The sequence below is a fragment of the Massilia sp. P1_C10 genome (assembly GCF_056406475.1).
Genome location: NZ_JBFUAC010000007.1, coordinates 111,160 through 275,464 on the forward strand (window position 1 = coordinate 111,160; position 164,305 = coordinate 275,464).

Genomic DNA, 164,305 nt, shown 5'->3' on the forward strand with positions numbered 1-164,305 from the left:
TAACGCCACCGCGCGGTGAGGCGCCGTGAACGATAATGAATGAGAGTGAATTAAAGAGCGGTGCGGCGGCGAAATGGTTAGAATCGCGGCCTTGGTAGCCTTGACAATCAACCTCATCGAACTGCGCGGTAGCGCTATTTTAAATGAACCAGCCCGAAATCAACACGTCTGTTTTCAATCGGCTCCGGGTCGTCCTGGTCGAAACTAGCCGGGCAGGCAACATCGGCGCGGTCGCGCGCGCCATGAAAACCATGGGTTTTTCCGACCTGGTGCTGGTCAATCCGCGCTTTGCCGACGCGCTGGCCGACCCCGAGGCGATCGCGTTCGCCAGCGGCGCCCAGGACGTGCTGGAAGGCGCGCGCATCGTCGGCGACATCGGCGAAGCGCTCGACGGCTGCAATTTCGCCGCCGCGGTGTCGGCCCGGCTGCGCGAGTTTTCGCCGCCGGTGTGGACGCCGCGCGCGTTCGCCGGCCACGTGCACGCGCAGACCGAGCTGCGGCCGGCCGTCGTATTCGGCAACGAGCGCTTCGGCCTGCCGAACCAGATCGTCGAGCAGTGCAATGTGCTGATCAACATCCCGGCCAATCCCGATTACTCGTCGCTGAACCTGGCGCAGGCCGCGCAGGTGGTCGCGTACGAATGCCGCGTGGCGGCCGAGCCGGGGACGGCGGCGGCGGGGCCGATCGGCTTTCATGGCGACTCGGCCAGCCTGGCGCAGGTGGACGGCATGTACGCGCACCTGGAACAGGCGCTGGTGGCGATCGACTTCCTCGACGCCGACAATCCGAAGAAACTGATGCCGCGGCTGCGCAGGCTGTTTGCGCGGACCGGGCTCGAGACCGAGGAAGTAAACATCTTGCGCGGCATCGCGCGCCAGATCCTGAAGAGCGCTAAACAGTAGGGGTCAGGTCCGCTGGACCTGACCCCAAGCCCGGAGACCGCGATGGCAAGTACCAGCTTCCAACCGAGCGCGCGCCGACTGCTGCACGCGCTGCTGCTGGTCCAGCTGGCCGGCGCGATCATCATCGCCCTGATGGCGTGGCGCTGGTTCGGCGCTGCGCCCGCGATGGCGCTTGCCTGCGGCCTCGGCGCTGTCGCGCTGGTGCGCCTGCTGGTCTTCTCGAATAACTTCGTCCTCAGCGCGCGCCACGCCAGCGCCACGCCGCCCGAGTTCCGCCTCGGCCCGGCCGCCTGGCTGCGCCTGTTCGAGGAGGAGTTCGTCGCCAGCATGCTGCAGTCGTCCTGGTATATGCCGCGCGCTACGGCGCGCCAGGTGGCCTATCCGGATTCGCCGGCGCCGCCCGTGCTGCTGCTGCACGGCTACGGCTGCAACAGCGGCTACTGGACCCATCTGCTCCCGCTGCTCGACGCCGCCCGCATCAGCCACGCCACGCTCGACCTCGAACCGGTCACCGGCTCGATCGACGACTACGCGCCGCTGGTGCAGCGCGCCGTCGAGTCGTTGTGCGCCGCCGCCGGCGCCGACAAGGTGGCGATCGTCGCCCACAGCATGGGCGGGCTGGTCGCGCGCGCCTGGATGCGCGCCCACGGGACCGAGCGGGTATCACGCGTGATCACGCTCGGCACGCCGCACCACGGCACCTGCCTGGCCAGTTTCGGCGTCGGCCTGAACGCGGCCCAGATGCAGCGCAGCGCCGACTGCGGCCAGGAGAGCGCCTGGCTGCGCGCGCTGAACGCGTCCGAGTCTGCCGCCACGCGCGCGCTCATAACGTCGATCTACACCCATCACGACAACATCATCGCGCCGCAGACCTCCTGCATCCTCGAAGGCGCGCACAACATCGCCATCGGCGGCGTCGGCCACGTCGCGCTCGGCCGCAACCCGGGCGTGCTCGCGCGCGTGATGCGCGAGATCGCGTGATAAGCTGGCGCCTTGTTCCGCATACCGGGGAAAAGCGTGGCGCGCATCCTGATCATCGAAGACAACCCCACCAACATGGAGTTGATGTCCTACCTGCTGACCGCCTTCGGCCACACGCCGCTGATGGCCTTCGACGGCGAGAGCGGCGTGCGGATGGCGCGCGAGCAGCGCCCCGACCTGATCCTGTGCGACGTCTACCTGCCCAAGCTCGATGGCTACGGCGTCGTGGCCGCGCTCAAGGGCGATCCGGCGCTGCGCGCGATACCGGTGCTGGCGTCGACCGCGCTGGCGATGGTGGGCGACCGCGAGCGGCTGATGGAGGCCGGCTTCGACGGCTACCTGGCCAAGCCGATCGAGCCGGAGCTGTTCGTCGACCAGCTGGCGCCGTTCCTTCCGCGCCCATAGAGGTGGTATGCTTGGGGCAGGAATAACCCACGCCGCCCGCCATGCTCCAGAAAGCTCCACGCAGAACCCGCGAACGCATCCTCGAATTGTCGCTGCGGCTGTTCAACGAGTTTGGCGAACCAAACATCACCACCACGGTCATCGCCGAAGAGATGAATATCTCGCCCGGCAACCTGTACTACCACTTCCGTAACAAGGACGACATCGTCAACTCGCTGTTCGCCCAGTTCGAGGAGGAGATCGGCCGCATCCTGACGGTGCCCGATCCGCGCAGCTCCAACATCGAGAACGTGTGGCGCTACCTGCACCTGATGTTCGAACTGATCTGGCGCTGGCGCTTCTTCTACCGCGACCTGAACGACCTGCTGTCGCGCAACCGCAAGCTCGAACTGCATTTCAAGCAGATCCTGGCGCACAAGATCAAAGTGGCGCGCGAGCTGTGCATGGACCTGCGCGCCGAGGGCAAGCTGGAAGCGTCCGACGCCCAGATCGACGCGACGGCGACCAACATGGTGGTGGTGGCGACCTACTGGCTGTCGTACGAATACGTGCGCAATCCGCGCAAGTACACCGAGCAGCAGGCCATGGCCGACGCGCTCGCGCGCGGCTGCTACCAGGTGCTGTCGATGCTGGCGCCTTACCTGCGCGGCGATACCCACGTCCTGTTCGAGAGCCTTTCGCAGGACTTCCTGAAAAACCTGAACTGACCGAGGAGACTCGCATGGCCTGGATCGACTTCCCGCATCACGAAGACGCGTATGTCCGCGACGCGGCCTGCCTGCGCAGGGACTGGGCGCGCCTGCACGCGGGCGACTGCGAACCGTTCCCGGTGCGCGAGGCGCTGGTCGAAGCCTGGATCGCCTACCATGCGGGCGACTTTCAGCGCGCGAAAAAGCTGGGACTGACGGTGGGCCTGGACGGCTACTCGGTCGCGCACAAGGCCAGCTGCACCTACGCCAGCTACCTCGAGACCAACGAAAAGCGCAAGTTCGACCTGTTCGAGGAAGTGGCCGAGCGCTGCGACCGCCAGCAGGCCGAGCAGCCCGACAATCCGGCCGCGTGGTACTGGCAGGCGCTGGCGCTGGGCCGCTATTCGCAGGGCATCTCGGTGGTCAAGGCGCTCACCCACGGCATCGCGCCGAAAGTGCGCGCCGGCTTCGAGCGCGCCATTGCGCTGGCGCCGGCGCATGCGGACGCCCACATCGGGCTGGGCGTGTTCCACGGCGAGATCATCGCCAACGTCGGCACCCTGATCGGCGGCCTGACCTACGGCGCGCGCAAGGAAGAATGCTACCGCGCCTTCCATGAGGCGCTGCGGCTCAATCCGGCCTCGCCCAACGCCCACATCGAATACGCCAACGCGCTGCTCAAGCTGGAAGGCAAGAAGAAGATGGAAGAGGCGGTGGCGCTGTACCGGCAGGCCGCGGCGCTGGTCCCGGCCGACGCCAAGGAGCGGCTCGAAGTCGAGCTGGCCAAAGAACAGTTAGAGGACGAATGAAATCGATTTGCGTGTATTGCGGCGCCTCGTTCGGCGCCAACCCGGTGTACGCCGACGCGGCGCGCGCGCTGGCGGCGGTGCTGGTCGAGCATAACATCGGCCTGGTCTACGGCGGCGGCAACGTCGGCCTGATGGGCGTGATCGCCGACGAAGTGCTGCGCCTGGGCGGCGAAGTCACCGGCGTGATCCCGCGCGCGCTGCTCGAACGCGAAGTGGGCCACCTGGGACTGACGCGCCAATTCGTCGTCAAGGACATGCACGAGCGCAAAGCCATGATGGCCGAACTGTCGGACGGCTTCATCGCCATGCCGGGCGGGATGGGCACGCTGGAAGAGCTGTTCGAGATGCTGACCTGGGCGCAGCTGGGCATCCACGCCAAGCCGGTGGGCGTGCTGAACGTGAACGGTTTCTACGACGGCCTGGCGGCCTTTGTCGCGCACCAGCGCGATGAAGGCTTCGTGCGCGCAGAACACGCCGGCCTGATGATGGTGGAAACTACGCCCGAAGCGATCGTGCGGCGGCTGTTTGAAGCGGCGCCGACCTAAGACATGGGGTCAGGTCCGGCGGACCTGACCCCGGTTTTGACGCGTGGCCTGAATCATGCGTTGATCCCGATCGGGATGACCTGGTTGCGTCCCGACGACTTGGCGATATACATCGCGCGGTCGGCGCGCGAAATGGTGTCGGCGAACGGCTCGCCGCCGCAACGCTCCACCAGTCCCGCCGAGAACGTAATGGTCAGTTCGCGATCCAGTTCGCTGATGCGCATCGCGCCCACCCGGGCGGACATTCGGTTCAGCACCAGGGTCGCCTCGCTCAATTCCGTATCCGGCAGCATCAGCAGGAATTCCTCGCCGCCCCAGCGCGCCAGCACATCGTCGGCGCGCAGCTCGTCGCGCACGGCGCCGGCAAAGGTGCGCAGGACCGCGTCGCCGCCGGCGTGACCGTAGCGGTCGTTGATGCTTTTGAAGAAATCGATGTCGATCAGGGCGATGCAGGCCGGCTTGCGGCCGGCCGGCTGGCGCCGTTCCTCGGCGCCCAGCACTTCGTTCATGTGGCGGCGGTTGGCCAGCGAGGTCAGTTCGTCGACCGTGGCCAGCGTGCGGATCGTGCTCACCGCGGTCAGCAGTTCTTCTTTCTGGCGCTTCAGTCGCGCGCGCAGCTTGGTCATCTCGCCGGTCAGCAGCGCCACCGCGATCATCGAGGTGGCGGCCAGCCCGAAGTGCACCGCCTCGACCTGCAGCGGGTACGCTGTCGGGTCGCCGGCCATCAGCAAGGTGATGGTGACGCCCAGCGCGCACACGGAGCAGGCGCACAGTGCCAGCGTTTCGCGCGGGCGCAGCGAGAAGGTGCAGAACACGATAATCACCGGCATCACGATCAGGGTCGCGCCGCGCAGCGGCCCGGTGAGCGTGTAGAGGCCGATGTTGCAGGCGATCGCAAGCACCGACTGCAGCACGGCCAGGTGGGCCGGCAGGATGCCCAGCCGCTTGCTGAAGCGGATCAGGCCGTAGAAGCCCAGCACGCTGCTCATGCCAAACCAGATCAGGCTCACCCCGACCTGGCGTTCGACGATGCCCTCGTCGATCAGCGCGATCATCAGGAACATGCACAGGACGTAGAACATCACGGTCGCGCCCCAGTAGCCGAGCAGGCGGCGCAGCTTGGGGTCTTCGCCGAGGAACAACCGTGCCAGTTTATGCCGCAGCGACATCGTGACACTCCTTTTGGTTAGTTGATGCAATGGATAAGGCCTGGGCGCGCAGCATGGCCGCGACCTGCTCGGGCGGAAGAGGGGGGCTGAACAGATAGCCCTGCATTTCGTCGCAGTCGTTCTCGCGCAAAAAGGCGCACTGCTGTTCGGTCTCGACGCCCTCGGCGATCACGCGCAGGTTCAGCTTGTGGCCCAGCGAGATGACCGCCATCGCAATGGCCTGGTCGTCGGTGTTGTCGGCCAGTTCGCGCACGAAGGACTTGTCGATCTTCAGGCTGCTGATCGGGAAGGACTTGAGCGCCGACAGGCTCGAATAGCCGGTGCCGAAGTCGTCGATCGACAGCGAGATGCCCATCGCTTTGAGCTGGCGCATCTTGTCGACCGATTGCGCCAGGTCGCGCATGATCAGGCTTTCCGTCACTTCCAGTTCGAGCGCCTCGGCCGGCAGCGCGCTGGCGGCCAGCGCGTGCGCGACCCGCTCGACCAGGCGCTTGTCCTCGAACTGGCGCGGCGACACGTTGACCGACATCGACACCGGCGCCAGGCCGGCCGCGCGCCAGGCCATGTTCTGGCGGCAGGCGGTGTGCAGCACCCAGTCGCCGATCGCGCCGATCAGGCCCGCTTCCTCGGCCAGGCAGATGAAGCGCAGCGGCGAGATCAGGCCGTGCTCGGGATGGTGCCAGCGGATCAGCGCCTCGACGCCGAAGATGCGGCCGGTGCGCAGGTCCACCTTCGGCTGGTACAGCAGGTGGAACTGCTGTTCGTCGAGCGCGTTGCGCAGGCCCTCGAGCAGCACCAGCTTTTCTTCGACGCTGGCGTTCATCTCGCGGGTGTAGAACTGGAAGGTGTTTTTGCCCATGTCCTTGGAGCGGTACATGGCCGCGTCGGCGTTCATCATCAGCGTGTTCGGATCGGCGCCGTCGCGCGGGTACATCACCACGCCCATGCTGCAGCTGACCTGCACCTCCTGGCCCTCGACCAGCACCGGCGCGCGCACCGCCTGGCGGATCTTTTCCAGCACCGGCGTCAGCGCCATCGCGTTGTCGGCCAGGTCGGACAGGATGATGACGAATTCGTCGCCGCCGAAGCGGCCCAGGGTGTCGTCGCGCCGCACGCAGCCCTGCATGCGCGCGCCGACCACTTTCAGCAGTTCGTCGCCGGCATTGTGGCCAAGGCCGTCGTTGACCAGCTTGAAGCCGTCCAGGTCGATGAAGGCGACCGCCACGCAGCGGCCGGTGCGCTGGGCGTGCAGGATGGCCTGGTCGAGCCGGTCGCGGATCAGGCTGCGGTTGGGCAGGCCGGTCAGCTCGTCGTGGTGCGCCATGTGGCGGATGCGTTCTTCGGCGCGCTTGCGCTCGGTGATGTCGCGCACGATCGCCACCACGCCGTCTTCCACCGCGACCACCTGGCGATGCATCCAGATGTCGCGCGTGCGCTCGGTGTTGCCGCGCCACTCGGCTTCGCGCATCCCGCCCAGCATCGCCACCTTGACCATGTCGTCGAAGATGCCGTTGGCGCGGTAGGCCGGCAGGATCGTCAGCAGCGTGGCGCCGATCAGCGCCTCGCGTTCCAGGCCGGTCAGCTGCACCGCGCGGCCGTTGGTCGCCTCGAAGCGGAAGTCGGTGATGGCGCCGTTCTCGTCGAACATGCTGCGCAGGACGAAGAAGGCGTCCAGGCTGGCTTCGGAAGCGGCGGCGAAGGTCTCCTGTGCGCGCCGGATTCCGCGCTGGGTGCGCGACAGCTGCCACGACCACAGGCAGACCAGCGTGACGATCAATACCAGCAGGGCGCTGGCGCCGCTGGCCGCCCACAGGTAGGTGCGGCGGTGCTTTTCGAAGCCGGCCATCTGCTCGCCGCGCTCCAGCGCGACCATCGCGCTGATCGGGAAGCCGTGCAGGCGGCGCACGCTGGTGTAGCGCACCACGCCGTCCCACGAATTGACGGTCGCTTCGGACGGACGCTCGACCGGCGCCAGTTTGGCCTGCTGGCCCCAGCTGACGTTGTCGCCGCTGCGCATCGCGCGGAACACGCCGTCGGCGCCGAACAGGCCGAGCGCGCCGCGCTCGCCCATGCGCGAACGCTCGTAGCCGCTGGTGAAGTAGCCCGGGTCGGCCTCGACGATGGCGACGCCGGCGAAGTTCCCCGCGGCGTCATTGATGCGCCGGGTGAAGTGCAGGTGCCACTCGGGATTGGCGGCGTCGCGCGTCATCTGGCTGACGAACGGGGTATCGGTGTCGGCGTGGCGGTGGAATTCGAAGTATGGTTCGCCGGCGACGCTGATATGGGCCGCGGGAGGATTGCTGGCGACGATGCGGCCGTCGCGGTCGGCGATGCTGACGACGAATACCAGGCCGGAAGGCAGCAGGCCTTTTTCCGAGAGGCTGGGCAGGGCGGCGGCGGGGCCTTTGAGCTGCACCGCGAATTTGAGCACCTTCAGGGTCTGGTCGATGCCGCCCAGGTTGCGCGCCAGCTGGGCCTCGTAAGTGTCGATCAGTTCATGCGCGGACTCGCGCGCCGCGAGGTCGGCCGCGGCGCGTTCGATGCGCACGAAGTGGCCGGCCAGGGTCCAGATCGCGAGCAGCAGCACCAGCGCGAACAAGGGCAGCGAGATGTGGGTTTCGAGGCCGCGCCGCAACCAGCGCCGCAGCATGCCGTCGCCGTCGCCGCGGATGCGGGACAGGGCGTGGGCGTGGGTGGCGTCGCGCGGCATGGGCGGGTCAGTGCAGTACCAGCACCGGCTTGACCGACGCGTCGAGCGCCGACTTGTCGATGTAACCGATTACGGCAGGGTTGTCGGCAACCAGCTTGCGCACGGCGGCGCTGTTGGGCGCCTCGCGCGGCGGCTGGCCGCGGCCGGTGAAGATCATCTTGGCCCAGTGGGCCTTCATCAGCGTCGGCGTCTTCGATGCCACCTTGGCATAGAACTCGTTGCGCTGCGGCGAGCCCAGGGCCTGGTCGAGCGCGAAGGCTTCGGCGCCGTCCGGGAAGCGTCCGACCTGGCCGAGGAAGATATCGGCCACCTGGTCGGCGCGCAGGGTCGCCACCGTGCTTTTGGCCGAGACGATCACCACCAGTTCGGACGCGCCGGCGCCGCTCGCGAGCAGGGACAGCACGAAGGCGGCGAGGAGTTGGCGCATGCTGGGTAATTGCATCGGCGCGGCCTTAGAACACGAAGTCGAGCACTGCGCTCGCGACGGTGACGCCGCGGCCGGAGACGAATCCCGGCTGCACATTGGTGAAGGTGCCGCGCGAACCGCCTTGCGGCGTGACGCGGTCGACCTGGACCTTGAGCGCGACGTCGGTCATGAAGTCCCAGCGCGTACCGGCGCTGATGGTGCGCTGGACCGGGATGGTGGTCATCAGCCATGACAGGTAGGCGTTCAGTCCCGCGCCCGCCGCGGCCTGCTGCGGCGTCATCCCTGCCAGGTTCATGCCCGCTTCGGTGGTCGAACTGTTCGAGCGCACGCGCGCATAGCCCACGTAGGGAGTGAAGTCGCCCAGGCGATATCCTGCGCTGGTGTAGACCCCAGTGGTGTCCCCGAGGAAGGAGCGGGTCTTCATGCGGCCCACTTCGGCCATCACGTACCAGTTGCCCGGATCATAGTTGATGCCGGCGCTGATCGCGTTGGCGCGCTTGTGGTCGACCGCGTACATTTCCGCCAGCACGGCGCCCTGGGGGCTGAACGCGCGCAGCTGGTCGAAGAACGGGCGCACGATATCGATCGTCAGGTCGGTGGTGAGCGCGCTCAGGCGGCCGGTGAAGGCGCCCACTTCGACCGTGTCCGAGAAACCGGCCAGCCGGCGCGCTTCGATGCGCGCACCTTCGGCCAGTTTCAGGTCGGTGCGGCCGAAGAAGACCTGGGTGGTGTTCTTCACGCTGCCGTGGTTGAAGCGGTAGCTGGCGTCGACGCCGTCGCTGTTGCTGAAGGGGATGGCGCCATACACTTCGACCGGCGTGCGCACCCACGGATAGGTGTAGCCGATCTTGCGGTAGTCGGCGGCCAGGAAAATCGGCAGCGCGATGCGGCCGGCGCGGATCGACAGGTCGGGCGTGGCCTGGTACTTGACGTTGGCCCATTCGACGGCGGGCCGGTAGGTGCTGTCGAGGCGCTGTTCGCTGATCACCTGCAGCACGGCCGACCACTGGGCGTTGGCCTTGACGCTGAGCTGGGCGCCGAGGCGGCTGTCGACGTTCGGGCTCCAGCGGCCGCTATGGCCGACCCCGTTGCCCTTCAGGATGGAGGCGTTGAAGTCCGCATCGGCGAAGTCAGTGTAGGCGACGCCGGCGCTGCCGAAGCCGCGCAGCGACCAGGACGGGCGGGTGACGCTGTCGTCGGCGTGGCCGATCGAAGCCCAGGCCAGGCCAATCAGCACAGCCGCGGCGCGCAATCGAGGCGCACGACAGCGCATTGTTCGGTGAAGCAAATGCATCTAGTACTTTCTGGTCGGGATCGGCGCGGGTGACACGCTGGTCCGGGCGCCTCGGCGCCGCCTTCGAATTCGGGAAATATTGTCGTTTTTGTATTGGCTGGATCGCAGCCTGGTGGACCAAAAAACAATTGCATCCAGTCATCAACTGTAACTGCGGGCGCAGAAAAAGTCGATAACTTTACGGCTGGAAATTGTTTTTCGTGCAGGGATGGTGCGAGGGTGCAACATATCCGGGAGGGCGTGAATCAGGCCCAGACGGGCGCCGGCAAAATCTCCAGCTGGGTCAGCACGAGGCGCAGGTCGAATTCGTACTGGTGATAGTTGGGCTCCATATAGCAGCACAACTTGTAGAACGCCTTGTCGTGTTGCTTTTCTTTTACGTGGGCCAGCTCGTGGACGGCGATCATGCGCAGCAATTCGAGCGGCACGTTCTTGAACACGGTGGCGATGCGGATCTCGTGCTTGGCCTTGAGCTTGCTGCCCTGGACGCGCGAGATGGCGGTGTGCAGGCCGAGCGCATGCTGGATCACCTGGATCTTGCTGTCGTAGGCCACCTTGTTGATGGGATCGGCGTTGCGCAGGAATTCGCTGCGCAGGTCCTGTACGTAGTCGAACAGCGCCTTGTCGGTGCGGATGGCGTGGGCCTGCGGGTAGCGCGAGCGCAAGACGTCGGCGAGCTTGTCCTGCTCGATCAGCTGAGCGACTTGGGCACGGGTCTGGTCGGAGTAGGCGCTGAGGTATTTCAGGGGCATCATAGGGGCGCGAATGTATCACAATTGTCGGCGCGATGTTGACCTTGGGGTCTGGTCCTGCGGAGCGACGGACGCCGAGTCCCCGTTGCTCCGCAGGACCAGACCCCGAAATGCAACGTCGCAGACCAGAAAATGGGGTCAGGTCCGCAGGACCAGACCCCGCCTGTGCGGCGGCCGCGGGCACAAAAAAACCGGGCGGGGACGCGATCGTCCGGCCCGGTTCAACACTAGAGATTGCCCGCAAATACGCGGAGATCGCGCCAGCCCCTTACTCCTCCTTGCCGCCCTGGCGGCTGCCTTTCGCCGCCGCCGCCGCTGCCGCCGCGGCGCGGTTGGCCGACTGCCGGCTCTCGCCACCCTTGCGGCCGATGTCGGCCATGTGCTCGCGGTCGCGGCTCACCGCCTCGCCGCCTTTTTGTCCCGCGCGCCGCGCTTCTTCCGAATCGAATTCGTGCGCCGTTCCCTTCTGGTGGGCGGCCTGGCCACCCTTGCTGGCGATCTCGCGCTGCTGGTTCTGGTCCATCGCGGCGAAGCCGCGCTTGGCAGGACCGCCGCCGCTCTTCTGGGCGTTGCCGCCCGCCGCGGCGCCCTTGCCGCCGCCGCTCTGTTTGCTTGTGGCCATGTCGATCTCCTCGTGTGCACTGCGTCTGAAAACCGGCCGCTCCTTCCGCGCCGGACCGGCGCATGGCTGCGCTCGTGAATTTAGAGGCAGCGCCCGCCCTTTAGTTCCGCCTAGTTCGGCGCGCGCGGCTGGCGCCGCATGCGCTCGTGCGGCTGCATCGCTTCCAGGGTGGTCGGCGGCGACGCCAGGTCGTCTTCCAGTTCCGCCTTGCGCGCCGCCAGCCGACGCCCCAGCGCGTCGAGCATCAGCCCGGCCTGGCGCGCCAGCTCGAACAGCTCGCTTTCTTCCTTGTCGATGTGGTGCAGCACTTCTTCGCCCAGCACCGTGACGGTGGCGTCGTAGTGGTCGTCGCCCGGGACCATGATGTCGAGCTGCCCGATCAGCTCGCGCGCGCCGGCATGCTCGATGTCGGCCTCGTCGAGCAGTTCTTCGTCGTCGGCGCCGGTGGCCGCGCGCAGCGCAGGGTAGAAGATTTCTTCCTCGAGCATGCTGTGCAGGGTCAGCGCGTGGCAGATGGCATCGACCAGTTTGCCCTTGCGCCGGTGCGCGATGCCGTTGCCCTTGAGCGCGTCGAACTCGCCGAACAGCGCCTTGATCTGGGCGTGGTCGCTCTGGAGCATTTCCAGCGCGTCCGTGACGGCGCCGTCAGGTGTTGCCGGGTTCATCGTGGGCTCCGTGATGTGCGCGTGTGTCAGTGCGGCTTGCCAGCGGGATTGCCTTCGCTGGCGGCGAGCGGAGAGGTGGCGGCGGCCGCGTGGCGCACCAGCTCGTCGGCGACGGCGCCGGCGCTGCGGCTCGCTTCGGGAAGCCGCGCTTCGGCCGCGTGGGTGAAGTCGGCCTGGGCGCCGGCCAGTACGCGCAGCAGGTGCTCCTGCCAGGAGCGGATGCGCTCGGTAGCCGGCTGCAGCTGTTTCATGGCCGTCTGGACAAACTGAACCGGGTCGGTGCACCCGAGCAGTTCGCGGCTGGCGTGAATCGATCCTTCCATCGTCTGGCGCGCCAGCTTCAGATTCATCTCGCTCAGCTGGCGCGCGGTGTCGAGCGCCTTCTGCGAAAATTCATTGGTGAAGTCGACCTGCGATTCGAGGTGCGAACGCAGGGCCGGATTGTCGTCTAAAGATTGCATGATTGCCTCGCCTAAACGTTATAAAGAGCGCGTCGTGACGACTGCGCTCTTTTAGAATAGACGTTATTTTTCGCGGCGAGTTCCAGCGATTCGCGGCGAAGATGGGAGAGGTCAACAGGAAAGGGGACTGTTCCGCAGGAACCAGTCCCCGAGACGTCATGCGTCGGCGACTTTCAGGACCAGCTTGCCGAAGTTCTTGCCTTCGAAGAGCATCAGCAGCGCGTCGGGGAAGTGCTCGAGCCCGTCGACCACGTCTTCGCGGCTCTTGAAGCTGCCTTCCTTCATCCACTTGGCCAGCGCGGCCACGCCTTCCGGATAGCGCGGCGCGTAATCGAACACGACCATGCCTTCCATCCGCGCCCGGTGCACCAGCAGCGACAGGTAGTTGGCCGGCCCCTTGACCGGCGTGGTGCTGTTGTACTGCGAGATGGCGCCGCAGATGACGATGCGCGCCTTCATGTTGATGCGCGATAGCACGGCGTCGAGGATCTCGCCGCCCACGTTGTCGAAGTAGACGTCGACGCCGTTCGGGCAGTGCTGCTTCAGGCCGGCGCGCACGTCGCCGCCCTTGTAGTCGATGCAGGCGTCGAAGCCCAGTTCGTTGACGACGAAGTCGCACTTGTCCTTGCCGCCGGCGATGCCGACCACGCGGCAGCCCAGGTGTTTGGCGACCTGGCCGACGGTCTGGCCGACCGCGCCGGCCGCGCCCGACACCACCACGGTCTCGCCGGCCTTCGGCTGGCCCACTTCGATCAGGCCGAAGTAGCCGGTCATGCCGGGCATGCCCAGCGTGTTGAGCCAGGTGGTCAGCGGCGCCATGCGCGGGTCGATCTTGAAGAAGTTGCCGTACTTGTCGTCGGCCGCGCCGACCCAGTAGGCCTGCACGCCGATGCCGCCCGAGACATAGTCGCCGATCGCGAACTTGGGCGACTTCGACGCCACCACGATGCCGACCCCGCCGGCGCGCATCACGTCGCCGATGCCGACCGGCTTGATATACGATTTGGCGTCGTTCATCCAGCCGCGCATGGCCGGGTCGAGCGACAGGTAAAGCGCCTTGACGACGATCTCGCCGTCGCCGATCTCGCGCACCGGCTCGCTGGTCTGCTGCCAGTCGGTCGGTTTCGGCAGGCCCACCGGACGCGCGGCGAGGCGGAATTGCTGGTTGAGCAGGGCGGTATCGGACATGGCGCTTCCTTATGAATGGGGTGGAGCGGACCACTATACCGTAAAATGCACGGTCGTACTATTTTGACCTTGCTCGGTATGGTCCAGCCCGTGAGACAATAGCGGACTCGCCCGAGATCGACCTTTTCCGCCCGCCGCCATGACGACGCCCGAATACATCCTGACCCTGTCCTGCCTCGACCAGCGCGGCATCGTGCATCGCGTGTCCGGGTTCCTGGCCGAGCACGGCTGCAACATCATCGATTCGGCGCAGTTTGGCGACGCCGAGTCGAAGCTGTTCTTCATGCGCGTGCACTTCGCGCTGGAAGACGCTGGCGTGGCCGACGGCGACCTGCGCGCCGATTTCGCCACGCTGGGCGCATCGATGGCGATGAACTGGCAGTTGCACGACGCGCACGCCAAGCCGCGCGTGATGCTGATGGTGTCGAAGATCGGCCACTGCCTGAACGACCTGCTGTTTCGCTACAAGAGCGGGCTGCTGCCGGTGGAGATCCCGGCGATCGTCTCGAACCACATGGACTTCTACCAGCTCGCGGCCAGCTACAACATCCCGTTCCACCACCTGCCGCTGGCGGCCGGCGCGGACGAAAAGGCCAAGCTGGCGCAGGAAGCCAAGGTGCTCGAACTGATGGACAACCACAAGATCGACCTGGTGGTGCTGGCGCGCTATATGCAGATCTTGTCGCCGGGGTTGTGCGAGGCGATGCGCGGGAAGGCGATCAACATCCACCACTCCTTCCTGCCAAGCTTCAAGGGCGCCAAGCCGTACGCGCAGGCGCATTTGCGCGGCGTGAAGCTGATCGGCGCCACCGCGCACTTCGTTACGGGCGACCTGGACGAAGGCCCGATCATCGAGCAGGACGTCGAGCGGGTCGACCATGCGATGGGCGCCGAGACGCTGTCGGCGATCGGGCGCGACGTCGAGTGCGTGGTGCTCGCGCGCGCGGTCAAATGGTTTGTGGAGCACCGCATTTTGCAAAACGGCGACAAGACTGTCGTCTTCAAATAACTCACTGTAAGAATTAATGGCACTCAAAGCGACAATCTACAAAGCAGAACTGCAGATCGCGGACATGGACCGCAACTACTATGGCCAGCATCTGCTGACCGTGGCGCGGCATCCGTCCGAGACCGACGAACGCGTGATGATCCGCATCCTGGCGTTCGCGATCCACGCCAGCGAGGCGCTGACCTTCACCAAGGGCCTGTTCGACACCGAGGAGCCGGACCTGTGGCAGAAGGACCTGACCGGCGCGATCGAGCTGTGGGTGGAGGTGGGGCAGCCGGACGAGAAGCGCCTGATGAAGGCCTGCGGCCGGTCCGAGCGCGTGGTCGTGTACAGCTACAGCGCGACCAGCCATATCTGGTACAAGCAGATCGCCAACAAGCTCGAACGCGCGAAGAACCTCGAAGTGATCAATATCCCGTCGGATGCCAGCGCGCAGCTGGAGAAGATGGTCAACCGGAACATGCAGTTGCAATGCACGATCCAGGACGGACAGATCTGGCTGACCGACAGCGTCGAAACGGTGCTGATCGAGCGCGAAACGTTCAAGCCGATTCGCTGATGGAGCTGAGCCCGCTTGTTGGGCCGCGGCCTGGGATATACTGACGCACCATGCAAACCAAATCAACAAGCTGGCGCTGGACTCTCTGGATCGCATGTTTCGCGATGCTGATGAATGCGCTCGCCCCGTCGATCTCGCACGCGATGGCGGCGAAACAGAGCGTGCCGGCGACCTGGGAAATCTGCACTGTCGATGGCGCCGCAACCACGCACGCGACGCACCAGGCCGACGCCATGGCCGATTGCGGCTACTGCCTCCCGCACGGCGGCAGCTTCGCGCTGATGCCGTCCCCGATCACCGGCCTTGGCCTGATCGGCGGGCACGCGCTGCGTCCCTTCCTGTTCTACCACGCGCCGCGCCCTTTGCTCGCGCTCACCGCGGCGCCGCCGCGAGGTCCTCCCACGGTTTCCTGATTCCGCTCGCCTTCCGGCGCCATCCAGTCAATAGGGAACCACCATGAACAAGCAAATACTCGCGCTGATCGCATCGATTGCGCTCGCCTCGTCCGCCTTCGCCCAGACCGCCGTCGTCCAGCCCTGGGCGCGCGCCACTGTGCCGCAGCAAACCTCCGGCGGCATCTATCTGCAACTGCGCTCGCCCGACGCCGCGCGCCTGGTCAAGGCGACGTCGCCGGCCGCCCGCTCGGTCGAAATCCATACCATGGAAATGAGCGGCCAGATGATGAAGATGCGCGAGGTCGACGGCGTCGACCTGCCGGCCGGCCAGCCGGTCGGCGGCTTCCACATCATGCTGATGGGTCTGAAGCAGCAGCTGAAGGAAGGCCAGAGCGTGCCGCTGACGCTGACCATCGAGCGCAAGGGCGGCAAGCGCGAAACCGTCGCCGTCGAGGCGCCGGTCAAGCCGATCGGATTCAAGCCATGAAAATCCTGACCCTGACGATCGCAGCGTTGCTGGCCGCCCCGGTGGCGCAAGCCCACATCACCATCGAACAAAGCTCGGCGCCCGTCGGCGCCCACCAAAAGCTCACCTTCCGCGTGGGCCACGGCTGCGACGGCAGCGCGACCAGCGGCATCACCGTAATCCTGCCGGAGGCGGTCGCCCATGCCAAGCCGATGCCCAAGGCCGGCTGGGCCATCACGATCGGCGAGCGCGACATCAGCTGGAAGGGCGGCCCGCTGCCCGATTCGCAGTACGACGAATTCGTCATGCAGGCGAAGCTTCCCGCCGCAGCCGGCAAGCAGGTGTTCAAGGTGGTCCAGCAGTGCGAGAAGGGGCGTGCCGAATGGTCGCCGGCCCTCGACGTGGTTCCGGCCGCAGTGCCGGCGCACTGAGGGGCGCAATGACAGCTGACCATTTCCGCCGCGGCCAGATTGCCGCGCTGGTGGCGCTCGCATGGCCGGCCGTCGCGCTGGCGAATCACGAGCCGAAAAAAATCGAGACCGTCGTCATCAGCGGCGGCCGCCCGACCACCTTGCCGATCCAGATCCCGACGACCATCGAGGGCATCACCGGCGCGCAGGTCGAGGACCGCATCAATGCCACCGACAGCGAAGACGCGCTGAAGTATTTCCCCAGCCTGAATGTGCGCAAGCGCTACATCGGCGACTACGACCACGCGGTGCTGGCCAGCCGCGCCTCGGGCACCGGCAACAGCGCGCGCTCGCTGGTGTACGCGGACGGCATCCAGCTGTCGAATTTGCTGGGCAACGGCGCCAACTTCACGCCGCGTTGGGGCATGGTGGCGCCCGAAGAAATCGAGCGCGTCGATGTGCTGTACGGGCCGTTCTCGGCGGCCTATCCGGGCGGCTCGGTTGGCGCCGTGGTCGATTTCCAGACCCGCATGCCGGACAAGCTGGAAGCGCACGTGAAGCTGTCGGCGTTCAGCCAGCGTTTCAAGCTGTATGCGACCGACGACCGGTACTCGGGCCGGCAGGGCAGCGCGTCGGTGGGCGACCGGCAGGGCGCGTGGTCGTGGTGGATCGATGCGTCGCGGCTCGACAACGCGGGGCAGCCGATCACGTTCGCCAACAAGCTGGTGTCGACGGGCGTGACGGGCAGCGCCGGCGTGCCAGTGACCGGCGCGATCGCGGGCCGCAATCCGGCCGACAAGGACTGGGTGATCATCGGTGCGGCAGGGCAGACCGACACGGTGCAGGACCACGCAAAGGTCAAGCTGGCGTATGACGTTTCGCCTGTGCTGCGCGCCAGTTACACGCTGGGGTGGTGGGGCAACGATGCGGTGCGCAATGCGCAGTCGTACTTGAATCAGACCGCGGCGGTCGTGAATATCGACGGGAAGCGTTACGACATCCGGGCGTCCGATTTGGCGCCGTCCACCGCGACGCTGTCGCATTTGATGCAGGGGTTCTCGCTCAAGCAGCACACGCGCGCGGGGTGGGATTGGGAGATCGCGGCCAGCAGGTATGACTATCGCGAGGACCTGGTGCGCACGCCGACCGTGCTGGCGGCAACGGGGCCGGGCACGATCACCGACCTGGCCGGCAGCGGCTGGACGACGCTGGCGCTGAAAGGTATCTGGCACCCGAACCCTGCGCACGTCGTCGAGGCGGGACTGCAGTCGGACGGCGCGCACTTGCGCACGCGCGTGTCGGCCAGCGCCGACTGGACTGGCGGGGCGCCGGCGTCCACGATCTCCAGGTTCAATGGCGACACGCGCCTGCAAAGCCTGTACGCGCAGGACACCTGGAGGTTCGCGCCGCGGTGGAAGGCGACATTGGGCGCGCGCGCCGAGCGATGGAATGCCTTCGGCGGCGAGCTGGCGAGCGCTGCGAGCACGGTGAAGTTCGGCGAGCGGCGCGAGACCAGCGTATCGCCCAAGGCGGCGCTGGCGTTCGGCGTGGCGCCGGAATGGACGATCAAGGCGTCGTTGGGCCGCGCAGTACGCAATCCGACTGCGTCCGAACTGTTCCAGGGTTCGATCGTCGACAATGCGCTGGTCAACAGCGATCCGCTGCTGCGCGCGGAGAAGTCGTGGACCGGCGAGTTCAGCGTCGAGCGGGTGCGCAACGACGGTGTGCTGCGGGCGACCTTGTTCGCCGAGCGCACGCGGGACGCGCTGTATTCGCAGCCGCTGACGGCCGCCGTCAACACGGTGCAGAACATCGGGCGGATTCGCACCAATGGGCTCGAACTGGCGTACCAGGCGGATGATGTGATGATGTCCGGCCTGACTGTGTCGAGCAGCGTGACCTACGCCGATTCAATCATCACCGAGAACCGCGCGCTGCAGGCCAGCGTGGGCAAGCGGCAGCCGCGGGTGCCGGCGTGGAGGGCAAATTTGCTGGCGACGTATCACACCGGCCGGCACTGGACCACCAGCTTCGGCGCGCGCTACAGCGGCAGGCAGTACAGCGCGCTCGATAACAGCGACGTTAATTCGGATACGTATATGGGAGTGTCGGAATACCTGGTGACTGACGTGCGTGTGCGGTATCGGGTGAATCGCAACTGGAGTGCTTCAGTTGGGATCGACAACCTGGGGAATGCGAAGTACTGGGCGTTTCATCCGTATCCGCAGCGGACCGTGCTGGCCGAACTGCGGTGGGATCTATAGCGGTAGCGACAATTTGAGATCACAAATTGTGATCTCAAAGCATCCCATTCAGCGGAAGCGAGCTGGAACATGGAATCGTCCGGGAAACGGTCCAAATTGCCCTTGACGGCTTGCACCAGGGCGCTCGTCGTTACGCCGTATACGAGTTCCCGCTGGAGCAGGCGGGTAGTGCCTTCGATGGATCCCACAGGGAACGGGGTCATCTATATGCGCAGCGGACCCTCATAACGGCGTTTCAGTGGGATTTGCAGATGTAGCGACAGGGGCCGGGACTAGTCGTCCCCGTCTCTCCGGCGGATCTGCCCCGAGAACCTTAGCGGGCGGCGCCGACGCGGTTGGCGCTGCCGGACCCCATCACCGATTTGCTCACGCGCGGGTCGCCGTAGTAGTTGACGTCGCCCGAGCCGACGATGTTGACGTCCAGCGTGTCGCGCACCGAGACGGTCGCATTGCCCGAACCGGCGATGTTGGCGCTCGCGCGCGCGGCTTTCAATTTACCCAGGTCGACGTCGCCCGAGCCTGCGATCGACAGCGACACTTTGTTTGCGTTGCCGCCGGCGATTTTCAGGTTACCGCTGCCGCCAAGGTCCACCGACAGCGCATCGCTTTCCACGCCTTTCAGGTGGATCTCGCCAGAGCCGCCCAGGTCGACGGAGACCTTCGCGCCGCGCAGCACGTCGCCGTCGATGGTGCCCGAGCCGCCCAGCGCGAGCCGGTCGACGGACTTGGCGTTGACCACGATTTTCAAACGGCGCGGCTGGATGCCGATGTTGCGCTTGGAAGTGCGGATTTCCAGGACGCCGTTTTCCACCACGGTCTCGATCAGCGGCATCAGGTTGTCGTCGGTTTCGATGGTGATGCCTTCGGTGCTGCCGATGCGCAGGTCGACGCTGCCCGGAAGGCCCATCGACACGCCGGTGAAGTGGCCGATGGCGCGCGATTCGGTCTTGATGTTGCCGCTGCCTTGGGTCATTCCGACGTTCCAGCCGGCGTAGGCGGCCGGCGCGGCGACGGCGAGGGCGGACAGGGCAAGCATCGTGGCGGCGAGGCGGCGGGTCAGGCGAGGGGCTGCGGTCATGGCGGTTCCTTTCAGGAGAGGTTCTAGTCTGACCATATAGTAGGAAAACCGCGCTCGGCGCGGCTGGCGTTTGCGACAGATTGCGCGCCGGGCCGGACAGAATGCAAATTTGCGCCCCCGAGGCGGTATCATGGCGGGCCCGGACAGGCGTCCGGCACGTCACATTATTGGAATCCCATGTTATTTATCACCATCAAACAGGGCAAGGAAAAGAGCCTGCTGGCCGGCGAACCCTGGATTTACGCGTCCGCGATCGAAAAAGTCGAGGGCAAGCCGAACGAGAAAATGAAGCCCGGCTCGACCGCCGTGGTGCAGTCGTCGTCGAAGAAGTTCCTCGCGCGCGCCGCCTACAACTCGAAGTCGCAGATCCGCGCGCGGGTCTGGACCTTCGACGAGGCGCAGCCGGTCGATCACGCGCTGATAAAGGGTCGCGTCCAGGCGGCGCTGGCCAAGAGCGCGCCGGCGGCCAAAAAAGCCAGGCCGGACCAGGTGGTCAGGCTGGTCAACGCCGAAGCCGATGGCTTGCCTGGCCTGCTGGTGGAATCCTTCGGCGGCCCGGACGGCTGGCTGATCTGCGAATTCCAGGCCGGCGGCGTCGATGCGTGGAAGGTGGCGATCGTGCAGGCGCTGATCGCCGGCACCGGCTGCAAGAATGTCTACGAGCGTTGCGACGAACTGGTGCGCAAGGGCGAGGGCCTGGCGCTGGTCGACGGCGCGCTCGCCGGCGAGGAGCCGCCCGACGACGTCACTGTCACCGAAGGCGGCGTGAAGTTTTCGCTGGACCTGAAAACCGGGCACCGCAACCGCTTGCGCTGATCAGAAGCTGCTCCCCATCATTGCGGCGATCTGACCCTGGCACGAATGCGACAGGCGCTCGGTTTCGTCGCGGCTGTCGAGCGCGTGCTGCTGCACTTCCACCGCCGCCAGTTCTTTCAGGATCAGGGGCCGCAGCCAACTCTCGATCTGCCCGTGCAGCACGTCGAGGCCGTGGTGCAGCGGGGCGTACAGCGGGCCGGCGTCGTAGCGCGTGAGCAGCTCCTGGCGCACGCGCTGTTCGATGCGCGGCAGGTTGTCGATATAGACTTTCACGTGCTGCATCTCGTGCTCGTAGACGGCGCGGTAGGAACACGACATCGGGTGAAATTCGCGCGCGACATACACATCGAGCGGATGGTAGCTCAGTTCGACGGTGATGCGCGGGGCGATGCACTCGCGCGCATTGTCGACATCGGTCAGCGCCGGGCCGTCCACGTCGATTTCCGCCCGCGTGCTGCTGGCCGTCATGCCCAGCACTGCCTCTCCGGTGGCCGCGTACGATCCCTTGGTGTTCAGCACCCGGCTCGAGACGGTGTTGTGCACCACGAAGTCGGGGGCGCGGGTGTGCACGGCAATGATGGGGCGCATTTCGCGTTCGCAGCGCTGGGTGAAGGTGTCGGCCGTCGCGGGCGCCGCGGCGGACGGGCGCGGGATCATCCAGAGGACGAGGGCGAGCAGCGCGGCGAACACCGCGATGCGGACAATGTGGGATTTTTTCACGGCGGCCTCCGACGAATTTACCGATGTGAATATCCTGCGCCCCGCGCGGCCGTTTGCCAAGCACTATTCGCATTCACAATTTATCTTTCGGTTATGCAATTTTTTGGGCCGGAGTGGTTTTATAATTGGCGCATTCGCAACCCTGTTCAGCCGAGAGCTTCCGATGGAAAACCACCAGTCCTCCCAGATTCGCACCCTGACGTATGTCGAAAATGAAGACCACCCGGTGTTCGGGACGCTGGTCGAGCAGATCCTGCACCTGCTGAACTCGCGGCTGATCTTCTCCGACATCATCATTCACCAGAACAGTCCGCTGATGTTGCGCCAACCGAAGGGCCTGGTGGCGGTGACCGACTCGCCGATCACGAAGGAGGAGCTGGAAGAATTCTTCGAAGTCATCGAGCCGAACTGGGCCGAGCGGATCGCCGACCGCGCCTTCGACCGCTCGATCGACCTGCACACCGCGCGCATCCGCGCCAACTGCTTCACCTTCCAGGGCAAGAAACGGCTCGGCTGCGTGATCCGGCGCTTCCCCAAGGAGCCGATCGCGCTGGCCGAGCTGGGCCTGCACCGCGACGAGCAGGAGTTCGCGCGCCTGACCAGCGGGCTGGTGCTGATCATCGGCGACACCTGCCAGGGCAAGTCGACCACGATCGCCTCGATGCTCGACGAGATCAACAAGCACCGCTCGGGCCACATCATCACCATCGAAGACCCGGTCGAGACCCTGATCCCGCAGCGCAAGTGCATCGTCACGCAGCGCGAAGTGGGGCTGGACGGCGACGTCGAGAGCTACTACCTGGGGGCACTCGACGCGCTGCGCGAGCGGCCGGACGTCATCGTGATCGGCGAGATTCGCGATGCGCAGACGGCGCAGGAAGCGCTGGCGCTGGCCGAATCGGGCCCGCTGGTGCTGGCGTCGCTGCACGCGCGCTCGACCGAGCTGGGGCTGCAGAAGATGCTGCGCCTGCTGGGCAATTCGGACGCGCAGGCGCAGGCACTGGCGCATGCCTTGCGCGGCGTGCTGTGCCAGGCGCTGCTGCCGTCGTCGGAGGGCAACCGCTATCACCTGGCGACCGAGTGCCTGACGCCGGGGCCGGCGATCACGCGCATGCTCGAGGCGGGCGACATTTCCGGCATCCGCGCCCACATGAACGGCGCGCGCGACCAGGGCTGCCACACGATGAATTCCTCGCTCGAGACGCTGCTGTCGGGGCACAAGATCAGCGTGGACGACGCCCGCGCCGCGACCACCGACCGCATCGGCTTCGCCGACATGGTGTGACCTCGTTCCCATCGGGGTCAGACGCGTCTTTTACATCGGGGTCAGACCCGTCTTTTATTCAGCGGCGGCCCGCGGCGACTGACGGCGCGCGCGGTTCCGTCCTGGAGCCATTCATCCTGAAACGAAGCAACCCCGTTTGTTGTTTTGGCTGGACCGGTTTTTTGCATTTTTAACGCGGGTCTGACCCCGCTGCTTTCTCCGACCGCATCGGCTTCGCTAACATGGTGTGACCTCGTTCCCATCGGGGGCAGACGCGTCTCTTACATCGGGGTCAGACCCGTCTTTTATTCGGCGGCGGCCCGCGGCGACTGACGGCGCGCGCGGTTCGGTCCTGGAGCCATTCACCCTGAAACGGAGCAACCCCGTTTGTTGTTTTGCCTGGACCGGGTTTTTGCATTTTTAAAGCGGGTCTGACCCCGCTGGTTCCGCTTGTTTCGACACCGCTGCTTTCGCTTTCACCGCCGTGCTTCAGTCCAGCGGCGTGCTGCGGTAGCGGTTCACTGCCGTCGCGCTGACCGGCGGCGCCCGATTGCCCCAGCTGGCGCGCAGGTAGGTCACCACCGCCGCCACTTCCTCATCGTCCATCGTGTGGCTGTACGGCGGCATCCCGTACGGCCGCGGATTGGCGGCCGTCCCCGGCGCGAAGCCGCCATTGAGCACGATGCGGATCGCGTTCGCCGCCGAGTCCATCGTCAGCGCGCGGTTGCCGGCCAGCGGCGGATACGCCGGCGGCAACCCTTTGCCGTCGGCGCCGTGGCAATCGACGCAGTGCGTCTCGTACAGCCGCTTCCCCTGCGCCACCACTTGGTCCACCTGCGGCCCTTTGATCTCGGCGCGCGCCTCCGCTTTGGTGGCCGGCAGCGACTTCAGGTACACCGCCATCGCCGTCACGTCCGGCTCGCTGACGTGCTGCAGGCTGCGCGCAACCACTTCGGCCATCGGCCCGAACACGGTGGCGCGCGGCGACACGCCGGTTTTCAGCAGCTGCACGATCTCGGGCACCTCCCAGGTCCCGAGGCCCGCTTCGGCGTCCGAGGTCAGCGAAGGCGCGTACCAGTTCACGCTCGGGATCAGCCCGCCGCCCAGGCCGCGCACACTGGCGCCCGCCGCATTGCGCGTCGCATGGCAGGCGCTGCAATGGCCCAGCCCGTCGACCAGGTAGGCGCCGCGGTTCCATTGCGCATCGTGGCCGGGCGCCGGGCGGAATACCTCCGGCTTGAAAAATGCCAGGCGCCAGGCCGCCACCGCGAGCTGGCTGTCGAACGGGAAGCGCAGCTGGTGCGGCGTGTTGGCCTGCCTGACCGCCGGCAGGCTGTGCAGGAAGGCGTACAGCGCGTCGGCGTCGGCGCGCGTGACCTTGGTGTAGTTCACGTAGGGGAACGCCGGGTACAGCAGGCGGCCGTCGCGCGCCTTGCCGTTGTGCAGGGCGCCCCAGAAATCGTCCGCGCTCCAGGCGCCGATGCCGGTGTCGCGGTCGGGCGTAATGTTGGGCACGAACAGCGCGCCGAACGGCGTCTGCATCGCGCGCCCGCCGGCGTAGGCGGCGCCGCCGCGCGCCGTGTGGCAGGCCATGCAGTCGCCGGCCCGGGCCAGGTAGGCGCCGCGCGCGATGTTGTCGGGCGTGGCGGCGAAGGCGGCCGGCGAGGCGGCAGGGATGAACTGCGCGCGCGGCCAGGCGTAGATTGCTGCGAGCAGGGCGAGCGCGGCCAGCACGGCCACCATGCATAAGATTTTCTTAATCATGGGGCGCTGCCGCAGGCGATGGGCAGCGGCCGCGTGACCGATGTCGCCGGCGCCGGGTCGGCCGGCAGCGGGCGCTGGCCGAGCCAGCTGGAGATCGCGGCGACATCCTCGACGCTGAGGCGCGCGGCGATCTCGGCCATGCAGTCCGGAGCCTCTGCGCGCCGGGCCTTGTTCTTCCAGGCGCCGAACTGGGCATTGACGTAGTCGCGCGGCAAGCCGGCCAGGCCGGGGATCGCCGGCGCCACGCCGGTCAGGCGCTCGCCGTGGCAGGCGATGCAGGCCGGCACCTTGATGGCCTGGTCGCCTTCGGTCACCAGCAAGCGGCCCCGTTCGAGTACGGCGGGCGCGGCCGTCGTCGGCTGGACCGGCTGCGGCTTCAGGTGCTGGGCCGAAAAGTAGCCGGCGATTTCCTGCAGATAGGCGTCGGGCATGTGATCGACCATGTAGGTCATCAGCGGATAGGTGCGCCGGCCTTCGCGGAAATTGACCAGCTGGTTGTACAGGTAGCCGGCCGGCTTGCCGGAGATGCGCGGGAAGAACGCGTCCTTGCCCTCGTTTTTCGCGTGGCAGGAAGTGCAGGCGATGACACGCTGCGCCATGGTGTCGGGCAGCACCGCGGGACGGTCGGCAGCCGGCGCGGGTAGGGCGAGGGCGCAAAGTGTTGCTAACGCGCACAGGCGCTGCGGGCGTGCTGACAAGGGCATCGGGAGTCGCTCAAAGATCGCGCGGCGCTGGGCGCGGAAGCGCTAGCATAGCGCATTTGGCAAGATTTTGGCGGACTCCCAAGGTTCAAAGCCGCTTATTCGGAAACGCGCTTTTGGGATAAGGTCAGGAAACATGCACTGGTGGCAGGAAGACCTGGGCATCCTCCTCGCGGCGGCGGCAACCGTCGCCGCGCACATCACGCACAAGCACTCCGAGCGGGCGCTGTACACGATCAGGCAGTGGTTCAACGTCTGAAATCGCCCCGCTGTCGGCCAGTACCATCTCCGCGCAGAGTAGCCCGGTCCTTCCTGGCTCCCTGCACAATCGCTCGCTCACGTCATGATTGTGTCACGCGGGATCGCATTTCCGCGTCGCGGAAAATCGATTTGACCTTGTCGATATCGAACGGCCCTTCGACCAGCGTTTCGTGGTCCCACTGGCTCCTGGCCACGGGCGGCGCGAAAAAATCGCCGCCGTAAATGTGGAGCGCGCACGTCATTTTGCCGATCGGATTGAGCACTGAGTGGATCACGTCGCGATCGAGCAAAGCGACCTCGCCGCGTCCCAGCGTTTTCGCCTGGACTGCTTCGATCCGCGCCGTCGTCCGGCGCCAGAAAATATTGTCTTCCCGCCCCGAATAGATGCCGATCACTGCAGACATCTGGTGGTTGTGCGGCATCAGGCACATGTATGGCGCCCACACGAAGTTGATGATGGTCAGCTCGGGCGACCTGTAAATCGGTGTGATGCCGGCATGTTCCGGCGTGCCGAACACGTCCATCACGGCGGCGCAGTCCGACACCGCCTCCGCCATCACTTCGCGCATCGCATCCTGGCCCTCGGTCGCGGCCTGGATGCAATTTTCGATGAAACGATCCTTCTCGAACATGACTTCCGCCCCTTGCGCGGATTCGCCGCGCGGACCTCGAACACACTCAGTCTAGGACAGGAAAGGCGGCGCAGCCAAGGAATGCCGATTGGCCTTGATAGATATATTGGCTGAATTCGAGCATTGCGCGACGCGCGGGAGGGAGGTGCGGCGGATGGCGCCGGCCAAAATGGGGTCAGGTTCGCGGGACCTGACCCCGAAGTCGCATACGCTCGAGGATTCGGACGTCCTGAACGCGACTAGAGCGCAGCCTGTTCCTCGCGCCAGCGGCGATACACCTTCAGCGCCACGTGCGCGTCGTCGGCCGCATACAGGATCTGCTTTTCCGACAGCCGCGGCAGCGCCCAGTTGGTGGTGGTGATCTTCTTCGACTTCTGCAGCGCGCGGCCGAAATAGCGCGCCACCGCGGTCTTCGCGCCCAGCGCATTGCGCTCGCCTTTTTTCTTCAGCGCGTTGGCCAGGTCGACCACGTTGGCCGTGTCGATGCCCAGCTTCACCTTGAGCCGCTTGACGTCGTCGGCCAGGCCGAAGCCCACCTTCAGGATCGTCGGCGACTCCAGCACCGCCTTCAGCACCTCCACCGCCGGCATCGCTCCGATCTGGAACAGGTAGGCGGTGTCGTCCGTGGCCAGCTGCACCAGGTGCGGGCCGGTCGACACTTCGCCCTTGAGAAAGGTGGGTTTCGATTCGGTGTCGAAGCCGACCACATCCATGCGCATCAGCGCGGCCAGCGCGTCGGCCGCGTCCTTGTCGGACTTGACCATGCGCACGTTTTCCAGCCGGATGCCGTCGTAAGGCGGCAACACCACTTCCTGGTCGATCTGCATCTGAACGGGCTTAGCCGTTACGGGAGAATTTGGAGGCCAGCAATTGCAGCTTTTCGGCGCGCAGGCGGTCCGCTTCCTCGGCTTGCGCCGCATCGCGCTCGGCCTTCTTGCGCTCGGCCTCTTTCTTGAAGCGCTGCTGCAAGGTTTCCTTGGCGTGCAGGCGGTGCGTCTCGGTCACTTCGGCGCCGGCGGTGCCGTCGAGGTCGTAACGGACGGTGGCCTTTTCCATCGCCCGCAGGTAGCGCAGCGATCCGGTGTGGATGCCGAGCGCCGCGCGCATGGTCTTGCGGTCCAGCTCGGGCATGCGCGCCAGCAGCTGCTTGTCGATGCCGATGGCCAGCGGCAGGCATTTGCCGAAGGCGGGGAACTGTTGCTGCAGTTGCTTGAGGAGGGTGCGCGCACTCATTGCGGCAGGCGCGACCGGTGCGGCGGCCGGGGTGTCGACGGTTTCTTCGACGACAGGGCTAGGTGTATTCATTGACTTCATAGTAAGAACTGGAACCGGAAGGATAGCATGGGACCTTTCCCCTGTGCTGCGGCAATTGGCCGACCTGTTGTTTTGATACGCCCGCCGCCGCGCCGTTGCCGCGCCGCGCGCGCCGCAGGGCGAAATCGTGTATGATCCGCCCCTTGCTCTGCGCACGGCTTGAGGCAGCGCAGACGCTCCGAAGAGCTTGGGGGAAAGGTTTGTTTCCGCACGGTATTCGATTACGTTATATCCGGTATAGGATATTTCAATTATCGTGCGGTGCAGCAATGCGGCATAATGGCACCTGTCTCCTCTACTTTCCTCGGAAATTAGATTCAAGCCCGGTTCCAGGATCGGGCTTTTTTTCTTTCTGCCATGCACAGCGCCATGTTGATTTCAGCACCCGAATCCGCCCTCGAACGCAACCTGCCGTGCTTGATATCAGGCAAATAGCCCCGAAATAGGGGCAATCCCCCGAACTTCCTTCCATCGGGCCCGCCGCTCCGGGCCACGGTGGATCTTTGACTTCGCTGGCATGCACCGGCCGCGACTGGAGAGTTTATATGACGAAAAGCACCGCCAAGACCCTGACCCTGACCGCCAAGAAGGCTGCGCCACGCAAGGCCGCGCCACTGGCCGTGCCCAAAACCGCGACTTCCTACTTCATCGAAGGGGAAGCCGCCGCCAAGGTCACGGTGGTCAAGACGCGTTCGCGCCTGGCGGTCGCCGCCGCGGCCAAGGCCGACGCCGAAGTCGCCCAGGTCGAAGCGGTCGAGGCGGTCGTGGCCGAAGCGCCGGCGACCACCGTCGTCAAGAAGCGCGTGTCGAAACTGGCCGCGCTGAAGCAGGCCGAAGCCGAAGCGGCCGACGCCGACGCGCCTGCCGCGCCGAAGGTCGCCAAGGTTCGCGTCCGCAAGACCGACGTCGAGCCGACCGTGATCATCACCGCCGGCCAGGCCGTCAGCCAGGTCACCGACGCCGCCACGCTGGCGCAGATCGACACCTCCGGCTACCTGCTGCCGTCGGTGAAGGTGCCAGGCCGCCGCGGCCGCAAGCCGAGCGAGTTCACGCCCGAGAACGACGAAGTCGCGGCGCTGAACGCGGTCGAGCGCGCCGAGCTGAAGGCAGTGTCGAAAGCGAAAGAGCGCAAGGCCAAGGGCGGCCTCGCCGGTGCGCTGGCAGCCGATCCGAAGGTGTCGGAAGCGGACATGGAGCGCCGCCGCAACCAGATCAAGAACCTGATCAACATGGGCAAGGACCGCGGCTACCTGACCCACGCCGAGATCAACGACCAGCTGCCCGAGAACATCATCGATCCGGAAGCGATCGAAGGCATCATCGCCACCTTCAACGACATGGGCATCGCGGTGTACGAGCGCGCCCCTGACGCCGATACGATGATCCTGAGCGACAACGTGCCGACCGCGACCAGCGACGACGAAGTCGAAGCCGCCGCCGCGACCGCGCTGTCGACGGTCGACTCCGATTTCGGCCGTACCACCGACCCGGTCCGCATGTACATGCGCGAGATGGGCGCCGTGGCGCTGCTGACCCGCGAAGGCGAGATCGAGATCGCCAAGCGCATCGAAGAAGGCCTGAAGGACATGGTCCAGGCCATTTCCGCCTGCCCGACCACGATCGCCGAGATCATCGCGCTGTCGCACAAGATCGAGCGCGACGAAATCAAGGTCGATGAAGTAGTCGACGGCTTCGTCGACCTGAACGAATCGAACGCCCCGGCCCCGGCCGCGCCGCACGTGCCGCACGACGAGGACGACGAAGAAGAAGATGTCGAGGAAGAAGACGGCGACGCCAATGGCGGCGCGGCCGGTTTCTCGGCCGAGCAGCTGACCCAGCTCAAGCGCGGCGCGCTCGACAAGTTCCTGATCATCGAAGCGCAGTTCGAAAAGATGGCGAAAGCCTTCGAAAAGGACGGCTACGGCTCGAAAAACTACGTCAAGGCGCAGGAAGTCATCTCCAACGAGCTGCTCGGCATCCGCTTCACCGCCAAGGTCGTCGAAAAGCTGTGCGACACATTGCGCGGCCAGATGGACGAAGTTCGCCACATCGAGAAGGCGGTTCTGGCCATTTGCGTGGATCGCTGCGGCATGCCGCGCGCACACTTCATCAAAGTGTTCCCGGGCAATGAGACGAACCTCGACTGGGTCGATGGGGAAGTCGGCGCGAACTATCCGTACAGCGCCGTGCTGGGCCGCAACGTGCCGGCCATCAAGCAGCACCAGGAACGCATGATTGCGCTGCAGGCCCGCGTGGCATTGCCGCTGGCCGACCTGCGCAAGATCAACAAGCAGATGGCGGCCGGCGAAAAGCGTGCGCGCCACGCCAAGCGCGAGATGACCGTGGCCAACCTGCGCCTGGTGATTTCGATCGCCAAGAAATACATCAACCGCGGCCTGCAGTTCCTCGACCTGATCCAGGAAGGCAACATCGGCCTGCTGAAGGCGGTGGACAAGTTCGAATACCGCCGCGGCTACAAGTTCTCGACCTACGCGACCTGGTGGATTCGCCAGGCGATCACGCGTTCGATCGCCGACATGGCGCGCACCATCCGCGTGCCGGTGCACATGATCGAGACCATCAACAAGATGAACCGCATCTCGCGCCAGATCATGCAGGAAACCGGCAGCGAGCCGGACCTGGCGACGCTGGCGCTGAAGATGGAAATGCCGGAAAACAAAGTCCGCGAAATCATGAAGATCGCCAAAGAGCCGATCTCGATGGAAACGCCGATGGGCGAGGACGGCGATTCGCAGCTGGGCGACTTCATCGAAGACAACGCCACGCTGGCGCCGCTGGACGCCGCGCTGCACGCCTCGATGCGCAACGTCATCAAGGAAGTGCTGGACTCGCTGACGCCGCGCGAAGCGAAAGTGCTGCGCATGCGTTACGGCGTCGAGATGTCGAACGACCACACGCTGGAAGAAGTGGGCAAGCAGTTCGACGTCACGCGCGAGCGGATTCGCCAGATCGAAGCGAAGGCAATGAGCAAGCTGCGCCAGCCGTCGCGTTCGGACAAGCTCAAGAGCTTCCTGCACAACGGCTAATTCCCGCGGCATGAGAGAAAACCGCGTCCTCCGCAAGGGGACGCGGTTTTTTGCTTTTGGGCTCAGGTCCGCGGGATCAGACCCCCAGTCGCTGCATCCAGCTTGACAGCCCGACGGTGCATGATTGACCATGTGTCAACATTGTCAAGGAGGGCGAATGAAAACGTATCACGGCGGTTGCCATTGCGGCGCGGTGCGCTTCGAGGCGGACATCGACCTCAGCCAGGGTACCATCCGCTGCAACTGCTCGATCTGCACCAAGTACCGGTTCTGGCCGGCGATTGTCCAACCGGCGTCGTTTCGCCTGCTCGCTGGCAACGACGAATTGACGCGCTATCAGTTCAATACCATGACCGACGAGCACCTGTTCTGCCGGCACTGCGGCGTCAATTCCTTCGGCACCGGAAAGTCACCGCGCTGGGGAGATTTTTACGCCGTGAATGTGAGCTGCCTCGACAACGCGTCGGCAGAAGAACTCGCGAATGCGCCGATCACTTACCTGGACGGACGCAACGACAACTGGCACTCGCCACCCGCGGAGTGGCGCCATTTGTGACCGCGCTTCGAAAAGCTTGACAGCTCGACGGCGACTGATTGACTATGTGTCAACCTTAACCAGGAGCCACGATGCCGATCCCCACCTTTGTCCGCCGCACCTTCCTTGCGTCGCTGTTCGCCTTCGCATTCACGCCCGCTTTCGGCGACAACCTCAAGCTCGACCGCATCAGCGTGGCGACTGAAGGCAAGGGCAGCGACGTCGTGCTGATCCACGGCTTGAATTCGTCGCCGCGCGTGTGGCGCGAACTGATCGCCGCGCAGCCGAACCACCGCTACCATCTGGTGCAGATGGCTGGATTTGCCGGCCGTCCCGCCGGCGCCAACGCCGACGGTTCCGTGGCTGCGCCAGTGGCTGAAGAGGTGGCCCGCTACATCGCCGCGAATGGACTCAATAAGCCGGTCGTCATTGGACACTCGATGGGCGGCACGGTCGGCCTGATGCTGGCCGCGCGCCATCCTGAATCACTGTCGAAGCTGATGGTGGTCGACATGGTGCCATTCATGGGTGCCTTGTTCGGCCCCCCCGGCACCACCGCGCAAAGCGTCAAGCCGATGGCCGACGGCTGGCTGGCGGCGTCGCGCGCGGCCGAACCGGCGGCACGCCGCGCGCGCGCCGAGGCGAGCCTGAACGGCATGATCGACACCGTCGCGATGCGCACCGGCGCGATGGACGACTCCCTCGCCAGCGACCCGGACGTGTCGGCGCGCGCGATGCACGAGCTGATCGTCACCGACCTGACGCCGGAGCTGGCGCGCATCACGGCGCCGACGACGGTGCTGTACGTGACGCCGAAAGCGCCAGGCCTGACCGACGAGAAGATCGACGGCCTGTACAAGATGGCCTACACGCCGCTGAAGGGCGCAAAGCTCAAACGGATACCGGCCAGCTCGCACTTCATCATGTGGGACCAGCCGGCCTTATTTCAGGCAGAAGTGAAGTCATTCCTTGGTGATTGAAGAAGATGGGGTCAGGTCCGTTGGCCCCCGGGGTTGACGGCGTCGCCGGCAAAACCACCAGATTAGTCATGCGAGCGAATCATCAAAGGCGGGGTCAGGTCCGACGGACCTGACCCCCGATGCTGCATGCGCCGGCAGCGGATTTTCCTTCACCCGCCGCTGCTTGGCCGCATACATCGCCGCGTCGGCGTAGTCGAGCAGCTGCAGCACGCTGTCGCCGTGATCCGGGTACATCGCCACGCCGATGCTCGGCGTGATGACGATCTCGCGCGCGCCGATGTCCACCGGCCGCCCGAAGGCCTGCAGGATCTTCTGCTTAACGTGTTCGGCGTCCTGCGGCGTCGCCACCGCTTCGAGCAGCACCACGAATTCGTCGCCGCCCAGCCGCGCCACCGTGTCCGCCTCGCGCACGCAGTGCTGCAGGCGCACCCCCACCTCCTCCAGCAACAGGTCGCCGGCCGAATGACCGAAGCGGTCGTTGACCCGCTTGAATTTGTCGAGGTCCAGGTACAGCAGCGCGAAGCCCTGCGCGCTGCGGCCGGCGCGCGCCAGCGCCGACTCGAGGCGGTCGTGAAACAGCTGGCGGTTCGGCAGCCCGGTCAGCGCATCGTGGCGCGCCATGTGCTCGAGCTGGAGCTGCATTTGCATCCGCTCGATCGCCGCATCCACCTGGGCGGTGACGAACAGCAGCAGCGCCTGGTCCTGCTCCGTGTAGGGCGCCGCTCCGGACACGCTGGCCACGGCGAGCGCGCCGATGGTGCCGCTGCGCGGCGCCAGCGGCGCGCCCAGCCAGAACGGCGCGGCCGCCGCGCCGGCGGCGCGCAGCGCTTCGGGCAGCACGTCGCGATTGTCCGGCGTCAGCAGGAGCGGCCGGCCGCTGCGCGCGACGTGCGCGCACAACGCCGCCGCCGCCGGCATGCCCTGATCGTCCGCGTGGTAGGCCAGCGTCACCTGGTCCTGCGCCGCGTCGTGCAGCGCGACCGTGAATCCCGGCGCCGGCAGCAGCTCCCGGACAATCTGGTGCACCAGCGCGAACAGCGCCGGCAGGCTGGCCACCGAGTTGGCCGCCTCGGAAATGGCGTATAGCGCCGCGCGCAGCCGCTCGGCGCGCTTGCGCTCGGTGATGTCGCGCGCCACCGCGATGCGCAGCTGGTCGGCTTCGGACCAGCGCGCCGTCCACATGATGTCGACGTAGTGGCCGTCCTTGTGCACGTAGCGGTTCTCGAACAGGTGATCGGCCGGCCCGGCGATGACGTCGTCGACCCGCGCCAGCGTGCGCGCGCGATCCTCCGGCGCGACCATGTCGATCATGGCCCTGCCGACCATCTCATGTGCCGGATAGCCGAAAATGCGTTCGCCCGCCGCGCTGACGAACACGAAGCGGCCGGCCGGATCGACCGCGCAGACGGCGTCGAGCAGCAGGTCCAGGACATTGCTGGAAAGTGTGAATTCTTTGGTTTCCATGTTGAAAAGAGTGTAGCCGATTTCGCATCGCGCGGCCGTCGTGCAGGTTCAAAATTGCGCGATTGGCAGGATGCAAACGCTGTCGTTTCGTCACCCAAAAAATGGAAGCGAGCCAATCGCCCGTAGGCGCGTTTCGTATTGTCGAGGTGATCAGTAAACGACTCCGCGGAGCAACAGTTGGTGTCGAAATCGGCGTCCAGGACGATTTTTCGTTGACGGCCATTCCGCTTCGTTGGAACATGCCGTGTGGCAATTTTCTTTGCCCCGTTCCCTCCCGCTATCTCTTCAGAAAGTCTCCCGTGGTTGTCCCATTCCTCCGCAATTCGTCGATCAAGAAAAAGCTCATGCTCAGCATGGCTGCTTGCCTGTTGCTGTTCCTTGCCATTTCCGCAACGCTCAGTATTACCCTGACCGGAAAGGGCCTGCGCACCCGCGTGGTCGAGCAGGAGCTGCCGGCCGTTGTCGGCGAGATCCGCAACGACATCCTGCGCCAGATCGCGCTGCCGACCGCGGCCTCGCTCGGCGTGGCCAACAACACCTTCCTGCAGGGCTGGGAAGCGGGCGGCCTCGATGAGGCGGGCGTGACCGCGTGGACCGCGTACGCGGAGAAGGTCAAGTCGGTCAACAAGGCCGCCACGGTGTTCTGGGCGTCCGAGTCCACAGGCAAGTTTTTCACCGAGAAGGGCTTCGACCGCACCCTGACCAGGACCGCGCCCGCCGACCAGTGGCTGCCGGCCTTCCTCGCCAGCGGCAAGGCCTACGAGCTGAACCTGCAGCGCGACGTCACCACCAAGGTCATGATGATGTTCATTAACGCCCGCGTCGACGCCGGCGCCGGCAAGCTCGGTGCGGCCGGCCTTGGGCTGTCCGTCGATGCCATGGCCAATTCGGTCAGCGCCTACAAGGTCGGCAAATCCGGGTTCGTCTACCTGGTGCGCGCCGACGGCGCCGTGCTGGTGCACCGCGACGCCGCGCTGGCCGACGGCAAGCACCTGATGAAGGACCTGCCGGGCATCGGCGAGGCGGTCAGCGCCAAGCTGCTGGGCGGCGCCCGGTTCGCCCACACCTCCTACCAGTCGCAGGGCGGCACGCAAATCGTCGCGTCGACGTTCGTGCCGGAGCTGAACCTGTATGTGGTGGCCGAAGTGCCGGAAGCCGAAGTGCTGGGCGACGTCGTGCGCTCGGCCTCGATCACCGCCCTGATCGCCGGCCTGGTCGGCGGCGGCGTGAGCCTGTTCGTGATCTTCCTGGTCAGCCGCGCCATCGCCGCACCGGTGGCGCGCGCCGCCACCATGCTGGGCGAAATCGCCGACGGCGAGGGCGACCTGACGCGCCGCATGCCGGTCGAGAGCCGCGACGAAGTCGGCGCGCTGGCCGATGCGTTCAACCGCTTCGTGTCGTCGCTGAACGGCACCATCAGCGATGTGCGCGGCAGCACCCAGACCATCGCGCTGGCTTCGCGTGAAATCGCCGAGGGCAATTTCGACCTGTCGAGCCGCACCGAAGCGCAGGCGTCGAGCCTGGAAGAGACGGCCGCCGCAATGGAAGAACTGACGTCGACCGTCAAGCAGAACGCCGAGAACGCGCGCCAGGCCAACCAGCTGGTGATGTCGGCCAGCGGCCATGCGGTCAAGGGCGGCGCGGTGGTCGGCGAAGTCGTCACCACGATGGGCTCGATCACCGACAGCTCGCGCAAGATCGCCGACATCATCGGCGTCATCGACGGCATCGCCTTCCAGACCAACATCCTCGCGCTGAACGCCGCGGTCGAAGCGGCGCGCGCCGGCGAGCAGGGCCGCGGCTTCGCGGTCGTCGCCACCGAAGTGCGCAACCTGGCTCAGCGCTCGGCCGGCGCCGCGAAAGAGATCAAGACGCTGATCGTCGATTCGGTCGAGAAGGTCGAAGCGGGCAGCCGCCTGGTCGACACGGCCGGCGCGACGATGACCGAGATCGTCAACTCGGTGCAGCGCGTGGCCGACCTGATGGGCGAGATCGCCGCGGCCAGCAACGAGCAGAGCCAGGGCATCGGCCAGGTCAACCAGTCGATCGCCGAGATGGACAACGCCACGCAGCAAAACGCCGCGCTGGTGGAAGAAGCGGCGGCGGCGGCATCGTCGCTGCAGGAGCAATCGGCGCGCCTGGCCGAAGTGGTCAGCGTGTTCAAGCTGGAAGAAACCGCCAAGGCGCCGGTAGCCGCCCGTGCGGCTGCGAGCGTGACGCCGATCGCCAAAGCGGCGGCAAAGCCGAAGGCGATCGCGGCGCCGCGCACGGCTGCCGCGAAGCTGGCGAAGGCCGAAGCCGACCAGTGGGAGGAGTTCTAATCGACTTCGGTTCCCGCCGCCGCCAAAACCGGGGTCAGGTCCGTCGGACCTGACCCCAGCCCTTGGTCGGCGGAACGTGAATCATCCAGCTTCGCCTCTGTACTGAATAAAAAAACCGCGGCCCAGGTTGGCCCGCGGTTTTTTTTGTCCCGACCCGTCTGGGACTGGGGGCGCGCTATCCGGTGTTGCGCAAGCCCGCCGCAACGCCGTTGATCGACAGGTGAATCCCGCGATGCACGCGGTTGTCGACATCGAGCGGTCCCGCCGCCAGCGCGCGGTGGCGCTGGATCAGCTCGACCTGCAGGTGGTTCAGCGGATCCAGATACGCAAACCGGTTCTGGATTGAACGCGCCAGCAGCGGGTTGCCCGCCAGCCGTTCATGCGCGCCGGTGATGGTCTCGAGGCAGCGCAGGCAGTTGCCATGTTCGGCGGCGATGCGCGTGAAGATGCGCTCGCGCAGTGCCGCGTCCGGCACCAGCTCGGCGTAACGCGACGCGATTGCCAGGTCGGTCTTGGCCAGCACCATGTCCATGTTCGACAGCAGCGTGGCGAAGAACGGCCACTCGCGGTACATCGCCTGCAGCGTGGCGACGCGTTCTTCCTGCGGCCCTTCGGCGATCCACTCGCCGATCGCCGACCCGAAGCCGTACCAGCCAGGCAGCAGCAGCCGGCACTGGCCCCACGAGAAGCCCCACGGAATTGCGCGCAGGTCTTCGATCCGGCGCGACGCCTTGCGCGAAGCCGGCCGCGAGCCGAGATTGAGTTCGGCGATTTCGGCGATCGGCGTCGCGGCGAAGAAGTAGTCGGTGAAGCCGGGCGTGTCGTACACCAGGTTGCGGTAGGCCTTGTAGGCGCGCCCGGACAGGTCGGCCATCACGGTTTCGAAGGTCGACAGGTCGCCGCTGCCGGCCGCCGGCATCAGGCTCGCTTCGAGCGTCGCCGCCACCAGCAGCTCCAGGTTGCGCCGCCCGATCTCGGCGTTCGAAAACTTCGACGCGATGATCTCGCCCTGTTCGGTCAGTCGGATCTGGCCGTTGACCGTGCCGCGCGGCTGCGCCAGGATCGCTTCGTAGCTTGGTCCGCCGCCGCGGCCGACCGTGCCGCCGCGGCCATGGAACAGGCGGATCCTGACCTTGGCGTCGGCGAACACCTTGACCAGGTCGATTTCGGCCTTGTACAGCTCCCAGTTGGACGTAAGGAAGCCGCCGTCCTTGTTCGAATCGGAGTAGCCGAGCATGACTTCCTGCAGCTGCCCCTGGCGCTCGATCAGCTGCTTCACCAGCGGCAGCGCCATCCACTCGCGCATGATGCCGGCCGCGCGCTGCAGGTCGGGAATCGTCTCGAACAGCGGAATGACCATCGCGTCGAGTTCCAGCGCGGACGGCCGCAGCAGCCCGGTTTCCTTCTGCAGCAGCAGCACTTCGAGCAGGTCGGAGACCGTCTCGGTGTGCGAGATGATGTAGTTGCGGATCGCGCGCACGCCGTAGCGCTGGCGGATGTCCTTCGCCGCGCGCAGAATCGCCAGCTCGGTGTTGGTCTCGTCGGAGTAGGGCGTGTACGGGGAGAACAGCAGGCGGGGTTGATTCAGTTCGGCCAGCAGCAATTCCACCTTCTTCTCTTCGCTGATCGAACCATATGATGGTTCGACTCCCGCGCGCTCGAAAAGTTCGGCCAGAACGCGCTCGTGAACGTCGGAAGTCTGACGCATGTCAAGCGAAGCGAGATGGAAGCCGAAGATCTCGGCGGCGCGCTGCAAATGCGCCAGCCGCGGGTGCGCCAGCGTGGCGCCGTGGTGGTGCTGCAGCGAGTCGGCGATGGTCTTCAGGTCGGCCGAGAATTCGGCGGCGTCGCGATAGGCGTCGGCGTGGCCGACTTCCTTGCGCAGGATGTTGTTGGCGCCCAGCGCGCGCGCGGTCGAAGCGAGCCGCGCGTAGATGCCGATCAGGGCGCGCCGGTACGGCTCGTCGCTGCGGTGCGGCGACTGGTCGGGCGAGCCGTCGGCCAGCGCCTGCAGCGCCGAATCGACGCTCACCATCAGGGTCGAAATCGACAGCTCGGCGCCCAGCGCGTGTACTTCGTCGAGGTAGAAGTCGAGGATCGTGGTGGCGTGCTTGACCAGCGCCTGCTGCATCGTCTCGGCGTTGACATTGGGGTTGCCGTCGCGGTCGCCGCCGATCCAGCTGCCCATCTGGACGTAGGAGGTGCCGGCCAGCGCGGCCGGCCTGGTGCCGAAGTGCGCGCCCAGTTCGTCCTCGATGTCGTCGTACAGCGCGGGCAGCTCGCGCAGGAAGGTGATGCGGTAGTAGGACAGGGCGTTGTCGATTTCGTCGGCCACCGTCAGTTTCGAGTAGCGCAGCATGCGGGTCTGCCACAGCGTGGCGATGCGCGACTGCAGCAGCGCCAGGTTGGCCTTCTGCTCCTTCGGCGTCAGCGGCATGTCGCGTTCGGCCAGCAGGCGCGCGATGTCGTGCTCGGCGTCGAGGATGGACTTGCGCTGCACTTCGGTTGGGTGCGCGGTCAGCACCGGCACGATCAGGGCGTCGCGGAAGAAACCCTGCACGGTGCCAGCCGCAACGCCTGCGGCCTTGAGCTTGTCGAGCGCGAAGCCGACGCTGCCTTGTTGCGGCCTGGAGCCGGCCAGCAGGTGGGCGCGGCGGCGGCGGATGTGATGCTGGTCCTCGGCGATGTTGGCCAGGTGCGAGAAGTAGGAGAACGCGCGCACCACCGAAATGGTCTGCTCGCGCGTCAGCTTCTTGAGCAGCGAGGTCAGTTCGACGCCCGCTTCGGCGTCGTCGGTGCGGCGAAAGCGCACCGCGGTCTGGCGGATCGTTTCGACCACGTCGAACACGGCTTCGCCTTCCTGGTCGCGCAGCACGTCGCCGAGCAGGCGGCCGAGCAGGCGGATGTCTTCCTTGAGAGGGGCGTCCTTGTCGGCGCCTTGCGGGGTATCTGTAGCAGCTGAATTGAGCATATCGACCATAAAAGTAAAAGTGAATGCAAAGGCTTATGGCCAGGTTCTGCGTAGGGGCGGCATGATAAAATTTGTGATCTTAACCATGGCCCGATTACTGGCATCGCCGGGGTGGGGCATACGACAGCGAAAGAATCCGTTTTGAACGCAACTGAATTGCAGCAGAAGCAGCAGCCGGCGACCCTGATCATCGCGTCGCGCGAGAGCCGGCTGGCCATGTGGCAGGCCGAGCACGTGCGCGCCCAATTGTCTTTATTATATCCGCAGTGCAGCATTCAGATTCTCGGCATGACGACGCGCGGCGACCAGATCCTCGACCGCACCCTGTCCAAGGTAGGCGGCAAGGGCTTGTTCGTCAAGGAACTGGAAGTGGCGATGGCCGAGGGCCGCGCCGACCTGGCGGTCCATTCGCTCAAGGACGTGCCGATGGACCTGCCCGCGGGCTTCGAGCTGGCCGCCGTGATGGAGCGCGAAGATCCGCGCGACGCCTTTGTCTCGAACGACTACGCCAGCCTGGATGAACTGCCGGCCGGCGCCGTGGTCGGCACCAGCAGCCTGCGGCGCCAGTCGCTGATCGCGGCGCGCTATCCTCACCTGGTCATCAAGCCCCTGCGCGGCAACCTCGACACCCGCCTGGGAAAGCTCGATCGCGGCGACTACGCGGCGATCATCCTGGCCGCCGCGGGCCTCAAGCGTCTCGGCCTGCCGGAGCGCATCCGCGCGCTGATGTCGGCCGAGCACAGCCTGCCGGCCGCCGGGCAGGGCGCGATGGCGATCGAGATCGTCTCCGGCCGCACCGACATCGACCTGCGCGCCGTGCTGGCGCCGTTGAACCACAGCGCCACCTCGCAGGCCGTGACGGCCGAACGCACCGTGTCGAAGGTGTTCGGCGGCAGCTGCCAGATTCCGCTGGCAGCCTTCGCCACCGTCGACGGCGGCCAGATGCGGCTGCGCGCGATGGTCGCCACGCCCGACGGCAAGCGCGTCGCCAGCGCCGAAGCGAGCGGCCCGGCCGATGCGCCCGAAGCGCTGGGCAAGCAAGTGTCGGAGCTGCTGCAGGCGCAGGACGCGCACGCGATCCTGGCCGAGTGCAAGGCGCAGGCGGACGCCGCCGATGCCTGATCCGGTGGTGATCACGCGCCCGCGCGCGCAGGGCGAGGAGCTGGCTGCCCGCGTCGCGGCGCTGGGCTTCGAGGCCGAGCTGCTGCCGCTGCTGGAGATCCATCCGCTGGCCGACCAGTCGGCGCTCAAGCGCGCGCTGGACGGCGTGGCCGATTACGCGATGGTGGCCTTCGTGTCGCCCAACGCGATCGACGCCGCGTTCGCGCACATCGCGCGCTGGCCGGACGGCGTGGCGCTGGCGGTGCTGGGCGAGACCAGCCGCGCGTGCCTGGCCAGCCACGGCGTCGACGACGCCAACGCCATCATCTACAGTCCCCAGGGCGCGGCGAGCGACTCCGAACACCTGCTGCGCGCGATCGACCCGGCCGCGCTGGCGGGCAGGAAGGTGCTGATCGTGCGCGGGGAGACCGGGCGCGAACTGATAGGCGAGGGCTTGCGCGCGGCCGGCGCCGAAGTCACGACGGTGGCGGCCTACCGGCGCCGCGTGCCGGACCTGACGCCGGAACTGGAAGCGACCTTGAACCGCCTGCTGGCGCGCCGCAACGACTGGATCATCACCAGTTCCGAGGCGCTGCGCGGGCTGCTGGCGCTGGTGGCGCAAATGGGCGGCGAGGCCGCTGTGGAAAAAATGCAACAACAGCAACTGATCGTGCCGCACGCCCGAATCGCTGAAACGGCGGCCTCGCTTGGCCTCACCCGAATCACCCTCGCGGGATCAGGCGACGCCGCCCTGCTTGCCGCGTTACAATCACGAGCATGAACGAATTGCCTACATTACCAGAACAAAATCCGGCCCCCGCTCCCGTGCCGGCGCCCGCCGCAAAGCCCGCGGAAGAGAGCTTCACCGAACTGCTTCAGCGTCCGCTGTCGAAAGTGGCGATCGTGTTGCTGCTGCTGATCGCCGCGCTGGCGTGGTCGACCCACACACGCTTCGGCCACCTGCGCCAGGAAATGGCGCGCAGCCTGCAGAAGGGCGAAGCGACCAATAACGAGACGATCGCGCTGGCGCGCCAGGTGTCGGAGCAGAACAAGGAACTGCAGTCCAAGGTCGCCGCGCTGGAAGGGCGCCAGAACGAGGCGCAGAGCCAGCAGGTGGCGCTCGAAGCGCTGTACCAGGACCTGTCGAAGAACCGCGACGAGTGGGCGCTGGCCGAAATCGAGCAGGTGCTGTCGACCGCCAGCCAGCAGCTGCAACTGGCCGGCAACGTGCAGGGCGCGCTGATCGCGCTGGCCAACGCCGACCGTTCGCTGTCGCGCAGCGACAAGCCGCAGTTCATCACCATCCGCCGCGCGATCGCCAAGGACACCGACAAGCTGAAGGCGCTGCCGGGAGTGGACGTGGCCGGCCTGGCCCTGCGCATCGATACCGTGATCGGCGAAATCGACACGCTGCCGATGCTCTCCGAATTCAAGACGCTGGCGCCGTCCGAACTGGCGCGCGCGTCGTCGGCCAAGGCAGGCAAGGCCGGCGCGCCGGCGCAGCCGCCCGCGTTCTCGTCGCGCCTGCAGCAGGCGTGGAGCGGCTGGACCAGCGAGATGTGGGGCGAGATGCGCCAGCTGCTGCGCATTCGCACCGTCGGCACGCCCGACGCGCTGATGCTGTCGCCGGAGCAGGCCTACTTCATGCGCGAGAACCTGAAGCTGCGCCTGCTGAACGCGCGCCTGGCCCTGCTGTCGCGCAATGAAGAAGCCTTCCGCAACGACCTGGTCACCGCGCAGGCCGCGCTGGCCAAGTATTTCGACACGCGCGCGCGCTCGACCCAGTCGGTGCAGGCGACGCTGCGCCAGGTACAGAGCAATAACCTGGTGATCGAGATGCCTACGCTGAACGACAGTCTCAACGCAGTGCGTACCTACAAAGCGAAGCCTTAAACCATGCGCCTTCTTCTCTGGTTAGTTGCGCTCATGGCGGTCGCGGTGGGCATCGCGGTCACGGCGCGTTTCAATCCCGGTAACGTCTCGCTGGCCTATGGCGCGAACGCGATCGACATGTCGCTCAATCTGTTCTTCGTGCTCGAGGTGCTGCTGTTCATGCTGGTGTATGCGCTGGTGCGCGCGTTCAACGCCACCACCAGCATGCCGGCGCGGGTGGCCGCCTACCGCGCGCGCAAGCGCGAACGGGACGGCAACAAGGGCCTGCGCGACGCGCTCAAGGCGCTGTTCGAAGGCCGCTTCGGCCATGCCGAGAAGGCCGCCGCGCGCGCCGCCGAACTGCCTGAAAACGCCGGCCTGGCCGCGCTGATCGGCGCCCGCGCGGCGCACCGCATGCGCGAGCCGGCGCGCCGCGACAACTGGCTGTCCACCACGGCGAACGATGCCAGCCTGAAGACGGCGCGCCTGATGACGGTGACCGAGCTGCTGGTCGACGACCACCAGCCGGAAGCGGCGCTCGAGGCGGTGGCCGAACTCAATGCCAGCGGCACGCGCCACATCCACGCGCTGCAGTGGTCGATGAAGGCGCACCAGCAGGCCAAGAACTGGCCCGAGGTGCTGCGCCTGGTGCGTTCGCTCGACAAGCACAAGGCGCTGCACCCGGCGCTGTCGGCGCGGCTGCGCGAGCTGGCCTACGACGCGCTGCTGTCGGATAACTCGCACGACGCCGAATCGATCCAGCGCGTGTGGGCGACGGTGCCGGCGGCCGACCGCATCAAGCCTTACATCGCCGCGCACGCGGCCACCGCGCTGAGCGCGCGCGGGCTGCACGACGAGGCGCGCGCCACGGTGGAGGAAGCGTTGCGCGCGGAGTGGGACGACCGCGTCGTGCGTGCCTACCGCGAAGCGGCGGCGCCGGCCGGCACACCGGCGCTGCTGGCGCAGATCGAAAACTGCGAGCAGTGGATCAAGCAGCGTCCGAACGACGCCGAACTGGCGCTGACCCTCGGCTCGCTGTGCCTGAAGCAGAAACTGTGGGGCAAGGCCCAGCGCTACCTGGAGCAGGCCCTGTCGGACGCGTCGGAGCCGCGCATGGTGCGCGAGTCGCACCTGAAGCTGGCGCAGATGCATGAAGCGCTGGGCCAGCACGACGAAGCGGCCGCCCATTTCCGCCAGTGCGCGCTCGCCAGCATCCTCTAGCCTGAGTGTGCGGCGCGCTCTGCTGCGCCGCACAAGTGGCCGCCATCTTCCGCTATAATCACGCATCAACACCAATCCGCAACGAGGAATCCCCATGAGTTTGAACAAAGTCTCCGCCGGCCGCGACGTGCCGAACGATTTCAACGTCATCATTGAAATCCCGATGAACGCCGATCCGATCAAGTACGAAGTGGACAAAGAGTCCGGCGCGATTTTCGTCGACCGTTTCATGGGCACCGCGATGCACTATCCGTGCAACTACGGCTACGTGCCGAACACGATCGCCGACGACGGCGACCCGTGCGACGTGCTGGTGATCACGCCGTTCCCGCTGATTCCTGGCGTGGTGGTGCGCTGCCGCGCGATCGGCGTGCTGAAGATGACCGACGAAGCCGGCGGCGACGCCAAGGTGCTGGCGGTCCCGGTCGACAAGATCCTGCCGATCTACAGCCACTGGCAGAAGCCGGAAGACATGCAGGACTTGCGGCTGCAGCAGATCCAGCACTTCTTCGAGCACTACAAGGACCTGGAGCCGGGCAAGTGGGTCAAGGTCGAAGGCTGGGGCGGTCCGGACGATGCGAAGGCCGAGATCGTGGCTGGCGTGGCGGCGTTCAACGCGCAGGCCAAGTAAAAAGTCGCGCACTTTTTGGGATGTCGTTCCCGCGAATGCAGGAACCCATGCTGAATAAGAGTAAGCCGTAACAAGGGGCCGGATGCCGACGCATCCGGCCCCTTTGTCGTTTACCAGCCGATGTCCTTCAGCAGCGAGAAAGTCAGGTCTGCCGGCGCCGTCACCGCGTGCGACAGGTCGCCGTTGATCGCCGGTTCCATCAGCTGGTTATGCCGCGCGTCTGTCGTAAAGTGCGACACCGTCGATCCGGGCGAGTACTCGGCCGGCGTGTACATCCGGATGCGGCTCGCACCATCGGCGCCGGCCAGTTGCGCCGGATTGACGCCCAGGCTGGCGACCACTCCCGACGTTGTGGGCGTCCTGCCCGCGAGCGCCGCCTTCAGCCTGACGCCCGACGCCTGCGACACGCGCACGGAGGGAATCAGGATACCGGGATCCGTGCCGCCCAGCCCCGACACCTCGGCCGGCTCATTGTCCGCCACGACCATGCCGATCGCCCCCGCAGCCTGCACGACCTTCGCCTTGTCGACGAATCCGCAGCTGCCGCGGTCGACCAGCGCGATGTTGCCGCGCACCGCCAGTTGATTGGCTTCGTTGAGCGGAGTGCACGCAAGGCCGGTCGCGGCTCCCTGGTCGACCACCGGCATCAGCTGCCCGACGACTGGCGTGCCTCCCAGCGGCGGCCCGAACGACGCGTCGCCGACCTGGTAGATACCGGCGGCTGGTCCGGCCGAGGCGCCGCTCACCATCAGCATCGATATCGCCGACAGCGTTGTCGGCACGGCTGCGGTGACGCCGGCGCCATTCCACGACAAGCCATTCCCGCTGACCGCGGACGCTGCACGCTCGGCGTTGTTCATCGCGGCCCAGGTCTTGTTGCTGCGGTTGTCGAGCAAATAGTGATCCCACACCGAGGGGAGGGCATGCATCGGCTCGCCCGTCTGGGCGTCGGTAAAGGTCTGAAAGCCCAGGCCGTGCCCCAGCTCGTGCAGCAGCACGGTGACCAGGTCGATCTGGCTGCCGGCCCTGGCGTCGAGGCCCAGGTAAAAGCCGGATCCCGGCATGCAGTCGGCGAACAGGCCGAGCCGCGAATTGAAGCGGGCAACGATGTGCGGCTCGGTGGGCGCGGACTGGTCGACGCCGGCCAGCTTCGAAGCCAGGGAAGCCGGATACCAGGTGCCGGGCCTGAGCGCGCCGGGGAAGTCCGAGTAGACGTCGTTGGCGCCGGCCGATCCGAGCACGGCGCTGTCTGCGGTGCACGACAGCGCTTCGAACGACGCCGCCACCCGGATCGCCACGCCGCTGGTCAGCGTCGCGCCCCAGATGTCGGCCGCGTGCTGGAACGCGATCAGGCGCTGCTGCCCGAGTGTCGTGCCGGCGTTGCCGCCGACCGGCGCCGCCGGTGTCGGATCGTTGAATCCTTCGCCGGCGGCATTCGTGTTGGTGATCGTGATGGTCGCCGCGGCCTGGGCGCCGGCGGCGAAGCCGCAAGCCAGCGCCAGGGCCAGTGCGATGCGCTTAGCGGTCGTCATGGCGATGCTCCTTGCTCGCGAGCGCGGCGTCGGCGGCGTCCGCGCCCTCTACGCACCGCATGCCGACCTTGCCGGAACCGTCGCGGGTGACGACCGCGTACACCATCGATTGCTCGCCCAGGTGCTTGTGCAGGGTGCCGTCCTTGCGGATCACAACGGGCGCTGGTTCGGGCTGGCGCATCATCAGCTTACGGCGTGATTCCTGCGCCCTAAGCACCTTCACTTCAGCCGGGGTGGCGTTGCGCAGTTTGCCGGTCTCGCGGTCGCGCGCAATCACCATTCCTTCCTGCGCGCTTGCGACGACACCTTCCGGGTTCTGCTGCGGTACGGGTTCCGCCGCGTGCGCGAGCGGCGCGGCGAGGGCGGCAAGCAGCGCGGCCGCCAGCGAAGTTTTCGACGTGTTCATGGCATGGTCTTTCGTTCGAGTTGGCGCGTGTCGGCGCTTTCTCGTTCCATCATATGGATCGAACGACAAGGAACATTGATATCGGTTTAATGAAATTCAGAGACTGATGAGTTCGGTCCGGGGGCTGTCCCGCGGACCTGTGCCTCTATAGCGGTTCCGCGACCGTGCCCGCGGGCGAATCGCGCACCGAGAATCCCGCTGCCTCGATAGACAAACGGTAGCCGTCCGCGTCTGCCCAACGTTTCTCCGTTCGCGCCTGCTCGCGCGCAAGGATCATGGTTTGCACCTGCTCGGGAACCGAGTGCAGCACCGGTGTCCAGTCATCCACACCGAGGCCGAGCGCCTGGTCGAGCCAGCTCACCGTCGCCCTTTGCACATCGCCGGGCAGCGCGGACTTCAATACCTCCCACATCAGCGCGAGGGCTTTGGCGGTGTTCAGATCCTGATTGAGCTGCGCCAGCATGGCCCGCTGGTATCCCGGATCGGGTTGCCCTCCATCGGGTAGCCGGTAATGCGCCTGGCGCAAGCGGCCAAGCGCGGTCTGCGCGGCGTCGAGCGCGTCCCATGAAAACGCGAGCGGCGAGCGATAGTGCGCGGACAGCACGAGATAGCGGTAGGCCATGGGATCGAAGCCCCGTTCCATCAGCGTCGCGAGCCGCAGGAAGCCGCCGTCGGATTTGGACATCTTGTCGCCGCCTTCCAGCTTCAGGAACGCCCCGTGCAGCCAGTAACGCGCCGGCGGATGGTCATGGCATGCCTCGTGCTGCGCGATCTCGTTGGAGTGATGAACCGGGATGTGGTCCTCGCCGCCGATGTGAATGTCGAACAGCGCGCCCAGGTAGCGGGTCGACATGGCGGAGCACTCGATATGCCAGCCCGGGAAGCCGCGACCCCACGGACTGTCCCATTCCATCTGGCGCTGCTCGGCGCCGCTGAATTTCCACAGCGCGAAGTCGGTGGGCGAGCGCTTGTCGCCGACGTCGACGCGATGCCCAGCCTGCTGGCCGGCGATGTTCAGCCGCGCCAGGTGGCCGTAGCGATCGAGACGCTGCGTGTCGAAGTAGATGCCGTCCGCGGTGCGATACGCAAACCCCTTGCGCTCGATTTCGGCGATGAACGCGATCTGCTCGGGAATGTGGTCGGTCGCCCGCGCCCAAATGCTCGGCGCCAGGATGTGCAGGTGCGCGAGATCCTGCTTGAAGGCCTTGGTATAGAACTCGGCGATCTCCCATGCAGACTGATTGGTGCGCCGGCTTCCCTTTTCCATCTTGTCCTCGCCGGTGTCGCCATCCGAGGTGAGGTGGCCGACGTCGGTGATGTTGATCACATGCGTGACGGCGTAGCCGTTCAACGCGAGAATGCGTCGCAAGGTGTCGCCGAACAGGTAGGTGCGCAGGTTGCCGATATGGGCGTAATCGTAGACCGTCGGTCCGCAGGCGTAGAGTCCCGCGCGGCCGGCTTCGAGCGGCTCGAAAGGACGCAGCCTTCGTTCGTAGGTATCGTAAAGCTTCAAATCCATGCGGGCTCCAAAAAGCAAAAAGGCCACAGGAGAAGATTCTCACTGTGGCCGATAGAAAACTGAGGATGTAGGGAGCGCGATCAGCAGGCTTCTATGGCCTGCTGCGACATGCTGAAAAGTGGAAGGGTGTCTTGTGCATTTTTTGATTGTAGCATGGCGGACTTCAGCCTAATACAGCGTATCGAGTTGTCGTGCCGGAGCAGCACGGTCATAGGTCTCGCGATCGATGTGCCCCTCGCTCAGGGCGGCCAGGATAGTGCCGGCTGATGGCACGGTGTCGGGGCGCTTGCCCGCAGGCGTCAAGTCCCACAACTTCGAACGCAGGATCGCACGGCCGCATTGGAAGAACACCGTGTCGACGGCGATGGAGATGACGCACTTCGGCTCGCGGCCATCGACAGCGAACCGCTTCAGCATTTCGGGCGCGATGACGATGCTTGCCTTGCCATTGACGCGCAGCGTTTCGCCGACGCCAGGAATCAGGAATAGCAATGCGACCCTCGGATCCGAAATAATGTTGTGGAGGCTGTCCGCACGGTTGTTGCCCCTGCGCTCAGGCAGCAGGAGTGTTCTTCCGTCTTCGACCACGACGAAACCCGGAAAGTCCCCGCGGGGAGAGGCATCGAGGCCATCGGGTCCGCTCGTGGCGAGAACAGCGAAGGGCGACGCTTCGATCATTGCGCGGTAGTGCGGGTGAATGAAGGACACCTGCTTCAAATAGGATGCCGGCGCCACCTGGTCGAACAACGCCGCAAGTTGCTCGACGCTCGTGACGCGATGATGTTCGGGATGCGAAGCCGCGGAGGCAGCAGGCAGCGATATCGGTTCCTTGTTCATCCCGGTCGATACGGGGCGTTCCAGCCTGTATTCGACCTGGGTTCCCTGAACGGATCCGCGCCGCCAGCCTTGCCGCGCGTAGAAGCGATCAGCCCTTGTGTCGGGCGACGTTTGAAGTGTGATGCATTGATGGCCTAGCCCAAACAGCCAGTCGACAGCCAGCTTGAGCAGGTGTGTGGCCAGTCCTTTTCCTTCATGGTCAGGGCTGACGAACAGTGCCCAGATCGATGCCTCATTTCGGTCCGCATAGCAGAATGCGGCGATCGTGCCTTCCACTTCCGCGACCCAGCCACGCCCGTCTTTCTCAAGAAAGTCCTCATACATCTGGACCGTGACGCGGCCTGGACTGGACAGGACGTTTTCTTTCACGGAGAGGCGAATCACCGACATCGCGGGGATGTCGGCGACAGAGGCGCGGCGGAAAGCGGTGTGTGGCTGGTCAAGCATTTTTATTTCAATCATCGGGACGAGGTGGTCACGATACCATGCGGCTGGAGCCGAAAAACGCGCACAAAGTCACTGCGGGGCAAATGTGAGGGGGGCACGCCCTTATTTGGCGTGAACGGTGCCGCGCAGCTTGCCGACGATCCCGGTGGGGAAGAAGTAGATCGAAAGGACGAACAGCACGCCCAGCCACAGCATCCAGCGGTCCGGATGCAGCGCCTGGGACAGGAACGGAATGCCTTCCAGCGCCGGCGCGCTGCTCGACATCAGCGTTTTCAAGTAGTTCTGCGCGATGATGAACAGGGCGGCGCCGATCACCGCGCCGTACATCGTGCCCATGCCGCCGATGACGACGATCAGCAGGATGTCGGTCATCACCTCGAAGCCGAGCATGGTCTTCGGCCCGACATAGCGCAGCCACAGCGCCATCAGCGCGCCTGCCAGCGCCGCCACCAGCGCTGCCAGGCAGTTGGCCCAGATCCGGTACACCACCGTGCGGTAGCCCAGCGCTTCGGCGCGGAATTCGTTTTCGCGGATCGCTTCGAGCACCCGCCCGAACGGCGAATTCACGAGCCGCAGCAGGAACAGGAACAGCAGCAGGCAGCCGAAGAACACGATGTAGTAAGTAATCAGCTTGCCGTCGATGGCGCGCCCGGCGATCTCGTTTTCGATCAGGCGGAAACCCGGCGACAGCAGCTCGGGGGCACTGAAGGTCCTGCCGTCCTCGCCGCCGGTGAAGTCGGACAGCTGCGACGCCAGCACCGCGAACGACGACGCCACCGCAAGCGTGATCATGGCGTAAAAGATGGCGCGCACGCGCAGCGCGAACAGGCCGACGATCAACGCAAGCACGATGGTGAGCGCCAGCGCGGCTATGAGGCCGACCAGCGCGCCGCTCCAGCCGCCGGCCTCGCTCGACAGCCCCAGGCCGACGCCGTACGCGCCGATCCCGAAGAACATCGTGTGCGCGAACGAGACGATGCCGGTGTACCCGATCAGCAGGTCGTACGAGGCCACCAGAACGATGTAGATGCAGATGGTGGCGGCGGTGTTGAGCGGCCGCGCGCCGGAAGTGAGGAAGGGCGCGAACGCCAGTCCGAGGAACACGGCGACCAGTGCCACGGCCAGCATGCGGCTGCGCGGCAGGTCGCCGGAAAAGAGTCGGTTGATCATTGCGAGTCCTAGCGCCGTGCGTTGGAAAACAGGCCGGCCGGCCGCCACAGCAGGATGGCGATCATCAGGCCGATGTTCGACACCAGCGCCACCTTCGGCGCCAGGAAGCCGGCGTAGTTGGCGACGAGCGCCATCAGCAGCGCGCCGATGAAGCAGCCGCCGACCGATCCGAGGCCGCCGATGATGATGACAATGAAGATCATCACCATCACTTCGCCGCCCATCGACGCGCTCAGCGTCTCCTTGTACAGGCCCCACATCACGCCGCCAAGGCCAGCCAGCGCGGAGCCGGCCGCGAACACGGCGACGAACAGGCGCCGCACGCGGTATCCCAGCGCTTCGACCATCTCGCGGTTTTCGACGCCGGCGCGGATCAGGAGGCCGATCCTGGTGCGGTTCAGCACCAGGAACATGGCGGCGAACACCACCAGGCCCACCACCACCGCGACCAGCCGGTATTTTTCGATCGCCGCGTCGCCCAGCACGATGGCCCCGCGCAGGCTGGTCGGCAGCGGCAGCGCGATATGGTCGGCGCCCCAGATCACGGTGATCAGCTGTTCGGCGACGATCATGCCGCCCATCGTGATCAGGATCTGCTTCAGGTGCTGGCCGTACACCGGCATGATGATGATGCGCTCGAAGGCCCAGCCGAGCAGCGCGGTGACGGCCATCGCGACCAGCATCGCCAGCCCCAGCACGCCGAGATTGAGCAGCAGCGAATCGGCTTCGAGCCAGCCGTGCATCGGCAGCAGCACCATCGTCGCCGAATATGCGCCGACGGCGACAAAGGCGCCATGGCCGAAATTAAGCACGTCCATCAGGCCGAACACGAGCGTCAGGCCGCTCGACATGATGAAGATCATCATGCCCATCGCGAGGCCGGCGACGGTCAGCGTGACCCAGGTCGGGAAGCTGCCGACCAGCGGCAGCATCGCCAGCATCAGCGCGGGCACCAGCAGCAGCGGCGCGATGTCGCGCCTGGCCGCAGGCAGCGAGGTGTCGGGCGCGGCGGGCAGGATCCCCTGCGGCAGGGTGGGAGGCAGAACGGAAGTCATGTCGCGGGTCCTATTGATGGGCGTCGAGCGAGAGCCCGAGCAGGCGCTGTTGCAGTTCGTCGTCCTCGACCAGGTCGCGCATGGCGCCGGTGTGCACGATGCGGCCGTCGTCCATCACCGACACGGTGTCGCCGAGCGATTTGACGAAGCTGAAATTCTGTTCGACCAGCAGGATGGTGGTGGTTTCCTTCAGTTCGCGGAAGGCGGCGATCAGGCTCTGGATGATGGCCGGCGCCAGGCCCTTGGTCGGCTCGTCCACCAGCAGCAGCTTGCGCGGCTCGACGATCGCGCGGGCAATCGCCACCATCTGCTTCTGGCCGCCGGACAGGTTGCCGGCCGGGTAGTGCCAGAATTTTTTCAGCGCCGGGAAGAAGCCGAAGATCCATTCGACGCGCGCGTCGTCGAGCGGCCCGCTGCGCGCCGCCAGCAGCAGGTTCTCGCGCACCGTCAGGTCGGAAAACACGGCCATCGACTCGGGCACGTAGGCGATGCCGGCCTGCGCGATGCCGGGGGTGGACAGTTTGCCGATCTCGCGGCCGTCGAATTGCACGCTGCCGGCGCTGGCCTGCCACAGACCCATGATGGTGCGCAGTGTGGTGGTCTTGCCGGCGCCGTTGCGGCCCAGCAGGACCGACAGGCCGCCGCGCGGCACCAGCAGGTCGACGCCCTGCAGGATGTGGTATTCGCCGATGTGGGTGTGGACGCCGGAGAGCGTCAGGATCGGATCCTTGTCATGCATGTTCGGGAGTTCCCAGATAAGCTTCCTGCACGATCTTCGAGGCCATCACTTCGGCCGGATTGCCGTCGGCGACCAGCGCGCCGTTGTGCAGCACGACGATGCGGTCGGCCAGCCGGCGCACCACGTCCATCTTGTGCTCGACCAGCAGGATGGTCTTGTTGCGTTCTTCCTTGACCTGGGCGATCAGGTCGAGCACCACCGGCACCTCGTCGACGCTCATGCCGGCGGTCGGCTCGTCGAACATCATCACGGCCGGCTCCAGTGCGAGCAGGATCGCCACTTCGAGCTTGCGCTTGTCGCCGTGCGACAGCGCGGCCACCCGCATGTCGCGCTTGCCGGCGAGGGCAACGCGTTCAAGGTAGTGGCCGGCGCGCCCGATCAGGTCCTTGTGGCCGGACCAGACCGAGAACATGTTCATGCCCACGCCGGCGCGGCTCTGCACCGCCAGCCGAACGTTCTCCATCACCGACAGGCTGGGGAACAGGTTGGTGAGCTGGAAAGCGCGGCCGATGCCGAGCCGGGTGCGATGCGCCGCGCCGTAGCGGGTCACGTCGGCGCCGCCGAATTGCACGCTGCCCGCGGTCGCCGCCAGCTGGCCCGACATCAGGTTGAAGTAGGTGGTCTTGCCGGCGCCGTTCGGGCCGACGATCACGGTCAGCGTGCCGGGATAGAAATCGGCCGTGACATGGTCGACCGCGACGTGCCCGCCGAAGCGGATCGTCAGGTCGCGGGTCGACAGCGATGGACTGCGTTCGCTCATGTCAGCGCTTGTTCCTGATCGGCAGGGGCATGGCGCTGGCCGGAATCTCGCGCACCAGTTCCAGCAGGTCCCACTCGCTCTTCTGGTCCTTCTTGATGCGGAAGTGGTACATCGGCTGCAGCGCCTGGTGGTCTTCCTTGCGGAAGGTCATCTTGCCCTTGGGCGTCTCGAAGTCCATGCCTTCCATCGCCGCGATCAGCTTTTCGGTATCGCCCGATCCGGCTTTGGTCAGCGCCGTCACAACCGCGCTGGCGGCGGCGAAACCGCCGGCGGTGAACATGTCGGGCGGCGCCCTGAAGCGCTTGGTGTGCTCCGCGACCAGCCAGTCGTTCATTTTGTTCTTCGGGAAGGCGTAGTAGTAATAGATGGTGCCCTCGGTGCCGGCGAAGTTTTTCCAGGTCTTCATCACCGGCAGGATGTTCCCGCCCGGCGCCAGCGTGATGCCGTAGCGCTCGGGCTTCATGTCGGCCAGCTTGTTCATCGGGCTGGGACCAGCCCAGACGATGGTCAGCACGCGCGGCTGCGGCTTGTCCTTGAGCGCGTCGAACAGGCGCTGCGCCGATGCGGTGAAGTCGGTGGCGGCCTGCGGCGCGTATTCCTCGTGCACGACCTTGGCTTTGCTCCTGGTCGCGACCAGCGCTTCCCTGGCCGCCTTGACGGCGTCGCGGCCGAACGCATAGTCCTGCGCCAGGAAGGCGTAGCTGCCGCTCGGCGCGATGCTGGCAGCGGCCATCGCATCCTGCATCGAGCTGCGGGCGCTACGGAAAACGTAGCGGTTCCACTTGTCGCCGGTGATCGCATCGGCCACCGCCGGCTCCACCACCAGCACCTTCTTGTATTCGGCCGCCACCGGCAGCATCGCGATGGCCGAGCCGGAGGAACTGGTGCCGACCGCGATGTCGACCTTGTCGTCGCCATAGGCCTCGGCCAGCAGGGTGCGGCCCATGTCAGGCTTGCTCTGGTCGTCCTTGACGATGACCTTGAGCTTGCGGCCGCCGATTTCCATCTTCCCGCCGGTGAGGTATTCGAGCCCCATCATGAAGCCGGTCTCGGTCTCCTTCGCATACGGCTCGAGCGCGCCGGTCTTGCCCGCGATGAGCGCAATCTTCAGGTCGGCGGCGGATGCGAGGGCCGGTGCGAAGGCGGCGGCGACCAGCAGGGGCAGCAGTTTTTTCATTCGTGTCTCCATCATAGTGTCAGGCCGCCCGTGACTTCGAGCGTGGCGCCGTTAATGTAACTCGCTTCGGACGATAGCAGGAACACCGCCGCGGCGGCGATCTCCCTCGGCTGTCCCATGCGTTTTTGCGGAATTTGCGCCACCATCTCGTTGACCACGCGGTGCGGCATCTTGGCCAGGATCGGCGTTTCGATGAAGCCGGGGCAGATCGCGTTGCTGCGCACGCCCTTGCGTCCCAGTTCGCGCGCCCAGGTGCGGCTCATGCCCAGCACGCCGGCCTTGGCGGCGGCGTAATTGGTCTGGCCGAAATTACCCGACAGGCCGACGATCGACGAGATGTTGACGATGGCGCCGGCGCTCGAGAGCAGGGCGTCGACGCTGGCGCGGGTGCAGTTGAACACGCCCTTGAGGTTGATGTCGATGACGCGGTCCCATTGGGCCTCGCTCATTTTGGTCAGCTGGGCGTCGGCCACCACGCCGGCGTTGTTCACCAGGCCGTCGATGCGGCCGAAGCGCGCCAGCGTGGCCTTGACCGCGTCGTGCACGGCGGCCAGGTCGGAAACGTCGACGATGAAGCCGGCCGCCTGCGCGCGCGGGGCGCGGTCGGCGATGCGCTCCAGGGCGCCGGCGATGGCGTCGGCCTGATAGTCCCAGACCGCGACGCTGGCGCCGTTTTCGGCGCAGCGTTCGGCGATCGCCAGGCCGATGCCTTGCGCGCCGCCGGTGACGATGACGACCTTGCCGGCCAGGTTCATCGAGGTGCCGTGGCCGTTCAATCGACGCTCCCGAGGAAGTCGCGCAGCGCCAGCTGGGCGGCCGGTTCCGTCATCATCGGCGCGTGGCCGACGTTGGGCACTTCGGCGTACAGCATGGCCGGCGCCGACGCGCGCATCAGCGCCACCTGCTCCGGCTCGACCAGGTCGGACAGCGCGCCGCGGATCAGCAGGGTGGGGCGGCGGCGCGCCAGACGGCGAAAAGCGAAGCGCGCCAGCAGCGAACTTGGCTTGACGGCGCCCTCGCGGATCGCGATGCCGATGTCCGGGTCGTAGCGCATGGCGAACTGTCCCGGCGCGGTCTCGCTGAAGGCGCGGCGCGCCCACTTGTACCAGTCGTCGGCGCTGTTGTCGGGGAAGGCCACTTCGTTGATGGCGCGGATTTGCGCGGCGGCGTCTTCCCAGGAGGCGATCGGCTCGACCTTGCCCGCATAGCCGGCGATCCGCTGCAGGCCGCGCGGCGACAGGGCCGGGCCGACATCGTTGAGGACGGCCGCGCCGATCAGGTGCAGGTGGCGCATCGCCAGGGTCATGGTGATCAGGCCGCCCATCGAGGTGCCGACGAAGACGGCGCGTTCGATGCCCAGGTCGTGCGCCAGCTTGACGATGTCGTCGGCGTAGACCATCAGGTTGTAGTGGCTTGGGTCGGGGTCGTGGTCGGACTCGCCGCGGCCGCGCACGTCGACGGCCAGCACGCGCCGGCCCTGGGCGGCGATCCATGGCGCCAGTTCGTCGAAGTCGGCCGAATTGCGGGTCAGGCCGTGGATGCAGATGACGGGCAGCCGCGCCGGGCCGCTGGCGGGCGCGTAGTCGCGCGCGAAAAGGCGCAGTCCATCGGTGCTCTTGAAGCTTGTCTCGGTGTGGTTGGCCACATGCGTCCCGTTTAAATGGGTTTCTCGTTAAATTGGAGTGTGCGCCAAATGGCCGCCATCCGAAAGACAAGGGCCGCCCAACGTTTGTGCATTTATGCACAGGCAGCGTGCGCCCGTGTGCTGCGGCGCAATGACGAAACACGCGTGTCAAAGCGACGAAGCGATTGCCTTAGTGCTGTGCACTGATGCACAATGAGCCGCATGAAAACCTTGCCCGAGTGGACAGACCTGCGGTATTTCCTCGAGCTGGCGCGCGCCGGCACCCTGTCCGGCGCCTCGCGCGGGCTGGAGGTCGAGCACACCACGGTGGCGCGCCGCATCGACCGGCTCGAAGTGCAGCTGGGGTCGACCTTGTTCGACCGTTCGCGCGAAGGCTACGAGCTGACCGAGATGGGACTGGCGCTGCTGCCGCACGCCGAAGTGATGGAGAGCGCGGCGCTGGCGGCGCAGGACCAGCTGTCCGGCAACCAGGTCGAGGTGCGCGGCGTGGTGCGGCTCGGCGTGCCCGAGGTGCTGGGCGTGCGCGTGATCACGCCGCTGCTGTCGCGCTTCCTGGCCGATCATCCCGACCTGTCGATCGACCTGCTGGTGCAGCCGCGCTTCGCCAACCTGGCCAACCGCGAGGCCGACCTGGGAGTGACGCTGGACGCGCCGAGCACGGGGCGCTACATGGTGACGCGGCTGGCGTCGTTCCGGCTGTATTTATATGGTTCGCCGGACTACCTGGCGCGCCATCCGCCGATCACGCGGCAGTCGGACCTGGCCGAGCACGACTTCGTCGATTACGTGCAGGACCGGCTGGCGAGCAACGAGCTCAATTTTCTCGACGCGCTGGGATTCACGCCGCGGCGGCGCCTGTGCTGCACCGGCATGATGGCGCAGGCCGAAGCGGCGGCCGCGGGGCTGGGGCTGATGATGGCGCCGCCGTACGTGATTCCGGACGATGGACGGCTGGTGCCGATCCTGCAGGACGAGGTGTTCGCCGAGCGCGCGTACTGGATGGTGGCGCCGGTCGACCTGTACCGGCTGCCGCGGGTGAGGGCGGTATGGAACCTGCTGCGCGAGTACGCCGATGCGCAGCCGGAGCTGTTCGTCCATGGCGGCGTGCAGCACGCCACAAAAACGCGGGTTCAGGTCCGTCGGACCTGACCCCAAAAGCCAAAGGGCGCCTCGCGGCGCACTTTTTTCATCCACAGTCCTGAATCAGAACTTGTAGCCCACGGTCAGGCGCACCGTGCGCGGATCGCCGTAGAACGTGGTCACCGTGTTGAAGAAGCCGGAGAAGTTGTAGCCCGCGACCTTGTAGCGCTTGTCCGTCAGGTTGCGGCCGTGCAGGCCGACCTGCAGCTTGCGGTCGCCGCTGGTCCAGACCACGCCCGCGTCGATCAGCGTGTAGCCATCCTGCGCCAGCATCAGGTTGCCGGGCACGGTCGCATCGAGTGCCGCCGTGGCGCCGGTGCGAACGAACTCGGTCTGGTACACCTTGCTCTTGTACGCAGCGCCGCCCATCAGCGACAGCGTGCCCGAATGGCCTATCACCGGCATCGCCAGGTCGTACGTTGCCGACAGGTTGGCCGCGTGCTTCGGCGTGTTCTGGAATTCGGCGTACGGCGCCACGTTGATCAGCGAAGTGCCGCTGGCGACCATCCACTCGTCGTACTTGGCGTTGGTGTAGCTGTACATGCCGCTGATATTGAGCGCGCTGGTCACGTGCGCCACCATTTCAAGCTCGATGCCCTTGATCTTGGCCTTGCCGGCGTTGGTCAGCGAGCCGGCGAAGCCGTTCACGTTGCCGGCCGCGTCGAAGGTCGGGATCGAACCCGGGATCTGCACATTCTTGTAATTGGTGTAGAACACGGCGGCGTTGGTCTGCAGGGTGCCGCCGTTCATGCTCGACTTGACGCCCAGCTCGAACGCAGTGACTTCCTCCGGATTGACGCCCTGGCGCTTGATCAGCGAGGCGGCGCTGTTCGGATTGCCGCCCAGGTCCATGCGCGGGTCGTACATGCCGCCCTTGAAGCCCTGCGACGCGGTGCCGTACAGGTTATGCTCCGGCGCCATCTTCCAGCCGAATCCGAGCTTCGGCGTGAATTTGGTGTCGGTGCGATGCAGCGCATCCGGTCCCAGGTCGGTGTTGGCGACGCCACCGACGGCAGCCGGGTTGCCCAGGGTCGGCGAACCGGTCAGGCCGAGGTAGGTCTTCTTGAAGATGGTCGCGCGGCGCTCGTCGTCGGTGTAGCGGCCGCCGACGTTGACGTTGAAGGTGTCGGACACGTTGTAGCTGACGTCGGCGAAAGCGGCCCAGGTCTTGGTGTCGATGTCGTCGCGGGTGTACAGCGACAGGCCGCCGGCCGCGTTGTACAGCACGTCGAATTCGTTGAAGGCGTTGGACTTCATCCAGAACACGCCGGCCACGCCCTGCACGCGGGCGCCGGTGTAGGTCAGCTGGAATTCCTGGCTGGTCTGGTTGTCGGCGTAGATTGTCGGCGCCTCGAACAGCGCGGTGTTGAGCGAGTCGAAGTCGATCGGCGCGTAGGATTTCGACTTGCGGTAAGCGGTGATCGATTTCACCGACATGGTCGGATTGAGCTGGTATTCGGCGGTCAGCGAGGTGCCCTGGTTGATCACCTGCTGCGCGTGGCCGTTCACGGCGTTCAGGTTGGCGCGCGTGTCGTAATCGCCGGCGAGCACCGGCAGGTTGGTCGGCGCCGGGCCCGGGGTCAGGCGGTAGCCTTGCTTCGGATGCGAATCGTCGACCGTGCGGTCGGTCGCAAGGCGCACGAACAGGTCGCTGCTCGGCGCGAACTCCACGCTCAGGCGGCCGGCCAGCATCTCCTTGTTGTAGTTGTCCTGGCCGGTGATGACGTTGTGGCCAAAGCCGTCGCGGTTGAAGGTGCCGATGGTGCCGCCGATGCGGATCATGTCGGAGATCGGGGTGCTGGCCTTGAGGACCAGGTCCTTCTCGCCGTAGTTGCCGATCGTCGCCTTGGCGCTGAAGGTGGTTTGCGGCGCCAGCTTGCGGGTGACGTACTTGATCGCGCCGCCGATGGTGTTGCGGCCGTACAGCGTGCCTTGCGGACCGCGCAGCACTTCGATGCGTTCGAGGTCGTAGATGTCGGTCAGCGCGCCTTGCGGGCGAACCAGGTAGATGTCGTCGAGGTAGATGCCGACGCCTTGCTCGTAGCCGGCGACCGGGTCCTGCTGGCCGACGCCGCGGATAAAGGCGGTGAGGGTGGTGTTGGTGCCGCGCGAGCTTTTCAGGGTGGTGCTCGGCGTGGCATCGGCGATCGCGGTGAGGTCGGGGATCGCCTGTTTTTCGAGCTGCGCGCCCGAGAAGGCGGTGACCGCGCCGGGCACGTCCTGGATCAGTTCCGTGCGGCGGCGCGCGGTGACCACCACTTTATCGAGTTCGCGGGTAGCGCTTTCTTCGGTCGTGACTTGCGCGTATGCCGTGGTCCATGACACGGCGGGAATCGCCATGATGGCTGCGACGGATCGGCGCAGCATTGTCCTCTGTTTGTTCGACATACGCATTACAGTCTCCTTGGGTTTATTTTTTTGTATGCGGGCTTATACGCATTGCAACGGAGTGTGCCGCGTTTCACGATCGAGTTAAAGACAGAGGCTTGCACGGCCTGTGTGCAAAATTGCACAGCAGGGCGCCGGCTATGGCAGCGGCGCAGAGGGCGTAGCCAAATTGCAACAGGTACGCCAAGTTAGCGTGGCGTCGTAGCAGCGAAGGCGGTTAGCGGAAGGGATTGCGGTCGTTCAGCTCGGAGATGTAGTCGTCGATGCCGCCGGCCTCGCGCTCGAGGAAGCGTTCGATGGCGTCGGCGAACGCGGGATGCGCCAGCCAGTGCGCCGACCAGGTCCGCGTCGGCAGGAAGCCGCGCGCCATCTTGTGCTCGCCCTGGGCGCCGCCTTCGAACGCACCGATCCCTTGCTCGATGCAGAACTCCAGCGGCTGGTAGTAGGCGGTCTCGAAGTGCAGGCAGGGGACGTATTCGAGTTCGCCCCAGTAGCGGCCGAACAGCGTGTCCTCGGAGTGGATCACCAGCGACGACGCGATCGGCTGGCCATCGCGCTCGGCGATCACCAGCAGGATATTCTGCGGCATGGTGCGGCCGATGCGCTGGAAGAAGTCCAGGTTCAGGTAGGGCGTCGAGTGGTGCGCCGCGTAGGTGTGCTTGTAGCAGCGGTTGAACAGGCGCCAGTCGGCATCGGTCGCGTCGGCCCCGCGCACCCGGCGCAGCGTGACGCCGGCCTCGCGCACCTTGCGCCGCTCGGCGCGGATGTTCTTGCGCTTCTTCTGTTCCAGCGTGGCGAGGAACTCGTCGAAGTCCTTGTAGCCGGCGTTCAGCCAGTGGAACTGCACGCCGCTGCGCAGCATGAAGCCGGCATCGGCCAGCATCCGCGCCTGGTCTTCGGGCGGATACAGGATGTGGGTCGAGGAGACCTCGGACGCCTTCCGGGTCGCCACCAGAACATCGACCAAGGCGCGGCGCGCGCGCGGGTCGGTCGCCATCAGGCGCGGGCCGGTCACCGGCGTGAAGGGAATCGCGGACAACAGCTTGGGGTAGTACTCGAGGCCATTGCGATGGTAGGCGTCGGCCCAGGCCCAGTCGAACACGTACTCGCCGTAGGAGTGCATCTTGACGTACAGCGGCATGGCCGCGGCCAGCACGTCGCCATCAAACAGGGTGATGAACTGCGGCTGCCAGCCGGAGTCCGCGCTGGCGCTGCCCGACTCGTGCAGCGCGTGCAGGAAGGCGTAGGACAGGAAGGGATTGCTGCGCTCCTGGGCCATGGCCAATCCGTCCCATGCGGCCTGGCCGATCTCGGACAGAGAAGAAACGATATGCGTGCGATAATTCATTGTCCAAATTCTCCGAAGATCTGCTGCCTCGCGAAGCATTTTACGCACAACGGCGCAATCGAACGATCACCGATGAAAAAGCTGTTCTCCAATCTGTACTCGCACGATTTCGCGCGCGTCGCCGTGGCAACGCCGCGCTGCCGCGTCGCCGACCCGGCCTTCAACGCCGCGCAGACGATCGCCATGGCGCGCGAGGCGCGGCAAACCGGCGCGGTGCTGGTCGCGTTCCCCGAGCTGGGACTGTCGGCCTACACCTGCGACGACCTGTTCCACCAGCGCGCGCTGCTCGACGCGTGCGAGGCGGCGCTGCAGGCGGTCGTGGACGAGTCGAAGCAGCTTGGCATCGTGATGATCGTCGGGATGCCGGTGCGGGTCGAGCACCTGCTGTTCAACTGCGCGGTGGTGGTGGCGGGCGGACGGATTCACGGCGTCGTGCCGAAGAGTTATCTGCCGAACTATGGCGAGTTCTACGAGGCGCGCCAGTTCAGCGCGGCCGATTGCGGCCTGGCCGATGAAGTGGCGCTGTGCGGCCAGCGCGCGCGCTTCGGCGCCTCGCTGCTGTTCGAGTTGGATGCGCTGCCGCTGTTCCGCTTTCATGTCGAGATCTGCGAGGACGTGTGGGTGCCGATTCCGCCGTCGTCGTTTGCCGCGCTGGCCGGCGCCACGGTGCTGGTCAACCTGTCGGCGTCGAACGCGCTGGTCGGCAAGGCCGGCTACCGGCACCAGCTGGTGGCGCAGCAGTCGGCGCGCTGCGTGTCGGCCTACTTGTATACTTCGGCGGGCGCGGGCGAGTCGACCACCGACATGGCGTGGGACGGCCAGGCGCTGATCTGCGAGAACGGCGAGCTGCTGGCGCAGTCGGAGCGCTTCCTCGACGACTCGCACCTGCTGACGGCGGACATCGACCTCGAGCGCCTGTCGCGCGAGCGCATGCGCCAGACCACATTCGGGCAGTCGGTGCGGCGCCACGCGGACGTGGTGTCAGAGTTCGAGGTGGTGAAGATCGAGCTGGCGGTGGCGATGGACCGTCCGCTGGCGCTGGAGCGCAAGCTCGAACGCTTTCCGTACGTGCCGTCGGATCCGGCGCGGCGCGACGAGCGCTGCACCGAGGTCTATAACATCCAGGTGCAGGCGCTGGTGCAGCGCCTTAGTTCGAGCGGCATGAAGAAGGTCGTCATCGGCGTGTCGGGCGGGCTCGATTCGACGCACGCGCTGCTGGTGTGCGCGCAGGCGATGGACCGCCTCAAGCTGCCGCGCACGAACATCCTTGCGTACACGATGCCGGGCTTTGCGACCAGCGAGCGGACCATCGCGCAGGCGCGCCAGCTGATGGAGGTGATCGGCTGCAGCGCGTCCGAGATCGACATCCGCCCGAGCTGCATCCAGATGCTGAACGATATCGGTCATCCGTATGCAGGCGGCGCCGAAGTCTACGACGTCACGTTCGAGAACGTGCAGGCGGGCGAGCGCACCAACCATCTGTTCCGGCTGGCGAACCTTCAGGGCGCGATCGTCATCGGCACGGGCGACCTGAGCGAGCTGGCGCTGGGCTGGTGCACTTACGGCGTGGGCGACCATATGTCGCACTACAACGTCAACGCCAGCGTGCCGAAGACGCTGATCTCGCACCTGGTGCGCTGGGTCGCGGAGACCGGCGTGGTGGGCGCGCGCGGATCGCGGGTGCTGGTCAACATCCTCGACACCGAGATCAGTCCCGAACTGGTGCCGGGCAAGGAGGGCGGGGAACCGGCGCAGAAGACGCAGGACGTGATCGGGCCGTACGAGCTGCAGGACTTTAATTTGTACTACACGCTGCGCTACGGCTTCACGCCGGCGAAGGTGGCGTTCCTGGCGCTGGCGGCATGGGGCGATCGCGAGCGAGGCGCCTGGCCGCATGGCGCGCACGTGCAGCGCAACCAGTACGCGCTGGCGGACATCAAGCGCAATCTGGGCATCTTCCTGTACCGGTTCTTCAAGACCAGCCAGTTCAAGCGCTCGTGCGTGCCGAATTCGCCGAAGGTGGGGACCGGCGGATCGTTGTCGCCGCGGGGCGACTGGCGGGCGCCGAGCGATGGCGAGGCGGTGGTGTGGATGGCCGGGCTCGACGCGATCCCCGATGGGTTAGAATGATCTTTTAGCAACCGGCCAACTGAGGAAGAGACATGAAACAGATTACCTGTGTGATCAAGCCATTCAAGCTGGACGAAGTGCGCGAGGCGCTGGCCGACGTCAACGTGACCGGCCTGACCGTGACGGAAGTGAAGGGCTTCGGGCGCCAGAAGGGCCACACCGAGCTGTATCGCGGCGCCGAGTACGTCGTCGATTTCCTGCCGAAGGTGAAGGTCGAAGTGGTGGTGGACGATGCAATGACGGACCAAGTGGTCGACGCGATCATAAAGGCTGCGCGCACCGGCAAGATCGGCGACGGCAAGATCTTCGTTCAGCATGTGGAGCAGGTGATTCGGATTCGCACCGGCGAGACGGGCGCGGAAGCGGTCTAAGGATTAAGGGCGCCGACCAAGGGCTGGGGTCAGGTCCGCCGGACCTGACCCCGGGTTTGTCGGCGCCGCGGAACGAAGTGTTGTCAGCGGCCCAGCCGCATATCGAATTTCCAGCTGAGCAGGCGCATCACGGTGATCACCGTTGCGCTCGACCACAGCGCGAAGTCGTGGGGCATCTCGAGACGGCGCATGATCAGGAACATCCAGCTGCCGAAGAAGGCGCAAATCGCATAGGGTTTGCCGTCCCGAAACACCATCGGCACCTCGTTGCAGACGATGTCGCGCAACACCCCGCCGAAAATCCCCGTAATCACGCCCATCATCGATGCGATGAACAGCGGCATTCCCGCGTCGATTGCGGAGGCCACGCCGGCAATCGAGAACAGGCCAAGGCCGATGGCGTCGGCGATGACGATCAGGCGCTCCGAGACCATCTGGCGCAGTGTGCGGATCAGCGGCGAGGCGATCAGGGCCAGCACGAAGATCAGGATCGCGTATTCCTGGTGGGTGACCCAGAACAGCGGGCGGCGGTCGAGCAGGATGTCGCGCAGGGTGCCGCCGCCGAATGCGGTGATGAAGGCGACGGTGAATACGCCGACCAGGTCCATGCGTTTGCGGCGGGCCTCGATGAAGCCGGAGAAGGCCCCGACCAGGATCGCCATGATTTCAATGAACTTAATAAGCGTCATGCGGTGCGTTGTGCTGAAGAGAATCTTGACAGCCTAACATGCCGCGGGGGAAACCGAAAACCGGGTGAAACCTCCGCGTGGACGAAGACGCAAAAGAAAATGCGCACCGAGATGCGGATCGAAGAGGGAAATTGCCGAACATCGCCAATTTTGCAAATAATATTTGCATTAATGTCAGCGCTACGGAATTTAAAGCGGGTCAGACCCCGGGGTTTTGCAAATAATATTTGCATTAATGGAATTTAACGGAATTTAAAGCGGGTCAGACCCTTGCTACTCGAGCAGCGCGGCTTTCAGGAGGACGATGAGGGCGCCATGGCCGCCGTCCTTTTTGCCGGCGACGCAGAACGCGACCACTTCGTCCTTTTCCATTTGCACCAGCCAGCTGTGCACCATCGAGCGCAGCACCGGCTCGCCGCCGGCCGACCCGTAGCCTTTGCCGTGGATGATGCGCACGCAGCGCACGCCGCGCCGCGCCGCGCGCCGCAGGAAGTCGCCAACCGCGTCACGCGCCGCATCGCGCGTCAGCCCGTGCAGATCGAGTTCGTCCTGCACCGGCCAGTGCCGCTTGCGCAGCTTGCGCACCACGTCCGGGCCTACGCCCGGCCGCGCGTAGGCGACGGTCGGATCTTCTTCCAGCATGCCGTCGACGTCGAACTGGTCCGACAGCGACTCGCGCAGCACCGCCGCATCGTCTTCCTGCGGCGTGCGCGGCTTCGACGGCGTCGCGCCACGCACGGGAATCGCGGCCATCGGCGCCACGTAGCGGTCCGACTCGGGGATTTTCTTGATGCCCTTGGTCGCGCCCTGGAACAGGTTGGCTTCTTCGCGCGCCTTCTGCTCGCGCTTCTCGCGCTCGGCCTTCTCGACCGCACGCGCTTGCTCCTGCTCCTTGAGCGTGTCGCGCAAGGATTTCAGGTCGGCGAAGTCTTTCAGGCCCATGGCGACGCTCAGTCTTCCAGCGATTCCAGGTAGCGCTGGGCGTCCAGCGCGGCCATGCAGCCCGTGCCGGCGCTGGTGATGGCCTGGCGGTAGATGTGGTCCTGCACGTCGCCAGCCGCAAATACGCCCGGGATGTTGGTGGCCGTCGCCATGCCTTCGAGGCCGGTCCTGGTCTTGATGTAGCCGTTGTGCATATCGAGCTGGCCTTCGAAGATGCTGGTGTTGGGCTTGTGGCCGATTGCCACGAACAGGCCGTGCACCGCCATTTTTGTGATCGCGCCGGTCTCGGTCGACTTGATGTTGATGCCGGTGACGCCGCTGTCGTCGCCCGTCACTTCATCGAGCGTGTGGTTGTACTTGATAACGATCTTGCCCTCGGCCGCTTTGGCGTTCAGGCGGTCGACCAGGATCGGCTCGGCGCGGAACTTGTTGCGGCGGTGGATGATGGTGACCTTGGTGGCGATGTTCGACAGGTACAGCGCTTCTTCGACCGCGGTATTGCCGCCGCCGACCACGGCCACTTCCTGGCCGCGGTAGAAGAAGCCGTCGCAGGTGGCGCAGGCCGACACGCCACGGCCCATGAAGGCCTGCTCGGACTCGAGGCCGAGGTACTGGGCCGAGGCGCCGGTCGAGATGATCAGCGAGTCGCAGGTGAATTCGTGGCTGTCGCCCAACAGGCGGATCGGCGTCTCGTTCAGGAAGGCGGTGTGGATGTGGTCGAAGATCACCTCGGTCTTGAAGCGCTCGGCATGCTGCAGCAGGCGCTGCATCAGGTCCGGTCCTTGCACGCCCATCGGGTCGCCCGGCCAGTTTTCGACGTCGGTGGTGGTCATCAGCTGGCCGCCTTGCTCGACGCCGGTCACCAGCATCGGGTTCAGGTTGGCGCGCGCGGCGTACACGGCGGCGCTGTAGCCTGCCGGCCCGGAGCCGAGAATCAGGACTTTGGCGTGTTTGGTAGTGGTCATGAGAGCTTCTTGTCGTGGGTAGGGAGGATAACTGGGGCCGGCGGCGGAAGAGTCAAGGCCGACAGGCAATTCCGCGATTATAGACGATGATGCGGGAGGGCATGAGGGAGGGAGACGAACCGGTTTTGTGCGGCGCCGACAAAACCGGCGTCAGGTCCGGTGGACCTGACCCCAGACCTTGGTCGACGCCGCTGGCCCCACAACCAGCATGAATGATCGGCCCGCCGAACAATATATGGCTTAGAATGGGCGCATCGCATTTCCGGCACGCAAAACTCAGTATCAAGTATGACAAAGACAAGCCAATCCACAAATTCCAGCTACACCCGCAAAGAGACCATCCGGCAGCCGCTGCCGAACCGTCTGGTGCGCCTGCTGTCCGAGGCGCGCTGGATCGCGCTGGCGGTGCTGTTCCTGTACTTCGTCATCATCCTGCTGACATATAACAAGGGCGATCCGGGCTGGTCGCACGACGTCGTCGTCGCCAAGGCGGCCAACCTGGGCGGCCGCGCCGGCGCCTGGCTGGCCGACCTGATGCTGTTCATCTTCGGCTTTTCCGCCTGGTGGTGGTGCGTCTGCTTCGCGCGCCTGCTGTGGAAGGACTACCGCAACCTGACCCAGAAGATCGAGGACAAGCAGGACGAACCCGAACACCAGCACGAGGCGCTGATCCGCTGGATCGGCTTCGTGCTGCTGTTCGCCGGCAGCGTCGGCCTCGAATACCTGCGCATGTACACGCTGCGCGCCCAGCTGCCGCGCGCGCCCGGCGGCGTCCTGGGCCAGCTGATCGGCCATTCGTCCAACGTCGCTTTCGGCTTCACCGGCGCGACGCTGCTGCTGCTGCTGCTGTTCGGCGTCGGCGTGAGCCTGTTCTTCCACATCTCCTGGCTGTCGGTCGCCGAGCGCATCGGCGCCGCGATCGAGGTGACGCTCGACTGGTTCCGCCTGCGCTACCAGGACCGCGAAGACCGCAAGCAGGGCGAGGTGGCCGCGGTCAAGCGCGACGAGGTGCTGGTGCAGGAGCGCGCCAGGCACGTCGAGAAGCACATCGACTCGCCGCCGGTGAAGATCGAGCCGCAGATCGCGCCGCAGATCGTCAAGTCAGAGCGCGTCGAAAAGGAAAAACAGGCGCCGCTGTTCCGCGACCTGCCGGGCGACTCGCCGCTGCCGCCGCTGTCGCTGCTGGACGAAGCGGCCGAATACCAGGAGACCGTGTCGGTCGAGACGCTGGAGTTCACCAGCCGCCTGATCGAGAAGAAGCTGTCGGACTTCGGCGTCGACGCCAAGGTGGTGGCTGCCTTCCCGGGACCTGTGGTCACGCGCTACGAGATCGAGCCGGCGACCGGCGTGAAGGGCAGCCAGATCGTCGGCCTGGCGCGCGACCTGGCGCGCTCGCTGTCGCTGACGTCGCTGCGGGTGGTCGAGACCATCCCGGGCAAGAACTACATGGCGCTGGAGCTGCCCAATTCGAAGCGCCAGATCGTGCGCCTGACCGAAATCGTCGGCTCGAAGCTGTACAACGACAGCGCCTCGAGCCTGACCATCGCGCTCGGCAAGGACATCGCCGGCAAGCCGGTGATCGCCGACCTGGCCAAGATGCCGCACCTGCTGGTGGCCGGCACCACCGGCTCGGGTAAATCGGTCGGCATCAACGCGACCATCCTGTCGCTGCTATACAAGAGCGACCCGGCCGACGTGCGCCTGATCCTGATCGACCCGAAGATGCTGGAGATGTCGGTGTACGAAGGCATCCCGCACCTGCTGGCGCCGGTGGTGACCGACATGCGCCAGGCCGGCCACGCGCTGAACTGGGCCGTCAACGAAATGGAGCGCCGCTACAAGCTGATGTCCAAGCTGGGCGTGCGTAACCTGGCCGGCTACAACACCAAGATCGCCGAGGCGGCCAAGCGCGAGGAGCACATCCCGAACCCGTTCTCGCTGACGCCCGATGCGCCCGAGCCGCTGGAGAAGCTGCCGACCATCGTGATCATCATCGACGAGCTGGCCGACCTGATGATGGTGGTCGGTAAAAAGGTCGAGGAGCTGATCGCGCGTATCGCCCAGAAGGCGCGCGCGGCCGGCCTGCACCTGATCCTGGCGACGCAGCGCCCGTCGGTGGACGTGATCACGGGCCTGATCAAGGCGAATATCCCGACCCGGATCGCGTTCCAGGTGTCGTCCAAGATCGACTCGCGCACGATTCTCGACCAGATGGGGGCGGAAGCGCTGCTCGGCATGGGCGACATGCTGTACATGCCGCCGGGGACCGGACTGCCGGTGCGGGTGCACGGCGCGTTCGTCTCGGACGAAGAAGTGCATCGAGTTGTAAAACATTTACAATCGCTCGGCGAACCGAATTACATTGAAGGCATTCTCGAAGGCGGCACGCTGGAGGGCGAGGGCGGGGCCGACGGCGCGCCGGCGGGCGAGGGCGGCGGCGAGGCCGATGCGCTGTACGACCAGGCGGTGCAGGTGGTGCTCAAGAACCGCCGCGCGTCGATCTCGCTGGTGCAGCGGCATCTGCGGATCGGCTACAACCGCGCCGCGCGCCTGCTCGAGCAAATGGAAAACAGCGGCGTGGTGTCGGCGATGCAGTCGAACGGCAACCGGGACATCCTGGTGCCTGCCGCCAGCGCCGAATGAACCACGGGGTCGGGTCCGCCGGACCTGACCCCGTCGTTGAAGGCGTCATCAACACTTTAAGGAACAAGATGTTCAACAAGAAAAATATCGTCCCGCTGCTGTTCGCAGCCGCCTGCGCCCTGAGCGGCGCGGCGCAGGCCAGCGCGCTGGAACAATTCAAGAGCTTCGTCGCCGGCACCAAGGCCGCGCGCGGCGAGTTCACCCAGCAGCAGATCAAGAAATCGGAAGCGGGCAAAGTGGCCCCGCCATCGACCGGCACCTTCCTGTTCGCCCGTCCGGGCAAGTTCATCTGGACGTACGTGAAGCCGTATGAGCAGCTGCTGCAAGCCGATGGCGAGTCGCTCTACATCTACGACAAGGACCTGAACCAGGTGACGGTCAAGAAGCTGGGTAGCGCGCTGGGCTCGTCGCCGGCCGCAATCCTGTTCGGCAGCAACGACCTGGAAAAGAATTTCACGCTGAGCGAAGCGGGCGCCCGCGGCGGACTCGAATGGCTCGACGCCAAGCCGAAGGCCAAGGACTCGACCTTCGAGCAGATCAGCATCGGTTTGCGCAACGGCACGCCGGAGGCGATGGAGCTGCACGACGCATTCGGACAGACCTCGGTGCTGACGTTCAAGAAGTTCGAAAAGAATCCGTCGCTGACGGCGACGACGTTCAAGTTTGTGATGCCGAAGGGCGCCGACGTCTTCAATTCCGACCATTAACGGTGACAGGAAGGGTCTGACCCCACGGGACTCTGCTTTGCCGACAGTGTTTCATCCTCAAACAGGACGTTATGCGCGCGAAAACCCTGCTTCTCAGTTTGAGCCTGTTGCCGATGGCGGGTGCCTTGCATGCCGCCGAAACCTATCTTGCCTCAGCGTCTGGTCCTCGCGATTGCCCTCCCCCGGTGCTGCCGATAGCCGCCATGCGCGAGGGGATGTCCGGCGACGTCACATTGCAATATCAGGATAACGCGCAGGGCCGCGTTACGGATATCCGCATCCTGAAGAGCAGCGGATTCAAGGAGCTCGACAAGGCCGCGATCATCGCGTTGTCGCGCTGCAAGCCGCCGGTCCTCGCGGCCGGCGCCGAGTTGCCGCCGCCGGGCACGACCGAATACAAGTTCGGGCGCCCAACGCGGGTGACCAGTTCGTCCAAACCGGTTCTGATTGCGGGCAGCTGCGCGCCCTCGGAGCGGTTCACAAGCTACATCGCCTCGACGTATGACCTGGCAACCGTATCCAGCGGCGCGTCGATTCGCTTCATGGTCAACGCGGCGGGAGCGCCATATGCTGCCGCTTCCTACGAGCACGACAAAGCATTGGCGGCGGACGCCATCGCTTATATCCAGACCTGCCGCTTCGAGCCGGCGAAGGTCAACGGCGCGGCAACCATCGGCAGCAGCGATGGGTTCATTCAGCTGAAGCAGGCGCCCTGAAGCGGCTTGGGGTCTGACCCCGCGAGACCATGAAAGCATACTCAGCATGGGTCCCAGCCTGCGCTGGGACGACGTGCGGGCGGCGGCATCCGGGAACCCATCCGCCCGTTTGCCGGTCTTACAATGAACGCCCGTGGCGGCAATCCGCTAAACTTGCGGCTATCGCACAACGGCTTCATATCATGCACCCAACACACCAGAGCGCCATCATCCATGGATGACCTGTTCAAGAACGAGCCCGCCGCGCCGTTGGCGGAAGCCCTGCGCCCGCGCACCATCGACGAAGTCATCGGCCAGAGCCACCTGCTGGGTCCCGGAAAGCCGCTGAACCTGGTGTTCAAGTCCGGCAAGCCGCACTCGATGATCCTGTGGGGCCCGCCCGGCGTCGGCAAGACCACTCTGGCGCGCCTGACCGCCCACGCCTTCGAGTGCGAATTCATCGCGCTGTCGGCCGTGCTGTCGGGCGTGAAGGACATCCGCGCCGCGATCGAGCAGGCCGAGCACCACCTGGCCGGCGGCAAGCACACCATCTTGTTCATCGACGAGATCCACCGCTTCAACAAGTCGCAGCAGGACGCCTTGCTGCCGTTCGTCGAATCGGGCCTGGTCACGCTAATCGGCGCCACCACCGAAAACCCTTCGTTCGAAGTCAACTCGGCGCTGCTGTCGCGCTCGCAGGTGTACGTGCTCAAGGCATTGTCCGACGCCGAACTGCTGCAGCTGCTCGCGCGCGCGCAGGAACGGGTGCTCAAGCACCTGAAGTTCGACGACGTCGCCATCGCCACGCTGATCGGGTATGCGGACGGCGACGCGCGCCGCTTCCTCAACCTGCTCGAGCAGACGAAGACCTCGGCCGAGACGTCGGGCCTGACCACGATCACCGGCGAATTCGTCGACAACGCGCTGACGCTGAACTCGCGCCGCTTCGACAAGGGCGGCGACAACTTCTACGACCAGATCTCGGCGCTGCACAAGTCGGTGCGCGGCTCGCATCCGGACGCCGCGCTGTACTGGCTGTGCCGCATGCTCGATGGCGGCGCCGATCCGCAGTACCTGCTGCGGCGGATCGTGCGGATGGCGTGGGAAGACATCGGCATCGCGGACCCGCGCGCGATCCAGCTGGCCAACGATGCTGCCGCGACCTACGAGCGGCTTGGTTCGCCCGAGGGCGAGCTGGCGCTGGGACAGTGCGTGATCTACCTGGCGATGGCGGCCAAGAGCAATGCCGGCTACAACGCGTACAACCGCGCGGTGGCCTTCGTCAAAAAGGATAAGTCGCGCGAAGTACCGGTGCACTTGCGGAATGCGCCGACCAAGCTGATGAAAGAGCTGGGTTACGGTCACGAGTACCGCTACGCGCACGACGAGCCGCACGCGTATGCGGCGGGAGAGTCGTATCTGCCGGAAGGAATGGCCGAGCCGGGCTGGTACGAGCCGGTGCCGCGCGGGATCGAAGCGAAGATCGCCGAGAAGCTGGCGTGGCTGCGCAGCCTGGATGACGACGCGCGCGGGTGATGGAAGATGGGGACAGGTCCGCGGGACCAGTCCCCGGTGCTGCCAGCGCCGCATGCTTATCCGGGGTCTGGTCCTGCGGACCTGACCCCATTTTTATCACTGCAGCTTGCAGTTCCTGAGCGCCGGGCCTGCAACCACGGGCTCCGTTGCGTAGGCTGCGTCAAAAAACACCCCGCCATCGCTTTCATTCCGCCTTTCCTGCGGCCTGTCCCGCGTTTTCGGCGCTTCATCGCAAGCCGGTGGAGAAGCCCGAGTTGAATCGCTAAAGTACCACCATACCAACTCGCTTCACCCACCTGGAGAACGTCATGAAAGTCCGTAAAAACCTCGAAGCCGTGTTCATCGCCGCAGCCGTCCTGGCAACCTTCGCTTCCTACGCCACCGCCAACAATTCGGTGGCCTACCACGCGGCGCCGACCGTCGCCGCGACTGCCGCCGTGCAGGCGCCGATGCAAGTGGTCGTGATCAAAGGCCAGCGCCTGACCGCCGCACAAAAGGCCGCGCTGATCTAAGCGGGCAGCGCTGGCGAGCGCGGCGCCGGGAGCTCCCCGCCGAAACTCGCAGGGGATAGCTGTCATCTTGGTACAATTGCGGTCTCCACTTACCGCCAACAATACCAATGATAGACATTCAACTTCTCCGCAAAGACATTGAAAATGTCGCCACCCGCCTGGCAAGCCGCAAGTTTGTGCTCGACGTGGCAGGATTCAACGCCCTCGAAGCCGAACGCAAGGCGATCCAGATGCGCACCGAAGAACTGCAAGGCAAGCGCAACTCGCTGTCGAAGCAGATCGGCATGCTCAAGGGCAAAGGCGAAGACACCACCGCGGTAATGGCCGAAGTGGCCGGCCTGGGCGACGAGCTCAAGGCCAACGAAACATCGCTCACCGACGTGCAGGCCAAGCTGGCCGCGTTCATGGAATCGGTGCCGAACCTGCCGCACGCCTCGGTGCCGGCCGGCGTCGATGAAAGCGGCAACGTCGAAGTGCGCAAGGTCGGTACGCCGCCCGCATTCGATTTCGAAGTGAAGGACCACGTCGACGTCGGCGCCGCGCTCGGCCTCGATTTCGAAGTCGCCACCAAGCTGACCGGTTCGCGCTTCTCCGTGATGAAGGGCGGCATCGCCCGCCTGCACCGCGCGCTGGCGCAGTACATGCTCAACACCCACACCGGCGAGCACGGTTACACCGAATGCTACACGCCATACATGGTCAACGCCGATTCGATGCGCGGCACCGGCCAGCTACCGAAATTCGAAGCCGACCTGTTCTCGGTGAAGAAGGGCGGCGCGGAAGACGAGGGCGAGACCTTCTACCTGATCCCGACGTCGGAAGTGACGCTGACGAACATCGTGCGCGATGAAATCGTCGCCGCGGACGACCTGCCGATCAAGATGACCGCGCACACGCCGTGCTTCCGTTCCGAGGCCGGCAGCTACGGCCGCGACACGCGCGGCATGATCCGCCAGCACCAGTTCGACAAGGTGGAACTGGTGCAGATCGCGCATCCGGAAAAATCGTACGAGGTGCTCGAAGAGATGGTCGGCCACGCCGAAGCGATCCTCAAGGGCCTGGGCCTGCCGTACCGCGTGATGTCGCTGTGCACCGGCGACATGGGTTTTGGCGCGGCGAAGACCTACGACCTGGAAGTGTGGCTGCCGGCGCAGAACACCTACCGCGAGATTTCGTCGCTGTCGAACATGGAAGCGTTCCAGGCGCGGCGCATGCAGGCGCGCTTCCGCAACGCGCAGGGCAAGCCGGAGCTGCTGCACACGCTCAACGGCTCGGGCCTGGCGGTGGGGCGCACGCTGGTGGCGGTGCTGGAGAACTACCAGCAGGCCGATGGCAGCGTGGTGATTCCGGAAGCGCTGCGCCCGTACATGGGCGGGCTGGAGAAGCTGGTTCCGGCGGCATGATTTGGGCGAGGCGGCAAAATTTTCAAAGATTTTGCAATTTGCCTCTTCCGTTTCCGTCAGGCTTTGCTATAATTCTGTCCTCGCAGCAGCAAGCGACAGAATTTGAAGACCACCCTAGTGCTACTTACCTGGCCTAGAGTTCAAATGAAACACCGGAGAGGTGGCAGAGTGGTCGAATGTACCTGACTCGAAATCAGGCGTAGGGTTTCCCCCTACCGTGGGTTCGAATCCCACCCTCTCCGCCAGCAAGAAGAAAAGAGCTCCCTCACCGGGAGCTTTTTTTTCGCCTCTTCATAGGGGAAAATCAAGAAAGGTCGTGCGCCGAAGTCCCACACTGTTCAGCTACATCCGGCTTCGCCGGCGGGGTAGAAAGGGGGGTAAATTTTCATGGCACGCCACATTGATAGACTGTCCGCCATCCTCGTGAAGTCGCTGAGTTCACAAGGGTATTATGCGGATGGCAACGGACTGTTGCTCCAGGTCTCACCGTCGGGCTCGAAGAGCTGGATTTTTCGCTTCAGCAAGGATGGCAAGCGGCGCGAGATGGGGCTGGGGCCTCTTCACACGGTCAGCCTGGCGATGGCGCGGGAAAAAGCATTGGCGTGCCGGCGGTTGCTCGATGCCGGCATCGATCCGATCGTAGACCGCAACGTTGCACGCACATCGGAGGCGCTGTCGCGTGCTCGCGCGAAGACATTCGACCAGTGCGCCGCAGCGTACATCAATGCCCATCGCGGGACTTGGAAAAGCTCGAAGCATGCAGCCCAGTGGGAATCCACGCTGGCGACCTATGCGTCGCCTGTGTTCGGGGCGGCGCCCGTTGCCGATGTGGACACAGAGCTTGTCATGAATGTGCTTCGGCCGATCTGGGGCGTCAAGACGGAGACCGCGGTGCGCTTGCGCGGCCGGATCGAAAGCCTTCTTGATTGGGCCACCGTCAGCAAGTATCGGCAGGGGGAGAATCCTGCGCGATGGCGCGGTCATCTTGAGAATCTTCTGGGTAACCCCCACAAAATCGCGCCGGTTCGGAACCGACCGGCGCTGCCGTGGCTGGAGCTGCCCGACTTCATGGCGGAACTGGTCGAGCGCGAAGGCGTTGCCGTGCAGGCATTGCGGTTCGTGATCCTAACGGCGGCGAGGTCTGGGGAGGTGCGTGGCGCCACCTGGCCCGAAATCGATCTGAGCGCAAATCTATGGACCGTGCCTGCTGCGCGCATGAAAGCGGGGAAGGAACATCGCGTTCCATTATCTGATGCGGCGATCCAGCTACTTCGCGCCTTGCCGTGCGATGAGTCCTTCGTCTTCCCCGGCCAAAGGCGCGCGACCCAACTTTCCGATATGAGCTTGACTGCCGTTTTGCGGCGCATGGGGCGCGACGACATCACTGTGCACGGCTTCCGTTCGACCTTCCGCGACTGGTGCGCCGAAGCCGCAGGTAACTCGTATTCGCGCGAAGTGTGCGAGCACGCCCTGGCGCACAGCCTACCGGATAAGGTCGAAGCAGCATACCGCCGTGGCGACTTGCTTGAAAAACGCATCGAACTAATGCGGGCTTGGGGAAATTACTGCATGTCAAAGGTTGAGACGCCGGCGGCCCGTCGCACGTGACGAACTACGTTGCAAAGGTTAGATCCTCCCCACGGGTGGTGTCGATCTTTCTTGAGTATTGCATTCCACGTGCTGGACACGATGCCGGAGCGAAAAGGGCGTCGCCTGTCGTAATTGAGTCGGCGCAGTTGCTGGACTTCGAGATGTCGTCATGGCGCGTTTGCCTGGAAGCGAGGAGCGAAGGTTTGGGCCGTCCGGTCGCATCGCTTTTGGCCACCGGTGTCCCGGAGGCACTTCAAATTTTAAAGAAATCGAAGGTCTGTCGTACTAATGCAGGATAGGCTGACGCCGGTCAAAGTGCTCCGCGCACGTTTGACTAACATGGACTCATCGACCGACGTGACCACCTCGCGAGACGACCATGACCACCGCACAGCGTCCCAACCGCATCAACATCGACCTCGGTGAATACAAACAGGCCTGGCTGGATTACTGCAAGGCGCATTCGACAACCCCGAGCGAGGCGTTCCGACGGATCGTCGCCAAGCTCACCGCCGGCGCGGCTCCCGAACCACCACCGCAAGAGGCGCCGCGACCCGCGGAAAAAGTACGACGCGAGATTCGCCTTACGCGATCCGAGCTGACCCGCGCAGAAGCGATTGCCAGACACGAGGGCTTCTCACTGACGCGCTGGATCGTCGCGCTAATCAACGCGCGCTTGGACAAGACTCCACAGCTCGGACAGCGCGAGCTCGAGGTGCTGGCCCGTTCGAACCTGCAGATGCTGGCGATCGGACGCAACCTGAATCAACTGGCGCGGGCCGCGAACAGCGGCATAACGATAGGCACAGGCGGAAGGGACCTGATCGAGGCGTTGCGCAACACCGTCATGCATCACGCGGGCCAGGTCGCCAGCGTGATGACAGCCAACACCAGCCGCTGGAGTCACTAATGAATTCGAACCAGGTGGAAGATGCATTGCAGGAGTGGGGCAACCGCGTTTTCAATGGCGGACCGGTGAAGCAGCGGATCCGCAAAGGGATGACCGGGCTGCGCTTGCTAACGCCGCAGGCGCTCGGTGCTGGCGCAGTGCGCATGGATGCTTCTCAGGTGCGCCGCAGGGTGCTTTCGCTGGTGAAGCGTCGCGCCCAGGTCATGGTGCGGATATCAGGAGGAGGCAAGAGCATTCGCCATATCAAGGCGCACCTCGACTACATTTCGCGCAATGGACAGATTCCGCTGGAAGATCAACAGGGCGACAAGTTCAGTGGAAAAGACGACCTCGCTGCCTTGCGCGACGAATGGCGCTTTGGCGGCTTTGCCATTGACGACAACGCGAAAACGCGTCAGGCCTTCAACATCATCCTGTCAATGCCTGCAGGGACCAGCGACGTCGCAGTGCTGCGCGCCGCGCGCGATTTCGCAGGATCCGAGTTTCAGACCTATCAGTACGCGATGGCCCTGCATACTTACGACACGGATCCAGACGCAGACCCTTCGCCGAATCCGCATGTGCATCTCTGCGTGAAAGCAACCGGGCTAGACGGCGCGAGGCTGAATCCTCGCAAAGCTGACCTGCAGCGCTGGCGGGAAGTGTTTGCGCAACGCCTGCGTGAGCACGGTGTGGAATGCGAAGCAACGCCGCGGCTACAACGTCTGCAACCCGAACGGGGTGAGAAGCAGAGCGTCCGCCGTAAGAGACGCCGGGGCGAACGCTTCGATCGGATCGGAACTGCTGCGGCAGATCCGCAGCGCATCGAGAGGGCGCGCAAGGCAGAGGCCCAAATGGTGGCCGGTTATCGGGGACTAGCCCAGGCGCTGGCGGCTTCCGAACGAGAAGTGGACCGACAACTCGCGCTTGATTTCGCTTCGGAGGTGGCTTCACGCATGCGACGCAAAGTGCGCGACCCGGAAGTTTCGCGCGATCGATAGACTGCCACGCAGCATCGCACGGCGACGGTACGAGTTAGTAGACTATCGTAGATTCGGACGAAATTTCGCCGCGCGCGCCAACCCATTAACTGCAGGGGGAGAACAGGTGAGTTCGGCGATCGAGTCATCGCGGAAGCAAACGTGTCCTCAGTTTCAATATGGCAGTTCAAAGTGCCAAACTGACTAAATTTCGACTTGCGTGCCCAACTCAATCACACGGTTCGTCGGAATGTGGAAATAATCAGCCGCATCCCTGGCATTGCGCGACATGGCGACGAAAAGGTGTTCACGCCACGGCGCCATTCCCCCACCCGGTGTGGATATGACCGTCTGACGGGCGACGAAGAATGAGGTCTCCATCATGTTGAACTCGAGCCCGTGACGGGCGCACAAGTCCAGCACATGCGGGACGTCCGGCTCGTCCTTGAAGCCGAATCGCGCATTCACCTGGAAGCATTCGTGGCCGAGGGGGAGGACTTCGACCCGAGCGGCGGCCGGGGCCCAGGGTTCATCGAGCATATGCGTGGTGAGAAACACAGTGCGCTCGTGCAACACCTTGTTGTGCGAAAGGTTGTGCAGCATCGCGTGTGGCACGCCGTCGCTTTCACCGCGCAGGAAAACCGCCGTGCCGGGCACGCGCTTGGGCGGCGCGATGAACAGCGAATCGAGGAAAGCGTCGAGCGGAATGGCATGTTTCTGCAGGTTCTCGAACACCAGTTGGCGGCCCCGCTTCCAGGTCAGCATCAGTAACAGCAGCACCGCGCCTAGTAGCAGCGGAAACCATCCTCCGTGCAGCAGTTTGAGTGCATTGGCGGAAAAAAACGCCGCATCGATGACCAGGAAGAAGCCGGTGGAGCCAACGCACAGGAACAGGTTGAGCTTCCACCGGTAGCGGATCACGAAAAAGGTCAGAACCGTCGTCGCCAGCATGGTGGCGGTCACCGCGATGCCGTAAGCCGCAGCCAGGTTGTCGGACGATCCGAAGCCGACCACCGCGACCAGCACGACGACCAACTGCGCCCAGTTCACCGCCGGAATATAGATTTGGCCGATCTCGCGCTCCGAGGTGTGCATGATGCGCATTCGCGGCAGAAAGCCCAGCGCGATCGCCTGCTTGGTCATCGAAAACGTGCCGGAGATGGTTGCCTGCGATGCGATCACGGTGGCGATCGTCGCCAGCGCCACCAGCGGATACACGCTCCAGCTGCCCAACTGCTGGTAGAACGGGTTGCTGATCGCTTCCGGATGCACCAATAACAGCCCGCCCTGTCCCAGATAATTGAGCGCCAGCGAGGGAAATGCGACGGCAAACCAGGCTACTCGGATCGGTTGCTTACCGAAGTGGCCCATGTCCGCATACAGCGCCTCGGCGCCCGTGAAGGCCAGCACAATGGCCCCGAGCGCGATGAAGGCCACCATGCGGTTTTCGGTCAGGAATCGCAGCGCGTGCCAGGGATTGAGCGCGGCCAAGATCGCAGGGCTGTGCACGATGTTGATCAGTCCCATGCCCGCCAGGATGCAGAACCATGCCAGCATGACCGGGCCGAACCAGCGGCCGATGCCTGCCGTCCCGTGGCGCTGCGCTGCGTACAGACCGATCAACACCACGATCGTCATCGGGACCACAAAGGGTTTCAGGGCCGGCGTTGCGATCTCGAGCCCCTCAATGGCGGAGAGCACCGAGATCGCGGGCGTGATCACGCTATCCCCGTAAAACAGGGCGGCGCCAAAGACGCCGATCAGCAGCAAGGTGAACGACAGGCGCGTGCGCTGGCTGACTGCGCCCAGGGCGAGCGCCATCAGCGCCATGATCCCGCCCTCGCCATGGTTGTCGGCGCGTAGAACCAGCGTGACGTATTTCAGCGAGACGATGATGGTCAGGCCCCAAAAAATTAGCGAAACCACGCCGAGGAGATTGGGGGCGGTGAGCGCCAGTCCGTGGGTCGGATCGAAGACCGTCTTGAGGGAATACAGCGGACTGGTTCCGATATCGCCATAGACAATGCCGATCGCGCCCAGGGTCAGGGCGGTCAGGTTTTTTTGCTGGTCTTGCGAAGCCAAGGGTGTGTTCTCTGTACGTGTGTGCGAGGCCGAGAGCTTACATCCAGGCGCATAAAAATTTTGTAAAAAAGCGGGGGCTCGCTAGGCGGCAGCCTTGTCACCTGTTTTTTTACAAACCTTTTATGCCGCCGGGCCCTCTTTTTAGAAAATTTTTATGCGTCGCCGCATAGACTTTCTCCCATCGAACAGCGTAAAAGATGGGGCCACACAATGCACTCCGCCAAACCCGCCGCACCCGTTGACCTGGCAAGGGGATCGCCATGATCGTCACTGTTGCCAATCAGGCGCCGGCTTCCGGCAAGACCGCGATTGCAGAAAATCTTGCGCTGCTGCGTGCTCGCAGCGGACGCAATGTCATCCTCGTCGACACCGGCGCCGGGAGAATGTGCCAGCGGTGGAGCCTCGATCGTGAACGTTCAGGACTGCGTCCCCTCGTCAACGCGAAATCAATCAGCGGTCCCGGATTCGCCCAGGAACTCGAGGAAATGCTCGGCCAAGGTGACGACATTCTGCTCGACACCGAAGGGTGCGACACCCGTGAATCGCGTTCTGCGTTGATCGCCGCGCATGTCGTGGTGGTGCCGCTGTCGCCGGAGCAGGCATACCTCGGCCGCCACTACCGGTTGATCGCGCGGCTCAACGCGGCGCGCATGTTCAATCCTGCGCTGCGCGTGCTGTTTGTCGCCACCTGCAGCGAGTACCGCCCGGACCTGGCCGCCTTCCACAACTACGCGGCGCACGTCATGTCCTCACACGTCGCGGAAACCGTCGTCGATCTCGCCGCGCTTGGGTGGGGCGCGAATCTGCCGGGCCGTTGCGCCAGCGACGTCGAAGGAAGTGCGGGCGCTGATGCAATGGCCGCGCTGTTCGAGGAAGTCTACCGCCGTCCCGTCTTTGTCCCGACACTTCGGCGGGATAACCGGCCTGGCCTGGGCCAATGAGCCCGGCCGGCCTTATTCACAAGAGGAAAAAAAACAACATGAATCACCTGATTTTCGCCATGGCCGCGGTCGCCACACTGGCGGCGCCAGTGCATGCCGAAGAAACCAAGCCCGACAACGAGACCAGCTTCAATGCGGCGCTGACGTCGGACTACCGCTACCGCGGGATTTCCCAGACGCGGCTCGCGCCTGCCATGCAGGGGGGCTTCGACTACACCCGCAATCCGAGCGGCTGGTACGCCGGAACCTGGCTCTCGACGATTAAATGGACCAGGGACGCCGGAGGCGGCGGCGATATCGAATGGGATCTGTATGCCGGCAAGCGCGGCGAGCTTGGCAGCGGGGTGTCCTACGACATCGGCGCCCTCGGCTATGTCTATCCCGCGAACGGCCTGAAGCACGTGAGCGGCTTTGCCGACGCCAACACCGGCGAGGTGTACGGGCAGTTGGGCTATGGACCCGCATACGTCAAGTACTCGATGGCGCTGACCAACCTGTTCGGCTTCGTCGACAGCAGGCGCAGTGGCTATCTGGACCTGGGCGCGAACATCACTGTTGTCGAAGGCCTGAAGGTCAACCTGCACGCCGGTCATCAACAGGTGCGTCACAACGGCCAGGCCAGCTACAACGACTGGAAGCTGGGCGTGAGCAAGGATTTCGCTTTGGCGACCGGTTCGCTCTCGGTTGTCGGCACCGATGCCAGCCGCTTGGCGTACGCCTCGCCGGCAGATGGAAAGTTCCTCGGGAAAACTGCACTGGTTGCAACCATCGGCCGGACGTTCTGAGCATATTCACATCAACCTTATCGAGGTGTTTCATGGACATCGTATTTATCGGCGCAATCGTCCTCTTTGTCGGCCTGACTTGGGCGATGGCCGCGGCTTGCGCGCGCCTGGGGGGGCAACAATGACCATCTTTTACCTGATCGGCGCGCTGGCCGCGGGCGGCCTGCTGGTGTACCTCCTGTACGCCTTGCTAAAAGCGGAGGAACTGTGATGACTATCCAATCAATTGCGCTGCTGGCGCTGTTTCTGCTGGTACTGCTCGCGCTGTCGTGGCCTCTGGGCGCATTGCTGGCGCGCGTCGCAGACGGCGGCACAATCCGCGGCTTCGGCTGGCTGCACAAAGTCGAAGGTGCGCTCTATCGCGTCGCCGGAATCCGGGCCGACGAAGGCATGGGCTGGAAGGCTTACGCCGTCGCGCTGCTGGTATTTAATGCCATCGGCACGCTGGCAGTGTATGCGCTGCAGCGGGGGCAGGCGTGGTTGCCGCTCAATCCGCAGGGACTGTCCAATGTCGGTCCGGACTCGGCCTTCAACACGGCGGTCAGCTTCGTCAGCAACACCAACTGGCAGGGCTACAGCGGAGAGCAGACCATGAGCTACCTGACCCAGATGCTGGCGCTGACATGCCAGAACTTTCTTTCGGCGGCGACCGGGGTCGCTGTCGTGTTCGCCCTGATTCGTGGCTTCAGCGCGAAATCGGCCAGGTCGATCGGCAACTTCTGGGTCGACCTCACCCGCGTCACCCTGTACGTGCTGTTGCCGCTGTCGCTGCTGTTTTCCGCCTTCCTGATGGGGCAGGGCGTGATCCAGAATTTCTCGGCCTACAAGGAGGTGACGCTGATCGACCCGGTCACCTACACCCAGCCGAAGACCGGCGCCGATGGCCAGTCGTTGAAGGATGCACAGGGCCAGCCTGTCATGGAAACGCTGACCGCCGCCACCCAGACCATCGCGATGGGGCCGGTGGCGTCGCAGGAAGCGATCAAGATGCTCGGGACTAACGGTGGCGGTTTTTTCAACGCCAACTCGGCGCACCCATATGAAAACCCCACGCCGCTGTCGAACTTCGCCCAGATGATCGCGATCTTCCTGATTCCGGCGGGACTGTGCTTCGCGTTCGGGCGGCTGGTCGGTGACCGGCGCCAGGGATGGACCATCCTGGCGGCCATGACTGTGGTGTTCGTCGTCATGGCGGTCGGCGTCATGGGCGCCGAGCAGCACGTGCATCCGATGTTGCAGGCCGCCGGCGTCGACCAGCAGATGAATGCGTTGCAATCGGGCGGCAACATGGAAGGCAAGGAAACCCGCTTCGGCATTGCCGCCTCGGGCTTGTTTGCGGCGGTCACCACCGCCGCGTCGTGCGGTGCCGTCAACGCGATGCACGATTCAATGATGCCGCTGGGCGGTATGGGACCGCTGCTGCTGATCCAGCTCGGCGAGGTGATCTTCGGCGGCGTCGGCTCGGGCCTGTACGGCATGCTGGTGTTCGCCATCATGGCGGTGTTCATTGCCGGCCTGATGATCGGCCGCACGCCCGAATACCTCGGCAAGAAGATCCAGGCGTACGAAATCAAGATGACCTCGATCGCAATCCTGGTGACGCCGATCCTGGTGCTGGCCGGTACCGCCATCGCCGTCATGTTCGACGCGGGCAAGGCCGGCATGGCCAATCCAGGCGCCCACGGCTTCGCCGAGATCCTGTATGCCTTCAGCTCCGCGGCAAACAACAACGGCAGCGCATTCGCCGGGCTGTCCGCCAACACGCCGTTCTATAACTGGATGCTGGCCATCGCGATGTGGTTCGGCCGCTTCGCGGTGATCGTGCCGGTCCTCGCCATCGCCGGCTCGCTGGCCGGCAAGCAGCGGCTGCAGGCCAACGCCGGCACGATGCCGACGCACGGGCCGATGTTCGCCGCCCTGCTGATCGGCGTGGTGGTGCTGGTCGGCGTCCTGAATTATGTCCCGGCGCTGGCGCTGGGGCCGATGGTCGAACACCTGCAATTGTTCGTCAAATAAGCCACTTACCGGAGCTCATACCATGTCCCATGCACAACCGTCAGCCAAGGTGCTGACGCCGCCCCCGACCCTGGCCCGCCAGCGCCTGTCGATGTTCGATACCAGCCTGATTTGCCCTGCAGCGATTGAGGCGTTCAAGAAACTGGGCGTGCGCACGCAGCTGCGCAGTCCGGTCATGTTCGTCGTCTACATCGGCAGCATTATCACCAGCCTGCTCTATGTGCAGGCCTTGACAGGCACCGGCGAGGCGCCCGCCGGCTTCATCCTCGCCATCGCCGTCTGGCTGTGGTTCACGGTGTTGTTCGCCAATTTCGCCGAAGCGCTTGCCGAAGGTCGCAGCAAGGCGCAGGCGGCATCGCTGCGAGGCCTGAAGGAAAGCGTGATGGCCAAGAAGCTGGCCATTCCGAAGCACGGCACCAGTTGGCTGCCGGCGCCCGCCACCGACCTGCGCAAGGACAACGTGATCCTGATCGAGGCGGGCGACGTTGTCCCGGTCGACGGTGAAGTCATCGAAGGCGTCGCCTCAGTCGACGAAAGCGCCATCACCGGCGAATCGGCGCCAGTGATCCGCGAATCGGGCGGCGACTTTTCCTCGGTCACCGGAGGCACCCGCGTGCTGTCGGACTGGCTGGTGGTGCGCGTCACCGCCAATCCGGGAGAGACCTTCCTCGACCGGATGATCGCCATGGTCGAAGGCGCCAAGCGTCAGAAGACGCCCAACGAGATCGCGCTGACCATCCTGCTGGTGGCGCTGACGATCGTGTTCCTGGTGGTGACGGTTACGCTGCTGCCGTTCTCGCTGTTCTCGGTGGAGGCGGCCAAATCCGGCACGCCGGTCACCATCACGGTGCTGATCGCGCTGCTGGTGTGCCTGATCCCGACCACGATCGGCGGGCTGCTGTCGGCGATCGGCGTGGCCGGCATGAGTCGCATGATGCGCGCCAACGTCATCGCCACCTCCGGTCGCGCGGTCGAAGCAGCCGGCGATGTCGACGTGCTTCTGCTCGACAAGACCGGCACCATCACGCTGGGCAACCGACAGGCTGCCGCCTTCCTGCCGGCGCCGGGCGTGAGCGAGCAGCAGCTGGCCGACGCGGCCCAGCTCTCTTCGCTGGCCGACGAGACCCCTGAGGGGCGCAGCATCGTGGTGCTGGCCAAGCAGCGCTTCAACATCCGCGAACGAGAGCTGGCCGGCCTGCATGCCGAGTTCCTGCCGTTTTCCGCCAATACCCGCATGAGCGGCGTCGATCTTGGCGCGCGCGCGCTGCGCAAGGGCGCGGCCGATGCCGTGCGGCAGTATGTGGAAGCGCTCGGCATGCCGTTCCCGGCCGAAGTGGCGCGCAGCGTCGACGATGCCGCGCGCCGCGGCAGCACCCCGCTGGTAGTCGCCGACGACGGCCGCGTACTTGGCGTGGTTGAACTGAAGGACATCGTCAAGGGAGGGATCAAGGAGCGCTTCGGCGAACTGCGGCGCATGGGCATCAAGACCGTCATGATCACTGGCGACAACAAGCTCACCGCCGCCGCGATCGCCGCCGAAGCGGGCGTCGACGATTTCCTGGCCGAGGCGACGCCGGAGGACAAGCTCAAACTGATTCGCAGTTACCAGGCCGAGGGGCGGTTGGTGGCGATGACCGGCGACGGCACCAACGACGCGCCCGCGCTGGCCCAGGCCGATGTTGCGGTGGCGATGAACTCGGGCACCCAAGCCGCCAAGGAGGCGGGGAACATGGTCGACCTCGATTCGAATCCGACCAAGCTGCTTGAGATCGTCGAAATCGGCAAGCAGATGCTGATGACGCGCGGCTCGCTGACCACGTTCTCAATCGCCAACGACATCGCCAAGTACTTCGCGATCATCCCCGCCGCCTTCGTCGGCACCTACCCGCAACTCAAGGCGCTCGACGTGATGCACCTGGCCAGCCCGGCCTCGGCGATCATGTCGGCCGTGATCTTCAATGCGCTCATTATCGTGTTCCTGATCCCCCTCGCGCTACGCGGCGTGCGCTATCGCGCCATCGGCGCCACCGCGCTGTTGCGGCGTAATCTGCTGATTTACGGCGTCGGCGGTATCATTCTGCCATTCATCGGCATCAAACTGATCGACCTGCTGCTGGCAGCGTTCAACCTCGTATGAAACCGGGAGTCACCATGTCATCCATTTTTCGTCCCGCGCTGGTGCTGTTCGGCGCCCTGACTATCCTGTGCGGCGTGCTGTATCCGGTCGTCGTGACCGGCGTCGGCCGCGTCGCCTTCCCAAGCCAGGCAGCCGGCAGTCTGTTCGAATCCGGCGGCAAGCCGGTCGGCTCTGTGCTGATCGGCCAGGCGTTTACGTCGCCGCGCTATTTCTGGAGCCGTCCATCGGCCACTGCGCCGATGCCCAACAACGCCGCCGGCTCCAGCGGCTCGAACCAGGGGCCGAGCAATCCGGCACTGGCCGACGCGGTCAAGGCGCGTATCGACGCCCTCAAGGCGGCTGATCCGGATAACCGGGCGCCGCTGCCGGTCGACCTGGTTACAGCGTCGGCGAGCGGGCTCGATCCCGAAATCAGCCTGGCCGCCGCGCAATACCAGGCGGGGCGTATCGCCTCGGCGCGCAAGATCACAACGCAGCAGGTGCGCGACCTGATTGAGGTGCAGCGCAAGGACCGCCTGTTTGGCGTCATCGGAGAACCGCGCGTCAATGTGCTGGCGCTGAACCTTGCCCTTGATGGCAAGGCGATCAGATGATGTTTCCCGGCGATGGCCAGCGACGCGATCCCGACGTGCTGCTGGCCGAGGTGCAGGCCCAGGAGCGCAAGGCGTCCCGGGGCAAACTGCGCATATATTTCGGCGCGTCCGCCGGTGTGGGCAAGACTTACGCGATGCTGTCGGCCGCGCGCCAGTTGCAAGCCGCCGGCCAGCAGCCGCTGGTGGGGGTGGTGGAGACCCATGGCCGGGCCGAGACCGAAGCCTTGCTGGCGGGGCTGGAGGTGTTGCCGCGCAAGCGCTTCGAATACCGCGGCAAGGCGCTTTCCGAGTTCGACATCGACGCCGCATTGGAACATCGACCCGCGCTGATACTGGTCGACGAGCTGGCGCACTCGAACGTGGTCGGTTCGCGGCACCCCAAGCGGTGGCAGGACGTGGAAGAACTGCTCGGTGCGGGCATTGACGTGTTCACGACGGTCAACGTTCAGCACCTCGAAAGCCTGAACGATGTGGTGGGGGGCATCACCGGCATCCGGGTTGGCGAAACCCTGCCTGACACCGTGTTCGATGAGGCCGACGAAGTCGTGCTGGTGGACTTGCCGGCCGATGAACTGCTGGCGCGCCTGAAGCTTGGCAAGGTATATCAGCCGCAGCAGGCCGAGCGCGCGTCGCAGAATTTTTTCCGCAAGGGGAACTTGATCGCGCTGCGCGAACTGGCGCTGCGCCGCACCGCGGACCGCATCGAGGACGACGTTCGCGCCTATCGCGTCGAAAAGTCGATTGAGACCGTGTGGAAAACCGGCGCCTCGCTGCTGGCCTGCGTAGGCCCCCGGCCTGGGGCCGAACGCGTCGTGCGCAGCGCCGCCAGGCTGGCTGGACAACTGGGCGCCGAGTGGCATGCAGTCTATGTTGAAACTCCCGCGCTTCAGCGCCTCGCTGCGGCCGAGCGCGAACGGATCCTGCAGACGCTCAAGCTGGCGGCGGACCTTGGCGCGACCACTGCGGTCTTGGCCGGCGCCAGTGTCGAGGACTCGGCGCTTGAGTATGCGGCGAGCCATAACCTGTCGCGCATCGCGCTAGGGCGCTCGGCCCAGGCGTGGCGGTGGCGTCTTCCGCACAGCCGCAAATTCGCGCGCAGGGCGCCCGACATCGACCTGATCGAAATCGACGCGCAATCGTCCCGACCCGAACCATCCTCACAGCGATTTACGTCGAGGGCGATGGGTGAACCCGCCGGCCCCGCCGCGCGCAGGCGCATGCTGGCGCACCTTTGGGCGGCGCTGGCCAGCATGGGCACGGCCGTGCTGGCGACGCCGCTGCTCGCCTTCCTCGACCTGGCCAACATCGCCATGCTGTTTCTCCTGGTAGTCGTGCTTGTGGCGGTGCGCTTCGGGCGCGCTCCTTCGGTGACTGCCACCTGCGTCGGCGTGGCCTGTTTCGATTTCTTCTTTGTACCACCGCGCTTCACGCTGGTGATCTCGGACCTTCAGTACCTGGTGACTTTTGCTGTCATGCTGGCCGTTGGACTGATCACCGGACAGTTGACCGCGGGCCTGAGCTTTCAGGCGCGGGTGGCCTCGCAGCGCGAGGGCAGGGCGCGTGCGCTGTATGAGTTCGCGCGCGCCCTGTCGGGTGTGCTCCAGACCGAGCAGATCGACGAAATTCTGCGTGAAACAATTGCAGGCGCATTTCGCGCCAAAACGGCGCTGCTGTTGCCGGATGCGGACGGTCGCCTTCGCCCCGCGCAGTTGGGTGAAGGGAGCGCGATGAAGGCGCTGGACATCGGTATCGCCCAGTGGGCATTCGACCATGCGACCAGCGCTGGCATCGGCACCGACACGCTGCCGGGGAGTCCGCTGTTTTACCTGCCGCTGGTGGCGCCGATGCGTACCCGCGGGGTGCTGGCGATCGAGACCGACGAGGCGCGCTGGCTGCTCGTGCCGGAACGGCGCCAACAGCTCGACACCTTCGCCGCGCTGGCCGCCATTGCGCTCGAACGCGTGCACTACATCGAAGTGGCACAGACCGCGCTGATCAGCATCGAATCCGAACGCCTGCGCAACTCGCTGCTGGCGGCCCTGTCGCACGACCTGCGCACGCCGCTGACCTCGCTGGTGGCGCTGGCCGAATCGCTGGCCGGGTCGGAGCCTCCGCTCAGCGAACGGCAGATTGCGCTTGCCACGGGACTGCGCGAGGAATCGGTGCGTATGAGCACCCTGGTGGCGAACCTGCTCGACATGGCGCGCATTCAAAGTGGCGACGTCAAGCTGAACCTCCAGTGGCAGGCGATCGAAGAAGCGGTGGGCAGTGCCTTGCGCGCGAGCCGCATGGCGCTGGGCGATCGCCAGGTGGTTACCTCTGTGCCGGCCGACCTGCCGCTAGTACACTTCGACGCGGTGCTGATCGAGCGCGTGCTCTGCAACCTGCTGGAAAATGCAGGAAAATACACGCCGCCGGTCAGCACGGTCACTGTTTCCGCCGCAGTGCGCGGCATGTGGATGACCATTACGGTTGCCGATAACGGTCTCGGTTTGCCAGCCGGCCAGGAAGAGGTGCTGTTCGAGAAATTCACGCGCGGCGAGCGCGAATCGGCCAAGCCAGGTGTAGGACTGGGTTTGGCGATATGCCGCGCAATCGTCGAGGCACACGGCGGCAAGATCCAGGCGCAAGCCGCACCGCAGGGAGGCGCGGCTTTCATCGTCTCGCTGCCTTTGGGAACGCCGCCAGCGATGCCAGTGCTCGATGATGAAATGGAAGCGGAGGAAGAACGTGAGTGACCCCGTAAATATTGCGCTGCTGGTGGAAGACGAGCCACACATCCGGCGCTTCGTGCGTGGCGCACTCGAACAGGAGGGATGGCACGTGCACGAAGCCGGAACGCAGGAGCGCGGGCTGATCGAGGCGGGTACGCGCAAACCCGACCTCATCATTCTCGACCTCGGCTTGCCCGACGGCGACGGAGTCGACTTCATCGCCAGTGTGCGCAAATGGTCGACGGTGCCGATCTTGGTGTTGTCCGCGCGCGTCAATGAAGAGGACAAGATCCGGGCGCTCGATGCAGGCGCCGACGACTATCTGACCAAGCCTTTCGGCGTCGGCGAACTGCTGGCGCGGGTCAGGGCATCGCAGCGCCGCCAGCGCAACGCGATGGCCGATTCAAATGGACAGGTCATCTTCGGGGACGTGATCGTGGATGTGCAGAACCGGCGCGTAACCAAGGCTGGGGTGGCGGTCAAGCTGACGCCGACTGAGCACAGGTTGCTGGCCGCGCTGGTAGGGAATGCGGGCAAGGTAATGACGTCGCCTCAACTGCTGCGAGCAGTATGGGGGCCGAACCAATCGGACAATGCGCACTACTTACGCATTTACATGGGCCATCTGCGTCACAAGCTGGAGGACGATCCGGCCCAACCACGTTATATGATCACCGAAACTGGCGTCGGATACCGGCTGCAGCTCCCTTAGCCACCTCCAGCTTCTGGGGGATGAGGCGGGCCGACTAATGGATGTCAGTTTTTATATATCCCGGGAGCGCATCTCTTGAACAGGTCTCCGGGCGGGAACGCTCAAGACGGCAGATGTCTACCTGTATCGAGACCTTCTGCAGTTTTCAAGCCTTTTCGTCCAATGGTGGTGCGGAGGCGTTGGCAGCCCAATCCTTCCTATGAAATAGCCCTTCTGATCGATCACCAGCTTTCCCCCATTGCGCAGCCTCCAGCCTTTGTCATCAGCGCGCGTGGTCGAGCGTGAGCGACAACGGCGAAGCGCGAAGTGATGTTGATAATGTTGTATCCTTTCATGGAGTTAATGTTGAGTAACCGCGAAAGGGCGCCCATTGGATGCAATCAAGAAACTGTTCGACCTGCGCTCCGATCAGCATGAAAGCAGTGTCATCGACCGCTCAATCCGCGCCGGCGAGCGGATCGGCGGCACCAACATGTGGGTGTTGATTTTTGCGATCCTGATCGCTTCGGTGGGGCTGAACGTCAATTCGACGGCGGTGGTGATCGGTGCGATGCTGATTTCGCCGCTGATGGGCCCGCTGCTGGCGATCGGCTACGGCGCCGGCATCAGCGACTACCGCCTGATTCGCGGCGCTGCCCGCAGCTTGCTGATCTTTGTCGTCATCAGCCTGGCGACGTCGAGCGCGTACTTCTTCCTCAGCCCGCTGTCGCAGGCGCAAACCGAACTGGTGGCGCGCACCACGCCGACGCTGTGGGATGTGCTGATCGCGTTTTTCGGCGGCTGCGCCGGCATCGTCGCGCAGACCCGCAAGTCCGGCACCACCATTATTCCTGGCGCGGCGATTGCTACGGCGCTGATGCCGCCGCTGTGCACCGCCGGTTACGGCATCGCATCGGGCAACTGGCAGTTCATCGCCGGCGCCGGCTACCTGTTCCTGATCAACGCATTCTTCATCACGCTGGCGACCTATCTGTTCGTCAAGCTGCTGCGCCTGCCGGAGCACGAGAGCGGCAACCCGCAGATTCAGCGGCGCGCCCATGTGCTGATTGTCATCGGCGTGTTGGCGCTGGCCGTCCCGAGCGGCTACCTCGCATACGGGCTGGTGCAGGATCAGATTTTCCTCGCGGCGACCAAAGAAGTGAGCAACGCGCTCGACCGGCAGCCGAAGGCAGTGGTGCTGCGCAAGGAGGTCGATCTGCGGCGCCGCGTCATGGCGGTGACTATGGGCGGCGAACCGCTTGCGCCGGCGACCGAGGCGACCCTGGCCAAGCGGCTGCAGGCGAACGGGTTTCATCAGGCGACGCTGCGGCTGCGCCATGTCGGCGCCGAGAAAATTGACGTCGAGACGCTGCGCGCGCAGTTGCGCAGCGACCTGATGGCGAACGTCGACGGCCAGCTCGAACGGCGCGACACTGCCCTGGAGGCCTTGCACCTCCAGTTGAGCAAGACTGAACAGGAAAAGATCGAACGCGAGACGCTGATCCACCAATTGCTGGCGGAATACCCGTCGATCGCCAGGGTTGCCGTCACGGCCGGTCGGCGCGAGGCGCGCGGCGACCCTGCGCCGAGCGACGTGATGGTACTGACCGTAGACGCCGAGCCGCAGCTGTCCGAGGCGGACCTGGCGCGCATTCGCGCCGGCCTCGCGGTGCGCTTCTCCACCGCGCCGTTCGAGGTGGTGCAATCGGCGCCACCGGCTAAACGCACCGCTGCGCACGCGCGCACGCGGAGAAGAGGGTGAAGGCGCGCTTGCGCAAGTGGATCGGCGATGCGGCCGAAGCGTTCTGGCTGCTCCCGGCGGCGATGGTGGTGGCCGGCATTGGGCTGGCCTTGCTGCTGCTGCGCCTTGACGGCAGCGGGCGCCTGCCCGCCTGGCTGACGTCCAGCAGCTGGATCTACAACGGCGGCGGCGTCGGCGCGCGCACCCTGCTCGGCACGATTGCCGCCTCGACCATCGGCGTCGCCGGCACGGTGTTCTCGATCACCATCGCGGCGCTGTCGCTGGCGGCGGGACAGATGGGGCCGCGCCTGCTGCACAATTTCACGCGCGACCGCGGCAACCAGATCACCCTGGGCGCCTTCCTCGCCACCTTTTCGTACGCGCTGATGGTGCTGCGCAGCGTGCGCACCGAGCAGGAAAGCCTGTTTACGCCGCACCTGTCGCTCACCGTCGGCGTCGCGCTGGCGTTCGTCTGCGTCGGCACGCTGGTCTACTTCGTCGGCCACATGGCGAACCGCATCAACGTCGATACCGTCGTCGAACTGGTCAGCGCGGACGTGCACCGGTCGATTCGCACCATCAGCGGCGGCGAGGCGCAGAGCGCGGCCCCGGCCCCGGCGCCGGCGTCCTGGGCCTGCGCGCATCCGGTGACCGATGGGCGGCGCGGCTACCTGCGCCATGTCGACGCCGACGCGCTGGCCGACTGGGCCGCTGAGCACGGCACCACGCTGATCGTGCTGCGCCGGCCCGGCGACTATGTGTTTCCCGGTGCGCCGATTGCGCTCATGACGGTGCCGGTGGACGGCGCGGCGCAGGCGATCGGTGCATGCAGCGCGCTGGCGCCCACCCGCAGCGGCGCCAACGACGTCGAGGACGCCGTGCGCCAGCTGGTCGAAGTGGCGGTGCGCGCGCTGTCCTCGGGCATCAACGACCCGCACACGGCGATGAGCGTGCTTGACCGGCTGGGCGCGGCGCTGTGCGAACTGTCCGGGCGCAGCCTGGACCGCGGCGTCTGGCTGCGCGACGGCGTGGTGGCGCTGGAAATGCCGGGCACCGACTATGCCCGACTGGCCGGGCTGATGCTGCACATGATCCGCCAGAACGCCGCGGCCAATCCGGCCATCCTGATCCGCATGCTCGACGTGCTCGCCCAGGTCGCGAGCTGCGAGCTGGCGCCCGAACGGCGCGCCGTGCTGGCCCTGCATGCCGACCTGATTTGCGCCGATGCGCGCCGCACGGTCGGCAATCCGGCCGACCTGGCGACCGTCCAGGCACGGACGGAGCTGTTCCACCTGACCCTCAAGTTCGGCGCCGGCGGCTCGTTCCGCGGCGCCGCCGTGCCGCCCTGACCCCGACTGAATCTGCCCATGCTCGATATTGCCGCCCTCTGCCTCGTCGCCACCGCGCTGCTCACCTATGCCAACCATCGCTGGATCAGGTTGCCCACCACCATCGGCGTGATGGTGATCGCGATGGGCATCTCGCTGGCGATCGTGCTGCTCGACTGGTTCGGGCTCGATTCCGGGGTGCGCCAGTACGAAGAGGCGTTCCTGCGTTCGATCGATTTCACCGACGTGCTGATGCAGGGCATGTTGTCGTTCCTGCTGTTCGCCGGCGCCATGCACATCGACCTGGCGGCGCTGCGGCGTTATCGCTGGCAGGTGGGATCGCTGGCGGTGGCCGGCACCGTGCTGTCGACCGCCGTGGTCGGGTTCGGCATGTGGTGGGTGCTGCCGCTGACCGGGGTGCAGCTGCCGTTGTTGTACTGCCTGCTGTTCGGTGCCCTGATTTCGCCCACCGACCCGATCGCCGTAATGGGAATTCTGAAATCGGCCCGCGCGCCCAAGGAGCTCGAACTGGTCATCGCCGGCGAGTCGCTGTTCAACGACGGCGTTGGCGTGGTGCTGTTTTCGCTGCTGCTGGGAGTGCTGGCGTCGGGCGGCGTGCCGACCGTCGCCGGCGCCGCGCAACTGCTTGCGGTCGAGGCGGGCGGCGGCCTGGCGCTTGGACTGGTGCTCGGCTACGTGACGTTCCGACTGCTCAAGAGCATCGATCAGTACCACGTCGAGGTACTGCTGACGCTCGCCGCGGTGACCGGCGGCTATTCGCTGGCCAGCCACCTGCACGTGTCAGGACCGCTGGCGATGGTGGTGGCCGGACTGATGATCGGCAATGGCGGGCGGGCCTATGCGATGTCCGACGTCACGCGCCGCTACATCGACATGTTTTGGGAGCTGATCGATGAAATCCTCAATGCGGTGCTGTTCGTGCTGCTGGGGATGGAAGTGCTGTTGATCGATTTCTCAGGGCCCCGGCTGGCGGCCGGCGCGGCGGCGGTGCTGGTGACGCTGCTGGCGCGCGCGCTGACGGTGGGCGTGCCGGTCGGCGCGGGCGGGCGCCTGTTCCGCCTGCCGGACGGATCGGCCCCGGTGCTGGTCTGGGGTGGCCTGCGCGGCGGCATTTCGGTGGCGCTGGCCCTGTCACTGCCGGCCGGCCCGGCGCGTGACGTGATACTGACCCTGACCTATTGCGTGGTGGTGTTCTCGATCCTGGTGCAGGGTCTCAGCGTGGGCCCCATGGTGCGCGCGCTGGTCGGCGCCACCCCCACCGACGGCGCCGAAAAGAATGGTAATTAATGCAACTACATTCGTGGAAATGCATTCTCTGATATACTGAGACCTGCATCGGCGTGGCTCTGCATCCGGCGGAGCGATGGCGCCGGGGCCAGAATAGGGAGCCCGAGTGACGATGAACTTCGCAATGCCCTCCTACGAATGGGCGGTCGCGGCCGCCACCTTCGCCGTCACGTTTGTCGTCCTCTACGTCCTCAAGCTGTTCATCGGCCGCCAGTTGCGCCGCCTCACCGCCGACGGCCACCTGCCGTTTCTCGGTTACGTCGAACAGGTGCTGGGAGCCACCCGCCTGCCGTTCCTGCTGGCGCTGGCCCTGCTGGCCGCGCTCGGCCAGCTGGCACTGTCGCCGCAGCGGGAGAGATGGCTGCACTACGCCTGGATCATCATCCTGGTCACCCAGATCGGCCTGTGGGGCGCGCGCATCATTGCGGTCGCGGCCGAGCACGCCTTTGGGCGCCAGCGCGACACCAACCCCTCGGCGGCGACCCACCTGATGCTCGGCGCGCTGGTGGCGCGCATCGTGCTGTGGTCGATCACCGTGCTGGTCATGCTCGACAACCTCGGTTTCAATATTTCGACCCTGATGGCGAGCCTCGGCATCGGCGGCATTGCCGTCGCGCTGGCGGTGCAGAGCATCCTCGGCGACGTGTTCTCGTCGGTGTCGATCGCGCTCGACAAGCCCTTCGTGATCGGCGATTTCATCGTCGTCGATTCCTTCATGGGGACGGTCGAATATATCGGCATGAAAACCACGCGGTTGCGCAGCCTTGGGGGCGAGCAGATCATCTTCTCGAATACCGAACTGCTGAAGAACCGCATCCGCAACTACAAGCGCATGCAGGAGCGCCGCGTGCTGTTCGAATTCGGCGTGGCCTATGAAACGCCGAGCGACGAGCTCGAACGCATCCCAGGGCTGGTCAAGGACATCGTCGAGGCCGGCGAAGCGGTGCGCCTGGACCGCGTCCATTTCAAGTCCTTCGGCGACAGCGCGCTGCAGTTCGAGGTGGTGTACTACGTGCTCGACGCCGACTACAACCGCTACATGGACATCCAGCAGCGCATCAACCTGGCGCTGCTGCGCCGCTTCCGCGAGCGCGACATCGGCTTCGCCTATCCGACCTCGACGCTGTACCTGGCCGGCGTGCCGGACGCGCTGAAGGCGCCACTGCAGGAGGTGCCGACGCTGCGCGAAGCGGCGCGCGGAGCCGCGTGATGGGCAATTCGACCCGCTTCCGTCCGGTCCTGCTGGTGCTGCGCTTCATCGTGCCGCTGGCGCTGGTGCTTGGCCTGTTCGGCTACATCGTGGTGCCGCTGATGGACAATTTCACTTTGCGCTGGTTCGTGCGCGACCTGGACATCCGCTCGCAGCTGCTGGCCAATACCCTGCAGGACCCGCTGCTCGAATACGTTCCGCAGAAGTCGGGCAAGCGGATTCGCCAGCTGTTCGACCGCGCAATCCAGGACGAGCGCCTGTACGCGCTGGGGTTCTGCGACCCGGCCGGCAACCTGCTGTACCAGACGGCGACCTATCCGGAGTCGCTCGGCTGCTGGCACCCGAAGGCGGGCAGCGGCGCGGCGCAGGCGCTGGTGCAGCTGCCGCAGGGCCCGGTGCACGTCGCCGAGAGCGAACTGACGCAGGACGGCGTCGCGCTCGGACGCCTGGTGCTGGTGCACGACATGAGCTTCATCGAGCGGCGCAGCGCCGACACCAAGAAATACATCTTTGGCTTCTTCGGCTTGCTGGCCCTGGCCATTTCCCTGATCAGCGTGCTGATCGCGCACTTGAGCTGGCGCGGCTGGGTCAGCGGCGTCAAGGAAGTCTTGCGTGGTGAACTGAGTCCACGGGCGCGTGGCCGGGCCGGCGCCGAGCAGCACCCGCTCGCCGGCGACTTGCGCGCCATGCTGCAGGAGTATCGGCAGGAGCGCCAGGACGAAAGCGCGGCAACCCGCGAGTGGACGGCGGACAGTCTGAAACAGCTGCTGCACAACGATCTGGCGGGCGACCAGGTGTTGGTGGTATCGAATCGCGAACCCTATATCCACGTCGCCACGCCCGGCGGCATCGAAGTCAAGCGTCCGGCAAGCGGCCTGGTCACTGCGGTGGAGGCGGTGATGCGCGCCTGCTCCGGCACCTGGATTGCGCACGGCGCCGGCAGCGCCGACCGCGAGACGGTCGACCGCAACGACCATGTGCCGGTGCCGCCCGACCATCCGAGTTACACCTTGCGCCGGGTCTGGCTGTCGAAGGAAGAAGAGCAGGGCTACTACTACGGCTTTGCCAACGAGGGCATGTGGCCGCTGTGTCACATCGCCCACGTGCGCCCGGTGTTCCGTTCGTCCGACTGGGAGCAGTACGTCAAGGTCAATCAGCGCTTCGCCGATGCGGTCATTGCCGAGGCGCAGAGCGACAATCCGGTGGTGCTGGTGCAGGATTACCATTTCGCCCTGCTGCCGCGGATGGTGCGCGCGGTCTTGCCGAAGGCGACCATCATCACCTTCTGGCACATTCCGTGGCCGAACTCGGAATCGTTCGGGATCTGCCCGTGGCGCGAAGAAATCCTCGACGGCATGCTAGGCAGTACGATCCTCGGATTCCATACGCCGTTCCACCGCAAGAACTTCCTCGACACCGTCGACCGCTACCTGGAAACGCGCATCGAGCCGGAGGCGTCGACCGTCAGCTACGGCGGCCAGCTGACGCAGGTCGAGCAGTATCCGATCTCGATTGCCTGGCCGCAGCCGGAAGAGGGCGAGCGCAGCGTCGACGATTGCCGCGCTGCGATCCGCCACGCGCTGGCGCTGCCGACCGACCATTTGCTGGGCATCGGCGTCGACCGCCTCGACTACACCAAGGGGATCGTCGAACGGTTCCAGGCGGTCGAGCGCATGCTCGAGATCGAGCCGGCGCTGGTGGGGAGATTCACCTTCGTGCAGATCGCCGCGCCGACCCGCTCCTCGCTCGACGAATACCAGAACTTCGAGGCGCGCGTGCGCGGCCTGGCGCAGCGCATCAACCAGAAGTATTCCGATGGAAATTATGTGCCGATCATCCTCAAGGCCGAGCATCACGAGCAGGCGCAGCTGACCGAGTACTTCCGCGCCGCCGAAGTGTGCATGGTGACCAGCCTGCACGACGGCATGAACCTGGTGGCCAAGGAATTCATCGCCGCGCGCGACGACGAGCAGGGCGTGCTGATCCTGAGCCAGTTCACCGGCGCGGCGCGCGAGCTGCACGAAGCGCTGATCATCAATCCGTACCACATCGAGCAGGGCGCCGAGGCCTTGCGAAAAGCGCTGGCGATGCCTGCCAGCGAGCAGGCCGAGCGGATGCGCAGCATGCGCCGGCGCGTCAAGGATTTCAATGTGTACCGCTGGGCCGGAAGGATGCTGCAGGACGCGGCGCTGTTGCGCCAGCGTGCGCGCGTCATGTCCAAGATTCACTCGCACAGCAAGCCGCGCCGGCTGGCGTGACGCGCGATGCGCAACCGAGGTAAACGATGATAAACCTGTTCGACGGCCCGCACTGGGAATTGCTGATCGCCCCTGGCGACGCCCTGTTCCTGGACCTCGACGGCACGCTGGTCGACCTGGCCGCCACCCCCGGCGCGGTGCGCGTCGCGCCCGACCTGGTGCGCGTGCTGGGCGCCTTGCAGCTGCGCCTCGACGGGCGGCTGGCGATCGTCTCCGGCCGCCCGATCGAGGAGATCGACGCCTTGCTGGCGCCGCTGGTGCTGCCGGCGGCCGGCGTGCACGGCATGCAGCGGCGCGGTGCCGATGGGGTGCTGCACCGCGCGCCGTTGCCGGCATTGGCTGCGGCGCGCGCCTGCGCGGACGCGCTGGCCGCGCGCCATCCGGGCGTGTGGGTGGAGGCGAAGTACGGCGCCCTGGCGGTGCATTTTCGCCAGGCGCCCGGCGCCGGCCCCCTGTGCAGGGCGGCGCTGGAACAGGTCGTACGCGAAGCGCCAGAGTTGCTGCTGATGGAAGGCAAGATGATCGTCGAGGTCAAGGGCGCCGGGGTGGACAAGGGCACCGCGATCCGCGACTTCATGGCCGCGCCGCCGTTCGCCGACCATCGCGCAGTCTTCGTCGGCGACGACACCACCGACGAGGCCGGCTTCGCGCTGGTGCAGGGCGGCGGCGGCATCGCCATCAAGGTGGGCGCCGGGCCCAGCGTGGCGCGCCACCGGATCGGTTCGCCGCCGGAGCTGCGCGGCGCCCTGGCGCAATTGCTCGACCATTTAACTCACTGGAACTGACATGCCCCCTCCCGCGTCCCCCTCCGCCGCCTCGCTCGATTGCGGCGTCATCGGCAATTGTGCGTTCAGCGCCCTGATCGACCGCGCCGGGCAGATGGTCTGGTGCTGCCTGCCGCGCTTCGACGGTGACCCGGTGTTCAACGCGCTGCTCGACGGCGGCGCCAGCGGCAGCCTCTGGAGCATCGACGTCGAAGACTTCGCGCGCAGCGAACAGGTGTATGAGCCGAATACGGCGGTGCTGCGCACGCGCCTGTACGACAGCGCCGGCCGCGGCATCGAGATCACCGATTTCGCGCCGCGCTTCAAGAGCCGCGACCGGATGTTCCGCCCGCTGATGCTGGTGCGCCGCGTGCGCCTGCTGGGCAGCCCGCTGCGCATCCGGGCCCGGCTACGCCCGCGCTTCGACTGGGGCCGCCTGGCGCCGGTGGTCACGCAGGGCAGCCACCACGTGCGTTATGTCGGGCCGCACCAGACGCTGCGGCTCAATACCGATATGTCGCTCAACTACCTGCTCGACGAGTCCTTTTTCGTGCTCGACCAGACAATCAATTTCCTGCTCGGTCCCGACGAGACCCTGGCCGACGGCATCGGCGACACGGCCCACGCCTTCGAGCAGGAAACGGTCAGCTACTGGCGTACTTGGAGCCGGCGCCTGGCCGTGCCGTTCGAATGGCAGGACGTGGTGATCCGCGCCGCCGTCACGCTCAAGCTGTCGCTGTACGAGGATACCGGCGCGATCATCGCGGCGATGACGACCAGCATCCCCGAGGCGCCAGGCAGCAGCCGCAACTGGGACTACCGCTACTGCTGGCTGCGCGATGCGTTCTTCGTCGTGCGCGCGCTCAACAGCCTGTCCGAAGTGGGCACCATGGAGGACTACCTGCGCTGGCTGCGCAACGTGGTGGCGCGCGCCAAGGGCGGCCACATCCAGCCGCTGTACGGCATCGGGCTCGAGGAACAGCTGCCCGAGTCGCTGGTCGAGCACCTGCCCGGTTACCGCGACCATGGCCCGGTGCGGGTGGGCAACCAGGCGCAGGAGCACTTCCAGCATGACGTGTACGGCAACATCATCCTCGGCGCCAGCCAGGCATTTTTCGACCGGCGCCTGTTTCGCCGCGCCGGCCGGACCGAGTTCGCCCAGCTCGAGGAGGTCGGCGAGCAGGCGTTCCGGGTGTACGCCGAGCCGGACGCCGGCATGTGGGAACTGCGCACCCGCGCGCGGGTCCACACCTCGTCGGTGCTGATGAGCTGGGCGGCGTGCGACCGGCTCGCCAAGATCGCCGCGGCGCTGGCGCTGGACGAGCGCGCAGCGCTGTGGGCCGGCCGCTCCGAACTGATCCGCGAACGGCTGCTGCGCGAGGCGTGGAGCGAGGAGCGCCAGGCCTTCGCCGAGAGCCTGGGCGGGCGCGACCTCGACGCCAGCGTGCTGCTGATGGCCGAGATCAATTTCATCGACCCGCTCGATGCGCGCTTCGTCGCCACCGTCGATGCGCTCGAGCAGTCGCTGTGCGACGGCCCGTATATGCGCCGCTACGAGGCGCCGGACGATTTCGGCAAGCCCGAGACGGCCTTCAACATTTGCACGTTCTGGCGCATCGACGCGCTGGCGCGGATCGGCCGCGTCGAGCAGGCCAGGGAGATTTTCGAGGCCATGCTCAAGGCGCGCAACCATCTGGGCCTGCTGTCGGAAGATACCCACCCGGTCACCGGCGAGATGTGGGGCAATTTTCCGCAGACCTATTCGATGGTGGGCCTGATCAATTGCGCGGTGCGGCTGTCGGCGTCGTGGAACAGTGTCGTGTAATGGGTATCGGCAAGACACATTTGTACGAATGTTCTTTGTGTGCGACGCCTCTTGATGCAAAATAGCCGTACAGTATTGCGTTGATACGCGCAATGGTGTGACCTGAGTGTGGAGGGGTTCCGGCCTCTTTCTTCCGCCGGCGCTGCCGGCGGTTTTTTTATTGGATGAAGACGTTGCGGGCAGGGGAATCAGGCGTGGATGAGAGCGGGGAACAGCGGACGCGCGAACGTGCCGCGCGCCGGATCGCCGCCTTCCGCGAGGCGCGCGACGGGCACCGGATCGGGCCGGCGCTGCGCCGCGAAATGTCCGACTGGCGCCTGTGGTGGGCGCGCGCGGTGGTGGTGCTGGTCGCCATCCTCGCCGGCTTGACCGTGGTTGGCTTCACCTGGCTGACCGAACATGCGCTGGCACTGTTTTTCGCCGGCCGCGCGCGCTGGTGGTGGGCGCCGCTGGTGTGGACCCCGCTGTGCACGGCGCTGATCGTCTGGTGCACGCGGCGCTTTGCCGCCGGCGCCGGCGGTTCCGGCATTCCGCAAGTGATCGCCGCGCTCGACCCGGCAATGGAGCCGGCGCGGCTTGGTCGCTTTGTCTCGCTGAAGTTGTCCGTGGCGAAAATCGCGCTGACCGCGTGGGGTTTGCTGGCCGGGCTGTCGCTGGGCCGCGAAGGGCCTTCGGTGCAGATCGCCGCCGGCATCATGCTGCAGGCCCGCCGCTTCATGCCGAAACGCTCCGCGGTCAACGCCCACAGCCTGCTGGTGGCGGGCGGCGCCGCCGGCATCGCGGCCGCGTTCAATACGCCGCTGGCCGGGGTGATGTTCGCGATCGAGGAGCTGGCCCGTGCGCCCGAGCAGCGCAACAGCGGCCTGATCATCGCGGCGATCGTGCTGGCGGGCGTCATCGCCGTTTCGGTGCACGGCAACGGCACCTACTTCGGCGTGATCCATGCCGCCGTGATCGACATGACGCTGTTCCTGCCGGGGTTGCTGGTGGCGCTGGCCGCGGGCGCCGCCGGCGGCGTGTTTTCGCGCCTGCTGCTGGCGTCGCTTGGCGGGCGCGCAATGGACCCGCTGAGCCGGCTGCGCAGGCGCCACCCGGTCTGGTTCGCGCTGCTGTGCGGTGCAGCGGTGGCGGTGATCGGCGTGGTCAGCGGCGGCGCGGCGTTCGGCAGCGGGTACGCCTCGACCCGCGGCATGGTCGAGGGTACCGCCGCGATGCCGGCCATCTACGCCCTGCTCAAATTTCTGGCTACCTGGCTGACCACCTGGTCTGGCGTGCCGGCCGGGATTTTCGCGCCGTCGCTGGCGATCGGCGCGGCGATCGGCAACGATATCGCCATGCTCACTCAGCATGCGCAGGTTCCCGCGCTGATCGCCCTCGGTATGGTGGCCTTCCTGGCCGCGGTTACCCAGGCGCCGCTGACCTCGTTCATCATCGTCATGGAAATGGTCGATGGCCATGCCATGGTGCTCAGCCTGATGGCATGCGCGCTGGTGGCGACGGTGGTGGCGCGCGTGATCAGCCCGCCGTTGTACCCCGGCCTGGCGCGCCTGCAGCTGGCCTCGCCCTGAATGCGCCGTAGTGACCGGGCTGACCGCGCTAGTCGCGTCGCGGTGGACGAGGCCGATTCTTGTCGATGATCGCCATCAGGATCAGCGCATAGGCAAGCAGCCTGATCAGGTAATAGCCAGGCCGATCCTCGGTGGCACCGTTTAAAAAGCCCAGCATCAATCGATTGATTGCCTCCAAAGCGAAGGACATGGCAAAAAAGAGAAAGAAACGGTCGCGGGTAGTGCGCCAGAAGCGCAGGAAAAACAGGGCCACCACCAGCGAGAAGGCGCCGATAGCGCCGGAAAGCAGGGTATTCAATTGACTCACTCTTCCTCCCATATCAGTCCGTACAGCAAGGGCAGCAGCGCAACCAATGCGACCAGCAAGCGCAGGGTGAACAGGTCGCGCTCGATGAAGACCAAGCGATCGAGAATGAGCAGCGCGTTATTTACGAACATGCCGCTAAAGCACAGGCCACTCCAGAACAGCAAGCGGTGACCTTGTTTGACGTAGCTGCGCAGCAGCAGTACGGCGCACGCCAACGCCGTCAGCGCGCACAGGGAATAGACGATGGCGGCCATGTCAGGAATCCTTTCGCAGGACGAACGCGTCGACAAATTGTTGCGCTTTTTTGCTCATTTTTGAGTGAATCAAATTACTGACTCCGACCAGATTTTTTGCGTACTCGATCGCCAGGCGGTCGATGAGTTGGGTCAGCTCTTCCGATTGGGGCCGGTACCGGTACTGCCCCAATTGTTCGGCATCTGCCACGCCCGCCGCGGCCAATCCGCTCAGCAGGGACGCACCGACCTTGTCGCTCAGGTACAGACGCTGCGCCACTTGGGCCGCATCCCATGTTCTTCCAGGCGTGCTTCGCATCAAGAGCAAGGCCTCAAGGTAGGGAACCGAAGGAATGGTGAGCAGGACGAAGCGTTGAACATCGTCGGGAATGGAGAGTGCAGTCATCTGCCTGCCGTATATGCCGCTGACGCGACGGTGAACTGCGCGCGCTGGCCGCAACGCTGCGGGGCGCGCCGGCAAATCGCCGGCAGAAGCATATGGCAGATGAACGTTCGATGCATTCGAGCATTATACATTTGGACGAATGAATATGCACTGACGCGCCGATCCGCCTCCGTGCGACCGGCCACGCCGCACAGGGTCATACCGCTATTTGTGCGATCATCAAGTCTTGCCGTTCGCGCCGGGCGGCGGCGCTTGCGCTAGGCTGACATGAGTCGAGGATGGTGGTGGCTGTTACCCTGGGACGTCTCGCCCAGAGCGAGCTGACAGCAAGAGGTCTAGCGCTTTACGCCGTTATTGGCCTTCTTACTAGGCCCGGAGAACGTCGACATTACTCGAGTGCAGCTACGGAAGATGCACCCCGGTGGCGACCGTCGGCGGGCGATTGAGGGGCTGATGCCGCGATTTGGTTAAAAATGTAGTTATTATTTCGCCTACAAAGACTACTAGCATAGTTAGCAAAGAAAATTGAACGACTTCGGCAGTCCAGCGATGACAAATACGAAGTTCAGCTATACCGAGGAGACGGGATGGATCTACAGAAGTGCTTCGCGACTTCATCAGACGAAGGCCGGGTCATGGCGTCGCTGATCAACGCCCATGACTGGCAAAGTCACCCTTTAGGTGAGATTGCCATTTGGCCTCAGGCCCTGCGCAATTTCGTCTCGACCATGCTGGCGTCGCGTTTTCCAATGTACCTGGCATGGGGTAACGAAGGCTATTCGTTTTACAACGATGGCTATATTCCAATCCTGACGGACAAGCACCCGTTAGCAATAGGAGCGACCTTCGAAAATGTCTGGGGCGAGCTTTCGCCTGAAATACGAGCGTTGATCGATAAGACCAAGGAAGACAAAACATCGTACTTCCAGGACATGCCGCTGATGTTGCTCAAAAATGGCAGTCTTGAGCAGTGTTATTTCACGTTTTCGTACTCAGGCGTGAGAGGAGACAGCGGTGAAGTCGAGGGCTTTTACGCTGTGTGCCTGGAGACAACGGACGCGTTCCATGCCAAGCAAAAGCAGGTTAACGAAAACGAGCGCTTGCGCACCCTGTTTCAGCAGGCACCCGGTTACATTGCAGTGGTTTCAGGACCAAGCCATACCTATGAAATTGCAAACGACGCCTACCATCAGCTAATTGGTAACCGGCAGTTGATCGGCAAACCAGTTGGCGAAGCGGTGCCGGAACTGGTCGGACAGGGGTACATCCGAGTTTTGGATGAAATTCTTCAAAGCGGAAAAGCCTATTTTGGACAGGCAGAGCGCGTTCTTTTGCAACGCGGCGACGGCGAGCAACTGGAGGAGCGCTATCTCAATTTTATCTTGCAACCCATTGTCGATAGCTCAAAAAAGGTTTCGGGGGTCTTCATCGAGGGAAGCGATGTCACGGATGCAGTCAACGCCGCTGCCATTCTCAGGGCAAGTGAGGAGCGCCTGCGCCAGCTCGCCAATAACCTTCCGCACCTGGCCTGGATGGCGAACTCAGACGGCCACATTCATTGGTACAACAACCGTTGGTACGAGTATACAGGGACCACGGAAGAACAAATGCTTGGCTGGGGATGGCAAGCGGTTCATGACCCCGAAAAACTGCCGATGGTTGTCCAGCATTGGAAGGCATCTCTTGAAAGCGGCGACCCATGGGAATTGACTTTTCCCCTGCGCTCAGCAACCGGCGAATTTCGCACCTTCTTCACCCGAGCAGCACCCCTGCGCGATGAAGCGGGAACGATCGTGCAGTGGTTTGGCACCAACACAGATGTAACCGAAATCAAGGCTGCCGAGGACGAGCTGAAAGCTGCAAACCTGCGTAAAGACGAGTTTCTCGCAATGCTGGCGCATGAACTGCGCAATCCCTTAGCGCCGATTAGTACCGCTGCAGAAATTCTGAATATGGGGCGCGTTGACGAAGCCAGAGTAAAACAGACCGCAAGCATCATCGCTAGGCAAGTCACACACATGACGAAGCTAGTTGATGATTTGTTGGACGTTTCGCGAGTAACGCGTGGTCTGGTAACGATGCGAGCAGACATCCTAAATCTCAACGATCTGGTTGCTGACGCAGTTGAACAAATTCATTCTCAAATCCAGGCAAAAAAGCACCAGCTAATCGTTCAAACGGCAGATGAGCCGTGCTACGTCAAAGGTGACCGGACGCGATTGATCCAAGTTATTGCCAATTTATTACATAACGCGGCTCGGTACACGCCGACAAACGGCCACATCGTGCTTCGCGTAACGGCGCAATTCGGCGCGGTGGTCGTATCTGTAACCGACAACGGCATTGGCTTGGCGCCGACACTCACCCCGCACATTTTTGAGCTCTTTACCCAGGGTGAACGATCGTCAGACCGGGGACAAGGTGGGCTTGGATTGGGACTTGCATTAGTCAAGAGCCTAGTCGAGCTGCATGCTGGGTCAGTCAGTGTCACCAGTGAAGGTGTGGGGAAAGGCAGCGAATTTGTTATACGGCTGCCTCGCGTCACTGAAGCAGGGCATTTGCGTCAAGTGTCTGGCGAATCGCCCACTGCGCAGCAAGCCCAGACGGGACTTCCGTTGATGGTTGTTGATGACAATGAGGATGCCGCTCAAATGCTGGCCTTACTGCTGGAGACCCTTGGGCATCAGGTATGGGTCGCTAATGACGGTCATGCCGCTTTGGTAACTGCACAACGGGCCGCACCGTCGATACTGTTTCTCGACATTGGCTTACCTGATATGGATGGTTATGAGTTGGCAAGGCGGCTACGGCAGGCAAAGGAAACGGCTTCATCAGTGTTGGTGGCAGTAACTGGATACGGCCAGCCAGAGGATAAGGAACGAGCCTTGAAGGCGGGGTTCGATCATCACTTGGTGAAACCGGTGAAGATGAGCGCCGTCCAAAGCCTGCTTGAAAGCAGGAACCAGTTACCAGGTCAGCGTGATCTAGCTGGTCAAATGTAACGTTACACCGGAGTCCCGCTCCGGCGGCTTCGGGTCGAAAGCGGCCCAAGGGACGTCCGGTGTCGCTGCACGCCGATCGTCCGTTGGTTTGTTGCCGCCCGTGTAGGCGAACCTTGGAGGCGGAAAAATGGAGGGTAGGCTGGGGGGTAAGGAGCAATCAAGGACTATTTTTCATAGGGAGATTCTGCTGACACCCTCTCCGCCAAGTAGTAGGAAAAAAGCTCCCCTCGTGGGAGCTTTTTTTCGCCAGGCCGCTGGCTCACCTTGGTTGCTGAACTTGGAATGCGTGGAAAGGGGATCTGCTGCTTTTGCTGGGCCGTTTTGACGACTCCATCGCTATCCTGAAGTCCATTCCTCCGGACGGCCACAGTGAGATCACGGCAGTGCGAATTGAAAGACTTGCGCGAAACGGTGACACGCAAGTCAGGCTGTGGCGCCCTACGAGTTGGTAAGGGAGCACTGCCTCGCCTTTGCGAAGCAGGCAGCGAGCTATTTTTTCCCATGAAGCCCTGACGGGGACTATAGTGTTTAATATTGCCTTTGACCCTGGGGGGAAACCATGATCAAGTTCAATCCGCGGAAGGACCGCGAAACAGCTGCGCAAATCAATGCCGGACTGGCCGTGCAATTCCAGCTTGGCGATGAAGCCGCGCGGAAATTTCTGAACGAACTTGGCGTCAGGCGCGAGTTAGCCGACCGCGCCCTGACCGCGCCGGTCGATCAGCGCAGGGTGTTTACTGCGAATGTGGCTGTTGCAGGCGAACGCTGAGGCGGAATGCTGGCTTTTTCCGCTAAACGGTCTAATCCGAATGTGTCGCGGGGGCACCTCAAATTTTTCCCGGGGGCGCCAGTAGGCCGCCTGCCGCCTTCGCCACTTCGTAGCATTCGCCCGCTTGATGCTCGAGCCCAGCGCGGTTCGCTACCAGAATGATGCCTCTGTGACATTCGATTAATCCTGCGGCCTGCAATTTTTGTGCTGCGGCCGTGATGCTTTCACGGCGTACGCCGAGCATTAACGAAATCATCCCTTGAGTGACCTTCAGCTCGTTGGACTCCGAACGGTCGACACGGTCGAGCAGCCAACGGGATAATTTTTGTTCGATCGACGCGTGAAGGCTGCTGACGGTGTTTTGCGCCAATTGCGCAAATAGCGCTGTCGAATACTGCATCAGAACATACGGCAAACCGCCGCCTTTGTTGAACGCTTCGCGCAGAAACGCCGTCCTCATGCGGAAGGCGTAACCCTCAGTCTGGACCGTCGCAGTGGTGGTCGATCGCTCGCCTAAAAACAGGCCCATGCCAACCATGCCTTCGCGACCGATCACCGCGATTTCAGTAGTCGCCCCATCGGCCATCACATATAAAAGGGCGGCGATTGCAGTCGTCGGGAAGTAAACGTACGGAGGTTTCTGACCTGGCGTGAACAGCTCCGCGCCGAACGGCAGCGAGACCAACTCCAGATTGTCGACAAGCGCGCGCAGGTCCGGCGAGGGCAGGGCGGCCAATATCTGGTTTTGTCTTGCATTGCAGCTGGTTCCGTCGTGATGACCAGGCGCACTCGATTTGCCGGCCGATTTGGCGACTCCAGAGCTGGTGGGTAATGAAACGTGGTCCATGGCGAATCCGCGTAACGTGGCTAAGTCATCATATACCCGTATCGCATAAATTGGACTTCTTGGTTTCGATATTCCGATATTTTTCTCGTCGGCGCGTGCGCGATTTCCTGCCGGTAGCGAACGCGCGCGCGACTGCCTGGACGTGGGCGGGCGAAAAATAATCGTTGCATCGTCATTGCGGATCCTTCCCAGCCTGGCTGACCTGGGGTCGCCACCAACTGGCGACGTTGCCCTGATACGACACATTCGCGCGATAGCGCCTTCGATACGGGACGCCCTTGGACCGCCCGCCGCAGCAACATATTGAAACGATTTCCTCCAGCAATCCGGCAGGCCCGCATGCTAACGTAGCGATTTGCTCAGCAGCAAGAGCCGCAACTCGCCGCACCTTGTTACAACACCATTGCCACGGATGTCACCTTGAAAAACCGTTCCATGAAATTCGCCCCGGCCCCGCTGCTGCGAGCCCTGCTGATTTGCCTGCCGCTGCTCGCCGCAACCACGTCGCACGCGCAAAGCCGCGACGCCCTGGCCGACCTGATCAACGATTACCGCGCCGATCCAGCGAGCTGCAACGGCTGGCGTGCCGATCCGGCGCCGGCGCTGACGCCGCATCCGGCCCTGGCGCGGGCGCGCGTTCCGCAAGGCGGCTACATCGACCAGTCGCTCGAACGCCTGGGCTACCCGGTCGCCGAGGCCAAGATCATTTACGTGTCCGGCGCGCGCACTGCGGACGCGGCGATGGACGCGGCCTGGGGCACCCAGTGCCGCGCGCTGTTGGGCACGGAATGGACGTCGGTCGGCACCGCCCGCAACGGCGACTCGTGGCAAATCGTGCTGGCGCGCGCGACGGCGGCGCCACAAGGTGCGCGCTTGTCGAATGTCCGCGGAGCTCGCGTGCCCGATCCGCGCGATACCGGCAAGCTCATCCTCGATGCCGTGAACCGGGCTCGCGCGACGCCACGCAATTGCGGCAATCGCCACTTCGATGCAGCGCGCCCGCTCAAATGGAATGGCTCGCTCGCCACCGCCGCGTTGGCGCACAGCAGCGACATGGCCAGGAAGAGCTACTTCAGCCACCAGGGAGCCGATGGCAGCGAAGTGTCCGATCGCGCAAAGCATGCCGGCTACCGCTACCTCGGCATCGGCGAGAACATCGCCGCGGGCCAGCAATCAGCCGACGAGGTGATGGCCGGATGGCTGGCCAGCCCTGGCCACTGCGCCAACATCATGGACCGCTGGTTCACCGAGATGGGCAGCGCCTACGCGCTCGGCGGCGGCGGCCGCGACAACAATCACCCGTATTGGACGCAGGTGTTCGGCACGCCGAAGTAAGGCGCCTCGCTGAAGGTTCGCGTCAACCGCTCACCGGTCCGCGAGCCCGAGCCGGCAGGCCTCCAGGCGCGCCGGCAGCAGCGTTGACGCCAGCGATCGCGAGCCGATAAACGCGAGCCCGGCGCACGCCGCAACAGTCACGGCGAAGTCCGCGAGCCCGCCCGCCACATCGGCGGGACGCAGGTGACTACGGACATCCAGAAATCGGTGGCCGCGCGAAGAAACGTCTACACTGAAAAGACGAGGCTGCTGGTGTCGCTTGCACTGGAGGGCAACATGAGTTCGGCCGCACAACTCTTCGATGCAGTTCAGCAGGAAACCAGCCTGCGCACCGACGCTGCGCTGGCGGAAGCAATCGGGATCGAACCGGCGAACCTGTCGCGCCTTCGCCATGGCTACCGCCCCGTCAGTGCCGGCCTGGTGCTACGCATTCATGAAATCACGGGGTGGCCGATTCGCCGGATCAAGGCCGACCTGGGCATGCCATGCCATGCCCAGGTGCCGATGCCGCCCTGAACGGAAGGCACCCAGGGCCTACTCCCGCGTCGACGGCGATTGTGCCAGGTGATGCAGCAGCGACGCCAGCACATCCTCCAGCACCTTGCGCGACGGCTCGTCGAGCAGCAGGATGTCGGCCAGCAGGCGCCGTTCGCGCGGCGGCAAGGTCTCGGCGGACGCATGCGCCGCATCGGCGGGCGGCGCCTCGTCGCCGAATCGCAACCACTGCGCCGATACGTTCAGCCAGGCGGCCAGCACGTGCAGCTTGTCTTGGGTCGGAATCGAATCGCCCTTGAGCCATTTTCTCACCGCGAACACCGTGACCGGCGCCCGCGGCGCTCGTTTGTTGAATTCCATCAGCACGTCGCCGGGGCGCGGCGAGCACCCGTTCGCTTCCATCGCATCGGCCAGCCTGCGCGCAAAACCCTGACGCTCGTTGGTGGCCGCAATTTGCCTCATGAACCGTTCCCACAAGCTCGTTTTGGCGCCCGTTACTCGGCTGCCAGCGCTGCACCGGCACGACGGAGCACGAGCAGGAACTGCTGGTTCGGCATCGCGTGGCCGAACAGGAATCCCTGGAAATGGCCGCACCCTTCCTGCGCCAGCAGGTCCCGTTGCGCCTGCGTCTCCACGCCTTCCGCGATGACTCCGATGCCCAAGTTGCTCCCCAGCGCGATAATCGAGCGCACGATCGCGGCGTCGTTGGCATTGCTGAGCACATCCCGCATGAATGAACGATCAATCTTCAACTGATCGAGCGGCAAGCGGCGCAGGTACGCGAGCGACGAATAGCCGGTACCGAAATCGTCGAGCGTGAAGGTCACGCCGATCGCCTTCATGGCGTCCATTGTGGCGACCGCGCTGTCGGTATTCGAAAACAGCAGGCTTTCAGTCAGCTCCAGTTTAAGTCGGCGCGGGTCGGCCCCGGTGTGCGCAAGGATGCCCGCGACGGTCGACAGGAATCCGGGCTCGACAAATTGATGCGCGCTGACGTTGACCGATAGCGACAGACCGCGCGTTTCCGGCGCCCCGGCCCATTCGGCCAACTGGGCGCACGCCGTCGCCAGGACCCAGTTGCCGATCTCCTGGATCTGGCCGCTCGCTTCCGCAGCCTTGATGAAGGCCGATGGCAGCACCAGGCGTCCGTCCGGCAGGCGCCACCGGATCAGCGCCTCCGCGCCCGCAATGCGCCCGGCCGCATCGACCTGCGGTTGAAAATGCAGCACGAACGCGCGCGACGTCAGCGCCTGGCTCAGGTCGGATTCGAGCTGCTGCTGCGCGACGATTGACGCTTGCATCATCGGGTCGAAAAAGCGCAGCGTGTTGCGGCCGGCGGCCTTGGCCTGGTACATCGCCGCATCGGCCTTCATCAACACCGATTCGGTGGTGTCGACCACGCCGCAAAACAAGGTGATGCCGATGCTGGTCGAAATCGGATGGGATTCGTCGGCCAGCAAGATGGGTGCGACCATGTTGCGCAGGATATTTTCGGCGACCGATTCGGCGCGCCGCGCCGCGTCCTCATAGGTCGTGTCGCCCGGATCGAGCAGCACGACGAACTCGTCGCCGCCGAGCCGGGCCACGACATCGGTCTCGCGCACGCTGTTTTCGAGCCGGCGCGCGACGGCCCGCAACATCGCGTCGCCCGCCGCGTGGCCCTTGGTATCGTTGAGCTTTTTGAAGTTGTCCAGGTCGCAGAACATGACGGCGCCGACGCCGTGGTTGCGCACGCTTTTCAGCAGCGCCTTGTGCAGGCAGTCGAGCAGGGTGGTGCGATTGGGCAGCTCGGTCAGCGGGTCGAAATACGCCAGCCGGAACATCCGGGCTTCATTCTTCTTGCGTTCGCCCACCTCGTCGCTGGTGACCAGGATTTTCGCGCCGCCGCCGTTGCGCGGACTCGGCACGATCATGCTGCAGTGCGATTCGGTCTCGACGATGCTGCCGTCCTTATGCTGGTGCCGCAGTTCGCCGCACCATTTCCCTTCGCGCTGCGCGCGTTCGCACGCGTGCGCGAAGCCGTCGCCGTCGAAGCCGATCAGGTCGACGGCGCGTGCACCGACTGCCTCCTGCGCCTTCCAGCCGAACAGCCGCTCGGCGCCGCCGTTCCAGTAGCAGACCCGCTGCTCGATGTCGAGCACGAAAACCGCGTCGCGCGCCTGGTCCAGCAGCGCCGCACGCTCTTCCACGGGCAGTGCCGGCATGGGCACGCGGGTGTCGTTGGCGACATATTCCCGCAGCGCGACCGCGTTGCACGCCGGGCGAGCCGGGAGTGCGGCGCCGGATGGTTCGGGCGGTTGGATGTCCATGACGTGTGGCGCCGGTCAAGCGCAAGGTGGAAGCCGGAGCAGGGCGCCCATGCGTGTCGCCGCCTTACTTTCGCCGTGTCGCGCACAGCCAGACCGCGGCGACGCGGTCGAGACCGGGTTGCGGCGGCGCATCGAGCAACTCGCCCGAAATGTCCGGATCGATCTCGTCGTAGGTCCAGCTGAAGGCGCCGGCGCGCAAGTGCGGCGCGAGCGCCTCGTGGAAGCGGTCAACGCCCTGGACCACGGCGACTTTTGCCTGCAGCATCAGCGTTCCCTGGCAAGCGAGGTGTTCGATGGCGCTGATGATCATGCCGATCGACAGCGGTCCGCCATTGCACAGCCACGCGGGGTTGGCGACGATCAGGTCGAACGGTCCGGCGCCGTCGTTGATACCGGCAAAATTGACCGCGCGGACATTGCCGGTGCCCGCCATTCGCGCGTTGATATCGGCGAAGGCCAGCGCGGTGGCGCTGCCGTCGATTGCAAACACTTCGGCGCCCGGCTGGAATTTCGCCACCGTGACCGCGCCCGCGCCGGCGCCGCAGGCCAGACACGCGGCGCGCCCCACCTTGCGGCTAAAGCGCGGCAGCGCGGCACGCAGCGCGCGCACGAAACGAAACTCGCCAGGTCCGAAATCGACGCGGGTCTCGCGCTGCTCCTGGTGCACCGAGTGCAGGTACAGGTCGCCATGCACCGAAACCGCACGGACCGAGCTGCGCAGCATCGTCCGGTTGGCGTCGACGATTTGCGCTGCGTGCATCAGCTTGAGCAGCCTGGGATCGGGCAGCGTTGCGGCGAACGGCCGGTTCCAGCCGAAAATGGCGGCGATATCGAAGGCGCAGGCATTTTCCGGCCGCGCGTTGACGGCGCGCTGGGTTGCGCCGGAGACAGGGGCGAACCGGTAGCCGGCCGCGTGCAGGGTGCGGCCGAGCTTGCAGATCGCCCGGCGCCGGCGCTCGGAGGCCAGCGCAACCGGCGGCGCATATAGCGGGCGCTGGGCATGGATCGAGTGGATTGTCGCGGACATAAGCGTGATCTCATGAATTGGGCAGGGACGCGGCGCGCCCCCGCTTTGTTGGCACGGCGGGCTTTATGCGGCCCGCATGAAATTAATAATACATGAGGAGCCCGGATAAGCCAACTGACAATAAAATTTAGTCTGTAACCGTCGGACATTCTAATTTCCTATTCCTAATTAATTCCTTTCGTCACCAATAGGAACTAATACTTTATCAAGGGGTACCAATAGTCTATACCAATGATCTTCTTGCGCCGACGGTAGATTGTATGCCTGAGCAAACTTCATGCGACTCCTCGCTTTGTCGCAAAAATGCAAAATGCATGTTGTAAGAACTGGTTTTCCGTGCCTATAATTCAGCCAACAACAAAACTGACGAATCGTGTTATATGGCAATTAATCGTTAATTGTCGCTGCTCTTGAGGTTTTATTGTGATCGTCGTTTTCTCGGATATTGAATGTCGTTTGTCGGTGCCTTGCATTACCGTCGCAAGCCGGGAACACCTGATGAACAAAGATATTATGCCGTCGGGTGTCCGGATATCGTCCGCGTGGAAAGGAGATATCGATCAATTAGCCCGGCAAATACGTAATTCGCCATTCTGGTGCCGCCTGCTGCTTACGGAAGTTCCGCATGAGAGTCCTTTAATCGCCGGTAATTGTAGTCTGGCCGGCGCATTGAAGAAATCGCTGCGCTTCGATTTTCTCGCTCCGCAATTGCACATCGCCCTTAACGAGCTGGCCGATATCCGGCGCTTGCTGTTCTTGATTGCAATCCGCCAGAATTTCAAACATATCCCGCAATTCGAGCGCGCCAGCAAGGGCCGCTACGTGTATCCGCTGGCGCAGGCCTGTGCCCTGAACTGGACTCGCCGGCCAAGCTGGCGCGCTGCGTCACCAGCGGCATGCTCGAGCCTGTCTGCGCCCCGGCTTGCTGGGCTGGCGCAATTTCTCTTTGCATCTGATCGGAGGGCTGTTATTTGAGATCATCATGCTCTTTTTTGATTGTCGCTTGTACCTGACCGTTATTCCTGCAAGATAACGCGGGCATCGTGCTGGGTATATCACTGTTTGTAGATCTGGTGTATGCGCTTTGCCTGCGGGTGATATTTTCTTTTTATTCGCTGCTGATCTCTGAACGCCAGCGCGGCGCCGCCTTTTATTTTCTCTACAATTCCGTCTATCCGATGTCTACGTTTTGTTTCGGATTTAGGGCGGTGTCGGCATATTGTAGATAATCGTGAATCGCGCTCATCTAGATCCGGCAGCGGCGCGGTGGTAGTGCTCGCGCCTTGATAATAATTTCTTTGCACGCCAATATTGATTTCCTCGCTAAAACTAGCAAAAAAATATCCTGCTGAGTGGCGCTGGAACGACAGAAGAGCTTGGCTTATGCACAAAGGGTAGTTTAAGCTGATTTAAAGCCTGCGTAGTTAGCCGAGGTATTGCGGCCGGATAGGGAGAAGCTTAGAAGAACTATTATCGAAGATTGATTGAGGGTCGCGCTAACCGGAGCGCGTCTTTTACCGCTATTTGATTTCCCGACGCTAGTATTGTTGCGGCCAGCGCCGCCGCGCGGGATTCTTGCGCCCTGAAGATCGCATTCTATTTTAGATTTTGATGTCAACTGTGGAGAATCGCATGAATACTTATCTGATCACCGGCGGTGCAGGTTTTATTGGCTCGCATCTTGCAGAATCGCTCCTCGCCGACGGGCACAGGGTTATTTCGGTCGACGACCTGTCGACCGGTTGCGCCGATAATCTGGAGACCTTCCGCGATCACCCTAACTTCGAATTGATCGTCGACTCGATCATGAACCACGAGTTGATGGCCGAACTCATAGATCGCGCCGACTATGTGTTCCACCTCGCCGCCGTGGTCGGGGTCAAGCGGGTGCTCGAGAGTCCCATCCGTACGATTCAGAGCATCGTTCAGGGTACCGATATCATCCTCGAATTGGCCAGCCAAAAACAGAAGGTCGTGTTCGTCGCCTCGACGTCCGAGGTCTATGGAAAATCCACCGCGCTGCCGTTTGCCGAGGCCGGCGACGTGGTTCTCGGCGGCACGTGCAAGGGACGTTGGTCGTATGCCTGCGCGAAGGCCATCGATGAGTTTCTCGCGCTGGCCTATCATCGCGAACGCGGACTGTCGGTGGTGGTGGGGCGCCACTTCAACACGGTGGGCCCGCGGCAAAGCGCCCGCTACGGCATGGTATTGCCAAGATTTATCGCACAAGCCGTCGCCGGTGAGCCGGTCACGGTGTACGGCGATGGCCAGCAGCAGCGCTGCTTCTGCCATGTGCAGGATGTAGTGTGGGCGATCAAGCGCCTGATCCGCGAACCGCAGAGCTACGGAAAAGTGTTCAACATCGGCTCGTCGGAGGAGATTTCCATCGTGGATCTGGCGCGGCGGGTCAAATCGCGCACGCACAGCGATTCTGAAATCGTGTTCGTGCCTTACGACACCGCCTATCACGACGACAATTTCGAGGACATGCCGCGACGCATTCCGGACTTGCATCGCCTGCACGCGGTGGTCGGCTCCAAACCGCTGGTGCGCCTGGACCAGATCATCGATCAAATGGCCGAGCATCATCTTGCCCATGTTTAGAACTCCCTCCCTCGGCCAGGCGCTTGCGCTTGCGTTCGCCGGCTGCGGCGCCGCGGCGCAAGCGCAGACCGTATGGTCGCTCGAAGGCGCCGCGGAGCGCGCCCGGGTCACCATCGGCGCCCGCGAAGACTCCTGGGCGACCAATCGGCTGCAGCTGAGCGCGCGCACGGCGCCGGCGGCCGGCTGGTATGTCGCGGCGGAAAACCAGCGGCGCGCCGAGGACACCGATACCCAATTGATTGGCGGCCTGTTCGGCCGCAGCGGGCCGTGGTTGTGGTCGGGACAAGTCTCCGTCGCGGCCGATCCCGGCTTTTTGCCGCGTTACGCCATCGAACCGCAGGTCGGACGGCAGTTCGGCACGCTTGCTCTGCAGGCCGGGGCGGTCTACCGTTCGTTCGCGAGCTCGCGCGTGCGCATCGGCACGTTGTCGCTGACGGGCTACCAGGGCGACAGCGAGCTCGAATTCAAGTTGGCATACGGGGATTCGCAGCCGTTCGACCGTCACATCCGGGTCGCGACCCTGCGCGGCCTGTGGCAACCGGCCAGCGCCTGGAGCCTGGGCGCCAGCCTCAGTGCCGGGCAAGGGCTGTACGACAGCGCCAACGTGCCAGGCGTGCAAGGCAACCATGGCCAGGTCATCAATGCCAATCTGCGCTACCGTATGGCGGCGGGGTATAGCCTGCGTTTCGATGTGACCGACGGGCGCGAGAATCCGTCGTTCCGGGAGCGGCGCGTTGGACTGTCGTTAAGGAAAATATTTTGAACTCCGCCTCGATCCTCCCGGGCGCCTTGATCGCCGCTGGCGTCGCGTGGACTGTCCTGGTGGCGTTCGTGCTGCTCGATCGCGTGCGGTTCGACCGGCGCGAGCGATTGCTGGCCACGGCGCTGCAGGGCGGCCGTGAAGGCGACGCGCAGCTCGAACGCGTGCTGCGCTGGACGTCGACCGGGACACTGGCGCAGATGGTTGTCGATTCGGCGCGACCAGAACGGCTGCGGATGCATGCGGCGCGGCGCCTGCACGCCCGCTATGGCGCCGTGGCCCTGGCACGGGTTGCCCGGCGCGGCCAGTGGTTCAGCCGGCGCTGGCGCCGCGTCGTGGCCTGGCATGTGTTGTTCCGCACGCGGCCAGCGGAACTTCACGCTCTGCTGGGCAAGGCGCTGGTCGACGGCACGCCTGCGTTGCGGGAGGCAGCGGTGGTCTTGCTCGGCGCCATGCGAGACCGCAATGCGGCGGCCATCCTGGTCGAGGCGCTGCGCCGCGGCGCCTGTGCACCGGCCTGCATTGCCATGCAACTGGACCGTTTCGACGCGGCCGTGAAGGATGAGATCCTGTCGCCGCAGCTTGACGCCTCCGCGCCCCTGCTGCGGTACTGGGCGATCCGGCTGCTGTCGCACGAGTCGAACATCGGCGAACTGGCCGTGCGCCTGGGCGCCCATGCGCTGGATCCGGATGCTTCCGTCAGAAAAGCGGTGGCCCAGGCGATGGGCGACGTCGGCGGCCAGCAGGCGGCGGCGGTGGCGGTGTCGCTGTTGGGCGACCCGGTTGGTTTCGTGCGCGCCCATGCGGTGCGCGCGCTGCAAAAAATGTCCGGCGCGCACGGCGAGGTGGCGCTCGGGCTGGTGCTCAAACCCTTCATGTCCGACCCGGACTGGTGGGTCCGCCTTGCCGTGCGCGAAGCGCTGGCGGCGGAAGGGGCCGCGCAGCCTGCTGCGGCCATGCGCGCTATCGCCGCGGCGGCGCGGGCGCCAGTGTCGGGCGCCACCCCGCGCGCGCACTTACCCGGAGGAGGATGACATGGACATCGCTGATGGTTTGCGGTCGCTCGTCGGCGGCACGCTCGGGGTCAGCATCGGATATTCGCTGCTGTTGTTCGCGGCGGTATTTGCGATGTGGATCGGATCGACCGTCGAATACCGGTCTCGCACCCGGAGCCGCATGGCGGAAGACTTTGCGACCATGTCGGGTTCGCCATTCGCGCTGCCCGTCAGCATCGTCGCGTCCGCCTACAACGAGGAGACCATGATCCTGGCATCGGTGCGCTCGCTGCTGGCGCAGGACTACCCGGAGTTCGAAGTGATCGTCGTCAATGACGGGTCGACCGACCGGACCCTCGAGCTGCTGGAGCGGGAATACGCTTTGTATCCCGATAACACAGTGCACCCGGACATCTTGCCGCACCGCACCGTCGGCACCGTCTATGTGAGCGCGCTGGATCGCCGCCTGATCGTGGTGACCAAGGAAAACGGCGCCAACAAGGCTGACGCGATGAATTGCGGCGTCAATTTCGCGCGTTATCCCTACATCTGCTCGGTCGACGGCGACACCATGTACCACGCTGATGCGATTCTGAAAACGATGGCGCCTGTAAACCACGCTCCCGACCAGGTGGTCGGGGTGACTAGCTTCTTCGGCAACAGCCGCGAACCGGAGGCGGTGGGGCGCGACGCCAACGGCAAGCGCACGGTCGATCGCCATTTGTTAAGCGAGTTCCAGCATCTTGACCTGATGCGCTCGTTTATCGCGACTCGGCTGTGCTGGGCAAAGATGAACTGCATGATGTGCAACCCCGGCGGCTTTGCCATCTGGCGGCGCGAAGAATTCATGCTGCTCGGCGGATTTTCGAACGCATTTAGCTGCGAAGACCTGGAATTGACGTTCCGGATGCACGAGAAGATGCGCCGCGAACGGCGGCCATATCGCATCCTTTCACTGCCCGGCATGGTGGCGCGTACCGAAGGTCCGGAACGTCCGTCCAGCTTGATCCGCCAGCGCGCGCGCTGGCAGAAAGTGGTGCTGGAGGTGGTCTGGCACTACCGCAAGATGCTGATGCGTCCCCGGTATGGCAGCGTCGGCCTGGTTGCCCTGCCTTATTTTCTCCTGTTCGAAGCGCTCGCACCGGTGATGCAGCTGTTCTCGCTGCTGTCGCTGGCGGCGGCGCTCGCGCTCGGCATGCTCGATTGGCCCTTGTATCTCTGCATGCTCGGCATCGTCCTGTTTACCAGCGCGACCGGGTCGGCAGTCGCCGTCGCGCTGCACGACAACGGCTTCCGCGATTATCGCCTTGGCGACCTCGCGCGCATGCTGCTGATCGGTCCGCTCGACCTGTTCTATTTCCGCCCGTTGATCATGCTGGCGGGCATGCGCGGAACCTGGCAGTTCTTGAAAGGCGACCGCGGCTGGGACAAGTTCGACCGCAATGTACGCACGGGCACGGCGCCTCCCGCCGAACAGCCGATCGCGCGGCGCCCTTAGCGGTGGCCGCGGCAATGACCTTCACCCATTTCGAGGAGAATCAACGTGCATGTACTGGTGACAGGCGGGGCAGGTTTCATCGGCTCGCATAGCGTCGAACGCCTGCTGGCGCAGGGAGCCCGGGTCCGGGTGTTCGACAATTATTCGAGCGGCAAGCAGGCGAACCTGCCGCGCCACGCCGCGCTGGAAGCGTGGACCGGCGACGTGCGCGACCGCGACGCGGTGGAACGGGCGCTCGACGGCATCGATCACGTGCTGCATCTGGCGGCTCAGGTTTCGGTCACCGCGTCGGTCGACAACCCGATCGGTTCCGGCCAGACCAATGTGGGTGGCTTTCTGAATGTGCTCGATTGCGCGCGGCGGCGCCAGGTCAGGCGTTTCGTGTACGCCTCCAGTTCGGCGGTGTATGGAATCGCGCAGCCCGGCCCATGCCGCGAATCCGGCATCCCGGCGCCGATCTCGCCCTATGGTCTGGAGAAGCAGATCAACGACCTGTATGCGGGGATGTATCGCGAACTGTATCGCGTTTCCACCCTGGGACTGCGCTATTTCAACGTATTCGGTCCGCGCCAGGATGCCGCATCGCCGTATTCCGGGGTTATCAGCATCTTCAATCGCTGCCTGCGCCAGGGCGAACCGCTGTCGATCTTCGGCGACGGCCATCAGACGCGCGATTTCGTCTACGTCGGCGACGTTGCCGAGGTCAATGCGCGGGCCCTGGCGTCAGACGCGCAAGGAGTGTGCAACGTCGGCACCGGCCATGCGATCAGCCTGCTGGAGCTCGTGCGCCTGATGGGCCAGACGGCGCAGCGGCCCGCAGCGGTGCGACACCTGGCCGAGCGGGCCGGCGACATCCGCCACTCGAGCGCCGACATTGCGCGCCTGCGCCAGGAATTCGACTTTCACCATTTCACCAGCGTGGCGACCGGGCTCGAACGGTTGTGGCGTTTTCATTAGCATTAACAATCAACAAGGAGCTAACATGTTAGACACTATGACCATGCCCCAGGGCGCCGCCGCCGAGTCGTCCCTTTGCGACGTCCTGGTGCGCAAGATAGAAGCACGGACCGCCGTGATTGGCGTCGTCGGCCTCGGTTATGTCGGCGTGCCGCTGGTGCTGCGCTTTACCGAAGCCGGATTCAAGGTGCTCGGCTTCGACATCGATCAGAAAAAAGTCAATTCTCTCAACCAGGGCAACAGCTACATCGAGCACATCGGTTCCACGGCGATCACGGAAGCGCGCCAGCGCGGCTTCGAGGCCACGACCGACATGGCGCGCGCGGCCGAAGCGGACGCCTTGATCATTTGCGTGCCGACGCCGTTGAACGCCTCACGCGAACCCGATCTCAGTTGCGTCATCGGGACGATCGAAGCGCTGGTTCCTCACCTGCGACGCGGCCAGATCCTGTCCTTGGAGAGCACAACCTACCCCGGCACGACGTGCGAGGAACTGCGCCCGCGCATCGAGGCGAGGGGTTTCGTGATCGGTGAAGACCTGTTCCTGGTGTTTTCCCCCGAGCGCGAGGACCCGGGCAATGCCGACTTCCGCACCCGCAACATTCCGAAAGTGTGCGGCGGCGATACGCCGTCCTGCCAGCGGGCCGGCATGGCGCTGTACGGCGCGGCGGTGGACAACGTGGTGGCCGTGAGTTCGACCCGGTCGGCCGAGCTGACCAAGCTGTTGGAAAACATCTACCGGTCGGTCAACATCGGGCTGATCAACGAAATGAAAATGATCGCCGATAGCATGGGCATCGACATTCACGAGGTCATTCGCGCCGCCGCAACCAAGCCGTTCGGATTTACCGTCCACTATCCAGGGCCGGGACTGGGCGGGCACTGCATTCCCATCGATCCCTTTTATCTGACCTGGAAGGCGCGGCAGTATGGCGTCCCCACGCGCTTTATTGAGCTGGCGGGCGAAATCAACGACCAGATGCCGCGCTGGGTAGTGGAGAAGGTGGGCGCCGCGCTGAATGCGCGGCGCCAGTCGATCCACGGAGCCCGTATCCTGTTGCTGGGCTTGTCCTACAAAAAAAATATCGACGACATGCGCGAGTCGCCGTCGATCAAGATCATGGATCTGCTGACGGCGCGCGGGGCGATGGTGGACTATTCCGACCCGCATATTCCTACCTGCATCAGCCGGCGCGGCCAGCAAATTGCGTTGCACAGCATGCATCTGACGGGCGACGCGATCGCCTCCTACGATTTACTGGTGTTGGCTACCAACCACAGCGATTTCGATTACGACCTGATCCTGGACCGGGCGAAGGTCATCGTCGACACGAGAGGGGTGTATTCATCGTCGCATCCAAACGTCGTGATGTCTTGAGGAAAGGCGGCGCTCGCAGGCACGCCTGCGCGATGTCCGCCCGCCTTGGCAAATGGTTGGCGGTGTTGTCTTTTTAGATCTGGAACAAAATTTGCGTTAGGAAAAATTCCGCAAAGCAGTTAATTTCTTAGGATCAATGAGGTATGCTGGATTCTCTTCAGCAACTCAATTGGTCCTAATATGTTATCTAGCAAGAAACTTTCAGCCGCTCTTCTCTCCCTGTCGCTGGCCGCATGTGGCGGTAACAATATCGATGCCGCGCCGGACACGCAGCTGGCCGCATCGACTGTCGTCTCGGAACAGATGCCGGTGTATCGTTCCCAATTGCAGGGCGCCGAATCTGCCAACCCTTCTTATCTGGCCATGGTCACTTCTGGCATCGCAGCTACCAACAGCGTCGCCCCCGCCGTCGCCGCGCTCGGCGTGGGCGCTGTTAATGACCGCGCCATGTGGACCTGGTACGACGCCGACATCGGCACCAACGCGAAGCAAAAGAGGATGCTCGACTTCGCGGTGGGCCGGAAGGTGAACACGATCTTCATCCATAGCCAAACGCTGCTCGACAAACCTGCCTTGCTCGCCGGCTTCATCAACAAGGCGGCGGCGCGCGGCGTCAAGGTCGAACTGCTGTTTGGTGCCTCCGAGTGGGCGCTGGCGGCAAATCATCAGGCGCCGCTGGATTTGCTGAAGCGCGCAAACGCCTTCGTCGCCAGTCTGACGGGCGCGCGGCCCGCCGGCATCCACTTCGACATCGAACCCCATACTCTGCCACAGTGGCAGACTGACCCGGTTTCTCTGGGCAATCAATTGGTCGATCTGTACCAGAAATTCGCCGCCGCCAAGGGCGCTGGTTTGTACATCAATGCCGATATCGCGATGGGCTACGAGTATCTGTCGTTGACCCGGGGCGGCGTGACGAAGACGCTGTCGCAGTGGATGGTGGACGCCACCGATCGCACCACGCTGATGGATTATCGCGATTACGCGGCGGGTGAGGACAGCATCGAATCGCACGCGGTCCATCCTATTTCTTACGCCACGGCTCAGGGCAAACGCACCATCGTCGGCGTTGAAACGACGTGCAACCAGACGCCGACCAAAGTCACCTTCTGCGAAGAGGGAGCGACGAAAATGGAGAGCCAGCTGGCGACGGTAAACAGCTATTTCTCGACCAACTCCGGTTACGGCGGCGTCGCGATCCACGATTATCCGAATTACCAGAAGCTGGCCATGTAAGCTTGCCGAGCAACTGAAAGCCTCCTTTACGGAGGCTTTTTTGCTTTGATGCCTGGGATGGGCATCCCCTGGCGCTCGCTCGTCCGGCGGGATGGCACTACAGTCTTGACATCATGGCCGTAGTCCGCGATCAGGATTGCCAGGCGATTCGCCGATAGAATAAATAATTAACGTACAACGAAACGAAGCTCATCGTGTGATCATAAAGCCAACCTATGGGGCGAGGCTTGCCATCGATTCGGACTTCATGTTCGCTCCTTTCGTAGCAAAACAAAGTGGGGGCAAGCGCCCCCGCCGAACTTCGGTAAAACTGCGCTTGCGGTTTACTTCGAGCGGGTCTGCGAGCCTGGACGCATGTGCGGCGCGCCCGCCTTCGACGGCAATTTCCCTTTGTTTGTCAGGATCCATCGAAGCGAAACCGCGATTGCTGGTGTCGCTCTGCTGGCTGCCGCCGGATGCCGACCCTAGGAAAAACTGCATTGGTACGAAAGTCGGAGTATTTTGCTCAGTTTTGTAGGACCGCATCGAGCAAATTGCGAGGGATCATTCCTGTCGGCGCGCACCTGAGGCCAGCGGGACCAGACTCCGTCCCCGGATTATTTTTTCATCAGCGCCAGCAAGGCGGTGACGGTCGCTTCGACGCCGGTGCGCACCGCCGGTTCAGCTTCGATCCTGAAGATCGGGCTGTGGTGGCTCGGCACAGGCGCGCCGCCATTCGCAGCGGCATCCAGCACTTGTCGCGTTGTTCCGCCAACACCGAAGTAGACGCTGGGGATATACGGCTTGGTGGTGAAGAATGGGAAGTCCTCGGCGCCCATGCCGCCCGGCTTGTAGCTCGCATCGAAAACCTGGGCGCCCAGCTTGTCGGTCCATGCCTGCTTGAGCCGGCGGGTGAGCGCCGCATCGTTAGTGGTCGGCGGCGTGCTCTCGTCGAGCACATTCACCTCGGGCAGTTGGTTCTCCGCCACGCCGTTGGCGCGCGCGGTGTTGACCGCCACGCGCCGGATCGCATCGAGCAGCGCGGCGCGCGTGGTCGCGTTGTTACTGCGCACGGTCAGCTGCAGCTTGGCCGTGTCGGAGATGATGTTGGCCTTGGTGCCGGCGTGGAAGGAGCCGACTGTGATCACCGCCGGTTCATGCGGCTCGCGCTCGCGGCTGATGATGGTCTGCAGCGCTACGACGATCTGCGATCCGAGCATCACCGGGTCCTTGCCGCGGTGCGGACTGGCGCCGTGCGCGCCGACGCCATGGATCAGGATCTCGACGGTGTCCGCGCCCGAGTACGGGGAGCCTTCGTTCACGGAGATCTTGCCCGCTTCGACATCGGCGACCACGTGGAAGGCGAGTGCATAGTCCGGCCGTCCGAAACGCTCCCACACGCGGTCCTTCATCATCGCGCTGGCGCCCGCGACGCGTTCCTCCGCCGGCTGGCCGATCAGCATCAGCGTGCCGGACCACTGCGCGCGCCGCGCCGCCATCTGCCGCGCCGTGCCCACCAGGCTGGTGATGTGGACGTCGTGCCCGCAGGCGTGCGCCACCGGCCACAGGTTGCCTTCGCGATCCTTGCCCTGCACGGTCGATGCATTCGGCAGCCCCGATTTTTCGATCAGCGGCAGGCCGTCCATGTCGGCGCGCATCATCACCAGCGGACCGGGGCCGTTTTTCATGATCGCCACCACGCCCGTTCCGCCGACGCCTTCGGTCACGACGAAGCCCGCTTCGCGCAGTTCGGCGGCGAGGCGCGCGGCGGTTTTGGTCTCCATCATCGACAGCTCGGGATTGCGATGGAAGTGGTCGAACAGCGCGGCCAGGCGGCCTTGGTAGTCCTTGTGGACGGCATTCGCCAGTTCGGTATCGGCCGCGTGTACCAGTTGCAGCGGCAGGACGGCGAGCAGTAAAGCGATCGAGCGTTTCATGGTGTTCCTCGCGATGGGGAAGGTGCGGCTATTTGCCGACGAATTATTGTTGCCAACTATATCAGCTTTCAATTACCTTTCAGAAAATTTGTCAGGTGATCCAAAATGGTGTCAGGTCCGCGCCACCAGACCCCGGCGATCGGTTCGCGTATCATTCGCTAGTCGGCATCAACAGCGTTCGAAAGCGGGAAGTTGGAACAACTACAGCAGGGTTTTCTACTCACGCGCCACTGGCGCGACACCGCGGCCGGCACGGAGGTCGACTTCTGGCTCGCCACGGACGCCGGCCCGCGCCACATCCGCCTGGCGCCGCATCCCTCGGTCGCCTTCATCCCCGCCGAACAGCGCGAGTCGGCCGAGGCGGTCCTGCGCGGCGAACGCGGCGTGGAACTGCGCGACCTGTCGCTCAGCGACTTCCACCACCGCCCGGTGCTCGGCATGTACTGCACGCAGTACCGCCAGTTGACCAAGCTGTCCAGGCGCCTGCGCGAATACGGCATCGACGTCTACGAATCCGACGTGCGCCCGCCCGAGCGCTACCTGATGGAGCGCTTCATCACGGCGCCCGTGCTGTTCGGCGGCCAGGATGACGGCAGCGGCCTGCTGGTCGACGCGCAACTGAAGCCGGCGCCCGGCTACCGCCCGACGCTGAACCTGGTCTCGCTCGACATCGAAACCACCCGCTTCGGCGAGCTGTATTCGATCGCGCTGGAAGGCTGCGGCCAGCGACAGGTCTACATGCTCGGCCCGCCCAACGGCGACGACGAGGCGCTCGACTTCGACCTCGAATACTGCGACGACCGCGCCCAGATCCTGATTCGCCTGAACGAGTGGATGGCGCGCCACGACCCCGACGTCATCATCGGCTGGAACCTGGTGCAGTTCGACCTGCGCGTGCTGCAGAAGCATTCCGAAAAACTGAAGGTGCCGCTGCTGCTCGGGCGCGGAGGCAGCGCGATGGAGTGGCGCGAACATGGCGGCAAGCAGGAACACTACTTCGCCGCCGCCGCGGGACGCCTGATCGTCGACGGCATCGAGGCGCTGCGCTCGGCGACCTGGAGCTTCCCCTCGTTCAGCCTGGAGAGCGTGTCGCAGACGCTGCTCGGCGAAGGCAAGTCGATCGACAATCCCTACGACCGCATGGAGGAAATCGACCGCCGCTTCGCCGAGGACAAGCCGGCGCTGGCGCGCTACAACCTGAAGGACTGCGAGCTGGTCACGCGCATCTTCGCCAAGACCGAGTTGATGACCTTCCTGCTGGAGCGCGCCAGCGTGACGGGTCTGGCGGCCGACCGCAGCGGCGGTTCGGTGGCCGCGTTCGAGCACCTGTACATGCCGATGATGCACCGCCAGGGCTACGTTGCGCCGAACCTGGGCGACGTGGTGGGCGGCGACAGCCCCGGCGGCTTCGTGATGGATTCGCAGTCCGGCCTGTACGACTCGGTGCTGGTGCTCGACTACAAAAGCCTGTACCCGTCGATCATCCGCACCTTCCTGATCGACCCGGTCGGCCTGGTGGTGGGCACGCGCGACGACGGCGCCGGCGAAACGGTCGAGGGCTTCCGCGGCGCGCGCTTCTCGCGCGACAAGCACTGCCTGCCGGCCATCGTCAAGCAGATCTGGGACGGCCGCGACGCCGCCAAGCGCGAGCAGAACAAGTCGCTGTCGCAGGCGCTGAAGATCATCATGAACGCGTTCTACGGCGTGCTGGGATCGAGCGGCTGCCGCTTCTTCGACCCGCGCCTGGCCTCGTCGATCACCTTGCGCGGCCACGAGATCATGCACCTGACGCGCAAGCTGATCGAAGGGCAGGGCTACCAGGTTATTTACGGCGACACCGATTCCACCTTCGTATGGCTGAAGCACGCGCACTCGGAGGAGCAGGCCGGCGAGATCGGCCGCGCGCTGGTCAAGCACGTAAACCAGTGGTTCGACGACTACCTGCGGCGCGAGTTCGGCCTGGCCAACGCGCTCGAGCTGCAGTACGAAACCCATTACCGGCGCTTCCTGATGCCGACCATCCGCGGCTCCGACGAAGGCAGCAAGAAGCGCTACGCGGGCCTGGCGCGCAAAGCCGACGGCAGCGAAGCGATGGTCTACAAGGGACTGGAAACCGTCCGCAGCGACTGGACGCCGCTGGCGCAGCAGTTCCAGCAGGCACTGTACGAGCGCATCTTCAAGGGCGAGGACTACCGCGACTACGTGCGCGATTACGCCAGCCGCACCGCTGCCGGCGACTTCGATGAGCTGCTGGTGTACCGCAAGCGCCTGCGCCGGCCGCTCGACGAGTACGAGCGCAACGTGCCGCCGCACGTGCGCGCGGCCCGCATCGCCGACGAATTCAATCGCCAGCACGGCCGCCCGCTGCAATACCAGAACGGCGGCTGGATCCGTTACGTGATCACGCTGGCCGGGCCGGAGCCGCTGGAGGCGCGCCGCTCGCCGATCGACTACGAGCACTACCTGACGCGCCAGCTCCAGCCGGTGGCCGATGCGATCCTGCCCTTCGTCGATGACGATTTCAGCGCGCTGACCAGCCGCCAGCACACGCTGTTCTAGCGGCGCGGGACGAAAAAAAGCTCCCAGGACGGGAGCTTCTTATCCGCCTTGCATCGGGCGGCCACCTGGGGTGGAATACGACTTACGGTTTGCCTACCTCGACGCCGAGCCGGCCATATTGCATGCTGCAGCCGGTGAAACGGTGAAGCTTTGAAGCTGTGAAACGATGAAACTGCTGCCGGGTCGGGGTGCTGGCTTCCGGTGTTCGCGCTGTTCTTGCCGCCTTGAGCCGCCGGACTATTCCTCTTACTCGAACCAGTGACTGGTCCGCTACCGGAACTTCAATCCGGACTGCTTGCTGTCGCTATGATCGTGGTGCACTGCACTTCTCTTCACTCACCATAGGATCTCCTATGCCGTTTGTTGTAACTCAATGATAGTCGGCATCGACAGTTTCTCAATAGGAGCAGACCGGACGGGACAGTAGGAATACACCCCTAGTTTCCGGAACAAAATACGGCGGATTGTTCAGCGCTTGAGCGAGTCTATCAGCCGGCGCGCTTCGGACAGCAGCGTCGCCTGCGCGTCGGGCAGGGCGGCAAAGCACATTTCGCCGTCTTCGGGAATCGAATGCATGTCGACCGATTTCCAGCCGTCCTCGAAGTGCTGCGGGTGCAGCAGGCGAATGCGCGCCTGGGCGGCATACGGCACCGGTTCGCCGGTTTTCCAGGCGGCGGATTTCAATTCGCGGCAGGATGCGGTAATGGTCCAGCCTTCATAGTGTTCGTCGTGAGCAATCAACATGGCAATAAGAAATTGTGTCTAAAATACAATCTTAACATGGCGCCAATGCCGCACGATTGAATTGTCGAGTCCTTACCCCCCGTTACAAATGTTGCGGACCCATATCACCGCGTAACCGATCCGCGGAATACAGTGGGCTCGTCTGCACAAACGCAGGCGATCAACTGAATGGACTGGAGGGACTTATCATGAACATCTATCTGAAAGCACTGGCGGCAGGCGCAATTGCTCTGGCAGCGGCCCAGCCGGCGCTGGCGCAAACCAGCTTCTCGATTTATGCCGGTACGCCCGTCCGCGTCCAGCAGTACGCGCCTGCCCGCGGCTACTACGTGGCGCCGCCCGCCTATGGCTACAACGATGGCTATCGCCACGACTGGCGCGCGCGCCGCGCCGCCGAACTGCGCCGCCAGGAATGGCTGCGCCGCGAGGAGTGGCGCCGCGAACAGTGGCGTCGGGAGCACTGGCGCCGCGAGCACCATCGCGACGACCGCTGGGACGGCCGCTATTGATTGAAGATTGAAGCATGCGCCGCAGCCGAACGTCTGGGGTCAGGTCCGCCGGACCTGACCCCGTTCACCCGGGCGGCTTCACCTTCGCCAGCTTCTTCCAGCGCTTCGTCGCGGCCCTGCCTTCGTCCGGTATGCGCGCGGCCAGCATCCCGTCCGCAAATCCCGCTTCGTTCCCAAGCGCGGGATCGCCCTTCGCGATATCAGCCAACAGCCGCGTCGCCACCGTGATGTCGTTCAGCAGCCCCAGTTCGTCCTGCAGCGCGGTCAGCGCCTTCACATAATTTTTCACGCGCCGCGGCGCGAACAGCGACGCAAAGAATTCCGCCGCATAGCGCGTCTTCTTGGCCGCGATCCGCACCCGGTGCCGTTCCTCCGGCGTGGCCGTGGGCAGCTTGCGCGCGCGCCGGCGCAGCCGCCGCTCGTCGCGCTTGATGATTTCCCGCGCGAACCCGCGCACCGGCTGCCCCATCGCGTCGGCGCGCCATTCCTGCGATTTCACCCACTGTCCGATCCCGCGCATCAGCCGCTGGTAGCGCGCCGAACCCGCCGCTGCCGCCGCGCTGGCGTGATGCTGCGCCGCCTTGTCGGCTGCCGCCCGCGCCACACGCGCGATGCGCGCCGGATCGGGCAGGCCGCGCGCGATCCCGGGCAGCGTGGTCTCGGCCAGCACGTCCCAGTCGCGCGCCGATCCCAGTTCGCCGGCCAGCCAGTCCAGCTCCTTCTGCAATGCCGCGGGCAGGCGCAGCACGTCCTTGAACATCCCCAACGCCGAACGCAGGCGCCGTATCCCGACCCGCATCTGGTGCAGGCTTTCGACGTCGCGCGCCTTTGCCACGTTGCCGGCGTTGGCCTCGACATGCGCCAGGCAGTTGCCGACGATCTGTTCGAACGCCTGCCCGAGCGACATGGCGCGCTTGAGCGCCAGCGCCTGTGCCTTGACCGCCTCGCGCCCCTTGCCCCGGGATTTCATCGTCATCGCCCCCACTGAGGTCCTGCGTCAACTATACGCCGCCGCACAGCGTGCACGTCACATTGGCGTCATATTCGGCCCGTAGACTTCATGCATCCAAACAAATAGGGAAGACCTGAAAATGAAAATCCACAAGATGCTGACTTCGATGGTTCTGGGCGCGCTGGCAACGATGGCCGCAAGCGCAATGGCAGCCGACATGACCGGCGCCGGCGCCACCTTCCCGTATCCGATCTACGCCAAGTGGGCCGAGTCGTACAAGGCGGCCACCGGCAACGGCTTGAACTATCAGTCGATCGGCTCGGGCGCCGGCATCAAGCAGATCAAGGCGAAGACCGTCGACTTCGGCGCCTCCGACATGCCGTTGAAAGCGGAAGAACTCGACGCCGAAGGCCTGATGCAGTTCCCGGCCATCATGGGCGGCGTGGTCGCGGTGGTCAACGTCGACGGCGTGACGCCGGGCCAGCTGAAACTGACCGGCCCCGTCATCGCCGACATCTACCTCGGCAAAATCGCCAAGTGGAACGCGCCTGAAATCGCCGCGCTGAACCCGGGCGTGAAGCTGCCGGCCGACGACATCACCGTGGTGCACCGCGCCGACAGTTCGGGCACCTCGTTCCTGTTCACCGACTACCTGTCGAAAACCAGCGCCGACTTCAAGGGCAAGATCGGCGCCGGCACCGCGGTCAAGTGGACCGTCGGCGTGGGCGGCAAGGGTAACGAGGGCGTCGCGGCCAACGTCCAGCGCATCAAGGGTTCGATCGGCTACGTCGAATGGGCATACGCCAAGAAGAACAAGATGTCGCACACCCAGCTGAAGAACAGGGACGGCGTGTTCCTGCAGCCGGACGACGACAACTTCAAGGCAGCCGCCGCCGGCGCCGAGTGGACCAAAACCCCGGGATTCGCGGTGGTGCTGACCGACCAGGCGGGCAAGGCCAGCTGGCCGATCACCGGCGTGTCGTACATCCTGATGCACAAGTCGCAGGCCGACGCGGCCAAGGGCAAGGAAGTGCTGAAGTTCTTCGACTGGGCCTACAAGCACGGCGGCGCCGCCGCGACCGAACTTGACTACGTGCCGATGCCGGCCTCGGTGGTCTCGCTGGTCGAAGGCGCCTGGGAGATGCAGCTGAAAGACGCTGCCGGCAAGTCGATCTACTAAGCCGCGCGGGGGGGGAAGCAGGGGTTTAGCGGAGCGAAGCTTCGCTCCTGCGGAACGGTCGAGCCTTGCAAGGCTCGACTCCTTCCTGGTCCTGCGGACCTGTCCCCATCTTCGATTCCAGGGATACGTCCAACATGGGGTCGGGTCCGCGGGACCAGACCCCAAACCTGTCATTTCGCGCGCAGGATTTCGGTCAGGACCTTGCCCTCGGACCCGGCCGGCGGGCGCACGCGCAGCAGCGCGGCCAAGGTCGGCGCAGTGTCCACGGTTTCGGCGGAATGACCGTAGTAGCCGGCCTTGATCCAGCGCGGGCCCATCACGATCAGCGGCACGTTGGTGTCGTACGCGTAGGGCGTGCCGTGCGACGATCCGCTGCTGCCGCTGCCGAACACCCAGTACGGCCGTGTCACCACCATCAGGTCGCCGGAGCGCTCGGCGTCCCAGGCCCGCCGCATCAGCACGCGGGTCCGGGGCGCTTGCGCGGCGCCGGTTTCCATCTGGCTGCGCGTCACGACATCGGCGACGCCATCCTGCGTCATCAGGAAGCGCGCGGCAGTGCGCTCGACATCGTCCTGCGCCAGGCCGTTCGCGGCGAGCAGCTCGCGGTCCAGGTGAATATTCGGCATCGACGAGGCCCGCACCAGCGGCGCCAGCCGGTATTTTTCCTGCAGGTGCGCGTTCAGGGCGGCGACCAGCCTGGCCGACGGGATCCTGCCCGCGTCGATATGCCGGGCCTTGGAAAATTCAGGCGCGTTGGCGAAGCCGTGATCGGCCGTGAGCACCACGACGAAGCTGTCGCGCCCGACGCGCCGGTCCAGGTAGTCGAAGAAGCCGTCCAGCATGCGGTCCAGGCGTTGCAGGTGATCGTGCGACATCTTGCTCTCGGGGCCGAACGCGTGGTTGACGTAATCGTGCGCCGACAGGCTCACGCCCAGCAGGTCGGTCACCCCGGCCGCGTTGGCGCCGAGGCGCTCGCCTTCGACGGCGGCGCGCGCGAAATCGAGCGTCAGTTCGTCGAGGTAGGGGCCGGTCTTGAGCTTCTTGAAGTAGTCAGCGTCGATGGCGCCGCTCTTGCCCGAGAACGTGAAAGGAAAGCGGTTGGCCGTGCCGGTCGTCACAGGGTAGAAGCTGTCGTCGGCGTCCGTGGCATACGCCGAATCGGCCAGCAGCGGGGTCCAGGTCATGCCGTAATAGCGGTCCTGCGGGCGGGCCGCGTGATACCGCTGCACCCAGGCCGGGTGCGACTGCATGTAATAGGTGCTGCTGGCGAAATTGCCGCTGTCGTCCATGTACATGTAGGCGGTGCCGGTCTTCCCGGCCAGCAGGATCGCGCCGCGGTCCTTGCCGGATACCGTCACCACTTTGGCCCGGTCGCCGCTGGCGTAGCGCAGCTGGTCGCCCAGCGTGTCGACGCGTAGGTTGGCAGGCGAGGTGCCGTCCGACGGTTTGGTCTTTTCGCCGATGTAGCTGAACGCCGTGTCTTGGGTGCAGTAGACCGAGGCATGCGTCTTCGGATCGCAACCGGCGCCGCGGCATTGGCGCTGGCAGCGCCCAGCAGGCATGCTGCGCTTTGCCAGATTCCGAGAGCGGGCTTCGTGTGTTGCATGTGAACTCCAGGTATGTCGAAGCGCACAGCTTATCAGCCCGATGCGGTTTCGGTTACTGCATGCCGCCGGCGCTGACGAAATGCTGGCGGGCCAGCGCGAGCAACTGGCTGTCGGTCGGGTGGTCGACCGTTTCGACGGCCTTGATCTTGTCGGCGATCGCCGGCTCTTTACTGGCCAGGTGCTTGACGAAGGCGGTCTTTTCCTCGGCCGGGCCGACCACCAGGATCTGCTGGGTGTCCGTCAGGGAGTTGGCGATGTCGGTGTAGAACTGCGTGTTGTCGTCTTCGTCGGCATGGGTGTCGCCGTGCTTCTGGTGCGGATGCGGATGGGTCGAGTGCGTCTTGAGCGACTCGGACTCCGACGCGTCCTTGTCGAAGTGGATGACATGGGCGCGAGTGTGGTCGAGCCAGACGACGGCGTTATTGAATGACATAGTTGCTTTCGTGGGGGAATAGTGCGGAAGGGCGAGATGTTGCGGCCGCCCGAGGAACTGCCAGGCGCGGAGGCCACCTCACAATGGAATCAGTGTAGTCCCATCGCCTAGGCTTCTCGGTGCGCTAACGAACCCCCTGCGCGTAACTGCTGAATTGGTGCCGGTGCTCGAGCCGACCGGACAAAGCTGCCGTGGCGCCGCAACCGGGCCACGTGCCACGCCATCCTGACAGCGCCATGTGACCGCGTGATGAATTGCCTTGTCGAATGATAAATGTCTAGAAATGAACATTTCAGGTAATTAATGTCTCATTTGTATAAATACTTGACCACGCCGGATCGGCGGGATTACGTTAGCTCATCCCCGGAAAAAAGGGGCACACCGAATAATTTTTCGAGACACCGATTGGAGATATGATGACCCTTCGTAAAACGCTGTTGGCTGCATCCATTGCCGCACTTCCATTCATGATGTCGGATGCGGCGGTCGCCGCGGCCCCTGCGGGGAACCCGGCAATGCAAGCAAATGACACCGCCAGCATGGTATCGCAGCTGATGTCGCAACGCGGCCGTAACGGCCTCGACAGCCGTCACGGCTACGCGGTGAGCAACCAGCACCCGGGCGCCGCCGGCACCACCATCAGCCGCCTCGACCACACCTACAAGGGTGTGCGCGTGTTCAATTCGGAATCGGTGGTCGTCACCGGCGCCCACGGTAACGTCATCAGCGAGTCGGCCTCGGACCGCCGCAACGGCCTGGCCAAGGGTGACTTCAACGTTGCTCCAGGCCTGTCCGCCAAAGCCGCGATCGCCGGCGTCGTCGCCCGCGTCTCGCCGAACGGCAAGCCGATCGATCCGCCGAGCGCAGAACTGATCATCTATCCAGTCGTCGCCGACCAGCGCGTCGCGTCCGCCGCCAACAAGGCCGAGAAGGACCTGAACGCCACCGACCTGCAGGAAGTCGTCACCGGCTACCAGCTGGCCTACCTGGTCAAGACCCGCATGACCACGGGTAACACGCCGCAGTTCTACAACACCATCGTCAGCGCCGCCGACGGCAGCGTGATCGACCAGTGGAGCATGGTGCAGACCGTGGTCGGCACCGGCAACAGCCAGTACAACGGCGTCGTGCCGATCAATACCACCCTGACCGGCAGCACCTACTCGATCAAGGACAGCACCCGCGGCACCGGCGGCACCTTCGGCGGCATGGCCATCACCAACGCCAACCACACCACCAGCGCCGGCGCAATCTACACCAACACGACCAACACGTGGGGCGACGGCCAGAACTACATCGCCGGCGGCAGCACCACCAACGCCAACGGCCAGACCGCCGCGGTCAATGCAGCCTGGGGCCTGCAGAACACCTACGACATGCTGAACAACACGCTCGGCTGGAAGTCGCTGGACGGCAACAACACCGCGACCTACATCGCGGCCCACGTCAACACCGCCTACGACAACGCCTACTACAGCGACACTTGCAAGTGCATGTACATCGGCGACGGCGGCACCTCGTTCACCAGCCTCGGCTCGATCGACGTGATCGGCCATGAGATGGGCCACGGCGTCACCGCGGCGACTTCGAACCTGACCTACCGCGCCGAATCGGGCGGCCTGAACGAGTCAGCCTCCGACATCCAGGGCGAGATGGTCGAAGCCTACGCGCGCGCAGGCGGCACCGGCACGGTGATCCCGAATACCGGCAACGACTGGATGATGGGCAAGGAAATCGCCAAGAACGGCCAGCCGCTGCGCTGGCTGTACAAGCCGAGCAAGGACGGCGCCAGCCCGAACGCCTGGAGCATGAACCTGAAGCGCCTGGACGTGCACTACTCGTCCGGCCCGAACAACCGCATGTTCTACTTCCTGTCGCAAGGATCGAGTTCGTCGCCAACCAGTGACTACTACAGCTCGTACCTGACCAAGGCGCCGCTGAACATGACCGGCATCGGCAGCGACAAGGCCTTCCGCATCTGGTTCAAGGCCCTGACGACCAAGTTCACCGCGTCCACCAACTACGCCGACGCGCGCCTGAAGGTCATCGCCGCCGCCCAGGAGCTGTATGGCGTGGGCAGCGTCGAAGACAAGGCGGTCCAGCGCGCCTATGCGGCCATCAACGTCGGCGCCGACATCGCCGAGTAATCCCCGGTCGCGGGCGCCACTGCGGCGCCCTGGCCGGCCAGCCCCGCAAGCGATGTGCTGCCAAGCTCATCGGTTGCGGGGCTTTTTTGCTTGCGCGATGATGCAAACTGCGGCAATACTGCGGACTCCTGCCACTCGAAGAGTCCCACGATGCCGCTGCGCCGCCTGCTGACCGCCCTGATCCTTACTGCGCCCGTCGCGGCCCACGCGACACCCGCCAGCGACCCATGGCACGCCAGGGCGCGCGGCCTGCTCGAACACGCGGTCAACATCCCCACCGTGGCGGGCCGCGACCGCGTGCCCGAGCTGGCCGCCTTCCTGGCCGCGCAGTACCGCGCCGCCGGCATCCCGGCGGCCGACATCAGGGTCATGCCCTACCAGAAGACCGCAGCGCTGATCGTGCGCTGGCGCGCCGAAGGCAGGCCCGCCGCCAAGCCGATCATGCTGATGGCGCACATGGACGTGGTCGAGGCGAAGCGCGAAGACTGGACCGCGAGCGATCCGTTCGTGTTCACCGAGCGTGACGGCTACTACTACGGCCGCGGCACCTCCGACATCAAGCAGGGCATCGCCGCCACCACCGCCGCGATCCTGAAGCTGAAGGCGAGCGGCTTCAAGCCGAAGCGCGACATCATCGTGTTCTACACCGGCGACGAGGAAACCGACGGCGTGGGCGCCGAACTGGGCGCGACCACATGGCACGAGCTGCTCGACGTCGAGTACGGGCTGAACGCGGACGGCGGCGGCGGCGGCTTCGCGCCGGACGGCCGTCCGCTCGGTTTCTCCCTGCAGACCGCCGAGAAGACTTTTGCGGACTACGTGCTGACCGCGCGCAACCGCGGCGGCCACTCGTCCAAGCCGCGGCCCGACAACGCCATCTACCAGCTGGCCAACGCGCTGCGCCGGGTCGAGGGATACCGCTTCGAGCCGGTGCTGAACGAAACCACGCGGGCGTACTTCTCCGGCCGCCAGCAGGTCGAGACGGGGGCGCTGGGCAATGCGATGCGCGCCTGGCTGAAGAATCCGGGCGACGGCGCGGCGGCCGACGCGATCGAGGCGGACGAAGGAGAGGTGGGGATCACGCGCACGCGCTGCGTAGCAACCCTGCTGTCAGGCGGCCACGCCGACAACGCGCTGCCGCAGCTGGCGACGGCGACGGTCAACTGCCGCATCATGCCGGGCGTGTCGCCGGACGCGATCCGCGAGGAGCTGCAGAAAGTGGTGGGCGATCCGGGCGTGGTGGTCACGCGCGCCGACAAGAACCTCGCGGCGCTGGCGTCGCCTTTGCGCGCCGACGTGGTCGAGGCCTACACCGCTGCGGTGAAGGCGCTGCATCCTGGTTCGATGGTGGTGCCGGAGATGAGCACGGGCGCGAGCGATGCGCGGCCGTTTCGCGTGATCGGCATTCCGGTGTACGGCGTCGATGGTTCGTGGGGCGTGGTCCCGGTCGACAATCGCGCGCATGGGCAGGACGAGCGGCTGCCGGTGAAGGCGCTGGACGACGATGTCGACCACTGGGTGCTGATGCTGAAAAAGCTGGCGGGGTAGGGGGCGGTGTCAGGTCCAACGGACCTGACCCCGTCTGCCACGTTCAGTCGCCCATCAGCGGATACGGATTGATCGCGGTGCCTTTCCACCACTGCTTCGCCGGCGTCAGCTCGAACACGGCGAAGTGCAGGTGCGGCGCGTCCTTGGCCGAATTGCCGGTCGTGCCGACATAACCCACCAGGTCGCCGCGCTTGAGCACCGTACCTTCCTTGACGCCATCGGCATACTTGTCCAGATGTGCGTAGTAGTACGCATACCTCTCGCTCGGATCGAACTGGTATACCGTCAGCCCGCCCGGCTTGCTGTTGAATAGCTTGACCACTTTGCCGTCGGCCACCGCGAGCACCCTGGTGCCCTTCGGCGCCATGATGTCGAGCGCTTCGTGGTGACGCTCCTTGCCGCGCGGCTGGTCGAAGTTGTCGCTCAACTGCGCGTACTTCATGCCTTCCACCGGCACCAGCAGCTTGCCCGTCGGCCCGGCGGCGGCCGAGGCGGCGACGTCCGGCACCTTCGACAGCTCGTCCTGCGCCGGCTTGAGCGGGAGGTCGACTTCGGTCAGGTCGGTCGGCACCACCGGCGCCGGCGGCAGCGACGCGTTCAGCGTGTCGGTCGGCGCCGCGGCGGGCGCCGTCACCGTCGTTGGCGCCACCACCACCGCCGGGGCGGGCGTCACGTCATGCGGCACCTGGCGCAGGAACACGAACAGGCCGCCAGCGCCAATCAGCACGCCGGCCACGAAGGTCAGTAACCATCTCATCGATTTCTCCTCTTGTTATTTTTAGGGACCTGCGTTCATTCCACCAGCTGCACCGCGGTGCCGGCGCCGACCGCCGAGATCAGCGTGGCGACATCCCAGTTGGTCAGGCGGATGCAGCCGTGCGACTGGGTCTTGCCGATCGTCTCGGGCACCGGCGAACCGTGGATGCCGTAGTGCGGCTTCGACAGGTCGATCCAGGCCACGCCGACCGGGTTGTTCGGGCCGGCCGGAATGGTCGCCTTGGCGTCGCCCGCCTTGGCATCCCAGAACAGCTTGGGGTTGTAGTGAAAGGTCGGATTCTTCGAGATGCCGTTGACCTTCCAGTCGCCGATCGGCAGCGGATCGTGCTCGCTGCCGCTCGATGCGGGGAACTGGGCGATGATCTTGCCGGCGGTGTCGAGCAGGGTCAGGGTGCGCGCGGACTTGGAGACGACGATCTTGCCGCCCTTCGGCAGCGGTTCGGTATCGAGGACGTTCGGCACGACGATCTGCTCGCCGGCGCGCGCCAGGTCCTTGCCCGGATTGAGGCGCTTGAGCAGGGCCGGGCTGGCATGGAATTTTTCGCCCAACGCTTCTTCGGCGCTGGCGAAGCCCAACGCCGGCAGCTTGGCCTTGTCGGCCATCTCTTCGGGGATAGGCTGGAACGGGCCGGCCACGTCGGCGTCGGCGATGGTGTAAGTGGTCAGCGCGTCGGCGCTGTCGGCGTTCAGCGCGGCCCAGGTGGCGGCGTTCAGGTCGCCCTTGCCGGCGATGCCTTTGGCCTTCTGGTAGCCGGCGATTGCGCCGCGCATGTTGCTGCCGCTGGCGCCGTCGATTTCGCCCGACGAGAAGTGGGCGCGGTCGAGCAGGATCTGCGCGCGCAGGATTTCAGGCTTGCCGGGTTTGGCGGTGGCGGTTTTGCCGGCCGCGTTAACGCTGTCCGGAGTGAGTGCGGTCGCGGGCGCCTTGGCAGGCGTGGCGGCCATGGCGGGCAAGGCAAACGCGGAGGCGACGAGCAGGGCGATGTGTGCGTGTTTCAAGGTAGGTCCCGGAATCTGGTGATGATGAAGCAGATTAGTTCCTCCGGGATACGCGGTCTGTGCGCTAGCGTACTGTACATCTGCGTCCCGCGCAACGCTTCGCGCGACGCGGGCGGCGCACGATTGACTAGCGGGCTCGGCGGTGCAATTCTTATACGGTTCCAACTTTTAGAACGGGAGGCGCTAACCGGCTGATGCATTACCCCGAACGGCCCGCGCCGGAGCCTTATCCCGCGCTTATCTGAGGGCTGATCCGGGATCCAACAATAATCCAGGGGAAGATCAACATGAAAAAGCTAGGAAATATCGCCGTGTGCATCGGCGTGGCAGCGATGGCAATGTCGGCAGCGGTGGCGGGACCGGGGCAGGGCGCCGCGGCGGGCCGGACGACCGCGCCGGGACAGAATAAATTGCAGTGCTTCGACGGCACTAACGACGGGGGCTTCGGCGGCACCTGTACCCTCAATAGCAACGGCGCCAAGGGTTCGGCGACCTTGAACAACAGCAGCAACAGCACCACCGGCGACTATGCCGGGGTGTACATTGCCGAAACCACCTTGTCGGGCCAGTTGCTGACCGCGGTCACCCAGCTCGGCTACAGCTACACGGGCAGCATCGTGCCGCACCCGGGCAGCCTGAGCCTGAACGTGCCGATCGACACCAACGGAAACGGCACGACCGACGGCTATGCCTTCATCGACGCGGCCTACTGCGCCGGCACTGGCGGGCGGGTCGACGTCATCAATGACGCGAGCTGCGGCATCTATTACCAGGGCGTCAATTACTCTGGCAACTGGGCCCAGTTCCTTATGGCCCATCCCGCTGCCAAAGTAGCCACCGACGCGCTGCCCTTCGTGATCGCCGAGCGCACGCCGTCCGAGGGGGCGGCGGTTTGGACCGTCAGTAACGTCAAGCTGGGCAAAGCTGGCAAGTAAGCCGGAGCCGGGCGGCGGCGCGCGGCGCCGCCGCTTTTGTCATCACGCGGACAGGTTGCCCAGCACGCCGATGTCCGCCCGGCCCATCAGCTTCTCGATATCGACCAGGATCAGCATGCGCTCGTCGAGCGTGCCCAGGCCGATCAGGTAGTCGCTCTCGAACACGCCGCCCATGTCGGGCGCCGGGCGGATTTGTTCGGTCGTCAGGGTGGTCACGTCGGAGACGCTGTCGACCACCATGCCGACCACTTTGCCGCCCAGGTTCAGCACGATGACGATGGTGAACTCGTCATAGCTCGGCGTGCCGAGGTTGAACTTGATGCGCATGTCGACGATCGGCACGATCACGCCGCGCAGGTTCATCACGCCCTTGAAGTAGGCCGGTGTGTTGGCGATGCGGGTCACCGCGTCGGTTTCGTAGCCGCGGATTTCCTGCACCTTGAGGATGTCGAGGCCGTACTCTTCCTCGCCCATCGTGAAAGCCAGGAACTCGTGGCCGGATTCGTCGCGCGCGTGCGCCTGGTGGTGGACTGCTTTGTCCGCTGCGTGGGTTTGGAGCATGGTATCGACCTGGTGAGTTTGGAAAAACGGGGATCGTCGCTCAAGGGGCTACGGCGGGGCGGCGGCGATAGCGCGGGCTTGATGGGGACTGATTCCGACCGCCGCGGCGTGAAGCGCGGCACAGCCTCCCACGTTACACTTGCCCCATGGAAATGTCGAGGGAGAGCCTGTCGGACGGCTACTTATTGTTGCGCTGCCGTAACAAATAGTGGCGCGTTCAGGGCGCCATCCCGAGCGCCTTGCGAATCGCCGGCAGCACCAGCCTGAACGATGGCGAGCTGGCCGCGACCTCGTCGTAGTGGCTTGCGCCGGGCAGCACGATGACTTCGGCGCTGTCGCCGGCGGCCCTGGCGCGTTTGGCGTAGTCTTGGGCGGCGCGCGGCGGCGAGACGGTGTCCAGCTCGCCCGTGATCAAGACCGTGTGGCTGCCGTTCGGGAGCAGCTCGGCGGCATTGGTGTCGGCGTACACGTCGGGCCGCGCCGCGCTCGGCAGGCCGGCCAGGTCGGCCGTGTCCTGGCCGCAGCTCGCCTTGATCAGGTCGCGCTCGTTGCGCAGGTCGGCCAGGCCGCCCAGGCTGACGATCTGCGGCACCGGCAGCGGCCTGGCGCGGTGCAGCGGGCTGCTGGCCGGGATGCGGGCGCGGCCGGCGATCCACTGCACCAGCTGGCCACCGGCCGAGTGGCCGACCGCGACGATGCGGCCGAGGTCGAGCTGGTTGGCCGGCGCGCTGCGCTCGAGCAGTTCGAGCGCGGCGTGCATGTCCTGGTAGGTGCCGGGATAGCCGCCGCCGTCCTCGTCGGCCCGGCGGTATTCGACGTTCCACACGGCGATGCCCTGCGCGGCCAGCGCGCCGGCCAGGTTGCGCATCTGCGTGATGCCGCCGAACTTGATGGTCCAGCAGCCGCCGTGCACCAGCACCGCCACCGGGAACGGACCGGCGCCGGCGGGGCGGAACAGTTCGGCGTACTGCGACGGCGCGCTGCCGTAGGCGAAGGTGGCGGTCGGCGCCGGGCCGTTCAGGGCCAGGTAGTCGGCCAGCTTCATCGGGGCGGCGGCGGCCAGGCTGGAGCTCAGCAGGGCGGCGGGGAGCAGGGCGCGCAGGAAAGGAGTCATCGCTATATGGTCGGGTTGATCAGGGGCCAACTATACCGGGGTTTTGCCGGCCGGCGCCACCTTGCGCACGATTGAACGGGGCGGGAAATGCGAACCCGGCCTTCATGCTAGGCTGCCAAGAAAACCATTAGGGGAATGACATGAGCGATGCATCGGAAGAGTACCGCGGCTACCGCATCACGGTGACGCCGACCAGGGACTGCGAGGACCGCTGGGACTTCGAGTACCGGATCGCGCCGTTCGGCGGCGGCGACCAGGTGCGCTCGCGCAGCCAGACCGTGGGCGGCTTCATGACGCCCGAGGCGGCCTGCCAGGGCGGCATCGAGGTCGCGCGCATCGAGATCGACAACCTGTTGGCGCTCGACAGCAGCAAAGCGGGCTGATCAGATAAACATTGATTTTCGATAAATAACCCGGCGTCGTGGCTTGCTACGATGCCATTTTGGCCTGGCAACAATAGGGCAGAAAAGGCTGGATATGCACTTTACCGATTCTTGCAACGAAGAAGGCTGGGACCGCGGCATCCGCAGCGTGCGGGCCCATTCGACGCCGGACCCCGACCTGCCGCCGCCGACGCCGAACCCGGTGCCCGACGACGTGCCGCCGCCGCAAAACGCGCCGGTGCAGGAGCCGAAGTTGCCGGAACCGCCGATCAAGGCGGCCGGCGCGCGGTTCGACTAAGGGCTCAGGATTGCGGGACGGCCGGTTTGTCGTCCTTCGGCAACGGCGGGATCTGGCGGATCATCTCTTCCGTTTCCTTTTGGGCGGGAGTTTTTTCGCCGCTGCCGATGTCGGCTTCGTCGAACAGGGGGCGAACGGTACGCGGGTCGGTGTTGCGGGTGGATTGGTTCATGCGGTTCTCCTGGTTGCTGTGTTTCGATCGGTCCATCCTAGCAGGACAAATTGGAGTCGGGCGCGCAATAAGAAAGGCAACACGTGTTGCTCTAATCTTATAAATATTGCTGGCCCTGTTGCGCGCATTGATAACAGTTCTATAATTGGTCATCGGGTTCTCATCGTGTCGCTGGAGAGTGTCATGGGCAATTCCTTGCATAACAAAATCTACCTCGGCCGCCATTCCGCACTGGCGTCGCGCAAGCTGAAAGTGGTGCTGGCGCTCGGCGCCCTGGTCGGCCTGGCGGTAGTCTGGATGGCGATTCGCGGCTTCAAATAGACGCGCACGGCGTTTCGCGGTTACCATGTGCGCCGCACAGGCTCACTTGGAAAGCAGCAATGAAGAACGAAACACTGACCACCGACGAATATGACGCGCTCGCCCACATCGAGCGCGGCGCCGCGCACGACAAGGTAAATGCCTGCGTCGGCCGCAACGCCAAGCGCCTGTCGGGACTGAAGATGATCCAGTACGGCCGCGATGGCCGGCTGTCGCTGACCGAGAAGGGACAGCAGGTGCTGTTCCTGCGCCGCTGCATCGGCGCCTTGCGCGCGCTGTCGGCCGATCCGGCCGCGCCGGTCGACGCCGACGTCGCCGGCTTCCTCGGCAAGAAATCGCACATCGCGAAGCTGGAAGGCGGCGGCTACGAGGTCACGGCCAAGGGCCGCGAGTCGCTGGCCGATATCGACGCGCAGCAAAAACCGAAGTAGGGGTTGGGGTCAGGTCCGACGGACCTGACACCGCCTTTGTCGGCGACGGTTGAACATCGCGGCAAAGATTAGTGTGGCGACAAACCGGGGTCAGGTCCGCAGGACCAGACCCCAAACGCGAAACCAAAAAAAACCGGGCAGCGCCCGGTTTTTTTGCGTCCGCTTACTGGCGGCGGCGGTTCGGATACACCAAGGTGCGAATCGCCACTTCGGCCGGCACGTTCATCGCCGACAAAAATTCGGCCGCGCGCTGCAATCCCACCGACGGGATCGAAGCGATCGCCTGGTTGATCACGTCGCGGGTGCGGAAATCGGTGCGCGGATGTTTGATGTCGTGCCGGTTCGCCGTGGCGCTGGTCTGGTTCATGTCGGTTCTCTTGGTGATCAGGGTTCGGTCCACGCTGTCGCATCTACAGCGCAACATGCGTTGTCCAGAATCATAAACCAGTTTCCCGCGACGATGTCGAATTAATACTGCTTTTTTTGCACTTTATCCGGCGGCGACGCCGTCCAGCAACGGCAGGTGGCGCCGCTCGCGCACCAGCGCCTCGAACTCGCGTGCCGGCAGCGGGCGGCTGAAGAAGTAACCCTGCATCTGGTCGCAACCGTGGCGCCGCAGGTAATCGAGCTGGTCCTCGGTCTCGACGCCCTCGGCGATCACCGCCAGCTTCAGGTTGTGCGCCAGCGCGACGATCGAGGCGACGATTGCGGCGTCGTTCGAGTCGCGCGTGATGGCGGCGACGAACGAGCGGTCGATCTTCAGCACGTCGATCGGGAAGCGCGACAGGTAGGACAGGCTGGAGTAGCCGGTGCCGAAGTCGTCGATCGACAGCTTGATGCCCAGGTGCTTCATCGCGTGCAGCAGTTCCACCGCCAGCGTGACGTCGCTCATGAACAGGCTCTCGGTCAATTCGATCTCGAGGCAGTCGGGCGCCAGCCCGGTCTCGCGCAGCACGTCGCCGATGTCGGCGACCAGGTTGGGCGCGCCGAACTGGCGCGCCGACAGGTTGACCGCGACGCGCAGGCGCCCCAGGCCGGCCTGCTGCCACGCCTTGTTCTGGCGGCACGCCTCGCGCATCACCCAGGCGCCGATTTGCACGATCAGGCCGGTCTCCTCGGCCACGCCGATGAAGCGGTTCGGCGCCACCATGCCCATCTCCGGATGCTGCCAGCGGATCAGCGCCTCCATGCCGACGATCTCGCCGCTGGCCAGGTCGACCTGCGGCTGGTAGTGCAGCACGAACTCCTCGCGTTCGAGCGCATTGCGCAGCGCGCTCTCGATGCGCACGCGCTCCGTCGCTTCCTCGTTCATCGAGGGCGTGTAGAACTGGAAGTTGTTGCGGCCCAGCTTCTTGGCGCGGTACATGGCGATGTCGGCGTGCTCGATCAGGTTGTCGGCCGGCGCGCCGTCGGTCGGGTACACCGCCACGCCGATCGAGCAGGTCACGAAAAACTCCTTGATGCCCAACATGACCGGCTGCGCCACCGAATCCATCAGGCGCTGCACCACGTCGACCGTCAGCTTCTGGTCTTCGTGCTCGGTCAGGATGACGACGAATTCGTCGCCCGACAGGCGCGCCACGGTATCGGTGTCGCGCAGCGCCGAACGCAGGCGCGCCGCCACCGTCATCAAGAGCACGTCGCCGGCCTTGTGGCCCATGCTGTCGTTGACGAACTTGAAGCGGTCCAGATCGATCAGCATCACCCACACCGGGTGGGCGCAGCGCATCGAGTAGGCCACCGCCTGGCTGAGGCGATCCTGCAGCAGGCTGCGGTTCGGCAGGCCGGTCAGCACGTCGTGCTGGGCCACGTGGGTGATGCGCTGCTCCGACAGCTTGCGCGCCGTGATGTCGGTGCCGGTGCCGCGGTAGCCCGTGAATTTTCCGTGCTCGTCGAACACCGGCTCGCCGTTGATGCTGAACCAGCGCGTGCCGCCGTCGTCGTCGCGCAGCGAGTATTCGAAGTCGGAGAAGCGCTGGTGCGCCTGGTTTTCGGCGATGTGGGCGCGGCCCCGGTCGGTGTCGAGCAGCTCCGGCATGCTTTCCCAGCGCGTCTTGCCGATCAGGCGCTCGGACGCGATGCCGGCCTTTTCGCCGAAGCCGCCGGTGATCGCGGTGAAGCGGAACTGCTCGTCCTGCTCCCAATACCAGTCGGACGACATCGACACCAGCTGGCGGAAGCGCTGCTCGCTTTCCTGCAGCGCCTTTTCGGTGCGCTTGCGGTCGGCGACGTCGTGGATCAGGCGCCGGTTCGACAGTTCGAGGTCGGCGGTGCGCTCCTGCACCAGGCGCTGGACCTTGCGCGAACGCCGCACCTGCGCCTGCACCAGCGCGCTCATTAACAGCGTCAGCAAAACGCCGCCGACCAATACCAGCAAAGAGCCGAAATGATCGAGCAGGAAGGGGCGCGGGTTCTGCGAGACGTCGACGCGCCAGGGCTGGCCGGCGAAATCGATCTTGCGCGTCAGGCTGGGCTGATGGTTCAGCGCGAGCCAGCGCAGCGCCGGCGCGGCGGTGGCGACCGGCAGCGGTTCGCCCACACGCGGATACACCTGGCTCGGTTTGCCGTCGGCGCCGCTGGCGTACACGGCCAGCCGCAGTCCGTCGTCGTCGAGCTGCTCGGACATGATGCGCCATACCAGGTCGCCGGCGCGGATGCTGGCCGAGGTGTCGCCGGCCAGCGCGGCGCGCCGCTGCTGCGGGGTCTCGAGCGGGGCGTTCCTGCGGTACACGGGCACGATTACCAGGAAGCCGGCTTCGGGCCGCGGCGCCTGCGCGAAGAACAGCAGGCCGGTTCCGCTCGGGCGGCCGCTGTCGAGGGCGCGCTCCAGCGCAGCGTTATACAGCTTGCTGTTGCCGGCGTCAACGCCGAACGCGAGCTCGTTGCCCGCCATCGGTTCGAGGTATTCGAGCGCGGTGTAGAACGGCCGGCGCGGCGCCGCCACGCGTTCATTGCCACGAATGTCGACGATGCCGGTTCCGGGCAGTACGCGGCTCAGCTCCGCCTCGAAGCGCGCCCGGTCGCCATCGGCGATGCGGCGGTGGAACCGGAATGCCTTGATGAAGGGATAGCGGTGCAGCAGCGGGGTGGTGAAATCGTGGAACTGCTCGCGCGTCGGATCGACCGTCGCGAACAGCCGGTTGGTGACGGCCGCCACTTCGACCGCCTGGTCCAGTCCCTGGCGGATCGCCGCGATGCGCGCGCCGGCGCGCTGCTCGAATGCGAGCTGGGCCTTGTCGAACTCGAGGTGGCTGACCGCCAGGAACAGCGCGGCGGTCGCAACGAGTCCGCCGCCCAGCGTGAGGGCGGTGGCGGCGGCAAGCGAGGACGGCGGGCGACGGGGCATGGGCCGGGTGGGTTCCTGGTCAGGGCGGCCGCGGGAATGGGCCTCAGTGAGACGATAGTGTCCCACAACATTATTCAAATCTGCAATTAAATTGTTTGGTGGCAACAGAACCCGGGCATTTTGTTGTCTGCAGGAACAATTTTAGCGCCGGGCGAGGCGCGCCACCAGCGCCCGCACCAGCAGCCGGTTCAGCAGGCCGAAGCCGAAGCCGCGCCGGCGCGCCAGCAGGCGCTGTACCCACTGGGCGCGCCCGCGCGGCCGGCGCGGATCGGCGTCGAGCGGCGCCTTGACCGCGAACAGGATGCGGTTGTTGCCCGCCACCCGGTGCAGCCAGCTCACGCGCCCGCCGAACATCAGGCGCAGGCGGCCCAGCATCGCCGGATAGGCCGGGTCGTAACTGAACACGTTCGCCACCAGCACGCCGCCGTCGTTCAGCGCGCGCCGGCAGTCGGCGTAGAAGCGCGAGCTGCCCAGCGCCGGCGGCAGTCCTTCCTCGTCGAAGCCGTCGACGACCAGCACGTCGACGCCGCCCGGCGCCTCGGCCAGCCAGCGCGCGGCGTCGGCGTGCACCACGCGAAAGCGCGCGTCGTCGGGCGGCACGTGGAACTGTTCGCGCAGCGCGATCACGTCGGCGCGCAGCTCCAGCACCGTGATGCGGGCGTCCGGGAAGTGGCGGTAGCAGAATTTGGCCAGCGAGCCGCCGCCCAGCCCGACCATCAGGATGTGGCGCGGGCGCGGCACGAACAGCGCGAAGCACACCATCGCGCGAACGTAGTCGAGCACCAGCGCGTCCGGGCGCGACAGGCGCATCTCGCTCTGCACGTTCCCCGGCATGAATTCGAGCCGGCGCAGGTCGCCCTCGGTCGACACCAGCGGCGGCGGCCAGGAAGGGGACGGAGGAGGGGAAGGGAGCGCCATCGGGCGAGTATAAGTCAGGGCAAACGCTTGTTGCACGACATAACTTTCTGATAAGCTGCCCCATCGCCCAGGAGACCCCATGTTTTTAGACCATCCCACCATTACCGCTACCAACAGCCTGACCGAACCTGACCGCCTGGAGCGGCTCAACCGCGTCTACGGGTACGTGATGGCGCTGGCCGACCGCAATCCCGGCGCGCGCTTCATCGAGAAGGTCACCCAGATCCACGACCACAAGGGCACGCTGATCGTGTTCTGGAACGCCGCGCCGAGCGACGAAGAGAAGGACTACTTCGCGCAGGCCTGGGCCAGCAAGATCGGCGACGGCAGCCGCAACGTCGAACACGAATTCTGACACCCGCCCCCATGGACATCGCCACCATGCTGTTCGCACTCGCACTGGGCAACCTGACCCTGTGCGCCGCGCTGTTCTTCTTCGAGCACGGACGCTCCAAGTCGGCCTCGCTGTCGACGTGGGCGCTGTCGAAGCAGATCCAGGCCGCGGCCTGGCTGCTGCTGTACCTGCGCGCCAGCGGCGTGGTCGCCGACGCGATCGCGATCCCGGTCGGCTACGCGGCGCTGTTTGCCGGCGTCGCGCTCGAGGGCGGTGCGCTGTGGGAGTCGGCCGGCCGCACGCAATGGCGCCGCATCACGCTGGTCGCGCTGGTGCTGTCGATCGGGGGATTCGCCGCCGCCTACATCATCGATCCGGCCGGACTGCGCGCGGTGGCCGGCTCGCTGGTGCTGGGCGCGCTCTACCTGTCGGGCGCCTGCGCATTTGCGCTGGGCTGGCGCACCGCGACCATGCTGCGCCGCTTTCTCGCGATCGCCAGCACCTTGCTGGCGCTGCTGGTGGCCGCGCGCGGCGTGATGGTGCTGACCATGCCGGGCGGCTGGGGATGGATCAGCAACGGCTTCCTGCAGATCTGGTCGTCGGCCGCGTTCTACTTGCTGATGCTGCTGAACGGCTTCGGCTTCCTGCTGCTGGCGCGCGAGCAGGTCCAGCATGAACTCGACCGGCTGTCCGTGACGGACGCCCACACCGAGGTGCCGAACCGGCGCGGCTTCTTCATGGCGCTGGCGCCGTTCCTGGCGTTGGCGCGCCGGCCTGGCGCGCCGACCGCGCTGGTGCTGTTCGACCTCGACCAGTTCAAGCGCGTCAACGACGGCTATGGACACGCTGCCGGCGACACGGCGCTGCGCGCGGTGGTCGACGTGTGCAAGCGGCAGCTGCGCGACAGCGACCAACTGGGACGCCTGATCGGCGTCGAATTTGCCATCCTGCTGCCGCGCACCGGCCTGGCCGAAGCGATGCTGGTGGCCGAGCGCATGCGCGCGGCGATCGAAGCGGCGCCGGTCAAGAGCGAGCGCGCGCTGATCCGGCTGACCGCCAGCTTCGGCGTCACCACGCTGCGCGCCGAGGACACCACCACCAGCCTGTTCAAGCGCGCCGACGATGCGCTGCAGGCGGCCAAGCAGGGCGGGCGCAACTGCGTCGTGCAGGCCGAGCCGGCAGCCACGGTGTAACCCCGCCCGTCGTACCAGCCTTCGCTGGTACGACGGCCTCGGTCATCCGCGTGTCATGCAACAGCGCTATTGTGGTACGATTTTCAGCGCTGGAGCCGCCATGACACCGTATGAGGAAGAAGCTGGTATGTATGCTGCCGTCGATTTGGGTTCCAACAGCTTTCGCCTTCACATCGGCAAGCATGACGGGGAGGCGATCCGCGTCGTCAAGAGCATGCGCGAGCCGATCCGCCTGGGCGCGGGCATCGACAAATCCAACAACCTGACCGAAGCGGCGATGCAGTCGGCGCTGGCTTGCCTGCACACCTTCCGCGCCGCCCTTTCCGGCTACCGGCTCGAGGCCGTGCGCGTGGTCGGCACCGCCGCGCTGCGCCTGGCGCACAACGCCGCGACCTTCCTGCCGGCCGCCGAAAAAGCCATCGGCTACCCGATCGAAATCATCTCCGGCGAAGAAGAGGGCCGCCTGATCTACATGGGCGTGGCCAATGCGCTCGCCACGCCGGGCGAGCGGCGCCTGGTGCTCGACATCGGCGGCGGCTCGACCGAGCTGATACTCGGGCGCGGGCTCGACATCGAGCGGGTCGAATCGTTCAGCGTCGGCACCGTCAAGCAAAGCCTGTCCTTCTTCACCGGCGGGATCATCGACGCCGGCTCGTTCGAGGCGGCGATCCTGTCTGCGCGCAGCCACTTCGAGGACGGCGCGCCGCCTTACCACCGCGAGAATTGGCGCAACGCCTACGGCTCGTCCGGCACGATCCGCGCGATCGCCGAGATCATCGAGCGCAACAAGATCGGCGACGGCCGCGTGACGCCGGCCTCGCTGGACGCGCTCAAGCGCCGCTTCATCGCCTTCGGCACGGTCGCCAAAATCGACCTGCAGGGGCTGCGACCGGACCGCGCCAGCACCATCGTCGGCGGGCTGGCGATCCTGATCGCGCTGTTCGTCGAACTCGACATCGAAGTGCTGACGCCGGTCGAGGCGGGCTTGCGCATGGGCGTGATGTGGGACCTGTACGCGCGCTCGATGCACCGCGACCGGCGCGAGGAGTCGGTGCGCATGCTGGCCGCTAAATTCCACTGCGATCCGGCGCGCGCCAGCCGCGTGGCGCTCGAATCGGCCGCGCTGTACGCGCAACTCAAGCCGGGCGCCGACACCTACGTCAAGCTGCTGGCCTGGAGCGCGCAGCTTCACGAAATGGGGATGGTGGTGTCGCAGACCGGCTACCACAAGCACGCCGCCTACATGATCGAAAACGCCGACCTGCCGGGCTTCACCGCGCGCGAGCAGAAGGCGATGGCCAGGCTGATGGTGGCGCAGAAGGGCAACCTGCGCAAGATCGGCGATGCGCTGGCCGAGCCCGATTTCGCCAAGGCGGTGCTGGCGCTGCGCCTGGCGATCCTGCTGATGCACGCGCGCATCGAGGCCGATTTCAGCGAACTCAAACTGCGCATGAAGAACAAGATCGAACTCGAGATCAGGAAGGGCTGGGTGGCGCACCATCCGACCGTGTCGTACTGGATCGAGAAGGAACAGGAGTGGTGGGACGAGGTCGGCGTCGACTTCAGCGTGAAAACCAGCGCCTGAGGAGACTCGAATTATGCAAGAAACTGCATAATCGACTATATTATATAAATAATTAATTACAGGAGCGAACGATGCGCAAGCCAGCTGCCGCAAGAAAAACAACAACTACCGCGGCTGCCAAGCCTGCCGTCAGGGCCGCGGCGAAAAAACCGGCGGCAAAAGCGGCCGCGAAGCCGGCCGCAAAGCCGGCGGCGAGGCCTGTCGCGAAGAGCGTGGCGCCAAAGCCGGCGGTGAAGAAGGCGCCCGTCAAGAAAGTCGCAAAGGCTGCTGCGCCGGAGGCGGTGCGCGAAAAAGCGCGCAAGACGCGCCTGGTGCGCGACAGCTTCACGATGCCCGAGCACGAATACGAACAGCTCGGCCTGGTGAAGAAGGCTTGCCTGAAGGCGGGATTCGAGATCAAGAAAAGTGAGTTGCTGCGGATCGGCGTGGCGCTGATCAGCCAGATGGACATGGCGACGCTGCAAAATGTCCTGGGCAGCCTGCCGCAGTTGAAAACCGGCCGGCCTAAAAAAGCCTGAACGACCAGTTCGGGGTCAGGTCCGGCGGACCTGACCCCATTGTTCAGTGCATCGACGTGTTCGCGAGCTCTTTGAGGTCGCGGATGCTCATGTCCGACTTCTCGTGCATGCGCAGCAAGATGGTCGCGCCAACGGCCAGCTTGCGATGCCGGATCTTGCTCACGATCGGCGGCTGCACCTCCAGCACACGGCACAACTCCGCGTCGTTCTTCAGATTGAGTTTTTCAATCAGGGTATCGAGGAGCTTGTTCGGCACAAAGCTCGAAGGCTCGAGCGCCCGGGCGCGATTCATCGCCTCGATCATTTCCTGTTTCTTCTGCCGTACGTTCATTTTGTCCTCCACAATGTGCGCGTGGTTGCGGGCTAATCGATTGTGTAATTATAGCAACCCATCCGTGACAATTGGAGATAATTTATGCAGATAGGGTCAGTTGTGATAATACTACGGACGTAACGTTTTGGCAGTATTGCTTGAGAATATCGCGGGAAAATTGCAATTTAGATGTGTTTTGGCGACAAGCTCAGGCCGGATGGTGACAATATGAGTATTTTGTCTGCTTCTTTGGCCGCCGCCAGCGAGTGGGTCACCATGATGGCGCTGGCCCCGCTGGCCTTGATTTCGGCGCGTAAAAGCGCGAGTACGCTGGCCGCGGTGTCGGGATCGAGATTGCCGGTAGGCTCGTCGGCCAGAACCAAGGCCGGACGATGCGCCAGGGCGCGCGCGATCGCCACGCGCTGCATTTCGCCGCCCGACAGCTGGCGCGGAAAGTCGGCGCCGCGCCCGGCCAGGCCCACCGCGGCCAGCATGTCGCCCGCGCGCGCGACCGGCATTCGATTGAGCAGCAGCGGCAGCGCGACGTTTTGCTCCAGCGTGAGATGCGGCAACACGTGAAAAGCCTGGAAGATAAATCCCATGCGCGCGCGGCGCAAGCGGGTGGCCGCGTCGTCGTCCAGCGCGGACATCGGCTGGCCGTCGACGATCACATCGCCGCCGTCCAGGACATCGAGTCCGGCGATCAAATTCAGCAAGGTGGATTTGCCGACGCCCGATTCGCCCATGATGGCGACGAATTCACCGGCCTGAAAGTGGTGCGATACGCCATCGAGCACGCGGCGCCCGCCGTAGGATTTGGAGATGGCGCGCAGTTCGAGCATGGCGGTCAGCGCGTCAGGGTGCGCCGCAGCGCGAAGCTGATGGCGTCGACCATCGCCACCAGCAGCAGCATGCAGACGATCACCGTGGCAGCGCTCGGCATCTGGAACAGCGACAGGTGGTACTTCAGCATCTGACCCAGCCCGCCCGCGCCGACCACGCCAAGCACCGCGGCGGCGCGGATGTTGTTCTCCCACCGATAGAGGGTGTACGACAGCATCTGCGGCAGCGTTTGCGGCAAGGTCGCATAGAAGAAGGCCGCCATCGGCGCGGCGCCGTTGGTGAGCAGGGTCTGGTGCGGCAGCGGCTCGGCGTTTTCCAGCGCGTCGGCGAACAGGCGCCCCAGTACGCCGCTGGTGTGCGCCGCCAGCGCCAGCGTGCCGGCAAACGGCCCCAGGCCGGCGGCGACCAGCAGCAGCGAAGCCCACACCAGTTCCGGGATCGAGCGCAGGATATTCAAGATGCTGCGGGTGGCGGCGCGCGGCACGCGGCCGAAGCGTCCCGCGGCCGGCAAGGCCAGCGCGAGGCCGCCGAATACCGCGAGCAGGGTGCCGAGCGCCGACATCGACAGCGTCTCGGCGGTCGCGTTCAGGCACTTCATCAGGAACGGCACGGCCAGTTCGGGCGGCGCAAAGCCGCGCATGAATTCGGCGGTGGTCTCTGCCGCCTCGGCGCTGAAGAAGGCCGGGAACTGCAGCGGCAGCGACGCGAAGCTTGCGACGACCAGCGCGACCAGGGCCAGCATCAGCAGCCAGGTCGACGCCGACCGCGGCGGTGGAGCCGGCATCATCCGAGCCTCCTGCGCAGCGTCTTCGACACCAGGTCGGCCAGCGCGACCAGCAGCACGAACACGATCAGCATGGTCGATACTTCGCCGCCGGCCATCATGCGGGTCGATTCATCCATGCGCTGGCCGAGGCCGCCGGCGCCCACAAAACCCATCACCGCGGAGCCGCGAATCGCGCACTCCCAGCGATAGACGGTGTACGACACCAGTTCCGAGGCCGATTCCGGCAGCGCGCCATACAACAGCGCCGGCAGGCGGCCGGCGCCGTTGGCCAGCAGGATGTCGGTCGCGTGCGCGTCGGACGACTCGAGGATTTCGGCGTACACCTTGCCCAGCATGCCGCAATAAGTGAGGGCGATCGCCAGCACGCCTGCGGTGGGGCCGAGGCCGACCACGCGCACGAACAGCAGCGCCCATACCAGCTCGGGCACGCTGCGCAGCAGCACCAGGATCCAGCGCACGCACTGGCGCAGCAGCTTCGACGAGAAGCGCATGCGCCCGGTGCCCAGGCGCGAGATCGACAGCCGCTCGGTGACGATCAGCGTGGCGGGAATGGCGCCCAGCAGCGCGAGCGTCAGGCCGGCAGTGGCGATTGCGACGGTGATCCAGGTCTGCTGCAGCACCATCCGGAGGAATTCGAGCGAGTGCGCCGGCTCCAGGAAGCCGGCCAGGAAGCGGCCGGCCGCGGTGAGGCTCTGCATGTCGAACAGCATCCACGGCTTGAATTCGCTGAACACCAGCGCGGGCCACAGAAGCGCGAGGAACACTGCGCCGGCGGTGACACGCGTGCGCCAGGCCGGATCGGCCGGCATGCGTGAGTCGATGGCCATGGAATTAGAAGCAGGCGCCGACGGCAAGGCGTTCGGGCGTTTCGTGATGCACCGGGGGCGGCGGCGTCATCGATTCGTTCTGGTACAGCGCGGCAATCATCGCGTCGGTCACCTGTTCGCGCGGCGCGTCGAACACGATGCGGCCGTCGCGCAGGCCGACGATGCGGGCGAAATTGGAGCGCGCGATGTCCACCTGGTGCAGGCTGCATATAAGCGTGGCGTTACGGGTCGCCGCTTCCTGCTGCAGCGTCGACAGCGTCAGCTGCGACAGTGCCGGGTCGAGCGCCGACAGCGGCTCGTCGACCAAGAAGGTGTGCGCCGACGACAGCAGCAATCGCGCCAGGCCGCAGCGCTGGCGCTCGCCGCCCGACAGCCGGTCGACGCGCGCATACAGCTTGTCGCCCAGGCCGAAGCGCTGCAGCGCGCCGTAAGCGGCTTCCGGATCGGCCGGCCTGACCAGCGAGGCGAGGGCGCGCCACAAGCTCCATTGCGGCAGGCGCGCGGCCAGCACCGCGGTCACCACGCGCTGGCGCGGCGGCAGCGGCGGCGTCTGCGGCGCCAGGCACAGGCGCGCGCGCAGGCGATGACGCTGTTCTTCCGGCAGCGCCCACGGATCCTCGCCGAACGCTCGGAATATGCCGCCGGACGGCTTCTGCGCGCAGGCGAGCGTCGCCAGCAAAGTCGTCTTGCCCGCGCCCGACGGCCCGATCACCGCCAGCTGCTCGCCCTGCGCGACACGCAAATCGATGTCGTGCAGCGCGGCGGCGCCACTCGGGCTTCCCAGGTGGCGCACTGTCAGCTTGTCGAGCAGGTAGGTCATCGCAATTACTTCAGCAGGCCCGCGTTGTGGGCAGCCGCTTCGATCGCTTTATAGTTCTCGACCCTGGTCGGGATGAATTTCGTCGCGCGCTGCAGCTCGAGAATCTCTTTGCCTTCAGGCGTGGACTTGTCCAGCGCGAGGAAGGCGTCGGTGATTTTCTTCTTCAGCGCCGGGTTCATGTCCGAGCGCACGCTCCAGTTGTAGTCGTAGTAGCCGGGCGTGGTGTAAAACACGCGCACCGCCGCTGGGTCGACCTTCTTCTCGGCGACCAGCTTTTCCCACACCGAGATGTTCAGCGCGCCCGCATCGACCTTGCCGCCGGCAACCGAGGCCACGGTGGCGTCATGCGCGCCGGAGAACGCGATGCGTTTCAGGTCGGTGTCCGGATTGATCTTCGCGGCCAGCAGGTAGGAACGCGGCATCAGGTGGCCCGAGGTGGACGACTCCGAACCGAACGACAGCGTCTTGCCCTTCAGGTCTTCGAGCTTGTTGATGTCTTTGTTAGTGGTGACGAACACCGAGCGGAATTTCTCGTCTTCCTCGCGCTGCACCAGCGGCGTGACCATGCCCTTGCTGCGCGCGTTGGCCTGCACGAAAGTGAAGCCGCCGAACCAGACCATGTCGATCTTCTTGTTGATCAGGCCTTCGACCGACGCCGCGTAATCCGTCACCGGCGTGAACTCGACCTTCAGGCCGGTCTTCCTGGCGAGGTAGTCGCCCAGCGGCTTGAACTTGCGCTGCAGTTCGGTCGGGTTCTCGTCCGGGATCGCCGACACTTTCAGCACGCCGGGCGTGTTCTGCGCGGCCGCGTGGGCGGCGGCGAACATCAGGCCGGCGGCGGTCGCGCCGAGGATGAACTTCAGGGTGCGGATGGCGGAAAAGCGGCTCATAAGCCCTTTCTGTCGGGAAGTTGAGTGGAGTCAGCCGATGTTGGCGCGATCCGTTTCGAATCGACACGATGCTGACAATCGGGATATTCAGATATCATAACAAAAACAGTGACATCTTATTCAGCCTGCACGATTACTGCGCCGCTGTGGTGCGAATGATAAACCTATGCCGACGTCTTCACCGACCGAATCGAATCGCCCCCACGCCAGCGCCGCGGTGCTGGCCGAACTCGATGCGGGGCTGCGCGCCAGCGAGCCAACGATCTCGCCCAAATTCCTGTACGACGCGCTGGGCTCGCGCCTGTTCGAAGCGATCTGCGAGCTGCCCGAGTACTACCCGACCCGCACCGAGGCGTCGATCTTCGCGCGCCACGGCGTCGAAATCGCGCGCGCGGCCGGCCCGGGCCGCACCCTGATCGACCTCGGCGCCGGCAACTGCGCCAAGGCCGCCAGCCTGTTCCCGCTGCTGCACCCGGCCCAGTACGTGGCGATCGACATCTCGGCCGACTTCGTGCGCGACGCGCTCGAGCGGCTGCACCAGCGCTTCCCGCACATCGAAATGACCGCGCTGGGACTGGACTTTTCCAATGCGCTCGAGCTGCCCGGCGTGGTGCGGCGCGAGAAGCGCCTGTTCTTCTACCCGGGTTCCTCGATCGGCAATTTCACGCCGATCGAGGCGGGCGCCTTCCTGCGGCGCCTGCGCGACCAGTGCGACGACGACGGCGCCCTGCTGATCGGGATCGACCTCGTCAAGGACAGCGCCACGCTGGACGCGGCCTACGACGACGCGCTCGGCGTCACCGCGGCCTTCAACCTGAACATGCTGCGTCACGTGAACCGGCTGGCGGGCGCCGACTTCGACGTGCGCCAGTGGCGGCACAGCGGCAAATTCAATGCGGCCGAGAGCCGCATCGAGATGCACCTCGAAGCGCGCGAAGACCTGACCGTGCACTGGCACGGCGGCCAGCGCCCGTTCCGCGCCGGCGAGCGGATCCACACCGAGAACAGTTATAAGTACAGGCAGAGCGCCGCGGTCGGGCTGCTCGAACAGGCAGGCTTCCAGGCGACCAACGTCTGGACCGATCCGGCGGGCTGGTTCGCCGTCATCCACGCGCGCGCCATCGCGACCTGAATCATGAAGCCGTCCGACGATTTCATTTGCCGCCAGCGCTTCGAGAGCGTGCGCAAACGATCGCTGGCGCTGGCCGCGCCGCTGTCGGACGAAGACTGCGGCGCGCAATCGATGCCGGACGCCAGCCCCGTCAAGTGGCACCTGGCGCACACCACCTGGTTTTTTGAGACCTTCATCCTCGAAGCGATGGAACAGCGCTTCCAGCCGTTTCATCCCGCCTTCCGCTTCCTGTTCAACTCTTACTACAACGGCATCGGCGACCGCCATCCGCGCGCGAAGCGCGGCTTGCTGACGCGGCCCTCGATGGCCGAAGTGCGCGCCTACCGCGCCGAGGTCGACGAGCGGATCGGGCGCCTGCTGGCGACGCAGGCCGACAACCCGCGGCTGGCGGCGCTGATCGAACTCGGGCTGCAGCACGAGCAGCAGCACCAGGAACTGATCCTCACCGACGTGCAGCACCTGCTGGCGCAGAACGCGCTCAACCCGGCATACACCACCGACACTCCGGCGCCGGCTGATGCGACGCCGCTGCGCTTTGTCGACTTCGCCGGCGGCGTGATGCAGATCGGCCATGAAGGCGACGGCTTCTGTTTCGACAACGAGCTGCCGCGCCATCGCCAGTTCGTCGAGCCGTTCGCGCTGGCCGACCGGCTGGTGACGAATGGCGAATACCTCGCCTTCATCGACGCCGGCGGCTACCGCGATGCGTCGCTGTGGCTGTCCGAAGGCTGGGACCAGGTAGGCGCGCTGGCGCTGGCGCAGCCGATGTACTGGCAGCGCGACGAAGCCGGCCGGTGGTGCGAATTCACCCTGCACGGACTGGGGCCGCTGGACTTGGCGCGGCCGGTCACCAGCGTGTCGCTGTTCGAGGCGGACGCCTACGCCAACTGGGCGGGCGCGCGGCTGCCGACCGAATTCGAGTGGGAGCTGGCCGAGCGCGACAGCGGCGCGCTGCGCCAGATGTTCGGCCATTGCTGGCAGTGGACCAGCAGCAGCTACGCACCGTACCCGGGCTACGCGACGGCCCCCGGCGCGCTGGGGGAATACAATGGCAAGTTCATGCTGAACCAGTATGTGCTGCGCGGTTCATCGAGCGCGACGCCGCAAGGCCATTCGCGCCCGACCTACCGCAACTTCTTCCCCGCCGGCGCACGCTGGCAGTTCACCGGAATCAGGCTCGCCAAATAACAATGACCGTCCATCTGCCGCACATCGACCTCCATATCCTCAACCGCCGCGCCAACGCCTACATACTCGCCCATCCGCTCGCCTTCACCCTGCAGGTGCTGAAGGGGTTCCGCGCCAACCAGGGCCTGCTGCTGGCCGGCGCCGTCGCCTACTACGCATTGCTGTCGATCGTGCCGTTCCTGATGCTGGTGGTGGTGATCCTGTCGCACTTCATCGACCAGTCCGAACTGCTGCTCACGCTCAAGCGCTATCTCGAATGGCTGGTGCCGAGCCAGTCCGACTCGATCGCCAAGGAGATCGCGCACTTCCTCGAGAACCGCGAGTTGATCACCTGGGTGCTGGGCGCGACGATGGTGTTTTTCAGTTCGCTCGCATTCACGGTGCTGGAGAACGCGATGAGCGTGATCTTCATCCACAGGGTGGCGATCCGGCGCCGGCACTTCCTGGTGTCGGCGATTCTTCCTTACTGCTACATCATCGCGCTGGGCGCCGGGGTGATGCTCGTCACGCTGGTAGCCGGATCGCTGCAGGTGATGGGGCAGGAGAGTGTGCGCCTGTTCGGCACCACCTGGTCGCTGAAGGGCGTGTCGGGCGCGATGCTGTACCTGCTCGGGCTGGGCGGCGAGATCCTGGTGCTGACCTCGATCTACCTGGTGATGCCGGTCGGGCGCCTGTCGCTGCGGCACGCGCTGATTGGCGGCGTGACCGCGGCGCTGCTGTGGGAAGTCGCGCGGCACGTGCTGGTATGGTACTTCACCACGCTGTCGCAGGTGAACGTGGTGTACGGCTCGATGACGACCGCGATCGTGGTGATGTTCTCGCTGGAGATAGGCGCGACCCTGCTGCTGATGGGGGCGCAGGTGATTTCAGAGTACGAGCGGGTGGGGCGCGACGGCGAGAACGAAGAACCCAAGCCGATGGTGACGCGGCCGCCGGCGTAAATTAGCCGCAGCAGCCGCGCTGAAGCTGGATCGGCGGGCACTTGACGGTGCCGTAGGAGCAGAACACGCAGCAGTCGCCGGCTTTCGGCCGCAGCAGCGCGGCGCACGCGCTGCACTCGTAGTAGAACTGGCAGGCGTCGGTCGGCATGGTTTCGGATTTGCTCACCCCGCAATGGGGGCAAGTCACAACGGAGTCGAGTATTGCGTCGGCCATGGTTTTCCTTTTTTCGGTTTCTGGTCCTGCGGACCTGACACCATTTTATGCTCAACGCCGGCAGCGAATTTCGATCTCGACCTTTCCCGTATCCTTGGCAGTGCTCGAAACGATACATTCGGACGTCCGGGCATCCAGCTTCTTGGACAGAACGAACTCGTTAGAATAACCATAATTACAAGCCATCCACTTGCCACTAGCGAACGTGCCGGATAAGTCCCACCTTGTCACTGTAGCCTTTCCGATCCGCTGCGTTTTGGCGGCTTCTTTCAACACCGCGAGATCCGACGGCGGACCATCCATCGGGCCCGCCGAGTGCAGCCAGAAGGGGCCCTGCGCCGCGAAACTCCATTCGGTCGGAGCCTTAATTACCTGCACCGCGTCAGACTCGATCGAGAGCGGACATGAGACGAGGTACTCATCGGCTGCTACCGAGGTGGATAAGAGAATTGTTGCGGCGGTCAGGCAACGAGCTGGAAAGCGGCGCATATCTTTATCTCTCAATGATTGAATAGGCATACGCATTATCGCCGCCCTGGGGCCACGTGCCATTCGCCAGGGGAGTTTTTCCCTTGGTTCGAATTAATCTTTTCGAAATCAGCGGCTTTTTTGCGTCATCGCGCCACTGGTCCATGACCCAAAAGCCATCGACCGCTTGCGACAAGAAGTAGGCGGCGTGGTAGCCATGTTTCAAACTGGGATAGCGACCGTTGACGAAGGTGGCGATGGCAGTCCCCGCTGCGATATCCTTGTTTCCGAAAACCGCTTCTCCCTCTTTCCAGCCAGATGAAGGGCCGACTGCGGGCGAGTAGTGCTGAACAAGCGCGACGCATTCTTTGGTGCCGACCTTTTTCGTATTCTGCAGTTCCAGAACTTTCGAGTAGACGATAGCCATTACGTTCTCCGAAGGGGTGGAAAGGGGACGTTGTGAATCGTAAGCCTGAACGATTCTCGCCCGTCCTTGCTGAACGAAAATTGGCCTAGGTCAACCCATTGCTGAGAGAGCTAGTTGAACTGAAAAATGGGGGAAGGTGAGCGCTCGACCAGACCCCGAAAACGAAATAATTTGCTGCGACGCACAAAATCTGTGCTACACTTCGTTTTGTTGTGATTCGGTCCGCTTGCGAACTGGGCACGACACCCCGGGCTCTGCGCCTCGATAGCGGCATGTGTAATGCTGCGATTCGTAGACAGTCGCAAAAGGACGGGTTTGTAATTCCGGATACGTTGGTCGATTTACACACCGGCGCACCACGCAGATAGCATGGGCGCTCGAGACTTGATTAAAGCATTGGTAATACATTGGAATAGAGCTCGCTTCGGCGAGCTTTTTTTTATTCCGAACATATTCGCGGCGACGACAAAACCTGGGTCAGGTCCGACGGACCTGACCCCCAGACCCTGGGCAGCAGCGCGTGCCTAAGTCAAGCGCGCAGCTTGTAGCCGGTCTTGAAGATCCACCAGATCGCGGCCATGCACACGGCAAGCAGGCCGACTCCCATCGCCGCGCTCAGCGCCACGCTCACATCCGACACGCCGTAAAAACTCCAGCGGAAGCCGCAGATCAAGTACACCACGGGATTGAACAGCGCCACCTTCTGCCAGAACGGCGGCAGCATGCTCATCGAGTAAAAGCTTCCGCCCAAAAACGACAGCGGCGTAATGACCAGCATCGGCACGATCTGCACCTTCTCGAATCCGTCGGCCCAGATGCCGATGATGAAGCCGAGCAGGCTGAAGGCGATCGCCGTGAGCACCATGAACACCATCATCCAGACCGGATGGACGATTTCGAAGTCGACGAAGCAGCGCGCCGTGATCAGGATCAGCACGCCGAGTATCACCGATTTGCTGGCGGCCGCGCCCACATAGCCCAGCACGATCTCCAGCGCGGAGATCGGCGCCGACAGAATCTCGTAAATCGTGCCCGAGAACTTCGGCATGTAAATACCGAAGGAGGCGTTGGCCACGCTTTGCGTCATCAGCGACATCATGATCAGGCCCGGCACGATGAAGGCGCCGTAACGCACGCCGTCCACTTCCACCATGCGCGAGCCGATCGCGGCGCCGAACACGACGAAGTACAGCGACGTCGAGATGACCGGCGAGGCGATGCTTTGCATGAGCGTGCGCCAGGTGCGCGCCATCTCGAACTGGTACAGCGCGCGGATTGCGTAGATATTCATGCGTGCGCCTCCACCAGGTTGACGAAGATGTCTTCGAGCGAGCTTTGGTTCGACTGCAGGTCCTTGAAGTCGATGCCGTGCGATTCCAGCTTGCGGAACAGTTCCGCAATGCCGGTCTGCTCGCTTTGCGCGTCGAAGGTGTAGACCAGCTCATTGCCGTCGGCCGACAGCGCCAGCGCCTGGCCGGCCAGCGCCGCGGGAATCTCGGCCAGCGGGCGTTGCAGGTGCAGGGTCAGCTGCTTCTTGCCCAGCTTGTGCATCAGCGCCGCCTTGTCTTCGACCAGGATGATCTCGCCGTTGCGGATCACGCCGATGCGGTCGGCCATTTCCTCGGCTTCCTCGATGTAGTGGGTGGTCAGGATGATGGTCACTCCCTGGTCGCGCAGGCCGCGCACCATGTCCCACATGTCGCGCCGCAGCACCACGTCGACGCCGGCGGTGGGCTCGTCGAGGAACAGGATCTGCGGTTCGTGCGACAGCGCTTTGGCAATCATCACCCGCCGCTTCATGCCGCCCGAGAGCGTCATGATGCGGGCGTCGCGCTTGTCCCACAGCGACAATTGGCGCAGCAGCTTTTCGATGTGGGCGGGATTGGGCGGCTTGCCGAAGATCCCGCGCGACAGGCTGACCGTGGCGCGCACGCTTTCGAAGGCGTCGGTCGCCAGCTCCTGCGGCACCAGGCCGATCTTGGCGCGCGCGGCGCGGTAGTCTGTAACGACATCGTGGCCGTCGGCCAGGATGGTGCCGCTGCTCGGATTGACGATGCCGCAGATGGTGTTGATCAGGGTGGTCTTGCCGGCGCCGTTCGGGCCGAGCAGGGCGAAGATTTCGCCGCGGCGGATCTCCAGGTCAACCGACTTGAGCGCCTGGTGGCCGGACTCGTACACCTTCGATAGCTGCTTCACTGAGATGATCGCTTGCATGCGCTGCCTTGCCTGTTTTTGATTGGGTTCGATTGTACCCGGCTTGACTTTTTTTCACCGCGATTCCATGATCGGCGCCTGTCTTGAAAGGATGCGCCGATGGCCGATGCAGTTCAGATGATCCGCAAATTATTGATTCCGCTGGGCGTGGCGGGCTGCCTGTCGGCGGCACCCGCGTTCGCCGAGAACATTCTCTTCGTTGGCAACAGCTTCACCTTCGCGGCCGGCACGCCTGTCATGACGTTCAAGTCGAAGTTCGTCACCGACCTCAATCGCAACGGGACCGGCGGCGTGCCGGCGCTGTTCAAGCTGTTCACCGCGCAGGCGGGGCTGGACTACGACGTCTACCTCGAAACGCAGCCGGGCGCCGGGATCGACTGGCACCTCAAGCACAAGCTGCCGGAGCTGGGGGCGAAGCGCTGGCAGACCGTGGTCCTGCAAAGTTACAGCACGCTCGACGAGAAGCGTCCGGGCGACGGTACGGTGCTCGCCAGTTCGGTCAAGCGCATGGCCGCGCTGGTGCGCAAGGCCAATCGGGACGTGAACGTGAAGCTGGTGGCGACGTGGTCGCGCGCCGACCAGACCTACGACAAGGCCGGGCACTGGTATGGCAAGCCGATCGACGCGATGGCGAACGATGTGCGGGCGGCGTACGACAAGGCGGCCGGCGGCGTGCGTGGCGCGAGCGTCATTCCGGTGGGCGAAGCGTGGAGCAGGGCGATCAAGGTTGGTTTCGCCGATGCGAATCCGTATGACGGCATCGACGCGGGCAAGGTCGACCTGTGGGGCGACGATCATTATCACGGGAGTATTTACGGCTACTACCTTGAGGCGCTGACGATCTTCGGCGGCGTGACCGGCGTCGATCCGCGCTCGCTGGGGGCGAATGAATGCGCGGGCATCGAGCTTGGCGTGATGCCGGATCAGATCCGGGCGCTGGAGCAGATCGCGTTCGACCAGCTGGCGGCGTCGGGGACTGTCACAGTGACGCGTGCGATGAAATCTGTGGACTGCGCGGCGTTGCGGTAAACAGAGAAGGCGGTCGCAAATTCGGGGTCAGGTCCCGCGGACCTGACCCTATCTTCCTTGCTTACGCTTCGGCCTCCACCTGGCTGTCGATCACCGCAAGCTGGCGGTTCACCGCGCTCAGCACCGCCTTGAACGAGGCGGTGACGATGTTGCTGTCGATGCCCGCGCCGAACATGGTCGGACCGTTCGCCAGCCGCAGCTCGACGTAGCACGCCGCACGCGCATTCGCGCCCGAGCCCATCGAGTGCTCGTGATAGTCCATCAGCTTGATGTCGAGGCCGAGCGCGTTGACGAAGGCGTCGATCGGTCCGTTGCCGCCGCCCTGCAGCGCCATGCTGGCCTGGCGGTGCGTGAGCGCGATGTCGATCTGCACCGGCTCGTCGCTGCTGCTGTCCTCCACCATCTTGTGCGCGCCATACGCATACGGCGTCACCTGGTCGAAATACTCGCGGCAGAAGATCTCGTGGATTTCGGCCGCGGCGATCTCACGACCGCTGGCGTCGGCCACTTTCTGCACGGCGCGCGAAAACTCGATCTGCAAGCGGCGCGGCAGCTGCACGCCGAACTCCTGTTCGAGCAAATACGCCATGCCGCCCTTGCCGGACTGGCTGTTCACGCGGATCACCGCGTCGTAGCTGCGGCCAAGGTCGGCCGGGTCGATCGGCAAATACGGCACCTCCCAGATCGCGTCCGGCTTCTGCTGCGCGAAGCCCTTCTTGATCGCGTCCTGGTGCGAACCGGAGAACGCGGTGAATACCAGGTCGCCGGCATACGGGTGGCGCGGATGGACCGGCAGCTGGTTGCATTCCTCGACTACCTGGCGCACGGCGTCGATGTCGGAGAAGTCGAGGCCCGGGTGCACGCCCTGCGTGTAGAGGTTCATCGCGAGGGTGACCAGGTCGACGTTGCCGGTGCGTTCGCCATTGCCGAACAGGCAGCCTTCGACGCGGTCGGCGCCGGCCATCACCGCCAGTTCGGCCGAGGCGATCGCGGTGCCGCGGTCGTTGTGCGGGTGGACGCTGATGATGATCGATTCGCGCCGCGCGAGGTTGCGCGACATCCATTCGATCTGGTCCGCGTACACGTTCGGGGTGCTGCATTCGACCGTCGACGGCAGGTTGAAGATCATCTTGCGCGCCGGCGTCGGCTGCCACACGGCGCTGACCGCGTTGCAGATGTCGCGCGAAAAATCGAGCTCGGTAGTGGAGAACGACTCCGGCGAATACTCGAAGCCCCATTCGGTCTGCGGATGCTGCGCGACCAGGTCCTTCACCAGCTGCGTGCCGGTGACGGCGATCTGGGTGATCTCTTCGCGCGTCATGTTGAAGACGACCTTGCGGAATACCGGCGCCACCGAGTTGTAGAGGTGGACGATGGCGCGCTTCGCGCCGGCCGCCGATTCCACCGTGCGGCGAATCAGTTCGTCGCGCGACTGGGTCAGCACGATGATGGTCACGTCGTCCGGGATGCGGTCTTCGTCGATCAGCTTGCGCACGAAATCGAAGTCGGTCTGCGAGGCGGACGGAAAGCCGACTTCGATTTCCTTCAGGCCGATCTTCACCAGCATCTCGAAGAAGCGCAGCTTTTTCTCGGGGCTCATCGGCTCGATCAGCGCCTGGTTGCCGTCGCGCAGATCGGTGCTCATCCAGATCGGCGGCTGCGTGATGGTCTTGTTCGGCCAGGTGCGGTCGACGAGGTTCACTGCGGGGAAGGGACGGTATTTGGCTGCCGGGTTCTGAATCATCATGGTGCTGCTCCTGAAAACGTAATTGGGTGGACGCTGTGGCGGAGAGGCTGCCGGGCGGCCACGTTACGCTAGGCCAGGCAACCGATCGGTAGCAGTAGCAGTAGCAGGGCGAGCGCGCGCGAACCGCAGGCCAGGGCTGGCTGAGAGCGGACTGCGAACGTTGCGAAGTGGAGGCTAGGGCACATCTGAAACTTTCCTGGGGTTTTACAACATCGCCGGCGGAGAGCCGGGCGGCGCACTGCGGTTTTCAGGCGCGTGCAGCTAGTAGCGACAGGGTCGCTAGCGGTAGGGAAATTAGCAGGTGCAAAGTGGAAGGCATGGATCCAATGTACGTGACGCGGCGCAGCATTGTCAAGCGTTGTGTGGAAAATCGAATTGTGGGGACTGGTCCCGCGGACCTGTCCCCACCTTGCGGTCAGGGATACATCCTGTCGATGTCCGCGATGATTTCCTTGCCAGCCTTGAGCAGGCCCTCGTGGCGTTCGTACAACTGGGGGAACGTCACCATCCGTTCGGCCAGCCGCTTGCCCTTGGGCGAAGTGATCGCCTTGTAGCGCGCGCTCAGGCTGTCGTCTTCGCCGAGTTTATCTTCCGTGTATGCCTGCAGTGCGCGGTGGTTGCCGCTCCAGCCGCCCCAGGACATGTGCGCCTTCGGAATCGAATATTCATAGTAAGTGACGATTTTCTCCAGCAGCGCTTCGTCCTCGACGTTGATCAGCTTGCCGCTAGACTTGAAGCCCTCGTAGCGGGCCAGCCGCGGGACGAGGAAGTTGTTCGAGTTCAACAAGGCGTAGGCGGCGTTGAACTTGTCGCGGTCGGGCGCTTGGTTGGGATCGAGCGAAGCGAGGTAGGCGTAGCGCGTGTCGGACGCGTGGTGAAAGGCCAGCACGCCGTCGATCTGGTCGTTGTCGGCCTGGATGTCGCGCTTCAGCCCGAGCAGGAAGCTCTTCACCTTGGCCTGTTCGTGGCGGTGCTCGGCGATGGAATGGAACCAGATGCTGATGCTGACCGCGAACACGATGATGAAGATTTCCAGAAGCATCTCGCGCGCCTTGTGCCACGCGCCGTGCTCGCCTGCGTTCATGATGCCCCACATCTGCTTGGTATGTTTCGCGATTTCCTGGTCTGCCATGGCGGTCTTATTGATTTTTGGAATGTTGAATTATAGCCAAGGTGCACGCAGTGAAGTAATCGCCTGTAAAATTACTTGAGTAGTCAACAATCTTTCTCTGGAGGAACCCCGCGCAGATGCACCACAACCTCAGCCTGATCACCACCTTTGCGGCCGCCCTCGGCTTTGGACTCCTGTTCGGCATGCTGGCCTTGCGCCTGCGCCTGCCGGCACTGGTCGGCTATCTGGCCGCCGGCATCCTGATCGGTCCCGCCACGCCCGGCTTCGTGGCCGACGTCGCGCTGTCCGGCCAGCTCGCCGAAATCGGCGTGATGCTGCTGATGTTCGGCGTCGGCCTGCATTTCTCGATCAAGGACCTGATGGACGTGCGCAAGATCGCGCTGCCGGGAGCGGTCCTGCAGATTGTCGTCGCCACCTTGATGGGCATCAGCCTGGCGCGCTGGTGGGGCTGGAGCCTGGGCGGCGGGCTGGTGTTCGGCATCGCGCTGTCGGTGGCCAGCACAGTGGTGCTGCTGCGCGCGCTGGAAGACCGCGGCATCCTCGATTCGCTCAACGGCCGCATCGCGGTCGGCTGGCTGGTGGTCGAAGACCTGGTCACGGTGCTGGTGCTGGTGCTGCTGCCGGCGATCGCGGGCCCGCTCGGCGGCGTCGGCGCCGACAGCACCCGTCCCCTATGGCAGACGCTGGCCATCACCTTCGGCCAGGTCGCCGCCTTCGTCGCCTTCATGCTGATCGTCGGCCGCAAGCTTTTCCCCTGGCTGCTGTGGCGCGTCGCCAAGACCGGCTCGCGCGAGATGTTCACTCTGTGCGTGATCGCCGCCGCCGTCGGCATCGCCTACGGCTCGTCCGAGATTTTCGGCGTGTCGTTCGCGCTGGGCGCCTTCTTCGCCGGCATGGTGCTGCGCGAATCGGAGCTGAGCCACCGCGCCGCCGAGGAATCGCTGCCGCTGCGCGATGCGTTCTCGGTGCTGTTCTTCGTCTCGGTCGGGATGCTGTTCGACCCGATGGTGATCGTGCAAAGCCCGATGAAGGTGCTGGCGGTGGTCGGCGTCATCATCTTCGGCAAGTCGATCGCCGCATTCGTGCTGGTGCTGCTGCTGCGCTATCCGCTGAACACCGCGCTGACGGTGTCGGCCAGCCTCGCGCAGATCGGCGAGTTTTCGTTCATCCTGGCCGGCATGGGCATGCAACTGAAGCTGATGCCGGCCGAGGGCCAGAGCCTGATCCTGGCCGGCGCCATCATCTCGATCGCGGTCAACCCGCTGCTGTTCAAGGCGGTCGAACCGCTGCAGAAGTGGATCCGCTCGAAGTCGGAGCTGGCGCGCCGAATGGAGCGCAGCGAAGATCCGCTGGCGCTGCTGCCGGTGTCGACCGACCACGCGAAATTGAGCGGGCAGGTGGTGCTGGTCGGATATGGCCGCGTCGGCAAGCGCATCGCGCGCGACCTGGCCGAGCGCGGGGTGCATTACGTTGTCGCGGAGCAGAACCGCGAGATGGTCGAGGAGCTGCGCAAGCAAGGCGTGCCGGCGGTGGCGGGCGATGCCGGCGAGCCGGCGGTGCTGATCCAGGCGCACATCGCGCGCGCGGCGATGATGGTGGTGGCGACGCCGGACACGTTCCGGGTGCGGGCGATGATCGAGACGGCGCGCGCGCTCAATCCGTCGATCGGGATCGTCGTGCGCAGCCACAGCGAAGGCGAGGCGGATTTGCTGCGCAGCGAGCACGCCGGCAAGGTGTTCCTGGGCGAGCACGAGCTGGCGGACAGCATGACGCAGTACGTGCTGAAGCACCTGAAACCGGACGCGCCTCACTAGCCTGTCGTACCTGGGGACCGGTATGCGGACGCACTTGCGTCAAAGGCGGGGTCAGGTCTGAAGTGCCACCCAAATGTTGGACAGCGAGGATAACTAGCTGATCGCGTACCGAATCCTGTACTTCACAGGACTCAGGCCCTTCAGCCTCGATTTAATGCGCTTGCAATTATAGTATTCGATGTAGCTTGTGATCGCGAGCTGTAACTGGTCGACGCTGCTGAATTTCGTTCGATGAAACATCTCGCTTTTGAGGATGCCAAAGAAGTTCTCCATCACTGCATTGTCATGGC

General features: G+C 64.8%; 153 protein-coding genes, 1 tRNA gene and 2 pseudogenes. 84 read left to right on the forward strand and 72 right to left on the reverse strand.

Annotated elements, in window-relative coordinates:
- The first annotated feature begins 143 nt into the window (after positions 1–143).
- The 6 genes from AC1D02_RS16125 to AC1D02_RS16150 are packed head-to-tail and all read left to right on the forward strand — an operon-like array spanning position 144 to position 4,331.
- Positions 144–902, forward strand: a complete 759-nt coding sequence (locus tag AC1D02_RS16125) for an RNA methyltransferase (protein WP_477318630.1) — start codon at positions 144–146, stop codon at positions 900–902.
- A 42-nt stretch (positions 903–944) separates the two neighbouring features.
- Entirely contained in the window at positions 945–1,883 is a 939-nt protein-coding gene (locus AC1D02_RS16130) for a lipase family alpha/beta hydrolase (protein WP_477318632.1), read from the forward strand.
- 36 nt (positions 1,884–1,919) lie between these two features.
- Positions 1,920–2,288 (forward strand): response regulator, encoded by a 369-nt coding sequence (locus tag AC1D02_RS16135; protein WP_477318634.1) that lies wholly within the window; start codon positions 1,920–1,922, stop codon positions 2,286–2,288.
- A 41-nt stretch (positions 2,289–2,329) separates the two neighbouring features.
- On the forward strand, positions 2,330–2,995 hold the full coding sequence (locus AC1D02_RS16140) for a TetR/AcrR family transcriptional regulator (protein WP_477318636.1): 666 nt from the start codon (positions 2,330–2,332) through the stop codon (positions 2,993–2,995).
- A 14-nt stretch (positions 2,996–3,009) separates the two neighbouring features.
- Positions 3,010–3,786, forward strand: a complete 777-nt coding sequence (locus AC1D02_RS16145; RefSeq protein WP_477318638.1) for a hypothetical protein — start codon at positions 3,010–3,012, stop codon at positions 3,784–3,786.
- Positions 3,783–4,331 carry an LOG family protein gene (locus AC1D02_RS16150; protein WP_477318640.1) on the forward strand — a complete coding sequence of 183 codons (549 nt, stop codon included), beginning with the start codon at positions 3,783–3,785 and terminating at the stop codon, positions 4,329–4,331. Before AC1D02_RS16145 ends, AC1D02_RS16150 begins: the two co-directional genes overlap by 4 nt.
- Positions 4,332–4,384: 53 nt before the next feature.
- On the opposite strand, the gene AC1D02_RS16155 is transcribed toward AC1D02_RS16150, so the two are convergent.
- From AC1D02_RS16155 to AC1D02_RS16195, 9 genes are all read right to left on the reverse strand, one after another.
- Positions 4,385–5,500 (reverse strand): diguanylate cyclase, encoded by a 1,116-nt coding sequence (locus tag AC1D02_RS16155; protein WP_477318642.1) that lies wholly within the window; start codon positions 5,498–5,500, stop codon positions 4,385–4,387.
- The gene (locus AC1D02_RS16160) at positions 5,484–8,210 is read right to left on the reverse strand and encodes a bifunctional diguanylate cyclase/phosphodiesterase (RefSeq protein WP_477318644.1); all 2,727 of its coding nucleotides are present in this window, start codon (positions 8,208–8,210) and stop codon (positions 5,484–5,486) included. The genes AC1D02_RS16155 and AC1D02_RS16160 overlap by 17 nt, the downstream gene beginning before the upstream one ends.
- A gap of 7 nt (positions 8,211–8,217) precedes the next feature.
- Entirely contained in the window at positions 8,218–8,637 is a 420-nt protein-coding gene (locus tag AC1D02_RS16165; RefSeq protein WP_477318646.1) for a phosphate ABC transporter substrate-binding protein, read from the reverse strand.
- 25 nt (positions 8,638–8,662) lie between these two features.
- The gene (locus tag AC1D02_RS16170; protein WP_477318648.1) at positions 8,663–9,889 is read right to left on the reverse strand and encodes a hypothetical protein; all 1,227 of its coding nucleotides are present in this window, start codon (positions 9,887–9,889) and stop codon (positions 8,663–8,665) included.
- Between the two features lie 287 nt (positions 9,890–10,176).
- Positions 10,177–10,686, reverse strand: a complete 510-nt coding sequence (locus tag AC1D02_RS16175; RefSeq protein WP_477318650.1) for a YgjP-like metallopeptidase domain-containing protein — start codon at positions 10,684–10,686, stop codon at positions 10,177–10,179.
- 265 nt (positions 10,687–10,951) lie between these two features.
- The gene (locus tag AC1D02_RS16180; protein WP_477318652.1) at positions 10,952–11,305 is read right to left on the reverse strand and encodes a KGG domain-containing protein; all 354 of its coding nucleotides are present in this window, start codon (positions 11,303–11,305) and stop codon (positions 10,952–10,954) included.
- Positions 11,306–11,415: 110 nt separating this feature from the next.
- Positions 11,416–11,970 (reverse strand): hemerythrin domain-containing protein, encoded by a 555-nt coding sequence (locus AC1D02_RS16185; RefSeq protein WP_477318654.1) that lies wholly within the window; start codon positions 11,968–11,970, stop codon positions 11,416–11,418.
- Between the two features lie 26 nt (positions 11,971–11,996).
- The gene (gene phaP, locus AC1D02_RS16190) at positions 11,997–12,431 is read right to left on the reverse strand and encodes a TIGR01841 family phasin (RefSeq protein ID WP_477318656.1); all 435 of its coding nucleotides are present in this window, start codon (positions 12,429–12,431) and stop codon (positions 11,997–11,999) included.
- A 156-nt stretch (positions 12,432–12,587) separates the two neighbouring features.
- Positions 12,588–13,619 carry an NADP-dependent oxidoreductase gene (locus tag AC1D02_RS16195; RefSeq protein WP_477318658.1) on the reverse strand — a complete coding sequence of 344 codons (1,032 nt, stop codon included), beginning with the start codon at positions 13,617–13,619 and terminating at the stop codon, positions 12,588–12,590.
- Positions 13,620–13,758: 139 nt separating this feature from the next.
- On the opposite strand from AC1D02_RS16195, the gene purU reads away from it, so the two are divergent.
- From purU to AC1D02_RS16225, 6 genes are read left to right on the forward strand one after another with little or no spacing between them, the layout of a single operon-like run.
- Positions 13,759–14,628, forward strand: a complete 870-nt coding sequence (purU, locus tag AC1D02_RS16200; protein ID WP_477318660.1) for a formyltetrahydrofolate deformylase — start codon at positions 13,759–13,761, stop codon at positions 14,626–14,628.
- Between the two features lie 16 nt (positions 14,629–14,644).
- Positions 14,645–15,187, forward strand: a complete 543-nt coding sequence (locus AC1D02_RS16205; RefSeq protein ID WP_477318662.1) for a YaeQ family protein — start codon at positions 14,645–14,647, stop codon at positions 15,185–15,187.
- Between the two features lie 50 nt (positions 15,188–15,237).
- Positions 15,238–15,600 (forward strand): DUF2946 domain-containing protein, encoded by a 363-nt coding sequence (locus AC1D02_RS16210; protein WP_477318664.1) that lies wholly within the window; start codon positions 15,238–15,240, stop codon positions 15,598–15,600.
- 43 nt (positions 15,601–15,643) lie between these two features.
- Entirely contained in the window at positions 15,644–16,069 is a 426-nt protein-coding gene (locus AC1D02_RS16215; protein ID WP_477318666.1) for a copper chaperone PCu(A)C, read from the forward strand.
- Positions 16,066–16,479 (forward strand): YcnI family copper-binding membrane protein, encoded by a 414-nt coding sequence (locus AC1D02_RS16220; RefSeq protein ID WP_477318668.1) that lies wholly within the window; start codon positions 16,066–16,068, stop codon positions 16,477–16,479. Before AC1D02_RS16215 ends, AC1D02_RS16220 begins: the two co-directional genes overlap by 4 nt.
- 8 nt (positions 16,480–16,487) lie before the next feature.
- Complete coding sequence (locus AC1D02_RS16225) at positions 16,488–18,722, forward strand: TonB-dependent receptor (protein WP_477318670.1); 2,235 nt, start codon at positions 16,488–16,490, stop codon at positions 18,720–18,722.
- Here AC1D02_RS16225 and AC1D02_RS16230 read toward each other — a convergent pair.
- On the reverse strand, positions 18,671–18,925 hold the full coding sequence (locus AC1D02_RS16230; protein ID WP_477318672.1) for an ORF6N domain-containing protein: 255 nt from the start codon (positions 18,923–18,925) through the stop codon (positions 18,671–18,673). The two genes, AC1D02_RS16225 and AC1D02_RS16230, sit on opposite strands and share 52 nt — an antisense overlap.
- A gap of 110 nt (positions 18,926–19,035) precedes the next feature.
- Complete coding sequence (locus AC1D02_RS16235; RefSeq protein ID WP_477318674.1) at positions 19,036–19,800, reverse strand: head GIN domain-containing protein; 765 nt, start codon at positions 19,798–19,800, stop codon at positions 19,036–19,038.
- A gap of 177 nt (positions 19,801–19,977) precedes the next feature.
- On the opposite strand from AC1D02_RS16235, the gene AC1D02_RS16240 reads away from it, so the two are divergent.
- On the forward strand, positions 19,978–20,616 hold the full coding sequence (locus tag AC1D02_RS16240) for a class I SAM-dependent rRNA methyltransferase (protein ID WP_477318676.1): 639 nt from the start codon (positions 19,978–19,980) through the stop codon (positions 20,614–20,616).
- Here AC1D02_RS16240 and AC1D02_RS16245 read toward each other — a convergent pair whose 3' ends face one another.
- Positions 20,617–21,336, reverse strand: coding sequence for a hypothetical protein (locus AC1D02_RS16245; protein WP_477318678.1), 720 nt, complete (start codon positions 21,334–21,336; stop codon positions 20,617–20,619). It lies immediately after the preceding gene.
- A 163-nt stretch (positions 21,337–21,499) separates the two neighbouring features.
- Between AC1D02_RS16245 and AC1D02_RS16250 the strand changes: the two genes are divergently transcribed.
- Positions 21,500–22,621 (forward strand): type IV pilus twitching motility protein PilT, encoded by a 1,122-nt coding sequence (locus tag AC1D02_RS16250; protein ID WP_477318680.1) that lies wholly within the window; start codon positions 21,500–21,502, stop codon positions 22,619–22,621.
- A 468-nt stretch (positions 22,622–23,089) separates the two neighbouring features.
- Here AC1D02_RS16250 and AC1D02_RS16255 read toward each other — a convergent pair whose 3' ends face one another.
- Together AC1D02_RS16255 and AC1D02_RS16260 are read right to left on the reverse strand one after the other, a co-directional pair.
- The gene (locus AC1D02_RS16255) at positions 23,090–24,361 is read right to left on the reverse strand and encodes a c-type cytochrome (protein WP_477318944.1); all 1,272 of its coding nucleotides are present in this window, start codon (positions 24,359–24,361) and stop codon (positions 23,090–23,092) included.
- Positions 24,361–25,068, reverse strand: a complete 708-nt coding sequence (locus AC1D02_RS16260; protein WP_477318682.1) for a c-type cytochrome — start codon at positions 25,066–25,068, stop codon at positions 24,361–24,363. The genes AC1D02_RS16255 and AC1D02_RS16260 overlap by 1 nt, the downstream gene beginning before the upstream one ends.
- Positions 25,069–25,201: 133 nt before the next feature.
- On the opposite strand from AC1D02_RS16260, the gene AC1D02_RS16265 reads away from it, so the two are divergent.
- Entirely contained in the window at positions 25,202–25,324 is a 123-nt protein-coding gene (locus AC1D02_RS16265; RefSeq protein WP_477318684.1) for a hypothetical protein, read from the forward strand.
- An 82-nt stretch (positions 25,325–25,406) separates the two neighbouring features.
- On the opposite strand, the gene AC1D02_RS16270 is transcribed toward AC1D02_RS16265, so the two are convergent.
- The 3 genes from AC1D02_RS16270 to AC1D02_RS16280 all read right to left on the reverse strand — a co-directional run bounded on the left by AC1D02_RS16270 (position 25,407) and on the right by AC1D02_RS16280 (position 27,263).
- Positions 25,407–25,958, reverse strand: coding sequence for a hypothetical protein (locus tag AC1D02_RS16270; protein WP_477318686.1), 552 nt, complete (start codon positions 25,956–25,958; stop codon positions 25,407–25,409).
- A 239-nt stretch (positions 25,959–26,197) separates the two neighbouring features.
- Positions 26,198–26,785 (reverse strand): 3'-5' exonuclease, encoded by a 588-nt coding sequence (locus AC1D02_RS16275; protein ID WP_477318687.1) that lies wholly within the window; start codon positions 26,783–26,785, stop codon positions 26,198–26,200.
- 10 nt (positions 26,786–26,795) lie between these two features.
- Positions 26,796–27,263 carry a ProQ/FINO family protein gene (locus tag AC1D02_RS16280; protein WP_477318689.1) on the reverse strand — a complete coding sequence of 156 codons (468 nt, stop codon included), beginning with the start codon at positions 27,261–27,263 and terminating at the stop codon, positions 26,796–26,798.
- Positions 27,264–27,817: 554 nt separating this feature from the next.
- Between AC1D02_RS16280 and rpoD the strand changes: the two genes are divergently transcribed.
- The 3 genes from rpoD to AC1D02_RS16295 all read left to right on the forward strand — a co-directional run bounded on the left by rpoD (position 27,818) and on the right by AC1D02_RS16295 (position 31,834).
- A complete protein-coding gene (gene rpoD / locus AC1D02_RS16285; protein ID WP_477318691.1) occupies positions 27,818–30,319 on the forward strand; it encodes an RNA polymerase sigma factor RpoD in 2,502 nt (833 codons plus the stop codon).
- Positions 30,320–30,476: 157 nt separating this feature from the next.
- Positions 30,477–30,875: a GFA family protein gene (locus tag AC1D02_RS16290; RefSeq protein WP_477318692.1), complete on the forward strand. Its 399-nt coding sequence runs from the start codon at positions 30,477–30,479 to the stop codon at positions 30,873–30,875.
- Between the two features lie 71 nt (positions 30,876–30,946).
- Complete coding sequence (locus AC1D02_RS16295) at positions 30,947–31,834, forward strand: alpha/beta fold hydrolase (protein WP_477318694.1); 888 nt, start codon at positions 30,947–30,949, stop codon at positions 31,832–31,834.
- Positions 31,835–31,900: 66 nt separating this feature from the next.
- Here AC1D02_RS16295 and AC1D02_RS16300 read toward each other — a convergent pair whose 3' ends face one another.
- The gene (locus tag AC1D02_RS16300) at positions 31,901–33,298 is read right to left on the reverse strand and encodes a sensor domain-containing protein (protein ID WP_477318696.1); all 1,398 of its coding nucleotides are present in this window, start codon (positions 33,296–33,298) and stop codon (positions 31,901–31,903) included.
- Positions 33,299–33,642: 344 nt separating this feature from the next.
- On the opposite strand from AC1D02_RS16300, the gene AC1D02_RS16305 reads away from it, so the two are divergent.
- Positions 33,643–35,619 carry a methyl-accepting chemotaxis protein gene (locus tag AC1D02_RS16305; RefSeq protein WP_477318698.1) on the forward strand — a complete coding sequence of 659 codons (1,977 nt, stop codon included), beginning with the start codon at positions 33,643–33,645 and terminating at the stop codon, positions 35,617–35,619.
- Positions 35,620–35,794: 175 nt separating this feature from the next.
- Here the strand turns inward: AC1D02_RS16305 and ppc are convergent, their stop codons facing one another.
- Positions 35,795–38,590: a phosphoenolpyruvate carboxylase gene (gene ppc / locus AC1D02_RS16310; protein WP_477318700.1), complete on the reverse strand. Its 2,796-nt coding sequence runs from the start codon at positions 38,588–38,590 to the stop codon at positions 35,795–35,797.
- 141 nt (positions 38,591–38,731) lie between these two features.
- On the opposite strand from ppc, the gene hemC reads away from it, so the two are divergent.
- The 5 genes from hemC to ppa all read left to right on the forward strand — a co-directional run bounded on the left by hemC (position 38,732) and on the right by ppa (position 43,415).
- On the forward strand, positions 38,732–39,712 hold the full coding sequence (gene hemC, locus AC1D02_RS16315; protein WP_477318702.1) for a hydroxymethylbilane synthase: 981 nt from the start codon (positions 38,732–38,734) through the stop codon (positions 39,710–39,712).
- Entirely contained in the window at positions 39,705–40,472 is a 768-nt protein-coding gene (locus tag AC1D02_RS16320; protein ID WP_477318704.1) for a uroporphyrinogen-III synthase, read from the forward strand. The genes hemC and AC1D02_RS16320 overlap by 8 nt, the downstream gene beginning before the upstream one ends.
- Positions 40,469–41,584, forward strand: coding sequence for a uroporphyrinogen-III C-methyltransferase (locus tag AC1D02_RS16325; RefSeq protein ID WP_477318706.1), 1,116 nt, complete (start codon positions 40,469–40,471; stop codon positions 41,582–41,584). The genes AC1D02_RS16320 and AC1D02_RS16325 overlap by 4 nt, the downstream gene beginning before the upstream one ends.
- Positions 41,585–41,587: 3 nt before the next feature.
- Positions 41,588–42,784, forward strand: coding sequence for a heme biosynthesis HemY N-terminal domain-containing protein (locus tag AC1D02_RS16330; RefSeq protein ID WP_477318708.1), 1,197 nt, complete (start codon positions 41,588–41,590; stop codon positions 42,782–42,784).
- 94 nt (positions 42,785–42,878) lie between these two features.
- Positions 42,879–43,415, forward strand: a complete 537-nt coding sequence (gene ppa / locus AC1D02_RS16335; protein ID WP_477318710.1) for an inorganic diphosphatase — start codon at positions 42,879–42,881, stop codon at positions 43,413–43,415.
- Between the two features lie 110 nt (positions 43,416–43,525).
- On the opposite strand, the gene AC1D02_RS16340 is transcribed toward ppa, so the two are convergent.
- The 12 genes and pseudogenes from AC1D02_RS16340 to AC1D02_RS16395 form a co-directional block, all read right to left on the reverse strand.
- Positions 43,526–44,947, reverse strand: a complete 1,422-nt coding sequence (locus AC1D02_RS16340) for a PA domain-containing protein (RefSeq protein ID WP_477318712.1) — start codon at positions 44,945–44,947, stop codon at positions 43,526–43,528.
- Positions 44,934–45,353: a post-PEP-CTERM-1 domain-containing protein gene (locus AC1D02_RS16345; protein WP_477318714.1), complete on the reverse strand. Its 420-nt coding sequence runs from the start codon at positions 45,351–45,353 to the stop codon at positions 44,934–44,936. Before AC1D02_RS16345 ends, AC1D02_RS16340 begins: the two co-directional genes overlap by 14 nt.
- 145 nt (positions 45,354–45,498) lie before the next feature.
- Complete coding sequence (gene cysS, locus AC1D02_RS16350; RefSeq protein ID WP_477318716.1) at positions 45,499–46,872, reverse strand: cysteine--tRNA ligase; 1,374 nt, start codon at positions 46,870–46,872, stop codon at positions 45,499–45,501.
- Between the two features lie 168 nt (positions 46,873–47,040).
- On the reverse strand, positions 47,041–47,709 hold the full coding sequence (locus AC1D02_RS16355; RefSeq protein ID WP_477318946.1) for a pyridoxamine 5'-phosphate oxidase family protein: 669 nt from the start codon (positions 47,707–47,709) through the stop codon (positions 47,041–47,043).
- Between the two features lie 69 nt (positions 47,710–47,778).
- A pseudogene (locus AC1D02_RS16360) lies at positions 47,779–48,171 on the reverse strand (GNAT family N-acetyltransferase); the annotation flags it as partial.
- An 87-nt stretch (positions 48,172–48,258) separates the two neighbouring features.
- A complete protein-coding gene (locus AC1D02_RS16365; RefSeq protein ID WP_477318718.1) occupies positions 48,259–49,326 on the reverse strand; it encodes a branched-chain amino acid ABC transporter permease in 1,068 nt (355 codons plus the stop codon).
- Positions 49,327–49,334: 8 nt separating this feature from the next.
- Positions 49,335–50,381 (reverse strand): branched-chain amino acid ABC transporter permease, encoded by a 1,047-nt coding sequence (locus tag AC1D02_RS16370; protein ID WP_477318720.1) that lies wholly within the window; start codon positions 50,379–50,381, stop codon positions 49,335–49,337.
- Positions 50,382–50,391: 10 nt separating this feature from the next.
- Complete coding sequence (locus tag AC1D02_RS16375; protein ID WP_477318722.1) at positions 50,392–51,120, reverse strand: ABC transporter ATP-binding protein; 729 nt, start codon at positions 51,118–51,120, stop codon at positions 50,392–50,394.
- Entirely contained in the window at positions 51,113–51,880 is a 768-nt protein-coding gene (locus AC1D02_RS16380) for an ABC transporter ATP-binding protein (protein WP_477318724.1), read from the reverse strand. The genes AC1D02_RS16375 and AC1D02_RS16380 overlap by 8 nt, the downstream gene beginning before the upstream one ends.
- A gap of 1 nt (position 51,881) precedes the next feature.
- Complete coding sequence (locus tag AC1D02_RS16385; RefSeq protein ID WP_477318726.1) at positions 51,882–53,057, reverse strand: substrate-binding domain-containing protein; 1,176 nt, start codon at positions 53,055–53,057, stop codon at positions 51,882–51,884.
- Positions 53,058–53,068: 11 nt separating this feature from the next.
- Positions 53,069–53,833: a 3-oxoacyl-ACP reductase FabG gene (gene fabG, locus AC1D02_RS16390; protein WP_477318728.1), complete on the reverse strand. Its 765-nt coding sequence runs from the start codon at positions 53,831–53,833 to the stop codon at positions 53,069–53,071.
- Positions 53,830–54,702, reverse strand: coding sequence for an alpha/beta fold hydrolase (locus tag AC1D02_RS16395; RefSeq protein ID WP_477318730.1), 873 nt, complete (start codon positions 54,700–54,702; stop codon positions 53,830–53,832). Before AC1D02_RS16395 ends, fabG begins: the two co-directional genes overlap by 4 nt.
- A gap of 192 nt (positions 54,703–54,894) precedes the next feature.
- On the opposite strand from AC1D02_RS16395, the gene AC1D02_RS16400 reads away from it, so the two are divergent.
- Positions 54,895–55,851 carry a LysR family transcriptional regulator gene (locus tag AC1D02_RS16400; protein WP_477318732.1) on the forward strand — a complete coding sequence of 319 codons (957 nt, stop codon included), beginning with the start codon at positions 54,895–54,897 and terminating at the stop codon, positions 55,849–55,851.
- 54 nt (positions 55,852–55,905) lie between these two features.
- Here AC1D02_RS16400 and AC1D02_RS16405 read toward each other — a convergent pair whose 3' ends face one another.
- Together AC1D02_RS16405 and AC1D02_RS16410 are read right to left on the reverse strand one after the other, a co-directional pair.
- Positions 55,906–58,209, reverse strand: a complete 2,304-nt coding sequence (locus tag AC1D02_RS16405) for a TonB-dependent receptor (RefSeq protein ID WP_477318734.1) — start codon at positions 58,207–58,209, stop codon at positions 55,906–55,908.
- A gap of 238 nt (positions 58,210–58,447) precedes the next feature.
- Entirely contained in the window at positions 58,448–59,578 is a 1,131-nt protein-coding gene (locus AC1D02_RS16410) for a GNAT family N-acetyltransferase (RefSeq protein ID WP_477318735.1), read from the reverse strand.
- Positions 59,579–59,650: 72 nt separating this feature from the next.
- On the opposite strand from AC1D02_RS16410, the gene AC1D02_RS16415 reads away from it, so the two are divergent.
- Together AC1D02_RS16415 and AC1D02_RS16420 are read left to right on the forward strand one after the other, a co-directional pair.
- Positions 59,651–61,708 (forward strand): NAD(+) synthase, encoded by a 2,058-nt coding sequence (locus tag AC1D02_RS16415; protein ID WP_477318737.1) that lies wholly within the window; start codon positions 59,651–59,653, stop codon positions 61,706–61,708.
- 32 nt (positions 61,709–61,740) lie between these two features.
- Entirely contained in the window at positions 61,741–62,079 is a 339-nt protein-coding gene (locus tag AC1D02_RS16420) for a P-II family nitrogen regulator (protein WP_305509803.1), read from the forward strand.
- 83 nt (positions 62,080–62,162) lie between these two features.
- On the opposite strand, the gene AC1D02_RS16425 is transcribed toward AC1D02_RS16420, so the two are convergent.
- The 3 genes from AC1D02_RS16425 to trxB all read right to left on the reverse strand — a co-directional run bounded on the left by AC1D02_RS16425 (position 62,163) and on the right by trxB (position 64,675).
- Complete coding sequence (locus AC1D02_RS16425) at positions 62,163–62,768, reverse strand: trimeric intracellular cation channel family protein (protein ID WP_477318740.1); 606 nt, start codon at positions 62,766–62,768, stop codon at positions 62,163–62,165.
- A 273-nt stretch (positions 62,769–63,041) separates the two neighbouring features.
- Positions 63,042–63,710 carry a Smr/MutS family protein gene (locus tag AC1D02_RS16430; RefSeq protein WP_477318742.1) on the reverse strand — a complete coding sequence of 223 codons (669 nt, stop codon included), beginning with the start codon at positions 63,708–63,710 and terminating at the stop codon, positions 63,042–63,044.
- Between the two features lie 8 nt (positions 63,711–63,718).
- Entirely contained in the window at positions 63,719–64,675 is a 957-nt protein-coding gene (gene trxB / locus AC1D02_RS16435) for a thioredoxin-disulfide reductase (RefSeq protein ID WP_477318744.1), read from the reverse strand.
- A 288-nt stretch (positions 64,676–64,963) separates the two neighbouring features.
- Here trxB and AC1D02_RS16440 point away from each other — a divergent pair, with 288 nt between their 5' ends.
- The 10 genes from AC1D02_RS16440 (at position 64,964) to AC1D02_RS16485 (ending at position 75,651) form a co-directional block, all read left to right on the forward strand.
- Entirely contained in the window at positions 64,964–67,318 is a 2,355-nt protein-coding gene (locus AC1D02_RS16440) for a DNA translocase FtsK (protein ID WP_477318746.1), read from the forward strand.
- Positions 67,319–67,386: 68 nt separating this feature from the next.
- On the forward strand, positions 67,387–68,025 hold the full coding sequence (gene lolA, locus AC1D02_RS16445; protein WP_477318748.1) for an outer membrane lipoprotein chaperone LolA: 639 nt from the start codon (positions 67,387–67,389) through the stop codon (positions 68,023–68,025).
- Positions 68,026–68,096: 71 nt separating this feature from the next.
- Entirely contained in the window at positions 68,097–68,741 is a 645-nt protein-coding gene (locus tag AC1D02_RS16450; RefSeq protein ID WP_477318750.1) for an energy transducer TonB, read from the forward strand.
- A 213-nt stretch (positions 68,742–68,954) separates the two neighbouring features.
- On the forward strand, positions 68,955–70,256 hold the full coding sequence (locus tag AC1D02_RS16455; protein ID WP_477318752.1) for a replication-associated recombination protein A: 1,302 nt from the start codon (positions 68,955–68,957) through the stop codon (positions 70,254–70,256).
- Between the two features lie 308 nt (positions 70,257–70,564).
- Positions 70,565–70,768, forward strand: a complete 204-nt coding sequence (locus tag AC1D02_RS16460; protein WP_477318754.1) for a hypothetical protein — start codon at positions 70,565–70,567, stop codon at positions 70,766–70,768.
- 107 nt (positions 70,769–70,875) lie between these two features.
- Entirely contained in the window at positions 70,876–72,171 is a 1,296-nt protein-coding gene (gene serS / locus AC1D02_RS16465) for a serine--tRNA ligase (protein ID WP_477318756.1), read from the forward strand.
- A gap of 154 nt (positions 72,172–72,325) precedes the next feature.
- Positions 72,326–72,416: transfer RNA gene (locus AC1D02_RS16470), tRNA-Ser, on the forward strand.
- A gap of 142 nt (positions 72,417–72,558) precedes the next feature.
- Positions 72,559–73,779, forward strand: a complete 1,221-nt coding sequence (locus AC1D02_RS16475; RefSeq protein WP_477318758.1) for a tyrosine-type recombinase/integrase — start codon at positions 72,559–72,561, stop codon at positions 73,777–73,779.
- Between the two features lie 361 nt (positions 73,780–74,140).
- The gene (locus AC1D02_RS16480) at positions 74,141–74,671 is read left to right on the forward strand and encodes a hypothetical protein (protein WP_477318760.1); all 531 of its coding nucleotides are present in this window, start codon (positions 74,141–74,143) and stop codon (positions 74,669–74,671) included.
- A complete protein-coding gene (locus tag AC1D02_RS16485) occupies positions 74,671–75,651 on the forward strand; it encodes a relaxase/mobilization nuclease domain-containing protein (protein ID WP_477318762.1) in 981 nt (326 codons plus the stop codon). The genes AC1D02_RS16480 and AC1D02_RS16485 overlap by 1 nt, the downstream gene beginning before the upstream one ends.
- 183 nt (positions 75,652–75,834) lie before the next feature.
- On the opposite strand, the gene AC1D02_RS16490 is transcribed toward AC1D02_RS16485, so the two are convergent.
- Positions 75,835–77,712 (reverse strand): potassium transporter Kup, encoded by a 1,878-nt coding sequence (locus tag AC1D02_RS16490; RefSeq protein WP_477318764.1) that lies wholly within the window; start codon positions 77,710–77,712, stop codon positions 75,835–75,837.
- 260 nt (positions 77,713–77,972) lie between these two features.
- On the opposite strand from AC1D02_RS16490, the gene AC1D02_RS16495 reads away from it, so the two are divergent.
- The 16 genes from AC1D02_RS16495 (at position 77,973) to AC1D02_RS16570 (ending at position 99,591) form a co-directional block, all read left to right on the forward strand.
- Complete coding sequence (locus AC1D02_RS16495; RefSeq protein WP_477318766.1) at positions 77,973–78,653, forward strand: hypothetical protein; 681 nt, start codon at positions 77,973–77,975, stop codon at positions 78,651–78,653.
- A gap of 38 nt (positions 78,654–78,691) precedes the next feature.
- Positions 78,692–79,438, forward strand: coding sequence for a TorF family putative porin (locus AC1D02_RS16500; RefSeq protein WP_477318768.1), 747 nt, complete (start codon positions 78,692–78,694; stop codon positions 79,436–79,438).
- A gap of 121 nt (positions 79,439–79,559) precedes the next feature.
- On the forward strand, positions 79,560–79,649 hold the full coding sequence (locus AC1D02_RS16505) for a potassium-transporting ATPase subunit F (protein ID WP_477318770.1): 90 nt from the start codon (positions 79,560–79,562) through the stop codon (positions 79,647–79,649).
- Positions 79,649–81,454 carry a potassium-transporting ATPase subunit KdpA gene (kdpA, locus tag AC1D02_RS16510; protein WP_477318772.1) on the forward strand — a complete coding sequence of 602 codons (1,806 nt, stop codon included), beginning with the start codon at positions 79,649–79,651 and terminating at the stop codon, positions 81,452–81,454. Before AC1D02_RS16505 ends, kdpA begins: the two co-directional genes overlap by 1 nt.
- A gap of 91 nt (positions 81,455–81,545) precedes the next feature.
- The gene (gene kdpB, locus AC1D02_RS16515; RefSeq protein WP_477318948.1) at positions 81,546–83,591 is read left to right on the forward strand and encodes a potassium-transporting ATPase subunit KdpB; all 2,046 of its coding nucleotides are present in this window, start codon (positions 81,546–81,548) and stop codon (positions 83,589–83,591) included.
- A 14-nt stretch (positions 83,592–83,605) separates the two neighbouring features.
- Positions 83,606–84,184, forward strand: a complete 579-nt coding sequence (gene kdpC / locus AC1D02_RS16520) for a potassium-transporting ATPase subunit KdpC (RefSeq protein WP_477318774.1) — start codon at positions 83,606–83,608, stop codon at positions 84,182–84,184.
- Positions 84,184–86,922, forward strand: coding sequence for a two-component system sensor histidine kinase KdpD (gene kdpD, locus AC1D02_RS16525; RefSeq protein WP_477318950.1), 2,739 nt, complete (start codon positions 84,184–84,186; stop codon positions 86,920–86,922). Before kdpC ends, kdpD begins: the two co-directional genes overlap by 1 nt.
- A complete protein-coding gene (kdpE, locus tag AC1D02_RS16530; protein ID WP_477318776.1) occupies positions 86,915–87,610 on the forward strand; it encodes a two-component system response regulator KdpE in 696 nt (231 codons plus the stop codon). The genes kdpD and kdpE overlap by 8 nt, the downstream gene beginning before the upstream one ends.
- A gap of 370 nt (positions 87,611–87,980) precedes the next feature.
- Complete coding sequence (locus AC1D02_RS16535; protein ID WP_477318778.1) at positions 87,981–89,351, forward strand: DUF389 domain-containing protein; 1,371 nt, start codon at positions 87,981–87,983, stop codon at positions 89,349–89,351.
- On the forward strand, positions 89,348–90,679 hold the full coding sequence (locus AC1D02_RS16540; protein WP_477318780.1) for a DUF2254 domain-containing protein: 1,332 nt from the start codon (positions 89,348–89,350) through the stop codon (positions 90,677–90,679). Before AC1D02_RS16535 ends, AC1D02_RS16540 begins: the two co-directional genes overlap by 4 nt.
- An 18-nt stretch (positions 90,680–90,697) precedes the next feature.
- Positions 90,698–91,966, forward strand: coding sequence for a cation:proton antiporter (locus AC1D02_RS16545; RefSeq protein ID WP_477318782.1), 1,269 nt, complete (start codon positions 90,698–90,700; stop codon positions 91,964–91,966).
- Positions 91,967–92,078: 112 nt separating this feature from the next.
- A complete protein-coding gene (locus AC1D02_RS16550) occupies positions 92,079–93,176 on the forward strand; it encodes a mechanosensitive ion channel family protein (protein ID WP_477318784.1) in 1,098 nt (365 codons plus the stop codon).
- Positions 93,176–95,434 (forward strand): alpha,alpha-trehalose-phosphate synthase (UDP-forming), encoded by a 2,259-nt coding sequence (locus tag AC1D02_RS16555; RefSeq protein ID WP_477318786.1) that lies wholly within the window; start codon positions 93,176–93,178, stop codon positions 95,432–95,434. The genes AC1D02_RS16550 and AC1D02_RS16555 overlap by 1 nt, the downstream gene beginning before the upstream one ends.
- 26 nt (positions 95,435–95,460) lie before the next feature.
- Entirely contained in the window at positions 95,461–96,219 is a 759-nt protein-coding gene (otsB, locus tag AC1D02_RS16560; RefSeq protein ID WP_477318788.1) for a trehalose-phosphatase, read from the forward strand.
- Between the two features lies 1 nt (position 96,220).
- Positions 96,221–98,023, forward strand: a complete 1,803-nt coding sequence (locus AC1D02_RS16565) for a glycoside hydrolase family 15 protein (RefSeq protein ID WP_477318790.1) — start codon at positions 96,221–96,223, stop codon at positions 98,021–98,023.
- Between the two features lie 194 nt (positions 98,024–98,217).
- The gene (locus tag AC1D02_RS16570) at positions 98,218–99,591 is read left to right on the forward strand and encodes a chloride channel protein (protein WP_477318792.1); all 1,374 of its coding nucleotides are present in this window, start codon (positions 98,218–98,220) and stop codon (positions 99,589–99,591) included.
- A 28-nt stretch (positions 99,592–99,619) separates the two neighbouring features.
- On the opposite strand, the gene AC1D02_RS16575 is transcribed toward AC1D02_RS16570, so the two are convergent.
- From AC1D02_RS16575 to AC1D02_RS16585, 3 genes are read right to left on the reverse strand one after another with little or no spacing between them, the layout of a single operon-like run.
- Complete coding sequence (locus AC1D02_RS16575; RefSeq protein WP_477318794.1) at positions 99,620–99,889, reverse strand: DUF5985 family protein; 270 nt, start codon at positions 99,887–99,889, stop codon at positions 99,620–99,622.
- Positions 99,890–99,894: 5 nt separating this feature from the next.
- Positions 99,895–100,152, reverse strand: coding sequence for a DUF5985 family protein (locus AC1D02_RS16580; protein ID WP_477318796.1), 258 nt, complete (start codon positions 100,150–100,152; stop codon positions 99,895–99,897).
- A 1-nt stretch (position 100,153) separates the two neighbouring features.
- Complete coding sequence (locus tag AC1D02_RS16585) at positions 100,154–100,537, reverse strand: hypothetical protein (RefSeq protein ID WP_477318798.1); 384 nt, start codon at positions 100,535–100,537, stop codon at positions 100,154–100,156.
- Positions 100,538–101,124: 587 nt separating this feature from the next.
- On the opposite strand from AC1D02_RS16585, the gene AC1D02_RS16590 reads away from it, so the two are divergent.
- Together AC1D02_RS16590 and AC1D02_RS16595 are read left to right on the forward strand one after the other, a co-directional pair.
- Positions 101,125–103,539, forward strand: a complete 2,415-nt coding sequence (locus AC1D02_RS16590) for a PAS domain-containing hybrid sensor histidine kinase/response regulator (protein WP_477318800.1) — start codon at positions 101,125–101,127, stop codon at positions 103,537–103,539.
- Positions 103,540–104,098: 559 nt separating this feature from the next.
- Positions 104,099–104,308, forward strand: a complete 210-nt coding sequence (locus tag AC1D02_RS16595; RefSeq protein ID WP_477318802.1) for a hypothetical protein — start codon at positions 104,099–104,101, stop codon at positions 104,306–104,308.
- 58 nt (positions 104,309–104,366) lie between these two features.
- Here the strand turns inward: AC1D02_RS16595 and AC1D02_RS16600 are convergent, their stop codons facing one another.
- Positions 104,367–105,155 carry a Crp/Fnr family transcriptional regulator gene (locus tag AC1D02_RS16600; protein WP_477318804.1) on the reverse strand — a complete coding sequence of 263 codons (789 nt, stop codon included), beginning with the start codon at positions 105,153–105,155 and terminating at the stop codon, positions 104,367–104,369.
- Positions 105,156–105,590: 435 nt separating this feature from the next.
- Between AC1D02_RS16600 and AC1D02_RS16605 the strand changes: the two genes are divergently transcribed.
- Entirely contained in the window at positions 105,591–106,490 is a 900-nt protein-coding gene (locus AC1D02_RS16605) for a CAP domain-containing protein (RefSeq protein WP_477318806.1), read from the forward strand.
- Positions 106,491–106,673: 183 nt separating this feature from the next.
- Positions 106,674–107,006 (forward strand): hypothetical protein, encoded by a 333-nt coding sequence (locus tag AC1D02_RS16610; protein WP_477318808.1) that lies wholly within the window; start codon positions 106,674–106,676, stop codon positions 107,004–107,006.
- An 18-nt stretch (positions 107,007–107,024) separates the two neighbouring features.
- On the opposite strand, the gene AC1D02_RS16615 is transcribed toward AC1D02_RS16610, so the two are convergent.
- The 3 genes from AC1D02_RS16615 to AC1D02_RS16625 all read right to left on the reverse strand — a co-directional run bounded on the left by AC1D02_RS16615 (position 107,025) and on the right by AC1D02_RS16625 (position 110,321).
- Complete coding sequence (locus tag AC1D02_RS16615) at positions 107,025–107,447, reverse strand: hypothetical protein (protein WP_477318810.1); 423 nt, start codon at positions 107,445–107,447, stop codon at positions 107,025–107,027.
- 32 nt (positions 107,448–107,479) lie between these two features.
- Positions 107,480–109,294, reverse strand: a complete 1,815-nt coding sequence (locus AC1D02_RS16620; protein WP_477318812.1) for a putative bifunctional diguanylate cyclase/phosphodiesterase — start codon at positions 109,292–109,294, stop codon at positions 107,480–107,482.
- Positions 109,295–109,358: 64 nt separating this feature from the next.
- Positions 109,359–110,321: a methyltransferase gene (locus AC1D02_RS16625; protein WP_477318814.1), complete on the reverse strand. Its 963-nt coding sequence runs from the start codon at positions 110,319–110,321 to the stop codon at positions 109,359–109,361.
- 498 nt (positions 110,322–110,819) lie between these two features.
- Here AC1D02_RS16625 and AC1D02_RS16630 point away from each other — a divergent pair, with 498 nt between their 5' ends.
- The 8 genes from AC1D02_RS16630 (at position 110,820) to AC1D02_RS16665 (ending at position 119,749) form a co-directional block, all read left to right on the forward strand.
- Positions 110,820–111,296 carry a hypothetical protein gene (locus AC1D02_RS16630; RefSeq protein WP_477318816.1) on the forward strand — a complete coding sequence of 159 codons (477 nt, stop codon included), beginning with the start codon at positions 110,820–110,822 and terminating at the stop codon, positions 111,294–111,296.
- A gap of 657 nt (positions 111,297–111,953) precedes the next feature.
- A complete protein-coding gene (locus AC1D02_RS16635; protein ID WP_477318818.1) occupies positions 111,954–112,925 on the forward strand; it encodes a GDP-mannose 4,6-dehydratase in 972 nt (323 codons plus the stop codon).
- On the forward strand, positions 112,918–113,688 hold the full coding sequence (locus AC1D02_RS16640) for a YaiO family outer membrane beta-barrel protein (RefSeq protein ID WP_477318820.1): 771 nt from the start codon (positions 112,918–112,920) through the stop codon (positions 113,686–113,688). Before AC1D02_RS16635 ends, AC1D02_RS16640 begins: the two co-directional genes overlap by 8 nt.
- Positions 113,685–114,719, forward strand: a complete 1,035-nt coding sequence (locus AC1D02_RS16645) for a HEAT repeat domain-containing protein (RefSeq protein ID WP_477318822.1) — start codon at positions 113,685–113,687, stop codon at positions 114,717–114,719. Before AC1D02_RS16640 ends, AC1D02_RS16645 begins: the two co-directional genes overlap by 4 nt.
- A 163-nt stretch (positions 114,720–114,882) precedes the next feature.
- The gene (locus AC1D02_RS16650; RefSeq protein WP_477318952.1) at positions 114,883–116,178 is read left to right on the forward strand and encodes a glycosyltransferase family 2 protein; all 1,296 of its coding nucleotides are present in this window, start codon (positions 114,883–114,885) and stop codon (positions 116,176–116,178) included.
- A gap of 45 nt (positions 116,179–116,223) precedes the next feature.
- Complete coding sequence (locus AC1D02_RS16655; protein ID WP_477318824.1) at positions 116,224–117,135, forward strand: SDR family NAD(P)-dependent oxidoreductase; 912 nt, start codon at positions 116,224–116,226, stop codon at positions 117,133–117,135.
- A gap of 25 nt (positions 117,136–117,160) precedes the next feature.
- Positions 117,161–118,513, forward strand: a complete 1,353-nt coding sequence (locus AC1D02_RS16660; protein WP_477318826.1) for a nucleotide sugar dehydrogenase — start codon at positions 117,161–117,163, stop codon at positions 118,511–118,513.
- A 180-nt stretch (positions 118,514–118,693) separates the two neighbouring features.
- Entirely contained in the window at positions 118,694–119,749 is a 1,056-nt protein-coding gene (locus AC1D02_RS16665) for a hypothetical protein (RefSeq protein ID WP_477318828.1), read from the forward strand.
- A gap of 348 nt (positions 119,750–120,097) precedes the next feature.
- Here AC1D02_RS16665 and AC1D02_RS16670 read toward each other — a convergent pair.
- Both AC1D02_RS16670 and AC1D02_RS16675 read right to left on the reverse strand, forming a co-directional pair.
- Positions 120,098–120,229, reverse strand: a pseudogene (locus tag AC1D02_RS16670) (KGG domain-containing protein); the annotation flags it as partial.
- A 116-nt stretch (positions 120,230–120,345) separates the two neighbouring features.
- On the reverse strand, positions 120,346–121,665 hold the full coding sequence (locus AC1D02_RS16675; RefSeq protein WP_477318830.1) for an amidohydrolase: 1,320 nt from the start codon (positions 121,663–121,665) through the stop codon (positions 120,346–120,348).
- A 192-nt stretch (positions 121,666–121,857) separates the two neighbouring features.
- Between AC1D02_RS16675 and AC1D02_RS16680 the strand changes: the two genes are divergently transcribed.
- Entirely contained in the window at positions 121,858–124,224 is a 2,367-nt protein-coding gene (locus AC1D02_RS16680; RefSeq protein ID WP_477318832.1) for a DNA polymerase II, read from the forward strand.
- A 468-nt stretch (positions 124,225–124,692) separates the two neighbouring features.
- On the opposite strand, the gene AC1D02_RS16685 is transcribed toward AC1D02_RS16680, so the two are convergent.
- A complete protein-coding gene (locus tag AC1D02_RS16685) occupies positions 124,693–124,968 on the reverse strand; it encodes a hypothetical protein (protein ID WP_477318834.1) in 276 nt (91 codons plus the stop codon).
- Positions 124,969–125,156: 188 nt separating this feature from the next.
- On the opposite strand from AC1D02_RS16685, the gene AC1D02_RS16690 reads away from it, so the two are divergent.
- Positions 125,157–125,477, forward strand: coding sequence for a hypothetical protein (locus AC1D02_RS16690; RefSeq protein ID WP_477318836.1), 321 nt, complete (start codon positions 125,157–125,159; stop codon positions 125,475–125,477).
- A 64-nt stretch (positions 125,478–125,541) separates the two neighbouring features.
- On the opposite strand, the gene AC1D02_RS16695 is transcribed toward AC1D02_RS16690, so the two are convergent.
- On the reverse strand, positions 125,542–126,453 hold the full coding sequence (locus AC1D02_RS16695) for a CHAD domain-containing protein (RefSeq protein ID WP_477318838.1): 912 nt from the start codon (positions 126,451–126,453) through the stop codon (positions 125,542–125,544).
- 115 nt (positions 126,454–126,568) lie between these two features.
- Here AC1D02_RS16695 and pstS point away from each other — a divergent pair, with 115 nt between their 5' ends.
- A complete protein-coding gene (pstS, locus tag AC1D02_RS16700) occupies positions 126,569–127,609 on the forward strand; it encodes a phosphate ABC transporter substrate-binding protein PstS (protein ID WP_477318840.1) in 1,041 nt (346 codons plus the stop codon).
- A gap of 170 nt (positions 127,610–127,779) precedes the next feature.
- On the opposite strand, the gene AC1D02_RS16705 is transcribed toward pstS, so the two are convergent.
- Together AC1D02_RS16705 and AC1D02_RS16710 are read right to left on the reverse strand one after the other, a co-directional pair.
- Complete coding sequence (locus AC1D02_RS16705) at positions 127,780–129,171, reverse strand: alkaline phosphatase family protein (RefSeq protein WP_477318842.1); 1,392 nt, start codon at positions 129,169–129,171, stop codon at positions 127,780–127,782.
- 97 nt (positions 129,172–129,268) lie between these two features.
- Positions 129,269–129,649, reverse strand: a complete 381-nt coding sequence (locus AC1D02_RS16710) for a translational machinery protein (protein WP_477318844.1) — start codon at positions 129,647–129,649, stop codon at positions 129,269–129,271.
- A gap of 416 nt (positions 129,650–130,065) precedes the next feature.
- On the opposite strand from AC1D02_RS16710, the gene AC1D02_RS16715 reads away from it, so the two are divergent.
- Both AC1D02_RS16715 and AC1D02_RS16720 read left to right on the forward strand, forming a co-directional pair.
- On the forward strand, positions 130,066–131,796 hold the full coding sequence (locus AC1D02_RS16715) for a M4 family metallopeptidase (protein ID WP_477318846.1): 1,731 nt from the start codon (positions 130,066–130,068) through the stop codon (positions 131,794–131,796).
- Positions 131,797–131,946: 150 nt separating this feature from the next.
- Positions 131,947–133,344, forward strand: coding sequence for a M20/M25/M40 family metallo-hydrolase (locus tag AC1D02_RS16720; RefSeq protein WP_477318848.1), 1,398 nt, complete (start codon positions 131,947–131,949; stop codon positions 133,342–133,344).
- 43 nt (positions 133,345–133,387) lie between these two features.
- Here AC1D02_RS16720 and AC1D02_RS16725 read toward each other — a convergent pair whose 3' ends face one another.
- Positions 133,388–134,101 carry a M23 family metallopeptidase gene (locus tag AC1D02_RS16725; protein WP_477318860.1) on the reverse strand — a complete coding sequence of 238 codons (714 nt, stop codon included), beginning with the start codon at positions 134,099–134,101 and terminating at the stop codon, positions 133,388–133,390.
- A 35-nt stretch (positions 134,102–134,136) separates the two neighbouring features.
- Positions 134,137–135,120 carry a L,D-transpeptidase family protein gene (locus AC1D02_RS16730; protein WP_477318862.1) on the reverse strand — a complete coding sequence of 328 codons (984 nt, stop codon included), beginning with the start codon at positions 135,118–135,120 and terminating at the stop codon, positions 134,137–134,139.
- Between the two features lie 287 nt (positions 135,121–135,407).
- On the opposite strand from AC1D02_RS16730, the gene AC1D02_RS16735 reads away from it, so the two are divergent.
- Positions 135,408–136,055 carry a hypothetical protein gene (locus AC1D02_RS16735; protein ID WP_477318864.1) on the forward strand — a complete coding sequence of 216 codons (648 nt, stop codon included), beginning with the start codon at positions 135,408–135,410 and terminating at the stop codon, positions 136,053–136,055.
- A gap of 42 nt (positions 136,056–136,097) precedes the next feature.
- Here the strand turns inward: AC1D02_RS16735 and AC1D02_RS16740 are convergent, their stop codons facing one another.
- A complete protein-coding gene (locus AC1D02_RS16740) occupies positions 136,098–136,616 on the reverse strand; it encodes a chemotaxis protein CheW (RefSeq protein WP_477318866.1) in 519 nt (172 codons plus the stop codon).
- Between the two features lie 217 nt (positions 136,617–136,833).
- Positions 136,834–137,730, reverse strand: a complete 897-nt coding sequence (locus AC1D02_RS16745; RefSeq protein WP_477318868.1) for an alpha/beta hydrolase — start codon at positions 137,728–137,730, stop codon at positions 136,834–136,836.
- Positions 137,731–137,870: 140 nt separating this feature from the next.
- Here AC1D02_RS16745 and AC1D02_RS16750 point away from each other — a divergent pair, with 140 nt between their 5' ends.
- Together AC1D02_RS16750 and AC1D02_RS16755 are read left to right on the forward strand one after the other, a co-directional pair.
- Entirely contained in the window at positions 137,871–138,113 is a 243-nt protein-coding gene (locus AC1D02_RS16750; RefSeq protein ID WP_477318870.1) for a hypothetical protein, read from the forward strand.
- A 94-nt stretch (positions 138,114–138,207) separates the two neighbouring features.
- A complete protein-coding gene (locus tag AC1D02_RS16755) occupies positions 138,208–138,411 on the forward strand; it encodes a hypothetical protein (RefSeq protein WP_477318872.1) in 204 nt (67 codons plus the stop codon).
- A 4-nt stretch (positions 138,412–138,415) separates the two neighbouring features.
- On the opposite strand, the gene AC1D02_RS16760 is transcribed toward AC1D02_RS16755, so the two are convergent.
- A complete protein-coding gene (locus tag AC1D02_RS16760) occupies positions 138,416–138,583 on the reverse strand; it encodes a hypothetical protein (RefSeq protein WP_477318874.1) in 168 nt (55 codons plus the stop codon).
- Positions 138,584–138,766: 183 nt separating this feature from the next.
- On the opposite strand from AC1D02_RS16760, the gene AC1D02_RS16765 reads away from it, so the two are divergent.
- Both AC1D02_RS16765 and AC1D02_RS16770 read left to right on the forward strand, forming a co-directional pair.
- Positions 138,767–138,904, forward strand: coding sequence for a hypothetical protein (locus tag AC1D02_RS16765; protein ID WP_477318876.1), 138 nt, complete (start codon positions 138,767–138,769; stop codon positions 138,902–138,904).
- Between the two features lie 59 nt (positions 138,905–138,963).
- A complete protein-coding gene (locus tag AC1D02_RS16770; protein ID WP_477318878.1) occupies positions 138,964–139,335 on the forward strand; it encodes a hypothetical protein in 372 nt (123 codons plus the stop codon).
- Between the two features lie 163 nt (positions 139,336–139,498).
- On the opposite strand, the gene AC1D02_RS16775 is transcribed toward AC1D02_RS16770, so the two are convergent.
- The 3 genes from AC1D02_RS16775 to AC1D02_RS16785 all read right to left on the reverse strand — a co-directional run bounded on the left by AC1D02_RS16775 (position 139,499) and on the right by AC1D02_RS16785 (position 143,599).
- Positions 139,499–139,702 carry a hypothetical protein gene (locus tag AC1D02_RS16775; protein ID WP_477318880.1) on the reverse strand — a complete coding sequence of 68 codons (204 nt, stop codon included), beginning with the start codon at positions 139,700–139,702 and terminating at the stop codon, positions 139,499–139,501.
- Positions 139,703–139,825: 123 nt separating this feature from the next.
- Positions 139,826–142,681 carry a bifunctional diguanylate cyclase/phosphodiesterase gene (locus AC1D02_RS16780; RefSeq protein ID WP_477318882.1) on the reverse strand — a complete coding sequence of 952 codons (2,856 nt, stop codon included), beginning with the start codon at positions 142,679–142,681 and terminating at the stop codon, positions 139,826–139,828.
- A gap of 141 nt (positions 142,682–142,822) precedes the next feature.
- On the reverse strand, positions 142,823–143,599 hold the full coding sequence (locus AC1D02_RS16785; RefSeq protein WP_477318884.1) for a fused MFS/spermidine synthase: 777 nt from the start codon (positions 143,597–143,599) through the stop codon (positions 142,823–142,825).
- 79 nt (positions 143,600–143,678) lie between these two features.
- Here AC1D02_RS16785 and AC1D02_RS16790 point away from each other — a divergent pair, with 79 nt between their 5' ends.
- From AC1D02_RS16790 to AC1D02_RS16805, 4 genes are all read left to right on the forward strand, one after another.
- Positions 143,679–143,954: a hypothetical protein gene (locus tag AC1D02_RS16790; RefSeq protein WP_477318886.1), complete on the forward strand. Its 276-nt coding sequence runs from the start codon at positions 143,679–143,681 to the stop codon at positions 143,952–143,954.
- 11 nt (positions 143,955–143,965) lie between these two features.
- Entirely contained in the window at positions 143,966–145,126 is a 1,161-nt protein-coding gene (locus AC1D02_RS16795) for a GGDEF domain-containing protein (protein ID WP_477318888.1), read from the forward strand.
- A 127-nt stretch (positions 145,127–145,253) separates the two neighbouring features.
- Positions 145,254–146,711 (forward strand): Ppx/GppA phosphatase family protein, encoded by a 1,458-nt coding sequence (locus tag AC1D02_RS16800; protein ID WP_477318954.1) that lies wholly within the window; start codon positions 145,254–145,256, stop codon positions 146,709–146,711.
- A 71-nt stretch (positions 146,712–146,782) separates the two neighbouring features.
- Positions 146,783–147,229, forward strand: coding sequence for a hypothetical protein (locus AC1D02_RS16805; RefSeq protein ID WP_477318890.1), 447 nt, complete (start codon positions 146,783–146,785; stop codon positions 147,227–147,229).
- A gap of 43 nt (positions 147,230–147,272) precedes the next feature.
- Here the strand turns inward: AC1D02_RS16805 and AC1D02_RS16810 are convergent, their stop codons facing one another.
- The 6 genes from AC1D02_RS16810 to AC1D02_RS16835 all read right to left on the reverse strand — a co-directional run bounded on the left by AC1D02_RS16810 (position 147,273) and on the right by AC1D02_RS16835 (position 151,709).
- Positions 147,273–147,560 carry a hypothetical protein gene (locus tag AC1D02_RS16810; protein WP_477318892.1) on the reverse strand — a complete coding sequence of 96 codons (288 nt, stop codon included), beginning with the start codon at positions 147,558–147,560 and terminating at the stop codon, positions 147,273–147,275.
- Between the two features lie 167 nt (positions 147,561–147,727).
- Entirely contained in the window at positions 147,728–148,384 is a 657-nt protein-coding gene (locus tag AC1D02_RS16815) for an ABC transporter ATP-binding protein (RefSeq protein WP_477318894.1), read from the reverse strand.
- Between the two features lie 5 nt (positions 148,385–148,389).
- Complete coding sequence (gene phnE, locus AC1D02_RS16820) at positions 148,390–149,172, reverse strand: phosphonate ABC transporter, permease protein PhnE (RefSeq protein ID WP_477318896.1); 783 nt, start codon at positions 149,170–149,172, stop codon at positions 148,390–148,392.
- Positions 149,169–149,999: a PhnE/PtxC family ABC transporter permease gene (locus AC1D02_RS16825; RefSeq protein ID WP_477318898.1), complete on the reverse strand. Its 831-nt coding sequence runs from the start codon at positions 149,997–149,999 to the stop codon at positions 149,169–149,171. The genes phnE and AC1D02_RS16825 overlap by 4 nt, the downstream gene beginning before the upstream one ends.
- 4 nt (positions 150,000–150,003) lie before the next feature.
- A complete protein-coding gene (locus AC1D02_RS16830) occupies positions 150,004–150,819 on the reverse strand; it encodes a phosphonate ABC transporter ATP-binding protein (protein WP_477318900.1) in 816 nt (271 codons plus the stop codon).
- A gap of 5 nt (positions 150,820–150,824) precedes the next feature.
- Entirely contained in the window at positions 150,825–151,709 is an 885-nt protein-coding gene (locus AC1D02_RS16835) for a putative selenate ABC transporter substrate-binding protein (protein ID WP_477318902.1), read from the reverse strand.
- A gap of 166 nt (positions 151,710–151,875) precedes the next feature.
- Between AC1D02_RS16835 and egtD the strand changes: the two genes are divergently transcribed.
- The 3 genes from egtD to AC1D02_RS16850 are packed head-to-tail and all read left to right on the forward strand — an operon-like array spanning position 151,876 to position 154,970.
- Complete coding sequence (gene egtD / locus AC1D02_RS16840) at positions 151,876–152,841, forward strand: L-histidine N(alpha)-methyltransferase (RefSeq protein WP_477318904.1); 966 nt, start codon at positions 151,876–151,878, stop codon at positions 152,839–152,841.
- Positions 152,842–152,844: 3 nt separating this feature from the next.
- Entirely contained in the window at positions 152,845–154,029 is a 1,185-nt protein-coding gene (egtB, locus tag AC1D02_RS16845; RefSeq protein ID WP_477318906.1) for an ergothioneine biosynthesis protein EgtB, read from the forward strand.
- 2 nt (positions 154,030–154,031) lie between these two features.
- Positions 154,032–154,970, forward strand: coding sequence for a YihY/virulence factor BrkB family protein (locus AC1D02_RS16850; protein WP_477318908.1), 939 nt, complete (start codon positions 154,032–154,034; stop codon positions 154,968–154,970).
- A gap of 1 nt (position 154,971) precedes the next feature.
- On the opposite strand, the gene AC1D02_RS16855 is transcribed toward AC1D02_RS16850, so the two are convergent.
- The 5 genes from AC1D02_RS16855 to AC1D02_RS16875 form a co-directional block, all read right to left on the reverse strand.
- Entirely contained in the window at positions 154,972–155,184 is a 213-nt protein-coding gene (locus tag AC1D02_RS16855) for a GDCCVxC domain-containing (seleno)protein (protein WP_477318910.1), read from the reverse strand.
- Positions 155,185–155,235: 51 nt separating this feature from the next.
- Entirely contained in the window at positions 155,236–155,709 is a 474-nt protein-coding gene (locus AC1D02_RS16860; protein WP_477318912.1) for an STY0301 family protein, read from the reverse strand.
- Positions 155,678–156,079, reverse strand: coding sequence for a BPSL0067 family protein (locus AC1D02_RS16865; protein ID WP_477318914.1), 402 nt, complete (start codon positions 156,077–156,079; stop codon positions 155,678–155,680). Before AC1D02_RS16865 ends, AC1D02_RS16860 begins: the two co-directional genes overlap by 32 nt.
- 529 nt (positions 156,080–156,608) lie before the next feature.
- Positions 156,609–157,370 carry an ABC transporter permease gene (locus AC1D02_RS16870; protein ID WP_477318916.1) on the reverse strand — a complete coding sequence of 254 codons (762 nt, stop codon included), beginning with the start codon at positions 157,368–157,370 and terminating at the stop codon, positions 156,609–156,611.
- Positions 157,367–158,293, reverse strand: coding sequence for an ABC transporter ATP-binding protein (locus tag AC1D02_RS16875; RefSeq protein WP_477318918.1), 927 nt, complete (start codon positions 158,291–158,293; stop codon positions 157,367–157,369). Before AC1D02_RS16875 ends, AC1D02_RS16870 begins: the two co-directional genes overlap by 4 nt.
- A 99-nt stretch (positions 158,294–158,392) precedes the next feature.
- Here AC1D02_RS16875 and AC1D02_RS16880 point away from each other — a divergent pair, with 99 nt between their 5' ends.
- On the forward strand, positions 158,393–159,322 hold the full coding sequence (locus AC1D02_RS16880; RefSeq protein ID WP_477318920.1) for a PEP-CTERM sorting domain-containing protein: 930 nt from the start codon (positions 158,393–158,395) through the stop codon (positions 159,320–159,322).
- A 61-nt stretch (positions 159,323–159,383) separates the two neighbouring features.
- On the opposite strand, the gene leuA is transcribed toward AC1D02_RS16880, so the two are convergent.
- Positions 159,384–161,069, reverse strand: a complete 1,686-nt coding sequence (gene leuA, locus AC1D02_RS16885) for a 2-isopropylmalate synthase (RefSeq protein WP_477318922.1) — start codon at positions 161,067–161,069, stop codon at positions 159,384–159,386.
- 415 nt (positions 161,070–161,484) lie between these two features.
- Entirely contained in the window at positions 161,485–162,201 is a 717-nt protein-coding gene (locus AC1D02_RS16890; protein ID WP_477318924.1) for a hypothetical protein, read from the reverse strand.
- Positions 162,202–162,317: 116 nt separating this feature from the next.
- Between AC1D02_RS16890 and AC1D02_RS16895 the strand changes: the two genes are divergently transcribed.
- Positions 162,318–164,015, forward strand: a complete 1,698-nt coding sequence (locus AC1D02_RS16895; RefSeq protein ID WP_477318926.1) for a cation:proton antiporter domain-containing protein — start codon at positions 162,318–162,320, stop codon at positions 164,013–164,015.
- A 93-nt stretch (positions 164,016–164,108) separates the two neighbouring features.
- Here AC1D02_RS16895 and AC1D02_RS16900 read toward each other — a convergent pair.
- On the reverse strand, positions 164,109–164,305 hold a 197-nt coding region (locus AC1D02_RS16900; protein WP_477318928.1), incomplete at its 5' end, for an IS3 family transposase.

Bases quoted from the DNA above. Each gene is read 5' to 3' on its own strand.
- AC1D02_RS16780 (WP_477318882.1), bottom strand. From the start codon at position 142,681: ATGCCCCGTCGCCCGCCGTCCTCGCTTGCCGCCGCCACCGCCCTCACG.
- AC1D02_RS16895 (WP_477318926.1), top strand. From the start codon at position 162,318: ATGCACCACAACCTCAGCCTGATCACCACCTTTGCGGCCGCCCTCGGC.
- AC1D02_RS16880 (WP_477318920.1), top strand. From the start codon at position 158,393: ATGGCCGATGCAGTTCAGATGATCCGCAAATTATTGATTCCGCTGGGC.
- AC1D02_RS16150 (WP_477318640.1), top strand. From the start codon at position 3,783: ATGAAATCGATTTGCGTGTATTGCGGCGCCTCGTTCGGCGCCAACCCG.
- AC1D02_RS16665 (WP_477318828.1), top strand. From the start codon at position 118,694: ATGTTATCTAGCAAGAAACTTTCAGCCGCTCTTCTCTCCCTGTCGCTG.
- AC1D02_RS16240 (WP_477318676.1), top strand. From the start codon at position 19,978: ATGTTATTTATCACCATCAAACAGGGCAAGGAAAAGAGCCTGCTGGCC.
- AC1D02_RS16800 (WP_477318954.1), top strand. From the start codon at position 145,254: ATGTATGCTGCCGTCGATTTGGGTTCCAACAGCTTTCGCCTTCACATC.
- AC1D02_RS16460 (WP_477318754.1), top strand. From the start codon at position 70,565: ATGAAAGTCCGTAAAAACCTCGAAGCCGTGTTCATCGCCGCAGCCGTC.
- AC1D02_RS16375 (WP_477318722.1), bottom strand. From the start codon at position 51,120: ATGCATGACAAGGATCCGATCCTGACGCTCTCCGGCGTCCACACCCAC.
- AC1D02_RS16690 (WP_477318836.1), top strand. From the start codon at position 125,157: ATGAACATCTATCTGAAAGCACTGGCGGCAGGCGCAATTGCTCTGGCA.
- phaP (WP_477318656.1), bottom strand. From the start codon at position 12,431: ATGCAATCTTTAGACGACAATCCGGCCCTGCGTTCGCACCTCGAATCG.
- AC1D02_RS16705 (WP_477318842.1), bottom strand. From the start codon at position 129,171: ATGCCTGCTGGGCGCTGCCAGCGCCAATGCCGCGGCGCCGGTTGCGAT.
- AC1D02_RS16785 (WP_477318884.1), bottom strand. From the start codon at position 143,599: ATGGCGCTCCCTTCCCCTCCTCCGTCCCCTTCCTGGCCGCCGCCGCTG.
- AC1D02_RS16725 (WP_477318860.1), bottom strand. From the start codon at position 134,101: ATGAGATGGTTACTGACCTTCGTGGCCGGCGTGCTGATTGGCGCTGGC.
- AC1D02_RS16760 (WP_477318874.1), bottom strand. From the start codon at position 138,583: ATGAACCAATCCACCCGCAACACCGACCCGCGTACCGTTCGCCCCCTG.
- AC1D02_RS16685 (WP_477318834.1), bottom strand. From the start codon at position 124,968: ATGTTGATTGCTCACGACGAACACTATGAAGGCTGGACCATTACCGCA.
- AC1D02_RS16805 (WP_477318890.1), top strand. From the start codon at position 146,783: ATGCGCAAGCCAGCTGCCGCAAGAAAAACAACAACTACCGCGGCTGCC.
- AC1D02_RS16270 (WP_477318686.1), bottom strand. From the start codon at position 25,958: ATGTTCGAGAAGGATCGTTTCATCGAAAATTGCATCCAGGCCGCGACC.
- AC1D02_RS16775 (WP_477318880.1), bottom strand. From the start codon at position 139,702: ATGAACCAGACCAGCGCCACGGCGAACCGGCACGACATCAAACATCCG.
- AC1D02_RS16550 (WP_477318784.1), top strand. From the start codon at position 92,079: ATGAACTTCGCAATGCCCTCCTACGAATGGGCGGTCGCGGCCGCCACC.
- kdpB (WP_477318948.1), top strand. From the start codon at position 81,546: ATGTTCGATACCAGCCTGATTTGCCCTGCAGCGATTGAGGCGTTCAAG.
- purU (WP_477318660.1), top strand. From the start codon at position 13,759: ATGACGACGCCCGAATACATCCTGACCCTGTCCTGCCTCGACCAGCGC.
- AC1D02_RS16400 (WP_477318732.1), top strand. From the start codon at position 54,895: ATGAGCCGCATGAAAACCTTGCCCGAGTGGACAGACCTGCGGTATTTC.
- AC1D02_RS16630 (WP_477318816.1), top strand. From the start codon at position 110,820: ATGAACAAAGATATTATGCCGTCGGGTGTCCGGATATCGTCCGCGTGG.
- AC1D02_RS16125 (WP_477318630.1), top strand. From the start codon at position 144: ATGAACCAGCCCGAAATCAACACGTCTGTTTTCAATCGGCTCCGGGTC.
- trxB (WP_477318744.1), bottom strand. From the start codon at position 64,675: ATGACCACTACCAAACACGCCAAAGTCCTGATTCTCGGCTCCGGGCCG.
- AC1D02_RS16605 (WP_477318806.1), top strand. From the start codon at position 105,591: ATGAAATTCGCCCCGGCCCCGCTGCTGCGAGCCCTGCTGATTTGCCTG.
- AC1D02_RS16300 (WP_477318696.1), bottom strand. From the start codon at position 33,298: ATGGAAACCAAAGAATTCACACTTTCCAGCAATGTCCTGGACCTGCTG.
- AC1D02_RS16385 (WP_477318726.1), bottom strand. From the start codon at position 53,057: ATGAAAAAACTGCTGCCCCTGCTGGTCGCCGCCGCCTTCGCACCGGCC.
- egtB (WP_477318906.1), top strand. From the start codon at position 152,845: ATGAAGCCGTCCGACGATTTCATTTGCCGCCAGCGCTTCGAGAGCGTG.
- AC1D02_RS16230 (WP_477318672.1), bottom strand. From the start codon at position 18,925: ATGACCCCGTTCCCTGTGGGATCCATCGAAGGCACTACCCGCCTGCTC.
- AC1D02_RS16545 (WP_477318782.1), top strand. From the start codon at position 90,698: ATGCTCGATATTGCCGCCCTCTGCCTCGTCGCCACCGCGCTGCTCACC.
- AC1D02_RS16765 (WP_477318876.1), top strand. From the start codon at position 138,767: ATGGGCAATTCCTTGCATAACAAAATCTACCTCGGCCGCCATTCCGCA.
- AC1D02_RS16860 (WP_477318912.1), bottom strand. From the start codon at position 155,709: ATGCGTATGCCTATTCAATCATTGAGAGATAAAGATATGCGCCGCTTT.
- AC1D02_RS16480 (WP_477318760.1), top strand. From the start codon at position 74,141: ATGACCACCGCACAGCGTCCCAACCGCATCAACATCGACCTCGGTGAA.
- AC1D02_RS16325 (WP_477318706.1), top strand. From the start codon at position 40,469: ATGAACGAATTGCCTACATTACCAGAACAAAATCCGGCCCCCGCTCCC.
- leuA (WP_477318922.1), bottom strand. From the start codon at position 161,069: ATGATGATTCAGAACCCGGCAGCCAAATACCGTCCCTTCCCCGCAGTG.
- AC1D02_RS16835 (WP_477318902.1), bottom strand. From the start codon at position 151,709: ATGAGCCGCTTTTCCGCCATCCGCACCCTGAAGTTCATCCTCGGCGCG.
- AC1D02_RS16155 (WP_477318642.1), bottom strand. From the start codon at position 5,500: ATGTCGCTGCGGCATAAACTGGCACGGTTGTTCCTCGGCGAAGACCCC.
- AC1D02_RS16280 (WP_477318689.1), bottom strand. From the start codon at position 27,263: ATGAATACACCTAGCCCTGTCGTCGAAGAAACCGTCGACACCCCGGCC.
- AC1D02_RS16405 (WP_477318734.1), bottom strand. From the start codon at position 58,209: ATGCTGCGCCGATCCGTCGCAGCCATCATGGCGATTCCCGCCGTGTCA.
- AC1D02_RS16865 (WP_477318914.1), bottom strand. From the start codon at position 156,079: ATGGCTATCGTCTACTCGAAAGTTCTGGAACTGCAGAATACGAAAAAG.
- AC1D02_RS16830 (WP_477318900.1), bottom strand. From the start codon at position 150,819: ATGACCTACCTGCTCGACAAGCTGACAGTGCGCCACCTGGGAAGCCCG.
- AC1D02_RS16295 (WP_477318694.1), top strand. From the start codon at position 30,947: ATGCCGATCCCCACCTTTGTCCGCCGCACCTTCCTTGCGTCGCTGTTC.
- phnE (WP_477318896.1), bottom strand. From the start codon at position 149,172: ATGATGCCGGCTCCACCGCCGCGGTCGGCGTCGACCTGGCTGCTGATG.
- AC1D02_RS16750 (WP_477318870.1), top strand. From the start codon at position 137,871: ATGAGCGATGCATCGGAAGAGTACCGCGGCTACCGCATCACGGTGACG.
- AC1D02_RS16505 (WP_477318770.1), top strand. From the start codon at position 79,560: ATGACCATCTTTTACCTGATCGGCGCGCTGGCCGCGGGCGGCCTGCTG.
- AC1D02_RS16715 (WP_477318846.1), top strand. From the start codon at position 130,066: ATGACCCTTCGTAAAACGCTGTTGGCTGCATCCATTGCCGCACTTCCA.
- AC1D02_RS16180 (WP_477318652.1), bottom strand. From the start codon at position 11,305: ATGGCCACAAGCAAACAGAGCGGCGGCGGCAAGGGCGCCGCGGCGGGC.
- AC1D02_RS16370 (WP_477318720.1), bottom strand. From the start codon at position 50,381: ATGACTTCCGTTCTGCCTCCCACCCTGCCGCAGGGGATCCTGCCCGCC.
- AC1D02_RS16380 (WP_477318724.1), bottom strand. From the start codon at position 51,880: ATGAGCGAACGCAGTCCATCGCTGTCGACCCGCGACCTGACGATCCGC.
- AC1D02_RS16160 (WP_477318644.1), bottom strand. From the start codon at position 8,210: ATGCCGCGCGACGCCACCCACGCCCACGCCCTGTCCCGCATCCGCGGC.
- AC1D02_RS16290 (WP_477318692.1), top strand. From the start codon at position 30,477: ATGAAAACGTATCACGGCGGTTGCCATTGCGGCGCGGTGCGCTTCGAG.
- AC1D02_RS16365 (WP_477318718.1), bottom strand. From the start codon at position 49,326: ATGATCAACCGACTCTTTTCCGGCGACCTGCCGCGCAGCCGCATGCTG.
- AC1D02_RS16875 (WP_477318918.1), bottom strand. From the start codon at position 158,293: ATGCAAGCGATCATCTCAGTGAAGCAGCTATCGAAGGTGTACGAGTCC.
- AC1D02_RS16615 (WP_477318810.1), bottom strand. From the start codon at position 107,447: ATGAGGCAAATTGCGGCCACCAACGAGCGTCAGGGTTTTGCGCGCAGG.
- AC1D02_RS16420 (WP_305509803.1), top strand. From the start codon at position 61,741: ATGAAACAGATTACCTGTGTGATCAAGCCATTCAAGCTGGACGAAGTG.
- serS (WP_477318756.1), top strand. From the start codon at position 70,876: ATGATAGACATTCAACTTCTCCGCAAAGACATTGAAAATGTCGCCACC.
- AC1D02_RS16340 (WP_477318712.1), bottom strand. From the start codon at position 44,947: ATGACGACCGCTAAGCGCATCGCACTGGCCCTGGCGCTGGCTTGCGGC.
- AC1D02_RS16495 (WP_477318766.1), top strand. From the start codon at position 77,973: ATGATCGTCACTGTTGCCAATCAGGCGCCGGCTTCCGGCAAGACCGCG.
- AC1D02_RS16890 (WP_477318924.1), bottom strand. From the start codon at position 162,201: ATGGCAGACCAGGAAATCGCGAAACATACCAAGCAGATGTGGGGCATC.
- AC1D02_RS16235 (WP_477318674.1), bottom strand. From the start codon at position 19,800: ATGACCGCAGCCCCTCGCCTGACCCGCCGCCTCGCCGCCACGATGCTT.
- lolA (WP_477318748.1), top strand. From the start codon at position 67,387: ATGTTCAACAAGAAAAATATCGTCCCGCTGCTGTTCGCAGCCGCCTGC.
- AC1D02_RS16695 (WP_477318838.1), bottom strand. From the start codon at position 126,453: ATGACGATGAAATCCCGGGGCAAGGGGCGCGAGGCGGTCAAGGCACAG.
- AC1D02_RS16425 (WP_477318740.1), bottom strand. From the start codon at position 62,768: ATGACGCTTATTAAGTTCATTGAAATCATGGCGATCCTGGTCGGGGCC.
- AC1D02_RS16225 (WP_477318670.1), top strand. From the start codon at position 16,488: ATGACAGCTGACCATTTCCGCCGCGGCCAGATTGCCGCGCTGGTGGCG.
- kdpA (WP_477318772.1), top strand. From the start codon at position 79,649: ATGACTATCCAATCAATTGCGCTGCTGGCGCTGTTTCTGCTGGTACTG.
- AC1D02_RS16250 (WP_477318680.1), top strand. From the start codon at position 21,500: ATGGAAAACCACCAGTCCTCCCAGATTCGCACCCTGACGTATGTCGAA.
- AC1D02_RS16145 (WP_477318638.1), top strand. From the start codon at position 3,010: ATGGCCTGGATCGACTTCCCGCATCACGAAGACGCGTATGTCCGCGAC.
- AC1D02_RS16625 (WP_477318814.1), bottom strand. From the start codon at position 110,321: ATGTCCGCGACAATCCACTCGATCCATGCCCAGCGCCCGCTATATGCG.
- AC1D02_RS16565 (WP_477318790.1), top strand. From the start codon at position 96,221: ATGCCCCCTCCCGCGTCCCCCTCCGCCGCCTCGCTCGATTGCGGCGTC.
- AC1D02_RS16555 (WP_477318786.1), top strand. From the start codon at position 93,176: ATGGGCAATTCGACCCGCTTCCGTCCGGTCCTGCTGGTGCTGCGCTTC.
- AC1D02_RS16305 (WP_477318698.1), top strand. From the start codon at position 33,643: ATGCTCAGCATGGCTGCTTGCCTGTTGCTGTTCCTTGCCATTTCCGCA.
- AC1D02_RS16195 (WP_477318658.1), bottom strand. From the start codon at position 13,619: ATGTCCGATACCGCCCTGCTCAACCAGCAATTCCGCCTCGCCGCGCGT.
- AC1D02_RS16650 (WP_477318952.1), top strand. From the start codon at position 114,883: ATGTCGGGTTCGCCATTCGCGCTGCCCGTCAGCATCGTCGCGTCCGCC.
- AC1D02_RS16600 (WP_477318804.1), bottom strand. From the start codon at position 105,155: ATGGACCACGTTTCATTACCCACCAGCTCTGGAGTCGCCAAATCGGCC.
- kdpC (WP_477318774.1), top strand. From the start codon at position 83,606: ATGTCATCCATTTTTCGTCCCGCGCTGGTGCTGTTCGGCGCCCTGACT.
- AC1D02_RS16580 (WP_477318796.1), bottom strand. From the start codon at position 100,152: ATGGCCGCCATCGTCTATTCCCTGTGCGCGCTGACGGCGTTGGCGTGC.
- AC1D02_RS16175 (WP_477318650.1), bottom strand. From the start codon at position 10,686: ATGATGCCCCTGAAATACCTCAGCGCCTACTCCGACCAGACCCGTGCC.
- AC1D02_RS16735 (WP_477318864.1), top strand. From the start codon at position 135,408: ATGAAAAAGCTAGGAAATATCGCCGTGTGCATCGGCGTGGCAGCGATG.
- AC1D02_RS16210 (WP_477318664.1), top strand. From the start codon at position 15,238: ATGCAAACCAAATCAACAAGCTGGCGCTGGACTCTCTGGATCGCATGT.
- ppa (WP_477318710.1), top strand. From the start codon at position 42,879: ATGAGTTTGAACAAAGTCTCCGCCGGCCGCGACGTGCCGAACGATTTC.
- otsB (WP_477318788.1), top strand. From the start codon at position 95,461: ATGATAAACCTGTTCGACGGCCCGCACTGGGAATTGCTGATCGCCCCT.
- AC1D02_RS16745 (WP_477318868.1), bottom strand. From the start codon at position 137,730: ATGACTCCTTTCCTGCGCGCCCTGCTCCCCGCCGCCCTGCTGAGCTCC.
- AC1D02_RS16660 (WP_477318826.1), top strand. From the start codon at position 117,161: ATGTTAGACACTATGACCATGCCCCAGGGCGCCGCCGCCGAGTCGTCC.
- AC1D02_RS16850 (WP_477318908.1), top strand. From the start codon at position 154,032: ATGACCGTCCATCTGCCGCACATCGACCTCCATATCCTCAACCGCCGC.
- ppc (WP_477318700.1), bottom strand. From the start codon at position 38,590: ATGCTCAATTCAGCTGCTACAGATACCCCGCAAGGCGCCGACAAGGAC.
- AC1D02_RS16345 (WP_477318714.1), bottom strand. From the start codon at position 45,353: ATGAACACGTCGAAAACTTCGCTGGCGGCCGCGCTGCTTGCCGCCCTC.
- AC1D02_RS16430 (WP_477318742.1), bottom strand. From the start codon at position 63,710: ATGGGCCTGAAAGACTTCGCCGACCTGAAATCCTTGCGCGACACGCTC.
- AC1D02_RS16185 (WP_477318654.1), bottom strand. From the start codon at position 11,970: ATGAACCCGGCAACACCTGACGGCGCCGTCACGGACGCGCTGGAAATG.
- AC1D02_RS16440 (WP_477318746.1), top strand. From the start codon at position 64,964: ATGACAAAGACAAGCCAATCCACAAATTCCAGCTACACCCGCAAAGAG.
- AC1D02_RS16355 (WP_477318946.1), bottom strand. From the start codon at position 47,709: ATGAACAAGGAACCGATATCGCTGCCTGCTGCCTCCGCGGCTTCGCAT.
- AC1D02_RS16130 (WP_477318632.1), top strand. From the start codon at position 945: ATGGCAAGTACCAGCTTCCAACCGAGCGCGCGCCGACTGCTGCACGCG.
- cysS (WP_477318716.1), bottom strand. From the start codon at position 46,872: ATGGATTTGAAGCTTTACGATACCTACGAACGAAGGCTGCGTCCTTTC.
- AC1D02_RS16590 (WP_477318800.1), top strand. From the start codon at position 101,125: ATGGATCTACAGAAGTGCTTCGCGACTTCATCAGACGAAGGCCGGGTC.
- AC1D02_RS16810 (WP_477318892.1), bottom strand. From the start codon at position 147,560: ATGAACGTACGGCAGAAGAAACAGGAAATGATCGAGGCGATGAATCGC.
- AC1D02_RS16475 (WP_477318758.1), top strand. From the start codon at position 72,559: ATGGCACGCCACATTGATAGACTGTCCGCCATCCTCGTGAAGTCGCTG.
- AC1D02_RS16275 (WP_477318687.1), bottom strand. From the start codon at position 26,785: ATGCAGATCGACCAGGAAGTGGTGTTGCCGCCTTACGACGGCATCCGG.
- AC1D02_RS16450 (WP_477318750.1), top strand. From the start codon at position 68,097: ATGCGCGCGAAAACCCTGCTTCTCAGTTTGAGCCTGTTGCCGATGGCG.
- AC1D02_RS16790 (WP_477318886.1), top strand. From the start codon at position 143,679: ATGTTTTTAGACCATCCCACCATTACCGCTACCAACAGCCTGACCGAA.
- AC1D02_RS16330 (WP_477318708.1), top strand. From the start codon at position 41,588: ATGCGCCTTCTTCTCTGGTTAGTTGCGCTCATGGCGGTCGCGGTGGGC.
- pstS (WP_477318840.1), top strand. From the start codon at position 126,569: ATGAAAATCCACAAGATGCTGACTTCGATGGTTCTGGGCGCGCTGGCA.
- AC1D02_RS16415 (WP_477318737.1), top strand. From the start codon at position 59,651: ATGAAAAAGCTGTTCTCCAATCTGTACTCGCACGATTTCGCGCGCGTC.
- AC1D02_RS16220 (WP_477318668.1), top strand. From the start codon at position 16,066: ATGAAAATCCTGACCCTGACGATCGCAGCGTTGCTGGCCGCCCCGGTG.
- AC1D02_RS16755 (WP_477318872.1), top strand. From the start codon at position 138,208: ATGCACTTTACCGATTCTTGCAACGAAGAAGGCTGGGACCGCGGCATC.
- AC1D02_RS16815 (WP_477318894.1), bottom strand. From the start codon at position 148,384: ATGCTCGAACTGCGCGCCATCTCCAAATCCTACGGCGGGCGCCGCGTG.
- rpoD (WP_477318691.1), top strand. From the start codon at position 27,818: ATGACGAAAAGCACCGCCAAGACCCTGACCCTGACCGCCAAGAAGGCT.
- AC1D02_RS16595 (WP_477318802.1), top strand. From the start codon at position 104,099: ATGATCAAGTTCAATCCGCGGAAGGACCGCGAAACAGCTGCGCAAATC.
- AC1D02_RS16675 (WP_477318830.1), bottom strand. From the start codon at position 121,665: ATGAAACGCTCGATCGCTTTACTGCTCGCCGTCCTGCCGCTGCAACTG.
- AC1D02_RS16260 (WP_477318682.1), bottom strand. From the start codon at position 25,068: ATGCCCTTGTCAGCACGCCCGCAGCGCCTGTGCGCGTTAGCAACACTT.
- AC1D02_RS16870 (WP_477318916.1), bottom strand. From the start codon at position 157,370: ATGAATATCTACGCAATCCGCGCGCTGTACCAGTTCGAGATGGCGCGC.
- AC1D02_RS16455 (WP_477318752.1), top strand. From the start codon at position 68,955: ATGGATGACCTGTTCAAGAACGAGCCCGCCGCGCCGTTGGCGGAAGCC.
- AC1D02_RS16215 (WP_477318666.1), top strand. From the start codon at position 15,644: ATGAACAAGCAAATACTCGCGCTGATCGCATCGATTGCGCTCGCCTCG.
- AC1D02_RS16710 (WP_477318844.1), bottom strand. From the start codon at position 129,649: ATGTCATTCAATAACGCCGTCGTCTGGCTCGACCACACTCGCGCCCAT.
- AC1D02_RS16585 (WP_477318798.1), bottom strand. From the start codon at position 100,537: ATGACTGCACTCTCCATTCCCGACGATGTTCAACGCTTCGTCCTGCTC.
- AC1D02_RS16795 (WP_477318888.1), top strand. From the start codon at position 143,966: ATGGACATCGCCACCATGCTGTTCGCACTCGCACTGGGCAACCTGACC.
- AC1D02_RS16265 (WP_477318684.1), top strand. From the start codon at position 25,202: ATGCACTGGTGGCAGGAAGACCTGGGCATCCTCCTCGCGGCGGCGGCA.
- AC1D02_RS16770 (WP_477318878.1), top strand. From the start codon at position 138,964: ATGAAGAACGAAACACTGACCACCGACGAATATGACGCGCTCGCCCAC.
- AC1D02_RS16825 (WP_477318898.1), bottom strand. From the start codon at position 149,999: ATGGCCATCGACTCACGCATGCCGGCCGATCCGGCCTGGCGCACGCGT.
- AC1D02_RS16620 (WP_477318812.1), bottom strand. From the start codon at position 109,294: ATGGACATCCAACCGCCCGAACCATCCGGCGCCGCACTCCCGGCTCGC.
- AC1D02_RS16855 (WP_477318910.1), bottom strand. From the start codon at position 155,184: ATGGCCGACGCAATACTCGACTCCGTTGTGACTTGCCCCCATTGCGGG.
- AC1D02_RS16410 (WP_477318735.1), bottom strand. From the start codon at position 59,578: ATGAATTATCGCACGCATATCGTTTCTTCTCTGTCCGAGATCGGCCAG.
- AC1D02_RS16740 (WP_477318866.1), bottom strand. From the start codon at position 136,616: ATGCTCCAAACCCACGCAGCGGACAAAGCAGTCCACCACCAGGCGCAC.
- AC1D02_RS16720 (WP_477318848.1), top strand. From the start codon at position 131,947: ATGCCGCTGCGCCGCCTGCTGACCGCCCTGATCCTTACTGCGCCCGTC.
- AC1D02_RS16485 (WP_477318762.1), top strand. From the start codon at position 74,671: ATGAATTCGAACCAGGTGGAAGATGCATTGCAGGAGTGGGGCAACCGC.
- AC1D02_RS16640 (WP_477318820.1), top strand. From the start codon at position 112,918: ATGTTTAGAACTCCCTCCCTCGGCCAGGCGCTTGCGCTTGCGTTCGCC.
- AC1D02_RS16635 (WP_477318818.1), top strand. From the start codon at position 111,954: ATGAATACTTATCTGATCACCGGCGGTGCAGGTTTTATTGGCTCGCAT.
- AC1D02_RS16140 (WP_477318636.1), top strand. From the start codon at position 2,330: ATGCTCCAGAAAGCTCCACGCAGAACCCGCGAACGCATCCTCGAATTG.
- AC1D02_RS16500 (WP_477318768.1), top strand. From the start codon at position 78,692: ATGAATCACCTGATTTTCGCCATGGCCGCGGTCGCCACACTGGCGGCG.
- AC1D02_RS16205 (WP_477318662.1), top strand. From the start codon at position 14,645: ATGGCACTCAAAGCGACAATCTACAAAGCAGAACTGCAGATCGCGGAC.
- egtD (WP_477318904.1), top strand. From the start codon at position 151,876: ATGCCGACGTCTTCACCGACCGAATCGAATCGCCCCCACGCCAGCGCC.
- AC1D02_RS16320 (WP_477318704.1), top strand. From the start codon at position 39,705: ATGCCTGATCCGGTGGTGATCACGCGCCCGCGCGCGCAGGGCGAGGAG.
- kdpD (WP_477318950.1), top strand. From the start codon at position 84,184: ATGTTTCCCGGCGATGGCCAGCGACGCGATCCCGACGTGCTGCTGGCC.
- AC1D02_RS16165 (WP_477318646.1), bottom strand. From the start codon at position 8,637: ATGCGCCAACTCCTCGCCGCCTTCGTGCTGTCCCTGCTCGCGAGCGGC.